The organism is Streptomyces sp. NPDC001544, assembly GCF_042894285.1.
Classification (GTDB): domain Bacteria; phylum Actinomycetota; class Actinomycetes; order Streptomycetales; family Streptomycetaceae; genus Streptomyces.
In genome coordinates this window covers 114,468-292,402 of sequence record NZ_JBIAVN010000009.1, presented here as the reverse complement: position 1 = coordinate 292,402, position 177,935 = coordinate 114,468, and the positions used below count along the sequence as shown (strand labels likewise).

Genomic DNA, 177,935 nt, shown 5'->3' with positions numbered 1-177,935 from the left:
GGGGGGGGCCTCTGTTTGCGGCCCGCGGGCATTCCACCCCCCCCCCCCCCCAACGGCCGCGCGGGGGGGGGGGGGGGGGGGCGCGGGGCCGGGGGGGGGGGGGGGCGCCCCCCCCCCCGCCCCCCCCCACCGCCGCCACCACACCCTCCCAGGGGCGGGGGAACAGCGACCCGCCGAGGATCCCGATCACCTGATACGTCGCCGCCCACGCCAGGCATGCGGGCAGGTTGCCCCGCGCGAACCGTCCGAGCGGCCACTCGGCCATCAGACAGGCCAGCATCACCGGGATCCGTCCCGCCGGCACCAGCCGGGACAGGACCAGCACCGCCACGTTGTGCTCGGCGAGTTTCTCCTGCGCCTGCGTCAGCCGGTCCTCCGGCGCCCGCGCCCGGATCGCCCCGAGCCACCGCGACCCGTTCTTCGACTTCATGCCGCGCCGCCCCAGCCAGTACAACGCCGCGTCCCCGAGGAACGCCGCCAGCGACGCCGTCACGAACACCAGCGCCAGCGAGAACGGCGCGGTCTGGTGGACCGCCACCACAGCCGCCGAACTCACCAGCGCCCCGGTCGGTATCACCGGCAGCAGCGCCCCGAGCAGCACCAGCAGGAACAGTGACGGATACCCGATCGCCCGCTGGGTCGACTCGGTGGGCAGCACCGACACCACGGCGGCCAGCCGTATCACCGGGCGACCTCCAGGCGCACGCTCTCCCCGTGCCCGAGCCGGTGCACCGTCACCTGCGGAGCGTGCACCGCCGCCAGCCGCACGAACTCCTCGCCCGGCGCGTGGAACTCGTGCGGACGGACCGCGTCCATGCCGATCGGCCAGTACGTCCCGTAGTGCACCGGCACCGCACTGCGCGGCGCCAGCCGGGCCAGCGCCCGCGCCGCCCGCCCCGCGTCCAGGTGCCCCTCACCGAGGTACGGGCCCCAGCCGCCCACCGGCAGCAGCGCGACGTCCGCCGGCCCGACCTCCTCGGCCATCGACTCGAACAGCCCCGTGTCCCCGGCGAAATACGTCCGCGCCTCGCCCTCGACGACGTACCCCAGGGCGGGGGAGCGCTGCGGGCCCACCGGCAGCCGCCGCCCGTCGTGCCGCGCGCTCACCGCCCGTACCACCAGCGGCCCGACCTCCACACGGTCACCGGGCACCACCTCGGTGACCCGCAGCCCGGCGAGCCGGCGCAGCCCCGGCACAGCCCGGGGCGCACCCCGGGGCACGAGCAGGCGCGTGCCCGGCGCGAGCCGCGCCAGCGAGGGCAGGTGCAGATGGTCCGCGTGCAGATGCGACACCAGCACCACATCGGCGTGCCAGGCGCCGGGCGGGGGAAGCGCACCCCTGCGCCGGCGCAGATGCGCGAGCCGGCGGGCGAACAGGGGATCGGTCAGCACCCGTGTGTGCGAGTCCTCGACCGTGCAGGTGGCGTGACCCCACCAGGTGATCTCCACCGGCACCTCTTTGCCTCCTTCGCGCGACTCCCCCGAAGCCTACGGGCAGGAGTAGGGTCGGCGGCGAAACCCGGAGGTGAGGGGGACGCCATGGGACAGGTACGGGGTGCCTCCGGCAGGGCCGCGCTGGTACGGGTGACCGCGATCGCCAGTCTGACTCCTCTGGAGGAGCTGGAGATCGACCCGTTCCTCGTGGACTCCCGCAGCCAGCACGCCATGTGTGCCCGCTGGGCCGCCGAGCACGGCTACGTCGTCGCCCGCGAACTCCTTGTACGACGGCTGCGCCCCGACCACAGCGCGCTGTGGGACGGCGTCCGCCCCGGACTCGACGTGTTCGTCGCCCCCAGCCGCCGTGTCCTGGAGTCCGCGCTGTCCTCCGTCGAGGAGTTCACCGCGGAGTGCGCACGGCGCGGAGTACGCGTGGAGACCGTCGGACGGGCCGAACCCCGCTACGACGCACAGATGAAGGCGCGTGTCCACCGCCGGCTCTCCATGCCCACCGCCGGGTACGACGGCCGCTAGTCACGGCCGGCCTCCGTCGTCGCGCCGCCCGTGTGACAAGGTGGGGGCCGTCAACGCCCGCGGTGGCCGCGGGCCGGGGACGTCGAAAGGGTGCGGGGCGTGCGTGGCGGGCGGTGGCGGCGGATCGCCGGTCAGATCGGGCGGAGCATCGCGGTGTGGGCGGTCTCCACCCTCACCATGCTCATCCTCGCCGGCCTCCTGCCCGACTTCCACCTGCAGTCGTCCTCCAGCGACAGCGCCACCACGATCGCCGTCACCGCCGCCCTCGGAGCCGGCGCCTTCGGCATCCTCTCGGCCGTCGTGTGGCCCCTCCTCGTCCGGCTGCTGCTCCTCGTGCCCGCCCTCGTCCTCGGCCTGCTGGTGTTCTTCCTCAACGGCTCGCTGCTGCTGCTCGCCCTGCGGATCAACCCCTCCGGCGACAGCGAGGCCGCACCCGAGACCGCCGTCATCGTCGCCGCCGTGATGTCCGCCGTCGCCTCCGCCACCGGCGCCGCCCTCACGGTCCGCGACGACGACGCCTACCGGCGCAGGCTCTCCCGGCTCGCCCTGCGCCGCCGCAGATCCGGCCCCCGCTGCCCCCAGACGCCCGGCACCGTCTTCGTCCAGCTCGACGGGGTCGGCCACGACGTACTCCGTGACGCCGTCGCCAAGGGCGTCATGCCCACCGTCGGCCGCTGGCTGGCCGCGGGCGACGGCGAACGGCCCACGCACCGGGTCATCCCCTGGCGCACCGACTGGTCCAGTCAGACCGGTGCCAGCCAGCTCGGCATCCTGCACGGCAGCACCTTCGACGTCCCCGCCTTCCGCTGGTACGAGAAGGACAAGGGCGAGGTGATGGTGTGCAATCGCCCGACGAGCGCCGCCGAACTGCAGCGCCGCGCCATATCGCATACAGGCGACGGCGGACTGCTCACCGACGACGGAGCGAGCCGCGGCAACCTCTTCAGCGGCGGTGCCGGCGAACAGGCCCTCGTCCTGTCCATAGCCGCCCGTCGCCGTGGCCGCGAGAACCGCTCCCGGGCCGGTTACTTCGCCTACTTCTCCGACCCCGCCAACGCCGTCCGCACCGCCCTGTCCTTCATCGCCGACGTCGGCCGTGAAATAGGCGAGTCGACCCGCGCCCGGATACGAAGACAGCGCCCGCGCGTGGGGCGCGGCGGCCTCTACCCGTTCATCCGGGCTTTCGCGACCGTCGTCGAACGGGACGTCGTCGTCGCCGCCGTCATGGGCGACATGCTCGCCGGCCGCACCGCCGTCTACGCCGACCTGGTTGCCTACGACGAGGTCGCCCACCACTCCGGGCCGCGCAGCCGGGACGCCGAGAAGGTCCTGGCCCGGCTGGACCGGTCCCTCGCCCTGATCGCCAACGTCGCCGAACACGCCCCCCGCCCCTACCGGATCGTCGTCCTGTCCGACCACGGACAGAGCCCCGGCGAGACCTTCCGTGCCCGCTACGGCCTCACCCTCGCCGACCTCGTCCGCGCCGGCTGCGGCCTGCCCGTCCCGCGCAAGGCCGAACGCACCCGCAGCGGAGCCGAGGCCCGCGCCGCCGTACGCGCCGCCCTGCGCCGCCCGGACGAGACCCGCGGCGAACGGCACAGACCCGCGCCCCACTCGGAGCCGATCGTGCTCGCCTCCGGCAACCTCGGCCTGATCTCGTTCCCGGACGTCCACCACCGCATGACCAAGGAGGAGATCGACGCCCGCCACCCCGCCCTCCTCGCCACCCTCGCCAACCACCCCGGCATCGGCTTCCTGCTGGTGCGCAGCGACCGGCACGACGGCGTGGTGCTCGGCCCGTACGGCGTCGAGATACCCCTCGACCGGCTCGACGACGAACCCGGCCCGCTCGCCGCCTTCGGGCCCGGTGCGGCCGACGCCGTCCGCCGCACCCACTCCTTCCCGCACGCCGCCGACATCATGGTCAACTCCTTCCACGACCCCGCCGACGGCGAAGTCCTCGCCTTCGAGGAGCAGATCGGCTCCCACGGCGGCCTCGGCGGCCCCCAGGCCCGCCCCTTCCTGCTGTCCCCCCTCACTCTGTCGCCGCCCGTCGACGACGGAGCGGAACTCACCGGGGCCGAGCAGGTGCACCGCGTCCTGCGCCGCTGGCTTGCCGAGCAGGGCGAACCACAGACACCGGCCGGCGACGCCGAGGCCCTGCCGGGCCGGGAGACGAGGGGCCGTCCGGGCGCCGCCCGCCGTTCACCGCGGGTGAACCGGGTACTGCGGGTGCCACGGGCCGGAATGTGATCGGATGGGGACGACGGAACCACCCGCGAAAGGACACACCGTGGCAACCACGCGCACCGCACACACCGTCTGGGAGGGCAACCTGCTGGAGGGCAACGGCGTCGTCACGTTCGACTCCTCCGGCATCGGCGAGCAGCCGGTGTCGTGGCCGTCGCGCGCCGAGCAGGCGAACGGCAAGACCAGCCCCGAAGAGCTGATCGCCGCCGCCCACTCCAGCTGCTTCTCGATGGCGCTGTCGCACGGCCTGGCCGGCGCCGGCACCCCGCCCACCAAGCTCGTCACCTCGGCCGACGTCACCTTCCAGCCGGGTGAGGGCATCACGGGCATCCACCTGACCGTCGAGGGCACCGTCCCCGGCCTCGACGACGAAGCCTTCGCCGCCGCCGCCGAGGACGCCAAGAAGAACTGCCCCGTCAGCCAGGCCCTCGCCGGCACAAACATCACCCTGTCGGCGAAACTCGCCTGACCTGCTGCGCCCGGACCGGTGCCGCGCCCTTCGACCAAGGGCGCGGCACCGTCTTTTGCGGTCCCTGGGGGTACCCGGCATTGACAACGGCCCACCCGGGTTCTGTGCTGGGAGTGCGGCGGGCACCGGCGCCCTGGCGGAAGGGGACGACAGATGGCACGCGCGGTCGGGATCGATCTGGGCACCACCAACTCCGTGGTCGCCGTCCTGGAAGGCGGCGAGCCCACCGTCGTCGCCAACGCCGAGGGCGCGCGGACCACCCCGTCGGTCGTCGCCTTCGCCAAGAACGGCGAGGTACTGGTCGGCGAGGTCGCCAAACGGCAGGCCGTCACCAACGTCGAACGCACCGCCCGCTCGGTGAAACGCCACATGGGCGACGCGCACTGGCGCTTCCCCGAACAGGGCTCCGTCGACGGCACCCGCTACCGCGCCCAGGAGCTGTCGGCGCGTGTGCTGCAGAAACTGAAGCGGGACGCGGAGGCCTACCTCGGCGAGGACGTCACCGACGCGGTGATCACCGTACCGGCGTACTTCGACGACGCCCAGCGCCAGGCCACCAAGGAGGCCGGCGAGATCGCGGGCCTGAAGGTCCTCAGGATCATCAACGAGCCCACGGCCGCCGCCCTCGCCTACGGCCTCGACCGGGGCGAGGAGCAGACCGTCCTCGTCTTCGACCTCGGCGGCGGCACCTTCGACGTCTCCCTGCTGGAGATCGGCGACGGCGTCATCGAGGTGAAGGCCACCAACGGCGACACCCACCTCGGCGGCGACGACTGGGACCAGCGGATCGTCGAGCACCTCGCGAGCCGCTTCAAGGCGCAGTACGGCATCGACCTCACCGGCGACAAGATGGCCGTGCAGCGACTGCGCGAGGCCGCCGAGAAAGCCAAGATCGAGCTGTCGTCGTCGTCCGAGACCAGCATCAACCTGCCCTACATCACCGCCTCCGCCGAGGGCCCGATGCACCTGGAGGAGAAGCTGACCCGGGCCCAGTTCCAGGAACTCACCGCCGACCTGCTCGACCGGTGCAAGACCCCCTTCCACCAGGCGGTCCGGGACGCGGGCGTCCAGCTCTCCGCCATCGACCACGTCATCCTCGTCGGCGGCTCCACCCGCATGCCCGCGGTCACCGACCTCGTCAAGGAGCTCACCGGCAAGGACCCGCACAAGGGCGTCAACCCGGACGAGGTGGTCGCGGTCGGCGCCGCCCTCCAGGCAGGCGTCATCCGCGGTGACGTCAAGGACGTCCTCCTCCTCGACGTCACCCCGCTGTCCCTGGGCATCGAGACCAAGGGCGGCATCATGACCAAGCTGATCGAACGCAACACCACGATCCCCACCCGCCGCTCGGAGATCTTCACCACCGCCGCGGACAACCAGCCCTCGGTCGGCATCCAGGTCTACCAGGGGGAACGCGAGATCGCCGCCTACAACAAGAAGCTCGGCGTCTTCGACCTCACCGGCCTGCCACCCGCCCCGCGCGGCGTCCCGCAGATCGAGGTCGCGTTCGACATCGACGCCAACGGGATCATGCACGTCTCCGCCAAGGACCTCGCGACCGGCCGCGAACAGAAGATGACCGTCACCGGCGGCTCGGCCCTGCCCAAGGACGACATCGACCGCATGATGCGGGAGGCCGAACAGTACGCCGAGGAGGACCGGAGGCGCCGCGAGGCCGCAGAGACCCGTAACCAGGCCGAGCAACTCGTCTACCAGACCGAGAAGTTCCTCCGCGACAACGGCGACAGGATCCCGGCCGACACCAGGTCCCGAGGATGGCGCTGGCGGCAGGTGCGTAACCGGGGCGTTGGAAAACGGGGTTGACGACTCGGCATCAGGAATTGGTACATGTACCGGATGAGTGCGCGCATCAAGTGGCAGGACATCATCGACCAGGCCCGCGATATCGTCGACGGCTACGACGGTGGCGTCACCGTCCGGCAAGTCATGTACCGGCTGGTCGCCGAGGGGCTCTTGCCGAACACCGCACCCATGTACCGCAGGCTGTCCTCCCGGCTCGCGCAGGCCCGCCGCGACGGTCTCTTCCCAGACCTCATCGACACGATCCGCGAAGTCCACGTCCCGCCGGCCTGGCCGCACGCCGACGCGTTCCTCGCGAACATGCCCCAGTGGTTCCGCCTGGACCGCACCCGCGGGCAGGAGTGGGCGCTGTACGTGGCGGCCGAGAAAGACACGCTGCGCCAGCTGCTGACCGGGTGGCTCGCCGAGTACAGCATCCCCGTCCTGGTCGTGAGGGGCTTCGGCAGCCAGAGCTACGCCGACGTCGTCCGCGAACGCGCGCGCAGCGATCCCCGCCCGGCGGCACTGATCTACATCGGCGACTTCGACGCAAGCGGCTCCGACATCGAACGCGACTGGGTGCAGCGCACCGACTGCTGGGAGCGGGTAGAGCGGGTGCTGCTGACAGACGGGCAGGTCCGCGAGTACCAGCTGCCGCCGGCCGAAGGGAAGAGGGACGATCCACGCTGGCCCGGGTTCGCCCGCCGCTACGGCTTCGACCTCGACCGCCCCGTTCAGTGGGAGGTTGAGGCACTGGAACCGGCCGAACTCAAACGCCTGGTGATGGAAGCCGTCGACGGCTACATAGACCGGGAGATCCTCGCCGAGGTCATGGCCGAGGAAGAGCAGCAGCGTGCCCAGCTCGCCGCCATCCTCGGCCAGCAGCATGACAGCTGAACGACAGGGTGATGTCGGCCAACGCGAGGACCTGGGACGGTGAAAGCCACCCCAGACGGGGCTCGGCCTGCGACACTGGGTCTCGCCCCGCCGTTCCCCCGTCGGCGGGGCACCCCCGCTTGAGGGCGGCTGGCCGTACGGGAAAGAAAGCGGCCGGCGCCCAATCCGCCGAAGCGGGTGGCAAGGGCACCGGCCAACCGAAGACACACACCGTCCAGGCAGTAAGACCACACGGGTTGCGTCGCACTTTGAGTGTAGCGGTGCGACAGGCCTGAGGAATGCCTCCTTGCCCGCGATGACGCAAGTCCGGTAACTTTCTTTCGTTGGGTGTGTTGTGGCAAGCACACCCCGGACCGAAGTCATCACCGTCGTCAAGGAGTTCCTCCATGCTGCACCGCGCGCTGCCGTGTTACGCCACGCCCGCGGGGACGCCGGCTCGACCCCGATCGAGTTCCTGTTCCTGTCCACCGCCGGGATCGTCTGCGGAGCCGCTGTCTGCTTCGTCGCGATCCGCGCGAAGGCCAAGTTCGACGCCTTCGTAGCCGGACGCCCCGCGCCGCCCCTATTCCCCGACTTCACCATCCCGTGGGCGACGATCGGTCTCGCGGCTGGCGCCGTCGCACTCGGGGTCCTGATCACGGTGGCCGTGGTGGCACGACGAGCCGTATCCCGGGCACGCCACCTCCTGGACGAGCTGGAGCTGCTCGAGGCCCTCACGGCAGCCCAGGAGGCGCGGACCGGCGACGACGATCACTACCGGGCTGCCCTCCGCACGCTCGAAGCCCAGTGGAAGGCCACTACCGCTGATCTCACGGCCACCCGCACCGCATAGCCCACCCGCCTCCGCTCGGAACGCCGACGCCGGCGCCCTGCCCCCACCGACCAGGAGAGAACGATGATCCGCGCCGGACGCCGGAAGTACGCCCAGACCAGCGACGAGCTCGCCAACGCGATGGGCATCAGCATCGGCACCTTCCGCAACAAGCAGCCCTACACCGCCGAGGACTTCCCGCCCGCGATCAGTTCAGAGGGTGCACGGGTGAAGCTGTGGGACAGCCAGCAGACCGCTGCCTACCTGGCCGGCCGCCCAGTCCCCGCCGTTCCGGTTGAGGACGACGATCAGGACCTCCTCGACCGCAACGAGGCCGCCGCCGAGCTCGGGGTCACCCCCAAGACCTGGGACGACTACAAAAAGCACCCCCAGATCGCCCCCCACCTGACCAAGGTCAAGGGTGTGGAGCACTGCCCGCGCGGCATCGTCAAGGCCTTCCGTACGGCCAAGGGCACCAACACAGACGCCGGACCCAAGGGCCGCCCCAAGGGCAGCGGGGACATGGTTCCGCGCGACGAGATCTCCGCCCGGGTCGGCGCCCTGCTCGACGAGGACCCGGCGGCCACCATCGCGGCCGTCGAGGACCGCGTTGGCCTGTCCTACGCCGCGGCCGCGCGCGCCCTGCCGCGGCTGCGGGGAGAGAGGATCGCCGACTTGCTGCAGGCCGAGCCGGAGCTGACCCCCGAGACCGCCGCCACCCGTCTCGGCTACCCGACCGCAGTGCAGCGCACGGCCCTCGCCAGCGCCGCCACCGAGCTGCGCGCCCGCCAGGTCCAGCCGTACCTGCAGCGCGTCGCCGACGTCCTGGTCGGCGCCGGCCTGGCCGAGCAGCAGGACATTGTGGTGCAACGCCTGGAGGGCGACGTGCTCGCCGCCGCCGTGTCGCTGAGTGGCTCTGAGGCCCCTGCCTTGGTGTGGGACGAGCGCTACGGCTGGCGCACTGCCGTCAGCCGGCGCCACCCCATCGGCAAGGAGACCGGCACCCCGCCGGAGGGCGACGGCATCCGCTACCTGAGCGAGGAGCAGCAGCCCGAGCCCGCCGAGTTGCTCGCCGCGCTCACCGATGGCCGACCGGGCTCCCGGCAGCCCAAGACGATCCACCCGGCCGGCACCGCCCTGCACGGCTGAACCGACAGCCGGCCTCCACATGGGAACGACCGAAGGTTGATCGCTTCGGGGCCCGGGCCCACCAGAACTCTGGTGGGCCCGGGCCCTTCACCGTTTCCGCCTGCCTGCGTTCAGCGGCGCGGGACGTATGTGTCAGGCCCCTCGCCGGGGTACAACGCGACCCTGCCAGCGAGTTCGGGAACGAGATCCTGCGGTGAGACCGCGCACGGCTCGCCGTAGCCTCGCGCCCACCTCATCGCAGCCCGGCGAGTGCGTTCCCTGCGGAGGAGCCCGTCTTGCTCGGTGTGCACGAACCAGTCGCACCGCCCCCGCGCCGACAACCAGGCGCGGCGGATTGCAGTCGGCTGCAGCCACACGCTTCGACTCTCTCAACCTCTCGGACGATCGCAAGCGCCGTGGTCCGATCGGAGCCCTGTCAAACCACGGCACGGTGACAGGGAGACCTGCGGACGTGCCAATTCGCGTGAAAAGCAGGCGCGTTCCCCTCCCCCTGGTGATGGTAGTGCGGTATATTTCTCTTGTGGGTTTCGTGGCAGAGCCCACCACCGAAGACAGGCACATCCCAGGGAGACTCCGTGCTGAAGACGATGAAGAACACCGCCCGTCAGCCCCTCGCCGACACCCTCACCGACCTCGGCCGCGCTATGGACGAGCAGCGCGCCGTCGTCATCGCGTACGCCGACGCAGACGAGGCCCCGTCCATCCGCACCATTGAGATCCACGACATCATCACTGGCGGCGACGACGGAGCCCTCTTCGTTCAGTCCATGGACCGCCTGAGCCAGGGCTTCCGAGGCTTCCGGGCCGACCGGATCCAGATCTACATCACCCTCGACGAGCCCTACGTCCTCGACGCCCCGATCCTCCCGCTCCCGGTGCGCTTCACCGCCCGCACCGAGAAGGAGTTCGTGGCCCTGGAGCTGGAGCGCGACTGACCGCACGCGGCACACCGCCCGGTGCTGGGCCCGTACGCGGACCCGGCACCGCGGCCGCCGCCTCGGTCTCCGCCCCCGCGCACCACGACTCTGGAGCCACCGCATGCCCGCGTACGCGCCGGCCGCCCAGCTCGCCGAGCTCGCGGCCAACCCTGTGATCGACGCCTTCCGCCCCAAACGGCCCACCGTTCTGTCCTATGGCCTGGGCGCCGACTCGACAGCGATCCTGCTGATGTACCTGTCCGATCCCGTCGCGCACGGCCTGGAACCCGACCTCTCCGACCTGATCGTCGTACACGCCGTCACCGGCGACGAATGGGAAGACTCCCTCTCCTACTGTGACCGGCTCGCCCTGCCCCTGCTGCGCGAACGCCGCGTCCGGCTGGTCCAGGTGTGCCGCAACCACAGCCTGGACCGGTACGGATCGCTGGGCGCGGTCTTCACCCTGCTCTCCTGGCTGGTCGGGCTCTGCGTCGTGGTGGCCGCCGGCATCACCGCCGGTGCGGTCATCGCAAGAGAACCCGCCGTGTCCAGGCGCCTCGGCTCACCCGACCGGCTGAACTCGCCGGACCCATAGGCCGGGGCCACGCGTTGGCAGTTGGGAGGGTGCCCCCTTTCACCGGGCCGGCCGCGTTCAGATTACCGAGCCGAATGCGAGTCAGGCACGGATCGGTAAGGTCACTGCCTTGATCCGCCCACAGCACACAGACCTCCGTCAGCACCGAAGACGCGACCGGAGTGTTCGTCCGACAGAACCGGCCTGGACCTCGTGAGGATCGTCGAGGTGAAGACCAGGCTGTTTCGCACGAGCCAGCGCCCCGTCAACCGGGTGACCGGCCGGCCGTCGACGAAGGCACCGCTTCGATGCAGCTCGGCCTCAAAGGTGCGAGTGGCGGGGTCGAAAGCCACTGTTGCCTCTTTGAAGTCGAGCCATGTGCGCGCGAGGGGAAACCAAGCTTTGTAGACGGACTCCTTCGCGCTGAACATCAGCCTGTCCCAGTGCACTTCGGGGATCTCCGAGCGGAGCCGGGACAGGTGGCGCGATTCATCAGGCCCGGCAATCATGGGCAGCACCCTGTCCGGCAGGGAATCGTGCGGCTCGGCGTCGATCCCCACACTGGCGACGTCGGTGTCACGGGCCAGTGCCGCTGCCCTGTAGCCGTCGCAGTGCGTCAGACTCCCGACAACACCGTCGGGCCACTGCGGCTCCCGGTCCGCTCCCGGAACAATGGGGGCTGCGGGTAGCCCGAGTCCTGCCAGAGCTACCCGAGCACATTGCCGAACCGTGGCGAATTCCCTACGGCGCCCCATACCCGCGTGGTGAATCGCGGCTTCCTCTTCGGGATACAGTTCGGCGTTCGGCAGATCCTCGACAGTCTCCGCCGTTACCACATGGGCCGGAAGAATACTGCCCATGGCGGAGCACTGGGCGAGGTGCCGGCGGATGAGCATTCATCTGCGCTTTCCATGTTGGCGGTGCCACCTGTGCCCGCGGTCGGTCATCCCCCGTGCCAGCATGGTGACGCACACCGGGCAGCACACCTCCTCGGACACCGCCCGTGAGAGTCGTCGCACCCGGTCGGTCAGCCTGACTGAGATGTGGCCCGCCGTCGCACGGTTGCTTTTCTCTGTCATTCTCTGCCTCTCGTCCGCCGTGAATCATTCCAGGGCGAGGAAGTACGCCGCGAACGCCTCAGGCTCGAAGCCCTCGCTCCTGTACAGGGCTTGGGCGCCGGCATTGTCACTGGCGGTCTCCAGCTGGATCCCGACCGCCCCTGCGGCGCGGGCGCGCTCCACACAGGAGCGCACCAGTGCTCGGCCCACCCCACAGCGGCGCCCGGAAGCTTCGACGTACAGGTCGTTCAGCGTCCACACCCGCCCCATCGACAAGGAGGAGAACGTCGGGTAGATCTGCGCGAAGCCGACGGGCCCGGCGTCGGTCTCGGCCAGCAAGATCAGCGACTCTCCGTTCTCCAGCCTGTCGCGCAGGAACCGCTCCGGCCGGGTCTCGTCCGCGACGGTGACCCGGTAGAAGGCCAAGTACCCGCAGAACAGCTCGGTGACCGCTGTCAGATCGGCCAGCGTGGCAACACGTACGGACACGGTTTCACTCATCGGGATCCATCCTCAGTTCTGTCGTTTCGACCCATGCCCAGATCCTGCCCTGCCCGCTCAAGGTGGCCAGCACCTTCCGGCGGCGGACTGCGGAAATCAGGGAAGGGTTCTCATCCTGCGAAGCGGCGAGAAGACGTAGGGAAGCCAGGCGACCGCCAGCCCCACCGCACCGACGTAGAGCGACACACGCACGCCGAAGACCTCTCCGACCAGTCCGGAGGTGCCCGCGCCCAGCGCAGTGGCTCCGGTCAGGGCGAAGCGCATGGTCGCGTTCATGCGGCCCAGCAGGTCGTTCGGGGTGACGCGCTGCCGGAAGCTCACCAGGACCACGCTGTTCATCCCCATGCGGTACGTGACCACGAGCCAGCAGACGGCGGACACCCAATACATGGCGCCCTCACCGATCAGTGGCACCAGACAGACGAACGGCGCGGTGACCAGGCCGGTGAGCCAGAGCACCCTGCCCTGCCCCACCCGCTCAGCGAGCCGCGGCCCGGTGTACGCGCCGATCAGCGAACCGATGCCCCCGACGGCCAGATACAGGCCGAGCTTCCACGCGGAAAGGTGAAGCTTCTGCTCGAAGAGAAGCGGAAGCATGATCATGACCATCTGGAGCGAGAAGTTGGTGATCGCTCCGGCCATCGCGATCGGACGGAGCAGGGCATGGGAGAAGACGAACCTCACCCCCTCCCAGACCCCTCGGTACAGCACCTTCTTCTCCGAGAGCGCGTGGGACTCGTCCACCCGCTCGATCCGGGAAATGAGGATTCCCGAGAAGAGGAAGCCGAGCGCGTCGACGACGACCGCGCCGGGGGCCGCAACCACCTGGAGCAGTAGACCGCCAAGGCTGGGTCCCGCGACTCCGGCGCTCTCCCTGACGCTGCCGATGTACCCGTTGGCCTGGAGGAGGCTCTCCCGGCGCACGATGGACGGCAGGAAGCTCTGCGCCGAGATGTCGGAGAAAACCGTCAGCGTTCCGCTGACGAAGACGACCAGGTACAACTGCGTCAGGGTCAGGGCGTCGAGGAGCCATGCCACGGGTACCGAGCCCAGCAGCAGGGCCCGTCCGAAATCGGCGGTGAACATGATCGGGCGGCGGCGCATGCGGTCGACCCAGACGCCGGCCGGGAGTCCGATCAGGAGGAAGGAGACCGTGCTCAGCACTCCGAGCAGTCCGACCTGCGCCGGACTCGCGTCCAGCGCAGTGACCGCGGTGAGCGGTAGGGCCAGATAGCTGATCTGGGTACCGAACATGCTGACGGACTGGGCGGCGAAGAGCCTTCTGAAGTTCCCGTCCTTGAGGACCGACGGTTCGCCGGCGGCTCCGCTCCTGTGCACCGTCGTGCTCGCCCGGGACTGAGTCATTCGTGGAGTCCTTCGCAGTCTCAGAAAGCGTGGCGGAACACGGGGCCCGCCTTGACGCGTCGGTGGGCGCCCATGTTGATGACCGCTTGACCACCCGACGGGAGGGCGCGGACCTGAGCCCCTCCGTATCCCTCCGGAGTGATGAAAACACCCCAGACGCAGTCGTAGTCCTGAACGGCCCCGGTCTCGGGGGCAACGATCGGTTCCGGATCCGGCACGACCCGCTCCTGGACGATGTAGCCCTGCCCCCGGGCGCCGGTCAGGAGTTCCCGCCAGTCCCGGTCGGAGTGCTCCCAGCCGGCGTAACTGCCGATTCCCGAGTATCCGTTGATGGGCTTCATGATCAGTTTCTCGCGGTGCTCACGGCAGTGGTCGAGGAGGTCCACCGTGGTTCCCTCGGCCTCGACGGTTCCGGAATCGAGCACACGGGTCCAGGGGAGGATGCGGTCGATAAGCTTTTTCTCCTCGGCCGAGAAGGCGTCACGCCATCGCCGGTCGGACAGCATCGCCATGCACGCCTTGTTGTGCACCAGGCCCGTGCGCATGGTGGTCCACAGGACCACGCGTCCTTCCTCGTGCGCCCGGAAGATCGGTTCGAGGATCTTCTCGCCGTCGGGAGTCGCCACGACCTCCTCCACCGTGAAGTAGCGCGCGATGACATCCAGCGGCCGGCCCTGGAGGTAGAGGCGCCCATCCTTCTCCTGCACTTGGCTCAGCTCGCCGACGACCATCTCGACACCGAGTTCGCGCATCATCTCCTGGAGACTCAGGTACATGCTCGCGTACTTGGACACGGCGCCGTCGCAGTCGACCGCACCGACGACGGGCATCGCACCGCCGGTCACGGGCTTCGCCGCTTCGTGCAGGGCCCGGACGAGGCTCTGCCCCGTGTGGACGTAGTCGAGACCGTGCTGGTCGGCGAACTCCCGGAAGGCCGGCACCTTCAGCATGTACTTGGCCATGTCCGACCAGGAGACCCCGCCGACGGTGCTGTTGATGTTGAATTCGAGCAGCTTGAAGGAGTCGTCGACCCGGTACAGGTCGGCTCGCCCGTACAGGGTGATGTCGCCGTCGAGCCGCTGGATCAGCGCCGCCCGCCGGGGGTCGATGCCCAGTGCCCGGGAGTACTCGTCGATGTCCCCGCCGAAGAGCCGGTCCGGCAGCGAGGTCAGGATCTGGAACAGCGACGTCAGGTCGTCGGCGCACCGGGCGATGGAGCTCCGCGGCACGAAGAGCGGCCGAGGCAGGAGGATGCTCCGGTAGTCGGCGTCGGCTTCCTCGGGGAACGGCACACGGTTGACGAAGTCCCGCAAGGCGCTGCCCTCTTCCAGGCACTGCTCGACGTACCTGCGTGTGACCGGGTCTCTCGTCACGGGTCTTCCCCCTCGGATCGCTGTCGGATGAAAGAGTGCTTTCCGGCCTCGCGGTGAGGGCGCAAGACCGGAAAGCACTCAGCTGTGCGGCGCTCCGTGACCGAGCACGGGCCGCGCGACGCGGAACGGTGAGAAACGCCCTCCGGGCGGCCGCACCCAGTCCGCGTGGGTCACACCTCGGATTCGACCCTCGCACGCGGCCGGGAGGCCAGGTGTGTGGGAGTGGTGCTCTCGATGAGGTCGCGGATCGCGGCCACGGCGCGGGCGATGCGCTCCTCGGACTCGCTTCCCACGGAGACCCGGATGAAGCGGTCGCACGAGTCGCCGTACCCGATGCCGGGCACCACGCTGATGGCGTGCTCCCGCAGCAGCCGGTCGGCGAACTCGGTGGAGTCCAGGTCGGATCCGCCCAGGGAGACGAAGAGGTAGAACGTCGACGTGCCGGGCATGGTGTCGATGCCTTCGTCCGCGAACCAGGTGGCGACCCTGTTGCGCAGCTGGACGGTGCTCTGGATCTGCGGCCTGGTGATGTCCAGGAGATCGTCGAAGCGCTCGGTGAGGTACGCCGCCAGAATGGTGGGCGCGCAGGTCACCAGGTGCTGATTGATCTTCAGGATCTGCTCGGTCAGCCGCTCGTTGGCGATGAGGTAACCGATCCGCCAGCCCGAGACGCCGTAGTTCTTCGACATCGAGTTGACCGTGACCGTGTGCTTCTTCTCCGGGTCGAGCGCCCCGGCCGCGAGGAAGTCGGTGCCCGGCGGCATGAACTCGTTGTACGCCTCGTCGACGATCAGCAGGAGCCCGTGGCGCTCGGCCAGGTCGTGCAGGTACTGCAGCTCCTCGCGGGTGTAGACGTGCCCGCTCGGGTTGTTCGGGTTGTTGATGATGACGGCACGGGTGCGCGCGGTGACGAACCGCTCGAAGTCGAAGACCGGCACGTCGTGGGAGATCATCACCGGCTCGCCCTGGCACATGCGGATCTGCGCCGGATAGCTCAGCCAGTACGGCTCCGGCACGATCACCTGGTCGCCGGGGTCAAGGATCGCCATCAGCGCCATGTAGATGGCGGCCTTCGACCCGGCGGTGACGATCACTTCGCTGTCCGGGTCCACCGGGAGGGCGAACTTGGACTCGTAGTACTTGCCGAGCAGCCGCCGCAGCTCCGGAAGCCCCCGGGAGTGCGAGTAGTGGTGCAGGCCGGGGGTGGTGAGCCCGTCCAGGTCCGGGAGCGGCAGGTCGAAGAAGGCCTCGCCGAGGGAGAGCGTGATGACGTCCTGTCCGGCGGCCTTCATGTCGTAGACGACGTTGTTCTGCTGGACCGACAGCGCCTGGGTGATGCCCGCCATCAGCTGGGAGGTGCGCAGCGGGTGCTTCATCGAGGTCTGCTGTCCCGACATCAGATGGTCCTCGTCTGGCCACTGCCCCAGACCACGTTCTTCACCGTGGTCAGCGACTCCAGACCCATGGGTCCGCGCACGTGCAGCTTCTGGGTGGAGACGCCGATCTCCACGCCGTAGCCGAACTCGCCGCCGTCGGAGTAGCGGGTGGAGGTGTTGACGAAGACGCTGCCGGAGTCGACCTCGCGGGCGAAGCGCCGTGCCACGTCGATGTCCTTGGCGACGATGCCCTCGGCGTTGGACGTGCCCCACCGGCGGATGTGCGCGAAGGCGCTGTCTGCATCGGGAACCACCTTGACCGCGAGGACGAGCCGCAGGTACTCGGTGCCCCAGTCCTCCTCGGTCGCGGCGACCGCCTTCGGCCAGACACGCTGGACGGTCTCGTCGCCGCGGATCTCCACGCCTGCCTCCGCGAGCTGGTCGAGGATTCCGGGCAGCCAGGAGTCCGCCAGGTCCGCGTGGACCAGCAGGGTCTCCATCGCGTTGCAGACGCTCGGCCGGGAGGTCTTTGCGTTGATCGTGACCGCTGTCGCGATGTCCAGGTCGGCGGAGCCGTCGATGTAGGTGTGGCAGTTGCCGGCGCCGTCGATCACCGTCGGCACGGTGGCGTTCTTCTCTACGGAGGCGATCAGCTCGGCGCCGCCCCGCGGGACGAGCAGGTCGACGTACCCCTTGGCGCGCATGAGCTCGGTGGCGGCGTTCCGGGACGGGTCCGAGATCAGCTGGACGGCCGCGGCGGGCACCTCGTCGTGTTCGGCGATGGCCTCCGCCAGCGCCTCCATGATCGCAGCGTTGGTGGCCGTGGCCATGGACGAGCCGCGCAGCACCGCACAGTTGCCGGTCTTCAGGCAAAGGGCGGCCACCTCGGCGGTGACGTTGGGCCGGGCCTCGTAGATCACCGCGATGACGCCCAGCGGCTCCCGCACCTGCTCGATCAGCAGGCCGTTGGGCCGCGTCCACCCCTTGACGACCTCACCGACCGGGTCCGCCAGCGACGCCACCGTGTGGATGGCCTTCACCAGACCGGCCATCCGGCTCTCGGTCAGGGTCAGGCGGTCGATGAGGGTTGGCGTGATGCCGGCGGCGCGGGCGGCCTCGACGTCCTTCTCGTTCGCCTTGGTGATCGAGTCGCGGTTGCGCTCGAGGGCGGTCGCCATGTCCAGGAGGACCTGGTTCTTCTTCGCCGTGGTCAGCCTCTTGACGGCGGTGGTCGCCTCAGCGGCGGCGCGGCAGATCTCGATTACCGACACAACTAGCCTCCATGAATCCGTACGTAGTCACAGTCGTTGAAAAATGGCGAGGCGCCCCGGTCGCCGTCTGCGGCCTCCGCCGCGCTCAGGCGGACGCTGCCGCGGGCGATCACCCGGGAGTCCGGGCCGACGACGTCCACGACGTCTCCGCTGACGAACGAGCCTTCGATCGCGCCGACGCTCGCGGTGAGCAGGGCCCGGCCCGACTCGAGGGCCTGCCTGCCCGCGTCGTCGCAGGCCACGGTCCCGCTCGGGGGATACCGGAAGGCATGCCACAGACGCAGGAGACCGGGTGCGGCGGAGGGGGTCGTGCGCGGCGGGAAGACGGTCCCCTCCACCTCGTCGCCGCGGAAGGCCGCGATCAGAACGGTGGAGTCCATGGCGTCGGCCACCACGGTGCGGACCCCGGCGTGCGTGGCGATCCAGCAGGCGCTCAGCTTGACGAGCATGCCTCCGGTTCCGCCGTCGCCGGTGGATCCCCCGGCCATCGCCTCGACCCCGGAGATCGGGCCCGTCACCTCGTTGATGCGCACGGCGCCCTGGCCGAGCATCGGGTTGCCGTCGTAGAGGCCGTCCACGTTGGTGAGCAGCAGGAGGAGTCGCGCTTCGACGAATCCGGCGAGCAGTGCGGCGAGGACGTCGTTGTTGCGCACACCCAGCGCGTCGTTCTCGTTGACGATGGGCACCATGCCCAGCGACCGCATCAGGTCAAAGGTGCGGCGGACTCCCCCGCCGTGCTCCGGCGAGACGAGATCGGGCGGCGTCAGCAGGATCTGCCCCGTCTCCAGACCGTACGCGGCGAAGCGGGTGCGGAGCGCCGAGTACAGCATTCCCTGACCGATCGCCGCCGCAGTCTGCGCGGCCCCGGGCGTGTCCTGGGACAGGACGCTGTGCCTGGTCCGGCCCAGTGCGATGGCCCCCGAGGTGACGAGCACCGGCGCCATACCGGCCTCGATCCCCTTCGCGACCGTCGCGCAGAGGGTGTCGAGCTTGACTGGGTCCACCTCTCCCCGGGTGATCAGGGACGACGTACCCACCTTGATGACGACACGGTTGCCCGTGCCGTCGCTGATTCCATCCCGCATTGTCTCCTCGCCTGAACCTCGGCAGTCGCGTATGGGAGAGCGGAGGGGCAGCCGCTTCCGAGAAGAGATCGTTGCCGGGTGCGGTGTTCTCCTGATGTACCGGCGATTCGCCGCCGCTGCCCGACCGGGCGCATCAACAGCACATCGAGCGAACAACTCGGCTCGGAACAATGGCCGTGCAGGCGTCACAGCCGCCCGGGGGAGCCTTTTCGCGGGCCGCACACACCGTTGCCTGTTGCACGAGCGGACCCACGCTCGGCGTACGAGCCATCGGCATGAGGTGGAGACAACGTGCTGACCACACCGCCAGACCTTGATTCGACGATCGCGCGATATGCCACGGCAGACTTCGACGACTCCACATTGATCCAGGAGGCCGGTCTCGAGTCGCTGTCGCTGCTGCGCCTCGCCGTCGAGGTCGCCGACGAGGACGTGGAGATCGACGCCGCGGGCCTGGTCGACGTAAGGACCGTCGGGGATCTCAAGGCCTGGCTCACCAGCCTGCTCCCGGCCACCGCAGACGAGCCCGGTGCTGCATGCTGACGAACGACACAGAATCCGTCCTGCTGCCCATCACGGACCCGCAGAAGGGTCTGCTCGTCGTCGACAGCAGGGTGTCGGCCCGCGAGATCTACAACCAGATCATGCGGTTCGACCTCGACCCGACGCTGTCGGACGACGCCGTCCGTCACGCCCTCTCGGTACTGGTCACGGTCCAGCCGGCGCTGCGCCAGGTCTTCGGCCACCTGCCGAGGATGCACGCCAGGTTCACTGCTCCGCCGGAGCCGGGACAGGTGCCGTTCGAGCGGGTGGACGTCCCGGCGGGCGAGTACGCCGAAGCCGTCGACGCCATGGCCCAGCGGCTCGGGCAGCGCCCGTTCGATCTCGCGGCGGGGCCGGTCCACCGGTTCGGTCTGGTACGCGCCGCGGACGGCTCCGCGGCCTCCCTGCTGATGTGCGGTCACCACCTCATCGGGGACGGGGTCTCGGCGGGTCCACTCGTCCGCGACCTGGAGAACGCGCTGACCTCGGAACTCACCGCTGGGGCCGTCGAAGCCCTGCGCACGGCGCGCGAGTCCGCCTTCGTCCGGGAGCTCGAGGCGCAGAACCGGGCGGCCGGGTCGCCGGAGACGGCCGCGTACGTCAAGGCCTGGGCCGAGCGGCTGCGTGACGTCCCGCCGCTCGTGCTGTATCCCCGGCCCGGGCGGCCGGAGGAGACGGACTTCTCAGGTGCGCGTCTCTCCTGGCTGCTCGACGAGCGGGAGACGGCCACCTTCCAGGAGACCTGCAAGCGGCTCTCCGTCACGCCCTTCGTACTGCTGAGCGCCGTCTACGGGGCCGTGCTCGCGCGGCACGGCGGCGTGCCCACCGTCCTCATCGGCAGCCCCTTCTCGGCCAGGCGCACGGTCCGCTCGTACGACCTCTGCGGCTTCTTCGTCAACACGCTGCCCGTCGCGGTCGACGTGGACTGGTCGCGCCCGTTCGACGAGCACGTCGCCGGGAACGTCCGGGAGGCCGTCGACTACTGCCGCGCCAGGGTCGCCGTCCCGCTCAACCAGCTCGTGGCGAGCGCCGGACAGGACCGCACCAGCAACCGCAATCCCCTGTTCTCCTGCATGCTCGCGATGCAGGACACCTTCGACAGCGAGTCGAACGGTGCCGTCCTGGGGGTGCAGGAACCAGGCAACGGCACCGCGAAGTTCGACCTGTGGCTCGGTGCCACCAAGGTGGACGGCCGCTGGCTGCTGGAGCTCGAGTACGACCGGCAGCTGATCCCGGAGGCCGTCGCGGACGCGCTGCTCGCGTCGCTGCGCACGGCGCTGCTGCGCGCGCTCGAGGACGGCAGCCGCTCGCTGGCCGACCTGTTCGTCGACAGCGGCCCTCCGGGCGCGGCCGTCAAGCCGGCGGCATCGGCTCCGGCCGGTGATCTCGCCGCGTGGATCGAGCGGGCCGCCCGCCGTACGCCTGACGCAATCGCCGTCGAGGAACCCGGACGCGTCCTGACGTACGGCGAACTCCTGGCCGCCGCCGAGCGGACCGCCGACGGGCTCGCCAGGCAGGGCGTCACGCCGGGGCAGGTGGTCGGCCTGTCCCTGAGGGGGCTGTGCGACACCGCGGTCGCGATCCTCGCGGTCCTGCGCTGTGGTGCCACCTATCTGCCGCTGGACACGAGCCTGCCGTCCGAACGCCTCGCCCACATGGTGGACCGGGCGGACTGCCGCCTGATCGTCGGCCACGGCCCGGACCTCCCCGGGACCCGCACCACCGGCCTGGCGGAACTCTCCGCTCCCGGCGACGGCCCCCGCGCCCAGGGCGGCTCCGCCGACTCGGCGGTGTACCTGATGTTCACCTCGGGATCGACCGGCAGCCCCAAGGGCGTGGTGATGGGCCACCGTCCGCTGCTCAACCTGGCCGCGTGGCAGATCTCCGCCATGGAGCACGATGCGACGACGCGCTTCCTCCAGTACGCGCCGCTCGGTTTCGACGTCTCCTTCCAGGAGATCGTTCCGACGCTCGCCTCTGGCGGCACCGTCGTTTCCCGTGAGCCCGCCGACCGCCGCGACTTCCCGGCGCTGATCCGGCGCATCGAGGAGACGCAGGTCAGCCACATCTTCCTGCCGGTGGCGGCCCTCCGCCCGTTCGTCCAGGCTGCGGAGCGCGCCTCGGCACACTTCCCCAACCTTCGGCGCGTCTGCGTCTCCGGCGAACAGCTCCTCGTCGACGACGAGATCCGCCGGTTCTTCGTCGGCCACCCGAAGTGCGTGCTGGTCAACCTCTACGGTCCCACCGAGACGAACGCCGCCACGGTGCACGAGATGCGGGGGGAGGACGCGCACTGGCCCGCTCACGCGCCGATCGGCCGCCCCCTGCCGGGCGTGGCGGCATACGTGGTCGACACGACGGGCCACTTGGCGCCCGTCGGTGTCCCCGGCGAGCTCTACCTCGGCGGCGTCAGCCCGGCGGACGGCTACCTCGACGCGGAGCGGACCGCGGTGGGCTTCCTGCCCGACCGCTTCCGCGGCGACGGCACCTCACGGATGTACCGCACGGGCGACCAGGTGGTGCGGGATGCAGAGGGGACGCTGGTCTTCCTCGGGCGTCAGGACAACCAGACGAAGATCCGCGGCTACCGGGTGGAGCTCGGCGAGATCGAGGCGGTCGCCAACGCCGCGGTCGGCGTCCGGCAGTCCGTCGCCGTGGCCCGCGGGCTCGGAGCGGACCGAGAACTGGTCCTCTTCCTCCTCGCGGAGCCCGGCGCCGAGCCCGACCACACGGAGCTCCGGGCCCGGATCTCCACGGCTCTGCCGTCGTACATGGTGCCGTCCTGGGTCTTCGACACGGACCGGATTCCGACGTCGCGCACCGGTAAGACCGACCGGGACGCCCTGGTCAGGCTGGCGGACCGGCTCATCGCCGAGGAGAAGACCCACGCGGCCACGACGACGTCCGCCTACGCATCCGACCTGGAGCGCGGGCTGGCCGCCATCTGGTCGTCGATCCTGGACACCGACGGCATAGCCCGCGACCGGTCGCTGATCGACTACGGCGCCCACTCCCTCAACATCTTTGCGGCGTTCGCCGAGATCGAGGAGGAGTACGGCACGGCGGTCTCGGTGCCCGACTTCTTCCGCTCGCCCACCATCGCGACGCTCGCCGAGCTCGTCCGGGCGAGCCTGGCCGAAGAAGCGCAGGCCGCGCAGGACGCCGAGGGCGGGCCCCGGGCATGACGTCCACGGCGGCGCCCGGGCGGCTCGTCAGGATGGCCCGGGGCAGGAACCGCCCCGGGTGCCTCATCCTGCCCGGGGCCGGCGGTGGCCTCACCCCGTATCTCCGGCTGGCCTCGGTGCTGGGCGGGTCCTGTTCGGTGGACTTCGTGCGGCCCCTGGGGCTCATGCCGGGCGAGGAGCCGGAGACCACCGTCGCGGAGATGGCCGCGTCGGTACGCGACGCCGTCGACGAAGCGGGCGCAGTACCGCGGCTGGTGGTGGGTTGGTCACTCGGCGGCGTCGTGGCGTGGGAACTCTGCGTCCGGCTCGCCGAGGACGGACACCGGCCCGGTCTCGTGATCGTCGACAGTTCTCCGCTGCCCCGGGCTCCCGGGCCGGGCGAGGACGAGCGGATCAGGGACAGGATGGTGGCCGGTCTCGGCCTCAAGGCGGATCCGGAGACCGTCGGCCGGTTGGTGCGCACCTTCGCGGCGCAGGCCGCCGCCCTCGGCTCCTACGCGGCCGCGTCGGCCTACCCGGGCCGGGTCCTGCTCCTGGTGTGCTCCCCGATCCAAGCGGACGGCCGGGAGGCCGCCGTACGGCGCTGGCGGGAACTCGCGCCGAACCTGGACGTCGTCCGCCTGAACGCCGGCCACTACGACGTCTTCGAGCCCGCGAACCTACCGCAAGTGGCCACAGCCATACACCAGTTCCAGAACCAGGACGGGCGATGACAGAGGAAACAGGGACCACAGGCACGGCAGCGGCGGCTCGGCTCCCGTTGGCCGTCGTCAGCGGCGGTACCCGCGGCATCGGGCTCGCGTTCAGCCGCCGCCTGGTGAAGCTGGGCTACCGGGTGACCGCGCTGTACCGGTCCGACGAGGAGGTCGCCCGTGCGGCGGAGCGGGAGCTGGGCCCCCGGTTGAACACCGTGCGGGTGGATCTCTCCGACGGAACCGCGGTAACGGAAGCCGCCGAGGCGGTCCTGGCGGCGTACGGTCCGCCGGCGGTCCTGGTCAACAACGCCGGGATGAACATCGACCGGCCGTTCCTGGAGATGAGCCACGACGACTGGCGGCGGGTCGTCGACACCAACCTCTCGGGTGTCTTCTACCTGACCCGCGCGCTCGCCACGGCGATGGTGGAATCGGGCGCCGACGCGACGATCGTGAACGTCGGCGCCACCACGGGCATCCGCCCCCGTCTCAACGGCGCCAACTACTGTGCGAGCAAGGCGGGTCTGCTGCAGCTGACCAAGTGCCTCGCGCTGGAACTGGCACCCCGCGTCCGGGTCAACTGCCTGATCCCCGGCAACACCGAGACCGACGAACTGGTCGAGCGGTTCAACCTGAACGATCCGGACGCCCGTCGCCGCATGCTCGACGAGATTCCGCAGCGACGGATCGCCGACCCGGAGCAGATCGCGAACGCCCTCGAGTTCCTCGTCGGCCCCCACAGCGCGTACATGACGGGACAGAAGCTCGTCGTCGACGGCGGACAGTTCATGTGGTGACGGGCCCCACGGCACGACCGGACGCGGGCGGCAGCCCGCTCCAGCGTCCTCTCGACCAACGCGACCTCTCGATCAGCGTCTCTTCCGAAAGGGAAGCACCATGACGACCCGCTCCCTCTACGACTGGTTCCGTGCCTCGGCCGAGGCACATCCGGACGCCTCGGCCCTCGAGGTGCTCGATGTCACCCTCAGCTACGCCGAACTGCGGGCCGCCGCAGAGTGGATGTCGGCCCGCATGGTCGAGGCGGCGGGTGGGCGGCCCGACCGGGTGGGTCTGCTCACCTCGCGCACCGTGGTCAGCTACGTCGCCTACCTGGCGGCGCAGCGGCTCGGGGCGACCGTGGTGCCGCTGAACCCCGCCGCACCGGCGTCCCGTAATCTGGACATCACCAGGGAGGGCGCGCTCGGCCTCACGGTGCTCGACGACGCCGCGGGCGACGGGGCCGCGGAGTACCGGCGCGCCTGCGGAGTGCCGCTGCTCGACATGACGGGCGACAACTGGCGCCCCCTGCTCGCTCCCGAGCCGTCTCAGGACCTCCCGGACCAGGGCCATCCGGACGAGACCGGCACGGCGTACATCATCTTCACCAGCGGCACCACCGGCAGGCCGAAGGGCGTGCCCACCACGTACGCCAGCGTGAACGCATTCCTCGTCGACGCCATCCCGCGTTACGAACTCGGCCCCGGCTGCCGGGTTTCGCAGAGCTTCGAGATGTCCTTCGACGGCTCGGTGTCCGAGTTGTTCACCACCTGGGGATCCGGCTCCACCCTCTGCGTGGCACAGCCGGGTGACGTGTTCACCCCGGTGCGCTTCGTCAACGCCAAGCGGATCACCCACTGGATGTCGGTGCCGTCCGTCATCTCGTTCGCCAAGCGCCTGCGCGCGTTGGCCCCCGGGAGCATGCCCACGCTGCGGCGTGGTCTGTTCGGTGGGGAGAGGCTTGGCTTCGACCAGGCGGAGGCCTGGTCCGCGGCAGCGCCGAACGCCGTCATGAGCAACTGCTACGGGCCGACCGAGACCACGATCGTCATCACCGGGTACGAGGTGCCGCGGGAGCGGGCCGACTGGCCGGAGACCGGCGACCGCTCCCTCCCGATCGGTTTCCCGCATCCGCACATGGACTGGGTCCTCCTGGGTGACGACCTCCGGCCCTCCGACGACGGCGAGCTGTGCGTCCGAGGTCCGCAGCGCTTCCCCGGCTATCTGGACGCGGGGGACAACGCCGGCCGCTTCGTCCTCATGGAGCCGGGCCCCGACGGCGCTCCGGAGCGCGGTCGCCTCCTCGACGCACAGGAGCCGCTCACGCCGGAGCACTACTACCGCACCGGCGACCGGTGCCGCATCGAGCACGGCGAGCTGTTCCACCTCGGGCGGATCGACGGACAGGTCAAGATCCGCGGCAACCGGATCGAACTCGGTGAGATCGAGACGGCGCTGCGGTGCCACCTCTCGATCGACGAGGCCATCGTCCTCGTCGTGCCCGCCGAGGACGGGGAGAACGAACTGCGCACCGTGTACACGGGCAAGGAGGTCCCGGCGGAGGAGTTCACCCGGCTGGTCTCCGGCCTGCCCCGCTACATGCGTCCGCGCAGCTACCACCACCGCGACTCGCTCCCGCTGAACACCGTCGGGAAGGTGGACCGCAAGCGGCTGACCGAGGAGCTGGCGTTCTGATGTGCTTCCGATACCCGACCCGTCCGGTTGTCCGGGGCGCTCGATGACCGAGGAGACGAGCGTGACCACCGATTCACCGGTCATCCCGGCGACGGCCCAGCAGGCCGCGCGATGGCACACCCTGCGGACCGCCCGGGACAGATCCGTGTACCACATCACCTGGCGCCTGGGATGTGCCGGACGCATCGACTTCGACGCGCTCGCTGCCGCCTGGCAGTCGGTGACGGACCGGCATGATGCTCTTCGCTCACGGTTCGAGGAGCGCTACGGCGAGCTGACGATGATCATCGAGCCGTCCGTGGAAGTCACCGCGCTGCTGATCGAGCCCGACCTGCCCGAGGCCGGCACGGCGGCCGAAAAGTTCGCGCGCGCCGCCGCGGACCTGCACTTGCGGGAGTTCCGCCTGGACGAGGGCCCCATGGGCCGGCTGGCCCTGGTGCGAATCGGCGACCGGGAGGAACTCGTCCTGACGGTCCATCACATAGCGGTTGACGGCTGGGGCATGAGCATCCTCTTCGAGGACCTCTCCGCCGCGTACGCGAGCCTGGTCCGGGGCGAGAAGCCCGTCTTCGCCCGGGACGCCGTCACCTTCCGCGACTACGCCGCGAAGCTGCGCGCCGAGGAGGCCAAGGGCAAGTGGCGGCGGACGCTCGACCACTGGCGTACGGCGCTGGAGGGGGTCACCCTCACCACGGTCGCGCACGACCATGAGCTCGCCCGCCCCACGGCGGTCGGGGATCCCGGCGCGACTGTGCGCTACCGGTTCACTGCGGCGGCCCACGCGGGGCGGACGGCGCTGGCCCAGGAACTCGGTGCCACTCCGTTCTCCGTGATGCTCGCCGCCTGGCAGATCGTGCTGGCGCGGGGCGGAGAACGCGAGTCGACCATCGGCGTCCGCAGCATGAACCGGACCACCCGGTCCGAGTTGGCCCTGGTCGGGCTCGTCAGCAATGCCTGCCTGGTCCGCGCCACGGTCGACGACGGGGCTTCGCTGCGCGAGGTGATCGGGGCGGCGCGGGACGCGACCTGGAACGCGCTGGCCCATCAGAGTGTGCCGTTCCCGGCCGTGCACGCGGCCCTCCCGGAGGAGACCCGGTCCCGCCTGACCAACACCAAGCTGACCCTCAACTACCTCGGTCCCATCGGGCAGAACCTCACCCTCGGCGACATCCGCCTGACCATGCTGGAGGCGCCGAACCGTGCCGCCCGCGCCGACATGGTCGTCAGCTACTGGGACGGCGGCGACGGGATCCTCACCGAGACCGAGTACAACACCGAGGCGTACGAAGAGGAGACCGTGCTGCGCATGATGCGGGACATGGACGAGGTCCTGGTCGCGGCCGCGGCGGACCTGGACCGGCCGGTGGGCGATCTACGGGTGCGGACCCGGTCCGCTCCCGCCGCACGGTAGGCCGCTCCCGCCGCACGGTAGGCCGCTCCCGCCGCACGGTAGGCCGGTCCTGCCCGCGGTCCGGTACGCCGCGGCGTACGGAAGAGGCCCGAACGGCTGTCACCCCGTCCGGGCCTCTTCGTTGCCGGCCACCTCTGGCCCGGCCGTGATCCGCCGGTCAGGACTGTGCGCGCGCCGATCGTGACCCGCTCGCGCTGAGTACGCAGCGCGCTCCGCCGAGGGGCTCGGCCACGCCCTCGGCCCTGTCGCGCGCGGCCGATGCACCGAGCGTCTCGCGCTCCCGGTCCCGCCGGTACGACGCCAGATGAACCGGCCTCGGCAGATCCGGCGCGGCCCCGGCGTCGAGGTCGGCGACGCGCTGGACGGCCTCGGCGTCGTCGTGGTCCGTGCCCGGGATCTCCCGTGCCAGGGCCCGGACGCTGGGCGGGACCCGGTAGCGGTCGATCGCCAGTGATTCGAGAAGCCCGACGTCGACGAGGCGTTCGGCGAGCCGGTGCGCCTCGCCCTGCGTCGTACCGAGGAGCACGGCCAGCGCGGTGACGGTGACGACGGTCCGGTCGAGATGGCCCAGTCGCCGCAGTGCCGCCACCGCCGCCGTCCCGCGGGGACCGTCCGGCCCGTCCGCCGTGTCGGACAGGAGGCGGAGGCTCGCCATCAGCGAGTCACGCAGGCTGACGTCGCCGTCGGCCAGGAAGTCGAGCCGCTGGTGCGGCTCCGCCACGTACCGGGCGAACTCCGCGACCGTCCAGTCCGGCCGGGTCGCAAGCCGGTCCGCGGCGAGCCGGAGCGCGAAGGGCGAGTGGTCGCAGGAGGCGACGAGTTCGGCGGCGGCGGAGAGCTCCGCGTCGATGCGCGAGGCGCCGACACCCTGTCGGAGCAGGTCGAGCGAGGCCGCCTCGGTCAGGCGCCCCAGGCGCAGGTGGGTGAGGCCGTCCATGCCCGCGATGGGCGACCGGCTCGTGATGAGGAACGAGAAGCCCGCCGCCTCGGTGACGAGCGCCTGGATCTGCGCGGAGTCCCGGACGTCGTCGAGCACGACCAGGACCCGGCGCCCGGCCGGAACGGCACCCGTGTACGCCGCCTCCGCGCTCCCCCGCTCCGTCCCGAACGCGGCCAGGAGCATCTCCCGCGCCTGCTCGGGCCGCAGCGCGGCGCTGCCCGTCGTGCCCCTCATGTCCACGTGGACACGCCCGTCGGGGAACGCGCCGGCCAGGGCGTGGGCGGCCCCGACGGCCAAGGCGCTCTTTCCCGATCCCGCCGGCCCGTGGACGGCGACGGTCCGGCGCCCTTCGGACAGGAGACCGACGATCTTGTCGAGTTCGGACTCCCGGCCGACGAACGGCACACGCCGCGGCGGGAGCAGGGTCGGCGCCGACCGGGCGGGCGCGACCGTCCCGACGGGGGCGCCCGCCGTGATCTCCTGCCGGGCGCTCCGGTCGTGCAGGCGCGGGTCCTCCTCCAGGATCCGCTGCTGGAGCTCGCGCAGCGGCCGGCTCGGGTCGATGCCCAGCTCGTCCGCGAGCAGGTGGTGCAGGTCCCGGTACGCCCCCAGCGCCTCGGCCTGCTGGCCGGTCCGGTACAGCGCCGTCATCAGGTACTCGTGGAGCCGCTCACGCAACGGGTGCTGAGCGACCAGGAGTTTGAGCTCGGGCAGGATGTCCTCGTGTTCCCCCAGTGCGATCTGGACGCCGAGCTTCGCCTCCATCACGGCCAGCCGGGACTCCTCCAGACGCGCGGACTCGGCCATGATCGAGGAGGTGAGGGCGACGTCGGCGAGGGGGGCGCCGCGCCAGAGATCGAGCGCGGCGCTGAAGGACCTCATCGCGGCGACCAGGTTCCCCGAGGCGCGCTGGGTACGGCCGGAGGCGACGAGCGACTCGTACTCGAGAAGATCGAGTCCGCCGGACGGAACGGCCAGTTGGTATCCGGTGGGCCGCGTGAGGAGCGACTTTCCCTCGGAGTCGCCGATGGCGGCGCGCAGCCGCCACACGCAGCCGGCGAGCAGGCTGCCGACGTGGCTCGACGATCCGTCGCTCCACAGTTCCGAGTGCAGCTGCTGCGCAGGCACCAGATGGTTGGCGTTCAGGAGCAGTACGGCCAGGAGCGCACGCTGCTTGGCGGCCTTGACGGGGAGCCATTTCTCCCCGTCGTGGAACTCGACCGACCCCAGAATGCGGAATTTGACAGGTGGTTGACGCATCGTTCACTTACCGGGTCTCAGGCCGGGACGGTGACCGAGGCCTGGCGGCGGGCGACCAGGGAGGCCCGGATCTCGCCTGCCCGGACGGCAACCATGGACAGCAGGTTTCCGGTGATGCCGTGCGACTGCTCCGTGCCGCCCTGGAGGTAGATGCCCGTCTCGACCATCTCGTCGGTGTGGAGGCGGTAGTCGCGGTGGACCAGCGCCCGGCCGTTCTCGTCGCGCCGGAAGCTCTCGGCCAGGCCGCCGAGCAGCACGGCGGGGTCGGGCTCGGTGTAGCCGGTGGCGTACACGATGACGTCGGCGGTCAGCTGTTCCACGGAGCCGTCCGCGAGGTTCTGCACTTGGACGACCACTCCGTCGTCCGCCTGCTCGATGTGCGTGACCCGGGAGGTGCCCATGATGCGCAGCCGCTGCTCGCCCCGGACCTTCTCCTGGTAGGCGCGTCGGTACAGCTCGTCGATGAGGTCGATGTCGACCACACCGTAGTTGGTGTTGCGGTGGTACTCCATGAGCTGGTGGCGTACGGAGGTGTCCGCGCCGTGGTAGACGTCGACCGCCTCTGGGTCGAAGAAGCGGTTGGCGTACGGGCTGTCGTCCGCAGGGCTGTAGCCGTAGCGGGAGAGCACGGCGCAGACCTCGGCCCCGGCGTAGGTGCGGTGCAGATGGTCGGCGACCTCGGCGGCACTCTGTCCGGCGCCGACCACGACGAAGCGGCGCGGCTCCGTGGCCCGGAACTCCGCCAGGCGGTGCAGGAACTCGCTGGAGTGCCAGACCCGGGCGGAGCGTGCGACGCCTTCGGGCATGCGGGGGACGAGACCGGTGCCGAGGGCGAGGTTGCGGGCCCGGTAGGTGGCCCGGCCGGTGCCGTCGACGCCCTGCGCGGTCAACTCGACCTCGCGGACCGAGCCGTGCTCCATGCTGTTCTCGGCCGGATCGACCGCGGTCACCTCCAGGCCGTAACGCACCATGTGGTCCACGCCGGCCGCGCACCAGCGCAGGTAGTCGTGGAACTCCTCGCGGCTGGGGAACAGCACCTTGTGGTTGATGAAGTCCACCAGGCGGCCCTGGTCGTGCAGGTACGACACGAAGCTGAAGCGGCTGTTCGGATTGCGCAGCGTCGCAAGGTCCTTGAGGAAGGACACCTGCATGGTGGCCCCCTCGATGAGCATGCCGCGGTGCCAGCCGAAGGACGGTTGCTTCTCCAGGAAGGCGGCGGTCAGCCGCTGGTCCGGAGCGGCCGTCTCGTTGTGTTCCTCGATGGCGATGGCCAGGGCGAGGTTGGCCGGGCCGAAGCCCACGCCGACGATGTCGTAGACGGAGTCCGGCTGGTCGAGTTCGGGAAGGGAGGTCAGGAAAGTCATCGTTGAACGTCTCTCGTTGCGAAGCCCCGGCGGAGGCCTCTGGCGTGCGGTGGCGGAAGAACCGGGCGTGTCAGCCGAGTGCCTCGACGGCGTGGGCGGCGGCCGACTCCGCCACGGCAGGGGCGGTCTTGAAGCCGGCGCCGGAGCCGCCGGTGGCGAACACGACGCGCGGCGCGGAGGGGTCCCGGCCGATCAGCGGGCGGCCGTCGGCCGTGAACAGGTCGACGCCGTAGCGCCCGCCGACGAACTCGGCCCGCTCGATACCGGGCCAGCGCCGTACAGCACCTTCGCGGATGTGCTCGGCCTGGGCGGGGGTGACGCGGTCCCCGCCGCCGGGCGGGACGTCCCACTCGCCCACGGGACGGCCCACCAGCCAGCCGCCCGCGCCGAGCCCGGTGTGCTGCGGGCGCGCCCACAGCCCCGTGACGAGGTCCATCACGGTCGGCACGGCCGGGTCCCCCGGAAGCCGGAAGAAGGCATAGCGGATGCGCTTGGTGCGCGGCCTCCCGGCGGGCGCCTCCACCGTCGCCGAGAGACCGTGGCCGCGGATCCACGGGGTTCCCGCTCCGGCCGCGAGGACCACGGCGCGGGCGCCGACCTGGCCCTGCTCCAGGGTCACCTGGACGTGACCGGTCCGCTGGTCGAGGTGCCGGACCCGGCCGGGCAGGACGAAGGCGCCCTGCGCGGCGGCATCTTCGCGATACCGGCGGCAGGTGGCGGCCGGGTCGGCGTAACCACCGCCCGGCTCCCACACCGCGCCGGCCACGTCGTGGGTGCGCATCCCCGGAAAGCGCTCCTCGAGCTCGCGCGGGGTGAGCAGTTCGGCCTCGATCCCGGCGCCCGTGAGCTCGGCCACCCCCTTGGCGGCCCCGTCCAGGTCTGACTCGCCGAGCAGGACCAGGGAGCCGGTCTGCCGGAAGCCGCTCGAGCCGTGCCCGGCGGCACCTTCGCGCCAGGCCAGCTCATGACTGCGGAGCGTGAGCTCGCGGATCACCGGGTCCTGCTCGAAGGCGCGGACGAGCCCGCCCGAGTAGCGGGTCGCCACGGGATCGTCGGCCGGGGGGACCGTCATGGCGACACGCAGGCCCTGACGGGCCAGGAGACCGGCGGTGGCGGCGCCGAGTATGCCGGCGCCGATCACGAGCACGTCGTAGGTCCTGCCGTCGCGGCCGCCGAGGCCGGCCGCCGCGGGACGTGGGGACGGCGGGTCGAGCCGGACCACCTCCCAGCCGGGGCCGGTCGTGCCGGTCGCGCTCGGCTCCGGCTCTCCCTCGGGTGTGAAGCGACGGTCCGCCTGGGCGCGCAGGGCGTCCAGGAGCACCGTCCCGGTGAGGTCCGGGCGCTTGGTGAGGACGGCAGCGGCGGTGGCAACGGCCGAGTCGACGTAGGCGCGGGCGCCGCCGCGCAGCCGGACCACGCTCGCCGTGTGGCCGGCGTCGCCGAGGAGCCCGGGGAACTCGTCGACCGCGCAGTCGTCGGTGAAGTAGAGCGCCCCGGTGAATCCCGCCGCCCGCCGGGCGCGGGCCTCGCGGGCGGCGCCCACGTGGGTGCCGCAGACGACGAGCGCATCGGCGTCGCCCGCGTCCACGAGCCGTACACCGTCGGCGGGCAGGCCGAGGAGGAGCTGGGCGAGGACCGCACCGTAGGTGCTGCCGTCGTCCGCCACCGCGAGGCGGGTGTGCCCCGCCCGGCGGACTGCGGAGCGCACCTCGACAAGCTGGGCCAGGTCGTCCGGGCACCAGCGCAGCGCGGCACCGGCCGGGCCGTCGAGCAGGCGCGGCGCGGTCGCCAGCGGGAGCAGCAGCGGCAGGCCGGCGGAGCGGTAGACGGGGAGGGCGAGGCGGGCACCGGCGCTGTTGAAGTGGCCGACGGCCAGGGCGTAGCCGCCGTCGGCGACGACCGTCTCTGCGACCTTGCGGGCGACGAGCGCGTCACCCCGATCGTCGTGGAACTCCCATCGCACGCCGCCGTGCGCCGCGGCGGCACCTTCGAGGAGCTCTCCCCAGGCGCCGCGCGGACCGGAGAAGGGCCCGACGACCGCGACGCGCGCCGTGCGCGCCCCGCCGCCCATGGCCGTGGCGCTCACCTCAACCACCGAACACCGCCGTGCCGGGGACGGCGAGCGGCGTGCCGGCCGGCGGCGCGGCCATCGCCGCCGCATCCACCCGGCGGCCCGCCGGGACGCCGAGGAGTTCCGCGAGGCGGGCCGAGGCCGCGGGCATGATCGGGGCGGCCCAGGCCGCGAGGCCGACGGCGACGGCGAGTTGGGCGACGACGGCCGAGCGGTGTGCGGCCGCGGCTTCGGGGCGGTCCCGCTCGTGGCTGTGGACGTGCCCGAAGTCGGTCGCCAGCGCGATGACCTCGTCGAGCAGGGCGACCGCGCGGCGGGTGTCGTAGCCCGCGACTCCGTAGGCCTCCCGCAGTTCGTCGGCGAGTCGGGCCAGCCGGGCCTGCAGCCGCTCCCAGGCCGCGCCCTGCGGGCGCTCCTGCGGCACGACGCCGCCGAGGTCCTCGGTCACCGTGGTCAGCAGGCCGTTCAGCCAGCCGTCCCAGGCCTCGGTGAGGTGCTGTCGGCTGCGCTCGAGTGCCGCCGGGGTGAAGTTGGTCTGGCGGCCGTTGGGGCGGTCCGACAGGACGTGGTAGCGCAGGACGTCCGCGCTGGTGCGGTCGAGTTCGTCGCGGGCCCAGACGGCGTGACCGCGGCTGGTGGAGAACTTCAGCCCTTCCAGGCGGTAGAACTCGTTGACGACGAAGGCGCGGGGCAGGGCCGCGTCCGCGGAGCGGGCCAGGAAGGCGGCCGGGTTCAGCACGGCGTGGAAGTAGCCGTTGTCGAAGCCGAAGAACTGCACGGGGCCGGGAGCCGGGCGGCCGGTGTCGCACTGCTCCCATTCGATGAGATAACCCGGAGCCATCTCGAACCAGACGTACACCCGCTGGTCCTGGAAGCCCTTGACGGGAACCGGCACACCCCAGTCGGAGGGGTGGCTCACGGCGATCTCGGGCAGTCCCTCGTGCAGCATCCGCTCGCACAGCGCGCGCAGGTGCGGCGGCATGTCGACCTGCTGCCAGAAGTCCCGGAGCCGCTCGGCGAAGGGGGCGAGCGGGAAGTAGAGCCGCTCGCAGTCGCGCAGTTCGGCGGGGGCGCCGCAGCCGGTGCAGACGGGGTCGACCAGGTCGGCGCAGTCGTTGGGGCGGCCGCACGGCTCGCAGGCGTTGCCGTTGGAGCCGGAGCCGCAGTGCGGGCAGTCACCCTTGACGTAGGCCTCGTAGAGCCAGCGCTCGCAGCCGGTGCAGTACGGTAGCGGGCGGGTACGCGCGACGATGTGGCCGCCGTCGTAGAGCTCCTGGAAGAAGTCCTGGACGTAGGCGAGGTAGCCGGCGGTGCGGCGCGGGCGGACGATCGTGTCGAAGTCCGCGCCGGCCCGGGACCAGACCTCCTCGATGGAGGCGCTGTAGTGGTCGGCGACCTCCTCGCCCTTGAGGCCGCCGTCCTTCAGGCCGCGCACCGGGACATAGCTCTGGTGGTCGTCGAGACCTGTGGTGTAGCGGACGTCGACGCCGTCGGCGGCCAGGAAGCGGCGCAGGACGTCTCCGGCGAGGTACGGGCCCGCCATGTGCCCCAGGTGCAGGTGGCCGTTGGGGGTGGGCGGCGTGGCGGTGATCCACTCGACGGTGCTCATGCGGAGACCTCCTCGGCCTTGACCGGCTCGTGCAGCGGCCAGTAGACGGAAACCCACTGGAGCTCCGTGTCGCCCGTGCCGTGCACCACGTGCTCCTTGTTGCGGGGCAGTACCACCACGTCGCCTGCGGTGCAGGTGGTTTCCTCGCCGTCGAGGGTGACCCGGCCGGTGCCGGACATGATGATCATGACCTCGTCCTGGTCGTGGCAGTCGGGCTCGGAGCTGCTGCCGGCCGGCAGGAAGCAGGCCATGGCGCCGACCGGCGGCTCCGCCCCGGCGGCATCCGCCCAGGGGACGATCCGCTGGCAGTGCATGCCGAATTCCTCGGCGGCCGAGTTCCGGTCGATGCGGATTTTGGTGATCAACGGTCGGGTCCTCTCACAACGTACGGGCGTGAATCGGTGTTCGGTTCTTCTCAAGCGCCGAAGTCACGTCAGCCACGCAGCTCCAAGGTGCAGCACTTGGCGCCGCCACCGGCCTTGAGCAGCTCGGGCAGATCGATCCCGATGGGCTCGAAGCCCCGCTTGCGGAGCTTGTCGGCGAGGTGCGTCGCGGCGCTCGGCAGCAGGACGTGCCGGCCGTCGCTGAAGGCGTTGAGCCCGAACACCTCGGCGTCCTCCTCGGTGGCGAGGATCGCGTCCGGGTAGAGCTCGCGCAGCACGGCCTGGCTGCCGGCGGAGAAGGCCTCGGGGAAGTACATGACCTCCTCGTCGGACAGTACCGCGAGCGCGGTGTCGAGGTGGTAGAAACGCGGGTCGACCAGGGTGAGTCCGGTGACGGGGACGCCGAAGAACTCCTGCGCCTCGAAGTGCGAACGGAGGTCGGTGCGGAATCCGGTGCCGGCCAGGAGACGGCGTCCGGCCAGCAGGTAGTCGCCCTCGCCCTCGTTGATGAACTCGGGCCAGTGGACGTCGGTGTAGCCCTGCGTGCGGAACCACTCCATGTAGGCGGGGCCTTCCGCGGTGCGCTCCATGTGCCGGAAGCGCGCGGCGAGGACCTTGCCGTCCACCACGGTGGCACCGTTGGCCGCGAAGACCATGTCGGGCAGGCCGGGGATCGGTTCGATCAGCTCGACGGTGTGGCCGAGCTCCTGGTAGAGGTCGCGCAACCGTTCCCATTGGACGAGCGCGCTCCCGGCATCCGACGGTTTCTCCGGGTGCATCCACGGGTTGATGGAGTACGTGACGTCGAAGTGCCGGGGGGCGCACATCAGGATCCGCTTGGGCGTCACGGTCCGCTGCGGCAGGGGCGTGGTCGAGCCGGGCCGGTCGGCGGGGGCGATGGGATCGGAGTACGGCATGGTCGTTTCCTTTTGCGTTGACGAGAACCGGCCCGCCGACGGCACGGGACGGCCGCCTGGCGATGGGCGCGGGACAGCCGCCTCGGCGGTGCGGTCGGCACCGGGGCTGCTGTGCGGATGAGGGGGGAGGACGCCGGCCGGATCAGTCGACGACGAACACCCCGGAGCGGTTGAGCTCTTGGAGGAACGCGAGGTCGGCGAGGAGAGTGCTCTGGTCCGCGTGCCTGAGCAGGATGGCGGCACCGCCGCCCTCGCCGACGGTCCGCTCGACCCGGTCGCCGGGTGTCGGCATGAAGAGGTCCTCGCGGTACGACGGGAGGCGGCGCACCTCGTCCAGACCGGTGAATCCCCGCAGCGTGCCGCTCCGCCGTACGGTGAAGGCGTAGTCGGCGACATAACCGTCCGGGGTCTCGGCCTCCCGCCCGGACTGGCCGCGGATGCCGAGGAGGGAGCAGAGTCCCGGCAGCGGCGCCCCGGCGATGCGGTGTGCGAACTTCACGACCTTGACCTGGTCACCGCCGACCACCGCCTCGAAGCAGACGGGTCCGTCGCCCTGGGTGGTCGCCGCGGCCAGCGGCTGCAGCCGGTCGCGCAGCAGCGTGACCTCGTCCGCGTCGGGCAGGACGTTCACCACTGCGGTGAGGAGCGAGCGCGGGCCCTCGTCCAGGCTGTAGCAGCGCCAGGTGTCGGTGAGGCACAGCCGCCCGTCCACCACGACGCCGTTGGCGAAGTAGGGCGTGCCCGGTACGTGGTCGTGGACGACGACGCGGCCGCCGTCGTGCCACAGAACGTCGAGGTCGGCCCGCGCCAGCGGCCGGTCCGGGCCGGTGAGGAGCGCGGAGCCGGTGTTGGCCGAGAACTCGGGCCGGAGCACCTTGAGGCTGCCCGTTGCGTGCGCGAGGTACCGGTCGAGCGCGCCCGGGTCGCTGAAGCAGGCCGTCTCGAAGGCGAGTCGCGGGTCGATGTGCCGCACGGTCTCGTGCTGAACCACTTTGCTGTTCGTCATGGCGTGGGGTAGTTCCACCGATCGTGCGTTGAGAAGGGTGTCCAGCGGTCCCCGGTCCGCCGCCGACTAGGGCGGTCCGGGGCACCGCCGTAGGAGTACGCGGGGGCCGAGGTCATCCGGCCGTCGCGGTGTCCTCGCGTACGACGTCCTCCACGTACGGGAAACCGTTGGCGATCTTGTTGCCGGTGAACTGCCCGTCGAAGCCCTCCGAGGTGAGGTACAGACGGATCGCGCGGTAGTCGGGGCGCAGCCCCATGTCGAACCAGTGACGGGTCCCGGCAGGCAGGGACAGCAGATTGCCGTCGCCGGCCACCAGGATGTGGACCTTGCCCTCCGCCCGGATGTAGAAACAGGCTCCGCCGTCGGCGAAGAACCAGATCTCGTCCTCTGAGTGGGTGTGCTCGTTGAAGTACTTCTCGCGCGAGGCCAATACGTCCTCGACCCACTCCTGGTTGGTCTCGTCGAGGCGGACCGTGATGGTCTCGGCCTTGCGGTTGCGGCCGTCGGAGTTGAACGCCTCGATCTCCGGGCGGTAGGCGTCGATCAGCGCCGCGTCGGAGGCGTCACGGTCGACCCGGCCGGTCTCCCAGCTCTCGAACCGCACGCCCAGCGGGGCCAGGACCTCGGCGATGCGGCGGTCGTCCCGGGTGCGGAGCAGCGTCTGCGCGGCGTCCGTCTCGGGCGTCACATGGAGCAGTGCCATGGGTTTCACCTTCTCTGTTTCGCTGTGGGGCGGACTGGCGCGGTCAGGCGAGCTGCAGCGTGGGCCGGTGGATGTCCAGCCAGGTCGCTATGTCGAGCCAGCGCTCCAGGCCGGTCCGGTGTGCCGGGGACACGTCCTCCGGGCGCCGGCCCAGGACCTCCTTGAGGACCCGCGTGTCGGTCAGCTCCTGAACCGGGTGGCCACCGTCGGCCAGCACGTCGGACGCCTGCCGAAGCAGTTCGCCCGTGTATGCCGGGTCCTGCGTCGAGGGGTACGGGGCCTTCCTGCGCTCGATCACAGAGCGGGGCAGCTCCTCCCGGGCGGCGGCGCGCAGCAGGCTCTTCTCCGCGCCGTCGAAGGTCTTCATGGACCACGGCGTGTTGAAGACGTACTGCACCAGACGGTGGTCGCAGAACGGGACACGGACCTCCAGCCCGGCGGCCATACTGAGACGGTCCTTGCGGTCGAGGAGGATGCGCATGTACCGGGTGAGGTGCAGGTGCATCTGCGTCCGCATCCGGGCGTCGAGCCCCCTCTCCCCGGCCAGACGCGGGGCCCGCGCCACCGCGTCCCGGTAGCCCTGCCGGATGTACTCGGGCAGATCCAGGGAGGCGCGCAGTTCGGGGGTGAACACGTCGATCCCGGTGTGCGGGCTGGTGACGTGAGTGTGGTCGACCCAGGGGAAGTTGTCCGCGTTCTGGGCCGCCGGGTCGTGCATCCACTTGTAGCCGCCGAAGACCTCGTCCGCCGACTCCCCCGAGAGGGCCACGGTGGAGCCCTTCCTGATCTCCTGGAAGAGCAGGTAGAGGGAGTTGTCGGCGTCTCCGAAGCCGGTCGGCAGGTCACGCGCGCCGACGACCGCGCGGCGGACCTCGGGGTCGGCCATCCGCATCGCGTCGAGGACGACGTTGGTATGGAGGGTGCCGGAGCGTTCGGCGACCTCACGCGCGAAGGGGGCGTCGGGCGAGTCCCGGAACCGGTCGGCCGTGAAGCGCTCGCCGTGCTGCGCGAAGTCCACTGAGAAGCTGCGGATCTGCTCGGTCGTTCCCAGTTCCCGCTGGGCGAAGGCGGTGATGACACTGGAGTCGAGACCGCCCGAGAGCAGGGTGCATCGCGGCACGTCGGTCACCAGCTGACGCCGGATGATGTCCGACAGCAGCTCGTGGACGCGTTCGACCGTGGTGTCCGTGTCGTCCTCGTGGGCCGTGGCCTCGAGCTCCCAGTAGGTGCGCTCGCGAACCCCGCTCCGGTCGGCCGTGATGAAGGTGCCGGGCCGCACCTCGGACATTCCGCGCCACACTGCGTGGCCCGGGGTGCGGATCCAGGAGAACGCCTCGCGCAGGCCTGCCAGGTCGACGGTGCGCGGGACCTCGGGGTTGGCGAGGATCGCCTTGGGCTCGGAGCCGAACAGGACGTCGTCGCCGAGGCGGTAGTGGTAGAGCGGCTTGACGCCGAGCCTGTCCCGGACCAGGAGCAGCCGTTCCGTACGCCCGTCCCAGATCGCGAACGCGTAGATTCCGTTGAGCCGTTCGACGAAGGCCTCCCCCCATTCCAGGTAGGAGCGGAGCACCACCTCGGTGTCGCTGGCCGTGGTGAAGTGCTGCCCGCGGCGGCGCAGTTCGTCGCGCAGCTCGCGGAAGTTGTAGAGCTCTCCGCTGTAGGTGAGCGCCACCTCGCCGCCGGCCGTGTCGACGACCATGGGCTGCACTCCGCCCTCAAGGTCGATGACGGCGAGCCTGCGGTGCCCGAGTGCCACGCGGGGGCGCAGCCACACGCCCCCGGCGTCGGGCCCACGCAAAGCCATCGTGTCGGTCATGGCCTCGGCCGTGGCGCGCTCGTGGACGAGGTCGCGGGCGGGCGAGTACCAGCCTGCTATTCCGCACATGTGGCTATTCCTTGGTGGCGTTGGACGTCGGCTCGAAGTTGAAGGAGCGGATGAAGCAGTCCCTGGGCTGGCTCACGGCGAACAGCACACAGTCGAGGAGCGACTGCGCGGTGAGGGGCGCTCCGGCCCGGCGATCGGTGCTCTCCCAGTCCGGGCCCAGCGGGTCGACGTTCTTGAAGTCCGGCGGGTACAGGGAGATGACTCGTACGCCCTCCGGGCGCAGCCGCTGGGACAGGATCTCGGCGAAGTTCGCCTGCGCTCCCTTGGCGGCGTAGAAAGCCGGGTTGCCCGAGCACGCGTCGGTGCGCCGAGAGGCGGCCATCGAGACCATGTTGACGATGTCGGGACGCTCCGAGGTCCGCAGCAGCGGCAGGAAGTGCTTGACCATCAGGACGGTGCCCGCGCCGCCGGATGTGACGGTCGCCATGATCTCGTCGTCGGTGGCGGTGCCGAGGTCGAAACCCTCCAGCCACATGGCGCCGTTGTTGATGAGGATGTCCACCCGGTCGGTGAGTGCGCCTACCTGCTCGGCGAACTCCCGTACGGAGGCCGGGTCGGTCAGGTCGCAGGAGAAGGCGTGGACCTTGTCGTGGCCGAGCGCGACGATCTCGTCGCGGGTCGCCTGAGCCGCCTCCAGGCTGCGGGCGGACAGATAGACTTCGGCGCCGAGCTCGGCGAACCGGATGGCCAGGGTCCGGCCGAAGTCACGGGCCGCTCCGGTGACGACAACGCGTGTGTTGTTCATGGGTGTGATGTTCCTCAGTTCACGGTGAGGCCGGTCGCGTCGCTCTGCGCCGGCAACCGGTGGAGTAGATAGTCGACGGCGTTCTCGGCCCACTCGTCGGCGGCCGGGTAGGTGTGGTGCTCTTCCGGCAGGCAGGTCGCCAGCATCGCGGTGTCCACGCCGCCGCCCGGGTCGACGGCCACCACCCGGACGCCCGGGCGCAGTTGGGCCGCCTCCTGGGCGACGGCCCGGGTGAACCCCTCGACGGCGAACTTGCTCGCGGTGTACGCGGCGAGCATGCCTCGGGGGTTGCGCCCCCAGCCGGACGAGATGGTGACGAGGGTGCCGCCGTCCGCGATGCGCGGCAGGAACGCCCGCGTCATCGCGTACACGCCGCCCACGTTCACCCGGATCACCGTGTCGAAGTCCTCCGGCGAGACCTGCCACACCGGGGCCTGTCCGGTGATGGCACCGGCGTTGGCGATGACCAGACCGGGTGCACCGAGGTCGCGGTGCACCCGATCGGCCCAGGCGTCGACCCATTCGGCGTCGGTGACGTCGACCCGTTCCAAGCAGTGGCCGTCCCCCAGTTCGGACGCCAGCTCGCTCAGCGCGTCGGCGCTGCGGCCGCATCCGGCCACCGGATGGCCCAGTGCGGCGAAGCGCCGGGCCAGGGCCTGTCCGAGCCCTCTGGTCACCCCGGAGATGACCACTGGCTGTCTGCTGTCCGTCACTGTGTGCCTCCCATGCGGCTCAGTACCTTGCTCTGTCGACGCCCTGCCCGTCGGGGTTCAGTCGTCACGCCCGGCCAGGAGCCTGACCGGAGCGTTCGGGTTCAGATCGGTGACGATCCGGGCCGGGCGCCCGGCGCGGTCGCGGAGGACCTGCTCGGGCGGGAAGAACCCGTAGCGGGTCACGAGGACGACGTCGATGTCCATCTCGTCCGCGGCGAGGACGTCCTGCCGCGAGTCCCCGACGAGCACCACGTCCCGCGCCTCGACCCCGGCGTGCCGCAGGATCTCCCCCAGACGGCGGGACTTGCGCTCCTCCCCGCCGAACACGGCGCGGAAGGCGCCGAGCAGTCCGCCCGCGGCGAGCACCTTGTCCGCCTCCCCGCCGAGCGTGCCTGTGGCGACGTAGAGCGGTACGTCCCTGTCGGCGAGGTACTGAACCGTCTCCGCGGCGCCCGCGCACAGCGGTGCCCCCGGGTAGCGGTGGGCCAGCCGGTCCGCGTACGCGCCCGCGTACCGGTCGTAGAACGCCTCGAAGTCGGCGCTCACCAGACCGCGTTCCACGCTCATGAGGTGGAAGGCGGCGAAGTGCTCCCGCCGGGACCGGCCGAACGTCCGCCGGAACTCGTCCGTGAACCGTTCGACCAGGTCGGCCGGGAAACCGTCGAATGCGGCACGGACGCACTCGACCTTCAGTTCGTTGGAGTCGACGAGCACACCGTCGAGGTCGAAGACGACCACCGGATAGCGCGCCAGGACGTCCCCCAGAGGTTCCCCGGCGGCCTGGGCGAGCGCCTCGTCGAGGAGGGCCGCGGAGAACCCTGCGGACGGGGTCTCGGCGAGGAAGCCGATGGCCTTCAGCTTCTCCTCCGCACCCATCGAGGTGTCTTCCTCGACGCGTTGGACGTAGGTGGGGTGGATGTTGCGCATACCGGCGATCGCGTAGAGACCGCTGGGACCCCACCGGTACTCGTCCATCAGCGGGTGGAAGTGCCGCACGATGAGCTCCATCAGCGGCTGCAGCCGGTCCACGCCCTCACCCAGGACGGCGAGCAGCTGCTCGATGCGCGTGTTGCCGGCGCCGCGGCCCATGCCGTACGCCGTGCCGTCCAGCCACAGAGCGCCGCGCTGTGCGGCGACGACCGTGTTGTGCAGGGCGAAGCCCTGATTGTCGTGGGCGTGGATGCCGACCGGGGCGCCCTGTCCGGTGCGGAACAGCTCGACCAGTTCGGCGGTGCGCTCCGGACGCAGGGAACCCAGCGAGTCCGCTATGTAGACCGCTTCGAGCGGGCCCATCGCGGCCACGGCCTCCAGGCAGGCGGAGAGTTCGTCTGCGGTCGCGAGGTCGATCTGCATGAGGTTGATGCAGACCCCGTACCCGGCGTCACGGAGCGAGTGGACCGCGTCCACGGCGCCGGCCGTCTTGTCGTAGCGCACCGCGACCCGCACGAGGTCCACCGGAAGCGAGCCGGAAGCCAGCTTCTCCCTGAGCAGACCGCCCACTTCCGCCGGGGGCAGATCGACCATGTCGGCGGCGTCCACCATCACCGCGAAGCGCAGCCCGTGGTCGGTGGGAAGAGCGTCGCGCAGGTTGGGGGTCAGTCCTTCGGGAAGCTGCCCGTACGGTCCGAACCCGCCCGTGGTGAAACGGACGTAGCCCAGCTCCACCACGTCGATCCCGAGCCCCGGACAGGCGGCCAGGTACTCCTCGACGAGAGCAGAGTCGAAATTCCAGTTGGTGTAGTAACCACCGTCACGCAGCGTGCAGTCGAGAACGGTCAACCCGACGCGGTCCACAGGGCTCACTTCCCGTCGAGGTCAGGCAGCGTGTTCGTGAAGTCCACGTGATGAATGCGCTGCATCTCAGCCCAGTTCAGTTTGGCGTCATGGTTCTCGTGCCGGACGAGAAGACCGCCGTCGGCGTGCATCATGTCGTCCCATTCCTGCACGGCCGGGTGCAGGTCGTTGGCGCGCAGGAAGTCACGCGTGGGATCGAAGTGGTCCTCGGCCTCCACATACATGAACAGCGTCAGCGGCTCGATGAAGAAGATCTGCAGCTTCCGGACACCAATGGTGTCGAGTGCGCCGCCCGGGGCGACGATCTCCGGAATGGCATCACGGTGCAGCGCAATGTACTTCTTGGCGGCGGCATCGTCCTTGAGGCGAATGGTGAAGGCGTGGTTCTTCATCGATTGAGCTCCTTTGCAAGCGAAATCAGGTTTTGATAGGTGTGGTGGACCTCGGTCCACGTCTCGTCGTCGAGCACGTGCCGACTCGGGCCGCGTACATGCGTGCTCTTGATGATTCCGCGCTCCTTGAGAAAGCGCTTCGCTATGGACACGTAGTAATCCGTGCTGTTCATCATGTGGCACATGAGATAGGAGAGCGGGTGCCCGATCCGCTCCGCCTCCGCGCGCTTGCCCTGTTCGAGCAGATTCCAGAGCGCTACGACGATCTCGGCGAGCTCGGTGGCGGGAATGGTGCCCGTCAGGCCGCGTCGGTGGCAGTCGAGCAGCATCATTCCGCCGTCGCCCTCGAAGATGCGGGCCCGGCCACCGGTCGCATCGCGCAGCCGGCTGACGCGCGGCGGCGTCGGCTGCGCCTCCGGCTTGAAGAGCACGCGCTCCTCGCCGTACTCCTCCAGCAGCCGCACCTGGGCGGCGATGCTCAGCGGCTGCTTCGCCAGGCTCTTGGCGTGATGGATGATCACGGGTATGTCGACGGCCTCGATGACCTCGCTGAAGTACGCGACCATGCCCTCGTCGTCGAGCGGGATCGTCGCCGGGTGCATCACGAGAAGGGCGTCGACGCCGACTTCCTGCGCGTGTCGCGAGTACTGCACGGCCGCCTGGGGGGTCTCGGCGCCGGTGCTCATGATGGACACGCCACGGCCCTGAGCCGCCTTGGCCGAGAGCTCGGCGACCCGAAGCCGCTCCTCGTGGGTCAGCCGCAGCACCTCGGACACCTGACCCACGACGAAGCCGTTGCAGCCGGCCTGGAACATGAACTCCGTCTGCGAGAGGAAGTCGTCCTCGTCGACCATGGAGCCGTCTTCCGTATACGGCATGAGGACGACGGGGAGAACTCCGCTGATGTCCCGGGACATCGGCATCCACCTTTCATATGGGCATTGCGGGGGCACGGCAGCCCGAATGGACCGTCGTGGAACTGAGTGGGGGTTGCGGAGGTCCGGCGGCTACCCGGCCAGGAGCCGGGCTGCTTGTCCGGCGGCCCAGGGGGCCAGCTTGAATCCGCCTCCGTTGAATCCGGTGGCAAGCATCAGGCCTGCCTCCTCCGGAACCCACGCGACGCGGCCTCGCCCTTCGGGGGCATAGCACTCCGCCGCTCTGAAGCCCCCGAGTGACACGCTTCCCTCGACCCAGCTGAAGCGCCGCCGGCCGGCCGTCACGGCCAGCTCGGACTGGTCGGGGTCGATGGCGGTGCGTTCGATCGCACCGTCGATGCGGTGCCCGGTGGGGTGGCCGAGCAGCATCCCGGCGGAGTCCGGGTCCGGTCTGCCGTTGATGGAGCAGACATCGTCCATGTATGCGGGGTGGTCTGTCGGCGGACTGTCGACGCCGCGCAACTCGACCTGAATGGCCTGCGCCCAGACGTCGTGCGAGATGCCCCACGAGTCGAGGAGCCGCGGTGTATGGGCACCGACGGCGAGGACCACCGCGTCCGCCGCGATCACGCCCGTGCTCCCCCGCACTCCGCGGACTCGTCCCTCGACCCGGTTCAGGCCGTCGACCCGGACGCCTTCCAGCAGCCGACCACCCTTGCGGACCGCGGACCGGACGAGCGCGCGCGTCACCTGCGTGGCGTCGAGATATCCGGCGTGTGGTTCCCACACTGCGTATTCGGCGGGGCCGCTGAGGAGATGACCGAACTTGCGGTCCAGATCGGAGGAGGAGAGCAGTTGAGCGGGAAAGGACTGGGCGATGCGGTCCGTCAGGGACCGGGCTTGTTCATGTCTGCTCGGGTGCGGTATGTAGAGAAAACCGGTCTCGATGAACTCCGCACGGGTTCCAGTTTGCTCTGCAAAGCTGCGGAAGAAGGTAAGCCCCTGTATCGCGCGTTCCACCAGGACTGGATCATCGTGGTAGCAGCGCACGATGCCGCCACTCCAGGCAGTGGTCCCAAGCCCCACGCGATCCTGCTCGATCAGGCATACACGGGCACCGCGGTCTGCAAGTTCGTGAAATAAGGCCGCACCTATGATGCCGCCGCCGACAATGACCGTGTCTAACGCCTCACGGGTATCAACAAGCAAGCCAAACCCCCTTTGTCGCAACCCACCAGGGGTCAGCTTTCGACTCACCGCCGGGCGGGTCATGAAGTTCTCCGGTTCCACGGAGCTTCATTCACCGGAGCTTCATTCACCCCATGGGCTCGAGAGGAATTAGCCCTCCATGACGCCCGCCCAGCTCAACCAAGTAGATCATGAACACTTAACCCCGGCAAGAGGTATAGACCATAGCGCCGGGGTGCGCACAGTCACTCAGCGCGAGTGGGCGTTTTATCCCCCATTGGAAATGAATGAGGCATCCATTCGACGCTACTCCCGGGAGCATTAAGTTGCGTAGTGCACCATTCGCTCCAAGGGCCCTTCCGAGTCGCCCCATATGACCGTTTCACACCTTCATGCCTGCTCAGTGACGTAATGTTCCGAGGCGTCGGCACGCCCGACCCCTGACGCGCAAACAGATCCGGCCAGACACGAGGAGCGGAATGGCAGAAAAGCAACTCTGTCCACCAGCCAGAAGCCGTGGACCTGGGCTCCGCGCGCTCGAACTACCTGCGAGCAGCGCGCCCGAGTGTGCTCCCCACCCACAGGTGACCTGGGCAAACGAAACGGACGACACTCTCCGTCGAGCTGACTCGGCGAGCGGTGGGCGGTTGTCCACGACGACACCCGCATCCCGCCGTGTGCCCCGTCCACATGACCGTCATGCCTCACCTGTGGCAACCGACGAGGACTCTGAGCAGGGGTGCCGGGTGAGCTGGTGACGAGCAGGGAGTCGGACGCGACACGGCACTCCCGGCCGGTCGAGGAAGAACGGCGCTCAGCACCACGGCCGTCATCACGGCGGGCGCGACCAGACTGGCCGGCGTGTCGTTGCGCAGCGGGGACTACTGGGTGGGCAGACCAGGCGTATCCGGGTCAGGGTCTGCTCCCGGCCATTGCTGGCACCCGCAGCCCCGCTCGTACCTCCACCACCCGGCTGACCGCCCCGCGACAGCAGCCGGCAACGGGCTGTCGCGGGGCGGTCAGCGCGGGACCCTGCCCGAACGGCGGTGCCGACGGCGGCATCAGTACTCCCCCGTGCACGGTCGCCGGAGACAGGATCGGCGAAGAGCGCAAAAGGAGCGGGGGTTGGCCGTGTTCGGCCGGCGGCAACGCCGGACCCGGGTCACTGACCGCGCACGGCCCACCTTCTGGTGACGGCTGCCGTCAGCAACTCTGCGTCGTAGTAGCCACCGACGGAGAGTTGAGCCGCGTTGGCGCGTGCGGCCAGCATGGCCTTGGTGATCCGCATGGTGGTGGGGTCACGGCGGAGGAGCGGTTTCACCAGCCGTGTGACGGCGTCCTCCAGATCGTCCAGAGGCACGACCTCGTGCAGGATGGACAACCGTTCCGCCCTCGTCGCATCGAACTCTTCCGCTGTCAGCAGCAGACGACGCACCCAGGCCTGTCCGGCTTCTGCGGGGAGGCGGTCCAGGACCCCGCCCCAGGCTGGTGGGACCCCGAGCCCGACCTCCGGCATACGGAAGCGACAGTTGTCCGCTCCGACGCGCAGGTCGCAGAAAATCGCAAGCCCCAGGCCGGCCCCTATGACATCGCCGTGCAACTGGGCGACGGTCACCACCCCCAGCTTCGAAAGGGCCTCACATACGCGTTGAGCCTTGGTGGCGAGCGCGCGGAGAGCAGCCCCTGAGAGATCCTCGGCGAGCAGTTCGGGGAACTCGGAGCGATCTCCTCCCTGGCAGAAGTGGTCTCCTGCGCCGGACAGCACCATCACACGAATCTTGCGATCGTCCTCAAGGGCCGTCAGCACCTGGGAAAATTCATTGAGGACTTCTCCGGATATGGCGTTCCCGGCCTCCGGCCGGTTGAGCTGCACTCTGAGGAGGTTCCCTTCGTCGGTCACGCGAAGGGTCTTGTACTCGTTCCACATGGCGATTCCGTTACCGTTCCTGGTGTCCGTCGGAAGTCAGGCGAGGGCCAGCTGCAGTGACGTGAGACGCCGAAAGGCCACCCGCCGGGCCCACTGCGGGGGAGCGCTGGGACGAAGGCGGTTGGGACGCTTGAGCAGTGCGGTGAGCAGCACCTCGGCTTCCAGACGGGCCAGGGCGCTTCCGAGACAGTAGTGGATGCCTGCGCCGAAGCTCAGATGGCGGTGCCCTGGTTCCCGTGCCCGCCGTTGCACGTCGAAGACCTCGGGATCGGCGTACTGGGCTGGATCGTGATGGGCGGCCCCGACCATGAGCATCAGCATCCCACCCGCTGGTACCGGCACCCCGTCGAGTTCTGTGTCTGCGGACGCAACGCGGCTGATCATGTGAATCGGCGCGTCATAGCGCAACGTCTCTTCAACCGCGTCCGGTACGAGTTCGGGGTGTCGGCGCAACAAGTCCATCTGGTGAGGGTGCTCAAGGAGCAGGCGGACTGCAGTGGACAAGACGTACGAGGTGGTCTCCAGCGCAGCAAGAATCATGAAAATGGCCAGGGACAGGACCGCTTCGTCAGCGAGGGCTCGGGTGGGTTCGAGTCTGTCCCAGGTTCGAAGCCAGGACGAGACCGGATCGTCACCAGGAGCGTTGCGACGCTCTTTGACCAGATCGGTGAAGTAGTGGCGCAGTCGACCGGTCGCGGCGTCGGAGACAGCCAGCTGAGTCGAGGTGGGGAAGAGCTCCTGTGTGTGCACCTGGTCGTGGGTGAGGGAACGCAGGAGCCCGTAATCGGCCGGCGGGATGCCCATCCATTCACCTATGGTGACAACGGGCAGTTCATCGCTCACAACTTCGACGAAATCAGCTGGGCCACGGCGCAATTGGTCGGCGAACCGATCGAGCAAACGCTCCACTGTGTTCTCTATCGATGGACGCAGCAGTGCCAGCGAGCCCTGGTGAAATACGTTGCCCAGCGATCTCCTTTTCCGCGTGTGGTCGGGAGGATTGAGCATCGGGAGCGAATCGCTCATTTGCAATGATGCCGGAGAACTCCACCGCGCCCCATCAGCCTGACTTGTGCGCCAACCGCGGTCCGGGACTTTCCAGAACTTGTCTCAAAGAACATGCTGGCACAGACGGTAGGAAGTCACCAGGTGCCCGCCCCACGGCGCTGGAATCACTTCCCCCATGCCCATGAGGTGCCTATAAGCGGGCAGTGGATCGGTCTGACCGTTGCTTGTGCGTAACCGAGCGAAGAGTGAAACCAGCAGACGTCGATCGGCGGCAGCAGCTGCCACGGTGGACATTGAAGTGACTCCTTCTTGCAATACCAAACAATATCGGCCAGTCGTGCATACCCTCACGATCGAACGGCCATGCCGACGGAGAGGTTTGGCGTATGTTGGGCGGATCACGCGATCCACCGGTTTGCAGCATCAACTCCTCGGTTTGCGGTGTTTTACACCCTCCGATTTGCTCAGAGATTGTGCTTTTGGTTGATTTCTCCCATGCGCCTCATATATCGGGCAGTGGTGCGTTACTGACCTTCAAAGCGTAGTGTCGGAGGGATGACGGGCCATGATCCCTGCGGTATCCCGAGTGCATGAGGTATGCCCAGGGCGGTGGCCTGACCGACGAACGCCGGGTCTTTCGTGAGAAGTTGCGGATGGAGGCGGCCGATCGGTTCCGGCACGGCGACGAGAACACGGTCATCGCGCACGACCTACGCGTCAGCGTCCGGTCGGTGCAGCGCTGGCGCAAAGCCTGGTCGCAGAGTGGGTCGAAGGCTCTGGTCTCGAAGGGCCCGGCGTCAGTGCCGCTGCTGAACGACGACCTGTTCGCCGTGCTGGAGCGTGAGCTGCTCAAGGGTCCGGTGGCACACGGCTGGCCGGACCAGACCTGGACCCTGTCACGGATCAAGACTCTCATCGGGCGCCGGTTCCACAAGGGTTACACCGTGCAAGGTGTTGCCGCCCTGCTCAAACGGCACGGCTGGAGCTGCCAGGTCCCCGCCCGCCGCGCGGTTGAGCGGGATGAGGACGTGGTGGCCGGCTGGGTGAAGGAGACCTGGCCCCAGGTGGAAGGACCCTGGCGGCGCTCGACGCCTGGCTCGTCTTCGAAGACGAAGCCGGTTTCTCGATGACGCCGCCAATCACCCGCACCTGGTCCCGCCGCGGTCACACCCCCGTGGTCCGCGTCAGAGGCCGCTCCCGCCGCCGCTTATCGGTTGCCGCCCTGGTCTGCTACAAAGCCGGCAAGCCTTCCCGGCTCATCTACCGGCCCTGCCCCGATGCCCGGCCCGACGGACGCAAGAGCTTCTCCTGGAAGGACTATCGCGACCTCATCCAGACCGCCCACCAGCAACTCGGCGGCCCGATCGTGCTGGTCTGGGACAACCTCAACACCCACCTCACCGCCGGTATGCGCCGCTACATCGCCGACCGAGACTGGCTCACCGTCTTCCAACTGCCGCCCTACGCGCCCGACCTCAACCCGGTCGAGGGCATCTGGTCCGTCCTACGACGCACCACCACAGCCAACCGTGCCTTCGCCGATCCCGATGACTTGATCACTACCGTCCGACGCGGCCTACGCCAGCTCCAGTACCGCCATGACGTCCTCGACGGCTGCCTCACCGGCACCGGCCTCCGACACCAGCCACCATGACGGTATCCCGCACTCAACGCCGTGGTCGGAGAGCCGTTTCGGTACTCAGATGTGCTGCATCCAGATATTGGGCTCCACGTAGGTGCCCTGATCAGCGGAGCGGTCGAGCTGTGGCAAGCTGAGCCCTTCAGGGATGACGTAGTCACCCGTTTCGGGAAACACCATGCCGGTCCACCCCTCCCACTCAGCGATCGTGCCGGTCATGGTTTGCGACTCGGGAGCCGCTGCGAGAATGCGGGCGCCCAGACGCTGGTGCGTCCGGATCCATGGATCGAGGGCCATGCCGTCCTCACGGGTCCACCGCATGAAGGACTCGATGGACGTCAGTGGGTAGCGGGCTTTCAAGGTCGGGCGGACCGGTGCTATGACGCGCGGCCATCCTGCATCCTCGGCGAGCTTGCGCAGTGCCTTGAGTGTCTCCCCAGCCAGGCCGCGTCCTTTGAGTGACGGGGTGACGATTGCCCCGCAGATCACCAGAGTGTCGGGTTCGACGCCTTGATCTCGGCCCTCCACGGCGCGGATCGTGGCCTGGGTGTAGCCAGTGGGCAGTGTCTCCGTTCGCCCATCCCACCGGATCGGTATACCCCAGCCGGTCGCGACAGGCGTGCCGTGGTCGTCCACCAGCATGAGATCAAGGTCGGCGAACCACTCCCTGATCCTGCCGATGTACTGCTTGGCCAGCCGATCGGCTGTGATGAACTCCGGGAAGCCCTCGCTGAAGAGCTCCTGCATCTGCTCATCAGGCCATGTGCGTGCGTCTGTTCGCTCAACAGTCAAGGTCACCGGCCCGTTTATAGCGCACCGACCACAGACGGAGCGACAGAGTTCTTATGGCTTGGGCTGGACCGCCGGGACCACACCCCGTCGGCTCTCACGACACCACGCTTTGAAGGTCAGTAGTGCCGGGCGGCTTTCACTCTCCTTTGCCGTTGTGACTCGCAGACGGGCAGCGGGCCAGAACGACAGGGTCAGGGGAGGTCGGCGGAGTAGCTGGCCCGTATGCGCTCACCGACGGCTCGGTACTCCTCGAAGCGCTCGCGTCGCTCCTCCGTAGGGAAAAACAGTGGCAGGCCGACGTGCAGGAGGAACTCGGGACAGGGGCCGGACTGCGGCAGCGGATCGAATACGGCCAGCAGAGTCCCGCGGTCGTTGACGAGCGGGACCCCACAGGAGTACCGGCTGTCTCCCACACTCCAGCCTACGGTCACGCGGGTCCGGTACAGGTCGGCGAGCTGGGCGATGGCGTGCTCGATCCCGGGCAGCCGGGCCGAATGCCGGGCCAGAGCCGCCCGGTCGGGGTCAGTGCGCGCCACAACCTCCGCGGCCCTGGCCTCCTGCCGCGCGTACCCGCGCCGTTCGGCGCGCGCCTCCTCCTCCCTCGCTGCGCGTTGCTGCTGGTCCTCCTCGCGCAGCTTCTTCGCCTCAGCCAGGACACATCGGGGTGACGCCCAAAGCGTTCTCACGGGCCGCACTGTGTGCCGCTGCGGCGTTCGTGGGGTGTGCGCAACGAAGCGCGAGGTGAGGAGCCTGCCCATGAACTCGGCGAACGGTATGGACGGCTCGGGGTCCCAGTAGGCGCCGCTGAACCGGGCCATGGGCTCGACGGCGAACAGGTCGTCCCTCTGCCGCGCCAGCCGTACAGAAGGGACGACGCCCAGCCAGGGGATGCGACTGCGGTCGCTGAACCAGCAGGAACGGACTCCATAAGCGCTCATCCGCTCGGTGCGGGCGCGGATTTCGTCAGCGGTGATGCTCGCCAGCTGCGCTTCCAGGGCGATCCGGCGGCCACCGGCCGTGGACGCAAGGACGTCCGCCCGCCATCTGCCGTCCGGCCCGCTCACCTCCAACTCCGCCATCCATCCGGCCGCGCGCGCCGCCTGAGCAAGCTCCAGCTTGAGCAGGTGGTGGGCCATGGACTCTTCCGCCAGCGTGCACCTCGGAGAGCCAGGCGCGTGGGCGAAGAACCGCAGGCCCAGGCTCGACACCTTGGCGTGCATCCCGTGGCCGCACTCCGGGCACGCCAGTGGGATCGGCGGACGCACCCGGTGGATCGCGCCCCACTCCCAGCTGCAGCCGAGATCTGACAGAGAAGCGTCCAGACGACCCCGCTCCGCATGTACCGCGGTGAAACTCACAGGACCCCCCTCAAGGCCTTGTCCGTCCATCATCTCTGCCGGGACTGACAGTTGATGCCTGCTAGAGGCGGCGATGCCGTCCGGGTGACTTCGCTGCTGGGGATCGACGAGGTCCTGCACGTAGAAGGTATGGTCTAGCTGGTGTCCGTCCCGGAGCGCCGGCTCTCACCCGAAGGAGCCACCACGCAGGCACGATTAAGTGCTGTGCCCTAGCGTCGTAGTGCCTCGCGCTACTGACAGGACTCATGGGGCATGGGCGGCCCCCAACGCTTCGCGCCCTGGCCAAGGGGCCGCCCGTCCGCCTCAGCTCCATCGCGGCCGACTTGGTCAACACAACACGGCAGCAGGACGATGGCTGACGGTGGGAGAGTGGCTGCATGTGTGGTCGATACGTCTCCACCCGCAGACCCCAGGACCTCGTCCAGCTCTTCCACGTCACCGACTGGCGTGCCGAAGAGACGCTCGCGCCGAACTGGAATGTGGCCCCGACCAACGACGTGTGGGCCGTTCTTGAACGCACACCGCGCGGCAGCGACAGTTCCCAAGAGGTTGGCAGGGAGCTGCGGCCGATGCGCTGGGGCCTGGTGCCCTCGTGGGCGAAGGACATGAAGATCGGCGCGCGGATGATCAACGCGCGGGTGGAGACCGTGCACGAGAAGCCCGCCTTCCGTCGCGCGTTCCTCAAGCGTCGCTGCCTGCTGCCGGCCGACGGCTTCTACGAGTGGCAGCAGGCCAAGGAACCCGCAACAGGTAAGACCCGCAAGCAGCCGTACTTCATTCACCCCGAGGACGACGAGGTGATGGCGCTCGCCGGGCTGTACGAGTACTGGCGCAATCCCGAGGTGAAACAGGACGACGAACCCGCGGCCTGGCTGATGACCTGCACCATCATCACTACCGAGGCCACCGACGCCGCCGGCCGCGTGCACCCCCGCATGCCGCTCGCACTCACCCCCGACCACTACGACACCTGGCTCGATCCACGCCACCAGGACCCCGACGACCTACGCTCCATGCTCGATCAGCCCGCAGGGGGCCATCTGGACGCGCGGACCGAGGTCGAGTCGGCGTGCACGGAGGTCAAGAGCCTGCTGGAACAGAACGCCGAGACCGGTGCCCTGCGCACCGGCGTCGAGAAACTCGCCACCGTCAGCCAGAAAATGGGCCAGGCGATGTACGCCCAGGCCCAGCAGACCCCCACGGACACCGCCGGACAGCGCACCACGTCCCAGGACGAGGAGGGCGTGGTCGACGCGGAGATCGTCGACGACGACAAGGACACCAAGGGCGGAGCGGCGTAGGCAACGGGCACTGGCACCACGGCCGCTCCGGTCAGGGCCCGCGAACCTCAGGACTTGCGGGCCACCCCCGCGTACACGGGCACGATGCCCTCCGCCTGAGCCGCCACGTCCTCGGGGTCCGGTCGCCAGCCGGTGACCGGGATGACCCCGGGACCCAGCAGGTCCAGCCCCTCGAAGAACCGGGAGAACTCGGCGAGGGAGCGCGGGTGGAACGGCGTGCCACTGCGGCGGAAGAGGCCCGCCGCCTTCTCGATGGCCTCCGGGTTCAGGTCGGGGGTGACCTGGGAGAGGATCAGGTAGCTGCCGGGAGCGAGGGCGTCGACGTACCGCTTGAGCAGGCCGTGCACGTCGTCCCCGTCGGCGGCGTCACCGAGGTAGTGCGTCAGCGCGACCAGCGACAGCGCGACCGGCCGGGAGAAGTCCAGCAGGTCGCCGGCCAGCCGGAGGATCGTGTCGGGATCACGGACGTCCGCGTGCACGTAGTCGGTGCTGCCCTCGGCGGAGCCGTGCAGCAGCGCCTCGGCGTGCCGCAGCACGATCGGATCGTTGTCCGCATACACGATCCTGCATTCCGGGGCCACCCGCTGCGCCACCTGGTGCAGGTTCGGCTCGGTGGGGATACCGGTACCGATGTCGAGGAACTGCCGCAACCCCGCCTCGGCGACCACGCGGGTCGCCCGGTGCATGAACCGGCGGTTGGCGCGCGCCCCGCGCACCGCGGCAGGGTCCACGGCCAGGATCTTCCGCGCCAGTTCCTCGTCCACCGGGTAGTTGTCCTTGCCGCCCAGCCACCAGTCGTACACACGCGCCGGATGGGGCCGACTGGTGTCTACGCGGGGGGAGGCGGCGTCGGATCCGGTCATGCGGTGTGTGCTCCTCGGCGTGGGTCGGTGTCGGTCGGCATCAGCCGCCGCGGTCCGCGTGGTCGGCGCGGACCGGAGGATCGAGCGATGAAGATGCCCGGTCAGTAGTTCTCGCGGCACTCCCGCAGGATCTTCCGGGTGCGCTGCGCCGAAGCGGCGCGCGTCGTCATGTGGTCGAGGACCTCCAGATGCGCGGAGACCTCCTTGCGGGAGTCCAGGTACAGGGCACCGGTCAGATACTCGGTGTAGACCATGTCCGGCAGTTCGGGTGCGGCGAAACGGAACAGCGAGAACGGCGCGTACGTCCCCGGGTGCGGCCCGTCCGCGAACTCGGCGACCTGGATCGTGACGCGGTCTCGCTCGGCGTACTCCAGCAGTTTGTCCAGCTGGTCGCGCATCACCTCGCCGCGGACGCTCACCGGCCGCCGCAACACCGTCTCGTCCACGATCACCCACAGGTGGGGCGGGTCCTCCCGTTCCAGCAGCCGCTGCCGTGCCATCCGCAGGGACACATGGCGCTCGATCGTCTCCGGTCCCGTCTGCCCGATCGTCCCCGCCTCCATCACCGCCCGCGCGTACTCCTCCGTCTGCAGCAGACCGGGCACGAAGTGCGGCTCGTAGGAACGGATGACGCGGGCGGCGCCCTCCAGGCTCACGTACATGCTGAACCAGTCGGGCAGCACATCGTGGAACCGCTGCCACCAGCCCGGCTCGTTGGCCTCCTCGGTGAGCGTCACGAACGCGGCCGCCTCCTCCTCGGGCACACCGTACGTCGACAGCAGCACCTGCACGTAGGGGATCTTCAGCGCGACCTCGGCCGTCTCCATCCGCCGCACGGTCGCGGACGCCACGCGCAGCGCCCGGGCAGCCTCGTCACGCCCCAGCCCGGCCGCCTCACGCAACTCCTGCAGCCGCTTGCCGAGCACCACCTGCCCCACGGTGGGCGCAGCCCGCCGCTCACTCACGCCACGCCCTCCCCATACGCGCCGAAGTACGCGAGCAGTGTGACACGCGAGGCCGGACAACGCACCTGGCCGACGTCGATCCGGACCTCGCGGCTCCGGTCAACCCACCATGGAGTGAAGGTACTTGGCCGTCGCCGGGTCCGCCGGCAGGAACGTCTCGATCGCCAGCTCCGCGACCGTGACGTCCATCGGGGTGTTGAAGGTGGAGATCGAGGACACGAAGGAGAGGATCCGGCCCTCGTGCTCGATCCGCATCGGCAGCGCGAAGTACGCGACCGGGTCCGCCGGTTCGTCCACGGGACCCTCCTCGGGAACCGGATACGCGGCCACCTCCTCGTAGAGCGCACGCAGCGCCTGCGAGCGGTGCAGGGCGATCTGCCGCTCCATCTGCGCCAGCAGATGCCCGCGCCACTCCCGCAGGTTGCGGATGCGCGGCGCCAGACCCTCGGGATGCAGCGTCAGCCGCATCGCGTTGAGCGGCGGCACCAGCAGCGACTCCGGGACACCCTCCAGCAGCATCGTGATGCCCCGGTTCGCGGTCACCACGTCGTACGTCGCGTCGACCACCAGCGCCGGGTAGGGCTCGTACCCGTGCAGGAGACGCTCCAGGCCCTCGCGCAGCGCGTCCAGCGCCGGGTCGTCCAACGGTGTCTTCGGGTAGCGCGGGGCGTAACCGGCCGCCAGCAGCAGCGCGTTGCGCTCCCGCACCGGTACGTCCAGATGTTCGGCCAGCCGCAGCACCATCTCCTCGCTCGGCCTGGAACGGCCCGTCTCGACGAAACTGATGTGCCGGGCCGAGGAGTCGGCACGCAGCGCCAGTTCCAGCTGGCTGACCTTCCGACGCTCCCGCCAGGCCCGCAGCAGCGGGCCGACGCCCCCACCCGCCGGGGCGGCGGAGGATCTCGCGGTACCGGACGCGACAATGACCATGCGCACGACCGTAGTCGAGGAGGGGGCACATGAACGAGCCGATAAATCCGTGCTGGGAAGCGACGGCGGTCTACCGCGCCAGAGTGCGCGGCTGCCTCCTCGGCGGCGCGCTCGGCGACGCCCTGGGGTATCCGATCGAGTTCCTCTCCCTGGACCGCATCCGCGTCTCCCACGGCCCGCGCGGTGTCACCGGCCTGGTGCCCGACGCCGACGGCGTGCTGGGCCGGGTCAGCGACGACACCCAGATGACCCTGTTCTCGGCCGAGGGCATCCGCCAGTCCCACCAGCGGGAACGGCTCAAGGGCATCGGCGGCGGCTGGTCCCGTCTGCTGCGCTGGGCCTACGAACGCTGGCTGGAGACACAGCGCCGGCCGGGCCCCGAGGCGAGCGACATGGCCAGGCCTTCCGGCGGCGCCTACGAGGGCCCGCGCGGCGGTCTGATCGAGGAACCCTGGCTGTACGCCCGCCGCGCCCCCGGAAACGCCTGCCTGTCCGGACTCGCCCAGGACTTCGTCCCCGAGCCGTGGGCCGAACTGGGCCCGCCCGGACCGGTCAACCCCGACTCCAAGGGCTGTGGCGCGGTGATGCGCTCGGCGCCCTTCGGCCTCACCCGCACCGACCCCGGCCAGGCCTTCGGCATCGCCGCCCGCTGCGCCCAGATGACCCACGGCCACCCCACCGGCTACTACGCGGCCGGCGCCCTCGCCGCGATCGTGGCCCACATCCTCGCCGGGGACTCGGTCGAGGGCGCCGTCCTGCGCACCCTTCGCCTGCTGGCCCGCCACCCCGGGCACGAGGAGACCACCGCCGCCCTGACCCGGGCCCTCGACCTCGCCGCCGAGGGCGAGGGCACCCCCGAGAGGCTGGAGACGCTCGGCGCCGGCTGGATCGCCGAGGAGGCGCTCGCCATCGGCGTATACAGCGCCCTCGCCGCACACCGCGTCAAGGACGCCCTGCTGCTCGCCGTCAACCACTCGGGCGACAGCGACTCCACCGGCTCGATCTGCGGCAACATCCTCGGCGCCCGGTTCGGCGACCACGGGTTGCCGCACCCGTGGCTGGAGCGGGTGGAGGGCCGGGAGCGGATCGCCGCGCTGGCGGACGACCTGGCGGCGGAGTGCGTGCGCGGCTGACGCCGACACCACCCCGCGGCACCTGACGGACCAGCGCTGCGACGGTCCGCCTGTGGCAGGCTGAGCAGGTACCCGACACCCAGGAAGGGAGCCAGGGATGGCCGTCGAACCGCTGTCGCAGAAGGAGATCGAGGACCGGCTGGCCGAACTGCCCGGCTGGTCCCTCGACGGCGACCGTATCGCCCGCTCCTACCGGCTCGGCTCGCACTTCGCGGCGACGGCGATGGTCGTGCACATCGCCCAGGTCCAGGACGAACTCGACCACCACTCGGACCTCACGCTCGGCTACAACACGGTCTCCCTCACCGTGAACACCCACAGCGCCGGCGGCGTCGTCACCGGGAAGGACTTCGAACTCGCCCGCCGGGTGGAGGACCTCGCCGCAGGTCACGGGGCACACTGACCCCCGTGCTCGACTACGACGAGGAAGCCGGCGCGTACGACGCGAGGCGCGGCGGCGAGGCCCGCGCCACCGCGGCGGCCGATGCCGTCCTGGGCCTGATACCCGAGGCCGCCGGCCGCCTGCTCGACGTCGCCTGCGGCACCGGCATCGTCACCCGGCGGCTGGCCGCGGCCCGGCCCGGCATGCGGGTCACCGGCGCCGACCTGGCCGAGGGCATGACCCGGCTGGCCGCCGCCCGGCTGCCCGGTGCGGTCGTCCGGGCCGACAGCCGCCGACTGCCCTTCCCCGACGGCACCTTCGACGCGGTGACCAGCGTATGGCTGCTGCACCTGCTGCGGGACGCCGCCGACGCCGACCGCGTCGTCGCCGAGTGCGCCCGGGTCCTCAGACCCGGCGGTGTCTACGTCACCACCGTCGACAAGGCCGCCGCACACGACGTCGGCAGCGACATCGACGCCGTCCTCGCCCCGCGACCGCGCCGTCCCGCCCAGGACGCGGCCGGCACCGTCGCCGCGCACACCGCCCGGCACGGCCTGCACCCGGCCGGGCGGGCGTCCTTCCCCGGCCTCGGACAGGGCCGCAGCCCCCGCGGCACCATCGCCGACCTGCGCCGCGGCTGGTTCACCCTGCTGCCGCCCGGCGACCTGCTGACCGAACGGTTCGCCGAGCGGCTGGCGGCCCTACCGGACCAGGACCGGCCCCGCGCCGACCCGTGTTTCAGCGTGCGGGCGTTCCGCAAGCCGCCGGCCGGGTGAACTCCATGGTCCAGTTGGTCACCCAGGTCTCCCCGCCGTCCACCGAGAACGCCTGCTCCCAGCGGGCGGCGGTGGGGCGGACCCCCGACCACACGAACCGCACGCGTACGTCCTTCCCGTCATGCGTGTCGTCGCCGTGGAACTCGCCCCGGCCGCCCTCGAAACGGCCGACGACGGGCGGGAACAGCTTCCCGCTCCGGCTGGAGGACCAGTTCAGCGACCACTGGCGGCTCTCCTGGTCGAACAGCCGCAGGGTCAGTCCTTTCGAGCCCAGGTGCGGCATGTCGATCTCGTCGACGTTCGCGGCCCCGTCGAACAGCGGCAGACAGCGGCTGGTCGCCCAGAACTCCTCCCAGCCGCTGTCCGGATCGAGGAAGTCGGCGCGGCGGCGGTTGCGGACGGTCCATTCGCCGTGGAGGAAGTCGAAGTCGTGCGGGCTGCTCATGAACGGTCTCCTGTGGTTCCTTCGGGCAGGGAGTCGGTCAGGTAGGCCGCCAGGTCCGGGAGCTCGGGTGCGAGCATGTGGCGCACCCACGCGTCGCGTTCGTGCAGGATCGGCGGCAGTTCCCAGACACAGCCGATCCACGAACGCTCCTGCCTGACGAAGTGCGTCGGGTCGTCGTCGGGACAGCCGAGCACCGGCTGACCGGCCGCCGCGCCCCCGAAGTGCAGCACGTTGTCCCAGACCCAGCTGTACGCGTTCAGATAGGCGCCGTCATCGCCGCCCCGGTGCAGTACGACGAACGTCGCCGGGGGTGTGCCGTCCAACTCGGGCAGCAACCTCGGCAGGATCGCGTACGCCGCCTTCTCCACCTCGGGTGCGATGCCCGCCGGGCCGGCGGTGACGTGGTAGCGCTTGACGTGCCGCCCGGCCACCTCGATCGGCGGTGGCACGGTCAGCGTTTTCTCCTTGAAGACCATGCCCGCACGCTAGGACCGCTTCCCTGACATCCTGTGGCAGTGAAGTCCAGCCGTCTCGTCTCGATCCTCCTGCTGCTGCAGACGCGTGGCCGCATGACCGCCGCCCAGCTCGCCGACGAGCTGGAGGTGTCGGTGCGCACGGTCTACCGGGACGTCGAGGCGCTGAACGCGGCGGGCGTCCCGTTGTACGGGGACGCGGGCCACGCCGGTGGCTACCGCCTCCTCGACGGCTACCGCACCCGCCTCACCGGCCTGACCACCGGCGAGACCGAGGCCCTCTTCCTCGCCGGGGCGCCCGGCCCGGCCGCGGAACTCGGTCTCGGCGCCGTCCTGGCCGCCGCCCAGCTCAAGGTCCGTGCCGCTCTGCCGCCGGAACTGCGCGCCCACGCCGACCGGATCAGCGGCCGCTTCCACCTCGACGCGCCCGGCTGGTACGCGGCCGCGGACGACACACCGCATCTGTCCGCGGTGGCGGACGCCGTGTGGAACAGCCGCGTGCTGCACGTCCTGTACCGCCGCTGGGCCGAACCGACCGACGTGCAGCGCCGCCTGGAGCCGTACGGACTCGTACTGAAGGCCGGCCGCTGGTATGTCGTGGCGGGCCCCGGACCGCGCACCTTCCGCGTCGACCAGATTCTCGAACTGACGGCAACCGGCGAGGAGTTCTCCCGGCCCGGCGACTTCGACCTGGCCGCGTACTGGGCGGCGTACCAACGCGACTTCCACCAGCGGCTGTACCGTGGCGAGGCGTTCGTCCGGCTGGCACCGGGCGTGAGGCTGCCAAGAGCGGTCGACGGGCCTACGGACGAGCACGGTTGGACCCTCGCCAGGGTCCCCGTCGAGTCCGTCGAGCACGCCCACGGTGAGTTCCTGCGTCTGGGCACCGACATCGAGGTGCTGGAGCCGGTCGAGCTGCGCGAGAAGATCGCCCGGACGGTCGCCGAACTGGCCGCGAGATACGGCGGCGCGGCCGAGGACAGCGGCGACTGAGGGGGGCGGAGGGCGCGTGCCCGCTCCGGGCACGCGCCGTCGAAGGCCCGCTCAGGCGACCGTACAGCTCTGGTCACCCAGTTTGAACGACGCCGGCCTGGTGTTCGTCCCCGACCAGCTGCCGGTGAATCCGAAGCTCACCGAGGACCCGGCCGCCACGTTGGCGTTCCAGCCCAGGTTCTTCGCCGTCACCGCCGAGCCCGACTGGGTGTGGTCGGCGTTCCAGACCTGCGTGACCTTCTGGCCGTCGGCGAAGGACCAGCCGAGCGACCAGCCGCTCCAGGCGCTCGAGCCCGTGTTGGTCAGTTGCACGTCCGCCTGGAAACCGCCCGACCACTGGTTGGTGATCTTGTACGTCACCGAGCAGGCGCCCGTCGGCGTCGGATCCGTACCGCCGCCTCCTCCGTCGCCACCGCTTCCACCCCCGCTGGTGTCGGACGTGTCGCCGTAGACGACCCCGCGGCCGTTCGTCGACACGTACACCCGGCCGTACACCCGCGGATCACCCGTGATCGCCGCACCGGTCCAGCCCCACTGATGGGCGTCGTCGTTGATCCGGGTCCAGCTCGCGCCCTTGTCCGTCGACCGGAAGATGCCCCGCACGCCGCCGATCTTCGCGCTCGTGTACAGCGTCTGGTACGACGCCCCGCTCGCCGCCTTCCCGAAGCCGATCGTGTCGGCCTGCTCCACGTTCGACAGCTTGGTGAAGGTCGCCCCGCCGTCGGTCGAGTGCCACAGACCGTACGCGCCGTCCGCCGCGCCGCCGGCCAGCCAGATGTCGCCCTTCGTGCCGGGCAGTGCCTTGAAGCGCACGCTGTCCCCGCTGGGCAGGCCGGTCGCGGAAGACGCCGTGAACGTCGCACCACCGTCCGAACTGACATAGAACTTGCCGGACTTGAAGCCGTAGAACGTCTTGGGATCCACCCGGTCCGACGCGACCGCGGCCCCGGCCGGGATCCCGGTGGACGCCGACCAGGACGAGCCGAAGCCCGTCGTGTACTGCACTCCCGTGCCCGCCGGACTCCATACGAACCGGCTGCCGTCCGCCGCGGCCGCCACCGTGCCGCCGCCGCTGACACCCGAAGGGTCCGTGCCCGCGAACCAGTTGGCGCCGTTGTCGGTGGAGAATGCCACGTGCGGTCCCGAGTCCAGGTTGCCGACCCGCACCACCGTGTTCGGGTTGGTCTCGGCGAAGTCGAGGCTCGTGGTCGTGGTGAAGGTGGGGGAGGTGTACATCATCGACGGGACCTTCGTCAGGTCCGTGTGCCGGAAGCCACCGATGTCACCCAGGGCACTGAAGAGCTGGGCACCGCCGGACGGGGGAGAGGCGAGGTCGTTGACCGCTGTCTCCTCCAGGCCCTGCACCATCGGCTTGACGGTGAACTTGTCCCCGCTGTCCCAGTTCGTCAGGTTGTCGGTCCCGTAGAGCGTCGCGCCCGTTCCGTACATCATGCGGGAAGAGTTGAAGGGATCGATCTCCAGCGACTCCGTCATCCAGCCGAGCTTCGGGGTCTGTTCGGGTGGCGACGGGTTGGCACCGAAGGTCAGCCAGGGGGAGGACGACACATCGATGGTGTAACGATTGGAACGGTTGGGATACGAGGTGTAGTCCCAGGCCTTCGTCCAGGTGCCGCCGCTGTTGGTGGAGCGGAAGATCTGGGTGTCCGGCCACCAGGAACTGTATGCAGTAGCCATGATGGTGCCTGGGTGCTGCCGGTCGACGGTCAGCCCGCTGAAGCCGTAGTAGGTGTCGGCCTCGGCCACCGGGCTGATGTCGGTCCAGGTGCCGGTGGCGGTCGCATACCGCCACAGCCGGCCCTTGCCGCCGTCGTACGGACCGCCCTTGTCGCTGTATGCGATGTACAGATAGCCGTTCTTCGCATCCAGTACACCCTTGTGCGCCAGATAGCCGGTCGGCTGCCCCGCGAGCCGCGACCACGTCGCCCCGGCGTCCGTCGACCGGTACACCGCGTTGTCCTTGTCCGCCACCCCGACGTAGATCGTCTTCGTGGCACTGCCCGGCGTGGCCGTGGACTCGTCGAAGGTGACCCACACGATCCCCTGGTTGTCGCTGGCGTAACCGGTCGTGTCGCTCGGATCCTGCGCGTAGTTGCCGGGGTTGGGGAAGCTCGTCACCTGCGACCAGGTCACGCCGGAGTCCGTCGACCGCCACAGTCCCTTGCCGCTGGGCGCCCCCAGGTACAGGACGCCGTCCTTGCCGGGGTCGATCGCCAGGCGCTCGCCCATGCCCCGGCCCGGCATGTTGCCGCCCAGCTTGAACGGCAGGTCGGTCTTCCGCCAGCTCGCGCCCCGGTCGCTGGAGCGCAGCACCGCACCGTTCCCGGGATCCCAGCTGTTGGTGTACGTACCGACGGCCGCATACACCTTGTTCGGATCCACCGAGTCCGAGGCGAGGCTGACCACCCCCGTGTGGCCCCAGTCGTTCCAGCCGACCGAGTCGAGCAGCGGGGTCCAGGTCTTCGTCGACTCCTGCCAGCGGTAGGCGCCGCCGATGTCGGTGCGGGCGTAGACCAGGTTCTTCTCGGAGCGGTTGAACACGATGCCCGGAACGAAGCCGCCGCCGTCGATCCGGGCGTTCTTCCAGGTGTAGGTGTCGGCCGCGAGCGTCACCTTCGGTGTGCTCGCGGCCAGCGCCGGCGCGCTGCCCGCCAGCAGGCCGGCGGCCAGCGCGAGGACGGCCGTGAGGATACGGGTTCTTCGCACGGTGGGGGTCCTTCCTTCGGGAGGAGGGCGTGAGAACCGGGCGGCCCCCCGTGCGGGAGGGGGCCGCCCGGTCCGGCGTACACGGAGCGGTAGCGGGGACTTATTCGAGGAGCTCCGCGTACGAACCCATGGCCATGGCGATGTCCGCCTGGGCCCAGAAGCGGTGGTACGTGAAGACGGGCGCGGCACCGCCCTTGAGGTAGGCCTCGATCTTCGACCAGGCCGGGTCGTTCTTGTAGAAGGACCGCAGCGAGAGGAAGGTCGAGGACGAGCTGATCGCGTCGCCGTTCGGCATCTTGCCGCTGAAGCCGCTCGGCACGTACACGCTGTCGCCGAAGCGGCTGTAGTCGGTCCGTGTCTCCGGGACGGCGATGCCCAGGCTGTCCTGGTAGTTGTTCCACATGCCGTCCAGCAGCGCCTTCGCCGTCGACTTCGCCGTCACGTCACCGGACTTGGCGGCGTAATACGTCAGGGTCTTGGCGTACGCGGCAGCCACGCCAACGTCGTTGGTGTAGTCCGCGACGGTGACGTGCAGGCCGCTGTTGGAGCCGGGGGAGGAGGCGTTCCAGGTGTCGGGCTGGCCCGACCACTGGAGGGTGGAGGGAATCTGGTAGGTGCCGTCCGGGTTGATCGTGGTCTTGGACAGCGCCCACTTGACCCACTTGTCGAGGATCGCCTTCGCGGTGGTGTTCCCCGTCTGCTGGTAGTACTCGGCGACCCGTTCCATCGACCACGCCTGGAAGCCGAACCACTGGTTGGACGGCGGGTCGTGGTAGACGGGCTCCCAGTCGTAGTACATGCCGTAGAAGGTCGACGTGCCCGACGGCGGGGTCGCGTACCGGCCCTGCCAGCTGTTGGTCGCACCGCCCGCGATGGCACCCTCGGACGACTGCAGCCACTGGTAGAACTCCAGCTGCCGCTGCAGCGACTTGCTCCAGTCCGCCGCACCCGTCGCCGACTTCGGCTTCAGGTCGGCGTAGGAGCTGAGCGCGTACGCCGCGAGGGGGTTCTGGTAGCCGCCGTGGACATGGCTGGAGCCGATGCGCCAGGCCCAGCCCGCGCTGGTGTCGGTCGCGCCGCCCCACGCGTAGTACCAGGACAGCAGGTAGTCCGAGGCGTCCTTGCCGGTGCCGGCCGGGCAGGAGGAGGCCCCCACACAGTTGCCGATCTTCTTGAAGTACTTGTCGTACATCGCATACCGCAGGTAGTCGCCCATCTTCGCCGCCTTGCCGACGGTGGCCGACACATCGCTGCCCTTGCCCTGCGCCTTCGCCCAGACGTCCGCCCAGTACGCGGCCTGCACCGCACGCGCGTCGGCGTCCGGGGCGTCCGTGAACTTCCACTGCTTGGCGTAGGACGAGTCGCCGGTGAACAGGTCCAGATACCCGTTCTTGCCGCCGTACTTGAAGGCGTCGCAGGTCGGCTGCGGGACCGTCTCCCAGACCGATTCCTGCGGACCGCGCTGGAAGGTGTTGATGTACGACGGCCCGGTTGCCGTGGGACCGGCCTCGCACTTGCCGGGCTCGTTGCCGTAGCCGTAGACGTTGTCGACGTCCTGCAGCCAGTGCATACCGTAGACATCGTCGGTGCCGTATGCGGTCTTCAGTTCACCGGCGATCGGATCCGACCCGACCGGCACCGACGTGTCCAGCTTCGCCGGATACTCGTTCGGTGTGTCGAGCTCGGGGGCGTACGTCGCCGGCTTCGAGGCGTTGTAGAAGGAGTTGGTCGGCTGGTCGGCGTGGGTCGGGATCATGTACTTCTCCATCAGATCCCAGGCGCCGTTGAACTTCGACCAGTCACCGGTGACCTTGCCGTACATCGCCTGCAGCCACAGAAGGTAGCTGTAGGCCTCCGACGTGGTCTCGTGCCCCTGGTCCGGGGCTTCGACGATCAGCGTCTCGACCGAGTGGTAAGGGATGCCCTCGGGGGAGAAGTAGCCGTTCGCCGGATTGGTGATCTTCCCGTACAGATCCAGGAAGCGGGCGTCGTACGCCTTGGACCCCGCCAGCTCGGTCACGGTCACCGTCGCCTTGGCGTGGCCGGTCGCCGAGGCGGTGAAGGTGGCCGCGCCGGTGCCCGAGGAGTCGGCGGTGACGGTCACCGTCTGCGCGGTGTTCCAGTTGGACGGCGTGAAGGTCAGGGACGAACCACCGGTCACGCTGAGGCCGGTGTTGCCGTCCGTACGGGCCACGCTCACCGTCACGTTGGCGCTCGGCTGGGTCGAGAGCTTCACCGAGAAGGTGCCCGTCTTGCCCTGCTGGACGCCCAGTTGCGTGGGCGAGGCCACCACGGCGGGGCCGGAGGCGACCGTGATGCCGACCGGCGTGGACTCGGCGGAGGCGCCCAGACTGTCGTACGCCTTGGCCACCAGCGAATGACTGCCCACGGACAAACTATCGGCCGAGAGGGAGTACGGCGCGCTGGTGTCGGTGCCGAGCAGGGTCGTGTCGTCGTAGAACTCGACCTTGCTGATCGTCGCGTTGTCGGCCGCCGCCGCGGTCGCCGCCAGCGGCACCGCGTCACCCTGCGTGTAGACCGCGCCGGGCTTGGGGCTGGTCAGCACGGTGACCGGCGGTTGATGGGCGCCGGCGCAGGTGGTGCCGTTCACCGCGAAGGAGGTGGGAGCGGTGTTGGTGCCGCTGTAACTGAACTGGGCGCCGGTGGAGACCGCGGCGCCCGCGGCGATCTTCGCGTTGTACCCGGCGTCCTTCACGCTGATCGACTGACCCGACTGCGACCAGGTGCCGTTCCAGCCGTTGCTGAGCTTCTGGTTGCCCGAGTAGGCGTACGTCAGGGTCCAGCCGTTGACGGTGTCCGTGCCGCGGTTGGTGATGGTCAGGTCGGCGGTGAAGCCGGAACCCCAGTCATTGGTCTTGTAGTCGACGCTGCACTGAAGGGCCGCCGCGTGCGCGGGAGCCGTCCCCGTGGCGAGCATCGACACAGGAAGGGCGAGCGCCGCGACAACGGCCGTCCACAACCGTCGCGCGGTCCTGCGCCTCCGTCCGGGATGCATGTGCTGGTTCCTCCTTGCGGCTCGGAAGTCAAGGCTTGAACCAGTGGGAGCGCTCCCATAGTGGAGATGGGGGTGAGGGCGGTCAAGATGCTTGAAGAGTCGAAAAGATTCGATGCGCCAGTCGAAGAAAAGTGAAGCGACTCCCCTGTCCTTTGCCGACGCTTGGCGCTACCTTCCTTCGCACCAGTGGGAGCGGTTCCGGTCAGTCGACGCGTCCGTCACGATGCGCCCGAGCTGCAAGGAGTCGCTCATGCGACACCCCCCGCGTTCAGTACTTTTAAGTGTCGCCGGTGCGGTCGCGCTCGTCGGGAGCGTGCTCGTGCCGGTGGTGAGGGCACAGGGAGCCACACCCGCCTGCACGGTGGAGTATTCCGTCACCGGCCAGTGGGACAACGGTTTCCAGGGCGCTGTGACGATCACCAACAACAAGGCCGCGCTGAGCAGTTGGAACCTGACCTTCGACTTCGCCGAAGGTCAGAAGGTCACCCAGGGCTGGAACGCCAAGTGGTCCCAGTCCGGCACCACCGTGACCGCCGCCAGCGAGAGCTGGAACGGTTCGCTCGGCACCGGAGCCAGTGTCAGCGCCGGGTTCCTCGCGTCCCGGTCGGGGAGCAACGCCGTACCGACGGCCTTCAAGCTCAACGGAACGACCTGCAACGTCGACACGGAACCACCGCCGACGGACCCGCCCCCGGCGACCGGCAAGGCCCCGGCCCTGCATGTCTCGGGCAACAAGCTCGTCGACGCCGACGGCAAGACGCGCCGGCTGCTCGGGGTGAACCGCTCCGGCGGTGAGTTCATGTGCGTCCAGGGCCGGGGCATCTGGGACGGTCCCGTCGACGACGCGGCGATCAAGGCGATCGCCGACTGGAAGGCCAACGCGGTACGCATCCCGGTGAACGAGGAGTGCTGGCTGGGCCTTTCGAACGTCAAGCCGGAATACGCGGGCACCAACTACGTCAATGCCGTCAAGGACCTGGTGGCCCGCGTCGAGGCACACGGAATGACGCCGATCGTGGACCTGCACTGGACCTACGGCCAGTACACGGGCAACTCGGCCGGCTGCTCCGACGTGCACGCGACCTGCCAGAAGCCGATGCCCGACATGCAGTACACCCCGTCGTTCTGGTCCTCCGTGGCCAGCACCTTCAAGAACGACCCGGCGGTGGCGTTCGACCTGTTCAACGAGCCCTATCCGGACCGGTCGACATCCACCACCACCCAGGCGTGGCAGTGCTGGCGGGACGGCGGCACCTGCTCCGGCATCTCGTACGAGGTCGCCGGTATGCAGGACCTGGTGGATTCCATACGGTCGACCGGTGCCAAGAACGTGATCCTCGCCGGCGGGCTCGCCTACTCCAATGATCTCAGCCAGTGGCTGACGTACAAACCCACCGACCCCACCGGCAATCTCGCCGCCGCCTACCACGTCTACAACTTCAACACCTGCGCCAGTGAGAGTTGCTGGAACTCGACCCTCGCCCCGGTGGCGCAGCAAGTGCCTCTGGTGGCAGGTGAGATCGGTGAGAACACCTGCTCGCACGGGTTCGTCGACCAGGCCATGAAGTGGTTCGACGACCGCAACCTGTCCTATCTGGGCTGGACCTGGAACACCTGGGACTGCTCCTCCGGGCCGTCCCTGATCTCCAGCTACGACGGCACGCCCACCGCCTACGGCACCGGCCTGCGCGACCACCTGCGCGCCGTCAACCCGTAAGTCCGCAAGTCCGCAAGTCTGCAAGTCCGTGAGTCCGTAAGGCCGTAAGTCCGGCAACGAAGGCTCGACCTCCGCAACTCCCGTGACGTCAGAAGGAAACCCGCACTCATGAGTCGTACCAGAACAGCGATGTTCGCCGCACTGGCGTTCCTCGCCGGGACCTCCGGGACGGCGTACGCGTCCGTCCCGTCCACGGACGCCGGTATCTCCGCCATCCCCTGCACCGTCGACTACAAGGTGCAGAACCAGTGGGACACCGGCTTCACCGCCGCCGTGACGGTCACCAACAACGGTTCCGCCAAGTCCAGTTGGGCCGTCAAGTGGTCCTACGCCGGTAACCAGAAGGTCACCAGCGGCTGGAACGCCAAGATCAGCCAGAGCGGCACCGCGGTCACCGCCAACAACGAGACGTACAACGGCAGCCTGGCGACCGGCGGCTCGGTCAGCTTCGGCTTCAACGGCTCCTACAGCGGCAGCAATGCCGTCCCGGCCGCCTTCACCCTCGACGGCGTGACCTGCAACGTCGACGACGGCGGCGGCGGTGGCGACAACGGGGGCGGTGGCAACAACGGGGGCGGCGGAACCGGCAGCCGCGTCGACAACCCGTACGTCGGCGCCAAGGTGTACGTGAACCCGGAGTGGTCGGCCAACGCAGCCGCCGAACCGGGCGGCAGCCGCGTCTCCAACCAGCCCACCGGCGTCTGGCTGGACCGCATCGCCGCGATCAACGGCGCGAGCGGTCACATGGGCCTGCGCGCCCACCTGGACGCCGCCCTCGCCCAGAAGGGCAGCAACGAAGAGGTCATCCAGCTCGTCATCTACGACCTGCCCGGCCGCGACTGCTCCGCCCTCGCCTCCAACGGCGAACTCGGCCCGACCGACATCGACAAGTACAAGACGCAGTTCATCGACCCGATCGCCGCGATCCTCGCCGACCCCAAGTACGCCTCGCTCAGGATCGTCAACACCATCGAGCTCGACTCGCTGCCCAACCTCATCACCAACACCGGCAGCAAGGCCACCGCCACCCCCGCCTGCGACACCATGCTCGCCAACGGCAACTACCAGAAGGGCGTCAGCTACGCCCTGGCCAAGCTCGGCGCCATCCCCAACGTCTACAACTACCTCGACGCCGGCCACCACGGCTGGCTCGGCTGGGACGACAACTTCGGCCCGACGGCGACCCTGTTCAAGCAGGTGGCGACCAGCAACGGGGCGACGGTCGACGATGTACAGGGCTTCATCACCAACACGGCCAACTACAGCGCCCTGAAGGAGAACAACTTCACCATCAACGACACGGTGAACGGCACCTCCGTACGCCAGTCCAAGTGGGTCGACTGGAACCGCTACGTCGACGAGCTGTCCTACGCCCAGGCCTTCCGCAACCAGGCGGTGTCCGTCGGCTTCAACTCCAACATCGGCATGCTCATCGACACCTCGCGCAACGGCTGGGGCGGCACCGCCCGCCCGGCCGGTCCCGGTCCGCAGACCAGCGTCGACGCCTACGTCAACGGCGGCCGCTACGACCGCCGCATCCACGTCGGCAACTGGTGCAACCAGGCCGGCGCCGGACTCGGCGAGCGTCCGCAGGCCAACCCGGCCCCCGGGATCGACGCCTACGTGTGGATGAAGCCTCCGGGTGAGTCCGACGGCGCCAGCAGCGCCATCCCCAACGACGAGGGCAAGGGCTTCGACCGCATGTGCGATCCGACGTACACGGGCAACCCCCGCAACAACAACAACATGTCGGGTGCTCTGCCGAACGCCCCGCTGTCCGGGCACTGGTTCTCCGCCGAGTTCCAGCAGCTGATGCAGAACGCCTACCCGCCGCTGTCGTGATCACCGCGTGACCGCCGGTGAGCGGTGATCCGCCGGGGCCAGTCCCGTTCGAGGGGCAGGCCCCGGCGGATCGCGTATTCCACCGCATCGGTGATCCGCCGCTCGCGCCGCACTCCGTTTTTGCCGCCGCGGCAACATCACTGGCCCGGCGGCGGTGCGTCGGCGCACTCTGGCCGCATCCGGAAGAGAGAGGCTGACCACCATGGCCCACCACCAGCACAGCCACCAACACGGTCACCAGCACGGTCACGAGCCGACCGACATCGACTGGGCCGAGATGGCCCTGCAGCTGGAGACCCAGGCGGAGCTGTTCACTCCCGTCCACGAGCGGGCCTTGGCCTGGCTGGCCAAGGAAGTGACGGAGCCGGGCCTGATCGTCGACGCGGGCAGCGGGCCCGGAGTCGTGTCGTGTCTGTTCGCCGAGACGTTCCCGGGCGCGCGGGTCCTGGCCGTGGACGCCAGCGAGCCGCTCCTGGAACGGGCCCGCGCCCGGGCCGCGCGGCAGGGCGTCGCCGACCGTTTCGCCACCCTGACCGGGGAACTTCCCGGTGCGCTCGATCAGTTGGAGTACCCGGCCGACCTGCTGTGGGCGAGTCGGAGCCTGCATCACCTCGGCGACCAGCGCGCCGCCCTCACCGCGTTCGCGGACCGGCTGGCCCCCGGCGGCACCCTGGCCCTGCTCGAGGGCGGACTGCCCTCCCGTTTCCTGCCGCGGGACATCGGCATCGGCCGACCGGGACTGCAGGCACGCCTCGACGTGGTGGAGGCGGAGTGGTTCACGCGTATGCGGGCCGACCTGCCCGGCTCCGTCGCCGAGACCGAGGACTGGCCGGCCCTGCTGACCGCGGCGGGCCTGAAGCACACCCGCACCCGCAGCTTCCTGCTCGACCTGCCGGCGCCGGTGTCCGACCGGGCCCGCGCCCACGTCGCCGCCTACCTCACCCGGATCCGCGACGCGGCGACCGACGGCCTCGACGCCGACGACCGCGTCACCCTGGACCGGCTCCTCGACCCGGCGGACCCGGCGAGCGTGCACCGGCGCGCGGATGTCTTCGTGCTGGGGGCGTACACCGTGCACACGGCCGTACGGCCCGTCTAGGCGACGCCCGACTGCGCGGGCTTGACTTCGAGAGCGCTCCAAATGATGGACTCCCCGGTGTACACAAAACACAGGGGGTAACCATGACCGACTCTCCGGTCGCGCTCATCACCGGCGGCGGCAGCGGCATCGGCGCCGCCGTCGCCCGGCAACTGATGGACGCCGGACATCGGGTCGCCGTCACCGGGCGCGGCGAGCGCAGGCTGCGGGAGTTCGCCGAGAGCCTCGGCAACCCCGAGGGTCTGCTGACGTTCACCGGCAACGCTGCCGTGTACGAAGACATACAGTCGGCGGTCGACCGCACGGTCAAGGCATACGGACGACTGGATACAGTCGTCGCCAACGCCGGCCTCGCCACCCACGACTCCGTGGCCGAGGGCGACCCCGCGGGCTGGACCGAGATGGTGCTCACCAACGTCCTCGGCCCCGCCCTGCTCATCCGCGCCTCCGTCGACGCCCTGAAGGAGACCCGCGGACGGATCGTCCTCGTCGGCAGCGTCGCCGGATTCGTGAACACGCCCGGCAACCTCTACGGGGCGACCAAGTGGGCGGTGACCGGCCTCGCCGAGAACACCCGCCGGCAGGTCACCGAGTTCGGGGTCGGCGTCACCCTGATCGCCCCGGGCCGGGTGGAGACGCCCTTCTGGGACGGCAACGGCAGCCTTCCGCCGGGCCACCTCCTCACCGCCGACCAGATCGCCGACTCGGTGGTCTGGGCGATCCGGCAGCCCGCCGGTGTCGACGTCAACACCGTGGTCGTACGGCCGATCGGGCAGCCCAACTGATGCGGTACCGGGTCCCGGTGCCGCGACCAGGCCGCGGCACCGGGACCACCTCCCCTCCCCGGCTCAGTTGTTGGCGAGGAACAGACGAGAAAGAGTCCCACGGGGGACTGGAAGGGACTCTGACCAGCAGCAGAGCCTGTGCAATACCTGCGACTGGGAAACGACTGGGAAACCGGACTCATTCGGAGGGCGCCGTCTTTTCCCGCTGGAACTCGTCCCAACGCTGCTGGAGCGCCTTCATGATGGCACGCTCCATCGCCACCGTCACGCTGCTGTAGGTGCCTTCGACGCCAGGCACCTCATGGCCCATGCGGGACTCGACCGCAAACCTGCTGTGGCCGTCCTCGTCCAGCCACGCCTTGTGGCCATGGCGGATCAAGTACATGCGCTTGCCGGCGAAGTCGGGGACCTTCGGGATCGCCGGCCGCGATTTCCGGCTGCCGCGCACCGGCTTGCGTTCCTCGGCGCCCTGGGAAATCGGGGCCCAGTAGTCGTCCGAGAACCTCACCGACCCCAGGCAGCCGCCCTCGATCGCCGGGAACACCCACTTCCTGTCGTGCGAGGCGAGCAGCTTGTCCAGCATCTCCGCCAGGAACGGGGGGACCACGAGGGTGCGGTACGAGAAGTACTTCGGAGGCACCTCGGCGAGGCGGCCCTCCTCCTGCTGCACCTGCTGCTGCACACGGATCGCCGGCATGAGTTCGTCGCCGACGCCATAGCGCAGGACGTCATCCTTGTAGCGGTCCTCCTCGTCCGGGTCCGGCCGCGGATCGCTGCGCGGCCAGTTCGGATAGCAGTACTCCCGTCGCAGCCCGAATAGCTCTCCAGGGCGCATCCCGGTCATGGCCATGGTCCAGTACATGACGTAGCCGGGGTACCCAAAGACGACTTCCGCGTTGCGTGCCAGCTGGTCGACGACGGCGATGTCGAGGTCTCTCTTGCGTTCCCGCTTCGTCGTCTTGACATAGCGTCCCCGCTTTCGCTGCCGTTCGACGGGCGACACCTTGATCAGGCGTGGCACGGCGTCGTCGAGGATCATGCCCAGCACAGTCATCACGTTCTTCGCACTGCCCGCAGCCGGCAGCTTCGCGAAGATGTGCTTGCGGAACGCCCGGTAGGTGATCACGTCGATCTCGCCGACGGTCTTGCCCCGGAAGTACGGGCGGATGTGCTTGTTGATGATGGCCTTGTAGCTCTTGCGCGTGGTGTACGCGTGGTCCGTGGCGGCGAACCAGTCGTCGATCCAGTTCGACATAAGGGTCGAGCTGTCCCGGTTGGACACAGCGGTACCCGCCCGGATCTCCGACATCTTGTCGAGGCCATAGTCGTAAGCCTCGTCCTCGTCGGTGAAACCGCCCTTGGACTCGAAGCGCTTACGGCCGTCGTCGTGGTAGTCGCCGGACCACCACTTCACCCGGCAGGTGCCGCCCCGCCATTCCACATACACGTCGCGTGCGCGTCTGGCCATGCCGTCCTCCACTGCTGGTGGCGCGGCGGCCTGGCGGGGGTCCCTCCCGCCGGGCGCCGCGTCCAACATGATCTCAGCTCGCCTGCCCCAAGGGGCAGGTCGGGCAGCGACCACATTCGCCACCAAGGTCTCGGACCAGTTCCCGCATCGAGGCTCGAACCTCGGGCCTGTCGCGGGCCTGAACCGGTACCACACAGACGATCCCGTTGCCGGTACGGACCGCATTTCCTTTGAACTTTGGCCCGTAGTCAACTATGAGCGCGTCGTTTTGCATGGCTCCCCCTTTGTGTCGCCAGGAAGGGAAGCCTCTGAGGACGTGTCACGACTCTGCCACGACCTGCGCCGTTTGGGACTGGTTGGGACCGAGTGATGTGTGGAGATATGGCAATAGGACGGTAAAGCGTAAAAGGTTGTACGCCATTCGAGTGAACTTAGTTTAGATCAAACCGCGTTCGCGCAGGTCGCGCACTACGCGCTCGCTCATCTCGCGGATCTCCTCGGCCGTCGTCCCCTTCGCTGTTGCGAGAAGGGCCAACTGCACCACGCCGCGAGCTTCCTCGTCGATGACCTCCTTGGGCATCGGTGACTTCTGGACAGTGGCGGCGTCGGCGTCCGCCATGTCCGAGATGACTACCGGCTCCCCGCCCTCAAGTACGCGCAGGCAGCTGCCCGGCGCCCACTGGAGCAAGCTGTCGATCTTCACGTAGTTGGTCTCACGGATCTCGAGACCCTTCTCGACGCGCTGCCAGGTCCGGTTGGAGAGTCCGCCGTCCTTGGCGTTCTTGTCATTGAGGGCGAGACCTAGCTCGGCCCGGCGACGCCTGGCAATCGCCGCCAGCCTCTCGTAGTCCCGCTTGTGGGTGGGTGGCATGGGCTCATCTTGGCAGGACTGGCGGGGACCAGCCAGGACTGGGAGGCACTTAGGCCCAATCTCTACGCCGTATTTACGCAGATCAATGGGCATCTAGCGGCTTCTGTCGGCAACAGATGCCTACAAAGGCGCACAGATGCCTAGACAGTGTGGGCATCTATAGGTAAGTTCTTCGCATGGCACAGCCCGAAACCACGTACCTAGTGGACGGGACGGCTATCTGCACCAAGCGCATGACCGCGGGGATGGAAGTCCAGCAGCTCGCCGAGGCCGCAGGCATAACCGCCAGCTACCTCAGAAAGATCGAACGCGGCGTCCGCACCCGCATGAGACCTGGCCCGTACCAGGCGCTCAGAGCCGCCCTGAACGCGAACGATGACGAACTCCTCGCCCCCCAGCAGGACCCACCAGAAAGGAAGTGAAGTGGCCACCACGCAGTCCCCGCGCACCCCCATCAAGCCGGCGGACCTCAACGCCCCGTTCTTCAACATCCGGGAAGTCGCCTGGCTGTGGAGCTGCAGCGTCGACACCGTGCGGCGCGCCATCAAGGCAGGCCTCCTGCCCTGCAGCCAGCACAAGAAGGGCGGGATCATCCTCGTCTCCCAGGACGACCTGAAGGCCTACCACGAGGCCACCCGCATCGTCGCCATCCCGCGTCGCGCCTACCGCCGCCAGCCGGCTCGCGCCCGCGCCGCCGCATGACGCGGCACGCAAAGAGGCCGCCCCGGACGCGCATCCGAGACGGCCAGACCCACCCACACCATCCGTGAACAGAGAGGTGGACCACGACCATGGTCTCATCCAAGAATCCGGGCTCACGAGCCCGCAACGAACTGGCCGCCGCGCTGAGGCTGAAGGGCCTGAACGAGCGCGAGATCGACACGCTCATCAACGCCGCGCTCGCCGAGGAACTGCGCGCCTCCGCCGACGAGATCGCCGAGCCGGTGCCGCCGCTCCAGGCGGGCCCGCGGACCGAGTTCGAGCGCGGCCTCGTGACTGCCTTCCACGCTCTCCGGGCCCGCGCCGACAAGCTCGACGGCGGTGCCCGATGAGCGACCTGACCCCGTTCGAGCAGTTGCTCCGCGCCTCCGACGTCCGTCTCCCGTCCGCCTGGCAGGCGGCGTGGGAGGAGGCCGAGGACATCATGCGCATCGAGCACCCGGAGGGCTACGACGTCCTCGAAGTCGGCCGTCTCGCCTACGACTCGCTGCACGACGACCTGAAGCCGGCCGCCCTGGACGCACTGTTCTACGGCTGGTGGGAGGCCGAACAGGACCGCAAGGCTCGCACCGCGCAGGCCGGAGGTGCGCGATGAGCGACCGTCTGACGCCCGAGCGCGAGGCCGAGATCGCCGCCCGCACCGAAGCCGCCACCCCCGGACCGTGGGAGGAGCACGAGAAGTACGGCCGGCACTTCTTCGCCTACCTGGGCGGCCCGTACCTGCGAGGCGTGGGGACCCTCAACTTCGGTGAGGGCGACGACGCCGATGCCGACCGAGCCCTGACGGTCAACGCGCAGGCCGACATCACCGCGCTCCTCGCCGAGCTGGCCGCGGTCCGCGCCGAACGCGACCAGGCGCGGGCCGAGCTGGAGAAGTACGTCGGCAAGGAGCCGACCGTGGCCGAGGAGATGGAGTACCTCAGCCGCTGCCTCAACGCCGTCCGCGACCTGTGTGACAAGACCGTGAAGCAGGCCACCCGTTGGGAGGACCCGTTGCCTGTGCCGGAGTGGGTCGAGCAGGTCCGGCAGGCTGCTGACGGCCAGCGCTCCGAGGACCCGGACGACAACCGCCGCCGCCTCTACCTCGACGGCAAGGGCAACGGCTGGATCTCGGTCTGCAGCGACGAGGGCACCGAGTGGGTCGTGCCCGTGCAGCCCGAAGCGGCCGTCGAGCAGGACGTGCGGGACGTCGCTGACGAGACCGGCTCCCTGCGTGAGATCGGCAGGTGCTGGTGATGACCGTCGACCTGTCTCGCCTGGACGTGCCGCTGCCCGTGGTGGAGGCCGACGCCTGGAACCTCGCTCACCCGGTCGGCACCCCGGTGATCGCCTATCCCGGCGGCCGGCCCGAGGACTTCCCCAACGACCGGCGCATCGTCACGTCGACTCGCAGCAAGGCCACGGTCCTCGGCGGCCACACCGCCGTCGTCTGGGTCCACGGGCACCGCGCCTGCATCGCTCTCAGCCACGTCGACGTGCGGACGGAAGCCACCGACGGTGAGGCCGCGGAACTGCGGCACCTCCTGTACGACGCCGATGAGGACGCCACGACCCCGGCCTTCCCTTACCCCAACGCCGCACCCGTGGAGACGAAGTGAGCGCCCCCGCCGACCCCATCGACCGCGCCTTGCAGCACATCCTGCACCGGGCCCCGCAGCCGTCGCGTCTGCGCTTCAACGTCGACCACAGTCGCGGAGCCGGCGTCACTCGACTCTCCGACGACGACCTGTCGCGCGACCTGAAGATCTGCGTGATCCTCACCGATCCAGACCACACCCCGCCTGAGCGGATCACCCGCGAGGCGCGTGGACGGATCTACGACTACGCGCACTTCATCCGCAAGGAGATCGCCCGGCGTCAGGAGCTGGCCCGGTGACCGCGTCGCTCGACCTGCCGCCGACTCCGGCCTCCGCCGACCCGGTGATCATGCCCGGCCTGCTGTCCGGCCTCGGCATCACCCGCCGCCCCGTCCCGGAGTGGATCACCGACCCGGACGCCGTCGAGTCCATCGCGCTCGGCCTCGTCGAGATCGACGCCGACCTCGGCGGCGACACCGCCGCATGAGCCCGCCGCCCCGCCAGATGGCACCGGCTGGCGGGAGCGGCGCCCCAAACAGAAACCCCGCCGGGATCCGGCCGACGGGGGATCCCACCACCAGCATCCCACGGAGAGACCGTGACCACGATCAACGCCCACAAGCTGCAGCGGCTCATCAAGCAGACCCGCCCGCACATCAGCCCCGACGACACCCTGCCGCCCATCAACGGCATCCGCTTCGAGTGCGACGGCATCCACATCCACGCGCTCGCCACCGACCGATACACCTTCGCCGTAGCCCGCGCCAAGGTCCGCGAAGAGACCGACACCTGGGCCCTCACCGTCAGCGAGAACGACCTCAACTGGTTCACCGCCTGGCTGGAGACCCACGAGGGCGACACCATCCTCAACCTGACAGCCAGCGACGACGGCCTGACCGTCACCGACGACCGCGGCAACCTCGTGGTCCCCGCCAAGAACCACATGTTCCCCAAGTGGCAGGGACTGTTCCGCGACGCCCTGACGGACGCGGCCACCTCCGGCGACTTGGTCAGCGTCGACACCAAGATGCTCGCCCGCTGGAAGCACGCCGACACCCACCTGCGCGTCTGGCAGACCGCAGACGAGAAGCCGCTCATCCTCGTCGGAGACGACTTCATCGGCCTGCAGATGCCCGCTCGCTACAGCGGCGACGACAAGGATCGGGCGGCAGTGCTCAGCAACTGGTCCGGCACCTTCGGCCAGAGCAGCGAGAAAGCCGAGACGATGGCGCCGCTGCCGCAGCCGGGCGCTGTCGCGGAGATGGCGGAGACCATGCTCCGGCAGACCCTGCGCTCGACGGCCGAGATGTTCGGCGCCGACATGGACACCGAGGCTGGCAGCGCAGCCTTCGACGCCTGGGTGCGCTCCGGGATCTACGCCTGGTCCGCCTACCGGATCCTGCAGGCGCTGAAGAAGGCCGACCCCGACCTGGCCGAGGCGACCGTGCGCGACCTCAACGAGCAGCTGGAATCCGGCGAGCTCGGCGAATGGGCGTGGGACGAGGCCGAGCAGGCCGGCCACAACCCGCAGCAGTGGCACGACGAGTACGAGGCCCACCTGAAGAAGCGGGCCACCGAGTCGGCCAACGCGACCGCCTGAGCCACAACCTCACAGCCTGCCGTGTCGAGCGCAGCCCATCGCGCTCCGCGGCATCCCAGACCGCCGCCCCGCGGCAACCCCCCCGGTCCGGGGCGGCGGCCACCCCCTCGCACACCCCGAAACGAGGACTCATGTACCTCACCCGCACCTTCGGCCGCTGGCAGCTCGAACTGCACCGCCGGGCGATCTACCTGACCCGGCAGCCCAAAGCCGACCCGAACTGCACCGCCTGCCACGGAGACGGCGGCCACGGCTACGTCACCGAAGACGGCGACGGCGACTGGGAGGACTGCCACTGCCTCACCTGGCTCCGCACCTGGCGCCTGCCCCTCTGGCCCCGCCGCACGATCCGAGAGGAGTACCCGTTCTGATGAGCCCGCTCGCCTGCCGCCAATGCGGTGCCACCGACGGGCCGTTCACCCGCGGCGGTCTCTGCGAAGACTGCGAGGACGGTTCTCCCGGATGGGTCGACGGACTCCCAGCCGACGACTACCACGCCGACCGCACCACGATCTCCTCCTCCGGGCTTCGCGCCCTCCTGCCGCCCGGCTGCCCCGCCCAGTTCAAGTACGACCGCGAGCACCCGGCCGCACCCAAGCGCGAGTTCGACCTCGGGCACGCCGCGCACCGCGAGATCCTCGGCGACGGTCCGGACATCGACGTCCTCGACTTCGACAACTACCTGACGAAGAACGCGCAGATGGCCCGCGACGAGGCCCGCGCCATGGGCGCCGTCCCGCTGCTCCGCCACGAGTACGAGCAGATCGAGGGCATGGTCGCCGCCATCCGGCAGCACCCCATCGCTGGCCCGCTGTTCGCGCCCGGCACGGGAGTCGCCGAGCGCTCCATGTACTGGACCGACCCCGCGACGGGTGTGCGCTGCCGGATCCGGCCCGACTGGCTGCGCCCCCGCGAGGAGAACGGCCGGCTGATCGTCGTCGACCTCAAGACGGCGAGGGCCGTAGATCCGGCCGCCCTGCAGCGGGCCGTGTACGAGCACGGCTACCACGCCCAAGCCGCCTTCTACCTCGCCGGGGCCAAGGCGCTCGGTCTGCACGGCGACCAGGAACCCGCCTTCATCTTCGCTTTCCAGGCCAAGACCCCGCCGTACCTGATCCACCTGGTCGAGCTCGACTTCCCGGCCCTCGCCCTCGGCGCCGCCCGCAACGAGCGTGCCCTCCGCATCTACGCCGAATGCGAGAAGACCGGCGTCTGGCCCGGCTTCAACGACCGCATCACCTACCTCCCGCTCGCCCCGTGGGCCGAGAAGAAAGATCACGAGGAGTACGCATGAACCAGCCCGTCCCCATCCCGTCCACCACCGCGCCGGCCCGCATCGGGCAGGGCACCGCCGTCGAGCAGTCCCGCGCCGCCGCCGAAGTCCAGGCCGCGGTCGTCGTCGCCCAGCAGTGCCCCCGCAACATCCAGGCCGCCGTCGCCGAGATGCGCGAGTCCTGCAAGCAGCAGGGCCTCGCCGAGCGCGCCTTCTACCGCTACAACCGCGGCACCGGGAACGTCACCGGCGCCTCCGTCCACCTCGCCCGCGAACTCGCCCGCGTCTGGGGCAACGTCCAGTACGGCCTCGTCGAGATGCGCCGCGACGACGAGTACGGCCAGTCCGAGATGCAGGCCTTCGCCTGGGACGTGCAGACCAACTCCCGCAACAGCTCGACGTTCATCGTCCCGCACCGCCGCGACACCAAGCAGGGCGTCAAGCAGCTCACCGACATGCGGGACATCTACGAGAACAACGCCAACAACGGCGCCCGCCGCGTCCGTGAGGCCATCTTCGCGATCCTGCCGCCCTGGTTCGTCGAGGAGGCCAAGGAGCTCTGCAACCAGACGCTGCGGGACGGCGGCGGCAAGCCCCTCGCCCAGCGGATCGCCGACGCCATCAAGACCTTCGAGGGCATCGGGGTCACCGCGGACCGCATCGAGGGCCGCCTGGACCGGCCGTCGGCGAAGTGGACCGAGCACGACGTCGCCCAGCTGATCGTCATCTACAAGTCGATCCAGCGCGGCGAGGTCACGGCCGAGGACGAGTTCCCGGCACCCCGCGTGAGCGCGGAAGAGCTCACCGGCGGCAAGGGCAAGCAGGCCAACGAGCAGTCCGGCGGTGCCGCATGAGCATCAACCACCGCGCCGAAGCCGAGCGGCTGCTGGTCTCCGCCGACACGTCTATCGCTGCCGCCCTGGAGGCGACGCTGCCGCTGGCCGACCAGCAGCACGCCGCCGTCCTCACCGGAATCCTCACCAACCGGGCCATCGGGCACGCGTTGATCGCTCAGGGGCAGACCACGGCCGCCGATGTCAGCAGTCTGCGGCACGCGATCCACACGTACCGGTTCGCGCTGATCCGCCAGGTCGCCGAAGGGCTCGCCCTAAGCGAAGGCGACGAGGCCCACCAGCACGCCCTCGGCCTCGCCCAGTACCTCGACTCCGTCGACCTCAACATCGACCGCGAAGTCGACGCCTACATCTCCGACGACCTCGGCTGGGGCGACCCGCGCGACGCGTGGCTCTCGCCGACCGCCCGCCGCGCCAAGTGGGACGCCGAGATGCCCAACCCGTGGGCCGACACCCCCACCGAGTAACCGCCTCGGGGTCGCCGCGGCCCGAACCTGCGGCGACCCCGCTACCCCAAGGACATCACATGCAGCTGACTCCCGCCCAGGCGAAGGCCCGCGCCGACCGTATCCTCGCCGCCCTCAAGCCGACCGTCTCCCAGTGGACGACCGCCGTCCTCGACCAGGCCGTCCTCTACCTCGCCACCAGCGACGCCCCGTTCGGCATGAACGACATACGGCTCATCGTCCCCGAGGACGAGTGCCGCAAGGCCGGCGTCTACTTCGCCGCCCTCACCGGCCACGACGCCCTACACCCGGACATGCCGCAGCTGCTGCGGAAGGTGGGCGAGGAGCCGTCGATCAACCCGAAGGCGCACGGCAAGAAGGTCAACGTCTACCTGCTCACCCGCGCCGGACGGCAGTTCATAGAGGACCGGCAGACCGCCCGCGCCGAGCAGCAGAGGCAGGTCGCCTGATGGTCCGCTACTTCGCCCTCCTCTACCTGGCCGCCGTCGCCGTCGGGGCGCTCGTCGGATCACTCGGCGCCGCCTGCCTCTGCCTCACTGACCGGGGCCGCACCCGCCGCGACATCCGCCACCTCGAAGCCCAACTCCGTGACCCCGCCGTCATCGCCCGCTATAGCCGGAAGGAGAAGCCGCAGCCATGACCACCACCGCCAAGCCCCTGCCGCCACACGGAAGCCAAGCCCGCTACAAGGGCAGCAGCACCCGGCCACCCTGCCGCTGCCGCCGCTGCATCACCGGCTGGACCCAGGCCGGCCAGCGCCGCCACCTCCTCCGCCTCGCCGGAAAGCCCGCATCTCTCACCCGCGACGAAGTCACCGCCGTCGTCGCCCACATCAACACCTGCCTCGACAGTGGCATGAGCCAGAGCCTCATCGGCCGCCGCGCAGACGTCGCCCAGTCCACGATCAGCCGCCTCCTGACCCGACCGAACGCCGGATGCCTCCGCGCCCAAGGCGAGCGAATCCTCGCCGTCCACCCCGGCGACTTCGACGAGGTCTCCGACAGGCCGTCCCTCGGCACCGTCCGTCGCATCCGCGGCCTGTACTACGCGGGCCATGGCCCGCAGGCGATCGTCGTGTACGCCTCGGTCACCCTCACGATCATCACTGAGATTGCCGGAGCCGAATACGAATGGGTCACCCCCGGCACCGAGTCAGCAATCAAGCGGGCCTGCACCGCACTGACCGGCATCGAAGGCACCAGCCGGCGGGCCAGGGCCAGGGCGCTCCGCGAAGGCTGGGCGCCACTCGCCGCCTGGGACGACGACACCATCGACGACCCGGCAGCCACACCCGAGTTCGGGGACGTCCTCAACTTCCACGAGCGGGCCGCCCTCCGCCGCGAGGAGATCATCCACCTCGCCTGGTGCGGCCACCAGCCCGAGCAGATCGTCGACCGGCTCAACGGCGAGGTAGCCATCTCCACCGTCCGGCAGATCGTGCAGGAGTGGCGCACCGGCCAGAAGCGGGACCGGAAGCAGGTGGCCGCATGAGCAACTCCACCGACTGGCGGACCTCCGCAGCCTGCCGCGCCCGAGGCGTGCACCCCGACGCGATGTTCCCCGAGCGCGACAAGGAGCGCATCGACTACGCCCGGACCATCTGCGCCGGCTGCCCGGTATCCATGGCCTGCCTGCGCGACGCGATCAACTCCGGTGACACCCAGTGGGGCATCCGCGGCGGGCTGACGCCGGAGGAACGCCGGGCGGTGAAGAAGGAAATCAACCGCCGACTCAAGGCCGCCGAGGAGACGCAGGCGGCCGGCAAGAAGGCCGATCCGGCACTTCAGCGGAAGTCGTGCACCAGCCTCGGTGAACTGTTCGAGGGCAACACCAAGCGGTTGGTCCACGGGCACCTCACCTGGACCGGACCCGCCCGGCTGACCTTCCAAGGCCAGGTCTACAGCCCGAGGAAGGTCGCGTTCATCGTGGACCGCGGACGGCCCCCGTCCGGCCGGGTGATGACGACATGTGGTCTCAGCGGGTGCGTACAGCCCGCTCACATCGCGGACGACGAGGAACGGACGGCCTGCGGAACCCGGGGCGGCTATCAGCGGCATTACCGGCAGGGCACGGAGGTGTGCGGGCCGTGCCGGCAGGCGAACACGGACGCCGACAACCGGCTCCGCCGCACCGGAACCAGCAAGCAGGTCGCCGCGTGACCGGCTGCTGCCGGCCGCGCGACCGGCCCTGACCAGCAGCACACCACCAACCCATCCGCACGCCGCTCCCTGAGAGAGAGACCCCATGGGCTACAAGCTCCGCCGCCAGCTGCGCGAGGCGCTTGGGCCGGGCATCACCGGCCTGCAGCGCGCCGTCGCGCTGGAGATCGCCGACGACGCGCACGAGGACACCCGCCGCAGCTGGGTCGCCCTTGAGGATCTCGCGCGTTGGACAGGCGCCAAGGACGCGGTGGTGGTCCGGAACGCGCTTAAGCGACTGGCCACGGCCGGCTGGGAGTTCCGGGTTCCGATCGGCAAGGGCAAGGACGGCCGCACCCTCTACGCCGTACCCGGCATCCGGATGACGTTCATCGTGCCGCCCTTCGAAGAGGTAGCCACGGCTACTCCTAAGGGGGAGCCACCGCTACCCCAAGGGGTAGCCACGGCTCACTCAGAAGGAGCCACGGCTCACTCTGAAGGAGCCACGGCTACCCCCTTCTCCTCAGACTCCTCAGCTCCTCAAGGAGAAGAAACATCTACGCAAGGGGGAGCCCTGGCTACCCCTTCTGCTGCGGCCCGCGAAATCACCGCCGACGAGAAGCTCGAATACGGACGCTTCTGGCACGCCCACCCGAAGAGCAAGGACTACGACAAGACCCTCGGCGCCTGGACCGAAGCCGTCATCGGCGGAGCCGACCCCAAGCAGATCACCGCTGCCGCTCTCGCCTACGCCCACGAAGTGATCGGCAAGGACTTCCAGTACGTCAAGCAGTCCGCCAACTGGATCCGCGACCGCCGCTACGAGGACAAGCACGCCCCCGGCCCCACACCCGGTAGCAAGCCGCAGCTCCGCTCCGTCGGCAGCAACCGCCACGAGCACTACCAGCAGCCCGAAGACCTCTCCGTCTATCAGAACGGATTCAGCAGCCATGCCCGACCCCAAGCCGCTGGCGAGTGAGACCGTCATGCAGCGCATGCAGCAGATGCTCGAGGCCCGCGGCCTCGGCCACATCACCGCCGGCCCCATCGACGACCAGCCCACCCCCGACGAGCCCGGCCACCCCGAGTACCACCGCCGCCAGCGCGCCACCATCGCCGTCAAGCGCTGGACGACCGCCACCCCGTACCGCTATCAGCAGGCCACCACCACCCACCTCCAGGTGATCGCCTGGGCCGACCGGGTCATCGCCGACCCGCGGACCGCCGGGATCCTGTTCCTCACTGGCCCGTTCGGGACCGGCAAGACCCACGAGGCCTACGGCGCGCTGCGTCGCATCGCCGAAGCCGGGCCCGACCGCTTCGAGTTGATCGCCCTCACGGCACCGGACATGTACGCGCTGATGCGGCCCGGCGGCAGTGAAAAGGGACCCGAGTACGAGGTCAAGCGGCTCATGCGCATCCCTCTGCTGCTGATCGACGACCTCGGCACCGAGAAGATCAGCGAGTTCACCGAGGAAGCCACCTACCGGATCCTCAACGAGCGGTACAACGAATGCCGCCCGCTGATCATCACCAGCAATCTGCCCGTCGCGAACCCCAACGGCCCGGACCTCAAGGACCAGCTAGGGCAGCGCATCACCTCCCGGCTCGCGCAGACCACCACCGTCGTTGCGATCGGCGGCAACGACCGTCGGCTCGGGGCCGCGTGATGGACACCAACGACCCCCGCATGCAGACCGTCGACTGCGCCATCGCGCGCATCAGCTACGCGCAAGGCAAGAACGGCATCGAGATCGCCGAACAGTGGATCGTCTCGCACGTTGAGGCGCTGCTCGCCGTGACCGCTGGCCGGGCGAAGAACCCGATGGCGTTCCCCGGTTACGGCGAAGGCACCTCCGAGGAGACGGCGCGCCGCATCGTTGCCCGGCTGCTCGACGCGGGATGGCGTCCACCGGACACCGAGTGTCTCAACCTCCCTGTGACGCTCGGGGAGGGCTAGTGAGCGAGCCGGACGAGATCGACGTCGAGGACATCAAGGCCGTGCGCGCCGAGGGACGGCAGGAACTGCGGGCGCTGATGCGGGCACAGATCGCCATCGGCAAAGCCCGCCGCGAGCCGCCACCCCAGCCGATAGCCCCGAAGCCGCCCGGTCACCGGCCCGGCGCCTGGCCGGCAGGCACCAGCCCACCCGGTCCGCCACCCGAGTGGAGCATCCCGAAACGCGTCTGGGACCAAGCGATGCGCCACCACAGCAACGAGATCAACCGCCCTGACCAGCCCTGCGACTGCGGCAACTGCCCGCCCGACACCGAGGAGAACCGATGAACCGTCCGCCCGCCGCCCCCATGCCGCTCGAGGTCCGCAACCTGATGCGCGCCCGCCAGCACCCGGCCCGTGCCATCGACTGCCCGCACTGCGGCGCCCACGACCGCGACCCCTGCAAGACGATCTCCGGCCGCCGACTCCTGACCGAGCCGCACCCGGCCCGCGTGTCCGCCTGGGCGCAGACCACCGCCTGCTGCCCGGACTGCCAGGTCGAGCCGACCGTGCCGTGCCACGACGAGGGCCGCGCCCGGACCACCGTCCACGACCGCCGCTACCAGGAAGCACAGGAGACCGCCGCATGAAGGTCACCGCTGAAGAGCGCTTCTGGTCGAAGGTCGAAAAGACCGCGACCTGCTGGCTGTGGACGGCCTACAAGAACGCCAACGGGTACGGGCGTTTCAACTCGGGCGGTCGTCACGGCCGCATCGTTTTCGCGCATCGCTGGGCCTACGAGCAGCGCTTCGGAGCGATACCTGAAGGCCTCGCTCTGGACCATCTCTGCCGTGTTCGGCACTGCGTCAACCCGGAGCATCTGGAACCGGTGACGAGCCGCACGAACACCATGCGCGGCGAAACCATCGCCGCCCGCCATGCGACCAAGACCCACTGCGACAACGGGCACGAGTACACGCCGGAGAACACCCGGATCAGTACTGGCGGAAGGCGGTGCTGCCGCGCCTGCGTCCGCGAGTTCAACCGCGCCCGGCGCGCACGGAAGGCGGCAGCCCGATGAGCGATCAGAGCCAGACCGCCTACGACCGCCTCATGGCCGAGACGATCCCGACCCGGCCCGACGCCCCGCCCCCGCCGATCCGGCCCTGGACGCCGGAGGAGCAGGCCCAGCACTGGGCCGATCTCCAGGCCGCCATCTCCGGATGGCACTGGGAGGACGACACCAGCCTCTCCGCCAAGCGCCGCCACCTCCGGCTCATCCGCCAATCCGAAGCCGCCTGAGCCATTCCACTCACCGCCCAACCCGCCGACAGGAGTCAACGTGAATACACCCCTTACCGGCCAGCAGATCGCCCAGTACGAGGCCGCGGTCACCGCCTACCAGCAGCACGTCCCGACCGGGTTCGCCTGCTGCTCCGCCCACCCGGCCGCCGACGCTGCTGCCGCGCTGCTCGCCGAAGTCCGCCGCCTCCGCGCCGAACTCGCCGCCGAGCGTGAGCGCTACACGGCCGGACTCCGCCGCGCCGACGACCACGTGAACGCCATGTCCGAGGAGCTGAAGCGCTACGCGGACGGCAAGGAGCAGCCGGTCCTGTGGTCGGTGTACAACGCGATGCACAGCCGCGCCGCCACCGCCGAGGGCCGCGTCGCCGAGCTGGAGCGCCAGGCCGCCACGCCCCGCACTATCACCGAGTCCGAGTACAGCCGGGCCTGGCACGCCATCGAGGGCGCGGCCGGCGAGGAGGGCGCCGACCCGGGGACCGTCCTGAACGCCGTCCTCCGCGCGCTCGGCATCGACGCCCCCGCCGCTGTCCCGGCTGCTGCCGCGAACGAGGACGGTGACCAGTGAGCGCGCCGCAGTGGGGCATCACCGACCAGCAGCGACAAATGCGCGCCGCCGCGGAGACCGGCTTCACGGACTACCCGCCGTTCGTCGGCAAGGTTCTCTGCCCGGCGCGCGAGAAGTGCCCGGCCGGGCTATCGGTCTTCACGCCGCTTGCCAATGGCCGCCTGCCGATGCACAGGGACACGCTCGGCTACCCCTGCCCGGGCGCCCGGAAGAAGCCGACCACCCCGCCGCTGCAGCTGCGGCCCGCAGACGGGCCCGCGTGAGTCCTGCGGCCCGCACCCACACCCCAGCAAGGAGACCCCGATGACCGACGACGCCCACGTCCAGCACACCTGGCAGCTCGCCCACCCCGACGGCGACGAGATCACCATCGACCTGTGGACCGATGGTTACACGGTCCGCGTCGACGGCGGACCCGACGACGGCGACCAGCGGGAGGGTGGCCGAGCGGACGTCGACCACCTGCTGACGAAGTACCAGGCGGCCGGGTACCGGCTGGTCCGCGACTACCCGGTGAACGAGGCCGAGGCGCACGACGATGTCCCCGAGGGCGACGACCCGGAACCGCACGGCCGGCCCGAGCACTGCCCCGAATGCGGCGACCCCGTCGCCTACGACCCCCGCTACAGCGACGACTTCCGCGAGGGCGCGGCGTGGCTGTGCACCGGCTGCAAGTGGGGCCAGTGGCTCACCGCGTGACCGCCAACGCCACGGCCGGCCCGCAGTCGAGTTGCGGGCCGGCCGGGCACCCCGATCATCCCACTTCTGGAGTTGACCATGAACCAGACCGACCCGACCGCCGCCCACTTCTGCGGCAACTGCGAAGGCATCGACCCAGACACCTGCCTGTTCAACCCTGACCGGCCGCGTGCCGCCGCGTCTGCCGTGGCGGCCCCGCCGACCGACCCGGCCGCCGTCGAGGCCGCGGTCGAGCAGGCCGTGTACGAGTACCGCGAGCAGACCTGCCAGTGGGAGGAGACGGACGGCAGCACGCAGGCCATCGCCCGCCTCGCCACACGAGCCGCACTCCGGGCGATCAGGCAGGACGGCGAGGCCGCCGTCACGCCGCCGCCCGCGCTCACCGAGGTGGGCCGTCTCCGCGCGCGGGTCGAAGTCCTGCGGCAGGACGCCGAGCGGGACCGGGGCTTGGCCAAGGTGGGCGCGCGGTGCATGCGTGTCGGCCACCAGGGGCTGATCGAGGAGGGCCGGATCGTCCTCGAAGGGTGGCGCTTCGCCCTGTCGACCGCGCTCGACCTGGGCACCGGGGCGCCGTGGGAGGCGATCCACGAGCGGGTGAAGGAACTGGCCGCCGAGGCGCAGCAGCAGCCCGCCACCGAGACGCCCGGCCGCCGTGAGACCGTCGAGTACTTCGTCCAGAGCCAGCAGCCCGACGGCACCTGGGAGCAGGCCGGCGGTGTGACCACCGACCCGGAGTTCGCTGCCCAGCGTCTCGCCGCGCGCCGGAAGATGATGCCCGACCTGGAACTCCGGATCGCCGAACGCACCACCACGGTCAACGTGCGTGCGCTGCCCGGCTGCCTCGCCTGCCGCCACTGGATCTGCGACGGCAACGGGCCGTGCGGGGCGCTGCTTGACGCGTGGCAGCGATGCACCTGCGCCGGGCCCGCCCCTGTGGTGCAGCAGCCCGCGGCAGCCGACGACGCCTGACCCGCCACGCCCCGGCTGTCACCGTGCGGGCAGCCGGGGCCGCTCCGCCCGTCTGATGCCCCACAGCGGCCACAGACGGCCGCAGGAGACGCGCACAGCCCCTCCGGCGAACTTGCCGTTTCCCGCCCTCATAGCGGGCCGTAGACGGCCTAACCCCCGCCAGAAGCTCCCGAGCCACCCCGAACCCCCTGAACGCCAGCCACAGCCCCACACAGAAACGAGGACCCAAATGCACAGCCACGCCGAATGCGGCAAGACCTGGACCGGCCTCCGCCGCGCCCACTGCCCCGCCTGCCACGAAACCTTCAACAGCGACAGCGCCGCCGAAAAGCACCGCGTCGGCAAGTTCGGCGTCGACCGCCGCTGCGTCGACCCGGCCAGCGTCGGCCTCGTCGCCGTCGAACAGCCCTGGGGCACCTGCTGGCAGGCCCCCGGCAGCGACCTCCGGTTCACCGCCGACGAGGCCGCAGACGCCGCCTGACCTGACCCCCGGCCGCCCCCACACGGGGCGGCCCCCACCCACGGAGCAGCCCATGCCCATCGAACCCGGCCAGACGTACCGAAGCTGCGACCCCCGCGGCGGCCCCCGCATCCGCATCAAGTCCCTCGCCCCCGGCGGCAGCCGCGCCCACGTCGTCGACGCCGTCACCGGTAAACGCCCCCGCTGGGTCCTCGCCGCCGCCCTCCACGAGTCGCCCACCACGCGCGACGGGCAGCCCCGCCGCACCGGATACGCCCTGGAGCAGCCCGTATGACCGGCCGCAAGACCGCATCCACGATCACCGACACGGAACTCGACCAGCTGTACGCCCGCCTCGACCAGGCCGAAACCGAAGCCCGCTGGCACGCCGAGGCTGAGTCCGCGGACATCGCCGCCGGCTCCTACGCCGGACGCGTCGAAGAACTCCAAGCCGCCATCACCCGCGTCCGCGCCGTACACCAGCCGATCAGTCGCGCCGGATTCCTCATCTGCGCCCACTGCTCCGGCTGGAACGGCATCCGCTGCATCGGCCTCGTCCGCGACTACCCGTGCGACACCATCGCCGCCCTCGACGAGCCCGCACCGACCGGGGCAGCGACCCAAGCGACCGACGGCTGGGAGCAGCAAGAGGACGGCACCTGGACGCTGCCGATCAACAACGGCGGCGGCGTACTCACCACGCCTGCCACCACCACGCCAGACGAACGCGCCCGCTTCGCCACCGCATGGCCGAAGACGACCGACAAGGAGCAGCCCCATGCTTGACCTGACCGCCAGCGGCCCCGTCCTCATGCACAACTGCGCCCTCTACCAACACCAGGCCGCCATCGTCCAAGCCCACCACGTCTGCCCAAAATCCTGGTTCGAGCACGCCGGGAAGCCGATCGTCACACCGCTCATCGCGCTCTGCCCCACCTGCCACGTCAACGCCCACGCCGCCATCGACGGCATCCTCGCCGGCCGCGACGTCACCGCCATCCCACGCCGCTCCGTCGCCCTCGCCCGACAGGCACTCGCCATAGCCGCGCAGCAGGGACTCACCCCGACACCCACCCTATGAGGAGAGCAGTGACCATGGGCATCAACTACTACGTCCACACCCCCGCCTGCCCCAACGCCTGCGAGCACTGCTCTGCCTCCGAGGAACTCCACCTCGGCAAGAGCAGCGGCGGCTGGCGATTCCTCCACCAGGCCGAGGCTGACTGGCCCCGCGACCAGGCGTACAGCCTGTGGCTCGAACGCGCCAAGTCCGGGGAGATCCGCGACGAGTACGGGCGGACCGTCACCCTCGACGAACTGCTCGCCAAGATTCAGGCCAAGCAGAACGGGCGCAGCCACACGGCCTACGACCCCGAGGAGCGCCGCGTCCACGGCAGCGCCCTGTACGACAGCCTCCGCCAGTCCGACTTCGACTGCGACGGCTACGACTTCTGCGACCGGTACTTCTCCTGATCCGCCGTCCCTGAGCCCCGCCCCGCCCGCACCAAGGAGCACCGCCGTGACCCTCGACGAAGCCCCCGCCCGCATCTGCATCGTCTGCCTGGCCGCCCTCTACGACGACGAGCCGCAAACCTGCCGCCGCTGCACCGACCGGGCCGACCAGAACCTGAGGGCGCTCGCCGGCCCGGACGGGCTGTACGCGCGGCTCGCCGACTCGCTTCACCCCGGCTCCGGTGCGGGAGGGCCGGCGGTGTCCGGCAGCCGCACCGCACCCCTGCCCCTGCGGCTCAGCCCGCTCTCGCTGGCCGCGCGCGGGGGAGTCGTCACCGTCCTGCAGACCTGGATCGTCGACTGGCACGACCTGCTCGGCTACCGGCACCCGCGGTGGGAGGGTGACCTGCAGCAGCAGCTGGACCAGGCTGTGAAGCGGCTCCGGGTGCTCCTGCCGTGGGCCGCGGAGAGCCATGGCGCCTTCGACGAGTTCAGCCGGGAGGTCGCGCAGTTGCGGCGGCAGTGCGAGGCGGCGACCGGTGGCGAGCGTGGAGCTCGGTCCTTCGGCGTCACCTGCGAATGCGGCGCCACCCTGAAGATCACGATAGAGAGCCCCGGGAAACGCTGCCAGAAATGCGGCACCCAGTACGACCGGCGCGCGCTCTTCGACCTGCAGCTCGCAGCCAGGCGGGCGGCCTAGCGGTACCTGCCCGCGGCGTTGAGGGCGGCCGGCCCGTGGGCGCACCTTGGAACGTTCCTAGGTGCGCACGCCACGGGGGTGTGCGCTGTGCGCTACGGTGAAATCACGCTCCAAGAATTGTGCGGGCCAGGAGGCGACGATGAGCAGCGAGCCGTGGACCATCCAGTCGATCCGCGACGCCCTCGGCAACCCTGCTCTCGCCCAACGGTTCCTTGGCGAGATCAACCGAGCGCCCGCGCACGAACTGCTCACCGTGTTCGCGAAGTGGCAGGGCATCGCCCAGCGCACACTGGACGCGGTGAAGCGCGGTCGGGAAGCCGCCGCTATCGAAGCGGCAGGCGGGGACGTCCCCGGCGAATGGCATGACATCACGGACCGTGTTCTTGAGGAAGCTGCCCGAATCCGGTCACGCGGCGCCGCCTGACCTGACACGATTACGGCGTGTACGCCCTCCGCTGCGACGCCGTAAACCAGGCAATCTGGGACGGCCTCCCCGACGAAGCCCGCGAGCGCCTCGCCCTCGCCTTGGCCGCAGCCTGCGACAACCCCCTCGCAGCCACCCAGCCGTATGGCGAAGACGACGGGATCATGCGCACCCTCGTCACCGGCGACATCCTGGTAGTGATCTACCTCGGGCACCAGACAAAGACCCTGCACATCTTCCAGATCGACTACCTCGGCTGAACCACGAAGGCGCCCACCGCAACCCGCGGTGGGCGCCTTCACGCATGCCGTCAGGCGGCTTCCTCCACCGCGGGCGGCTCGGCCGGCTTCCGTCCGGCGAGCACCTGCCGGATCCAGCCCGCCGACAGCCCCATCCGCGCGGCCAGCTCCTCCACCGGCACCCCGCGCCGGTTCGCCGCCCGCAGCATCCCATTCCGCCGGGCCTGCATCCGCTCCCGCGCAGCCCGGCCCGCCACCGTCCTGTGCAGCACCACCGCCGCGTGCAGCAGCAGCCGGCCCGCCGTGTCGTTCCACCAACGCCTCACGTCGTCCCCCTCGCGTCCAGTGCGACCCCGCTGACAGTCCACGGTCAGGGAGTGCAGGCGGAGCGACAAGGGCGCGAACCAGGCGCATGCGAAACGCCCCCAGCCGGGGCCGGGGGCGTCGGGTGGTGCTGAGGTCAGGCGGTGGGCTCGTTCGCCTTGATCTCGTTTATGGCATCCGTTACGACGGTCACCGGGTCGCCCAGTTCCCGCAAGTCGAACCACTCGCCGCGGTGGCGGTACCTGGCGAAGCGCTGGTGGAGGGCCTGCTCGTAGTCGCCCTCCACGGACCACATCAGGTAGAGGTCCATCGGCTGCCCGGTCTGGAGGACTTGCAACCGACGCTTGGGGTCCTTGGCAATACCGATCTTCACCAAGTCAGAGCCCGCAGCTGCGACCAGATAGGTGTGAGGCTTTCCGGTGGCCGATACCCACTTGGGGGAGCGGGGACGAGCGGTGAAAGAGCGGATCGGCTGGGGTACAGCCCGCACCGGCTCCGGAAACGGAATGCCCTCTCGGGCGTAGGCCCGCCGCCGCGTCTTCTCGTCGACTGGCAGACGCGGAAGCGACTCGCTGGACTGAGCGGACATCCACTGCCGGATGTGCCACCAGGCTGGACGGTCGAACGTCTCCATGAAGTTGGGCTCGTCGTCTTCCATGAGGTCGATCAATGCGCCTCCTCGGCGTGGGCGATGGTGTTGTCGAGGTACTCCTGCACCGGCTCGAACAGCCCGTAGGGCACGTACTCGGGGATCTCGCCGAGCGTCACCCAGGCGACGGCGGCCAGCTCGTCGGCATCGGCGACGTGCGCCTCCCCATCGATCACGCGGCAGGCCGTGTAGCTCATCTCCCGCCCGGTCTTCGGGTGCACCCGCTGACCGATCAGCCGGATCGCCTCCGCCTTGACGCCCGTCTCCTCAAGCGTTTCCCGCACCGCGGCCTCTTCTGGCGTCTCGCCGTCCTCGATGCCGCCGGCCGGGAACTGCCAGGACAGCTCGCCCTCTTTCACGCGGCGCCGGACCATCAGTACGCGGTCCCCATCGGTGATGATCGCCGCGGAGATTCCCGGCTTCGTCGTCGTCTCGGTCATGCCAGAGCCTCCAGTGCTTTCAGAACGGGCGGGTAGATCCGGTCGGTCGGGATGAATCGGGTCAGGCTGTCGATCGGCACCCAGGCCGCGTCGAGGTTCTCCACGGCGTCGACGTTGCGCGCCTCCCCGGCCAGGTACTCGCAGAGTTCGTAGATGGCGAGGACTCCCGTCACGGGGTGGACCCGGGTGCCTAGATGCTCGCGCACAGAGCAGTGAACTGCCGTCTCGGCGAGCGTCTCTTGCACTGCAACTGCACTGGGGCTGCCGCCCGGCTTGATGACGCCGGCCGGGAACTGCCACGACAGGGAGTCCTCGCCGCGGCGACAAACCAGCAACACCTCGCGGCCCCGCACCACCACGGCGATGGCCACGCGCATCGCCTGCGCCTGGGCCGCGCCGTCAGGGTTGAGCAGCGCATCGAACCGACGGCGCTCGGCTGGAGTTGCCTGCTCATGCAGCGTGTCCAGTGCCCGCTGCATCTCCCGGCGCGGGACCGTGGCCGGGGTCGCATGCCATGCCGCGACCGTCCGGACGGCCACGCCGAGCAGACGAGCGAACTCCTCATTCGTGGCCCTCATAGCGGCCTGGAGCGCCGTGGCGTGCCTACCGCTCCACGTCTCGATCACGTCCACCTAGGCCCCCGGCCTCCCGTGTGTGACTGCACTGCAGTTGCCGCGCTACATGCACCGCGGGATCGTCGCGACGCATGCCTCGGGCGAGTTGACTCAAGGGCACAGCCAACCCGCCGAACCAAGGGAGGCGATCTAATGCAGCTCGGCCGTTGAATCACTCGTCGTTGACGCCGGCTTGGACCAAGGTCCGATGGGCGGTCGCTCGGGCAGCTTCGAACCCGGGCGCCGCATGTACCAGCGCATGAACTCGCGCAGGACTTGGCCCCTGGGGCTCCGTCCTGTGGGATGCATCGCCCGCGCTGCAGCCTCGAAGGACTCCCATTCGTCATCCGAGGCCCGGAAGCGTCTTGGGGTGTCGTACTCGGCGTCGGGGCTCATAGCACAGAGGTTAAACGCTTGTGGCCACGAGCGGCAAGGAACCAGACACGCATTCGTAGCCACAAAAATCTTCGCGCGCCCGCTTGCTTTGTGGCCACAAGGCGGCCTAGGTTTGTAGCCACAAGGTCGCCCCGGAAACGAGGCAGCCCCGCCTGGTGCGCCAACACCAATGCGGGGCTTGGGTCCGCCCTTCCCTAGCAAGGAGACCGAACCATGAGTCATACCCTACTGCCCGCTGAGCGTGCAGTCAGCCTGACCCTTGAGGCAGAGGTGCTGACGGACGCCGACACCGGCATCCCGTCCCTCGTCGCCTCAACCGACCCGCAGCTGCACGACCTCGACGACGTGTCGCCGGCCCGCCTCCGCGAGATGGTTGCCGCGGCCCGCGAGCGCTTGGTCGAGTTCGAGCGCCTGGCCGACGAGTACGAGGCCCGCGAGACGCTGCAGGCGCTCCTCGCCGAGCACGGCGTGCAGATGGAGGAGTGGGACACCGCCGCCCTCGACCCGAAGCTGCGTGAGCGGTTCGTGGCGTTCGCGATGGTCCACCACGAGATGCAGCGGCTGGTCGTCGTCCCTCAGGGACAGGACCCGATCGCCCGTTTGGCGGCTGTGCGCGATCTGATCGCGGACATGCGAGGTGCCGCATGAGCACCGACATCCCGACCCCGACGACGACCCACCTCGCCTCGCTGGCTGCCGTACTGGCGTCGGCGTCGGACCGTGAGTCCCGGATCCGGCTGTTCTCCGAGTTGGCGGACGAGGCGTTCGTCTGCGCGGTGGAGGCGCCGACCGAGGAACTGCGGCAGTTCTGGGGGAGCCTGCACGAGGGCTTCTACAGCGACATGCGGACCCTGGTGGACCCGCCGAAGCCGAAGCGGCGGTGGTTCCGGTGAACGCCATGTCTGACGCGGACCGCCGCGCCCATGAGTTGGCCTCCTACGTCCGTGCCCCGCGCAAGGTGCTTGACTCTTTCCCCGCCGGTGGCCCGCGCGGTTCGTGGCCGGCGGAGGAGTTCGCGGCGGAGCGTCGCCGTGAGGGCCTGGCCGCCGAGGTCGTCATGGACCTCAAGTCCGACAGCTACCTCGTGGTGGTGGCGCCGTGACCGCCTCCTACACCCCGTTGCACGACCCGGAGAAGGACGTGCACTACGGTGTCCCGCCGCTGCAGCAGGCCATCGGCCAGGCCTGGAGGGTTCTCGACGAGAAGGGCCGCGCGAACATCCACGACCAGGACGAGATGATCCGCGCGGCCGTCGGCCTTCATCACGTCCTGCGCGACCTGCTCGCCGCCCTCGATGCTGAGCGGGGCGAGCGGTGAGCGGCGAGCGGGAGCGTCTGCGGCTGCTGCAGGCGACGGCGCAGGAGATCGTGGCTGGCCTGCCCGCCTGGGATGGTGAGTCGCCGTCGGTGCTGGTGACGTTCACCGACCCGGTGACCCGGCAGCGTCTCGGGCACTGGTTCGTACCGGCCACCGCGGAGCCCCAGCCCCGGCCCGGCGCCCGTCACCTGCGCGCGGTACGGGACGCGTCGTGACCGCCGCCGAGTATGCGGAGCTGCGCAGGAAGCTCGCCGAGCTGAACAAGGCGAGCAGTAACCGGCCCAAGTAGGGCCCCCGATCGGCCGCGGGCGGTGCCACCCACGCCCATACCGCCCGCGGCACCACCTTTCCCATCCCGGATTGACCAGCCGAGGAGATCAGTCATGCCCAAGCACGTCTACGCCGTGAACGCGGTGCTCGACTTTCCGATCAACGGTTCGTTCGGTCGCGCCACCCGGCACGGCCACATCGAGACGGCCATTCCTGCAACGGCGGACGGCCTGAAGGGCGCCATCGCCAGGGACGCAGCCGAGCGGTTCGGCATTGAGCCCGACCAGGTGACGTTCGCCGAGTTCACGTTCACCGAGCTCCCCACCGCCTGACCATCCCGCCCCAGCCCCATCTGACCAGTGAGGACCACGCCCATGCTCACCCTGATCTCTTCCGAGGACCCGTTCGAGGCGGTCGTCGCCAAGGCCGAGGCCGCCGTCCGTGCCGGCTACATCGCCGACTACCTGACCGCCCTGCGCACCGGCGACGTCGTGACGCTCAACCAGATCGCCTACGAGGTCGAGCTCCTCGACGCCGCCCACCCCGGCGAGCCGCGCCTGATGGACGAGATCCGCGGCCTCCACCTGCCGGCCGCCGCCTAGACCGCCGTGGCGGCGGTCCACCCGACCCGCGACAAGGGCCGCCGCGCCTTCGACTGGTCGTGCGACTGCGGCAAGGGCAGCGGCCCGGTGCCGACGCCGGCCGAGGCGAACGCGCAGCGCGAAGAGCACCAGCGCACCCAGCACGACCAGCCCCGCTGACCGACCGTCAATCCAACCCGAGAGAGGAGCCCGTCATGGGCCTGTTCAAGAACGAGACCGGCAAGCCCTGCCAGGCCTGCGGCCACCCGACCACCAAGGACGACCCCGCCGTCCGCACCAAGGAAAGCGGCGCCCGCATCCACAAGAGCCACACCACCACCCCCGGTAACGGCTTCTTCGGCGAGAAGACCAAGCGCTTCAGCTGACCGGCTGCCCGCCGGGCCCGTCCCGCACGGACCCGGTCGAGGGGAACCGCGATCAGCGACTCCGCCAACCGATCTGAGAGGACCCCGCCATGCCCAAGCCCCGCAAGATCACCGAGGTCGACGTCAACGGCAAGACGCAGTACCGCGTCGAAGGCGACACCCAGCCCCAGCTTTACCCCACCCAGGCCAGGGCCGAGGAACGCGACCGGACCATCAACCGCAACGAGCGGATGCGCAACCGCAACAGCTGACCAGCAGCCCGCGGCCCGCCCGCCCCACTGAACAGCAACCCGACTCAACCCGAGAGGACACGAGATGGCCCGTACCGAAGGCAAGACCCGCGCCGAGCGCCGCGCCAACGTCAAGGCGCTCAAGGCGGCCGACGCCGCCCTGCACGCCAACCAGCGCCGTGAGGAGGCCGCCGGGATCCGCGAGGAGACGCCGGAGTACCAGCGGCTCAACGCCGCGGCGAACAAGGCGGCCGACAAGGTGTCCCGCTGGCGCGGCGGCCACCGCTAACCCCCAGCCCCGGCCCAGCCGCGACGGCGCCGGATCGAATGCGGCCCGGGGCGCCAAACCCGACCCCCACTATCCGTTCCGACCCCCAGTGAGGTCGTCATGAAGCGTTACATCCGCTGGTCGCTGCTCGCGGCCTACCTGATCGTCGTCGGTCTGTGGCCTACGGCCGCAGCCCCGATCGCCGCCGCCTTCGCCGGCATCGCCGTGATCGTCGCCGCGATTCCCGGGCCCGTACTGCTCGGCATCGGCGCCATCGCCTGGCTCAAGCACCGGCCCGCCCCCGCCAAGACCGCCACCGCCTGACGCACGAAAGGACTGATCGACCGTGACCGCCGTGCCCGTCGAGAAGAAGATCAACGGCCATGAGCCGCGGTTCGACCCGCGCGCCCTGGCCGAGGCGGAGGCGATCCGGACCCGCGCCGCCGCCGAAGCCGAATGCGCCCGCATCAAGGCCCAGGGAGAAGCCGACGCCGCCCGCACCCTCGCCGCCGAGCAGGCCGAGGAGCTCCGCCTGGCCAACGAGCGCAAGCGCATGCGGCTGGAGAAGGACCAGGCCGACCACGACGCCTACCTCGCCAAGAAGGCGGCCGAGGCCGCCAAGGCGAAGGCCGACGGGGAACGGACAAAGAAGGCCGAGGCCGAGCAGGCCGAGCGCGATGCTCAGGCTGCGGCCGAGCAGGAGCGGTCCGAGCGGTACTGGAAGTGGGGCGCCCGCGCGATCTACGCCGTTGGCCTCCTCATCGCCGCCCCGGTGCAGTTCCTCGACTTCTGGGACCCGCACCGCAAGTTCCTCATCGCCGCCCCTGCCCTGCTCGAAGGGTTCGCGCTCGTCCTCGCCTGCGGTGCCGCCTGGGCCGTCGCCCACCGGCGGGATGTGCTGCCGTACCGGATCGGCATCATGCTCGGCGCCGCGATCGCAGCCACCATCAACCTGCGCGGCGGCATGACGAACCCCGACATCGGCTTCAACGCGGGGCTGATCGGCGCCATCGCTTCCCTCGGCGGGCCGATCGTTCTCATGGCCTACGAGCACGGCATCGCGCAGAAGGCCGACGGCATCCCGTCCTGGCGGGAGAAGCGGGCGGTCGACCGCGCCAAGGCTGAGGCGGACGCCGCCCGGGAGAAGGCTCGGGCCGAGAAGAAGGCTGCCGAGGAGAAGGCGGCGGCCGAGAAGGCGGAGCAGCAGCGGCGCGTCGAGGAGGAGCAGAAGCGTAAGGACGCTGACCGGAAGTCGGGCCATGAGCAAGTGTGGAAGATCGCCGAGGCGATGCGTTCGGCACGCGGATCCGCGGTCGTCACCGAGCAGATTTGGGCCGACGCCTGGTACCGCGTCACCGGTTCCAAGGTCGTCGGCATCACCCCGGAGATCGAGGAGCTGACGCAGTCCGCGCAGTGGCGGATGAAGGCCGTCGCCGACGCGCCCATAAAGGGTCCGTTGTCGCTGGTTGATTCCCAAATCAAGCGTCACCAGAAGAGGGACCCGGAAGCCCCCGACGGACGCCGCAACAACGGCGGTACTCCGCCCGTCCGTCGCGCAGGAGACACCCAGCCGTACAGCGAAGGGGCCAGGCGCCAGATCGGCCGCGAGACGGCCGCTCGGAAGGCAGAGGAGAAGTCCGAATGACGGGCCTCGCCTACGTCCTGACCCACCCCGGATTCCGGGCGGTGAAGGTGGGCTGCACCACCTCCAACTCGCGTCGTCTGGAGTACTTCGGTCGACGCGGCTGGGAGCCCTACCGAAGCCTCGCCGTTGCCACCCGGAGCCTCGCCCGGCAGATCGAACAGGCGACCCTTTTCGAGATCAGGTTTCACCTCTACGTGCCGCACTACCTCACTGAGAACGAGATGCGATATGGCGGGTGGAGCGAGACCTCAAGCCTGGGCCTGATCACCGCCCGTGAGGTTTGGGACGTGGTCTGCGAGCAGGCTGCCGCGCTGGCCCTGAGCACCACGATCTGCCGAGCCGTCGACCGCCGTCGCCACAACGGCGGCACGCCGCCCCGCCGCACTCCCGGCGACGCACCCGCCCCGCACCCTGTCGCCCGCACGCAGGCCCGCCTCGAGCGGACCATCGAGAAGAAGGACTGACCCGTCATGGCTACCCCGACCACGACCCAGCAGTCCGCGGCCGTGCCCGTACAGCCGGCCACGCCCGGCCCGGTTCCGACGGCCGTCAACAAGCAGCCCGCCACCCCACAGCGGCAACTGCCCGCCTGGATCCACTCCAAGGCCGCGCTCGCCCGGCGGACCGCCAGCGCGGTCGGCCACCACCCGACGGTCATCTGGATCGGCTGGACCGCGCGCGGCTGGTGGCACATCGCCCGCATCGAGCACGACAAGATGGTCGGCGACTACCCGCAGATGATCCGCACGGCCCGCGCCCAGGTGCAGGCGTCCAAGGGCGACATGACCAAGGAGGCTCAGGCCGAGGCGGTCGTGCAGCGGCGCACCGCCCAACTGAAGGAGCGCCGGAACCGCTACCTCATCACCCGCGGAATCGGCGCCGCCCCGGTCGCCGCAGCCGCAACCTACGGCGTCGTCGAAGGCGGCCTGTGGATCACCGCCCTGTACGCGATGGCCACAGTTGCCGCCGGGGTATGGCGGGGCCGGCCCCGCGGCGTCGACCCCGGCACGGTGCAGGTACACGGCGAGGACGGCGACCCGTTCCCCATCGCCGACGCCCGCACCCGCACCGAGGCCGCCGAATGCGTCCGCCGCGCCCTCGCCTCCGAAGGTATCCAGGTGAAGGAAGTCGACGCCAACCGGCGCCACGACTGGGGCTGGGAAGTCACCGTCCACCTCGCCAAGGGCAAGCCCGCCGACATCGTCACCAAGGCCCCCGACCTCGAGACCCCGCTCGACCTGCCCGAGAACGGCCTGCTCTGCCAGCCAGTCCGGGCCTCCCGCGGCCGGGTCGTCCTCCGCCTCGTCCAGTCCGACCCGTTCGCGAAGATGCCCGGCGCCCCGGAGCGGAAGCCCAACGGCTGCCGCATGCGGGACAAGCAGATCGTTGCCTACCGCATGGACGGCAAGACCTTCGACGTGTCGATGCTCGGCGTGCACGGCATCGTCATCGCCTCCTCCGGCGGAGGCAAGTCCGTCATCCTGCGGACCCTCGCCGACACGCTGACCGCCTGCTCCGATGTCCTCGTCGGCGACCTCGACCCCGGCGGCAACGGTCTCGCCCCGCTCGCCGAGGCCCTCGGTGTCCGGGCGATCGGGCTCGACGCCATGGGGGAGATCGAGGCGATCCTCGACCAGGCACTGAAGATCGCGAAGGCGCGGCCCGCCCTGTTTCACAAGCTCGGCATGAAGGAGAACTGGGAGCCCACCCCGGAGCGGCCGGCGATCGTCCTGTTCATCGACGAGTACCCGCAGCTGTCCGACCGGGCCAAGGAACTCGCCGTCAAGATCCTGCAGACCGGCCGCAAGAGCCGTGTGCAACTCGTTCTGGCCGCGCAGGAAGCCACCAAGGACGCTATCGGTAAGGCCATCGCCGACTCGATCGCCCTGAAGATCGTCGGCCCCAGCAGGCACCAGGACGTCGTCCAGGTCTTCGGAGCCGGCGCCATCGGCGACGGATGGCGGCCCGACCGCCTCGACCCGGCCGAAGGCGACGCCGTCGGCGACGACCTGCGCGACGCCTCCCAGGCCTACATCCGAGGCTGCGGCAGCAGGGAACCGCTGAAGCACAAGTTCCTGTTCCTCGACGGCAAGGAAGGCCGACGCCGGGCACGGGAGCGGGCCGCTGCCGGGCGCCCCACCGTGGACGCCGAGTCCCTCGCCGCGGCAGGCATCGACCACTTCGGAGCCACAGAAGCCGACAGGCTCCGCACCGACCTCCCGAAGATCGTGATGATGGTCCGGGGTGCGTTCGCCGCAGCCGACGACCCGAAATTCCTGTCGACGCTGCAGATCTGGGAGTACCTCGCCGGTCACGACCCGGACACCTGGGCGCTCAACCTGTTCGGCGACGACGAGATCAAGTCCCGCAGGACCGCCGCCCAGCGGGTGTCCGCCGAACTGAAGAAGGCTGTCGACGCCATGGGACTGGACATCGACATGGCGACCGTTCAGGTCACCGGCGGGGCCCGCGGCTACCGACTCGACACGATCAAGCAGATCACCGGCGAGAGCCTCGCCGACGCCGCCTGAGGGTCGTGACGGGGTTGTGACGCCGCAGGTCAGGGTCGTGACGCAGGTCGTGACGGGGTCGTGATAGCCCGCTCGAGGCTGTGACCCCGTCACCACCCATCACGACCCCCATCACGACTCTGACCTGCACAGTCACGACCCATCACAACCCGCATCACGACCCGGAAAACGAAGGAGATCCCGAAATGACCGTCGAGGTCAAGGTCATCGCGATGACGCTCAACGACCTGCCCTACGGCTGCCCCGAGTGCGGCACCGCGGCCCTCACCCTCGACGGCCGGAGCATCTTCGATGGCTTCCCGGCCTGGGGCTGCTGCAGCAACTACCACAGCTGGGAAGACCGGTTCCTGACCGTCAACGACCTCAAGCAGATCCTCGCCGCCCGCACCGGCCGCGAACGCCCCTGCGACGTCGACACCTTCGAGATCGCCATCGGCGGCTCGGTCCTCGCCGGGATCCTCCACCCCGAGCTCACCCCCGAGGACGTCAAGGCGATCGGCCGGATCTACTGGCGGAAGCTGATCAAGCCCATGGTGCGGCGGCAGAAACGCAAGGCCATCCACGCCGCCAAGAAGCCCGTCGCCAACGCTGCAGCCGCTGCCAAAGCCGCCGCGATCGGCGCCGCCTGGGGCCTCCAAGCCGGCGGCCACCAGCCCGACCCCGACTACCAGCCCGAGCCCGTCAACCGCTGCCCCTTCTGCCAAGACGGCTACATCGTCCTCGACACCCACCTGCACGACACCACCAGCGTCCGCTGCTCCGTCTGCCTGGGCACCGGCGAAATCGACTAGGAGACCAACCGCCATGACCGTCCTGCCCGAGCCGCCCGCCGCCCCCGCGGCCGGGCAGGCCACCAACCCGCTCACCGACGCCGTCATCCAAGCCGCCATCGACAACCTCGTCCACGAGGCCCGACGTGAGAGCACCAGCCCTCCCACACCGCAGCGCGAGACGCCGACCATGTCCCCGCGCACCACCGAGATCACCAGGGCGGTCATGTACTGCAGCCTCGCCACCGTGCCGCCAGGCCTGGTCGCCACCGCGATCCTCGTGGCCTCCGAGCACGCAGACCCGACCGTCATCGGCATGATCTGCGGCGCACCCGCCGCCATCGCAGTGCCCATCCTGGCCATCGCCCGACTCCTGCGACGGGCCAAGGACGTCGTACCGCCGGAGATCCACCACCACTACGAAGGCACCGTCTACCAGGACCAGCGCAACGTCCACAGCCACACCCGCGGCGTGTGGGCCAAGACCACCAACCAGCAGTGAGCGGCGGCCTGTTGTCAGTGGCGGCTAGGAGAATCAAGAGACCGAGCGAAGGAGAGCAGTGTGGCGCAGGGTAGGCCGCTGATTCCCCAGCACGAACAGCAGCACCGGGCCGTGCAGGGCCCGTGGACGAAGTACCTCAAGTACGTCGACCGGGACGACCCCGCCAAGCTGCAAATCCTCTACGTCTTCCGCGACTTCCAACTGACCGGCATAGCGGTGACCGCGGAGACCGCCGAGATTGCCGTGAAGCTTGGCCGGCTCCAGCACGAGCGGATCATGGAGAAACGCGCAAAGCAGGAGCAAGACCTGGAAGAGGCCAGGGCCGCCAACGACGCCAGTATCGCCTTCCAGAAACTCCTCGACGACCAGCCTGACGGGGTCGTGTACTACGTGCGACGCGGCAACCTCATCAAGATCGGAACCACCAGGGCATTCGTCACTCGCATGCGCAGCCTCATGCCGGACGAAATCCTGGCCATCGAACCCGGTAGCTACAGCCTGGAGAACCAGCGGCACCAGCAGTTCGCTGAGCACCGCTACGGCAGGGATCAGCGCGGCGCCAAGAGCGAGTACTTCCACCCCAGCGACGAACTGCTGCAGCACATCAAGGCCGTGCGTAAGCGTCACGGAATCCCTCAACAGCTTGGCGTATCCATCACCGATGGGCGCCGCATGTTCGAAGACGCCGCCGATCTCCAATCGGGATCTACTTGCCATAGCCGCTGACCTGCTGTAACACTAAGGGTGCCTGAGCGCATTGCGCCCAAAAACAACACGAGCCCCCGCCGAGACCTGGCGGGGGTTTTCGCATGTCAGGGGGTGTAATGAGCCGCCTCTACGACCTGTACCCGCGCGATCTACTCACCCCCAAGCAGGCCGCCGAATACGCCGGAGTCAGCGAATCCACCATCCGGCAGTGGGTGCACCGAGGGCTGCTCGAAGCCGCAATCCCCAGTCAAGGCCGCGGTGTTCCCGGCCTCTACAACCGGCCCGACCTCGACGAGGTCAAGCGGATCCTCGCCGAGCGCGAGGCCGCCCGCGCCGCCTAGTTCGTCCCGCCGTTCGAACCCGTTCCCGGACGGCGGGACCCTGACGCCCGTATGGAGGACCACGATGGCGAACATCGTCTTCAATGTCGCCCTCGGGCGCCTCGCACAGTATGGGGATCTGCCCGCCGCAGCCGACTCCCTGATCATGGTTCCGTTCGCGGCGGCAGGCCTTCCTTCCGATGCGACGATGCGGGACTACGCGACGCTCGCCGCGGTCAAGGCGGGGGCGACGGAGCAGGCGACGCTCGGCCGCAAGACGCTGTCGAACGTGACGGTCACCGTCGACAACGCCGCCGACAGGGTGGCGATCGACTGCGACGACGTCACCTGGACCGCGACGGCCGGCTCGGCGATCGGCGCGGTCGTCATCTGCTACAAGCCGGACACGGCCTCGGCGGACTCGGCGATCATTCCGATGACGAAGCATGACGTGTCGATGACCCCCGACGGCAGCAACTTCACCCTGACGATCGCGGACTTCGCCCGGGCCAGCTCCTCCGCATAACGGCGAGCGGCTCTGCTGGGAGCAGGCATGGCGAGCTTCAGCGACGACTTCAACCGCGCGAACAGCACCGATTTGGGATCCGGATGGGTCGAGGTCTCGGGAGACTGGTCGATCGTCTCCCAGCAGCTCTCGCCGGGAGCGGCAGGCGGCACGATCATCCTGCGGGCCGCGGGCGCGATGGCGACCTCCGACCACTACGCCCAGGTGACAATCGCCGCTACTGCTGCGGTGAGTCAGGGCGTGTGGTGCCGCGGCAACAGCAACATTTCGCAGGGCTACCTGTGGCGAAATAACGGCACGAGCTGGGATCTGTTCAGCGTCGTTGGTGGCAGCTTTAGCGTGATCGGCACCTACACGGCCCCCGCCGCACCGGGCGACGTCGCGAAGGTGCAGGCCGTCGGCACGACGATCAAGGGCTTCGTCAACGGTGTCCAGCGCGTCAGCGTCACCGACACCAACGTGGCGAGCGGCACCAGCGTCGGCATCCGCTCGGAGTCGTCCGGCTCGATCAAGTACGACGACTTCTCCGCCGCGGACATCACCGCTGGCGCGTCCCTCACGCTCGCCAGTAGCACCGAGACCGCGCAGTCGGTGACCGGTGCTAAGGCGGGCTCGCTGGCCCCGGCCGCCGCCGCTCAGGACGCGCAGCCGGTCACGGGCACGAAGACCCAGGCGCTGGCGACCGGATCCGCGCTGGAGACTGCGCAGGCGCTCCTCGGCGTCAAGACGGCCTCCCTCGGTAGCGCAGCAGTCTCCGAGACGGTGCAGTCCCTGGCTGGCAGCAAGACGGCCACGCTCGGCGCCGCGCTGGAAGCCGCCTCCGCGCAGGCCCTCGCGGGGGAGAAGGACGCGCCGTTGCCCGCCGTGGCAGAGACCGTCACAGCCCAGTCCTTCACGTCCGCCGTGAGCCGAAGCCTCGATGCCGCGACCACTTTGGAGGCGGCGCAGCCGCTGACAGGAGCGAAGGCCTCCGCGCTGGTCCCGGCCGTGGAGGTTGCTGGCGCGCGGGGTCTCGCCGCGGCTGGCCCGGACGTGGACATCGAGATCGCCGTCGGTGCACCCTACGGCGCGGCCTACGCGGTGGGCGCGCCCGAGCCCGGCAGGTGGGAGGTGGGCGCACCGTGGTGATCCCCGCTACCTCTACCGAGTACCTGCACGTCCCCGTCACCGCACCCGCAGGCGTCGACATCACCGGCAGCCCGCCGAAGTTGGCCATCCTGCCCGTGCACGTCCGGACCAACCCCGGCACCTCGGACTGGAAGACGGGGGAGTGGACCAGTGGGCCCGAGGCTCGGCTCCTCATCGGACCGGATGGCGGAGCGATCACCCTGGCTCCAGGCGACTACCGGGTCTGGCTGTCCTTCGACCCACCTGGCTCGGAGGACATCGTCCGCATGGCCGGCTACCTCAGCGTCAGCTAGCGGCGCCTGCGCCACGGTCGGCTCTCGCCGCCAGGCTGCAGCGTCACCTCCGGGTCCGGCCCGGTCCGCCGCTGCCGTGCTGTCGCAGCCACAGCGCCCAGCATCAGCAGGCCGCCGATCACGAGCAGGGTCAGGTTGAACTCCTTGACCACGCCGATCATCAGCACGGCCAGTCCCACCACGAACACACCGAGCGCTGCATCTGCCTTCACGCTCACCACCCCCAAGACCGGACACCGTACCGATGCGGAGGCGGCCATGCCCAGACGTGGGGGATATCGGGTGTGCACCGTCCCCGGGTGCCCCGAGTACACGCAGGGTGGCGGCAGGTGCGACCAGCACAGGCGTGAGGCGGAGCAGCGGCGAGGCTCGGCCAGGCAGCGAGGCTATGGCCGGCAGCACGAGACCCGGTTCCGGCCTGCCGTCCTGGCCCGTGACCCGCGCTGCGTGTGCACCGACGAGGGTCACGGACACGGCCAGCCGTGCGGCCGGCCGAGCGTGCACGCCGACCACTGGCCCCTCAGTCGACGGGACCTGGTCGCCCAGGGCCTGGACCCTGACGACCCGAAGCGTGGCCGCGGTCTGTGCGGCCCGTGCCACAGCAGCAGTACGGCCCGCGAGCAGCCAGGAGGCTGGCACCGATGACCACGAAGCCCAAGGTGACGGCAGAGGACACGACAGCCGAGCCGACGACCACCGAAGAGGCCAAGGGCGAGACGCCCAAGTGCGGCACCCCGCATCACCTGGCGCTCCTCGCCCACCTGGCCTGTCAGAAGGACGCCGGCCACGGCATCGAGGAGGGTGCCGGCGAGGCCGACCGGCAGCACCGGGCGGTCCAAGACGGCACGGTCTACGTCTGGGAGTGACCACCCCGTGCCATCGCCCCTGGTCTCCGGGCCGGCTCGGCGTGACACTGTGTGACGATCATGGTGGGGGGACCCCCCTTCCAAGATTTTCCGGGGGACCGCCGGGGAGGTGGCTGGCCGTCTGTACGGGTCTGGGAAGTCCAAGATCACGGTCCGCGATGACTCAGTGTGACCCAGCGTCCGCCGCAACGGCTGGCGCCGACGTGCCGCAACGGCACTTGGAGATGATCAGTCATGGCAGGTATGGGACCTCCTCCCAAGCCGGCCGGGGAGCGGCGTAGGCGCAACGCCACCGTCGCGATGACCCGACTGCCGGCAGGCGGCCGACAGGGCACTCCACCCAAGTGGCCGCTGATAGACGACGTGGTCGCCACTACGCAGCGGGACATGGCTCGCCGTCAGGCCGACGAGTACGAGCTGCAGCTGCTGGAGCCGGACCTGCAGGGCCGTCAGCGGGCAGCGGTTCAGCGGAAGCTGGACGGTGCGCAGTCGGCGGCGACGGTGCTGGACAAGCAGATCGAGGCTACGGCCGCCCTGGAGGCCGAGTTGTGGCGGGATCTGTGGGCGACGCCGCAGGCGGTGGCTTGGGAGCGGCTGGGCTGGACTCGTGAGGTCGCCCAGTACGTCCGCTGGAAGGTGAAGGCTGAGCTCGGTGACCTGGACGCCTCGAAGGAGGCCCGGCAGCTGGGTGACCGGCTGGGGCTGACGCCGTTGGCGATGCTGCGGCTGCGCTGGGAGGTTGCCCCGGATGAGGTGGCCGAGCAGCGGCAGGAGCGCACGACTGCTGCGGCTCGGAAAAAGACGGCCCGGCAGCGGCTGCGGGTCGTCGACTCCGAAGCCGCAGGAGGATCGTGATGGCCCAGCTGGTGAAGTTGGAACCCGGCGACATCCTCGTCCTCGGCAACGTCGGCGACGCCTTCGTTGAACCTGAGGACGTCGAACGCTTCTCCCGCAAGATGCGGGAGTTGGGCATCCAGCACGTCCTCATCTTCGAGGGCGACGTGGACCTGAGCAAGGTGTCTGCGGATGCCGTGGCGGGGACCTGACCATCCGGGCGAGTTCCCCACGCTGGGCTGGCTGGTGGGGGAGTGGATCGAGGCCCACTGCGTCATTCCGGACGGCGACGACATCGGCAAGCCGTACCTGCTCACGGACGAGATGTGGACGTTCCTCGCCTGGCACTACCGGCTGCGGCCGGACGCCACCGAGGACGGCTGGCGCTCGTCCTGGCACTACCGTCGTAGCCAGCTGGTGCGTCCGCAGAAGTGGGGCAAGGGCCCGCTGACGTGCGCGATGGTGTGCGCAGAGGCGGCCGGGCCGGTGAGGTTCGCTGGCTGGGACGCGGATGGGGAGCCAGTGGGCCGGGCGTGGGAGACGCCATGGATCCAGATCGCGGCCACTTCCGAGGATCAGACGGACAACGTGTACCGCGCGCTGGTGCCGATGATCGACGAGGGTCCGCTAGCGGAGTTCATCCCCGACACGGGCGAGACCCGCATCAACGTGCCGGGCGGCGGTCGCATCGAGCCGGTCACCAGCTCCGGCCGGGCCCGCCTTGGCCAGCGGATCACATTCGCCGTGCAGGACGAGACGCACTCGTGGCTGGAGGCGAACGGCGGTTGGAAACTCGCCGAGACCCAGCGCCGGAACCTGTCCGGCACGGGCGGCCGGGCGGTGGAGACGACGAATGCGTGGGACCCGTCGGAGCAGAGCGTCGCGCAACGCACCGCGGAGGCGTCCGTGAAGGACGTGTACCGCGATCACCGAATCCCGGCGCCGGCATCACTGGCGAACAAGCGGGAGCGGCACAAGGCGCTGCGCGTCGCCTACGGCGATTCCTCCGTGCTCGCCGGAGGGTGGGTTGATCTCGACCGGATCGACGGCGAGCTCGTCGAGATCGCCGAAAAGGATCCGGCGCAGGCCGAACGTTTCTACCTCAACCGGATCGTGGCCGGTACGGGGGCGTACATCGACGGCGACCGCTGGGAACTGCGGCGGGAACCCCGTGAGGTGGAGCCGGGCACCGCGGTGACGCTGGGCTTCGACGGCTCTGACATCGACGACTGGACCGGCATCCGCCTCGAGACCCTGGACGGCTACCAGTTCACGCCGACCTACGGCCCGGACTCGCGACCAACCGTCTGGAATCCGGCGGACTGGGGCGGCCAGGTACCGCGGCTCGAGGTCATGGCCGCGTTCGACGAGGTGTTCTCGACGTACCGAGTGGTGCGCGCCTACCTTGACCCGCCGTACTGGGAGACCGAGGCGGACACGCTCGCCGAGAGGTACGGGGAGAAGGTCGTCACCCGCTGGTACACGAACCGGATCGCCCAGATGCACGGTGCCGCAGAGCGTCTGGCGACAGACGTAACGAAGAGAGACTCGACGTTCCGGCACGACGGCTGTCAGTGGGCTGGTCAGCACGTCCGCAACGCCCGGAAGGCGGCGAGGCCGGCGGGCCGGTACCTGCTGAAGAAGGCTTCCGAGTCGCAGAAGATCGACCTCGCCATGTGCTCGATCCTCGCCCACGAGGCCGCCGGGGATGCGGTGGCTGCCGGCCTTGCCCGCCCGAAGAAGCGCAGAGCGCGCGGATTCTGACCGAGAGGGGGATGGATGCCCGAGTTCGCAGTCCAGTCCCCGGAGTGGTGGCGAGACCGCCTGTACGACAAGCTCGTAAAGCGGTCGAACGAGACGAAGGTCTTCGACGACTACTACGAGTGCGAGCACCCGCTGCCTCACCTGCATGAGAGGGCTCGCGCGCCGTTTAGGCGGCTGCTGAAGATGGCGCGGGCGAACTACTGCGAACTCGTCGTGGATGCTTTCGTCGGCCGCCTGGAGGTCGCCGGCTTCCAGTCCGACGTCGAGGGTGACCGCGACCAGGAGGCCTGGGCGCTGTGGCAGGACAACAACCTCGACGGCGGCTCGCAACTGGCGTTCCTTGAGGCCGCGATCCACGGCACGGCCTACCTGATGGTGTCGCCGACACCTTCGGGCGGATTCCGCATCACGCCGGAGCACCCTACGCAGGTCATCGTGGAGTACCGGCCGGACGCGCCGGGGGAGCCGGCGGCAGCCCTCAAGCTGTGGGTGGACGACTGGACAGCGAAGCTCTGCTGCACCGTCTATCTGCCGGAGTGGATCTACAAGTTCGAGGCGCCCGAGCCGAAGACGGGCAGCACCGGCAGGCCGCAGTGGGAGCGCCGCGAGGTGCCAGGGGAGCCGTGGGGCGCTGCGAACGTCCTGGGGGAGGTGCCTTTCGGGGAGCTGGCGAACCGGCCGCGCATGCTCAAGCCGGGGGCGTCGGAACTGCGGTCGGTGACCGGCATCCAGGACCGCATCAACAAGACGCTCTCCGACCGGATGATGACGCAGGAAGCCGCGGCGTTTCCGGCGAAGTGGGCGACAGGGCTGGAGATCCCGGTCGACGAGAACGGGCAGGAGATCGAGCCCTTCGACGTCGCCGTCAACAAGATCCTCGTCGCCGAGGACCCCGGCGCGAAGTTCGGCCAGTTCGCCGCAGCCGACCTGACCGGCTACCTGAAGGCCAAGGAGGAGGACGTCCGCGACGTAGCGGCCATCACCTCCACCCCGCCGCACTACCTGCTCGGCAGCCTGACCAACCTGTCGGCGGAGGCCCTGAAGGCGGCCGAGGCGGGACTCATCCACAAGATCTACCAGCGGCGCCGGTTCCTCGAAGAAGGCCTGGAGCGCACCATGCGACTGGCCGGGTTCGCCTCGTCGCAGGCCCGCATCGTATGGAAGAGCCCGGAGTGGCGCACCGAGGGCGAGCTCGTCGACGCCCTGGTGAAAATGTCGACACTCGGCGTTCCGCGCGAGGTGCTGTGGGAGCGGTGGGGCGCCACTCCGCAGGAGATCGAGCGCTGGCGGCAGCTCAACGAGGACGCCCTCACCGCAGCCATGTCGGGCGATCTGGCGGCCGAGTACGGCCCCAAGCCGAACGCGACAACCGATCCGCTGGCCGCTGCACCGGCGCCCGACGGGGGCTGAGCCGTGGCCGGGCGGACGCGGCAAATCGCGCTGCGGCACTACCGGCGCCAGCAGCGCATCACCCGCCTGACCGCGAACCAGGTTCAGGAGTTGTGGCGGCTCATCGACGCCAGCGACCTGACCGGGTCGTGGAACTCCGGCATCGGCCGGCGCATGGTGCAGGCGGTGAGCGCCGGACAACTGGCGTCCGCGAGCCTGGCGGACGACTACGTAGACGAGGTCGCCGACGCTGAGGGCGGCGATCCGGAACGGGCCGGCAGCGTCCGCCCGAGCGCGTTCGCCGGACTGGCCGCGGACGGCCGGGCGCTGGACTCGCTCATGTACCTGTCGGTGATCACCACCAAGCAGGGCATCGGCGGCGGCCTGAGCGCCCAGGATGCCCTGATGCGCGGTCTGCGGCAGGCGCTGACCCTGTCCGGCTCGGAGGTCACCCAGGCCGGCCGTGGAGCGGTCGGCGCCTCGATGGCCGGCAAGCGCACCATCCAGGGCTACGTCCGAGTGGTCAACCCGCCCGCCTGCAGTAGATGCATCATCCTGGCCGGCAAGGAGTACGGCTGGAACACGGGTTTTCAGCGGCATCCCCGCTGCGACTGCGTCCACCTGCCGACAACGCTGATCGCCCGCAACCAGGGCCGCGGCTACATCGACCCAGACTCCTACTTCAACAACCTCTCACGCGCCGAGCAGGACCGCGTCTTCACCGCGGCCGGGGCCCGCGCGATCCGCGAGGGCGCCGACATGGGCCAGGTCGTCAACGCGCGCCGCGGCATGTACACCACGACCGCCTACGGCCGCACCGTGCAGGCCACCAGCGAGGGCACCACCCGTCGTGGCTACTTCTACCGGCAGGAGCGCCGCCGCGCGATCGACCGAGGCCTCATCTCGCCGTCGGGGCGCGACTTCCGGCTGATGTCGCCGCGCCTGCTGCCCGAGGAAATCTTCCGGCTGGCCGACAGCCGGGATGAAGCGATCGCCATGCTGCGGCGCTTCGGCTATCTCACCTGACCGCGCGCAACGCGCCGTCACGCCCATCCCGAAACGGGAGTTGACCATGTCCGAACCCGCATCCACTCCAGCAGAAGCCACCGCCGCCCCGGCGCAGGAGCAGCCCGAAACGGGCGAGCAGCCGGCCAAGGACTGGCAGGCAGAAGCGGAGAAGTGGAAGAAGCTCAGCCGGGAGAACGAGACCCGCGCGAAGCAGAACGCCACGGCCGCCCAGCGTCTCGCCGAGATTGAGGAGTCGCAGAAGTCGGCGGAGCAGAAGGCCGCCGAGCGCACCAGGCTCGCCGAGGAGACCGCGGCGAAGGCCGCCGCCGAGGCGGCGAAGCTCCGCGTCGGCATCGCGAAGGGCCTGCCCGCCGACCTCGTGGACCGCCTGGTCGGCTCCACCCCGGAAGAGCTCGCCGAGGACGCCGACCGGCTGCTGGCCCTCATCAAGCCCGCCGCCCCGTCCTTCGACGCCGGCGCCCGCACCACTGCCTCGGCTCCGACCGACATGAACGCGCTGATCCGCCAAAGGGCCGGACTCGGCTGACCCATCCCCGGCGCGGCGAGGTCCGGCCGGCTGACAAGAAATGAGGAGGCCGGACCATGGCCTACACCAACCTCACCTCCCGGACGGACGCCCAGGCGCTCATCCCGGAAGAGGTCTCCAAGGAAATGCTCGGCAAGGCGCTGGAGCAGTCCGCCACGCTGAGCCTGTTCCGCCGCGTGCCGGTGGGCCGAAACCAGGTCCGTTTCCCGGTCCTGTCCGCGCTGCCCACCGCCTACTTCGTGTCAGGTGACACGGGTCTGAAGCAGACCACCGAGGTCAACTGGACGAACAAGTACCTGAACATCGAGGAAATCGCGGCGATCATGCCGGTCCCGGACAACGTCCTGGCCGACGTGGACGCCAACGTGTGGGACGAGGCGATGCCGCTCCTGACGGAGGCATTCGGCCGCACCCTCGACGCCGCGGTCTTCTTCGGCACCAACGCGCCGAGCTCATGGCCGCAGAACATCGCAGCCGCTGCGACCTCCGCGGGCAACGCCGTCACGGCGAACTCCGCGGCGACCGCGGGCGCGTTCTACGGCGACATCGACAACGCCTACGGCCTGGTCGAGGCGGACGGCTACGAGGTGACCGGCTTCGTCGGCGCCACCTCGGTGAAGTCCAAGCTGCGCAAGGCCCGCGACAGCCAGGGGCGCAAGCTCGACGAGACCCGCGTCGCGGGGAACCTGTCGTCCATCGACGGCATGCCCATCGTCTACCCGATGCGCGGCCTGTTCGGCACCACCACCGGGTCCCCGACGCTGTTCATGGGTGACTGGAACCAATTCGTGATCGGAGTCCGTTCCGATATCACGATGAAGGTTCTGACCGAGGCTGTCATCCAGGACAACACGGGCGCCATCGTCTACAACCTGGCCCAGCAGGACATGACCGCGATCAGGCTCACTTTCCGGATCGGCTGGCAGGTCTCGAACACCATCAACAACGACCAGCCCACCGAGTCCTCCCGGTACCCGGTCGCCCGCATCGACCTCCCGTAACCCGCAGAACAGGAGCACTCTCATGGCAGACACCGCGCCCCTGCAGCGGGTCCTCGAGCAGGACGTCGCCGCGGTCAGCACCGCCGGCAACGACCTCGACAGCGTCGTCACGCAGGCCCCATTCGACTGCACCGTCACCAAGGTCGAGTACGTCCCGGTCTCGGCCATCACCGGCGCCAACACCAACACCCGGTCCGTCACCCTCTTCAACAAGGGGCAGTCCGGGTCCGGCACCACCACGGTCGCCACGCTGCAGTTCGACTCCGGCGTCAACGCGTCCGCGAGCGACGAAAAAGCGATCCCCCTGTCCGGCACCGCTGCCAACCTGGTGCTCGCCGCCGGGGACACGCTGCTGTGGCGGTCCCTGCACGTCGGCACCGGTCAGACCGACCCGGGCGGCCTCGTCCGCGTCACCGTCACCCGCAACTGAGGAGCAGACTCATGGCAGAGCGCAAGACCAGCCAGCCGCCTCAGGACGCGGCGCAGAAGGAAGTCCAGAAGGCCGTCGACAAGGCCGAGGAGAAGGGCTACCTCGGTGTCGAGGTCGACCCGACACCGGACTCGCACTACACGGTCGCCGGTGTTCTCGAGGGCAAGCCGACCCCGGAGACGGATCTGGATCACGCCCGCAAGGTCCGGCAGAAGCTCGACGACGACTCCCGGGCCCGCTGATACGAGGAGGTCGCCGTGGCACTTCCCCCGTTCGCTACGGCGGCCGAACTCGCGGCGGTGATGCAGGCGCCCGTCGATTCGGCTGCCGCCGATCTGGCGCTGGCGTCTGCATCGGCTGTCATCCGCAAGTGGACGCGGCAGACCATCACGCGAGTCACGAATGACGTGGCCACGCTGCGAGTCATCGACTGCGACGAACTGGTGCTGCCGCAGCGGCCCGTCGTAGCGGTGTCCGAAGTGAAGGTCCATGCCCTGGTGCTAAACGACTGGGTGCTCTCGTCGGATCGACTGCTGCGCACCGCCGGCTGGCGCTACCTACCGGGCACGTCGTCGTACCCGGATCCGGGTCTGGTGCAGGTGACGTACACGCACGGCTTCGACGAGATCCCGGACGATGTGCGTGCGGTCTGCCTGGATCTGGCTGCGTCAACGCTGGCGAACCCGTCGATGCTCCGCCAGGAGGCCATCGACGACTACACCCGCACGTTCGCCGCCGAGTCCCTGGGCTTGGGTGGCCTCTCCGACGCCCACAAGGCAATGCTGGGCGACTATCGGCGCCGCATCGGTACCGTGGGGCTCCGATGAGCAGCCTGGATACGGTCCTTGCCGCAGGACGTAGGGCGGCCGAGGCCCGGATGCGGGAGACGGTACGCCTGTACTCTCAGGCGGCGGACTCCTTCGACCGGGCATCGGGCCAGACGGTTCCGGGCGCGAAGGCGGACCTGTACACGGGCAAGGCCCGCGTGAAAGCGATCGCCGCGTCGACAGGGCAGGAGACCGAGGCCGGCGAACGAGAGATCGTGCTGCGCGAGTACGAGGTGCAGCTGCCGTGGGCCACGACCCTTCCGTCTGGCACTCGTGTGCTCGCCGGGATGCGGATTGAGGTGACCGCTTCCCCGGACCCCCGCATGGTCGGCCTCATCCTGTGGGTAACGGGCGCCTCGTTCAGCGATCAGTCAACGGTGTGGCGGATCAGAACGGAGGACCGATCATGAGCGGGATTCGCTTCGACACCTCGGATGTGCGACGCCTGCAGCGCCATCTCGCACGTTCGATCCCGCGAGCCCGTCGCGACGCGCGCAAGGTTCTGATGCGGGGGGCGATGAACGTCAAACGAGACTGGCGGTCGAACGCGCGAGCGTCGTCGGGCCGGCACGCCCCGATGTACCCGAACGCGGTGGGCTTCGACATATCCAACTACGGGCCGGACATCGTCGCCGCCACAATCGGCCCGGACAAGGGCGCCCCGCAGGGTGCGCTCGGCAACCTGCTCGAATACGGCAGCGTCAAGAACCCGCCGCACCGCGACGGCGGCCGGGCGCTGGACGCGGAGACTCCCCGCTTCGAGGCGCAGCTGGCCGTCATCGCCGAGCGCGGCCTGGCCTGGTGGTGACCGATGACGTCACCCCCTGAAGTCCTTCCGCACGTCGATGCCGTGCAGGCAGCGCTGGAGACGATTCCTGGGCTGCCGGTGTACCTGGGCGGGGTGCCGACGGATGCGGGCTGGTCGCCGCCGGACAAGTACGCCGTCATCTACCCGGAGCCCGGTGAAGCCGAGCGCGAGTCTCTTGCGGACGCCCGCAGCGACTTCGTGGGCGTTGTTCAGATCACCTGCGGCGGGGCGTCGTGGGAGCGGGCGCTCTGGGTGGCGGACCGGGTTCGACGGGCGCTGAGCGGCCCTCTAACGGTGGAGGGTCGCACCGCGTGGCGGCCAGAGGACCTGGGCGGGCCTCCAGTGCAGCGCGACGACGACACCAACCCGCCTACATGGTTCGTTCCGGTGCAATACCGGATCAAGTCCACCGCCTGACAGGAGACACTCTCATGGCGCTTCTCGCCCAGCAGGTCATCACGCGAGCCGGCACGACGCCGACGTACTCGGCTGCTGCCGCATCGACCACGGTGACGTGCGGAGATCGCAGCTTCCTGCACGTCAAGAACACCGCTGGTTCCAGCATGACGGTGACGATCACGGCGACCGCTCAGGTCGACGGTCAGGCCGTCTCCGATCTCGTCGTCACCGTCCCGGCGACGACCGGCGACAAGATGATCGGCCCTATCACCAACAAGCTTTTCGCGTCCGCCTCCGACGGGGTGAGCGCGGCGATCACCTACTCGTCGACGACGAGCGTGACCGTCGCCAACCTCGTCATCTGACCCCTCGCCGTCCTGCCCATCTCGCCCCGACTGGGGCTTTTTTCATGCCCTGAGGAGGGCCCGCCATGTCCGATCTGATCAGCGACGGTATGACCCGCGTGGCGTGGGTGTCGTCCATCGCCAACATCAGCGCCCCTACGGCCGCCGAGCTCACCGCTGGCTCCGACTTCACGACCCGGATCACCCCCGACGGGCTCAAGCTCGATCCGTCCACGGCAGACGTCGACACGTCCAGCCTCGCGTCAACTTTCGACACGAAGACGGTCGGCAGGGTGGGCTTCGACGTGGAGTTGACGTTCAAGCGGGGCACGACCGGGGCCGAGGACCTGCCGTTCACTACTCTCAAGTACGGGGTCAGCGGCTACCTCGCTGTCCGCCGTGGCGTGGCCTACTCGACCGCCTGGACTGCGGGCCAGAAGGTCGAGGTGTACCCGATCACCTGCGGCGAGCCGCAGAACTCCAGCCCGGCCGCGAACGAGGTGCTCAAGTTCGTCAGCCCGATGAAGGTCACCAGCCAGCCGTCGACCAACGCCACGGTGGCCTGATGGCAAGCATCGAGGAGATCCTCGCCCAGGCGACACCCCGGGAGCGCACCGTCATGGTGTGCATCCGGGGCGACCTGGCCGGGGAGGCGGAGCGCCTGCAGGACGAACTGGCACGCGTCTCGTCGGACTGGGAACCGGCAGACCTCACCGACGTGCACCCGGGCCGCGAGCTCGCCGTGCACCTCAAGGAGTTGCGGGAGCAGATCACCGCGGCCGAGGTGCCGTTCAAGCTCCGCTACATCGGCGACAAGGCGTACTCGGACCTGATGGCCGCACACCCGGCCAACGACGACAACCAGGCCTTCGACTCCGAGACGTTCCCTCGCGCCCTGATCGCCGCGTCGTGCGTGGACCCGGTGATGAGCGAGGAGCAGGTCACCCAGCTCTTCGAGAAGATCAACGAGGGCGAGATCAAGAAGCTGTTCGATGCGGCCTGGGATGTGCACAACAGCAGTGAGATGGTCCCTTTCTCGCTGCTCGCCTCCGCGCTCACGGCGGCCCTTGGCGGCGAGAGCTAGAAACCGCCCGCGCCTGGGGTGTCCCGCGCAGCGTCTTCATGGGCCGCGTGGTCGCTGACGGCGATCCGCTGTGGCTGCCCGAGGACCGCTACTGGGCGCTCGCCCTTGCCGAGGTTGAAGCGGACGCCTGCCCCGAATGCGGGCAGCCCTGGAGCGAGGCGACTGACCCAGCGAACGAGTTCGCCTACCGGGTCGATCTCGTGCGCTGCCACGCCTGCGCCACCTCGGCAAAGCGCGTCCGCGCTCACCAGGACAACCACGGCAACACCGATGGCCTGCACGTCCACATCGAGAAGCGAGCTATGGACCGGGGGTGAATCGTGGCCACCCGCACCGTCACCGTCCGCCTCATCGCGGACATCTCCCAGTACACGCGAGGCATGCGGCAGGCCTCCGACAACACCTCGAAGCTCGCCAGCGTGGGCGCCAAGGTCGGCGCCGGGATGCTCACCGGCTTCGCCATCGCAGCCGCCGCGGCAGCCAAATTCGACAAGGCCCTGTCCAACGTCAGGGCCGTGTCCGGTGCTTCCTCGCAGCAGATGGCGAAGCTGCGGCAGGCCGCCCTCGACGCAGGCAAGAGCACCCAGTACTCCGCCACCCAGGCAGCCGACGCCGAAGCAGAACTGGCTCGCGCCGGCGTCTCCGTCGCCGACATCACCGGCGGCGCCCTCAAAGGCTCGCTCGCTCTCGCAGCGGCCGGACAGATGGACCTCGCGGACGCGGCCACCATCAGCGCCCAGGCCATGAACACGTTCGGACTCAAGGGCAAGGACGTCGGTCACATCGCCGATGTCCTGTCGGCTGGCGCCAACAAGTCCGCCGCGGACGTGCACGGCCTGTCGATGGCTCTCCGTCAGGGCGGGCTGCTGGCAAACCAGACAGGACTGAGCCTTGAGGAAACCGTGGGCGCCCTGTCCGCGTTCGCCGATCACGCCCTCATCGGCAGCGACGCGGGCACCAGCCTGAAGACGATGCTGCAGCGGCTGACCCCGCAGTCCGCTGAAGCAAGGCAGATGATGGATCGTCTCGGCTTCACTGCCTACGACAGTCAGGGCAAGTTCGTTGGCCTCGCCAAGATGGCGGGCAATCTGCAGTCCAGCTTCAAGAACCTCACCCCGGAGGCCAGGAACAGCGCCTTCGCAACGATCTTCGGGTCGGACGCGGTCCGGTCGGCGACCATCCTGTATGAGCTGGGCGCCAAGGGCGTGCAGAAGTACACCAGGGAGGTCAACGACAACGGGGCCGCGGCCCGTGTCGCTGCCATCCAGACGGACAACCTTGCTGGCGACATGGAGCGGCTCCGTGGCGCCATCGAGACCGCCCTCATCGAAGGGGGCTCCTCGGCGAACGGTGCGCTGCGCACGATGGTGCAGTGGGTGACCCGACTCGTGGACGCCTACAACAATCTGCCGCCTGGACTGCAGCAGGCCGTCACCCTCTTCACCGGCATAAGCGGCGCGACCATCCTCGCCGTATCCGCGTTCGTCCTGCTCCTGCCTAGGATCTCTGCAACTCGGACGGCGATGACCCAGCTGGGCATCACAGCTGCACGGACGCGCACACTGATGGCCGGCCTGGGAAGGCTCGGCGTCGTTGTGGCGGCTCTGGAAGCCGTCTCCTACGGCACCGACAAGCTGAAGGCCGCGTTCGAGGACGCGCCGCCCAACGTCACCAAACTCGGCAACGCCCTGCTCAACTTTGCCCAGACCGGCAAGGCGGCCGGCGAGCTGACGAAGGTCTTCGGCCAGGATTTGGACGGCTTCGGCGATGCCGTGTCCCGCATCGCGCACCCGGGCGTTCTCGACAGGGTCGGCGACAGCCTGTACACCATCACTCATCTCGGCTCTGACAGTCAGGGCCTGGACGAGGCTCGCAACAAGATCAAGGCTGTGGACGAGGCCCTCACGAGTCTCGTGCAGGGTGGCGCCCCTGAGGTGGCGGCGCAGGCCTTCAATAAGCTGGCCAGGGAAGCCGAATCTCAGGGCACGTCGACGGAGAAGCTGCGCACGCTTCTGCCCGGCTACGCCGATGCGCTGACGGAGACGGACACGCAGGCCAAGCTGTCTGCCGGGGCCCAGGCCAAGCTGGGAGAGCAGGCGGGCCTGACCGCCGGTGAGCTGCAGGATCAGCGTACTGAGGCGGAGAAGCTGTCGGATGCCCTCAAGGGCCTCAATGGCACGAGCATCGACGCCGCCCAACAGGAGATCGCCTTCCAGCAGTCCCTCGCCGACCTCTCGCAGGCCGTCAAGGAAAACGGTCACTCGCTGGACGTCACCTCCGAGAAGGGGCGCAAGGTCAAGTCGGCTTACCTGGAAGCGGCCAAGGCCGCGATGGACCACGCGCAGGCGGTGGCCGAGCAGAAGAACTCCCAGGCGGCCGGACAGAAGGTTCTGGAGTCGGACATCGGTCTGCTCAAGAGGCAGATGCATGCGGCCGGGTTCTCCGCGGACGCCATCCATAAACTGACCGCGGCCTACGCGCAGCTTCCCCCGTCGAAGAGCACCAAGGTCAGCGCCGAGACCAAGGGCGCCATGGGTGACCTGGACGCGGTGCGGAAAAAGATCCTGACGACCAAAGGTAAGACCGTCACGGTCAACGCCCTGACCAAGGCCGGGCAGCAGGCACTCGAAGACCTCGGCTTCAAGATCAAACGGACTAAGGGCAAGTCGGTCACCATCACGGCGCCGACCGGCTCGGCGCAGTCTGCAGTCAACGCCCTCGCCCGGGCCATTGCGGCGCTGCACAACAAGTCGGTGACCATCACCACCAACACGGTCCACACCTTCACCTCGATCCAGAAGACCAGCAAGGTTCCGGTCGCGAAGCGGGACTACTCCACCGGCGGCCGGGTTCGCGGGTATGCCAGTGGTGGCGCACCCGTGCAGTTTGCGCCGACTGGGCTGCTCAACGGTCCCGGAACGGGCACGTCCGACGACATCCTGGCGCTCTTCGCCAGCGGCGCTGTGGGGCGCGTGTCCAACACCGAGTTCGTCGTGAACGCCGCGGCAACGAAGAAGCACCTGCCGCTACTAAAGGCGATCAACGCAAACCGACTGGCATCCGGCGGTCTGGCCTCCGGCGGCATCCCCGGCTTCACCTACAGCCCGACCGGGGCGCCCGTACTCGGCGGCCCGGGTGACGCCAAGCAGCGATACGACCAGGAAATCGAGGACCTCAAGAAGGCTTGGGCGGATCTGACGACAGCACTCAAAGACCAGAAGAAGGCCGCCGACAACCTGAAGTCGGCGGAGAAGCACCTGTCCGACGTCCGTAGGCATCACCACACCAGGGCGCAGCTCAGGGCCGCCGAGGAGCGGGTCGACAAGGCGAAGAAGTCGAAGCGGTCCTCGGACGCCGAGGTCAGCAAGAGCCGTAAGAAGGTCAACGAGGCTGACGAGGAACTCGGGTTGAAGCACGGGTCCAAGGCACCCACGCACTTCAACTTGAAAGCCTACGAAACCCAGCTCAACGAGTCGGTGGCCGCCACGGAGAAGTGGCGGAAGAACTTGGGCAAGGTCGGCAAGCGCGGCGGGGCCGAGTTGCAGTCCATGCTGGAGGGCATGGGTGAGGGCGGCTACGACCTGGTCAATGCCCTCGCCGGAGCCAGCGACAAAGAGTTCAAGAGGATCGCCGAGAAGCTGAAGAAGACCGGCGACCTCGCCAAGGCGACGCTGGCCGACTTCACCAAGCAGCTCGACGGCTCGACGAAGAAGAACCAGCAGTTCGCAGCCGACCTGCAGAAGCTGGCCAGCCAGGGCTTCGGCGACCTGGCGCAGGCGCTCGCCGCCCAAGGCGACGAGTCGGCCATGGAGCTGGCGCATCAGGCCGCAGGGAACAGCAAGGCGGCCAAGAAGGCCGAGTCGTCCGTCGACAAGGCGCAGGCAACCCTCACCGGCGAGGATCTCGCGAACAGCCTGGTCCTACTGTCCACCCTGCGCGGCGGCACAGGCCGCGGCTTCGCCGACCTCATCGCTGCCGGTCTCGACCCTGCCACCATCCGAGCGCTGGTGCCCAAGATGACCAAGCAGATCAGCGCCTTGCCTGCGGCGAACAAGGACGAATTTGTCCGGCAGTGGGTGCAGCAGGGCGGCAAGCCCATGGCCGTCGGCGGCATCCTCACCAGGCCCACGATGGTGCTCGGCGGTGAGGCCGGCGTGCCCGAGTCGTGGATCCCGTGGACGAGCAGCGCCCGATCTCGGGCCCTGCTGGCCAAGACGGCGGCCGGGATGGGCTACCAGCTCACCCCGGCCGGCCGCTACGCCTCGTCGACCGTGACGGCGACAGCCATGGCACGGGAGATGACACGACAGATCATCGTCAACCTGTACGGCGCCAAGCAGTCCGCGGCGGAGCAGGCGCACGACATCGCCCGCGTCATCTCATTCGTCGGCTGAGGGGAGGCGAGGGTGCCCTACATTCCCGGCGTAGATATCGACGGCCTGCAGGCCACCCTCGGCAGTCTCCGTCTCGGCGCCGTCGACTCGTCCGGGGTGGCCTGGTTTCTCCAGGGCCTCGACGGCTGGGACTCCCCGGAGATCCGGTCGGAATTCCAGGAGCGGGAATCCGATCACGGCGCATGGGCGAGCCCCGTCTACCTCGGTGCCCGGCCCATCACGCTGACCGGCACCATCGAGGCGCAAGGCCGGGCGGCCCTGCAGGCCGCGATGGAACAGCTGTACGTGGCCGCCGGCCTGGCCGACACCACTCTCACAGTGTGGGAGGACACCCCGAAACAGGCGACCGTCCGCCGGTCCGGGAAGCTACTGACACAGTACGTGTCCGACCGCGTCGCCACCTACAGCGTGATGGTGACCGCGGCCGACCCGCGACGCTACAGCACCACCCTGCAGTCGGGCACGACCGGCCTGCCCTCCACCACAGGTGGCCTGGCCTTTCCTGTCACGTATCCCATCACCTTCTCGGCGACCACCGTGGCCGGGCAGATCAACGCCGCCAACACCGGCACTGCCGACACCCGGCCCATCCTGACCATCACCGGGCCGGTCGTCGCACCCACCATCGCCGCCCTCTACCCGGACGGCACGGTCAAGCAGCTGATCTACTCGCAGGATCTGCAGTCCGGTGACGTTCTCGTGATCGACACCGACGCCCACTCGGTCACCCTCAACGCCGCCGTCAGCCGCCGCCGATTCCTCACCGTCTCCGCAGGCTGGCCCACCATCCCGGCGGGGGGCAGCGTCAGATACCAGTTCCAGTCCGGCACCTACAACGCAAGCGCGACGCTGACCGCCACCTGGCGCTCGGCCTGGATGTGAGGAGGCATTCATGCCGGTTGACCCCTGGGCGATCGACACCCTGGCATTCACAGGCCTCGAGGCCCGCAACGTGGACGCCATGCTGGTGATGAACGATGGCACCGCGCTCGGCTCCCGCTCCGGTGTCCGCCCCGGCGACCCGGGCCTGACCGTCACCCTGTCCGGCTCGACCATCAACGTCTCCGCCGGGGTCGCCGCAGTCGCCTACGCGGGGCAAGGCGTGTACCGGGTTGCGTTCCCCTCGTCAACCTCCCCAGGCTCGCTGACGGCCGCACACGCCACCCTGGACCGCATCGACCTCGTCTACCTGAGGGTGTGGGACAGCTCGGTTGACGCCTCCGGCCTCGCCAAAGGCGACATCGCCTACCTGGCAGGCACTGCCTCGTCGACACCAGTAGCCCCCACGCCGGCCGGGACACAGATCTACATGCCGCTGGCCACAATCACCGTGCCGCACACGGGCGCCGGCAGCCCGTCGGTGAGTACCGCCGTGCGACCCGTGACGGTGGCCCCCGGCGGGATCCTGCCGACATCCAGTGCACCTTCGAGCCCTTACACGGGGCAGTACTACGACAACGGCACCGACCTGCTTAGGTACAACGGCAGCAGCTGGGACACCTTCATCAAGATGCCGGGCGCCTGGACGTCGTACACCCCGGTGTGGACGGGGTCCACGACCAACCCGAGTCTGGGAAATGGCGTGTTGATCGGCCGCTACCAGAAGTTCGGACGCACGGTCGTCGCCCACATCAACCTCACCCCGGGCAGCACCACCACCTACGGATCCGGGTCCTACAACTGGACGCTTCCGTTCGCCTCGGCCAACTCGGGCGCCTCCCTCATCGGCAACGCCATGCTGCTCGGCAGCGACCGGTGGGTGGGAGAGACCAACATCAGCCCGAACGCCACCACCCTGGCCGCTTTCTTCCCGATTTCAGCGACCAACGTGCGCACCGACTTCATGACATCGACCCGCCCGGAGAACCTCGCCAGCGGCGCCCAATTGCGACTCACGTTCACCTACGAGTCGGCAACCTGATGAGCGGCCCCTACACGCTGGCCTGGTACGGCTGCGACCTGCGCACCGGGGGCATCGTCGAGGACTTGCCCGCGCTCAAGGCGACCGGCGCTCTGTCCCGCAAGCTCGGCACCCAGACGACACTGCAATTCGAACTCGACCTAGCCGGAGCCCCACGCGAATGGGAGGCGGCGACCGCACCGGGCAGGTCGCTGGTCGTCGCCGTCGACACAGCCACCGACACCCCGCTATGGGCCGGCGCCGTCCTGCCCCGCGACGGCGGCAGCGCAACCACAGTGCAGCTCGGAGCAGCCACCCTCGAGGCGTATCTCGACGCACGGTTCCCCGGCACCCAGACCATGATCGGCGTAGATCAGGCGACAGTCATCACCAACCTGGTCACGCCTGCCCTCTCGGGCGGGCCACCACTCGCCATCGACGCGGTGGCCACCGGAACGACCATGGACTACCTGACCGCCGACGGCGACGACAAGACGATCCTGTCCTGCCTGAACGAGGTCATGGGCCTGGACGGCGGCCCGGAATGGACGATCGACGTCGCATGGAACGCCGGGCACAACGGATTCACCTTCCCCCTCCGCATCCGTTCGGTGATCGGAACCCAGTCCGGCAGCCCTGAGGCCGTCTTCGACTTCCCCGGGTGCGTCGCCGAGTACACCCTCAGCGAGTCATACGAGAAGGACAAGGGCGCCACCCGAGTCATTGCCCGCGGAGAGGGTGAAGGCTCCTCGCGGCTGACCTCCTCCACTCGCGACGCCACCTCCCTCATCGCCAATGGCTGGCCCATCTGGGAATACCGCTACACGCCCTCTACTGGCATCACCGACCCAAACCAACTGGAAGGTCACGCCGGAAAGTCGGTGGGCCTCATGGCCCAGGGCGCTCGGGCGTGGACTCTCCAAGGCGTCGCCTCGCGATCACCACGCCTCGGGCTCGACTGGGCCCTCGGAGACTCCATACGCCTGGCAATCGAACGCTCACCTCGACACCCAACCGGCGCTGGAGTCGTCGCCCGCTGCTGGTCATGGGAGCTCGAACCGAGCTCAGACCGTGTCCGCCCAATCCTCATAGAGGAGGACTGATGCCGCGCCAGGTAGACCAACTGCCCCCAGACGCGACCAGCCTCGCCCGCCGCATCCGAGCCCTCGAGCGCCAAGTGGACGAGCTGCGGGCGGCACGCCGCATGGTCTCGGCGACCGTCGGAACCCTGCGCGTGTACGCGGACGACGGCACGACCCTGCTCGCCGTACTCGGCCCGGAAGACGGGGCCGGCGGGGGCGGTCTATGGACCCGCGGCCTACAAGACCCGCTGAACATGTCCGCCTACCTCAACTCGGGCGAGCTCGGCTTCCGCCCGGTCGAGGACGGCGCGGTCGATGTACCCGCGGGCATCACCTACGACTCCGACGCCTTCCAGTACACGGACCTCATCCTGACCTCGGGGGCCGTGCGCACCGCCCACCACCGGGCCGTCGTGATCCTCGAGAGTAACTTCGCAGGCGGCAACCCCTACGTGTACGTCCAGGGCGAGAGCGGGACGCAGTGCAACATGGACGTCCTCGGCGTCCTGACCGCCAGCAGCATCGCCTACGGCAGCGCCTCCATCACCCCGTCCGCGGCGAACACCCCTACGTCGGTCGCCGTCACGGGCCTGAGCGTGGCGGGCGGCACCTTCAACGCCGTTGTCTCGCCGCAGACCTCCGTACCCGGAACACAGGTCACCGGCGTCGGCTTCAGCAACCTCACTTCCACCGGGCTGACCATCTGGCTGACCCGGAGCAACACGACCACGACTATCGTGAACTGGCTGGTGATCGGCGTATGAGCACCCCACCGCCACCCCCGGTGACGTTCGAACCGGCGTTGTACTACGACGTCACCGCCCGCGACGACAACCCGGACTGCGAGAACTACGGCCAGACCTTCGAGGTCAACCCCTGCTACAGCAACGGCGGCCAGGTCGTCATCCAGTGCGGCCGGTGCCGGCGCAACATGACCATCCTCTCCGGCACGCTCCTGGACCCTCAGCCCGAGGTGTCGTGACGGCTGCCCAGCGCCAGCCCCTCCGGGGGCTTTTTTCATGCCCCGAGGAGCTCCATGCGCACGCACGTCTTCCACCCGTCCGATCCGCGGCTGGGCCGGCACGTCCAGCACGACCCGCGGTCTCTGCGGTACGCGCACGGTGTCCTGCCGAAGTCCGCGTATCGAAGCGTCGACTGGGTCCGCCGCGCGCCGATCTTCGATCAGGGGCAGCTCGGCTCGTGCACCGGCAACGCGGCGACGGGCCTGCTCGGCACCGACTCCGCGGCCCGTCCGGGGCTCACCTCGGTGAGCATCTCCGGGAACGTACTCCCCGTCGACGAGACCCTGGCCGTGCAGGTGTACAGCCTGGCCACGCAGCTCGACAGCATCCAAGGCGCCTACCCGCCCGACGACACCGGCAGCAGCGGGCTCGGCGCCGCGAAAGCCCTTATGAAGCTGGGGCTGGCCACTAAGTACAGGCACGCGTTCTCCATCGACGCGGTGAAGAGCGCCCTGCAGTCGGCGCCCGTCATGGTCGGCACGCTCTGGCTTGAGTCCATGTTCGACGTCGATTCCGGCAGCGGCTACGTCCACGTCGACCGCAGCACGGCCGTGGCCGGCGGCCACGAGTACGTCATCAGCGCATACGACGCCTCCACCCACGCGTTCCGCCTCGACAACTCGTGGGGTGAGGGCTGGGGGATCCGCGGCAGCGCCTGGCTCGCACAGGCCGACATGCAGTGGCTGCTCTCCCAAGACGGCGACGTCACCGTCCCCGTCTGGGCCGTCGCGCCCTCACCCAAGCCCGCCATCACCGCCGAAGACCTCGCCGGCCAGATGCGCGCCCTCCTCGCAGCGAACGGAGTCTGACCATGGCGCTCATGCCCGGGGCCACCTTCATAGGCCCCACCCCGAACAAGACCCCCGACGGCATGGTCGAGGTCCGCGGCCTCGTCCTCCACATCCAGCAGGGGACCGAGCAAGGCTCGGAAGCCTGGTTCAAGAACCCGGCAGCGCAGGCCTCCGCGCACTTCCTCAACCCGAAGAAGGGCGGGCTCAGGCAGCTCGTCGACACCAAGGACCGCGCGTGGGCGGAAGCGGCGGGCAACTCCCACTGGGTGTCGGTGGAGAACGAGGGCTTCGTGCCCGACAAGCTAACCGATAGCCAGGTCGAGAACTGCGCCCAGCTCCTCGCGTGGCTGCACAAGACCTACAGCGTGCCGCTGCAGTCGACCGACGATCCCAACGGCCGGGGCCTCGGCTGGCACGGCATGGGCGGCTCGGCGTGGGGCGGCCACGTCGGCTGCCCGGGCGACAGCATCAAGGCCCAGCGCGGGGCGATCATCACCCGGGCCAAGGAGATCGTCGGGGAGAAGTCCCCGGCCAAGCCGAAGGTCTCCCTCGCCCACGTCGTCTACGCGGCCCGGCACGACCCCGCCGCGGCGCAGGGCCACACCAGCCACCGCGACGAGGTGCTGCTCGTCGAGCGCGCACTGCACGCCGAGGGCCTCCTCGACTCCCGATGGGTCGACGGCTCCTACGGGTCGAAGACCCTCACCGCCTACGCGGCCCTGCAGCGCCGCTACGGCTACAGCGGTTCCGACGCCGACGGCATCCCCGGCAAGGCATCGCTCCAGCGACTCGGCGACAAGCACGGCTTCGCCGTCACCTCCTAACCACCCCTCTACGTCAGGAACTCCCATGAAGATTTTCGGGCGCGAGCCCGCGGCCTGGGCCGCGCTCGCCAGCATCGTCCTCCAGGTAATCGGCGCGTTCGTCGCCGACTTCGACGCTGAGACGCAGGCCTGGGTGAACGCCGTCGTCCTCGCCGTGCTCGGTCTCATCGTCGCCGTCATGGTCCACGACGGCGTCATCGCCGCCATCACCGGCCTCGCCCAGGCTGTCATCACCCTCGCGGCTGGCCTCGGCCTCGACTGGTCCGCCGAGAAGCAGGCCCTCATCCTGTCGCTGATCACAGCGGTCGCCCAGTTCGCCGTCCGCCAGGTCGTCACCGCACCCGTGCCAGCGCTGCCCGCACCCGCGGCAAGGAGGGGACCTCAGAGCGTCTGAGCACGGTGCACTGCATACAACGGCAGGGGAGGGCGCGGTGAGCGAGGTCTTCGGCATCAACGCGAGTGACGCCGGGCTCGGCGCGCTCCTCACCCTCGTCGTCCTCCTGATACTGCGGGGCGGCCTCGTACCCAGACGCACCCACGAGGACGCGCTCACCGACAGAGACAACTGGCGCAGCGCCTTCCTCGAGAGCGAGGCAGCCCGCAAGGTCGAACACGAGCAGGTCGAGGAACTGCTGGAGATGGCGAAGCTGAGCGGCCACATCCTCACCGCGCTGCCCCACCCGGGGACGCCGGACGAGGGGGTGACTGATGCTCGGATGGATCCGACGCCTCACACGCGGCTCTGAGCCGGCCGAGCAGAGCGACTCCGAAGCCGCCCTGGAGCGTGCACTTGAGGACCGGCAGGAAGTCGAGGACCGCTGGGCCGCCGTCCGCGCGGCCGTCGCTCCCATCCGGCAGGCCCGCATCGAGAACCACTGGTCGGAGAAGGTCGAGGCAGCCTTCGCCGCCAGAAGAGGAGCAGCACGATGACCAGCCACCTGGGGGTCGACGCCTGGATGAACGCGGTCATGTCGGCGCTCGGCTTCCTCGCCTGCACCGTTTTCGTGGTCGTCTACCACCTGACAGCGACCTGGTGGCGGTCGGAGGTCGGCCGCAACCAGATGAGCTTCGCGGCGGCCATCGGCCTGCTGTGCCTGTACACGGTGCTGGCCACCGTCTGGCGGAGCGACGAGTGCGCGCTGGTCGTGCTCCGCAGCATCCGCATCGTCGCTGTGGCTGCGGTCATCGTGCTCATGGTGCAGCGGACTTGGCTGCTGCTGAAGGCGCAGCGGGAGTCCCGCGACCGAACTGGAGTGTGACCCGTGGAAGACAAAGAAGACGGCACCCCTTTCTGGCTGTCCCGCTGGCCGTTCCTGGAACCGCCGCCCCGGCCGCCGGCCGACGACGAAGACTGACGACGCCCCGCCCTCCTGCTTCGGCAGGGGAGCGGGGCGCTTCGTCGTGTCAGAACGGGGCGTCTCCGTTGCCCTCAATGCGGAGCACTGTGTTCGGGTTCGGCGGCTGAGGCAGCGCCGGGACGATGAAGGCGGCTTCCTCTCCGCTCGGCAGGCGGAGGGTCGCCTGCATCAGGTTCTTCAGGGCCTCCCATTGCTCGGCCGTAGTGATGGGGAGGACCCCATCCCAGCTGCCGCTGAGGCCCTTGCGGAGTCGGGCCGTCATGGATGTTTCAGTCTGGCCGTCGACGACGACTACCTCACCCTGGTAAGTGCTCATGCTCGGAGGCTAGCCACGGCGTCAAGCGAGGGCTGCCTAACATCCGGTCAGCGGCGTTCCGTTGGAGCCATGCACTCTCGATAACATGCCATATCGCGGGCGATAAATTGGTACAATTGGACATGCCTTCAGCCCCCTGCCTCCGCCCCTGTGGGCCACGTCGATGCGACTTCTGCGGCGGCTGCCCGGACCATGACTGCACCCGCGACGACTGGGCCGTCCTCGCCCACATCGAACACTTCGCCCCGTTCGCTTCGCCTGGCGAGACCGCATGCGGCCACATCGGCGGTCCCGCTCACCTGGTCGGCAACCCGTACCCGCCGGACATCTGCCTGCTCCCCACGGGCCACGCCGACAAGCACCGCTCGCCGAAAGGCTGGTCGTGGCCTGCTGACGAGGTTGCCGCATGACCGACCTCATCCAGCAGCAGCCCCAGACCACCCCCGCCGCCTACGATGCTGCGACGCTCGCCGTCCTCCACGCCATGGAAGAGGCAGCCGAGAAGCACCTCGACGCCATCCGCCCCCACAACACGAAGCGGGGCTACGCCAACGACTGGGCGCTCTGGGAGGAGTTCCACGACTGGCTCGCCGAACGCACCGGTAGCCGCCTGCCGTCGACCGCCGTCACCAAGGGCACGCTCGTCGGGTTCGTCGTCTGGCTCGACACCATCAAGCTCGCCGCGCCGAACAGCATCGACCGGCGCATTACCGGCGTCACCGTCACCGCGCGGAACGAGCACGGCGTCGAAGTGCCGAAGGCGGCAACCGTCGCCGCGCGGCAGGCCCTCAAGCCGCTGAAGAACGACCCCGAGCGTATGGCCCGCGGCCGAGGCAAAGCCGCCGCCGTCACCCCCGAACAGCTCCGCCAGATGAACGCCGCCGTCGCCGACGGACTCACCGGCCTCCGCGACCGCGCCCTCTGGCTCATGGCCTTCGCCATCGCCGGACGCTCCGCCGAAGTCGCCGCCCTCCGCGCCGACGCCATCGTCCACGTCAGCCAGGGCCTCGAAGTCCATGTCCCCGCCGTCAAAGGCCGACCACCCCGGGACGTCGTGGTCGGCTACGGCCGCAACCCCGACACCTGTCCCGTCCGCGCCTGGCTCACCTGGCAGGCCGCCGCAGGCATCACATCGGGCCCCGCCTTCCTGCCCATCACCGTCCACGGCCGCCTCGGTGACCGCGCACTCTCCCCGGAAGCCGTCCGCGAGATCATCGCCCGCAACGCCGAACGCGCCGGACTCTCCGTCCGGTTGACCGGCCACTCCATGCGAGCCGGATTCATCACCACCTCGCGCCGGGCCGGGAAGCGCGAAGAGAAGATCCGCGCCCAGTCCGGGCACGCCGCCAACAGCCCAGCCTTCTGGGGCTACATCCGCGAAGCCGACAAGTGGACCGACGCGGCCAGCGAGGACATCGGGCTCTGAACACGCGAACGCCCCCGCAGCCGTCGTCTGGCTGTGGGGGCGTCGTGCTGTCCGGGGTTCAGCCCCAGGCGGTGTCGCTCATGCCCCAGGTCGTGTCGTCGCTCATGGCCCCTCCTCGTGTCTGGGTGCGGCCTGCCGGAGGGGGTGAACCCCACAACCCCCGGAGGGGCCGCTGCGAACGGCGGCAGGCCGCCCGGTCACGGTACGCGGAACATGACCGTCCTGTCACCGCCCGTGCCACACTGGATGCAGCGCCCGCCAGGCTCCCCCGTCTTGGCGGGCGCTGTCATCCGTCGAGGTAGCCGAGCTCCGAATCGGGCCGGCAGTGCGGGCAGGCGGCCACTCCTTCGGCGAGCGCCCGCAGCGCGACGTCCCGCGCGACGCCCTTGGAGCGCTTGCCCGCCATGTGGCATCCGCCGACGTGCACGTACACGGCCGGCCCTTCGCCGATGCCTCGCTCGATCATCCAGTCCGGGACGGGCGGCCGGGCCTGCTCGCCGCGCTGCCGCTCCTGCTCGCGCCGTTCGGCCGCGGTGATCTGCTGCCGGACTCGGTCGAGGGAGAGCTGCAGCCACGTCTCCAGGATGCGGAGTCGGGGCAGGTCGGGCGGCAAATCGTTCACAGGTTCGATTCTATGATGGGCGGCGTGCACAGCAACCACGACCCCGAGCGCTACCACCTCACCCTGGCCTCCCGCGGCCAGCCGGTACAGCACGGCTGGTGGGGCAGCGAAGAGACCGCCCGCCGGAAGTTCACGCGGTGGATCGGCGAGTACGGCAGCATGCCCGACGCCCAGGTCACCCTCGTCGACGAGGAGACCGGCACCGTGTTGACAACCTGGCCGGACGAGGCGTGACCGTCTGCCATCCTGGCCGGGTGATCGACGAAGAGACCCCAGCGGACGCACAGGACGAGGACGGCTTCGACGACGTCTACGGCGAGGCGCCGCCCGTCGACGACCACCAGCTGTCCACGCGGCCCAGCGATGTCACTGTCGAGCCGTAGGCTGATCGCATCACTGTTCACGTCTGCGGACTTGGACAGCTACTCGAACGACGCCCCGCCGGAATGATGCACCGGACGGGGCGTCGGCGTGTCAGGCGTCGGCCGGCTCCGGGTGCCGCACGGTCTTCTTTACGGCCATCTCCACCTCATACCGCACCTTGCCCTCCGCCTGGGCATGCTCGGTGACCGCGGCCTGGAAGGCTGCTGCGGCCTCGATCCAGGCCTGCCGGACGGCAGCCGAGTCGGTTTCGGGGGCGGCGAGGTACCGGGCGTGCGCCTCCTCGGCCGCCTGCTCGAGCGTCACGAGATCTTCGAAGGTGTGTGCCACAAGCGGCGATCCTATGCCGCGGCGGCCATCTCCCCGCGCACCGCCTCGACCCACTCGTCCCGCAGCTGTACGTAGCGGTCCCGGGTCGGCCCCCACAACCAGCCGCCCGTCTCCTGCAGCAGCGCGCGGATCTCCGCGTCCACGGCATTGGCAGACCGCGGGCCCGCAGGCGGGGGAGTGGAGGACATGACGGCAGCGTAGACCGCGGGTCCGACAGTGGCCTAGGAGTTCGGGCGGTCGGCGATGTAGGTGCCCTTCGCGGCCAGCGTGACGACGAGGCCGCGCTGCCGGAGATCCTCGACCGCGCGCCGCACGGTGCCCACCGCGACACCGACCTGCTCGGCCAGCTCCCGCTCACCCTCCAGTCGGGCGCCGGGCTGAAGCTCGCCCGTTTCGATGCGGCGGGCGATCCAGTCGGCGACCTGCTGCCACACGTAGACGGGCCGCGACGGATCCACTGGAGATTGATCACCCATGCTTCGACGCTAGGGCGGCCCACCGCATCCTGTTTCAGCAGGTAGCTCCATACAGCGGTATAGAGCAGTGTGTAGCGGTAGCCTCGGATCCAGATAGGACCCCCGCGACCGCGGTCACGGCCCGGGGGCATGGCCGACGAGCACCAGCGGAGCGTCGACGTGGACGAGCGTAGAGACACCCCACCCCCGCCCGAAACCCGGCGGCCAGCCGCCTTAGCCACCGGGCTGGGGCAACTCAGTCCCGTACAGCAGGCCTACGCCGACTACGTCGAGCACGCCCACAGGTGCGACGACTGCCGGGACATCGACAGCCGCTGCATGGCCGGAGATGGACTGTGGCGCGCGTACCGGGAGCGGACCGACGGCGCCTACCGGCAGCTCGCCGACGAGTCCTCCTGACCGATCAGCCGGGAGTGTCGGGGATGTCCAGGCCAGAGGTGCGCAAGCGGTCACAGGTTCGACCTGTGCGCGTGCACTCCGTGCAGATAAATGCGGGGAACACGCTTCCATTACTGGCGGTTCACAGGTTGACTAACGTTCAGGCGTCCAGCGGCTAACGCTACTGACGCGCCTATGGCTGTGCGGGCGCGAGCCTGATCAGCCAACGGTCCATAGGCAGGATGAGGTCAGCAGTCTCCAGGGGGCGACCGTCTTGGTCGAAGCGAGTGCGCACCACACGGAACGCCGTGGCGTCCACCAGCATCCCCAGCGCGTGCGCCTGGTCGGCCGTGAGTTCCACGCACCCCAGCTCTGCCGTATAGGAAGCATGTGGCCGGCGCTGGCCACGCCACCACGACGACACCAGCATCGCCGACCTGCCGCCCGGATCCAGGCACTCCACCGTCTCGTGCCGCAGGCGCGCACCCACGTGGACGCCAAGCCGCTCGGCAAGCTCTTCCGTGGCAGCCCGCGGGCTGGTGTCGGTGGTCTCGCTGGAGTACGGCCAGGGCGCGTCCGGATCGGTGAGGGTGCGCATAGCAGGAGGATGCGCCACATAGACCGCTTTACGCTCCTCGCCCTCGAGGACTCCAGTACGACGGAGCAGGACGTAGGCGAGGCGCACGGTTTGGGGATGTACGCCGAGTTCGGCAGCTAGCTCGGCACGAGAGGGCAGGGGTTCGCCCGGCCGCCATTCTCCGGCGGCGATGCGGCGGCGGATGTCAGCAGCGATACGCCGGTGGCGCGCTTATGGCATCGGAACCCCTGGCGTCGATCATGACGTGAGGTCCGAAGGTAGGGGCCACCTTCGAGGCTGGATATATCCAGTCCGCGAGCCACTGCCTCGAAGGGCCAGTTGATAGCTGCACAGAGGGTTTCGGCTCCGCGGGATTCAGGTTCCCGAAGGCGCCGGAAAGGCCGCCGTCGCTGTCGCATGGTCCCGCGACCGTGACTGCGGGTCAGAGTGATTACCTCGGCAACGTTCCAGGTAGATTCACTCGAACGAGTGAACGAAAACCGTAATTGGTCGACGTACCGCTCGTTGAAGATAGAAGCCGGGCCCGGCTCCCACCTCGCCTCTGAGGGCGTTCCCTGGGGAGCCGGGCCCGGCGCTTTGTCGGCGGCGCCTGCCCCATAGTCTGCCACTGGGAAACAGGCGGGAAAGAACTCTGCCCACACACGCACACACGTGCGTACACATGAGTACTCGTTCCGCAAGAATCCGCAGGTCAAGGCAGGAGTGAACGATAAAGGGTCAGGTCGTGAAGTTGCTCGAAACGGTGCTCAGTTGTTGGCGAGGAACTGCTTCGCCAACTGGTCCCCCAGAGTCACCGCCGCGCTGTGGCTCTCGATGGGGGAGACCTTGGAGTTCTTGAACAGGATGTACGTCACACCGGACTCGGCGCCGCCGGTCGCGGGGTCGGGGTCGATGCCGAGGGCCTTGGCGGTGGCGTACGAGGCCTCACCGATGATCTTCGTTGGGCCGGTGTCGCCGACGACCGCGTACTCGACCTTGTTGTTGTAGACGACGGCGACCACGCCGCCGCCCTTGATGCCGGCACTGGAGTAGTTCCAGATGCTGCTGGAGCTGGGCACCACGACGTACGGCAGTGTCTCGGCCTTGAGCGGCTTGCCGTCGGACTGGTGGAAGGCGGTGTCGTCCTGGTACCAGGGGTCGCGGTCCTCGTTGCAGTTGGTGGTGCGCTGGCCGTCGCAGTCGACGTCCATGTCGGCCTTCCAGAACACCGCGCCGTTCTTGCCGCACACGGGGATCGTGGCCGACGTCTCGTCGTCGGTCTTGTACTTGCCGTTGGAGATCTGCGAACAGGACTTCACCTTGGCGAGCAGGTCGGCCGCGCTGACCGAGCCCTCCTGGGCGGACGTCGGGGCGTTGGTGGTGCCGGTGCCGGTGCCGGTGGCGGTGGCGTTCGCGGGAAGCACTCCGGCGGCCAGCAGAGCGGCGCCGGAGGCCGCGGCGAGGGTCAGTGTTCGAAGGCGCACTGTGGGGGACCCTTCTGTTAGGAAAGTTTCCTTACTCGGGTGCCGTACAAAGTGGACCCGGCTGCATGTCCCCGTCAACCCCTGTAGCGGCGAAGTCGGACGCGACCCTCTGATTGCGGCCCCGCGCCACCGGGACAAGACTGGCATTGTCCGCAATCCCGGACGTGTGTACGGCTCCTGGAGGCGACGGGCCATGTTCGTACGCAGCATCTACGCGACCGGCGATCCCGCGAGGGCCGACACGGCGATCAGGGCTCTGAACACACAGGGCCGGGACCTGCTGGAAGAACGGCCCGGGTACCGTGGGGCGGGCGTCTTCGTGGACCGCGAGCTGGGCAAGCTGCTGGCGGTGAGCTGGTGGGAGTCCGAGGAGGCCCGGCGGAACAGCGACCAAGTGATGCGTGAGCGACGCGGCGCCCTGCTCGGGCCGTTCGCCGGGACGCTCGCCGTCGACAACTACGAGGTGGCGGGCTTCCATGAGGTGCGACTGCCGCGAGTGGGCGGCGGACTGCGCATCACCAGGCTGGAGTTCGACCCCGCCGACACGGACCTTCTCGCCGACACGTTCCGGACGTCGGTCGTGCCCCGGCTGGAGACCATGGCGGGGCTGGCCAGGGCGGCCCTGTTCGTCGACCGTCAGCGCGGACGGGGGATGACGGGGGTCCTGTTCACCGATCGCGAGTCACTTGCCGCCTCCCGTGCGGGCCAGGCCGCCGCGCGGCACGAGGGAGCGGCCAAGTCGCACGTGACCGTGACGGGGCTGGAGGAGTTCGAGGTCGTCCACGCGGACGCCCGGGTCGGCTGACGCTTCGCCGCAAGGCCCCGACAGCCGTCCGCCCTGACCCGCGTCCGTCCCGACACGCCGTCCGCCCCGCCGGTCGGCGGGGCGGACGGATGTGGCAACGGGGGTGGACGTCAGCCGAAGTCCGCGGTGGCCGGGTCGGGGCCCAGGCGCAGGTCCTCGTTGAGCGCGCTGATCGCCGCCAGGTCCTCGGTGTCCAGGCTGAAGTCGAACACCTCGATGTTCTCCTTGATCCGCGACGGTGTCACGGACTTGGGGATCACGACGTTGCCGAGCTGGAGATGCCAGCGCAGCACGACCTGGGCCGGGGTGCGGTTGTGCTTGCGGGCGATGGCCACGATCGCCGGAACCTCCAGCAGGCCCTTGCCCTGCCCCAGCGGCGACCAGGCCTCGGTGGCGATGCCCTGCTCGGCGTGGTAGTCGCGGGCCGCCTGCTGCTGCAGGTGCGGGTGCAGCTCGATCTGGTTCACGGCCGGGACGACCGACGTCTGGGCGAGCAGGTGGTCGAGGTGCTCCGGCAGGAAGTTGGAGACGCCGATGGCGCGGACACGGCCGTCGGCCAGCAACTTCTCGAACGCCTTGTAGGTGTCCACGTACTGGCCGCGGGCCGGGCGCGGCCAGTGGATCAGGTACAGGTCGACGTACTCCAGCCCCAGCTTGGACAACGAGGTGTCGAAGCCGCGGAGAGTGGAGTCGTACCCCTGGTCGCTGTTCCAGAGCTTGGTGGTGACGAAGATGTCCTCGCGGGGCAGGCCGGAGGCGGCGATCGCCTTGCCGGTGCCCTCTTCGTTGCCGTAGATCGCCGCTGTGTCGATGCTGCGGTACCCGGCCTCGAGCGCCGTGCCGACTGCCGTCTCGGCCTCGTCGTCCGGCACCTGCCACACGCCGAAGCCCAGCTGGGGCATCTCGACGCCGTTGTTGAGGGTGATCGGGGGGACCTTGCTGCTCACGAGCTCTTGATCCTTCGGTTGTCGACAGGTGGTACTTCCCATGGTCAACGATCACGGGCCGCGATGTATTCCTGACCGCCGAATCCGTCGGCACTGACCGACGAGTCAGCCACGACGGCCGGAGAATGGCCGGAAATGCATCCGACCTCATGGGTCCGGACCATTGACCAGAACCAGTCCTCCCGGGAATCTGGTTCGCGCTACCGAACGCGTCGATGAACCCGGTGCATCTATGTGAACTGCCCTCTTCATCGGGCTCACCTGCGCTCGGAAGAAGCCCCGCCCCTGGGAAAGCAGGTACGCAGCCATGAACGAGCCCCTGCCGAAGATCTCTCAGACGGAAGCGCCGATTCGACAGACATCGGATGAAAAGGTCTGGCAAAGCCCTGGTCACCACATGGTGGAGACCTCCTTGGAAGGCGACGACCGCAGCGTCCGGCCCGGCGTGAGAGGCCGACGCCTCAGGGCGGCGATCACCGTCGCCGCGGTTGCCACCGTCACCCTGGCCGCACTGCCGGCGGCGGCACCGAGCTCCGCGGCCGCAGCGGGGAACCCCGCGGCGGCCGCGAGCCGCCCGTCCGTCGTCCGCGACTGGTCCACGGCCGTCGTCGACTCGACCATGGCCCGCTACACGCCGAGCACGATCGGTGGTTGGTCGTACCCGGTCGGGCTGTACCTCTACGGCCAGTACCTCACCTACCGGCGCACGCACGACGCCCGCTACCTCGCCTACATCAAGGAGTACGCCGACCGGTTCGTGAAGAGCGACGGCTCGATCAGCCAGGCGTTCAACAGCCTGGACAGCATGCAGGCCGGCCGTCTGCTGGTGATCCTCCATCACGAGACGGGCCAGGACCGCTATCGCAAGGCCGCCCAGAAGATCCGCGACCGGCTCGACACCTATCCGCGCACGAGCGACGGCGGCTTCTGGCATGCCGACACCGACTCACGGGCCCACCAGCTCTGGGCGGACGGCGTCTACATGGTGAACCCGTTCCTCGTCGAGTACGGCAAGGAGTTCAAGGACAGCGCGTATGCGAACGACGAGGCCGCCAAGCAGTTGTACGTCTACGGAAGCCATCTGCAGGTGGCGAACGGACTGCTCAGGCACGCCTACGACGAGTCGAAGAGCGCGAGTTGGGCGGACACGCAGTCGGGGCTCGCTCCCGAGCACTGGTGCCGTGCGGTCGGCTGGTACTCGATGGCGATCGTCAACGTGCTGGACGCGATCCCCGCCGGTCATCCGCGCCGGGCGCAACTCCTGGGCATCTTCCAACGGCTGGCCGCCGGTCTGGAGAAGTATCAGGACCCGGCGACCGGACGATGGTTCCAGGTGATCGACAAGGGCGGCCGCGCCGACAACTGGACCGAGACGTCCTGCTCCAGCATGTTCACCTACGCCCTCTCGCGCGGTGCTCAGCGGGGATACATCGATCCGCACTACACGGCCGTGGCCCGACGCGGCTATGAGGGCGTACTGGCGAAGCTCTCGGTAGGAGCCGACGGCCGGACCGATCTCGCCGACATCTCCGTCGGCACGAACGTCGGCGACTACGCCTACTACGTCGCACGCGACCGGGCCACCAACGACTTCCACGGCCTCGGGGCCTTCCTGATCATGAACGAACAACTGCGAGGTGATTAGTGTCATGAACACATCCAGAAGGGCCTTGCTGGGTGCCGCTCTCGGTGGCGCGGCGGGCGCGGCCGTGGGCCTGCCCGCCGCGGGCACCGCGCACGCGGCCTCGTGGCAGCTCAAGTGGGCACCTTCGGCGAGCAAGGACGGACTCGGCGCCTTCGAGACCATCGAGGACGACCGCGCGGACTCGCACCCCGCCGGCCACCCGCACATCTTCGCCACCGGTGACAACTGGCGCTTCAACATGCATACGGTCGACCGCGACACGTCGACCGACCGGCAGCGACAGGAAGTCACCGGTCTGCGCACCGGCAGCAGCAGCTACCTCAAGTGGACCGAGGGCCAGACCTGGCGGGTCACGTATTCCATGTACATCCCCGCCTCGCTCAAGGCCACGACGACCTTCACCCACATCATGCAGATGAAGCAGCCGGGCAGCGGCACCTCGCCGATCGTCGTCCAGTCGCTGCGCCGGGTGAACGGTGTGCAGACCATCGAGCTGAGGCTGGCGATCGACGACATCCTGGTCGGCCGCACGGACCTGGAACCGCTGCACGACAAATGGACGGACGTCGACTTCCAGATCAAGGTGGGCAACGGCTCGGCCGGCTCGGTCCGCTGGATCCTCAAGTCCGGTTCCACCACGGTCATCGACAAGTCGAAGACCGGCGTCGACACCTTCCTCGCCGACCGCGTGCGCCCCAAGTGGGGCATCTACCGCTCCCTCGGCGACACCTCCGGGTCCCTGCAGAACACCTACCTCCTGCTGACCAACCTCCGCGGCTACCAACTCCTCTGAGGACCGTCCCATGCGACCCATCCCTGCTCACCGGCACGGTGCGGCGGCGATCGTGTTCTTCGTCCTCGCCGTTGTCCTCGGGCTCGCCCACCCGTCGGCCCTCGCGGCCCAGCAGCGCGGTCCTCACCCGGTCGCCGTGTTCGACGTGCGTGACTACGGCGCCAAGGGGGACGGCTCCACCAACGACTCCCCGGCCATCGACAAGGCCATCACGGCCGCGAACTCGGCGGGCGGTGGCACGGTCCGCTTCCCGGCCGGCGACTACAAGTCCAAGAACACCCTCCACATGAAGAGCAACGTGACGCTCCAGGTCGACAAGGGCGCCACGATCCAGGGTTCCAGCGCCGACACCTACGACAAGGCCGAGTCGAATCCGTACGACGCCTACCAGGACTACGGGCACAGCCACTTCCACGACGCGATGATCTACGGCGACCGGCTGAGCAACATCGCCTTCGTCGGCGACGGCGTCATCGACGGCCTCGGCAACCTCATCACCGGCAACCCCAAATCCGGCGAGGCCGACAAGATCATCTCGCTCACCCGATGCAACGGGCTCAGGATCGGTGACGGACTCACGCTGCGCCGGGGCGGCCACTTCGCGGCCCTCATCAACGGCTGCACCAATGTGACCTCCGACCATCTGACCATCGACACGGCGAGCGACCGCGACGGCTGGAACGTCATCTCCACCACCGACGCCACGATCACCAACGCCACCATCCACGCGAACGACGACGCGCTGGTGTTCAAGAGCGACTACGCGCTCGGCGCCAAGCTGCCCAACGGGCATGTGCGGGTGAGTGGTTCGACCCTCGGGGCCAAATGCTGCAACGCCCTGATGTTCGGCTCGGAGACCTGCGGCGACTTCTCGGACTACCAGTTCGAGAACATCCGTATCGACGGCGCCGACAAGTCCGGCCTCGGCATGGTCTCCATGGACGGCTCGAAGATCTCCGACGTCCACTACCGCGACATCACGATGACGAACGTCCACTCGCCGATCATGCAGAAGATCGGCACCCGCAAGCGCTGCGGCAACAGTCCCGGCGTCGGATCGATCAGCAACGTCACGTACGACGACATCACCGCGACCGGCAACAGCCCCTCCTTCAGTCCGACCCTGTGGGGCGAGTCCGGGCACCGCATCAACGGTGTGACCTTCACCGACGTCGACATCACGGTCCCCGGCGGCAACGACACCATGTCCACGGGCGTGCCGAGCAACGACTCGACCGACTACAACCCGAAGAGCATCGGCACCCGGCCCGCGTACGGCTGGTACCTGCACAACGCCGACAATGTCCGGTTCACCGACAGCTCGGTGAAGTTCGCCTCGAACGACGGCCGGCCCGCGTTCATCGCCAACGCGGCCAGCGGCATCCGGCTCACCCGGTTCACCGCGCAGAAGGGCGGCAACTCACCCTTCGACGTGGGCTTCCAGGACGTCACCGGGGGCTGCCTGACGGACAGTCACAACACCTCCGGCGGCTCCCTGCGGGTCTCGGGAAGCCAGGACTGCGGCAGTAGTGCGGCGGTGAAGCCGCTCGACCTGGAGAATCCCCGCCAGGACTTCCTCCGCGCCTCCGTGGGCGGCCTGTTCCTGCACTGGGGCCTGCGCACCGCACCGGCCCACACCAACTGCACGGCCTGGGAGAACGACGTCACGAACGGCGGTTGGAGCCCGGACTACTGGGTGAACGAGGCGCAGAAACTGCACACGCAGTACCTCGTCCTCGCCACCTTCCACAGCCGCCTCGGCTACGCCCGCCCCTGGCCGTCGAAGATCCCCGGCTCCTGCTCCACCAAGCGGGACTTCCTCGGTGAGCTGATCACCGCCGCGAAGACCAAGGGCATGAAGGTCATCCTCTACATGACCAACGACCCGCAGTGGCACGACGAGGGCGGCCACGAGTGGCTCGACTCGGCCGCGTACTCCGCCTACAAGGGCAAGAGCGTGGACCTGACCACGAACGACGGATTCGGCCAGTTCAGTTACGACAACTTCTTCGAGGTCATGGACCGCTATCCCGACCTCGGCGGGTTCTGGATCGACAACGACAACTCCTACTGGGAGAGCCACAACCTCTACCAGCAGATCTATGAGAAGCGCCCGAACTACACACTCAGCAACAACAACGAAGACACGCCGATCATGGACATGATCAGCAATGAGCAGAAGACGGGGATGTCGCCTGCATACGATTACCCGCAGGCCGTATACACCGCACAACCCCGCCTGACCGAGGCCGACTTCAAACTGCCCTCCTCCGGCGCCTGGTGGTACGACGGATCCGACCCCACCGTCGACCGTATGCTCACTCTCGGCCGGCTGATCACCAACGCCGGCTCCTCGGTGAAGGCCCTGATGGCCGAGACCGCCCAGGTGAACGGCAAGTTCCCGGCCAATCAGCAAGCGTTCAACAACTTCGCCAACGCCTACCTCGCCCCCATCTGGGAGTCCCTGCACGGCACCGAGGGCGGAGGCTACATGTACGGCGGCCTCAAACCCGGCTTCTGGAACGACGGCGCGCACGGTGTGACGACCATCGCCAAGGATGACCCGAACCGGCAGTACATCCACGTCCTCACCCCGCCCAGCACCAGCACCCTGAGGATCCGCGACAACGGATACCGGATCGCGTCCGTCACCAACCTCCGTACGGGCAAGGCGGTTTCCTGGTCGCAGTCCGGCGGCGTGCTCACCCTGACCGGGCTCGGCGACTGGGACCCGTACGACACGGTCTTCAAGGTCACCGCGGCCGGCCGCCAGGGCGTCCTCTCGGGCGTCAAGGTCACCGCGAGCGCGTCCGCGAGCGGACACTCCGGGCCGGCGGCCGGGGACGGCGACCACCTCACCTACTGGGACAGCAACAAGACCCTGCCGGTCACCCTCACCTTCGACCTGGGCTCGGCGAAGAAGGTGCAGTACATCGGGCTCAACCAGCGCGAGGACTCCGTCGCCTACGCCCGCTCGGACACCGAGCAGTCCGCCCGGATCAAGGACTACAAGGTGTTCCTCAGCAACGACGGCACGACCTGGGGCAGCGCGGTGAAGACGGGACAGCTCCCAAGCCGCCGGGGCATCCAGGGCATCGACCTGACCGCCGCCGACGCCCGCTACGTACGCCTCGAGGTCGACAGCACCTGGGCCGCGTCGACCGACACCACCCGCTACAAGCGGCTGCGGATCGACGAGGCATGGATCGGCACCGCATACGCCACACCCGCGAACGGGGGACAGTCATGACCCGCGTCAGAGCACTGGTGGCCGCGGCCGCCACCCTGCTGATCGCCCCGGCAGTACCGCTGCTCACCGCCACCCACCCGGCTGCCGCGTCCGACAACGGTCAGTCCGTCCGCCCCGCGATGGGCTGGAGCAGCTGGAGCTTCGTACGGCGCACCCCGACGGCGGCGAAGATCAAGGCCCAGGCCGACGCGCTCGTCTCCAGCGGCCTGAAGGACCACGGCTTCGTCTACGTCAACCTCGACGACTTCTGGCAGAAGTGCGACTCGAACGGCTTCGTGGTGGACGACTACGGCCGCTGGACCGTCGACACCACCAAGTTCCCGGACGGCATCAAGGCGGTGGCGGACTACGTCCACTCCAAGGGGCTGAAGTTCGGCTTCTACGTCACGCCCGGCATCGCCAAGAACGCCGTGACCAGGAACACACCGATCGAGGGCACGCCGTACCACGCGAAGGACATCGCGGACACGTCCAAGACCGAGAAGAACTACAACTGCAAGAACATGTACTACATCGACTACTCCAAGCCGGGCGCCCAGGAGTTCACCAATTCCTGGGCGAAGCAGTTCGCCTCCTGGGGGGTCGACTACCTCAAGATCGACGGCGTGGGCAGCGCGGACGTCCCCGACGTCCAGGCCTGGGACAAGGCGCTGCGGGCCACGGGCCGGCCCATCAACTTCGCGCTGTCCAACAACCTTCCTGTCGCGAACGCCGCCACCTGGAAGCAACTGGCCAACAGCTGGCGCACCCAGGGCGACGTCGAGTGCTACTGCGGGCCCGGCGACAACGGCAGCGGCTACCCGCTGACCGACTGGTCGCACGTCTCCAAGCGTTTCGACTCCGCCGCGTCCTGGCAGCCGTACGCCGGACCGGGCGGCTGGAACGACCTGGACTCGCTGGAGATAGGCAACGGCGACCAGGTGGGCCTCACGGCCGACCAGCGCCGCTCGCACTTCACGCTGTGGGCGATGGCGGCGGCCCCGCTGCTGCTCGGCACCGACCTCACCCACCTCGACTCCGTCGACAGGGCCATGCTGACCAACGACCGGCTGATCGGTGTCGACCAGGACGGGGTCGCTGCCAAGCGGATCATGAACAGCGGCGTCCAGCAGGTCTGGAGCAAGAAGGAGAAGGACGGGAACTACGTCGTCGCGCTGTTCAACACCGGTACGTCCGGCAACAGCACGGTCAGTGTGAACTGGTCACAGGTCGGCTTCACCGGGTCCGGCGACGTCACGGACCTGTGGTCCGGCTCCCACAAGGGCGTCGTCGAGGACTCCTACAGCGCGACACTGCGACCCGGGGAGACACGGCTGATCCGGGTGAAGCCGGTGAGCTCTCTCAGGACCGCCGCGGCCTCGCCGGGCATGGCAGTCGCCCCCTACGAGTACCTCGGCTGGGGCAGTCCGCCGAGCCCCACGTCCGTGATGTCCGCCACTGGCGTCAAGTGGTTCACACTCGCCTTCGTTCTGTCCGACGGCACCTGCAACCCCAAGTGGGACGGCACGCGCGCGCTGACCGGCGGCAGCGACCAGTCCACGATCAACGCCATCAGATCGGCCGACGGGGACGTGGTCGTCTCCGTCGGCGGCTGGAGCGGGAACAAACTCGGGGAGAAGTGTTCCAGCGCCTCCGCGCTGACGGGCGCGTACCAGAAGGTGATCAACGCCTACAAGCTGAAGGCGCTGGACATCGACATCGAGAACACCGAGTGGTCGAACGCCACCGTGCGGCAGCGGGTGGTCGACGCGCTGAAGACGGTGAAGGCCGACAACCCCGGTCTGAAGACCGTCATCACCTTCGGCACGACGACCGGCGGGCCCGACTCCACCGGCGCAGACATGATCAAGCGGGCCGCGAACTCGGGCCTGGCGAACGACGTCTGGTGCATCATGCCGTTCGACTTCGGCGGCGGCACCAGCAACATGGGCACCCTCACCACCCAGGCGATGGAAGGCCTCAAGGCGAAGGTCAAGTCGGCGTACGGCTACAGCGACGCCACCGCCTACGCCCACATCGGGCTGTCGTCGATGAACGGCACGACCGACGACTCCGGGGAGCGCGTCCGCACCGCCGACTTCAAGACGATGCTCGCCTACGCCCAGCAGCACCACATCGGGCGCCTCACCTACTGGTCCGTCAACCGGGACCGCGCCTGCGGCTCGGGCGGCGACGGTGACGCCTGCAGCGGCGTGTCGCAGCAGCCGTACGACTACCTCAAGGTCTTCGCCCAGTACACGGGCTGAGGGGAACCACCATGCGTCTGAAGAGACTTCTGCCGTGGGGCCTGTCCCTGGCCCTCGCGCTGCCCCTGGCCGGTCTCGCCGCGGGCACCGCGCAGGCGGCGACCGACTACCAGGCCGAGGACGCCCTGATCTCCCAGGGCACGGTGGCCACCAACCACACCGGCTACACGGGAACCGGCTTCGTCGACTACACCAACATCACGGGCTCCTACGTGGAGTTCACCGTGAGCGCGGCCTCCGCCGGCACCTCGGCGGTGACGTTCCGGTACGCCAACGGAACCCCCGCCGACCGGCCGATGGACATCTCCGTGGGCGGCACGGTCGTCCGCTCCGGCGTCTCCTTCCCGGCCACCGCCGACTGGAACACCTGGGCCACCAAGACCGTCGACGTCCCGCTGACCGCGGGCACCAACAAGATCCGCGCGACCGCGACCACCGACAACGGCGGCCCGAACCTGGACCGCATCGGCGTGGACGCGGCCGCCGACACCCAAGCGCCCACCCGCCCCGGCCGGCCCGGCTGCTCGGACGTCGGCGAGAACGGCCTCACCCTGTCCTGGGGCGCCTCGACGGACAACGTGGGCGTGACGGCCTACGACATCTACGAGCACGGCAACAAGATCAGTGAAGCTCCGGGGACCTCCACGTCCAAGGCGCTGACCGGGCTCACGCCCGACACCACCTACAACCTCACCGTCATCGCGCGCGACGCGGCCGGGAACACCTCCTCGGCGAGCCCGGTCGTCGACTGCACCACCAAGCCGAGCTCGGACACCACCCCGCCGACCGAACCGGGCACCCTGTCGGCGTCCGGCGTCACGGCGAACAGCGCCGACCTGAGCTGGGGCGCCTCGACCGACGACAAGGCGGTCGTGGCCTACGACGTGCGCAGCGACACCACCGTCTACAAGTCGGTCACCAGCGGTACGTCCACCACGCTGACCGGGCTCGCCTGCGACAGCCCGTACAGCCTGAACGTGGTCGCCCGGGACGCGGCCGGCAACGTCTCCACGGCGAGCAACACGGTCACCTTCACCACCAAGGCCTGCGCCACGGACGGCGGTGTCCCGTCCTCGATCTCCACCCTCTCCACCGGCTGGACCATCCCGTGGGGCACCTACTGGATGCCCGACGGCAAGACGGCGCTGGTGACCGAACGGGACGACTTCCGGGTCTGGAAGGTCGCCAAGGACGGCACGAAGACACAGGTCGGCACGGTCCCCAACGCGGTGACGACGAACGGTGAGGGCGGTCTCCTCGGCGTGGCCGTCGACCCCAAGTGGGAGAGCAACCACTACGTCTACTTCATGCACACCGCGTCCGAGGGCAACCGGGTCGTCCGTATGACCTACGACGGCACGAAGCTCAGCGACTACAAGGTCCTGCTGCAGGGCATCAAGAAGAACCGGTACCACAACGGAGGCCGCCTCGCCTTCGGTCCCGACGGCTACCTCTACGTCTCCACCGGCGAGGCCCAGACACCCGACCTGGCGCAGGACAAGGACTCACTCAACGGCAAGATCCTGCGGATGACCACGGACGGCAAACCGGCTCCCGGCAACCCGTTCGGCAACTACGTCTACTCCTACGGCCACCGCAACCCGCAGGGTCTCGCCTTCGACCGGAGCGGACGGCTGTGGGAGGCGGAGTTCGGCAACAGCTCCAAGGACGAACTGAACCTGATCAAGCCGGGCGCCAACTACGGCTGGCCGACGTGTGAGGGCAGTTGCAGCGTCTCCGGCATGACCAACCCCAAGGCGACCTGGAACGTCTCGGAAGCCTCCCCGAGCGGCATCGCCATCGTCCGCAACGTGATCTACATGGCGTCGCTGCGCGGTGAACGGCTGTGGCGCATCCCGATCAACGGCGACAACGAGAGCGTCGGTACGCCGACCGCCTACTACGTCGGCACCTACGGTCGTCTGCGTACGGTCACCAAGGTGCCGGGGACGGACCAGTTGTGGCTGTCGACCACCAACTGCGACAACAACGGAGGGGAGGCGGACGGCTCGGACAAGCTGTTCCGCGTGACGATCGGCTGACGGCCACCGGGTGACGGGCCGTCAGGCCCGGTACAGTGCCTCGACCTCGCCCGCGTACGCGCTCTCGATCGCCTTCCGTTTGAGCTTCAGCGAAGGTGTGAGAAGCCCGTGCTCCTCGGTGAAGGGCTGGGCGAGGATACGGAACGTACGGATCGACTCGGCCTGGGAGACGAGGGTGTTGGCGGCGACGACCGCCCGCCGCACCTCCGTCTCCAGGTCGGGGTCGCGCACCAGCGCGGCGGGCGTCATCTTCGGCTTGCCGCGCATCTGCAGCCAGTGCTCGACCGCCTCCTGGTCGAGCGTGACGAGAGCCGCGATGTACGGGCGGTCGTTGCCGACCACGATGCACTGGTTGACCAGCGGATGGTCGCGGACCCGCTCCTCCAGCACACCGGGGGACACGCTCTTGCCGCCGGAGGTCACCAGGATCTCCTTCTTGCGGCCGGTGATGGTGAGGTAGCCGTCCTCGTCGAGGCTGCCCAGGTCGCCGGTGGCCAGCCAGCCGTCGTGCAGGGTCTCGTCCGTGGCCTTCTGGTTGTTGAGGTAGCCCTGGAAGACGTTGGCGCCGTGCAGCCATACCTCGCCGTCGTCGGCGATGTGCACGGTGACGCCCGGGATGGCCTGACCGACCGTGCCGTAGCGGGTGCGCTCGGGCGGGTTGGCGGTGGCGGCCGCGGTCGACTCCGTCAGGCCGTACCCCTCGTAGATCTGGACGCCGGCGCCGGCGAAGAACAGCCCGAGCCTGCGGTCCATCGCCGAGCCGCCGGATATCGCATTCCGTAGGCGACCACCCATGGCCGCGCGGACCTTGGTGTACACGAGCTTGTCGTACAGCTGGTGCTGCATGCGCAGTCCCGCCGAGGGCCCCGGCCCGATGCCCCAGGCCTTCGCCTCGAGAGCGTCCGCGTACTTCACCGCGATCTCGACCGCCTTCTCGAACGGGCCGGCCTTGCCCTCCTTCTCCGCCTTGCGGCGGGCGGAGTTGAAGACCTTCTCGAAGATGTACGGCACCGCGAGGATGAAGGTCGGCTTGAAGGCCTGCAGGTCGGGCAGCAGGGCGGCGGCGTTGAGCTGCGGCTGGTGGCCGAAACGGATCTTGCCGCGGATGGTGGCCACCTCGACCATCCGCCCGAAGACGTGCGCCAGGGGAAGGAACAGCAGGGTCGCGGCCTCGTCACCCTTCTTCGAGTGGAACACCGGCTCCATGTGCTGCAGGACGGTGTCCGCCTCGTACATGAAGTTGCCGTGGGAGATGACGCACCCCTTGGGGCGGCCGGTGGTGCCCGAGGTGTAGATGATGGTGGCCACCGAGTCAGGGGTGACCGCCTGCCGGTGCCGGTGCACCGTCTCGTCGTCGATGTGGGCGCCCGCGTCGTACAGCTCCTGCACGGCACCCGCGTCCAGTTGCCACAGCTGGCGCAGGTGCGGCAGCCGGTCGATGACGGTGGCGATGGTCATCGCGTGGTCCTCGTGCTCCACGATCGCCGCGGTCACCTCGGCGTCGTAGAGCATCCAGAAGATCTGTTCGGCCGAGGAGGTGGGGTAGACGGGTATGACCTGTGCACCGATGGTCCACAGCGCGAAGTCGAAGAGGGTCCACTCGTAGCGGGTGCGGGAGACGATCGCGACCCGGTCGCCGAAGCGGACGCCCCGGGCCAGCAACCCCTTGGCGAGGGCCAGGACCTCGTCGCGGAACTCGGCGGCGGTCACGTCCCGCCACCGCCCGAGCTCGTCCTTGCGGCCGAGGGCGACATGCAGCGGGTCTTCGAGGGCATGCTCGAAGACGACGTCGGCCAGACCCCCCACCGGTGGCGCCGACGCCAACGGAGGGTTGGTGAACTCGCGCAAACCCGCTCCCCGCTCCTTGTGACGCTCGCCCAGCGCCGTGAAAGCTACCCCACCCGCACACCGGGCGGGAGAGGGACGGAAACCGATCAAAGTTCACGTTCGTGCAGGCCGACGACCGGAAAATGCCCGCACATGGGGAAGGGCCGGACAGAACCCTTACGGTTCCGTAAGTTTCACTGCCGTAATCTCCACCGAATCTGTACGTCCCGACTACGACGCTCCTCTTTCGCCGCCGGGCCCGCCGCCGTCAGCCGCCCCGGCTTCCGCGATGCAGACGGTCGCCACCCGCCAGGATCGCCCCGGCCAGGGCGCGCGCCGCATCGCGTGCCGATGCCTGGGCGCGCCCGTGCACCAGGACGAAGTCGACTTTCCCGAGCTCCGGGAGCCCCGCCCGGTCGGGCACCCGGAACAGCCCGGGCGGGATCAGGCCCCGGGAGTGCGCCATCACGCCGAGACCGGCCCGGGCCGCGGCGACGAGCCCGTTGAGACTGCCGCTGGTGCACACGATCCGCCACGGCCGGCCATGTCGCTGCAGCGCGTCGAGTGCCAGCGCGCGGGTGATCCCCGGCGGCGGATACACGATCAGCGGCACCGGCCGGTCGGGATCCAGGCGGAGCCGTTCGGCGCCGATCCATACCAGGTCGTCGTGCCGCACCAGCTCGCCGCGCGTGTCCTGCGGGCGGCGCTTGGCCAGCACGAGGTCCAGTTTCCCGGCGGCCAGCTGCTCGTGCAGGGTGCCCGACAGCTCCACCGTGAGCTCGAGATCCACCTCGGGATGGTCGTACCGGAAGTTCTCGAGGATCTCCGGCAGCCGGGTGAGGACGAAGTCCTCCGAAGCGCCGAACCGCAGCCGGCCGCGCACCCGGGTGCCGGTGAAGAAGGCCGCTGCCTGCTCGTGCGCCGTGAGGATGCGGCGGGCGAAGCCGAGCATGGCCTCGCCGTCCTCGGTCAGTACCACGGAATGCGTGTCCCGCAGGAACAGCTGACGCCCGACGGCGTCCTCGAGGCGGCGTACGTGCTGGCTGACGGTGGACTGCCGCACTCCGAGCCGCCGGGCGGCCCGGGTGAAGCTGAGCGTCTGGGCCACGGTGAGGAAGGTGCGCAGCTGCACGGGGTCGTACACACCACGACCGTATATCGCGGAACGTGATAGCAGTGAGAGCGGTGTGCGTGTTTCCCGATCGGCCGACCGGGAGGACGATGGAGAACGCCGGGGACCATGGGGAACACGGAGAAGGTCCTCCGGTTCGGGGGGACCCCTCATGCAGCGGACGAGCCTGGATGGAGCACTGTGAAACGCCTGCACCGGCCGAGTCGGATGCCGATCGACCCGTACGTCCTGCTGCTGCTCGCGACGGTGGGTGTCGCCGCGCTGCTGCCGGCGCGGGGCGAGGCCGCCGATGTCGCCTCCGGTGCCTCCACCGCCGCGATCGCCTTTCTCTTCTTCCTCTACGGCGCCCGGTTGTCCACCCGTGAGGCGATGGACGGACTCAGGCACTGGCGGCTCCACGTCACCGTTCTGGTCTGCACCTTCGTCGTCTTCCCGTTGTTCGGGCTGGCAGCGCGCGCCCTGGTGCCGGTGCTGTTGACCCAGCCGCTCTACCAGGGCCTGCTCTTCCTCACGCTCGTTCCGTCGACGATCCAGTCGTCGATCGCGTTCACCTCCATGGCCCGCGGGAATGTCCCGGCGGCGATCTGCGCGGGCTCCTTCTCCTCCCTGGTCGGGATCCTGCTCACGCCGCTGCTGGCGGCCGGTCTGCTCGGCGGGGACGGCGGAGGGTTCTCCGCCGACTCGTTGGTGAAGATCGTGCTGCAGTTGCTCGTGCCGTTCGTCGCCGGGCAGTTGCTCAGGCCCCGGATCGGGGGCTTCGTCGCGCGGCACAAGAAGGTCCTCGGCCTGGTCGACCGTGGCTCCATCCTGCTGGTCGTCTACACCGCGTTCAGTGAAGGCATGGTGCGCGGCATCTGGCATCAGGTGAGCGCGGTCCGGCTGGCCGGGCTGCTGGCCGTCGAGGCCGTGCTGCTGGCCGTGATGCTCGTCCTGACCTGGTACGGCGCCCGTGCCCTGCGCTTCGGCCGCGAGGACCGGATCGCCATCCAGTTCGCCGGGTCGAAGAAGTCCCTGGCCTCCGGGCTGCCCATGGCGAGCGTGCTGTTCGGCGCGCACGCCTCGCTGGCCGTCCTGCCCCTGATGCTCTTCCACCAGATGCAGCTCATGGTGTGCGCGGTCATCGCCAGGCGCCGTGCCCGCGATCCCGAGGAGTCCGCGACGCCGCCGTCGGCGCCGGGCCCGGCGTCACGGGCCACCGCCGGCACCGGTCCGAACCGCTGAACAAGGCCCGGCTGCCCACGTCGGCGGCGGGACGGGTCAGGGGCGCAGTACCACCTTGCCGAGATTGCTCCGCGACTCGATGACCTCGTGGGCGCGGGCAGCGTCCGTCAGCGCGAACTCCCCGTGCACCGCGAGCTTGAGCGCACCCTCGGTGAACAGCCGCCACAGCTCGACCCGCAGGCGCTCGTACAGGTCCGGCCGTTCGCGGGCGATTCGCGCCATCTGGAACCCGATCACGGACTTGGCGCCCACCAGGAGGTCGTACGCCTGGATGGTGCCGCCGCCCGAGCTGTACGCCACCAGCCGGCCGCCGGGGGCGAGGGCGGCGATCGCGGGTGTGAGCAGGTCGCCGCCGACTGCATCCAATATGCAGTCGACGGGATCGCCCCAGCTGTCGTCCGCATACGAAATGACGTCGTCGGCGCCGAGGGAGCGGACGAAGCCCGCCTTGGCCGGGTCCGAGACGGCACCCACCACCCGGGCGGCTCCGCGCACCCGCGCCAGCTGGACGGCGAGGTGGCCGACCCCGCTCGCCGCCGCCGTGACGAGTACCGCCTCGCCGCGCTCGGGCCGCGCCGCCTCCAGGGCGCCGAGCGCGACCAGTCCGCTGCGCACCAGCGTGACCGCGTCGACGGCGGAGGCGGTCTCGGGCACGGGGGAGGCCATCGCCTCGTGCAGGACCGCGAAGTCGGCGTACCCGTGCCCGAAGCACAGCCCCGTCACGCGCCGGCCGACCTCGAACCGGGTGACCCCGTCACCTACGGCCACGACCTCTCCGGCGATCTCGCCACCCAGCGGGATCGGTTCGGCTGCCTCGGCGACCTTGCGCACGACCGGCAGGGTGACGCCGACGGCCTCGGTACGGACAAGGAGCTCACCCCGGCCGGGTCGGGGAACGGGGACCTCCTCCAGGAACAGGGGGCCGCCGGGGAACTCGTACCGGACGCGACGCATCTCACCTCCAGGGAAAGCGGACGGAGCGCGGGAGGCACTGCACAGGATCCCGCAGTCGTTGGGATGACCAACGGTAGCGGGTGATTCGTTGGGAAGTCCAATGATTCTTGGTAGGCTCTTCCCATGCCCGAAGCCCCCCTCTCCGCGATCCGGTCCCTGCCCAGCTGGCTCCTGGGCCGGGCGGCGGCCCGCGGACGGGCCCTGGTCGCCGAGGCGCTGGCGACGCAGGGCATGAAGATGTGGCACCACGTCGTGCTCTCCGCCGTCCGCGACCTCGGCCCCGTCGCCCAGGCCGAACTCGGCCGCAGCATCGGACTCGATCCCAAGGACCTGGTCGGCGTCCTCAACGACCTGCAGACCCAAGGGCTCGTCGTCCGCGCACCGGACCCCGCGGACCGCCGGAAGAACGCGGTCTCCCTCACCGGTGACGGGGCCGCACTGCTCACCCGCTGCGAGCAGGTGGCCCGAGAGGCGAACGACGCGCTGCTAGCACCGCTGTCGGCGGCCGAACAGGACCAGTTCCTGGCCCTGTTGGTCCGGATCTCCGGCAGCGAGAGCTGACGGCGGCCGACGTTCCGTCATGACCGCACGGGAAGAGCGATGCGGTCCTCGCCCGCGTACACGTTCATGGAACTGCCGCGCAGGAATCCCACCAGGGTCAACCCGGTCTCGGCCGCCAGGTCCACCGCCAGTGAGGACGGCGCCGAGACCGCGGCCAGCACCGGTATGCCCGCCATCACCGCCTTCTGGGCCAGCTCGAAGGAGGCCCGGCCGGAAACCAGCAGAATGGTGCGGGACAGGGGCAGGTCCCCGTTCTGCAGGGCACGGCCCACCAGCTTGTCGACCGCGTTGTGCCGGCCCACGTCCTCCCGGACGTCCAGCAGCTCCCCGCCCTCGTCGAAGAGGGCCGCCGCGTGGAGACCGCCGGTACGGTCGAACACCCGTTGGGCCGCCCTCAGCCGGTCGGGAAGACTCGCGAGCAGTTCGGGTGCGACACGCACCGGGGGAGTGTCGGCTATGGGCCAGCGGGCCGTCGTACGGACCGCGTCCAGGCTGGCCTTGCCGCACAGCCCGCACGAGGAGGTGGTGTAGACGTTCCGCTCCAGGGTGAAGTCGGGGAGCGCGACGCCCGGCGCGGTCTTCACGTCCACCACGTTGTAGGTGTTGGAACCGTCGGCCGTCGCCCCCGCACAGTAGACGATGTTCAGCAGATCGTCCGTGGTGGCCAGGACCCCCTCGCTCACCAGGAAGCCCGCGGCCAACGCGAAGTCGTCACCGGGCGTGCGCATGGTGATCGCGAGCGAGCTGCCGTTGAGCCTGATCTCCAGGGGCTCCTCGGCGACGAGGGTGTCCGGACGGCTGGACACCGCCCCGTCCCGGATGCGGATCACCTTGCGTCGTTCCGTGACTCGTCCCATGTCCCTCATTGTCCTGCACGTGCGTGGCAAGAACGCAGCCCGTTGCAGCGTGCGCAGCACGCCGGTGCTCCGTGGCACGCCCATGCTCCGTGGCACGCACGTGGTCGGACGCCGACCGTTCACCGCATTCTGCATACCGTTCAACGCATACGGCCGACCCGTCCGCTTGATCAACCACCTTCCCGCACCTACCGTCCGGCACCATGAGCAGTCCCCCTGTCGCGCCCCCGGACTGGAGCCGTTGGCTCGTTCCGCCCGCCGCTCTCGCCGTCCATCTCTCCATCGGCCAGGCCTACGCCTGGAGCGTGTTCAAGCCGCCGCTCGAAGCCGCGCTCCACCTCGACGGCACCGAGAGCGCCCTGCCCTTCCAGCTGGCCATCGTGATGCTCGGTCTGTCGGCCGCGTTCGGCGGCACGCTCGTCGAACGAAACGGCCCGCGCTGGGCGATGACCGTGGCCCTCGTCTGCTTCTCCTCCGGCTTCCTGCTCTCCGCGCTCGGCGCGCAGACGGAGCAGTACTGGCTGATCGTCCTCGGCTACGGGTTCGTCGGCGGAATCGGTCTCGGCATCGGCTACATCTCGCCCGTGTCCACCCTGATCAAGTGGTTCCCGGACCGCCCCGGCATGGCCACCGGCATCGCCATCATGGGCTTCGGCGGTGGTGCGCTGATCGCCTCACCGTGGTCGGCCCAGATGCTCGACTCCTTCGGCGCCGACCACTCCGGGATCGCGCTCGCGTTCCTCGTGCACGGTCTTTCGTATGCGGTCTTCATGTCGCTGGGCGTCCTCCTCGTCCGGGTGCCACGCACCGACAAACCCGAGGACTCCGGCGTGCAACCCCTCACCGGCGTTCAGGTGTCGGCCCGCAGCGCGGTGCGCACTCCCCAGTTCTGGTGCCTGTGGATCGTGCTCTGCACCAATGTCACCGCCGGCATCGGCATCCTGGAGAAGGCCGCCCCGATGATCTCGGACTTCTTCGCCGGCACCTCCACGCCCGTGTCGGCCTCCGCGGCCGCCGGATTCGTCGCCCTGCTGTCGGCGGCCAACATGGCCGGCCGGATCGGCTGGTCCTCGGCCTCGGACCTGATCGGGCGCAAGAACGTCTACCGCGTCTACCTGGGCGTCGGAGCGCTGACGTACCTGCTCCTCGCGCTGGACGGCGACGCGGCCAAGCCCCTGTTCGTCCTGTGCGCACTGGTGATCCTCTCCTTCTACGGCGGCGGCTTCGCGACCATCCCCGCCTATCTGAAGGACCTGTTCGGCACCTACCAGGTCGGTGCGATCCACGGCCGGCTGCTCACCGCCTGGTCGACCGCGGGGGTTCTCGGTCCGCTGATCGTGAACTGGATCGCCGACCGGCAGGAAGCGGCCGGCAAACACGGATCCGCGCTCTACGGACTATCGTTCACGATCATGATCGGGCTGCTCGTCGTCGGCTTCGTCGCCAACGAGTTCGTCCGCCCCGTCCACGCCCGTCACCACATCCCCGCACCGAGGGAGGCCTCCGATGTCCAGCGACACCAGTCCGCCTAGCCGACCGGGGCTGATCGCGTTCGCCTGGCTGTGGGTCGCGGCACCGCTGGGGTACGGGCTCTACGAACTCGTGCAGAAGGCGACCCAGCTGTTCACCGGGTGAATGCTCGGGCGTCCGAGAGTCTGACGGAAGCCGACAACACCGGCGCCCGATTCCTGTGGCTTCACCTGCCGTCGTACCCGTGAGTCACTGCCCAGACTGGTGAATCCCGCCGCCCACGCCGAACGAGGGGGATTCCAGTTGAACGGCTCGCGCATCACCGCCATCGGTCACCACCAGCCCGCCAAGGTGCTGACCAACGAGGACCTGGCGGGCATGGTCGACACCAGCGACGAGTGGATCCGCAGCCGGGTCGGCATCCGCACCCGGCATCTCGCCGGCCCCGACGAGCCGGTCGACGAACTGGCGTCGCACGCCGCCGCCAAGGCCCTCGCGGCGGCGGGCCTGGCCCCCGCGGACATCGACCTCGTCCTGGTGGCCACCTCCACGGCGATCGACCGTTCCCCGAACACCGCGGCCCGGGTCGCCGCCCGGCTCGGCATCCCCGAGCCCGCGGCCATGGACGTCAACGTGGTGTGCGCCGGGTTCACCCATGCCCTGGCCACCGCCGACCACACGGTCCGCGCCGGCGCGGCGAGCCGTGCCCTGGTCATCGGTGCCGACAAGATGTCCGCGGTGACCGACTGGGCCGACCGCAGCACGTGTGTGCTCGTCGGGGACGGAGCCGGGGCCGTCGTCGTCGAGGCGTGCGGTGCGGGGGAGGAGCCCGGGATCGGACCGGTGCTGTGGGGCTCGGTGCCGGAGATGGGTCACGCCGTACGGATCGAGGGCACGCCGCCGCGGTTCGCACAGGAAGGGCAGAGCGTCTATCGCTGGGCCACCACTCGACTGCCGGCCATCGCCCGCCGGGCGTGCGAGCGCGCCGGAGTCGCCCCCGAGGAACTCGCCGGAGTCGTCCTGCACCAGGCCAACCTTCGCATCATCGAACCCCTGGCCGAGAAGATCGGTGCCGTCAACGCGGTGGTCGCGCGCGATGTCACCGAATCGGGCAACACCTCCGCCGCCAGCATTCCGCTGGCCCTGTCCAAACTGACCGAGCAGGGCGCGCTCTTCAGCGGGGACCGGGTGCTGCTGTTCGGCTTCGGCGGCAATCTGTCCTATGCCGGGCAGGTCGTACGGTGCCCGTGAGATCACCAGTCACGCGCCCGGTTCACGGCCTACGGTCGGTTGTGCGCCGTAGATCGTAGACAAAACGCAATCGATACTGGGCGTCCACTGCATACGAGCGTGCCGTCAACGGCGGACGGTATGCCCAGAAGGGGGACCCGCCATGTTGTCGACCGGACTGCCGCAGGGAGCAGTGCCCAAACTCGAACGCCCCGGCCCGCTGCGCGACCGTGTCTACGAGGCGCTGCTCGAACTCATCACCACCCGTGCGCTGCAGCCCGGCCAGCACCTCGTCGAGAGCGAGCTCGCCGGGCACCTCGGGGTGTCCCGGCAGCCGGTGCGTGAGGCGCTGCAACGGCTGAACACCGAGGGCTGGGTCGATCTGCGGCCCGCCCAGGGAGCCTTCGTGCACGAGCCGACCGAGGCGGAGGCCGACCAGCTCCTGACCGTCCGCACGCTTCTTGAGGCCGAGGCGGCCCGGCTCGCCGCGGCCAACGCGGACGACGGGATCCTCGAGGCCTTCGAAGAGCTGCTGCTACGGGGCAGGTCGGCCGTCGCGAACCAGGACATCGCCGGCGCCGTGGCCCTGAACAGCGTGTTCCACGCCAAGATCATGGAGCTGTCGGGCAACGCGGTGCTCGCCGAACTGGGGCGGCAGGTCGAGAGCAGGGTGCGCTGGCTCTACACACCGGTGGCCCGAACGCGTGGCGAACTGTCCTGGAAGGAGCACAAGCAACTGGTCGAAGCCATCGCCGACCGCGACGAGGAGCGCGCCGCCTGGCTCATGCGGATGCACACCGAGCACACCCGGCACTCCTACCACGAGCGCGACAGGTCCTGACGGCTGCCGCGCCTTCTTCCTCGACCGGGCGGCGAGATACTCGCACCGCGCGCTTGGTATGCCAGCGCAGAGTGAGAAGGCGTTCACCTGCCGTGCAGGGGGCGGGGACCATGGGCGTCGCGGACCCCGTGGTCCTGCCCGCACGCCGGATACGCAGGTGAAACGCACTCCGAAAGCTTGGTATTGTTGTCCATGTCGCCGCGGGGAACTCCCCCCGTAAGGCGGCAGACACCTTGTCCGGGTGGCGGAATGGCAGACGCGCTAGCTTGAGGTGCTAGTGCCCTTTATCGGGCGTGGGGGTTCAAGTCCCCCCTCGGACACCTCACGGAAGGGTGCCGACCGGTCGCGGTCGGCACCCTTCCGCGTTGGCCGTGTTCTTCACGGTGTCCGCGCTGTCCGCACGCCCGTCCCGTCAGCCGGACGCCCCGCCGATCTTGGCCGGGGACTCACCGAGGAACGGCTGACCCCGGCGGACCAGACCGAGCATCGCCCACAGGGCGAAGGCCAGCGGGACGGCACCGGAGATGATCACCTGGCCTCTGCTGGAGACGAGGGAGTTCGGGGTGCCGAGGACATAGCCCAGGCCGATGCAGATCCGCGACAGCGCCTGATAGCAGGCCCATGCGCTGCCGTGCACCTGGGCCGGCACCTGGCTGTGCACCGCATTTCGTAGACCGACATTGCAGATACCGTTGCCGAACCCGCCCAGCAGGAACAACGGGAAGATCACCGCGACCACCGGCAGCAGCCCGGCGGACAGCAGTGCGACGGATATCCCCAGCACCCCGCCCAGGATGAGCGCGGTGTGCCGCGCCGACCAGCCGGCGCGTCCGGCCAGGAGGGCGCCGGGGACACTGCCCAGCGCCCAGGTGGCCAGGAAGAACCCGAAGAGGGTCTCGTTGCCGTCGGCCACGTCCCGCAGATAGAAGACGCCGGCGACTCCCTCGACGCTGGTGGCCAGCATCGCCGCCGCGAGCGTGGGCAACAGCATGCCCACCACCGGTGCGCCGCGCAGGGCCCGGTAGCCGTCGGAGATCTTCGTGGCGGGCCGGCGGCCGACGGCCACGTCCGTACGGCGCGGGACGGCCACCGCCGTGCACCCCGCGAGCACGAGGAAGGACACCGCGTCCGCGGCGAGCAGGAACGCCGTGCCCCGCGCGGAGTGCAGGAAACCCGCCAGCGGCGGGCCGATCAGTCCGGCCGTCGACAGCCCCGCGGTGAGGAAGCTGTTCGCCCGCCCGGTGTGCTCCGAGCCCGCGATCACCGGCAGCATCTTGAAACCGGCCGTCACCGACGCCACGCCGGCGAGCCCGGACAAAGAGATCAGCGCCACCCGCACGTGGAAGCCGTCCACGGCGGCGGCGGTGCCGAAGGACATCGCCTGTACGGCCAGCGCCGACAGGCACACCGTGCGGGCGCTGCGCCGGTCCACCAGTGCCCCGACGAGCGGCGCGGCCAGGACGGTGGGGATCAGCTCGGCGAGGAACACCTCGGTGACCCCCCAGCGGATGCCGCGGTCAGCCGCGTCCAGCACCATGCCGAGGGAGGCGAGGGAGTCGCCCACGCGGGACAGGAGCGTTCCCGCGATCAGTACCAGCGCGGGTGCCGGGATCATCAGGCCGCGGCGCAGCGTGGTGAACCTCGTCCTCCGCGTTTTGTGCGTGTCCAATCGAGTCCAATCCATCTGCTTGCCGTGATCACTTCAAGGCTGCTGCCGGAACAGATTAGGTCTGCTCGAGAAGCGGGAGGGCGTCGACCGGCCACCCCTCGAACACCGCTCCGGTGGCGGCGTGGCACCCCGGTCGAGGCGCCGGAATCCCGGCTTCTCGGCCATGTCCGGTACGGACAGCAGGTCCGCACCCGGCGTTCCGGTGTCGCGGAAGACCGCGCTTCGAGGGCGGCCGGGGCCGCCCGCCCGTGGGCGGGCGCGGCGCAACTGCCGTGTGCCGGACGGTGTGATCGCCGCCATGACGACGGGCGGCCGGGTTTCCGGCCATCGCCGACCGGTGTTCTGCGAACGATCCGCGACCATCGCTTTTCGGCCAGACGCGGATACGGAGCAACCCTCCCGTTGCGGCGGAATCGATCGGCGTGCCGGGCGGGACAACGCTCTACCCGCGTCGCGAAGTTGGCCGATGTCTGACGGGTGGATGTCCGGAAAATGTCGGGGTCGGTGGAAGGGATTCCTGCAAGAGCACGGAGAAACGGTGCGGAAGGGGAATCTCGGGGTTTTCTCCGCCTGTTCGGGAGCTCCGGCAATACCGGCGACGGAGAAAAAACTCCGTGCTCCGGGCCGGTCGCCCTCCCTACACTCACGATGCGTCGCGCGCCGCAACCGCCGGACCGCGCCGTCCATGACGAGTCGACAAGTGAGGGGAGCCGTGCCGTGCGTGACCATGCCGTCGCCGCTCCCCGTTCCCGGTACGAGGTGATCCTCGTGTCCTCGTCCGTCCGGTGCCCGCTGCGCGGCCGGCACCGGAACCCCCTGGCACACGGCTGACGTATTTCGCATTCGACCACCGCGTCCGTCACCTCGGTGACCACCGAGGAACCTGTCGGCGGTCGGTCGGCTATGGACTGCCCGGGAATCGCGCCGCCCATTCCGTATTCTGCGAAAGGCACCGGGCCATGCGCACCGCACCCCGTCCCCACCCCGCCGGCCGATCGGCCACCGTCCGCAATCTCGGCATCCTCGCCCACGTCGACGCCGGCAAGACCACCGTCACGGAACGGATCCTGTATGCGACCGGCACCACGCACCGGCGCGGCGAGGTCCACGACGGTACGACCGTCACCGATTTCGACGCCCAGGAACGCGACCGCGGCATAACGATCTTCGCCGCCGCGGTGAGCTGCACCTGGGAAGGCCACCGCATCAACCTGATCGACACGCCGGGCCACGTCGACTTCGCCGACGAGGTCGAGCGCTCGCTGCGCGTGCTCGACGGGGCGGTGGCGGTGTTCGACGCCGTGGCGGGGGTCGAGCCGCAGAGCGAGTCCGTCTGGCGGCAGGCCGACCGGCACGGCGTACCGCGGATCGCCTTCGTCAACAAGCTGGACCGGGCGGGCGCCGACCTCGACGCGGCCGTGACGTCGATCCGTGAGCGTCTGCACCCGGCCCCGCTTGTCGTGCAGTTGCCGATCGGAGTGGAGGACGCCTTCACCGGCGTGGTCGACCTGGTGCGGATGCGTGCGCTGGTGTGGTCCGACGGCGGCGACACGGTCGCGGAGGGGCCGGTGCCCGAGGCACTGCGGGAAGAGGCGTGGCGGCGGCGCCGGGCGCTGGAGGAGGCGGTGGCGGAACTGCATCCGGCGGCGATGGAGGAATTCTGTATGCAACCGACCGTCGACACGGTGACATGCTCGTCGACGGTATCCACACCCACCCTCGTCACCGCCCTGCGCGACCTGACCCGCACCGGAGAAGGCCTGGTCGTCCTCTGCGGCTCGGCCTACCGCAACCGCGGCGTCGAACCGCTCCTCGACGCGGTGGTGGCCTATCTGCCGTCCCCGCTGGACGTCCCGCCCGTACGCGGGACCCGTCACGGGGCGGACCAGTGGCGCCCCGCCGACCCCGAAGCCCCCTTCGCGGCACTGGCCTTCAAGGTCAACGCGACCGCCACCGGGCGGCTGACGTACCTCCGTGTCTACTCGGGCACGATCGAGAAGGGAGACACCGTGTGGGACCCGGGTACCGGGCGCACCGAGCGGGTCGCGCGGATCCTGCGGGTGACGGCCGACCGGCACGCCCAGCTGGACCGGGCGTTCGCCGGGGACATCGTCGCCGTGGCCGGACCGAAGTCCGCCCGGCCCGGCTCCACCCTGTGCGATCCTGCCGCTCCGCTCGTCCTGGAGCCACCGGTGGTCGCCGACCCGGTGGTGTCGGTGGCGGTCGAGACCCGCCGCGGCTCCGACACCGGCCGTCTCGCCTCGGCACTGGCACGGCTCGCCGAGGAGGATCCGTCACTGGTGGTGCGTACGGACCCCGAGACCGGTCAGACGGTGCTGTCGGGCATGGGCGAACTGCACCTGGAGGTTGCGGTGGAGAAGATCCGCCGCGAGTCGGGACCGGAGGTCACGGTCGGCCGGCCCCGGGTGACGTACCGGGAGACCGTGGTCGGCGGGGTGTCCGGCCTGGTCTTCCGCCACGTCAAACAGGACGGGGGCGCGGGGCAGTTCGCGCGTGTGGTCCTCGACGTCGAGCCGCTGGCGGCCGAACCCGGCGGTCTCGGCTTCGAGTTCCGCTCGGCCGTCGTCGGCGGCCGGGTGCCGCAGGAGTACGTGCGTGCGGTGGAGGCCGGCTGCCGGGACGCCCTGGCCGAGGGGCCGCTCGGCGGTCACCCGGTGACCGGACTGCGGGTGACGCTGACGGACGGGTCGACGCATGTGAAGGACTCGTCGGAGACGGCGTTCCGCACGGCGGGCCGACTGGGACTCCGCGACGCGCTGCGCGCATGCGCGATGGCCCTGCTGGAACCGGTCGCCGAGGTCACGGTCACCGTGCCCGAAGCCGCCGTCGGCGGTGTGCTCGGCGACCTCGCGGCACGACGCGGCCGGGTCACCGGCTCCGAGTCCCGGGCCGGCGCGGCGGTACTCACCGCCACCGTGCCACTGGCCGAACTCTTCGGCTACGCCACCCGCCTGCGCAGCCGCACCCAGGGCCGAGGCACCTTCACCGCCCGCCCCACCGGCTACGCACCGGCTCCGACGGCGACAGCGGTGCGGTAGTCGGCCGAACCGCGGGTCGCGCCACGTCGCCTGACTGACGTGGCGCGACCCGCCCGAGGACTGAGGCCGCTTCGCCCTGAGGTGCGAGCGACCTGGAGCCACGCTTCTCGACGCGGTGGCGACTGATCGACGCCACGGGGATCGAGTGGTCACTGGTCCGCATGGTGACCTGAAGCCGCGACTGAACGTGGCAGCGGCGAGCCACGTATCAGCCGGGCGTGGGAGGATCCCTCACCATGAGCGCGTCCCCGGCCGTACGGAGTCTGCGTGCCGCGGTGTTCGCCGCGGTGTGCGTGCTGCTGGCTGCCGCCGGGCACGGGCTCGCCATGGGGCACATGCCGCCCGTGCGGATCGACGCCGCCGGGTTCCTCGGCGTGTTCGTGCTCGGCTGGCTGCTCGGCGGGCGGGAGCGGACGCTGCCCGGGATCGGCGTGGCGATGCTCGCCACTCAGGCGGGGCTGCACTTCGCCTTCGACGCGGCCCATCGCCCGGCGGTGATGTCCGGGCACGCCATGGCCGCCATGCGCGGCCACGTCATGGCCGGCATGACCGGTCCACACGCGGTGACCGAGCACGCCTCCGCCGCCCACGTCCTCGCGGCCCTCGTCGCGTCCTGGTGGCTCAGACGCGGCGAGGCCGCGCTGTTCTCGCTGCTGCGCCGGGCGGCCGTCGCCCTTGTACCCCGTCTCGCGGCCTGGTGGCGGGACGCATGCCTGCCTGCCCTCCCCGACGGACCGCTGCGTGCCCCCGTCGACCCCCGCACACCGCGCCTGCTCCCCCTGCGACACGCGGTGCACCGCCGCGGGCCCCCGGCTCGGATCCCGTACCCGATCTGACCAGCGACACTTCCCGTACGTACGGAGATCCACTCACCCATGTCCATGAGCATGCCCAACAACGCGCGTCGCGCCGGGCTCGTCACCGTTCTCGCCGCCGCCGGTGTCCTCGCCGCGGCGGGCGCCGCCTCCGCGCACGTCACCGTCCACCCCGAGAGCTACGCCAAGGGGGCCACGGACGGGGTGCTGACCTTCCGCGTGCCCAACGAGGAGGACAGCGCCGCCACCACCAAGGTGCAGATCTTCCTGCCCACCGACCACCCGGTCCTCGGTGTCCTCGTCTCCCCGCGGGACGGCTGGAGCGCCAAGGTGACCACCACCAAACTCAAGAAGCCGGTGAAGACCGACGACGGCACCATCACCGAGGCCGCCTCCCAGGTCACCTTCACCGGCGGCAGGATCACCGCCGGGCACTACGAGGACTTCGACATCGCCTTCGGTCAACTGCCCGACGACACCGACGAGTTGACGTTCAAGACCCTGCAGACCTACTCCGACGGCAAGACGGTCCGCTGGATCGAGCAGCCCGAGGCAGGCGCCGACGAGCCGGAGGACCCGGCGCCCGTGCTCAAGCTCACCGCCAAGGCCGCCGGGGGCGAGGAAAGCGGTGACAGCGCCGCCACGAACGAGGCGGACAGCTCCAAGAGCCCCGGCAGCACCAAGACGGCCGCCGCCTCCAGCAGCGACTCGACGGCGCGCGGCCTCGGTGTCGCGGGCCTCGTCGTCGGCGTGCTCGGCCTCGCGGCGGCGGCCTTCGCCCTGCTACGGGGACGGTCCGCACGCTCGTAGACCCACGCATGCGGAAGGCCCCGGACCAGTGACGACTGGTCCGGGGCCTTCCGCATGCGTGCCCGACAGGTTCACGGCAGCGCGGGCTCGAGCAGCTCCTCCGCCGGCATCACCGGGCTGGTCCGGGAGGACCGGTACAGCCACCGCACGTCCCGTCCGAACGACCACAGCAGCGACCCCAGCGCCAGCAGCGCGATCCCGAGGTTGGCGGCGTAGGGCAGCAGCTGCGCGCCGGCCAGCAGCAGGCAGATGCCCTGCAGCGCGGCGACCGTCTTGCGGGCGAACGACGGCGGAAGCGGCGCGTTCAGCCAGGGCAGGACACGGGCCGCGGCGACGAACGCATACCGCATACCGCCGATCAGCAGCACCCACGGGCCGAGCTGCGTCGCCACGTACACACTCAGCACCAGGATCAGGAACGCGTCGACCTCCATGTCGAAGCGGGCGCCCAGCGCCGTCGACGTGCCCGTGCGGCGGGCCACCTTGCCGTCGACGCCGTCCAGGATCAGGGCGACGGCGGTCAGGCCGACCAGCAGCGTCACCGGCGGGGAGCTCTCGAAGGAGTCCGCGACCAGCGCGGTCACCCCGCCGACCAGGGTGGCCCGGCCGAGGGTGACGCGGTTCGCGGGTCCGAACGAACTCAGCCGGGAGCGGTGCAGTGCCCGGGAGAGCACCGCCCAGGTGGCGATCGCGAACACCAGGCCCGTCAGCCAGCCGGCCGGCCCCATGCCGATCGCGGAGCCCAGCAGGGCCAGCAGCAGGATCTGGACGCCCGCTCCCACAGCGGTCTCCTGCTGGACCAGCCTCGCTTCGTACGTGTTGTTCAGGGCCACCGCACATCCTCCGGCCGAGTGACAGAGTCGATCAACGCCGCGTACTGTGCGCGGCCTGTGCACATCTCCCTGTGCACACCTCGGTACGTGAACAACTTCCCGATCGTTCAGGAGGACGCCGATGAACCACTCGGCCCGCGCGTTTTGGCTTCGCTCGCCGGGGTACGGCGAGATCCGCGACACGACCCTCGCGGCGCCGGCCGAGGGGGAGGTCCTGGTCCGCGCGCTGTACTCCGGGGTGAGCCGGGGCACCGAGACGCTCGTGTTCCGCGGGGGCGTTCCCGCAAACCAGTACGGCGCGATGCGGGCGCCGTTCCAGGAGGGCGACTTCCCGGGGCCGGTGAAGTACGGCTACCTCAGCGTCGGCGTCGTCGAGGAGGGGCCGGACGAGCTGGCCGGCCGCACGGTGTTCTGCCTGTACCCGCACCAGACCCGTTACGTCGTCCCGGCGAGCGCCGTGACCGTGGTGCCCGAGCACGTGCCCGCCGAACGGGCCGTCCTCGCCGGCACCGTGGAGACGGCCGTGAACGCCCTGTGGGACGCGGCGCCCCTGGTCGGCGACCGTATCGCCGTGGTCGGCGGCGGCATGGTCGGTTGCTCGGTCGCCGCCCTGCTGGCCCGCTTCCCCGGCGTACGGCTGCAACTCGTCGACGCCGACCCCGCGCGCGCCGCGACCGCCGAGGCCCTGGGCGTCGGCTTCGCCTCGCCCGAGGACGCCCTCGGCGACTGCGACCTCGTCGTCCACGCCAGCGCCACCGAAGCCGGTCTGACCCGGTCGCTGGAACTGCTCGCCGCCGAGGGCACCGTCGTCGAACTGAGCTGGTACGGCGACCGGCGGATCGCCCTCCCGCTCGGCGAGGCCTTCCACTCGCGGCGGCTGACCGTGCGCAGCAGCCAGGTCGGCACCGTCTCCCCGGCCCGCCCCGGCCGCACCTACGCCGACCGGCTGGCCCTCGCCCTGGACCTGCTCGCCGACCCGGCCCTGGACGCGCTCATCACCGGAGAGTCGGCGTTCGAGGAGCTCCCCGACGTGCTGCCCGAGCTGGCCTCCGGCCGGATCCCGGCGCTGTGCCACCGGGTGCGGTACACCGACCTCGGCTGACGAAACGATCAATCAGGTACGGCCGGCGGACCGGCAAGAGCGCCTGACCTGAGAAAAGAGTGAGGAACGGCTGAACGCGGGGAAGCGAAGAGCCGTAATACACGGCATCCCCCGGCAGGGAATGGCTGGGGACCGGACGCGCCGCACCTGGAGGGTCGTCAGTTGTTCAGCATCACCGTCCGCGATCACATCATGATCGCTCACAGCTTCCACGGCGAGGTGTTCGGGCCCGCCCAGCGGCTGCACGGCGCCACCTTCCTGGTGGACGCCACCTTCCGGCGCGAGCAGCTGGACGACGACAACATAGTCGTCGACATCGGCCTGGCCACCCAGGAACTGGGCTCCGTGGTGAGCGAGCTGAACTACCGCAACCTCGACAACGAGCCCGACTTCGCCGGTATCAACACCTCCACCGAGTTCCTGGCCAAGGTCATCGCCGACCGGCTCGCCGAACGCGTCCACAAGGGCGCCCTCGGCGAGGGCGCCAGGGGACTCGCGGGCATCACGGTCACCCTGCACGAGTCGCACATCGCCTGGGCGAGTTACGAGCGTGCCCTGTGACCGACACGACCATCGACCGGCCGTCCGCCGACGGCGCGTCGCCGCTCGCCTACGTGCCCGCCCAGCGCGCGGCCTCGAACCACGTCGGGATCATCCCCATGTCCCTGCGCACCGTGCACTTCGTCCTGCCGGGCGGCGTCGACGACCCGGCCAACCCCAGCGGTGGCAACGCCTACGACCGGCGGGTCTGCCTGGACCTGCCCGGCTTCGGCTGGCAGGTCACCAAGCACCCCGTGGACGGCAGCTGGCCCCGCCCCGGTGCCGCCGCCCGCGAGGCGCTCGCCCGTACCCTGCGGGAACTGCCCGACGGCTCGGTCGTCCTGCTGGACGGGCTGGTCGCCTGCGGCGTCCCCGAGATCGTCGTCCCCGAGGCCGAACGGCTGCGCCTCGCCGTCCTCGTGCACCTGCCGCTCGGCGACGAGACGGGCCTCGAACCGTCCGTCGCCGCCGATCTCGACGCCCGCGAGCGCGCGGTGCTGCGGGCGGTGCCCGCCGTGATCGCCACCAGCGACTGGGCGGTGCGCCGTCTGGTCTCCCACCACGGGCTCGCTCCCGACCGGGTGCACGTCGCCGCCCCCGGCGCCGACATCGCCCCGCTCGCCGCCGGCACCGACGGTGTCTCCCACCTGCTGTGCGTGGCCGCGGTGACCCCGCGCAAGGGCCAGCACCGGCTGGTGGAGGCCCTGGCCGCGGTACGGGACCTGCCGTGGACCTGCACCTGCGTGGGCGGCCTCAACCAGGACCCCGAGTACGTCGCCCACCTGCGCGCCCTCATCGAGAAGCACGGCCTGACCGACCGCCTGCACCTCGCGGGCCCGCGCGCCGGAGCCGACCTCGACGCCAGCTACGCCTCCGCCGACCTGATGGTCCTCACCTCCTACGCCGAGACCTACGGCATGGCGGTCACCGAGGCCCTCGCGCGCGGCATCCCGGTCATGGCCACCGACGTCGGCGGGCTGCCCGAAGCGGTCGGCCGCGCCCCCGACGGCGGCGTGCCCGGCATCCTCGTACCGCCGGAGGACCCCGCCGCCCTCGCCGCCGAACTGCGCGGCTGGTTCGGCGAGGCCGACGTACGCCGCCGCCTGAAGGCCGCCGCGCGCAGCCGCCGCGCGGCCCTCGGCGGCTGGGCGGCCACCGCCCGCAGCCTGGCCGGAGTCCTGCTCCGGCTCCCCGACGAACCCCGGAGGGCGGCATGAGCCGGACGACCACGACCACCGACGGAATCCCGGCCCAGCCCGGCCCCCGCGAGGTACCGGACACGGCAGCGAAGGCGGCGACGGACATGACCGAACCCGCACCGCGGCACGACATCGCCCCCGGCGAGGCGGACCCGTCCGGCGTGATCGCCGGCGCGGGCCCCGTCGCCCGCCCCGGCGAGCGGGCCACCGTACGGCTGCGGGACGCCGAAGCCGAGGAACCGCCCCGGTACGCGCCCGAGTGGCTCCAGCTGCGCGAGGGGGCCGACGCGCTCGCCCGGGCGCTCGACCTGCTCGACCCGCTGCGGATCCGGCTGGCCAACCTGCCGGGCCGGAGCGGCGGCCTGGCCGTGCACGACCTGGGCTGCGGCACCGGCTCGATGGGCCGCTGGCTCGCACCCCGGCTGGACGGTGCCCAGCACTGGATCCTGCACGACCGCGACCCCTACCTGCTGCACTTCGCCGCCGTCGCCTCCCCCCGCGCGGCCGCCGACGGCAGCCGGGTCACCGTGGAGACCCGACGCGCCGACGTCGCCCGGCTCACCCCGGACGCCCTGGCCGGTGCCTCCCTGGTGACCGCCTCCGCGCTGCTCGACGTCCTCACCCGCGAAGAGGTCGAGGCCCTCGCCGAGGCCTGCGTGGGCGCCGGATGCCCGGCACTGCTGACCCTGTCCGTCGCCGGCCGCGTCGAACTCGGCCCGTCCCACCCGCTGGACGCCGAGATAGCCGAGGCGTTCAACGCCCACCAGCGGCGCGGCGGCCTGCTCGGCCCCGACGCCGTCACCGTGGCCTGCGAGGCCTTCGGCGAGCGCGGCGCGACGGTACGGGTGCACCCGAGCCCCTGGCGGCTCGGCCCCGACGACGCCGAACTGACCGCCCAGTGGCTGCGCGGCTGGGTCGGCGCGGCCGTGGAACAGCGACCCGAACTGGCCGAGCGCGCCGAGGGCTACCTGCAGGACCGCCTGGCCGCCTGCGCCGCCGGCGAACTGCGCGTCACCGTCCACCACAGCGACCTGCTGGCGCTGCCCAGGCCGACGGGCGGCGTGGCGTGAGCGCGGGGGCCCCGCAGACGGGGAGCGGCACGGCCGTACGGCCGGCCGGCGTGCGCACGACGCTCGCGGCCAGCGCCCGGACCACCCGGCCGGGCGCCGCCCGGACCGCGCGGGCCGGCGTGTCCCGGACCGTTCAGGCGCCCGGTGCCACGAAGCCGCGCACGGCCCGTGCGGCCATCCGCGCGCGTGTGCAGCCCACGGCGGCCGGACGGCCTCTGCGCAGGATCGCGAACGCGCCCGCGGGCACCGCGGCCGCACCGGAGGCGGCGGCGACGCCCGCGCCCGCACCGGACACGGCGGCGGCCCCCCACACGCCCGGCTCCGTGGCAGCGCCCCCCAGCTCCCCCCGCAAGGGCCCCCGTTCATTCCTCGGCCGTCTCAACACCCCCGCCGTGCGCAGCAACTTCGGCACGGTCGCCGGAGTCGTCATCCTCGCCGTGCTGCTGTGGCGGCTGGGTACGGGCGTGTTCCTCGACGGACTGCGGCGAATCGACACGGGCTCGCTGCTCGCCGCGCTGGTGATCGGCATCGTCACCACGGTGTTCAGCGCCTGGCGCTGGCAGTTGGTGGCCCGCGGTCTCGGGATGCGACTGCCGCTGGGGGCGGCCGTGGCCGACTACTACCGGGCGCTGTTCCTGAACGCGGCCCTGCCCGGTGGTGTCCTCGGCGACGTGCACCGGGCGGTGCGGCACGGGCAGAGCGCCGGTGACCTGGGGCGCGGCGTCCGGGCGGTCGTACTGGAGCGGGTCGCGGGTCAGATCGCGCTGGTCCTGATCGGCGGGGCGGCGCTGCTGACACTGCCCTCGCCGGTGCGGGACGACGCCCGCAGCTTCGCCGCGCCGGCCGCCTTCGTCCTCGCGGGCGCGCTCGCCGTCGTCCTCGCCGTCCGCATGAACCGCGCCCCCTCCCGGCGGGGAGCCCTGCGGACGAACCTCGACGAGGCCCGCCGTGCGCTGCTGTCGCGCCAGAGCGGGCCGGGCGTCGCACTGTCCTCCGTCGTCGTCCTCGCCGGACACCTCGCCATGTTCGTCGTGGCGGCCCGTGTCGCCGGATCCGCGGCATCCGTGCCGGTGCTGCTGCCGCTCGCGGTGCTCGCCCTGCTCGCCATGGGCCTGCCGCTGAACGTCGGCGGCTTCGGCCCCCGGGAGGGCGTCACCGCCTGGGCGTTCGCCGCCGCCGGGCTGGGCGCGAGCAGCGGGCTGGCCGTCGCCGTGGTGTACGGGGTGCTCAGCTTCGTGGCCGCCCTGCCCGGCGCGCTGGTCCTCGTCGCCCGCTGGTGGACCGCGCTGCGCGGAACCTATGCGCGAGAGGAATCCGTTTCCCCCGAGGTGACCGACTCCAGGTACGCACCGAAGGATTCCACCAGGCTCGCCAGCAGTTCCCTGCCCTTCTCCGCCGACCCGAGGGAAGGACGGCCGATGACGCCCGATTCGGTATAGGCGGACATTCCCACGGTGAGCAGATGACGGCGGTCGTCCGCGGTGAAATCGGCGGACTCGTAACCAGGACGGACATATTCGGGATGAGCGTGCAGCAGAATGGAGGTCTCGATTTCTCCGGCATGCATGTCGGTGAGCAGCGAGGTGGCCACCCCGGCCCGCACCCGCGCCTCCTCCCAGTCCTCCGCGGCCGGGAAGAGCGCCATCCGCTCCCCGCGTGCGGAGGCCTCCTGGACCACGTTGCCCAGCACGTAGTTGCCACCGTGGCCGTTGACCACGACGAGCGCCTCGACGCCCGAACGGCGCAGCGACGCCGCGATGTCCCGTACCACCGCATGCAGGGTCACGGAGGAGATGCTGACGGTTCCCGGCCAGGCCGCGTGCTCGTGCGAGCAGGACATCGTCACGGGAGGAAGGAGGTGCACCGGGTGCGCCGCGGCGATCTCCCGGGCGATGGCACAGGCGACCAGGGTGTCGGTCGCGAGCGGAAGGTAGGCACCGTGCTGCTCGAAACTCCCGACGGGAAGGACGGCCACCTGTGGTGAGACGCCCGCCCCCCGCGCCCGTACATCTTCCGTGGTGTCCGCCGGCAGCAGGCCCCATGTACCGTACATCGTCCCACCTGCGCCCGAACCACTCATTTCCCTACGGCCTTTCGTCTCTGCTTTAGGAATCAGATCATGACAGAAAACATCGGCGTACTCGGCAAGAAGGCCCCGCAGCGTACGGGTGTGGAACGCGTCGTCAATGCGCCACTGCCCACGGTGTACGGGAAATTCCAGGCGGTCGGCTACCTGGACCACGACCGCGGTGACGAGCAAGTGGCCCTGGTCTACGGCGAGATAGGCTCCGAGGGCGTCCTCACCCGGCTGCACTCGGAGTGCCTGACCGGTGACGCGTTCGGCTCCCAGCACTGCGAGTGCGGCGACCAGTTGGACTCCGCGTTGCGCGCGGTCGTCGCCGAAGGCAGCGGTATCGTCGTCTACTTGAGAGGGCACGAGGGCCGGGGTATCGGTCTGCTCGCCAAGCTGCGCGCGATGGCCCTGCAGGCGGAGGGCCTGGACACCGTCGAGGCGAACCTCGCCCTCGGACTGCCCGTCGACGCCCGCGACTACGGCGTCGCCGCCGGGATGCTGCAGGACCTCGGTGTGAAGTCGGTCCGCCTGATGTCCAACAACCCGCGCAAGCGGGAGGCGTTGGTCCGGCACGGCATACAGGTCGCCGAGACGGTGCCGCTGCTGATCCAGCCGTGCGAGAGCAACATCACCTATCTGCGCACGAAGCGGGAGCGGCTGGACCACCACCTGCCCCATCTGGACGCCGTCGCGCACCTGTCCTGAAGGACAGTCCGGAGATCCGGACAGGAAGAGGCCATGGCCGAGGCGTCCTCTTCCTCTCCGGGGCCCGGACGCCGCCCGCGAGGCCGGCCGAGTCACCGCTCGCCGGCAGGATCACGGCGCATCGTCGCCGGGAGACCAGTACCACTCCTCGATGCCGGGTGGTGCCGGGTATCCGGGGACCGAGATCCACGCCTTCACGACTTCCTCCCCGGTCTGCAGCCGGACCGGGGAGAAGACAGCGGCCAGGCGGTCGTGTGTGCGGGAGACGGCACCGAACAGTTCGTCGGACACCAGCACGGCCGCGGATGAGCGGCTCGCTGCACGACGATTCGTAGACCCCGGGGCACCTTGGAGGAGTACAACGCGGCTCCCACGTGTGTGGGCAGGTCCAGGATCAGATCGGCTTGTTGTGTCTCGTCCAGGTAGGCCTGGACAGCCACGGCGTCGCCCACGTACAGGAATGTCCACGTCGGTCCGGGGCGTTCGCCGAGGGCCGGCACGAGCAGTTCACGCAGCGCGTTCCGCGCGGCCGCCTGGCCCGCCTCTCCGGCCTCTCCGGAGTCCGCGAACCCCGCGACGAAGATGACGGAGCGCCGCCCGTGGTCCGGAACCGCGGCACGTTCCCTCACCACGTCCAGGACGCCCTTCGCCTGCTGAACTGGGCGTCGCTGATCGTGGGGACCGCCCGGGAGGGCCCGTCATCGTATGCAGTATTCGGTGTTCAGTCGACGACTGCCTCATGGGCGAGGCGCTTCAGATCCGGGAAGATCTTCAGGGTCTTCGGACGCACCTGGGTCATGAACTGCACGGTCAGGTCGCGCCCCGGATCGATCCAGAAGGTCGTCCTCGCCACGCCGCTCCAGCCGAAGGTGCCGAGGCCCACCGGCACCACCGTCCGGGCGGGATCGGTGACCACGGAGACGTTGAAACCGAAGCCGACACCCACGTTGCCGGGCTCCCGGTGGGCGGGGGCGCCGAAGGACCACAGGTCCGTGCCGCCCGGGAGCCGGTTGCCGGTCATCAGGGCCACCGACGCGCGGGAGAGCAGACGGATGCCGTCCAGTTCGCCGCCGCGGCGCAGCATCTCCATGAACCGGTGGTAGTCGTGGGCCGAGGCGACCATACCGCCGCTGCCGGACAGGAAGCGGGGCCGGCCGTGCAGCGGCAGCCCGGGGATCGGCTCGATGCCACCGGCATCGGTCTCGCCGTACAACTCGGCGAGCCTGTCGGACTGTTCGGGCGTGACCTCGAAGCCCGCGTCCGTCATGCCGAGCGGCCGGAAGATCCGGTCGGCGAAGAACCGGTCGAGCGGCTGCCCGGAGACCACCTCGATCACCCGGCCGAGCACGTTGGAGGCGACCGAGTAGTTCCACTGCGTGCCCGGCTCGAACTGCAGAGGAAGCCGCGCGTACACGTCCATCGTCCCGGCCAGGTCCGCGCCCGGCGCCACCGGCGACTCCAGACCGGCCTCGCGGTACAGCGCGTCGACAGGATGGGAGTGGTAGAAGCCGAAGGTCAGGCCCGCGGTGTGGGTCAGCAGATGACGCAGGAGGACGGGGCCGTCGGCCGGGCGGGTCTCCACGTCGGGGCCGGAGCCGCCGACGTAGACCCGGGGGCCGGCGAAGACGGGGAGGTACCGCTCGAGCGGGTCGTCCAGCGACAGCCTGCCCTCCTCCGCCAGCAGCAGCACGGCGACCGCGGTGACCGGCTTGGTCATGGAGTAGATCCGCCACAGGGTGTCCGCCTCGACCGGCAGCCCCGCCGCCACGTCGCGGTGCCCGTGCACGGTCAGGTGGGCGACACGGCCGCCGCGCGAGAGGGCCACCAGGAAGCCGGGCAGACGCCCTTCGTCGACGTGGTCGGCGAGGTACCGGTCGAGGCGGTCCAGCGCCTTCCCGTCCAGCCCGGCCTCGCCCGGGTCGACTTCCTGTCGCAGCTGTGCCATCGCTCTCCTCCGGTCGTGTCCGACCCGGCGTGGTCCGTCCTACCCTCGCCGGACGGCCTCAGACCTCATCGGAGGGGCTCAGGCCTCTTCGGACGTCGTCGGAGATCATCTTCGCAGGGACTGCGGCACGCTCCCGCGGTTCCGGGCGGGGTGTGATCGACACGACGCGGCGTCCCGGCAGCGCCAGGGAGGCCACCGCGCCGAGCGCGGCAACGACCGCCAGGACGGTCAGCGCCGCCGCGGTCCCCACGCCCATCAGCGACGTCGCCGCGGCCACGCCCAGCGCCGGCCCGACGTTCAGCGCGGTCTGCTGCAGCCCGCCCGCCACACCGGCCGTACCGGCGTCCGCCCGCCGCACGACGACGTGCGTGGCCGCCACCATCACGGTGCCGAACCCGGCGCCCAGCAGCGCGAAACCGGCGTCCAGTACGAGCGTGCCCGAGGCGCGGGCCATCACCAGCACGCCGGCCGAGAGGAGAGCCATCGCGACGCCGGTCGTGACACGGGCGCCCGCCCGGCGCAGCAGCATCGCGCACGCCGGGGCGGACAGGACCATCAGCACGGCCAGCGGCAGGCTGCGCAGGGCACTGTGGAGGGGGTCGAGGCCGAGTCCGTCCTGCAGGACGTAGGTGACGGCGAACAGTGTGCCGAACAGCGCCGCCGACGCGGCCACCAGGATGCCCAGCGCCGCGCCCACCGCCCGCGAGCCGATCACCTCCGGCGGCAGCAACGGGCTCGCGGCCCTCCGCTCGTGCCGGACGAACGCGACCCCGGTGAGGGCCGCCAGGGTCAGTCCGGCCACCGTCTGCGCGGCCACCGGACGGGCGACCAGCGCGTGCACCAGGCAGCCGAGCGTCACCGCGAGGAGCAGCGCGCCGGGTATGTCCAGCCGCACCCCGGCCGTCCGCGCCGTCGCACCGCGATCGCGTGCGATGAGCGCGATCGCGCCGAAACCGCAGGCGGGCAGGACGTTGAGGAAGAACACGGCCCGCCAGCCCGGTCCCGTCACCAGCACCCCGCCCACGACCGGCCCGGCGGCGGCCGCCAGCCCGATCGCGGCGGTGCGCACCGCCAGCGGCATCGCGAGGCGTTCCGGCGGATACGCGGTACGCAGCATCCCGAGCGTGGCCGGCTGCAGCAGCGCGCCGCACACGCCCTGCACCACCCGCAGCGCGATCACCCAACCCACGCCGGGTGCCAGGCCGATGCCCGCCGACGCCGCCCCGAACCCGAGCATTCCGCAGGCGAACATCCGTCGTTGCCCGTACCGGTCGCCCAGCCGTCCGGCGAACACCAGCAGGCTCGCCACCGCGATCAGGTAGGCGGTGCTGGTCCACTGCACCTCGGTCAAGGACGCGTGCAACTCCCTGCGCAGCGTGGGCTGGGCGACCGTGAGGACCGTGCCGTCCAGGGCGACGACCACGGCGCCGACCACGCTGGCGGCCAGCGTCAGCGGACGGTTCACCGCGCGTCCCTCGGCCCCAGGTGGGCGTCCAGCGCCGACTGCAGGAGGGGTACGAAATCGTCGGTGCCCGTGGCGAGTTGCATACTGCCCCAGCCCCACAGCTGGGCGATGCCGTGCAGATTCGCCCACAACGCGCCGGCGATCAGGCGGGCGTCGGCGTCCGGGCGGATCCGGCCCACCAGGTCGGCCAGCAGACCGAAGAGCGGAAGGCTGGTCCGGCGCAGCCCCAAGTGGCCGCTCTCCAGTAGGTCGTGACGGAACATCAGCTCATACATGCCGGGGTTGTCCAGTGCGAACTCCAGGTAGATCCGGCTCAGAGCGGTCAGTCGCCGGCGCGGCTCCGGCGGGGCGTCCGCGAGGGCGGCCTCCACTCGGCCGGCCAGGTCGGCGAAGCCACGGCGCGCGATGGCGGACAGCAGTTCCAGATGGGTTGGGAAGTAGCGGCGTGGCGCCCCGTGCGAGACGCCCGCCCGGCGGGCGATCTCCCGCAGGGTCAGCGCCCCCACGCCTTCGGCGGCCACCAGTTCCACACCGACGTCGACCAGGCGGGTTCGCAGACCGGGTTCGGATTCTCTCAAGGGCATAGACGGTGTCTACCAGAAGGCGTAGACACTGTCTACCAACATGTCCACCGGTGCCGTGGGAGGAAGGGGGGGAATGTGGCGGCGCGCCGGCCGGGTTGAACCCGGTATGACACAGGACGCGACGCAGGACGCACTGCTCGGGCTGCTCTCCGCAAGCCACGGGGGAGTGCTGGTGACCCTCAAGCGCGACGGCCGGCCCCAGTTGTCGAACGTCAGCCACGCCTACTACCCCGAGGAGCGGGTCATCCGGGTCTCGCTCACCGACGACCGCGCCAAGACCCGCAATCTGCGCCGGGATCCTCGGGCCTCCTACCACGTGACCACCGCCGACCGCTGGGCGTACACGGTCGCCGAGGGCACCGCCGACCTGTCACCCGTCGCCGGGGACCCGCACGACGAGACGGTGGAGGAGCTGATCCGCCTCTACCGCGACGTCCAGGGCGAGCACCCCGACTGGGACGACTACCGGACCGCCATGGTCCGCGACCGCCGGCTGGTGCTGCGGCTGCGTGTGGAGCGTGCGTACGGGATTCCGCGACGGTAGGCCATATGGCATCCACCCGACGAAGGGCCGCATACCGTCAGTAGACGACGGTCGCGATGTATGCAACCGACGACGGCCACTACGTATGCACCTGACGACGGCCACTACGTATGCACCTGACGACGGCCACTACGTATGCACCTGACGACGGCCGCTGCGGTATGCAACCGACGGCGGGCGGCCCCGTACGGCGCCGCCCGCCATCTGCACCGCGCTGGGCGGTCAGGGTCCGCAGTTCCACTCCGCGATCACCGGCCGGCCGTGTTCGGTCGACAGTCGGCTGACCGTGCCGGTGGCCAACTGGAACAGGCGTCCTTCGGCCGGCGGCAGGCCCAGCCGACGGGCGGTCAGGACACGGAGGAAGTGGCCGTGGGCCACGAGCAGTACGTCGCCGTCGTCGCGGGCGAGCACCGGGTCCAGGCGGGACAGCACCCGGTCGGCGCGCCGGCCCACGTCGGCGGGCGACTCACCGGGTGTCCCCCCGGAGCCGGGCGGCACGCCGTCGGTCCACAGGTCCCAGTCGGGACGGGTGCGGTGGATGTCGACGGTGGTGATGCCCTCATAACCGCCGTAGTCCCATTCGTGCAGGTCGGGGTCCGCGACGGCCCCCGTCAGGCCGATGAGTTCGGCGGTGCGTATCGCGCGTCGGAGCGTGCTGGTGAGTGTCAGGGCGTAGGTCCGGCCGGTGAGGAGCGGAGCCAGGGACTTGGCCTGCTCCTCGCCGTGCTGGGTGAGGGGCAGGTCGGTGAAGCTGGTGTGCTGTCCCGAAACGCTCCACTCCGTCTCGCCATGGCGGACCAGCAGGAGGTCCCCCATGACCGGCTACTCCTTCACCGACTCGACGGCGTGGCCGCCGAACTGGTTGCGCAGCGCCGCGACCATCTTCATCTGCGGGGAGTCGTCCTGCCGGGAGGCGAACCGGGAGAACAGGGAGGCGGTGATCGCCGGGAGCGGCACCGCGTGGTCGATGGCCGCCTCGACGGTCCAGCGGCCCTCGCCGGAATCCTCGGCGTAGCCGCGCAGCTTCTCCAGGTGCTCGTCGTCGTCGAGGGCGTTGACCGCGAGGTCGAGCAGCCAGGAGCGGATGACCGTGCCCTCCTGCCAGGAGCGGAACACCTCCCGGACGTTGTCCACCGAACGGACCTTCTCCAGGAGCTCCCAGCCCTCGGCGTAGGCCTGCATCATGGCGTACTCGATGCCGTTGTGGACCATCTTCGAGAAGTGGCCGGCACCGACCTTGCCGGCGTGGACGTAGCCGTAGGGGCCCTCGGGCTTGAGCGCCTCGAAGATCGGCTCCAGCCGCTCCACGTGGGCCTTGTCGCCGCCGACCATCAGGGCGTAGCCGTTCTTGAGGCCCCAGACCCCGCCGGAGACGCCCGCGTCGACGAAGCCGATGCCCTTGACGCCGAGTTCCGCCGCGTGCTTCTCGTCGTCCGTCCAGCGGGAGTTGCCGCCGTCGACGACCGTGTCGCCCTCGGACAGGAGCTGCTTCAGTTCGTCGATGACGGACTGGGTGGCGTGGCCCGCGGGGACCATCACCCACACCGTGCGCGGGGCGTCGAGCTTCTCGACCAGTTCGGCGAGGTTCTTGACGTCGGAGACTTCGGGGTTGCGGTCGTAGCCGATGACGGTGTGGCCGGCGCGGCGGATCCGCTCGCGCATGTTGCCGCCCATCTTGCCGAGGCCGATGAGTCCAAGCTGCATGGTCAGTTCACTTCTTCCTTAAGCGTGCGGGGCGTTCTTCAGCGAGCGGTAGGCGGCCACGAGGGCGGCGGTGGACGGATCGAGACCGGGCACGTCGGCGCCTTCGGTCAGCGCCGGTTCGACGCGCTTGGCGAGGACCTTGCCGAGCTCCACGCCCCACTGGTCGAAGGAGTCGATGTCCCACACCGCGCCCTGCACGAACACCTTGTGCTCGTAGAGGGCGACGAGCTGGCCGAGGACCGACGGGGTCAGTTCGCCGGCGAGGATCGTCGTGGTGGGGTGGTTGCCGCGGAAGGTGCGGTGCGGCACCTGCTCCTCGGGCACGCCCTCGGCGCGCACCTCGTCGGCGGTCTTGCCGAAGGCGAGGGCCTGGGTCTGGGCGAAGAAGTTCGCCATCAGCAGGTCGTGCTGGGACTTCAGTTCGTCGCTGAGCTCGGCCACGGGCCGGGCGAAGCCGATGAAGTCGGCCGGGATGAGCTTCGTGCCCTGGTGGATGAGCTGGTAGTAGGCGTGCTGCCCGTTGGTGCCGGGCGTGCCCCACACCACCGGCCCCGTCTGCCACTCGACCGGGCGGCCCTGACGGTCCACCGACTTGCCGTTGGACTCCATGTCCAGCTGCTGCAGGTAGGCCGTGAACTTCGACAGGTAGTGGCTGTACGGCAGCACCGCGTGCGACTGGGCGTCGAAGAAATTGTTGTACCAGATGCCCAGCAGGCCGAGGATCAGCGGCGCGTTGGACTCCGGGGGCGCGGTCCGGAAGTGCTCGTCGACGATCCGGAAACCGTCGAGCATCTCCCGGAAGCGGTCCGGACCGATGGCGATCATCAGCGACAGGCCGATCGCCGAGTCGTACGAGTACCGGCCGCCGACCCAGTCCCAGAAGGCGAACATGTTGTCCGGGTCGATACCGAACTCGGTGACCTTCCCGGCGTTCGTCGACAGTGCGACGAAGTGCCTGGCCACCGCCTTCTCGTCCCCTCCGAAGGCGTCCAGCAGCCAGGAGCGGGCCGAGGTGGCGTTGGTGATCGTCTCGATGGTGGTGAACGTCTTCGACGCGACGATGAACAGGGTCTCCGCCGGGTCCAGGTCGTGGGTCGCCTCGTGCAGATCGGCGCCGTCCACGTTCGACACGAACCGGAACGTCAACTCCCGTGCTGTGAAGGGCCGAAGCGCCTCGTAGGCCATCGCCGGGCCCAGGTCGGAGCCGCCGATGCCGATGTTGACGACGTTGCGGATCCGCCGACCCGTGTGGCCGGTCCACTCACCGGAGCGGACCCGCTCGGCGAAGCCCGCCATCTTGTCCAGGACCGCGTGGACCTCGGGGACGACGTTCTCCCCGTCGACCTCGACCACCGCCTCCCGCGGGGCGCGCAGCGCGGTGTGCAGCACGGCCCGGTTCTCGGTGACGTTGATCCGCTCGCCGCGGAACATCGCGTCGCGCAGCCCGGACACGCCGGTGGCGGCGGCCAGTTCCTGGAGCAGGACCAGGGTCTCGTCGGTGATCAGGTGCTTGGAGTAGTCGATCCGCAGGTCGCCGACGGTGACGACGTAACGCTCGGCGCGGCCCGGATCCGCGGCGAACAGCTCCCTGAGGCTCGGGTGCGGCATCGTGTCCGCGCGGTGGTCCTCCAGAGCGGCCCACTCCGGCCGCCGCGTGGGCTTCGGGGCGTCAGACATGGGCGGGGGTCTCCTCCTTGCCGCGCAGGGCGATGGCGTACATCTCGTCGGCGTCGAGGCGGCGCAGTTCCTCGGCGATGAGCTCGGACATGGACCGGACCTTGAGCGCCAGGGTGCGCGGCGGCTGCCCCGGGAGGGTCAGCGTGGCCAGCGGGCCCTCGGGACGGTCGATGACGATCTCGCCGTTGCCGGTGCCGAGGCGGACGGCCGTGACGACCGGTCCGGCGGTGACCACGCGGTCGACGTTCACCCTGAGCCGTGCCTCCAGCCAGCGGGCGAGCAGCTCGGCGGCGGGGTTGTCGGCCTCGGCCTCGACCGCCGCCGAGGTCACCGTCGTGCGGGCCTGGTCCAGGGCGGCGGCCAGCATCGAACGCCACGGGGTGAGCCGGGTCCAGGCGAGGTCGGTGTCACCGGGCGCGTAGGAGCGGACCCGGTGCTGAAGGACCTCCAGCGGGTTCTCGACGGCGTACAGGTCGGTGATCCTGCGCTGTGCCAGCGCGCCCAGCGGATCCTTGGCGGGGTTCTCCGGCGCCTCCACCGGCCACCACACGACCACCGGGGCGTCCGGCAGCAGCAGCGGCAGGACCACCGAGTCGGCGTGGTCGGACACTTCGCCGTAGGTGCGCAGCACGACCGTCTCCCCGGTACCGGCCTCGGAGCCGACCCGGACCTCCGCGTCCAGCCGGGACTGCATGCGCTCACGCGGGTTGCGGGCCTGCCGCTTGATGACGACCAGGGTCCGCGAGGGATGCTCGTGCGAGGCTTCCTCGGCGGCCTTGATCGCGTCGTAGGCGTTCTCCTCGTCCGTGACGATGACCATCGTCAGGACCATGCCCACCGCGGGTGTCCCGATG

At 69.7% G+C, this 177,935-nt stretch carries 201 protein-coding genes, 1 tRNA gene and 4 pseudogenes (1 of these 206 only partly in view); 140 read left to right on the top strand and 66 right to left on the bottom strand.

Annotated features, from left to right (window positions below):
* Window positions 1–127: 127 nt before the first annotated feature.
* Window positions 128–685: pseudogene (locus ACFY0F_RS24155) on the bottom strand (DedA family protein); the annotation flags it as partial.
* Window positions 682–1,455 (bottom strand): MBL fold metallo-hydrolase, encoded by a 774-nt coding sequence (locus ACFY0F_RS24150; protein ID WP_388797880.1) that lies wholly within the window; start codon window positions 1,453–1,455, stop codon window positions 682–684. The pseudogene ACFY0F_RS24155 and the gene ACFY0F_RS24150, both read right to left, overlap by 4 nt.
* 84 nt (window positions 1,456–1,539) lie before the next feature.
* On the opposite strand from ACFY0F_RS24150, the gene ACFY0F_RS24145 reads away from it, so the two are divergent.
* The 9 genes from ACFY0F_RS24145 (at window position 1,540) to ACFY0F_RS24105 (ending at window position 10,859) form a co-directional block, all read left to right on the top strand.
* On the top strand, window positions 1,540–1,971 hold the full coding sequence (locus ACFY0F_RS24145; protein ID WP_388797877.1) for a hypothetical protein: 432 nt from the start codon (window positions 1,540–1,542) through the stop codon (window positions 1,969–1,971).
* A 90-nt stretch (window positions 1,972–2,061) separates the two neighbouring features.
* Window positions 2,062–4,224, top strand: coding sequence for a phage holin family protein (locus ACFY0F_RS24140; RefSeq protein ID WP_388797874.1), 2,163 nt, complete (start codon window positions 2,062–2,064; stop codon window positions 4,222–4,224).
* Window positions 4,225–4,264: 40 nt separating this feature from the next.
* Window positions 4,265–4,690, top strand: coding sequence for an OsmC family peroxiredoxin (locus tag ACFY0F_RS24135; RefSeq protein WP_388797871.1), 426 nt, complete (start codon window positions 4,265–4,267; stop codon window positions 4,688–4,690).
* A gap of 153 nt (window positions 4,691–4,843) precedes the next feature.
* Complete coding sequence (gene dnaK / locus ACFY0F_RS24130) at window positions 4,844–6,514, top strand: molecular chaperone DnaK (RefSeq protein WP_388797868.1); 1,671 nt, start codon at window positions 4,844–4,846, stop codon at window positions 6,512–6,514.
* A 33-nt stretch (window positions 6,515–6,547) separates the two neighbouring features.
* Window positions 6,548–7,387: a hypothetical protein gene (locus ACFY0F_RS24125; protein ID WP_388797865.1), complete on the top strand. Its 840-nt coding sequence runs from the start codon at window positions 6,548–6,550 to the stop codon at window positions 7,385–7,387.
* Window positions 7,388–7,721: 334 nt separating this feature from the next.
* Window positions 7,722–8,219: a hypothetical protein gene (locus tag ACFY0F_RS24120; RefSeq protein WP_388797862.1), complete on the top strand. Its 498-nt coding sequence runs from the start codon at window positions 7,722–7,724 to the stop codon at window positions 8,217–8,219.
* Window positions 8,220–8,282: 63 nt separating this feature from the next.
* The gene (locus ACFY0F_RS24115; protein ID WP_388797859.1) at window positions 8,283–9,347 is read left to right on the top strand and encodes a hypothetical protein; all 1,065 of its coding nucleotides are present in this window, start codon (window positions 8,283–8,285) and stop codon (window positions 9,345–9,347) included.
* 575 nt (window positions 9,348–9,922) lie between these two features.
* On the top strand, window positions 9,923–10,282 hold the full coding sequence (locus ACFY0F_RS24110; protein WP_388797856.1) for a WYL domain-containing protein: 360 nt from the start codon (window positions 9,923–9,925) through the stop codon (window positions 10,280–10,282).
* A gap of 103 nt (window positions 10,283–10,385) precedes the next feature.
* Entirely contained in the window at window positions 10,386–10,859 is a 474-nt protein-coding gene (locus ACFY0F_RS24105) for a hypothetical protein (protein ID WP_388797853.1), read from the top strand.
* A 101-nt stretch (window positions 10,860–10,960) separates the two neighbouring features.
* Here ACFY0F_RS24105 and ACFY0F_RS24100 read toward each other — a convergent pair whose 3' ends face one another.
* From ACFY0F_RS24100 to proB, 7 genes are all read right to left on the bottom strand, one after another.
* On the bottom strand, window positions 10,961–11,734 hold the full coding sequence (locus ACFY0F_RS24100) for a 4'-phosphopantetheinyl transferase (protein WP_388797850.1): 774 nt from the start codon (window positions 11,732–11,734) through the stop codon (window positions 10,961–10,963).
* Between the two features lie 207 nt (window positions 11,735–11,941).
* Window positions 11,942–12,397 carry a GNAT family N-acetyltransferase gene (locus ACFY0F_RS24095; protein ID WP_388797847.1) on the bottom strand — a complete coding sequence of 152 codons (456 nt, stop codon included), beginning with the start codon at window positions 12,395–12,397 and terminating at the stop codon, window positions 11,942–11,944.
* 96 nt (window positions 12,398–12,493) lie between these two features.
* Entirely contained in the window at window positions 12,494–13,762 is a 1,269-nt protein-coding gene (locus ACFY0F_RS24090; RefSeq protein WP_388797844.1) for an MFS transporter, read from the bottom strand.
* A gap of 20 nt (window positions 13,763–13,782) precedes the next feature.
* Window positions 13,783–15,135: a hypothetical protein gene (locus ACFY0F_RS24085; protein WP_388797841.1), complete on the bottom strand. Its 1,353-nt coding sequence runs from the start codon at window positions 15,133–15,135 to the stop codon at window positions 13,783–13,785.
* A gap of 170 nt (window positions 15,136–15,305) precedes the next feature.
* Window positions 15,306–16,532, bottom strand: coding sequence for a pyridoxal phosphate-dependent aminotransferase (locus ACFY0F_RS24080; protein ID WP_388797839.1), 1,227 nt, complete (start codon window positions 16,530–16,532; stop codon window positions 15,306–15,308).
* A complete protein-coding gene (locus tag ACFY0F_RS24075) occupies window positions 16,532–17,782 on the bottom strand; it encodes a glutamate-5-semialdehyde dehydrogenase (RefSeq protein WP_388797836.1) in 1,251 nt (416 codons plus the stop codon). Before ACFY0F_RS24075 ends, ACFY0F_RS24080 begins: the two co-directional genes overlap by 1 nt.
* 2 nt (window positions 17,783–17,784) lie before the next feature.
* Window positions 17,785–18,867, bottom strand: coding sequence for a glutamate 5-kinase (gene proB / locus ACFY0F_RS24070; RefSeq protein WP_388797833.1), 1,083 nt, complete (start codon window positions 18,865–18,867; stop codon window positions 17,785–17,787).
* A 291-nt stretch (window positions 18,868–19,158) separates the two neighbouring features.
* Between proB and ACFY0F_RS24065 the strand changes: the two genes are divergently transcribed.
* From ACFY0F_RS24065 to ACFY0F_RS24040, 6 genes are all read left to right on the top strand, one after another.
* Window positions 19,159–19,410: a phosphopantetheine-binding protein gene (locus ACFY0F_RS24065; protein WP_388797830.1), complete on the top strand. Its 252-nt coding sequence runs from the start codon at window positions 19,159–19,161 to the stop codon at window positions 19,408–19,410.
* Complete coding sequence (locus tag ACFY0F_RS24060; RefSeq protein ID WP_388797827.1) at window positions 19,404–22,595, top strand: amino acid adenylation domain-containing protein; 3,192 nt, start codon at window positions 19,404–19,406, stop codon at window positions 22,593–22,595. The genes ACFY0F_RS24065 and ACFY0F_RS24060 overlap by 7 nt, the downstream gene beginning before the upstream one ends.
* Window positions 22,592–23,308: an alpha/beta fold hydrolase gene (locus ACFY0F_RS24055; protein WP_388797824.1), complete on the top strand. Its 717-nt coding sequence runs from the start codon at window positions 22,592–22,594 to the stop codon at window positions 23,306–23,308. The genes ACFY0F_RS24060 and ACFY0F_RS24055 overlap by 4 nt, the downstream gene beginning before the upstream one ends.
* The gene (locus tag ACFY0F_RS24050; RefSeq protein WP_388797821.1) at window positions 23,305–24,087 is read left to right on the top strand and encodes an SDR family NAD(P)-dependent oxidoreductase; all 783 of its coding nucleotides are present in this window, start codon (window positions 23,305–23,307) and stop codon (window positions 24,085–24,087) included. Before ACFY0F_RS24055 ends, ACFY0F_RS24050 begins: the two co-directional genes overlap by 4 nt.
* A gap of 100 nt (window positions 24,088–24,187) precedes the next feature.
* Window positions 24,188–25,762: an AMP-binding protein gene (locus ACFY0F_RS24045; protein ID WP_388797818.1), complete on the top strand. Its 1,575-nt coding sequence runs from the start codon at window positions 24,188–24,190 to the stop codon at window positions 25,760–25,762.
* A 61-nt stretch (window positions 25,763–25,823) separates the two neighbouring features.
* Window positions 25,824–27,173, top strand: a complete 1,350-nt coding sequence (locus tag ACFY0F_RS24040; RefSeq protein WP_388797815.1) for a condensation domain-containing protein — start codon at window positions 25,824–25,826, stop codon at window positions 27,171–27,173.
* A gap of 157 nt (window positions 27,174–27,330) precedes the next feature.
* Here the strand turns inward: ACFY0F_RS24040 and ACFY0F_RS24035 are convergent, their stop codons facing one another.
* From ACFY0F_RS24035 to ACFY0F_RS23955, 17 genes are all read right to left on the bottom strand, one after another.
* Window positions 27,331–29,373 carry a BTAD domain-containing putative transcriptional regulator gene (locus tag ACFY0F_RS24035; protein WP_388797812.1) on the bottom strand — a complete coding sequence of 681 codons (2,043 nt, stop codon included), beginning with the start codon at window positions 29,371–29,373 and terminating at the stop codon, window positions 27,331–27,333.
* 17 nt (window positions 29,374–29,390) lie between these two features.
* A complete protein-coding gene (locus ACFY0F_RS24030; protein ID WP_388797809.1) occupies window positions 29,391–30,737 on the bottom strand; it encodes a lysine N(6)-hydroxylase/L-ornithine N(5)-oxygenase family protein in 1,347 nt (448 codons plus the stop codon).
* 70 nt (window positions 30,738–30,807) lie between these two features.
* On the bottom strand, window positions 30,808–32,823 hold the full coding sequence (locus ACFY0F_RS24025; RefSeq protein ID WP_388797806.1) for an FAD-dependent oxidoreductase: 2,016 nt from the start codon (window positions 32,821–32,823) through the stop codon (window positions 30,808–30,810).
* A 1-nt stretch (window position 32,824) separates the two neighbouring features.
* The gene (locus tag ACFY0F_RS24020; protein ID WP_388797803.1) at window positions 32,825–34,417 is read right to left on the bottom strand and encodes a methionine--tRNA ligase; all 1,593 of its coding nucleotides are present in this window, start codon (window positions 34,415–34,417) and stop codon (window positions 32,825–32,827) included.
* Window positions 34,414–34,782 (bottom strand): cupin domain-containing protein, encoded by a 369-nt coding sequence (locus ACFY0F_RS24015; RefSeq protein WP_388797800.1) that lies wholly within the window; start codon window positions 34,780–34,782, stop codon window positions 34,414–34,416. The genes ACFY0F_RS24020 and ACFY0F_RS24015 overlap by 4 nt, the downstream gene beginning before the upstream one ends.
* Before the next feature lie 68 nt (window positions 34,783–34,850).
* Window positions 34,851–35,717 carry a dimethylargininase gene (gene ddaH, locus ACFY0F_RS24010; protein WP_388797797.1) on the bottom strand — a complete coding sequence of 289 codons (867 nt, stop codon included), beginning with the start codon at window positions 35,715–35,717 and terminating at the stop codon, window positions 34,851–34,853.
* A 142-nt stretch (window positions 35,718–35,859) separates the two neighbouring features.
* On the bottom strand, window positions 35,860–36,723 hold the full coding sequence (locus tag ACFY0F_RS24005; protein WP_388797794.1) for a hypothetical protein: 864 nt from the start codon (window positions 36,721–36,723) through the stop codon (window positions 35,860–35,862).
* 112 nt (window positions 36,724–36,835) lie between these two features.
* Window positions 36,836–37,426, bottom strand: coding sequence for a cupin (locus tag ACFY0F_RS24000; protein WP_388797791.1), 591 nt, complete (start codon window positions 37,424–37,426; stop codon window positions 36,836–36,838).
* A gap of 43 nt (window positions 37,427–37,469) precedes the next feature.
* Window positions 37,470–39,311, bottom strand: coding sequence for an asparagine synthase (glutamine-hydrolyzing) (gene asnB, locus ACFY0F_RS23995; protein WP_388797788.1), 1,842 nt, complete (start codon window positions 39,309–39,311; stop codon window positions 37,470–37,472).
* Between the two features lie 4 nt (window positions 39,312–39,315).
* Window positions 39,316–40,056: an SDR family oxidoreductase gene (locus ACFY0F_RS23990; RefSeq protein ID WP_388797785.1), complete on the bottom strand. Its 741-nt coding sequence runs from the start codon at window positions 40,054–40,056 to the stop codon at window positions 39,316–39,318.
* Window positions 40,057–40,070: 14 nt separating this feature from the next.
* Entirely contained in the window at window positions 40,071–40,769 is a 699-nt protein-coding gene (locus ACFY0F_RS23985) for an SDR family oxidoreductase (RefSeq protein ID WP_388797783.1), read from the bottom strand.
* A gap of 57 nt (window positions 40,770–40,826) precedes the next feature.
* Window positions 40,827–42,548, bottom strand: coding sequence for an HAD hydrolase-like protein (locus ACFY0F_RS23980; RefSeq protein WP_388797780.1), 1,722 nt, complete (start codon window positions 42,546–42,548; stop codon window positions 40,827–40,829).
* Between the two features lie 20 nt (window positions 42,549–42,568).
* The gene (locus ACFY0F_RS23975) at window positions 42,569–42,955 is read right to left on the bottom strand and encodes an L-rhamnose mutarotase (protein ID WP_388797777.1); all 387 of its coding nucleotides are present in this window, start codon (window positions 42,953–42,955) and stop codon (window positions 42,569–42,571) included.
* Complete coding sequence (locus ACFY0F_RS23970; protein WP_388797774.1) at window positions 42,952–43,872, bottom strand: dihydrodipicolinate synthase family protein; 921 nt, start codon at window positions 43,870–43,872, stop codon at window positions 42,952–42,954. The genes ACFY0F_RS23975 and ACFY0F_RS23970 overlap by 4 nt, the downstream gene beginning before the upstream one ends.
* Before the next feature lie 90 nt (window positions 43,873–43,962).
* Complete coding sequence (locus tag ACFY0F_RS23965; protein WP_388797771.1) at window positions 43,963–45,120, bottom strand: NAD(P)/FAD-dependent oxidoreductase; 1,158 nt, start codon at window positions 45,118–45,120, stop codon at window positions 43,963–43,965.
* 1,060 nt (window positions 45,121–46,180) lie between these two features.
* A complete protein-coding gene (locus tag ACFY0F_RS23960) occupies window positions 46,181–46,945 on the bottom strand; it encodes an enoyl-CoA hydratase/isomerase family protein (RefSeq protein ID WP_388797768.1) in 765 nt (254 codons plus the stop codon).
* A 36-nt stretch (window positions 46,946–46,981) separates the two neighbouring features.
* Window positions 46,982–47,971: a cytochrome P450 gene (locus ACFY0F_RS23955; protein WP_388797765.1), complete on the bottom strand. Its 990-nt coding sequence runs from the start codon at window positions 47,969–47,971 to the stop codon at window positions 46,982–46,984.
* Between the two features lie 572 nt (window positions 47,972–48,543).
* Between ACFY0F_RS23955 and ACFY0F_RS23950 the strand changes: the two genes are divergently transcribed.
* Both ACFY0F_RS23950 and ACFY0F_RS23945 read left to right on the top strand, forming a co-directional pair.
* The gene (locus tag ACFY0F_RS23950) at window positions 48,544–49,083 is read left to right on the top strand and encodes a winged helix-turn-helix domain-containing protein (protein WP_388797762.1); all 540 of its coding nucleotides are present in this window, start codon (window positions 48,544–48,546) and stop codon (window positions 49,081–49,083) included.
* Window positions 49,080–49,607: a transposase gene (locus ACFY0F_RS23945; RefSeq protein ID WP_388797759.1), complete on the top strand. Its 528-nt coding sequence runs from the start codon at window positions 49,080–49,082 to the stop codon at window positions 49,605–49,607. The genes ACFY0F_RS23950 and ACFY0F_RS23945 overlap by 4 nt, the downstream gene beginning before the upstream one ends.
* Window positions 49,608–49,652: 45 nt before the next feature.
* On the opposite strand, the gene ACFY0F_RS23940 is transcribed toward ACFY0F_RS23945, so the two are convergent.
* Window positions 49,653–50,390, bottom strand: coding sequence for a hypothetical protein (locus ACFY0F_RS23940; RefSeq protein WP_388797756.1), 738 nt, complete (start codon window positions 50,388–50,390; stop codon window positions 49,653–49,655).
* A gap of 185 nt (window positions 50,391–50,575) precedes the next feature.
* Window positions 50,576–51,772, bottom strand: a complete 1,197-nt coding sequence (locus ACFY0F_RS23935; protein ID WP_388797913.1) for a competence protein CoiA — start codon at window positions 51,770–51,772, stop codon at window positions 50,576–50,578.
* Window positions 51,773–52,119: 347 nt separating this feature from the next.
* Here ACFY0F_RS23935 and ACFY0F_RS23930 point away from each other — a divergent pair.
* Window positions 52,120–52,830, top strand: a pseudogene (locus ACFY0F_RS23930) (SOS response-associated peptidase); the annotation flags it as partial.
* Window positions 52,831–53,090: 260 nt separating this feature from the next.
* Here ACFY0F_RS23930 and ACFY0F_RS23925 read toward each other — a convergent pair.
* From ACFY0F_RS23925 to ACFY0F_RS23915, 3 genes are all read right to left on the bottom strand, one after another.
* Window positions 53,091–53,906 carry an SAM-dependent methyltransferase gene (locus ACFY0F_RS23925; protein WP_388797753.1) on the bottom strand — a complete coding sequence of 272 codons (816 nt, stop codon included), beginning with the start codon at window positions 53,904–53,906 and terminating at the stop codon, window positions 53,091–53,093.
* 101 nt (window positions 53,907–54,007) lie between these two features.
* Window positions 54,008–54,871 carry a helix-turn-helix domain-containing protein gene (locus ACFY0F_RS23920; RefSeq protein ID WP_388797750.1) on the bottom strand — a complete coding sequence of 288 codons (864 nt, stop codon included), beginning with the start codon at window positions 54,869–54,871 and terminating at the stop codon, window positions 54,008–54,010.
* Window positions 54,872–54,970: 99 nt separating this feature from the next.
* Complete coding sequence (locus ACFY0F_RS23915) at window positions 54,971–55,801, bottom strand: helix-turn-helix domain-containing protein (protein WP_388797747.1); 831 nt, start codon at window positions 55,799–55,801, stop codon at window positions 54,971–54,973.
* Between the two features lie 29 nt (window positions 55,802–55,830).
* Between ACFY0F_RS23915 and ACFY0F_RS23910 the strand changes: the two genes are divergently transcribed.
* From ACFY0F_RS23910 to ACFY0F_RS23900, 3 genes are all read left to right on the top strand, one after another.
* On the top strand, window positions 55,831–56,934 hold the full coding sequence (locus tag ACFY0F_RS23910; protein WP_388797744.1) for an ADP-ribosylglycohydrolase family protein: 1,104 nt from the start codon (window positions 55,831–55,833) through the stop codon (window positions 56,932–56,934).
* Window positions 56,935–57,031: 97 nt separating this feature from the next.
* Window positions 57,032–57,337, top strand: a complete 306-nt coding sequence (locus ACFY0F_RS23905; protein ID WP_388797741.1) for a 4a-hydroxytetrahydrobiopterin dehydratase — start codon at window positions 57,032–57,034, stop codon at window positions 57,335–57,337.
* Between the two features lie 5 nt (window positions 57,338–57,342).
* On the top strand, window positions 57,343–58,092 hold the full coding sequence (locus tag ACFY0F_RS23900; RefSeq protein WP_388797739.1) for a class I SAM-dependent methyltransferase: 750 nt from the start codon (window positions 57,343–57,345) through the stop codon (window positions 58,090–58,092).
* Here the strand turns inward: ACFY0F_RS23900 and ACFY0F_RS23895 are convergent.
* Window positions 58,055–58,537 carry a hypothetical protein gene (locus ACFY0F_RS23895; RefSeq protein ID WP_388797736.1) on the bottom strand — a complete coding sequence of 161 codons (483 nt, stop codon included), beginning with the start codon at window positions 58,535–58,537 and terminating at the stop codon, window positions 58,055–58,057. The two genes, ACFY0F_RS23900 and ACFY0F_RS23895, sit on opposite strands and share 38 nt — an antisense overlap.
* The gene (locus ACFY0F_RS23890) at window positions 58,534–59,013 is read right to left on the bottom strand and encodes a hypothetical protein (RefSeq protein WP_388797733.1); all 480 of its coding nucleotides are present in this window, start codon (window positions 59,011–59,013) and stop codon (window positions 58,534–58,536) included. Before ACFY0F_RS23890 ends, ACFY0F_RS23895 begins: the two co-directional genes overlap by 4 nt.
* Window positions 59,014–59,052: 39 nt before the next feature.
* Here ACFY0F_RS23890 and ACFY0F_RS23885 point away from each other — a divergent pair, with 39 nt between their 5' ends.
* Window positions 59,053–60,003, top strand: a complete 951-nt coding sequence (locus ACFY0F_RS23885) for a helix-turn-helix transcriptional regulator (protein WP_388797730.1) — start codon at window positions 59,053–59,055, stop codon at window positions 60,001–60,003.
* 51 nt (window positions 60,004–60,054) lie between these two features.
* Here the strand turns inward: ACFY0F_RS23885 and ACFY0F_RS23880 are convergent, their stop codons facing one another.
* Window positions 60,055–62,727, bottom strand: coding sequence for a cellulose binding domain-containing protein (locus ACFY0F_RS23880; RefSeq protein ID WP_388797727.1), 2,673 nt, complete (start codon window positions 62,725–62,727; stop codon window positions 60,055–60,057).
* A 100-nt stretch (window positions 62,728–62,827) separates the two neighbouring features.
* Window positions 62,828–65,743, bottom strand: coding sequence for a glycoside hydrolase family 48 protein (locus tag ACFY0F_RS23875; protein WP_388797724.1), 2,916 nt, complete (start codon window positions 65,741–65,743; stop codon window positions 62,828–62,830).
* 250 nt (window positions 65,744–65,993) lie between these two features.
* Here ACFY0F_RS23875 and ACFY0F_RS23870 point away from each other — a divergent pair, with 250 nt between their 5' ends.
* From ACFY0F_RS23870 to ACFY0F_RS23855, 4 genes are all read left to right on the top strand, one after another.
* Complete coding sequence (locus tag ACFY0F_RS23870) at window positions 65,994–67,460, top strand: cellulase family glycosylhydrolase (protein ID WP_388797722.1); 1,467 nt, start codon at window positions 65,994–65,996, stop codon at window positions 67,458–67,460.
* A gap of 108 nt (window positions 67,461–67,568) precedes the next feature.
* On the top strand, window positions 67,569–69,302 hold the full coding sequence (locus ACFY0F_RS23865) for a glycoside hydrolase family 6 protein (protein WP_388797719.1): 1,734 nt from the start codon (window positions 67,569–67,571) through the stop codon (window positions 69,300–69,302).
* Window positions 69,303–69,504: 202 nt separating this feature from the next.
* Window positions 69,505–70,401 carry a class I SAM-dependent methyltransferase gene (locus ACFY0F_RS23860; RefSeq protein WP_388797716.1) on the top strand — a complete coding sequence of 299 codons (897 nt, stop codon included), beginning with the start codon at window positions 69,505–69,507 and terminating at the stop codon, window positions 70,399–70,401.
* Window positions 70,402–70,484: 83 nt separating this feature from the next.
* On the top strand, window positions 70,485–71,186 hold the full coding sequence (locus ACFY0F_RS23855; RefSeq protein WP_388797713.1) for an SDR family oxidoreductase: 702 nt from the start codon (window positions 70,485–70,487) through the stop codon (window positions 71,184–71,186).
* A gap of 178 nt (window positions 71,187–71,364) precedes the next feature.
* Here ACFY0F_RS23855 and ACFY0F_RS23850 read toward each other — a convergent pair whose 3' ends face one another.
* Together ACFY0F_RS23850 and ACFY0F_RS23845 are read right to left on the bottom strand one after the other, a co-directional pair.
* On the bottom strand, window positions 71,365–72,666 hold the full coding sequence (locus tag ACFY0F_RS23850; protein ID WP_388797710.1) for an integrase: 1,302 nt from the start codon (window positions 72,664–72,666) through the stop codon (window positions 71,365–71,367).
* A gap of 424 nt (window positions 72,667–73,090) precedes the next feature.
* On the bottom strand, window positions 73,091–73,525 hold the full coding sequence (locus ACFY0F_RS23845) for a hypothetical protein (protein WP_388797707.1): 435 nt from the start codon (window positions 73,523–73,525) through the stop codon (window positions 73,091–73,093).
* A gap of 176 nt (window positions 73,526–73,701) precedes the next feature.
* On the opposite strand from ACFY0F_RS23845, the gene ACFY0F_RS23840 reads away from it, so the two are divergent.
* The 36 genes from ACFY0F_RS23840 (at window position 73,702) to ACFY0F_RS23665 (ending at window position 90,926) form a co-directional block, all read left to right on the top strand.
* Window positions 73,702–73,947, top strand: coding sequence for a helix-turn-helix domain-containing protein (locus tag ACFY0F_RS23840; protein ID WP_388797704.1), 246 nt, complete (start codon window positions 73,702–73,704; stop codon window positions 73,945–73,947).
* 1 nt (window position 73,948) lies between these two features.
* Window positions 73,949–74,227 (top strand): helix-turn-helix domain-containing protein, encoded by a 279-nt coding sequence (locus ACFY0F_RS23835; protein ID WP_388797701.1) that lies wholly within the window; start codon window positions 73,949–73,951, stop codon window positions 74,225–74,227.
* An 89-nt stretch (window positions 74,228–74,316) separates the two neighbouring features.
* Window positions 74,317–74,577, top strand: a complete 261-nt coding sequence (locus ACFY0F_RS23830) for a hypothetical protein (protein WP_388797698.1) — start codon at window positions 74,317–74,319, stop codon at window positions 74,575–74,577.
* Window positions 74,574–74,840 (top strand): hypothetical protein, encoded by a 267-nt coding sequence (locus ACFY0F_RS23825; protein WP_388797695.1) that lies wholly within the window; start codon window positions 74,574–74,576, stop codon window positions 74,838–74,840. Before ACFY0F_RS23830 ends, ACFY0F_RS23825 begins: the two co-directional genes overlap by 4 nt.
* Entirely contained in the window at window positions 74,837–75,481 is a 645-nt protein-coding gene (locus ACFY0F_RS23820) for a hypothetical protein (protein ID WP_388797692.1), read from the top strand. Before ACFY0F_RS23825 ends, ACFY0F_RS23820 begins: the two co-directional genes overlap by 4 nt.
* Window positions 75,481–75,843 (top strand): hypothetical protein, encoded by a 363-nt coding sequence (locus ACFY0F_RS23815; protein WP_388797689.1) that lies wholly within the window; start codon window positions 75,481–75,483, stop codon window positions 75,841–75,843. Before ACFY0F_RS23820 ends, ACFY0F_RS23815 begins: the two co-directional genes overlap by 1 nt.
* Window positions 75,840–76,121 carry a hypothetical protein gene (locus ACFY0F_RS23810; protein ID WP_388797686.1) on the top strand — a complete coding sequence of 94 codons (282 nt, stop codon included), beginning with the start codon at window positions 75,840–75,842 and terminating at the stop codon, window positions 76,119–76,121. Before ACFY0F_RS23815 ends, ACFY0F_RS23810 begins: the two co-directional genes overlap by 4 nt.
* Entirely contained in the window at window positions 76,118–76,309 is a 192-nt protein-coding gene (locus ACFY0F_RS23805) for a hypothetical protein (RefSeq protein ID WP_388797684.1), read from the top strand. The genes ACFY0F_RS23810 and ACFY0F_RS23805 overlap by 4 nt, the downstream gene beginning before the upstream one ends.
* Window positions 76,310–76,420: 111 nt before the next feature.
* Window positions 76,421–77,422 carry a hypothetical protein gene (locus ACFY0F_RS23800; RefSeq protein WP_388797681.1) on the top strand — a complete coding sequence of 334 codons (1,002 nt, stop codon included), beginning with the start codon at window positions 76,421–76,423 and terminating at the stop codon, window positions 77,420–77,422.
* Window positions 77,423–77,553: 131 nt separating this feature from the next.
* Window positions 77,554–77,793 carry a hypothetical protein gene (locus ACFY0F_RS23795; protein WP_388797678.1) on the top strand — a complete coding sequence of 80 codons (240 nt, stop codon included), beginning with the start codon at window positions 77,554–77,556 and terminating at the stop codon, window positions 77,791–77,793.
* Entirely contained in the window at window positions 77,793–78,716 is a 924-nt protein-coding gene (locus ACFY0F_RS23790; RefSeq protein ID WP_388797675.1) for a PD-(D/E)XK nuclease-like domain-containing protein, read from the top strand. Before ACFY0F_RS23795 ends, ACFY0F_RS23790 begins: the two co-directional genes overlap by 1 nt.
* The gene (locus tag ACFY0F_RS23785) at window positions 78,713–79,549 is read left to right on the top strand and encodes a hypothetical protein (RefSeq protein WP_388797672.1); all 837 of its coding nucleotides are present in this window, start codon (window positions 78,713–78,715) and stop codon (window positions 79,547–79,549) included. The genes ACFY0F_RS23790 and ACFY0F_RS23785 overlap by 4 nt, the downstream gene beginning before the upstream one ends.
* Entirely contained in the window at window positions 79,546–80,016 is a 471-nt protein-coding gene (locus ACFY0F_RS23780; RefSeq protein ID WP_388797669.1) for a hypothetical protein, read from the top strand. Before ACFY0F_RS23785 ends, ACFY0F_RS23780 begins: the two co-directional genes overlap by 4 nt.
* A gap of 59 nt (window positions 80,017–80,075) precedes the next feature.
* On the top strand, window positions 80,076–80,465 hold the full coding sequence (locus ACFY0F_RS23775; RefSeq protein ID WP_388797665.1) for a hypothetical protein: 390 nt from the start codon (window positions 80,076–80,078) through the stop codon (window positions 80,463–80,465).
* Window positions 80,465–80,656, top strand: a complete 192-nt coding sequence (locus ACFY0F_RS23770; protein ID WP_388797662.1) for a hypothetical protein — start codon at window positions 80,465–80,467, stop codon at window positions 80,654–80,656. The genes ACFY0F_RS23775 and ACFY0F_RS23770 overlap by 1 nt, the downstream gene beginning before the upstream one ends.
* Complete coding sequence (locus ACFY0F_RS23765) at window positions 80,653–81,507, top strand: hypothetical protein (protein ID WP_388797659.1); 855 nt, start codon at window positions 80,653–80,655, stop codon at window positions 81,505–81,507. Before ACFY0F_RS23770 ends, ACFY0F_RS23765 begins: the two co-directional genes overlap by 4 nt.
* Entirely contained in the window at window positions 81,504–82,175 is a 672-nt protein-coding gene (locus ACFY0F_RS23760; RefSeq protein ID WP_388797656.1) for a WhiB family transcriptional regulator, read from the top strand. The genes ACFY0F_RS23765 and ACFY0F_RS23760 overlap by 4 nt, the downstream gene beginning before the upstream one ends.
* Window positions 82,176–82,260: 85 nt before the next feature.
* A complete protein-coding gene (locus ACFY0F_RS23755) occupies window positions 82,261–83,133 on the top strand; it encodes a hypothetical protein (RefSeq protein ID WP_388797654.1) in 873 nt (290 codons plus the stop codon).
* On the top strand, window positions 83,105–83,824 hold the full coding sequence (locus ACFY0F_RS23750) for an ATP-binding protein (RefSeq protein WP_388797651.1): 720 nt from the start codon (window positions 83,105–83,107) through the stop codon (window positions 83,822–83,824). The genes ACFY0F_RS23755 and ACFY0F_RS23750 overlap by 29 nt, the downstream gene beginning before the upstream one ends.
* Window positions 83,824–84,114, top strand: a complete 291-nt coding sequence (locus ACFY0F_RS23745; RefSeq protein WP_388797648.1) for a hypothetical protein — start codon at window positions 83,824–83,826, stop codon at window positions 84,112–84,114. The genes ACFY0F_RS23750 and ACFY0F_RS23745 overlap by 1 nt, the downstream gene beginning before the upstream one ends.
* Window positions 84,114–84,440, top strand: a complete 327-nt coding sequence (locus ACFY0F_RS23740) for a hypothetical protein (protein WP_388797645.1) — start codon at window positions 84,114–84,116, stop codon at window positions 84,438–84,440. The genes ACFY0F_RS23745 and ACFY0F_RS23740 overlap by 1 nt, the downstream gene beginning before the upstream one ends.
* Window positions 84,437–84,742, top strand: coding sequence for a hypothetical protein (locus tag ACFY0F_RS23735; RefSeq protein ID WP_388797642.1), 306 nt, complete (start codon window positions 84,437–84,439; stop codon window positions 84,740–84,742). The genes ACFY0F_RS23740 and ACFY0F_RS23735 overlap by 4 nt, the downstream gene beginning before the upstream one ends.
* Window positions 84,739–85,173 (top strand): HNH endonuclease signature motif containing protein, encoded by a 435-nt coding sequence (locus ACFY0F_RS23730; RefSeq protein ID WP_388797639.1) that lies wholly within the window; start codon window positions 84,739–84,741, stop codon window positions 85,171–85,173. Before ACFY0F_RS23735 ends, ACFY0F_RS23730 begins: the two co-directional genes overlap by 4 nt.
* Entirely contained in the window at window positions 85,170–85,394 is a 225-nt protein-coding gene (locus tag ACFY0F_RS23725; RefSeq protein ID WP_388797636.1) for a hypothetical protein, read from the top strand. Before ACFY0F_RS23730 ends, ACFY0F_RS23725 begins: the two co-directional genes overlap by 4 nt.
* A gap of 40 nt (window positions 85,395–85,434) precedes the next feature.
* Window positions 85,435–85,962 carry a hypothetical protein gene (locus tag ACFY0F_RS23720; protein ID WP_388797633.1) on the top strand — a complete coding sequence of 176 codons (528 nt, stop codon included), beginning with the start codon at window positions 85,435–85,437 and terminating at the stop codon, window positions 85,960–85,962.
* Complete coding sequence (locus ACFY0F_RS23715; RefSeq protein ID WP_388797630.1) at window positions 85,959–86,225, top strand: hypothetical protein; 267 nt, start codon at window positions 85,959–85,961, stop codon at window positions 86,223–86,225. The genes ACFY0F_RS23720 and ACFY0F_RS23715 overlap by 4 nt, the downstream gene beginning before the upstream one ends.
* Window positions 86,226–86,265: 40 nt before the next feature.
* Entirely contained in the window at window positions 86,266–86,661 is a 396-nt protein-coding gene (locus ACFY0F_RS23710) for a hypothetical protein (RefSeq protein ID WP_388797627.1), read from the top strand.
* A gap of 78 nt (window positions 86,662–86,739) precedes the next feature.
* Window positions 86,740–87,630: a hypothetical protein gene (locus ACFY0F_RS23705; protein WP_388797624.1), complete on the top strand. Its 891-nt coding sequence runs from the start codon at window positions 86,740–86,742 to the stop codon at window positions 87,628–87,630.
* Between the two features lie 229 nt (window positions 87,631–87,859).
* A complete protein-coding gene (locus ACFY0F_RS23700) occupies window positions 87,860–88,111 on the top strand; it encodes a hypothetical protein (RefSeq protein ID WP_388797621.1) in 252 nt (83 codons plus the stop codon).
* 52 nt (window positions 88,112–88,163) lie between these two features.
* Window positions 88,164–88,385, top strand: coding sequence for a hypothetical protein (locus tag ACFY0F_RS23695; protein WP_388797618.1), 222 nt, complete (start codon window positions 88,164–88,166; stop codon window positions 88,383–88,385).
* Window positions 88,382–88,876, top strand: coding sequence for a hypothetical protein (locus ACFY0F_RS23690; RefSeq protein ID WP_388797615.1), 495 nt, complete (start codon window positions 88,382–88,384; stop codon window positions 88,874–88,876). The genes ACFY0F_RS23695 and ACFY0F_RS23690 overlap by 4 nt, the downstream gene beginning before the upstream one ends.
* Complete coding sequence (locus ACFY0F_RS23685) at window positions 88,869–89,171, top strand: hypothetical protein (protein ID WP_388797612.1); 303 nt, start codon at window positions 88,869–88,871, stop codon at window positions 89,169–89,171. The genes ACFY0F_RS23690 and ACFY0F_RS23685 overlap by 8 nt, the downstream gene beginning before the upstream one ends.
* Before the next feature lie 14 nt (window positions 89,172–89,185).
* Entirely contained in the window at window positions 89,186–89,563 is a 378-nt protein-coding gene (locus tag ACFY0F_RS23680; protein WP_388797609.1) for a hypothetical protein, read from the top strand.
* A 46-nt stretch (window positions 89,564–89,609) separates the two neighbouring features.
* The gene (locus ACFY0F_RS23675; protein WP_388797607.1) at window positions 89,610–90,242 is read left to right on the top strand and encodes a hypothetical protein; all 633 of its coding nucleotides are present in this window, start codon (window positions 89,610–89,612) and stop codon (window positions 90,240–90,242) included.
* Between the two features lie 139 nt (window positions 90,243–90,381).
* Window positions 90,382–90,666 carry a hypothetical protein gene (locus tag ACFY0F_RS23670; RefSeq protein WP_388797604.1) on the top strand — a complete coding sequence of 95 codons (285 nt, stop codon included), beginning with the start codon at window positions 90,382–90,384 and terminating at the stop codon, window positions 90,664–90,666.
* 17 nt (window positions 90,667–90,683) lie between these two features.
* Window positions 90,684–90,926, top strand: coding sequence for a hypothetical protein (locus ACFY0F_RS23665; RefSeq protein WP_388797601.1), 243 nt, complete (start codon window positions 90,684–90,686; stop codon window positions 90,924–90,926).
* A 50-nt stretch (window positions 90,927–90,976) separates the two neighbouring features.
* On the opposite strand, the gene ACFY0F_RS23660 is transcribed toward ACFY0F_RS23665, so the two are convergent.
* The 4 genes from ACFY0F_RS23660 to ACFY0F_RS23645 all read right to left on the bottom strand — a co-directional run bounded on the left by ACFY0F_RS23660 (window position 90,977) and on the right by ACFY0F_RS23645 (window position 92,950).
* The gene (locus ACFY0F_RS23660) at window positions 90,977–91,231 is read right to left on the bottom strand and encodes a hypothetical protein (RefSeq protein ID WP_388797597.1); all 255 of its coding nucleotides are present in this window, start codon (window positions 91,229–91,231) and stop codon (window positions 90,977–90,979) included.
* A gap of 134 nt (window positions 91,232–91,365) precedes the next feature.
* Window positions 91,366–91,899, bottom strand: a complete 534-nt coding sequence (locus ACFY0F_RS23655) for a GIY-YIG nuclease family protein (RefSeq protein ID WP_388797594.1) — start codon at window positions 91,897–91,899, stop codon at window positions 91,366–91,368.
* Window positions 91,896–92,318, bottom strand: coding sequence for an NUDIX hydrolase (locus ACFY0F_RS23650; RefSeq protein WP_388797591.1), 423 nt, complete (start codon window positions 92,316–92,318; stop codon window positions 91,896–91,898). The genes ACFY0F_RS23655 and ACFY0F_RS23650 overlap by 4 nt, the downstream gene beginning before the upstream one ends.
* The gene (locus tag ACFY0F_RS23645) at window positions 92,315–92,950 is read right to left on the bottom strand and encodes an NUDIX hydrolase (RefSeq protein WP_388797588.1); all 636 of its coding nucleotides are present in this window, start codon (window positions 92,948–92,950) and stop codon (window positions 92,315–92,317) included. Before ACFY0F_RS23645 ends, ACFY0F_RS23650 begins: the two co-directional genes overlap by 4 nt.
* Before the next feature lie 591 nt (window positions 92,951–93,541).
* Here ACFY0F_RS23645 and ACFY0F_RS23640 point away from each other — a divergent pair.
* The 22 genes from ACFY0F_RS23640 (at window position 93,542) to ACFY0F_RS23535 (ending at window position 104,803) form a co-directional block, all read left to right on the top strand.
* Window positions 93,542–93,976, top strand: coding sequence for a hypothetical protein (locus ACFY0F_RS23640; protein WP_388797585.1), 435 nt, complete (start codon window positions 93,542–93,544; stop codon window positions 93,974–93,976).
* On the top strand, window positions 93,973–94,221 hold the full coding sequence (locus tag ACFY0F_RS23635) for a hypothetical protein (protein WP_388797582.1): 249 nt from the start codon (window positions 93,973–93,975) through the stop codon (window positions 94,219–94,221). Before ACFY0F_RS23640 ends, ACFY0F_RS23635 begins: the two co-directional genes overlap by 4 nt.
* A 5-nt stretch (window positions 94,222–94,226) precedes the next feature.
* On the top strand, window positions 94,227–94,430 hold the full coding sequence (locus ACFY0F_RS23630) for a hypothetical protein (RefSeq protein ID WP_388797578.1): 204 nt from the start codon (window positions 94,227–94,229) through the stop codon (window positions 94,428–94,430).
* A complete protein-coding gene (locus ACFY0F_RS23625) occupies window positions 94,427–94,645 on the top strand; it encodes a hypothetical protein (protein WP_388797575.1) in 219 nt (72 codons plus the stop codon). Before ACFY0F_RS23630 ends, ACFY0F_RS23625 begins: the two co-directional genes overlap by 4 nt.
* Window positions 94,642–94,860, top strand: coding sequence for a hypothetical protein (locus tag ACFY0F_RS23620; protein ID WP_388797572.1), 219 nt, complete (start codon window positions 94,642–94,644; stop codon window positions 94,858–94,860). Before ACFY0F_RS23625 ends, ACFY0F_RS23620 begins: the two co-directional genes overlap by 4 nt.
* A gap of 168 nt (window positions 94,861–95,028) precedes the next feature.
* Complete coding sequence (locus ACFY0F_RS23615) at window positions 95,029–95,247, top strand: hypothetical protein (RefSeq protein ID WP_388797569.1); 219 nt, start codon at window positions 95,029–95,031, stop codon at window positions 95,245–95,247.
* 42 nt (window positions 95,248–95,289) lie between these two features.
* The gene (locus ACFY0F_RS23610; protein ID WP_388797566.1) at window positions 95,290–95,517 is read left to right on the top strand and encodes a hypothetical protein; all 228 of its coding nucleotides are present in this window, start codon (window positions 95,290–95,292) and stop codon (window positions 95,515–95,517) included.
* Window positions 95,518–95,523: 6 nt separating this feature from the next.
* The gene (locus tag ACFY0F_RS23605; protein WP_388797563.1) at window positions 95,524–95,676 is read left to right on the top strand and encodes a hypothetical protein; all 153 of its coding nucleotides are present in this window, start codon (window positions 95,524–95,526) and stop codon (window positions 95,674–95,676) included.
* 35 nt (window positions 95,677–95,711) lie between these two features.
* On the top strand, window positions 95,712–95,882 hold the full coding sequence (locus ACFY0F_RS23600; RefSeq protein WP_388797560.1) for a hypothetical protein: 171 nt from the start codon (window positions 95,712–95,714) through the stop codon (window positions 95,880–95,882).
* An 89-nt stretch (window positions 95,883–95,971) separates the two neighbouring features.
* On the top strand, window positions 95,972–96,133 hold the full coding sequence (locus ACFY0F_RS23595; protein WP_388797557.1) for a hypothetical protein: 162 nt from the start codon (window positions 95,972–95,974) through the stop codon (window positions 96,131–96,133).
* A 64-nt stretch (window positions 96,134–96,197) separates the two neighbouring features.
* Window positions 96,198–96,401, top strand: a complete 204-nt coding sequence (locus ACFY0F_RS23590) for a hypothetical protein (RefSeq protein ID WP_388797554.1) — start codon at window positions 96,198–96,200, stop codon at window positions 96,399–96,401.
* Between the two features lie 99 nt (window positions 96,402–96,500).
* Complete coding sequence (locus tag ACFY0F_RS23585) at window positions 96,501–96,704, top strand: hypothetical protein (protein WP_388797551.1); 204 nt, start codon at window positions 96,501–96,503, stop codon at window positions 96,702–96,704.
* A gap of 22 nt (window positions 96,705–96,726) precedes the next feature.
* Window positions 96,727–98,025: a hypothetical protein gene (locus ACFY0F_RS23580; protein ID WP_388797548.1), complete on the top strand. Its 1,299-nt coding sequence runs from the start codon at window positions 96,727–96,729 to the stop codon at window positions 98,023–98,025.
* Window positions 98,022–98,489, top strand: a complete 468-nt coding sequence (locus ACFY0F_RS23575; protein WP_388797545.1) for a hypothetical protein — start codon at window positions 98,022–98,024, stop codon at window positions 98,487–98,489. Before ACFY0F_RS23580 ends, ACFY0F_RS23575 begins: the two co-directional genes overlap by 4 nt.
* 6 nt (window positions 98,490–98,495) lie before the next feature.
* Window positions 98,496–100,556: a hypothetical protein gene (locus ACFY0F_RS23570; protein ID WP_388797539.1), complete on the top strand. Its 2,061-nt coding sequence runs from the start codon at window positions 98,496–98,498 to the stop codon at window positions 100,554–100,556.
* A gap of 185 nt (window positions 100,557–100,741) precedes the next feature.
* Entirely contained in the window at window positions 100,742–101,347 is a 606-nt protein-coding gene (locus tag ACFY0F_RS23565) for a hypothetical protein (RefSeq protein WP_388797536.1), read from the top strand.
* A 13-nt stretch (window positions 101,348–101,360) separates the two neighbouring features.
* On the top strand, window positions 101,361–101,828 hold the full coding sequence (locus tag ACFY0F_RS23560; protein ID WP_388797534.1) for a hypothetical protein: 468 nt from the start codon (window positions 101,361–101,363) through the stop codon (window positions 101,826–101,828).
* Window positions 101,829–101,888: 60 nt separating this feature from the next.
* Window positions 101,889–102,554: a hypothetical protein gene (locus ACFY0F_RS23555; RefSeq protein ID WP_388797531.1), complete on the top strand. Its 666-nt coding sequence runs from the start codon at window positions 101,889–101,891 to the stop codon at window positions 102,552–102,554.
* A 98-nt stretch (window positions 102,555–102,652) separates the two neighbouring features.
* Entirely contained in the window at window positions 102,653–102,877 is a 225-nt protein-coding gene (locus ACFY0F_RS23550; RefSeq protein ID WP_388797528.1) for a helix-turn-helix domain-containing protein, read from the top strand.
* Window positions 102,878–102,941: 64 nt separating this feature from the next.
* Entirely contained in the window at window positions 102,942–103,382 is a 441-nt protein-coding gene (locus tag ACFY0F_RS23545) for a hypothetical protein (protein ID WP_388797525.1), read from the top strand.
* A 27-nt stretch (window positions 103,383–103,409) separates the two neighbouring features.
* Window positions 103,410–104,510: a hypothetical protein gene (locus ACFY0F_RS23540; protein WP_388797523.1), complete on the top strand. Its 1,101-nt coding sequence runs from the start codon at window positions 103,410–103,412 to the stop codon at window positions 104,508–104,510.
* Window positions 104,504–104,803, top strand: a complete 300-nt coding sequence (locus tag ACFY0F_RS23535; RefSeq protein ID WP_388797521.1) for a hypothetical protein — start codon at window positions 104,504–104,506, stop codon at window positions 104,801–104,803. Before ACFY0F_RS23540 ends, ACFY0F_RS23535 begins: the two co-directional genes overlap by 7 nt.
* On the opposite strand, the gene ACFY0F_RS23530 is transcribed toward ACFY0F_RS23535, so the two are convergent.
* Window positions 104,800–105,015 (bottom strand): hypothetical protein, encoded by a 216-nt coding sequence (locus ACFY0F_RS23530; RefSeq protein ID WP_388797518.1) that lies wholly within the window; start codon window positions 105,013–105,015, stop codon window positions 104,800–104,802. The genes ACFY0F_RS23535 and ACFY0F_RS23530 overlap by 4 nt on opposite strands.
* A gap of 429 nt (window positions 105,016–105,444) precedes the next feature.
* Between ACFY0F_RS23530 and ACFY0F_RS23525 the strand changes: the two genes are divergently transcribed.
* The 29 genes from ACFY0F_RS23525 to ACFY0F_RS23385 all read left to right on the top strand — a co-directional run bounded on the left by ACFY0F_RS23525 (window position 105,445) and on the right by ACFY0F_RS23385 (window position 127,376).
* On the top strand, window positions 105,445–105,669 hold the full coding sequence (locus ACFY0F_RS23525; protein WP_388797515.1) for a hypothetical protein: 225 nt from the start codon (window positions 105,445–105,447) through the stop codon (window positions 105,667–105,669).
* 387 nt (window positions 105,670–106,056) lie between these two features.
* Window positions 106,057–106,524, top strand: coding sequence for a hypothetical protein (locus ACFY0F_RS23520; RefSeq protein WP_388797512.1), 468 nt, complete (start codon window positions 106,057–106,059; stop codon window positions 106,522–106,524).
* Window positions 106,524–106,715: a hypothetical protein gene (locus tag ACFY0F_RS23515; protein ID WP_388797509.1), complete on the top strand. Its 192-nt coding sequence runs from the start codon at window positions 106,524–106,526 to the stop codon at window positions 106,713–106,715. Before ACFY0F_RS23520 ends, ACFY0F_RS23515 begins: the two co-directional genes overlap by 1 nt.
* Window positions 106,696–108,267 (top strand): hypothetical protein, encoded by a 1,572-nt coding sequence (locus ACFY0F_RS23510; RefSeq protein ID WP_388797506.1) that lies wholly within the window; start codon window positions 106,696–106,698, stop codon window positions 108,265–108,267. The genes ACFY0F_RS23515 and ACFY0F_RS23510 overlap by 20 nt, the downstream gene beginning before the upstream one ends.
* A 15-nt stretch (window positions 108,268–108,282) precedes the next feature.
* Window positions 108,283–109,677 (top strand): phage portal protein, encoded by a 1,395-nt coding sequence (locus tag ACFY0F_RS23505; protein ID WP_388797503.1) that lies wholly within the window; start codon window positions 108,283–108,285, stop codon window positions 109,675–109,677.
* A 3-nt stretch (window positions 109,678–109,680) separates the two neighbouring features.
* On the top strand, window positions 109,681–110,682 hold the full coding sequence (locus ACFY0F_RS23500) for a hypothetical protein (RefSeq protein ID WP_388797501.1): 1,002 nt from the start codon (window positions 109,681–109,683) through the stop codon (window positions 110,680–110,682).
* Between the two features lie 46 nt (window positions 110,683–110,728).
* Complete coding sequence (locus ACFY0F_RS23495) at window positions 110,729–111,211, top strand: hypothetical protein (protein ID WP_388797499.1); 483 nt, start codon at window positions 110,729–110,731, stop codon at window positions 111,209–111,211.
* 56 nt (window positions 111,212–111,267) lie between these two features.
* The gene (locus tag ACFY0F_RS23490; protein WP_388797497.1) at window positions 111,268–112,212 is read left to right on the top strand and encodes a phage major capsid protein; all 945 of its coding nucleotides are present in this window, start codon (window positions 111,268–111,270) and stop codon (window positions 112,210–112,212) included.
* 22 nt (window positions 112,213–112,234) lie between these two features.
* The gene (locus ACFY0F_RS23485) at window positions 112,235–112,642 is read left to right on the top strand and encodes a hypothetical protein (protein WP_388797495.1); all 408 of its coding nucleotides are present in this window, start codon (window positions 112,235–112,237) and stop codon (window positions 112,640–112,642) included.
* An 11-nt stretch (window positions 112,643–112,653) separates the two neighbouring features.
* Complete coding sequence (locus ACFY0F_RS23480) at window positions 112,654–112,884, top strand: hypothetical protein (protein WP_388797493.1); 231 nt, start codon at window positions 112,654–112,656, stop codon at window positions 112,882–112,884.
* A 15-nt stretch (window positions 112,885–112,899) separates the two neighbouring features.
* Entirely contained in the window at window positions 112,900–113,469 is a 570-nt protein-coding gene (locus tag ACFY0F_RS23475; RefSeq protein WP_388797491.1) for a hypothetical protein, read from the top strand.
* On the top strand, window positions 113,466–113,879 hold the full coding sequence (locus tag ACFY0F_RS23470) for a DUF6093 family protein (RefSeq protein WP_388797489.1): 414 nt from the start codon (window positions 113,466–113,468) through the stop codon (window positions 113,877–113,879). The genes ACFY0F_RS23475 and ACFY0F_RS23470 overlap by 4 nt, the downstream gene beginning before the upstream one ends.
* Entirely contained in the window at window positions 113,876–114,277 is a 402-nt protein-coding gene (locus ACFY0F_RS23465; RefSeq protein WP_388797487.1) for a hypothetical protein, read from the top strand. Before ACFY0F_RS23470 ends, ACFY0F_RS23465 begins: the two co-directional genes overlap by 4 nt.
* A gap of 3 nt (window positions 114,278–114,280) precedes the next feature.
* On the top strand, window positions 114,281–114,694 hold the full coding sequence (locus ACFY0F_RS23460) for a hypothetical protein (RefSeq protein WP_388797485.1): 414 nt from the start codon (window positions 114,281–114,283) through the stop codon (window positions 114,692–114,694).
* A 14-nt stretch (window positions 114,695–114,708) separates the two neighbouring features.
* On the top strand, window positions 114,709–115,041 hold the full coding sequence (locus ACFY0F_RS23455; RefSeq protein WP_388797483.1) for a hypothetical protein: 333 nt from the start codon (window positions 114,709–114,711) through the stop codon (window positions 115,039–115,041).
* A 65-nt stretch (window positions 115,042–115,106) separates the two neighbouring features.
* Window positions 115,107–115,586, top strand: a complete 480-nt coding sequence (locus tag ACFY0F_RS23450) for a hypothetical protein (RefSeq protein ID WP_388797481.1) — start codon at window positions 115,107–115,109, stop codon at window positions 115,584–115,586.
* Window positions 115,586–116,104, top strand: coding sequence for a hypothetical protein (locus ACFY0F_RS23445; protein WP_388797479.1), 519 nt, complete (start codon window positions 115,586–115,588; stop codon window positions 116,102–116,104). Before ACFY0F_RS23450 ends, ACFY0F_RS23445 begins: the two co-directional genes overlap by 1 nt.
* Window positions 116,105–116,142: 38 nt before the next feature.
* On the top strand, window positions 116,143–116,421 hold the full coding sequence (locus ACFY0F_RS23440; protein WP_388797477.1) for a hypothetical protein: 279 nt from the start codon (window positions 116,143–116,145) through the stop codon (window positions 116,419–116,421).
* A 3-nt stretch (window positions 116,422–116,424) separates the two neighbouring features.
* Window positions 116,425–120,498, top strand: coding sequence for a phage tail tape measure protein (locus tag ACFY0F_RS23435; protein WP_388797475.1), 4,074 nt, complete (start codon window positions 116,425–116,427; stop codon window positions 120,496–120,498).
* Between the two features lie 12 nt (window positions 120,499–120,510).
* Entirely contained in the window at window positions 120,511–121,380 is an 870-nt protein-coding gene (locus ACFY0F_RS23430) for a phage distal tail protein (RefSeq protein WP_388797473.1), read from the top strand.
* Between the two features lie 10 nt (window positions 121,381–121,390).
* Window positions 121,391–122,419 carry a hypothetical protein gene (locus ACFY0F_RS23425; RefSeq protein ID WP_388797471.1) on the top strand — a complete coding sequence of 343 codons (1,029 nt, stop codon included), beginning with the start codon at window positions 121,391–121,393 and terminating at the stop codon, window positions 122,417–122,419.
* A complete protein-coding gene (locus ACFY0F_RS23420; protein WP_388797469.1) occupies window positions 122,419–123,501 on the top strand; it encodes a hypothetical protein in 1,083 nt (360 codons plus the stop codon). Before ACFY0F_RS23425 ends, ACFY0F_RS23420 begins: the two co-directional genes overlap by 1 nt.
* On the top strand, window positions 123,501–124,244 hold the full coding sequence (locus ACFY0F_RS23415; RefSeq protein ID WP_388797467.1) for a hypothetical protein: 744 nt from the start codon (window positions 123,501–123,503) through the stop codon (window positions 124,242–124,244). Before ACFY0F_RS23420 ends, ACFY0F_RS23415 begins: the two co-directional genes overlap by 1 nt.
* Window positions 124,241–124,462 (top strand): hypothetical protein, encoded by a 222-nt coding sequence (locus tag ACFY0F_RS23410; RefSeq protein ID WP_388797466.1) that lies wholly within the window; start codon window positions 124,241–124,243, stop codon window positions 124,460–124,462. The genes ACFY0F_RS23415 and ACFY0F_RS23410 overlap by 4 nt, the downstream gene beginning before the upstream one ends.
* Window positions 124,463–124,516: 54 nt before the next feature.
* Window positions 124,517–125,311, top strand: coding sequence for a hypothetical protein (locus ACFY0F_RS23405; protein WP_388797464.1), 795 nt, complete (start codon window positions 124,517–124,519; stop codon window positions 125,309–125,311).
* A gap of 2 nt (window positions 125,312–125,313) precedes the next feature.
* The gene (locus ACFY0F_RS23400; RefSeq protein WP_388797462.1) at window positions 125,314–126,117 is read left to right on the top strand and encodes an N-acetylmuramoyl-L-alanine amidase; all 804 of its coding nucleotides are present in this window, start codon (window positions 125,314–125,316) and stop codon (window positions 126,115–126,117) included.
* A gap of 25 nt (window positions 126,118–126,142) precedes the next feature.
* Window positions 126,143–126,511 carry a hypothetical protein gene (locus tag ACFY0F_RS23395; RefSeq protein ID WP_388797460.1) on the top strand — a complete coding sequence of 123 codons (369 nt, stop codon included), beginning with the start codon at window positions 126,143–126,145 and terminating at the stop codon, window positions 126,509–126,511.
* A 37-nt stretch (window positions 126,512–126,548) separates the two neighbouring features.
* The gene (locus ACFY0F_RS23390; protein ID WP_388797458.1) at window positions 126,549–126,863 is read left to right on the top strand and encodes a hypothetical protein; all 315 of its coding nucleotides are present in this window, start codon (window positions 126,549–126,551) and stop codon (window positions 126,861–126,863) included.
* 180 nt (window positions 126,864–127,043) lie between these two features.
* Window positions 127,044–127,376, top strand: coding sequence for a hypothetical protein (locus ACFY0F_RS23385; protein WP_388797456.1), 333 nt, complete (start codon window positions 127,044–127,046; stop codon window positions 127,374–127,376).
* Between the two features lie 145 nt (window positions 127,377–127,521).
* On the opposite strand, the gene ACFY0F_RS23380 is transcribed toward ACFY0F_RS23385, so the two are convergent.
* Complete coding sequence (locus ACFY0F_RS23380; RefSeq protein ID WP_388797454.1) at window positions 127,522–127,791, bottom strand: hypothetical protein; 270 nt, start codon at window positions 127,789–127,791, stop codon at window positions 127,522–127,524.
* A gap of 406 nt (window positions 127,792–128,197) precedes the next feature.
* Between ACFY0F_RS23380 and ACFY0F_RS23375 the strand changes: the two genes are divergently transcribed.
* Window positions 128,198–129,217 (top strand): tyrosine-type recombinase/integrase, encoded by a 1,020-nt coding sequence (locus ACFY0F_RS23375; RefSeq protein WP_388797452.1) that lies wholly within the window; start codon window positions 128,198–128,200, stop codon window positions 129,215–129,217.
* 286 nt (window positions 129,218–129,503) lie between these two features.
* On the opposite strand, the gene ACFY0F_RS23370 is transcribed toward ACFY0F_RS23375, so the two are convergent.
* A complete protein-coding gene (locus ACFY0F_RS23370) occupies window positions 129,504–129,839 on the bottom strand; it encodes a DUF6233 domain-containing protein (protein WP_388797450.1) in 336 nt (111 codons plus the stop codon).
* Window positions 129,840–129,863: 24 nt separating this feature from the next.
* Here ACFY0F_RS23370 and ACFY0F_RS23365 point away from each other — a divergent pair, with 24 nt between their 5' ends.
* Together ACFY0F_RS23365 and ACFY0F_RS23360 are read left to right on the top strand one after the other, a co-directional pair.
* A complete protein-coding gene (locus ACFY0F_RS23365; protein ID WP_388797448.1) occupies window positions 129,864–130,073 on the top strand; it encodes a hypothetical protein in 210 nt (69 codons plus the stop codon).
* 20 nt (window positions 130,074–130,093) lie between these two features.
* A complete protein-coding gene (locus ACFY0F_RS23360; protein ID WP_388797446.1) occupies window positions 130,094–130,222 on the top strand; it encodes a hypothetical protein in 129 nt (42 codons plus the stop codon).
* A 91-nt stretch (window positions 130,223–130,313) separates the two neighbouring features.
* Here the strand turns inward: ACFY0F_RS23360 and ACFY0F_RS23355 are convergent, their stop codons facing one another.
* The 3 genes from ACFY0F_RS23355 to ACFY0F_RS23345 are packed head-to-tail and all read right to left on the bottom strand — an operon-like array spanning window position 130,314 to window position 131,026.
* A complete protein-coding gene (locus tag ACFY0F_RS23355) occupies window positions 130,314–130,550 on the bottom strand; it encodes a hypothetical protein (protein WP_388797444.1) in 237 nt (78 codons plus the stop codon).
* An 11-nt stretch (window positions 130,551–130,561) separates the two neighbouring features.
* Entirely contained in the window at window positions 130,562–130,738 is a 177-nt protein-coding gene (locus tag ACFY0F_RS23350; RefSeq protein ID WP_388797442.1) for a hypothetical protein, read from the bottom strand.
* A gap of 33 nt (window positions 130,739–130,771) precedes the next feature.
* Complete coding sequence (locus tag ACFY0F_RS23345) at window positions 130,772–131,026, bottom strand: GntR family transcriptional regulator (protein WP_388797440.1); 255 nt, start codon at window positions 131,024–131,026, stop codon at window positions 130,772–130,774.
* 159 nt (window positions 131,027–131,185) lie between these two features.
* On the opposite strand from ACFY0F_RS23345, the gene ACFY0F_RS23340 reads away from it, so the two are divergent.
* The gene (locus ACFY0F_RS23340; RefSeq protein ID WP_388797438.1) at window positions 131,186–131,425 is read left to right on the top strand and encodes a hypothetical protein; all 240 of its coding nucleotides are present in this window, start codon (window positions 131,186–131,188) and stop codon (window positions 131,423–131,425) included.
* Between the two features lie 172 nt (window positions 131,426–131,597).
* On the opposite strand, the gene ACFY0F_RS23335 is transcribed toward ACFY0F_RS23340, so the two are convergent.
* The 3 genes and pseudogenes from ACFY0F_RS23335 to ACFY0F_RS23325 form a co-directional block, all read right to left on the bottom strand.
* Window positions 131,598–132,002: a hypothetical protein gene (locus ACFY0F_RS23335; RefSeq protein ID WP_388797436.1), complete on the bottom strand. Its 405-nt coding sequence runs from the start codon at window positions 132,000–132,002 to the stop codon at window positions 131,598–131,600.
* Window positions 132,003–132,029: 27 nt separating this feature from the next.
* Window positions 132,030–132,197: pseudogene (locus ACFY0F_RS23330) on the bottom strand (GntR family transcriptional regulator); the annotation flags it as partial.
* 551 nt (window positions 132,198–132,748) lie between these two features.
* Window positions 132,749–133,465 (bottom strand): glycoside hydrolase family 75 protein, encoded by a 717-nt coding sequence (locus tag ACFY0F_RS23325; RefSeq protein WP_388797434.1) that lies wholly within the window; start codon window positions 133,463–133,465, stop codon window positions 132,749–132,751.
* 193 nt (window positions 133,466–133,658) lie between these two features.
* Here ACFY0F_RS23325 and ACFY0F_RS23320 point away from each other — a divergent pair, with 193 nt between their 5' ends.
* Window positions 133,659–134,270, top strand: a complete 612-nt coding sequence (locus tag ACFY0F_RS23320; RefSeq protein WP_388797432.1) for a hypothetical protein — start codon at window positions 133,659–133,661, stop codon at window positions 134,268–134,270.
* Window positions 134,271–134,380: 110 nt separating this feature from the next.
* On the opposite strand, the gene ACFY0F_RS23315 is transcribed toward ACFY0F_RS23320, so the two are convergent.
* Window positions 134,381–135,217, bottom strand: a complete 837-nt coding sequence (locus tag ACFY0F_RS23315; protein WP_388797430.1) for an aldo/keto reductase — start codon at window positions 135,215–135,217, stop codon at window positions 134,381–134,383.
* Window positions 135,218–135,662: 445 nt separating this feature from the next.
* On the opposite strand from ACFY0F_RS23315, the gene ACFY0F_RS23310 reads away from it, so the two are divergent.
* From ACFY0F_RS23310 to ACFY0F_RS23290, 5 genes are read left to right on the top strand one after another with little or no spacing between them, the layout of a single operon-like run.
* Window positions 135,663–136,862, top strand: coding sequence for a glycoside hydrolase family 105 protein (locus tag ACFY0F_RS23310; RefSeq protein ID WP_388797910.1), 1,200 nt, complete (start codon window positions 135,663–135,665; stop codon window positions 136,860–136,862).
* A 4-nt stretch (window positions 136,863–136,866) separates the two neighbouring features.
* Window positions 136,867–137,655 (top strand): Tat pathway signal sequence domain protein, encoded by a 789-nt coding sequence (locus tag ACFY0F_RS23305; RefSeq protein ID WP_388797428.1) that lies wholly within the window; start codon window positions 136,867–136,869, stop codon window positions 137,653–137,655.
* A 10-nt stretch (window positions 137,656–137,665) separates the two neighbouring features.
* Complete coding sequence (locus tag ACFY0F_RS23300; RefSeq protein WP_388797426.1) at window positions 137,666–140,905, top strand: glycosyl hydrolase family 28 protein; 3,240 nt, start codon at window positions 137,666–137,668, stop codon at window positions 140,903–140,905.
* Window positions 140,902–143,151 carry an alpha-galactosidase gene (locus ACFY0F_RS23295; RefSeq protein ID WP_388797424.1) on the top strand — a complete coding sequence of 750 codons (2,250 nt, stop codon included), beginning with the start codon at window positions 140,902–140,904 and terminating at the stop codon, window positions 143,149–143,151. The genes ACFY0F_RS23300 and ACFY0F_RS23295 overlap by 4 nt, the downstream gene beginning before the upstream one ends.
* An 11-nt stretch (window positions 143,152–143,162) precedes the next feature.
* Window positions 143,163–145,193 carry a PQQ-dependent sugar dehydrogenase gene (locus tag ACFY0F_RS23290; RefSeq protein WP_388797422.1) on the top strand — a complete coding sequence of 677 codons (2,031 nt, stop codon included), beginning with the start codon at window positions 143,163–143,165 and terminating at the stop codon, window positions 145,191–145,193.
* Between the two features lie 21 nt (window positions 145,194–145,214).
* Here ACFY0F_RS23290 and ACFY0F_RS23285 read toward each other — a convergent pair whose 3' ends face one another.
* Both ACFY0F_RS23285 and ACFY0F_RS23280 read right to left on the bottom strand, forming a co-directional pair.
* Window positions 145,215–147,041 carry an AMP-dependent synthetase/ligase gene (locus ACFY0F_RS23285; RefSeq protein WP_388797420.1) on the bottom strand — a complete coding sequence of 609 codons (1,827 nt, stop codon included), beginning with the start codon at window positions 147,039–147,041 and terminating at the stop codon, window positions 145,215–145,217.
* A gap of 247 nt (window positions 147,042–147,288) precedes the next feature.
* A complete protein-coding gene (locus ACFY0F_RS23280) occupies window positions 147,289–148,164 on the bottom strand; it encodes a LysR substrate-binding domain-containing protein (RefSeq protein ID WP_388797418.1) in 876 nt (291 codons plus the stop codon).
* 195 nt (window positions 148,165–148,359) lie between these two features.
* Between ACFY0F_RS23280 and ACFY0F_RS23275 the strand changes: the two genes are divergently transcribed.
* Entirely contained in the window at window positions 148,360–149,373 is a 1,014-nt protein-coding gene (locus ACFY0F_RS23275) for a bile acid:sodium symporter family protein (protein WP_388797416.1), read from the top strand.
* A gap of 36 nt (window positions 149,374–149,409) precedes the next feature.
* On the opposite strand, the gene ACFY0F_RS23270 is transcribed toward ACFY0F_RS23275, so the two are convergent.
* Complete coding sequence (locus tag ACFY0F_RS23270) at window positions 149,410–150,327, bottom strand: zinc-binding alcohol dehydrogenase family protein (protein WP_388797413.1); 918 nt, start codon at window positions 150,325–150,327, stop codon at window positions 149,410–149,412.
* A 123-nt stretch (window positions 150,328–150,450) separates the two neighbouring features.
* Here ACFY0F_RS23270 and ACFY0F_RS23265 point away from each other — a divergent pair, with 123 nt between their 5' ends.
* On the top strand, window positions 150,451–150,888 hold the full coding sequence (locus tag ACFY0F_RS23265; RefSeq protein WP_388797411.1) for a MarR family winged helix-turn-helix transcriptional regulator: 438 nt from the start codon (window positions 150,451–150,453) through the stop codon (window positions 150,886–150,888).
* Between the two features lie 17 nt (window positions 150,889–150,905).
* Here the strand turns inward: ACFY0F_RS23265 and fdhD are convergent, their stop codons facing one another.
* A complete protein-coding gene (gene fdhD, locus ACFY0F_RS23260) occupies window positions 150,906–151,745 on the bottom strand; it encodes a formate dehydrogenase accessory sulfurtransferase FdhD (RefSeq protein ID WP_388797409.1) in 840 nt (279 codons plus the stop codon).
* Between the two features lie 203 nt (window positions 151,746–151,948).
* Here fdhD and ACFY0F_RS23255 point away from each other — a divergent pair, with 203 nt between their 5' ends.
* The 5 genes from ACFY0F_RS23255 to ACFY0F_RS23235 all read left to right on the top strand — a co-directional run bounded on the left by ACFY0F_RS23255 (window position 151,949) and on the right by ACFY0F_RS23235 (window position 155,606).
* Window positions 151,949–153,277, top strand: coding sequence for an OFA family MFS transporter (locus ACFY0F_RS23255; RefSeq protein ID WP_388797407.1), 1,329 nt, complete (start codon window positions 151,949–151,951; stop codon window positions 153,275–153,277).
* A complete protein-coding gene (locus ACFY0F_RS23250; protein WP_388797405.1) occupies window positions 153,252–153,380 on the top strand; it encodes a hypothetical protein in 129 nt (42 codons plus the stop codon). Before ACFY0F_RS23255 ends, ACFY0F_RS23250 begins: the two co-directional genes overlap by 26 nt.
* Before the next feature lie 138 nt (window positions 153,381–153,518).
* The gene (locus ACFY0F_RS23245) at window positions 153,519–154,466 is read left to right on the top strand and encodes a beta-ketoacyl-ACP synthase III (protein WP_388797403.1); all 948 of its coding nucleotides are present in this window, start codon (window positions 153,519–153,521) and stop codon (window positions 154,464–154,466) included.
* A gap of 142 nt (window positions 154,467–154,608) precedes the next feature.
* On the top strand, window positions 154,609–155,286 hold the full coding sequence (locus ACFY0F_RS23240) for a GntR family transcriptional regulator (protein WP_388797401.1): 678 nt from the start codon (window positions 154,609–154,611) through the stop codon (window positions 155,284–155,286).
* 235 nt (window positions 155,287–155,521) lie between these two features.
* Window positions 155,522–155,606: transfer RNA gene (locus tag ACFY0F_RS23235), tRNA-Leu, on the top strand.
* A 92-nt stretch (window positions 155,607–155,698) separates the two neighbouring features.
* Here the strand turns inward: ACFY0F_RS23235 and ACFY0F_RS23230 are convergent.
* Window positions 155,699–156,955: an MFS transporter gene (locus ACFY0F_RS23230; RefSeq protein ID WP_388797399.1), complete on the bottom strand. Its 1,257-nt coding sequence runs from the start codon at window positions 156,953–156,955 to the stop codon at window positions 155,699–155,701.
* A 959-nt stretch (window positions 156,956–157,914) separates the two neighbouring features.
* Here ACFY0F_RS23230 and fusA point away from each other — a divergent pair.
* From fusA to ACFY0F_RS23215, 3 genes are all read left to right on the top strand, one after another.
* The gene (fusA, locus tag ACFY0F_RS23225) at window positions 157,915–160,014 is read left to right on the top strand and encodes an elongation factor G (RefSeq protein ID WP_388797396.1); all 2,100 of its coding nucleotides are present in this window, start codon (window positions 157,915–157,917) and stop codon (window positions 160,012–160,014) included.
* A 236-nt stretch (window positions 160,015–160,250) separates the two neighbouring features.
* Window positions 160,251–160,850: a hypothetical protein gene (locus ACFY0F_RS23220; RefSeq protein ID WP_388797394.1), complete on the top strand. Its 600-nt coding sequence runs from the start codon at window positions 160,251–160,253 to the stop codon at window positions 160,848–160,850.
* Window positions 160,851–160,889: 39 nt separating this feature from the next.
* Window positions 160,890–161,639, top strand: a complete 750-nt coding sequence (locus ACFY0F_RS23215) for a YcnI family protein (protein WP_388797392.1) — start codon at window positions 160,890–160,892, stop codon at window positions 161,637–161,639.
* A gap of 71 nt (window positions 161,640–161,710) precedes the next feature.
* On the opposite strand, the gene ACFY0F_RS23210 is transcribed toward ACFY0F_RS23215, so the two are convergent.
* Window positions 161,711–162,472, bottom strand: a complete 762-nt coding sequence (locus tag ACFY0F_RS23210) for a CDP-alcohol phosphatidyltransferase family protein (RefSeq protein WP_388797390.1) — start codon at window positions 162,470–162,472, stop codon at window positions 161,711–161,713.
* 121 nt (window positions 162,473–162,593) lie between these two features.
* Between ACFY0F_RS23210 and ACFY0F_RS23205 the strand changes: the two genes are divergently transcribed.
* From ACFY0F_RS23205 to ACFY0F_RS23185, 5 genes and pseudogenes are all read left to right on the top strand, one after another.
* Window positions 162,594–163,574 (top strand): zinc-binding alcohol dehydrogenase, encoded by a 981-nt coding sequence (locus ACFY0F_RS23205; protein WP_388797388.1) that lies wholly within the window; start codon window positions 162,594–162,596, stop codon window positions 163,572–163,574.
* A 162-nt stretch (window positions 163,575–163,736) separates the two neighbouring features.
* Window positions 163,737–164,135: a 6-pyruvoyl tetrahydropterin synthase family protein gene (locus ACFY0F_RS23200; RefSeq protein ID WP_388797386.1), complete on the top strand. Its 399-nt coding sequence runs from the start codon at window positions 163,737–163,739 to the stop codon at window positions 164,133–164,135.
* The gene (locus tag ACFY0F_RS23195) at window positions 164,132–165,331 is read left to right on the top strand and encodes a glycosyltransferase family 4 protein (protein WP_388797384.1); all 1,200 of its coding nucleotides are present in this window, start codon (window positions 164,132–164,134) and stop codon (window positions 165,329–165,331) included. The genes ACFY0F_RS23200 and ACFY0F_RS23195 overlap by 4 nt, the downstream gene beginning before the upstream one ends.
* On the top strand, window positions 165,328–166,383 hold the full coding sequence (locus tag ACFY0F_RS23190) for a methyltransferase domain-containing protein (RefSeq protein ID WP_388797382.1): 1,056 nt from the start codon (window positions 165,328–165,330) through the stop codon (window positions 166,381–166,383). Before ACFY0F_RS23195 ends, ACFY0F_RS23190 begins: the two co-directional genes overlap by 4 nt.
* Window positions 166,380–167,576 (top strand): annotated as a pseudogene (locus tag ACFY0F_RS23185) (lysylphosphatidylglycerol synthase transmembrane domain-containing protein); the annotation flags it as partial. The gene ACFY0F_RS23190 and the pseudogene ACFY0F_RS23185, both read left to right, overlap by 4 nt.
* Before the next feature lie 104 nt (window positions 167,577–167,680).
* Here ACFY0F_RS23185 and ACFY0F_RS23180 read toward each other — a convergent pair.
* Window positions 167,681–168,463: a creatininase family protein gene (locus ACFY0F_RS23180; RefSeq protein WP_388797380.1), complete on the bottom strand. Its 783-nt coding sequence runs from the start codon at window positions 168,461–168,463 to the stop codon at window positions 167,681–167,683.
* Window positions 168,464–168,502: 39 nt separating this feature from the next.
* On the opposite strand from ACFY0F_RS23180, the gene ribA reads away from it, so the two are divergent.
* Window positions 168,503–169,162, top strand: coding sequence for a GTP cyclohydrolase II (gene ribA, locus ACFY0F_RS23175; protein WP_388797378.1), 660 nt, complete (start codon window positions 168,503–168,505; stop codon window positions 169,160–169,162).
* Window positions 169,163–169,273: 111 nt separating this feature from the next.
* Here the strand turns inward: ribA and ACFY0F_RS23170 are convergent, their stop codons facing one another.
* From ACFY0F_RS23170 to ACFY0F_RS23155, 4 genes are all read right to left on the bottom strand, one after another.
* Window positions 169,274–169,459: a hypothetical protein gene (locus ACFY0F_RS23170; RefSeq protein ID WP_388797376.1), complete on the bottom strand. Its 186-nt coding sequence runs from the start codon at window positions 169,457–169,459 to the stop codon at window positions 169,274–169,276.
* A gap of 424 nt (window positions 169,460–169,883) precedes the next feature.
* Complete coding sequence (locus ACFY0F_RS23165; RefSeq protein WP_388797374.1) at window positions 169,884–171,107, bottom strand: serine hydrolase domain-containing protein; 1,224 nt, start codon at window positions 171,105–171,107, stop codon at window positions 169,884–169,886.
* 58 nt (window positions 171,108–171,165) lie between these two features.
* Complete coding sequence (locus ACFY0F_RS23160) at window positions 171,166–172,572, bottom strand: MFS transporter (protein WP_388797372.1); 1,407 nt, start codon at window positions 172,570–172,572, stop codon at window positions 171,166–171,168.
* On the bottom strand, window positions 172,569–173,156 hold the full coding sequence (locus tag ACFY0F_RS23155) for a TetR/AcrR family transcriptional regulator (RefSeq protein ID WP_388797370.1): 588 nt from the start codon (window positions 173,154–173,156) through the stop codon (window positions 172,569–172,571). The genes ACFY0F_RS23160 and ACFY0F_RS23155 overlap by 4 nt, the downstream gene beginning before the upstream one ends.
* A 106-nt stretch (window positions 173,157–173,262) precedes the next feature.
* Between ACFY0F_RS23155 and ACFY0F_RS23150 the strand changes: the two genes are divergently transcribed.
* Entirely contained in the window at window positions 173,263–173,700 is a 438-nt protein-coding gene (locus ACFY0F_RS23150; RefSeq protein ID WP_388797367.1) for a PPOX class F420-dependent oxidoreductase, read from the top strand.
* A gap of 222 nt (window positions 173,701–173,922) precedes the next feature.
* On the opposite strand, the gene ACFY0F_RS23145 is transcribed toward ACFY0F_RS23150, so the two are convergent.
* The 4 genes in view from ACFY0F_RS23145 to opcA are tightly spaced (at most 18 nt apart) and all read right to left on the bottom strand, a layout consistent with a single transcriptional unit that may run on beyond the window.
* Window positions 173,923–174,516 carry a histidine phosphatase family protein gene (locus ACFY0F_RS23145; protein WP_388797364.1) on the bottom strand — a complete coding sequence of 198 codons (594 nt, stop codon included), beginning with the start codon at window positions 174,514–174,516 and terminating at the stop codon, window positions 173,923–173,925.
* A 6-nt stretch (window positions 174,517–174,522) separates the two neighbouring features.
* Window positions 174,523–175,404 (bottom strand): phosphogluconate dehydrogenase (NAD(+)-dependent, decarboxylating), encoded by an 882-nt coding sequence (gene gnd / locus ACFY0F_RS23140; protein WP_388797361.1) that lies wholly within the window; start codon window positions 175,402–175,404, stop codon window positions 174,523–174,525.
* 18 nt (window positions 175,405–175,422) lie between these two features.
* Window positions 175,423–177,081: a glucose-6-phosphate isomerase gene (gene pgi, locus ACFY0F_RS23135; RefSeq protein WP_388797358.1), complete on the bottom strand. Its 1,659-nt coding sequence runs from the start codon at window positions 177,079–177,081 to the stop codon at window positions 175,423–175,425.
* Window positions 177,074–177,935 carry the 3' portion of a glucose-6-phosphate dehydrogenase assembly protein OpcA gene (opcA, locus tag ACFY0F_RS23130; protein ID WP_388797355.1) on the bottom strand. Its footprint extends 68 nt past the window's final position, so 862 of the gene's 930 nt are visible here — the last part of the coding sequence; its start codon lies off the right edge, out of view; it ends in the stop codon at window positions 177,074–177,076. Before opcA ends, pgi begins: the two co-directional genes overlap by 8 nt.

Coding starts and splice junctions, on each gene's coding strand:
- ACFY0F_RS24145 (WP_388797877.1), top strand. CDS start 1,540: ATGGGACAGGTACGGGGTGCCTCCGGCAGGGCCGCGCTGGTACGGGTG.
- dnaK (WP_388797868.1), top strand. CDS start 4,844: ATGGCACGCGCGGTCGGGATCGATCTGGGCACCACCAACTCCGTGGTC.
- ACFY0F_RS24125 (WP_388797865.1), top strand. CDS start 6,548: ATGAGTGCGCGCATCAAGTGGCAGGACATCATCGACCAGGCCCGCGAT.
- ACFY0F_RS24115 (WP_388797859.1), top strand. CDS start 8,283: ATGATCCGCGCCGGACGCCGGAAGTACGCCCAGACCAGCGACGAGCTC.
- ACFY0F_RS24105 (WP_388797853.1), top strand. CDS start 10,386: ATGCCCGCGTACGCGCCGGCCGCCCAGCTCGCCGAGCTCGCGGCCAAC.
- ACFY0F_RS24100 (WP_388797850.1), bottom strand. CDS start 11,734: ATGCTCATCCGCCGGCACCTCGCCCAGTGCTCCGCCATGGGCAGTATT.
- ACFY0F_RS24095 (WP_388797847.1), bottom strand. CDS start 12,397: ATGAGTGAAACCGTGTCCGTACGTGTTGCCACGCTGGCCGATCTGACA.
- ACFY0F_RS24090 (WP_388797844.1), bottom strand. CDS start 13,762: ATGACTCAGTCCCGGGCGAGCACGACGGTGCACAGGAGCGGAGCCGCC.
- ACFY0F_RS24080 (WP_388797839.1), bottom strand. CDS start 16,532: ATGTCGGGACAGCAGACCTCGATGAAGCACCCGCTGCGCACCTCCCAG.
- proB (WP_388797833.1), bottom strand. CDS start 18,867: ATGCGGGATGGAATCAGCGACGGCACGGGCAACCGTGTCGTCATCAAG.
- ACFY0F_RS24060 (WP_388797827.1), top strand. CDS start 19,404: ATGCTGACGAACGACACAGAATCCGTCCTGCTGCCCATCACGGACCCG.
- ACFY0F_RS24055 (WP_388797824.1), top strand. CDS start 22,592: ATGACGTCCACGGCGGCGCCCGGGCGGCTCGTCAGGATGGCCCGGGGC.
- ACFY0F_RS24050 (WP_388797821.1), top strand. CDS start 23,305: ATGACAGAGGAAACAGGGACCACAGGCACGGCAGCGGCGGCTCGGCTC.
- ACFY0F_RS24045 (WP_388797818.1), top strand. CDS start 24,188: ATGACGACCCGCTCCCTCTACGACTGGTTCCGTGCCTCGGCCGAGGCA.
- ACFY0F_RS24035 (WP_388797812.1), bottom strand. CDS start 29,373: ATGCGTCAACCACCTGTCAAATTCCGCATTCTGGGGTCGGTCGAGTTC.
- ACFY0F_RS24030 (WP_388797809.1), bottom strand. CDS start 30,737: ATGACTTTCCTGACCTCCCTTCCCGAACTCGACCAGCCGGACTCCGTC.
- ACFY0F_RS24020 (WP_388797803.1), bottom strand. CDS start 34,417: ATGAGCACCGTCGAGTGGATCACCGCCACGCCGCCCACCCCCAACGGC.
- ddaH (WP_388797797.1), bottom strand. CDS start 35,717: ATGCCGTACTCCGATCCCATCGCCCCCGCCGACCGGCCCGGCTCGACC.
- ACFY0F_RS24005 (WP_388797794.1), bottom strand. CDS start 36,723: ATGACGAACAGCAAAGTGGTTCAGCACGAGACCGTGCGGCACATCGAC.
- ACFY0F_RS24000 (WP_388797791.1), bottom strand. CDS start 37,426: ATGGCACTGCTCCATGTGACGCCCGAGACGGACGCCGCGCAGACGCTG.
- asnB (WP_388797788.1), bottom strand. CDS start 39,311: ATGTGCGGAATAGCAGGCTGGTACTCGCCCGCCCGCGACCTCGTCCAC.
- ACFY0F_RS23990 (WP_388797785.1), bottom strand. CDS start 40,056: ATGAACAACACACGCGTTGTCGTCACCGGAGCGGCCCGTGACTTCGGC.
- ACFY0F_RS23975 (WP_388797777.1), bottom strand. CDS start 42,955: ATGAAGAACCACGCCTTCACCATTCGCCTCAAGGACGATGCCGCCGCC.
- ACFY0F_RS23970 (WP_388797774.1), bottom strand. CDS start 43,872: ATGTCCCGGGACATCAGCGGAGTTCTCCCCGTCGTCCTCATGCCGTAT.
- ACFY0F_RS23960 (WP_388797768.1), bottom strand. CDS start 46,945: ATGTGGAACGAGTACAAGACCCTTCGCGTGACCGACGAAGGGAACCTC.
- ACFY0F_RS23955 (WP_388797765.1), bottom strand. CDS start 47,971: ATGAGCGATTCGCTCCCGATGCTCAATCCTCCCGACCACACGCGGAAA.
- ACFY0F_RS23950 (WP_388797762.1), top strand. CDS start 48,544: ATGAGGTATGCCCAGGGCGGTGGCCTGACCGACGAACGCCGGGTCTTT.
- ACFY0F_RS23945 (WP_388797759.1), top strand. CDS start 49,080: ATGACGCCGCCAATCACCCGCACCTGGTCCCGCCGCGGTCACACCCCC.
- ACFY0F_RS23935 (WP_388797913.1), bottom strand. CDS start 51,772: ATGGACGGACAAGGCCTTGAGGGGGGTCCTGTGAGTTTCACCGCGGTA.
- ACFY0F_RS23925 (WP_388797753.1), bottom strand. CDS start 53,906: ATGACCGGATCCGACGCCGCCTCCCCCCGCGTAGACACCAGTCGGCCC.
- ACFY0F_RS23915 (WP_388797747.1), bottom strand. CDS start 55,801: ATGGTCATTGTCGCGTCCGGTACCGCGAGATCCTCCGCCGCCCCGGCG.
- ACFY0F_RS23910 (WP_388797744.1), top strand. CDS start 55,831: ATGAACGAGCCGATAAATCCGTGCTGGGAAGCGACGGCGGTCTACCGC.
- ACFY0F_RS23905 (WP_388797741.1), top strand. CDS start 57,032: ATGGCCGTCGAACCGCTGTCGCAGAAGGAGATCGAGGACCGGCTGGCC.
- ACFY0F_RS23895 (WP_388797736.1), bottom strand. CDS start 58,537: ATGAGCAGCCCGCACGACTTCGACTTCCTCCACGGCGAATGGACCGTC.
- ACFY0F_RS23890 (WP_388797733.1), bottom strand. CDS start 59,013: ATGGTCTTCAAGGAGAAAACGCTGACCGTGCCACCGCCGATCGAGGTG.
- ACFY0F_RS23875 (WP_388797724.1), bottom strand. CDS start 65,743: ATGCATCCCGGACGGAGGCGCAGGACCGCGCGACGGTTGTGGACGGCC.
- ACFY0F_RS23870 (WP_388797722.1), top strand. CDS start 65,994: ATGCGACACCCCCCGCGTTCAGTACTTTTAAGTGTCGCCGGTGCGGTC.
- ACFY0F_RS23865 (WP_388797719.1), top strand. CDS start 67,569: ATGAGTCGTACCAGAACAGCGATGTTCGCCGCACTGGCGTTCCTCGCC.
- ACFY0F_RS23860 (WP_388797716.1), top strand. CDS start 69,505: ATGGCCCACCACCAGCACAGCCACCAACACGGTCACCAGCACGGTCAC.
- ACFY0F_RS23855 (WP_388797713.1), top strand. CDS start 70,485: ATGACCGACTCTCCGGTCGCGCTCATCACCGGCGGCGGCAGCGGCATC.
- ACFY0F_RS23845 (WP_388797707.1), bottom strand. CDS start 73,525: ATGCCACCCACCCACAAGCGGGACTACGAGAGGCTGGCGGCGATTGCC.
- ACFY0F_RS23840 (WP_388797704.1), top strand. CDS start 73,702: ATGGCACAGCCCGAAACCACGTACCTAGTGGACGGGACGGCTATCTGC.
- ACFY0F_RS23830 (WP_388797698.1), top strand. CDS start 74,317: ATGGTCTCATCCAAGAATCCGGGCTCACGAGCCCGCAACGAACTGGCC.
- ACFY0F_RS23825 (WP_388797695.1), top strand. CDS start 74,574: ATGAGCGACCTGACCCCGTTCGAGCAGTTGCTCCGCGCCTCCGACGTC.
- ACFY0F_RS23820 (WP_388797692.1), top strand. CDS start 74,837: ATGAGCGACCGTCTGACGCCCGAGCGCGAGGCCGAGATCGCCGCCCGC.
- ACFY0F_RS23815 (WP_388797689.1), top strand. CDS start 75,481: ATGACCGTCGACCTGTCTCGCCTGGACGTGCCGCTGCCCGTGGTGGAG.
- ACFY0F_RS23795 (WP_388797678.1), top strand. CDS start 77,554: ATGTACCTCACCCGCACCTTCGGCCGCTGGCAGCTCGAACTGCACCGC.
- ACFY0F_RS23790 (WP_388797675.1), top strand. CDS start 77,793: ATGAGCCCGCTCGCCTGCCGCCAATGCGGTGCCACCGACGGGCCGTTC.
- ACFY0F_RS23785 (WP_388797672.1), top strand. CDS start 78,713: ATGAACCAGCCCGTCCCCATCCCGTCCACCACCGCGCCGGCCCGCATC.
- ACFY0F_RS23780 (WP_388797669.1), top strand. CDS start 79,546: ATGAGCATCAACCACCGCGCCGAAGCCGAGCGGCTGCTGGTCTCCGCC.
- ACFY0F_RS23775 (WP_388797665.1), top strand. CDS start 80,076: ATGCAGCTGACTCCCGCCCAGGCGAAGGCCCGCGCCGACCGTATCCTC.
- ACFY0F_RS23770 (WP_388797662.1), top strand. CDS start 80,465: ATGGTCCGCTACTTCGCCCTCCTCTACCTGGCCGCCGTCGCCGTCGGG.
- ACFY0F_RS23765 (WP_388797659.1), top strand. CDS start 80,653: ATGACCACCACCGCCAAGCCCCTGCCGCCACACGGAAGCCAAGCCCGC.
- ACFY0F_RS23760 (WP_388797656.1), top strand. CDS start 81,504: ATGAGCAACTCCACCGACTGGCGGACCTCCGCAGCCTGCCGCGCCCGA.
- ACFY0F_RS23755 (WP_388797654.1), top strand. CDS start 82,261: ATGGGCTACAAGCTCCGCCGCCAGCTGCGCGAGGCGCTTGGGCCGGGC.
- ACFY0F_RS23750 (WP_388797651.1), top strand. CDS start 83,105: ATGCCCGACCCCAAGCCGCTGGCGAGTGAGACCGTCATGCAGCGCATG.
- ACFY0F_RS23745 (WP_388797648.1), top strand. CDS start 83,824: ATGGACACCAACGACCCCCGCATGCAGACCGTCGACTGCGCCATCGCG.
- ACFY0F_RS23735 (WP_388797642.1), top strand. CDS start 84,437: ATGAACCGTCCGCCCGCCGCCCCCATGCCGCTCGAGGTCCGCAACCTG.
- ACFY0F_RS23730 (WP_388797639.1), top strand. CDS start 84,739: ATGAAGGTCACCGCTGAAGAGCGCTTCTGGTCGAAGGTCGAAAAGACC.
- ACFY0F_RS23725 (WP_388797636.1), top strand. CDS start 85,170: ATGAGCGATCAGAGCCAGACCGCCTACGACCGCCTCATGGCCGAGACG.
- ACFY0F_RS23710 (WP_388797627.1), top strand. CDS start 86,266: ATGACCGACGACGCCCACGTCCAGCACACCTGGCAGCTCGCCCACCCC.
- ACFY0F_RS23705 (WP_388797624.1), top strand. CDS start 86,740: ATGAACCAGACCGACCCGACCGCCGCCCACTTCTGCGGCAACTGCGAA.
- ACFY0F_RS23700 (WP_388797621.1), top strand. CDS start 87,860: ATGCACAGCCACGCCGAATGCGGCAAGACCTGGACCGGCCTCCGCCGC.
- ACFY0F_RS23695 (WP_388797618.1), top strand. CDS start 88,164: ATGCCCATCGAACCCGGCCAGACGTACCGAAGCTGCGACCCCCGCGGC.
- ACFY0F_RS23690 (WP_388797615.1), top strand. CDS start 88,382: ATGACCGGCCGCAAGACCGCATCCACGATCACCGACACGGAACTCGAC.
- ACFY0F_RS23685 (WP_388797612.1), top strand. CDS start 88,869: ATGCTTGACCTGACCGCCAGCGGCCCCGTCCTCATGCACAACTGCGCC.
- ACFY0F_RS23680 (WP_388797609.1), top strand. CDS start 89,186: ATGGGCATCAACTACTACGTCCACACCCCCGCCTGCCCCAACGCCTGC.
- ACFY0F_RS23670 (WP_388797604.1), top strand. CDS start 90,382: ATGAGCAGCGAGCCGTGGACCATCCAGTCGATCCGCGACGCCCTCGGC.
- ACFY0F_RS23650 (WP_388797591.1), bottom strand. CDS start 92,318: ATGACCGAGACGACGACGAAGCCGGGAATCTCCGCGGCGATCATCACC.
- ACFY0F_RS23640 (WP_388797585.1), top strand. CDS start 93,542: ATGAGTCATACCCTACTGCCCGCTGAGCGTGCAGTCAGCCTGACCCTT.
- ACFY0F_RS23635 (WP_388797582.1), top strand. CDS start 93,973: ATGAGCACCGACATCCCGACCCCGACGACGACCCACCTCGCCTCGCTG.
- ACFY0F_RS23630 (WP_388797578.1), top strand. CDS start 94,227: ATGTCTGACGCGGACCGCCGCGCCCATGAGTTGGCCTCCTACGTCCGT.
- ACFY0F_RS23615 (WP_388797569.1), top strand. CDS start 95,029: ATGCCCAAGCACGTCTACGCCGTGAACGCGGTGCTCGACTTTCCGATC.
- ACFY0F_RS23610 (WP_388797566.1), top strand. CDS start 95,290: ATGCTCACCCTGATCTCTTCCGAGGACCCGTTCGAGGCGGTCGTCGCC.
- ACFY0F_RS23600 (WP_388797560.1), top strand. CDS start 95,712: ATGGGCCTGTTCAAGAACGAGACCGGCAAGCCCTGCCAGGCCTGCGGC.
- ACFY0F_RS23595 (WP_388797557.1), top strand. CDS start 95,972: ATGCCCAAGCCCCGCAAGATCACCGAGGTCGACGTCAACGGCAAGACG.
- ACFY0F_RS23590 (WP_388797554.1), top strand. CDS start 96,198: ATGGCCCGTACCGAAGGCAAGACCCGCGCCGAGCGCCGCGCCAACGTC.
- ACFY0F_RS23585 (WP_388797551.1), top strand. CDS start 96,501: ATGAAGCGTTACATCCGCTGGTCGCTGCTCGCGGCCTACCTGATCGTC.
- ACFY0F_RS23575 (WP_388797545.1), top strand. CDS start 98,022: ATGACGGGCCTCGCCTACGTCCTGACCCACCCCGGATTCCGGGCGGTG.
- ACFY0F_RS23570 (WP_388797539.1), top strand. CDS start 98,496: ATGGCTACCCCGACCACGACCCAGCAGTCCGCGGCCGTGCCCGTACAG.
- ACFY0F_RS23565 (WP_388797536.1), top strand. CDS start 100,742: ATGACCGTCGAGGTCAAGGTCATCGCGATGACGCTCAACGACCTGCCC.
- ACFY0F_RS23560 (WP_388797534.1), top strand. CDS start 101,361: ATGACCGTCCTGCCCGAGCCGCCCGCCGCCCCCGCGGCCGGGCAGGCC.
- ACFY0F_RS23550 (WP_388797528.1), top strand. CDS start 102,653: ATGAGCCGCCTCTACGACCTGTACCCGCGCGATCTACTCACCCCCAAG.
- ACFY0F_RS23545 (WP_388797525.1), top strand. CDS start 102,942: ATGGCGAACATCGTCTTCAATGTCGCCCTCGGGCGCCTCGCACAGTAT.
- ACFY0F_RS23540 (WP_388797523.1), top strand. CDS start 103,410: ATGGCGAGCTTCAGCGACGACTTCAACCGCGCGAACAGCACCGATTTG.
- ACFY0F_RS23525 (WP_388797515.1), top strand. CDS start 105,445: ATGACCACGAAGCCCAAGGTGACGGCAGAGGACACGACAGCCGAGCCG.
- ACFY0F_RS23520 (WP_388797512.1), top strand. CDS start 106,057: ATGGCTCGCCGTCAGGCCGACGAGTACGAGCTGCAGCTGCTGGAGCCG.
- ACFY0F_RS23515 (WP_388797509.1), top strand. CDS start 106,524: ATGGCCCAGCTGGTGAAGTTGGAACCCGGCGACATCCTCGTCCTCGGC.
- ACFY0F_RS23510 (WP_388797506.1), top strand. CDS start 106,696: ATGCCGTGGCGGGGACCTGACCATCCGGGCGAGTTCCCCACGCTGGGC.
- ACFY0F_RS23505 (WP_388797503.1), top strand. CDS start 108,283: ATGCCCGAGTTCGCAGTCCAGTCCCCGGAGTGGTGGCGAGACCGCCTG.
- ACFY0F_RS23495 (WP_388797499.1), top strand. CDS start 110,729: ATGTCCGAACCCGCATCCACTCCAGCAGAAGCCACCGCCGCCCCGGCG.
- ACFY0F_RS23490 (WP_388797497.1), top strand. CDS start 111,268: ATGGCCTACACCAACCTCACCTCCCGGACGGACGCCCAGGCGCTCATC.
- ACFY0F_RS23485 (WP_388797495.1), top strand. CDS start 112,235: ATGGCAGACACCGCGCCCCTGCAGCGGGTCCTCGAGCAGGACGTCGCC.
- ACFY0F_RS23480 (WP_388797493.1), top strand. CDS start 112,654: ATGGCAGAGCGCAAGACCAGCCAGCCGCCTCAGGACGCGGCGCAGAAG.
- ACFY0F_RS23470 (WP_388797489.1), top strand. CDS start 113,466: ATGAGCAGCCTGGATACGGTCCTTGCCGCAGGACGTAGGGCGGCCGAG.
- ACFY0F_RS23465 (WP_388797487.1), top strand. CDS start 113,876: ATGAGCGGGATTCGCTTCGACACCTCGGATGTGCGACGCCTGCAGCGC.
- ACFY0F_RS23460 (WP_388797485.1), top strand. CDS start 114,281: ATGACGTCACCCCCTGAAGTCCTTCCGCACGTCGATGCCGTGCAGGCA.
- ACFY0F_RS23455 (WP_388797483.1), top strand. CDS start 114,709: ATGGCGCTTCTCGCCCAGCAGGTCATCACGCGAGCCGGCACGACGCCG.
- ACFY0F_RS23450 (WP_388797481.1), top strand. CDS start 115,107: ATGTCCGATCTGATCAGCGACGGTATGACCCGCGTGGCGTGGGTGTCG.
- ACFY0F_RS23445 (WP_388797479.1), top strand. CDS start 115,586: ATGGCAAGCATCGAGGAGATCCTCGCCCAGGCGACACCCCGGGAGCGC.
- ACFY0F_RS23440 (WP_388797477.1), top strand. CDS start 116,143: ATGGGCCGCGTGGTCGCTGACGGCGATCCGCTGTGGCTGCCCGAGGAC.
- ACFY0F_RS23425 (WP_388797471.1), top strand. CDS start 121,391: ATGCCGGTTGACCCCTGGGCGATCGACACCCTGGCATTCACAGGCCTC.
- ACFY0F_RS23420 (WP_388797469.1), top strand. CDS start 122,419: ATGAGCGGCCCCTACACGCTGGCCTGGTACGGCTGCGACCTGCGCACC.
- ACFY0F_RS23415 (WP_388797467.1), top strand. CDS start 123,501: ATGCCGCGCCAGGTAGACCAACTGCCCCCAGACGCGACCAGCCTCGCC.
- ACFY0F_RS23410 (WP_388797466.1), top strand. CDS start 124,241: ATGAGCACCCCACCGCCACCCCCGGTGACGTTCGAACCGGCGTTGTAC.
- ACFY0F_RS23405 (WP_388797464.1), top strand. CDS start 124,517: ATGCGCACGCACGTCTTCCACCCGTCCGATCCGCGGCTGGGCCGGCAC.
- ACFY0F_RS23400 (WP_388797462.1), top strand. CDS start 125,314: ATGGCGCTCATGCCCGGGGCCACCTTCATAGGCCCCACCCCGAACAAG.
- ACFY0F_RS23395 (WP_388797460.1), top strand. CDS start 126,143: ATGAAGATTTTCGGGCGCGAGCCCGCGGCCTGGGCCGCGCTCGCCAGC.
- ACFY0F_RS23385 (WP_388797456.1), top strand. CDS start 127,044: ATGACCAGCCACCTGGGGGTCGACGCCTGGATGAACGCGGTCATGTCG.
- ACFY0F_RS23380 (WP_388797454.1), bottom strand. CDS start 127,791: ATGAGCACTTACCAGGGTGAGGTAGTCGTCGTCGACGGCCAGACTGAA.
- ACFY0F_RS23375 (WP_388797452.1), top strand. CDS start 128,198: ATGACCGACCTCATCCAGCAGCAGCCCCAGACCACCCCCGCCGCCTAC.
- ACFY0F_RS23350 (WP_388797442.1), bottom strand. CDS start 130,738: ATGTCCTCCACTCCCCCGCCTGCGGGCCCGCGGTCTGCCAATGCCGTG.
- ACFY0F_RS23345 (WP_388797440.1), bottom strand. CDS start 131,026: ATGGGTGATCAATCTCCAGTGGATCCGTCGCGGCCCGTCTACGTGTGG.
- ACFY0F_RS23335 (WP_388797436.1), bottom strand. CDS start 132,002: ATGCGCACCCTCACCGATCCGGACGCGCCCTGGCCGTACTCCAGCGAG.
- ACFY0F_RS23320 (WP_388797432.1), top strand. CDS start 133,659: ATGTTCGTACGCAGCATCTACGCGACCGGCGATCCCGCGAGGGCCGAC.
- ACFY0F_RS23305 (WP_388797428.1), top strand. CDS start 136,867: ATGAACACATCCAGAAGGGCCTTGCTGGGTGCCGCTCTCGGTGGCGCG.
- ACFY0F_RS23300 (WP_388797426.1), top strand. CDS start 137,666: ATGCGACCCATCCCTGCTCACCGGCACGGTGCGGCGGCGATCGTGTTC.
- ACFY0F_RS23295 (WP_388797424.1), top strand. CDS start 140,902: ATGACCCGCGTCAGAGCACTGGTGGCCGCGGCCGCCACCCTGCTGATC.
- ACFY0F_RS23290 (WP_388797422.1), top strand. CDS start 143,163: ATGCGTCTGAAGAGACTTCTGCCGTGGGGCCTGTCCCTGGCCCTCGCG.
- ACFY0F_RS23275 (WP_388797416.1), top strand. CDS start 148,360: ATGCCGATCGACCCGTACGTCCTGCTGCTGCTCGCGACGGTGGGTGTC.
- ACFY0F_RS23270 (WP_388797413.1), bottom strand. CDS start 150,327: ATGCGTCGCGTCCGGTACGAGTTCCCCGGCGGCCCCCTGTTCCTGGAG.
- ACFY0F_RS23265 (WP_388797411.1), top strand. CDS start 150,451: ATGCCCGAAGCCCCCCTCTCCGCGATCCGGTCCCTGCCCAGCTGGCTC.
- fdhD (WP_388797409.1), bottom strand. CDS start 151,745: ATGGGACGAGTCACGGAACGACGCAAGGTGATCCGCATCCGGGACGGG.
- ACFY0F_RS23255 (WP_388797407.1), top strand. CDS start 151,949: ATGAGCAGTCCCCCTGTCGCGCCCCCGGACTGGAGCCGTTGGCTCGTT.
- ACFY0F_RS23250 (WP_388797405.1), top strand. CDS start 153,252: ATGTCCAGCGACACCAGTCCGCCTAGCCGACCGGGGCTGATCGCGTTC.
- ACFY0F_RS23240 (WP_388797401.1), top strand. CDS start 154,609: ATGTTGTCGACCGGACTGCCGCAGGGAGCAGTGCCCAAACTCGAACGC.
- fusA (WP_388797396.1), top strand. CDS start 157,915: ATGCGCACCGCACCCCGTCCCCACCCCGCCGGCCGATCGGCCACCGTC.
- ACFY0F_RS23220 (WP_388797394.1), top strand. CDS start 160,251: ATGAGCGCGTCCCCGGCCGTACGGAGTCTGCGTGCCGCGGTGTTCGCC.
- ACFY0F_RS23215 (WP_388797392.1), top strand. CDS start 160,890: ATGTCCATGAGCATGCCCAACAACGCGCGTCGCGCCGGGCTCGTCACC.
- ACFY0F_RS23205 (WP_388797388.1), top strand. CDS start 162,594: ATGAACCACTCGGCCCGCGCGTTTTGGCTTCGCTCGCCGGGGTACGGC.
- ACFY0F_RS23190 (WP_388797382.1), top strand. CDS start 165,328: ATGAGCCGGACGACCACGACCACCGACGGAATCCCGGCCCAGCCCGGC.
- ACFY0F_RS23180 (WP_388797380.1), bottom strand. CDS start 168,463: ATGAGTGGTTCGGGCGCAGGTGGGACGATGTACGGTACATGGGGCCTG.
- ribA (WP_388797378.1), top strand. CDS start 168,503: ATGACAGAAAACATCGGCGTACTCGGCAAGAAGGCCCCGCAGCGTACG.
- ACFY0F_RS23165 (WP_388797374.1), bottom strand. CDS start 171,107: ATGGCACAGCTGCGACAGGAAGTCGACCCGGGCGAGGCCGGGCTGGAC.
- ACFY0F_RS23155 (WP_388797370.1), bottom strand. CDS start 173,156: ATGCCCTTGAGAGAATCCGAACCCGGTCTGCGAACCCGCCTGGTCGAC.
- ACFY0F_RS23150 (WP_388797367.1), top strand. CDS start 173,263: ATGACACAGGACGCGACGCAGGACGCACTGCTCGGGCTGCTCTCCGCA.
- ACFY0F_RS23145 (WP_388797364.1), bottom strand. CDS start 174,516: ATGGGGGACCTCCTGCTGGTCCGCCATGGCGAGACGGAGTGGAGCGTT.
- gnd (WP_388797361.1), bottom strand. CDS start 175,404: ATGCAGCTTGGACTCATCGGCCTCGGCAAGATGGGCGGCAACATGCGC.
- pgi (WP_388797358.1), bottom strand. CDS start 177,081: ATGTCTGACGCCCCGAAGCCCACGCGGCGGCCGGAGTGGGCCGCTCTG.